This window comes from Sorangium sp. So ce117, assembly GCF_051524395.1.
GTDB lineage: Bacteria > Myxococcota_A > Polyangia > Polyangiales > Polyangiaceae > Sorangium > Sorangium cellulosum_B.
Window position 1 is genome coordinate 11,297,094 of the sequence record NZ_CP150309.1, and the last position, 229,885, is coordinate 11,526,978.

At 72.1% G+C, this 229,885-nt stretch carries 191 protein-coding genes, 1 tRNA gene and 1 pseudogene (1 of these 193 running past the window's edge); 93 read left to right on the forward strand and 100 right to left on the reverse strand.

What is annotated here, in order from left to right; translation table 11 throughout:
- Nucleotides 1-800, forward strand: the 3' portion of a protein-coding gene (locus WMF46_RS42360) for a sigma-70 family RNA polymerase sigma factor (protein ID WP_437982436.1). Its footprint begins 181 nt before the window's first position; the window shows 800 of its 981 coding nt (coding positions 182-981); its start codon lies off the left edge, out of view; it ends in the stop codon at nt 798-800.
- 165 nt (nt 801-965) lie between these two features.
- Here WMF46_RS42360 and WMF46_RS42365 read toward each other — a convergent pair whose 3' ends face one another.
- Nucleotides 966-1,298 carry a polyhydroxyalkanoic acid system family protein gene (locus WMF46_RS42365; RefSeq protein WP_437982437.1) on the reverse strand — a complete coding sequence of 111 codons (333 nt, stop codon included), beginning with the start codon at nt 1,296-1,298 and terminating at the stop codon, nt 966-968.
- Between the two features lie 408 nt (nt 1,299-1,706).
- On the opposite strand from WMF46_RS42365, the gene rseP reads away from it, so the two are divergent.
- The 3 genes from rseP (at nt 1,707) to WMF46_RS42380 (ending at nt 6,701) form a co-directional block, all read left to right on the forward strand.
- Nucleotides 1,707-3,377: an RIP metalloprotease RseP gene (gene rseP, locus WMF46_RS42370; protein ID WP_437982438.1), complete on the forward strand. Its 1,671-nt coding sequence runs from the start codon at nt 1,707-1,709 to the stop codon at nt 3,375-3,377.
- Nucleotides 3,370-4,875 (forward strand): RsmB/NOP family class I SAM-dependent RNA methyltransferase, encoded by a 1,506-nt coding sequence (locus WMF46_RS42375; protein WP_437982439.1) that lies wholly within the window; start codon nt 3,370-3,372, stop codon nt 4,873-4,875. Before rseP ends, WMF46_RS42375 begins: the two co-directional genes overlap by 8 nt.
- Nucleotides 4,876-5,159: 284 nt before the next feature.
- Complete coding sequence (locus WMF46_RS42380; RefSeq protein ID WP_437982440.1) at nt 5,160-6,701, forward strand: serine/threonine-protein kinase; 1,542 nt, start codon at nt 5,160-5,162, stop codon at nt 6,699-6,701.
- Between the two features lie 28 nt (nt 6,702-6,729).
- Here the strand turns inward: WMF46_RS42380 and WMF46_RS42385 are convergent, their stop codons facing one another.
- Nucleotides 6,730-7,689 carry a PEGA domain-containing protein gene (locus WMF46_RS42385; RefSeq protein WP_437982441.1) on the reverse strand — a complete coding sequence of 320 codons (960 nt, stop codon included), beginning with the start codon at nt 7,687-7,689 and terminating at the stop codon, nt 6,730-6,732.
- Between the two features lie 226 nt (nt 7,690-7,915).
- Between WMF46_RS42385 and WMF46_RS42390 the strand changes: the two genes are divergently transcribed.
- From WMF46_RS42390 to WMF46_RS42420, 7 genes are all read left to right on the forward strand, one after another.
- Nucleotides 7,916-10,765, forward strand: coding sequence for a hypothetical protein (locus WMF46_RS42390; RefSeq protein WP_437982442.1), 2,850 nt, complete (start codon nt 7,916-7,918; stop codon nt 10,763-10,765).
- Between the two features lie 485 nt (nt 10,766-11,250).
- Nucleotides 11,251-11,556, forward strand: coding sequence for a hypothetical protein (locus tag WMF46_RS42395; protein WP_437982443.1), 306 nt, complete (start codon nt 11,251-11,253; stop codon nt 11,554-11,556).
- Nucleotides 11,553-12,887: a hypothetical protein gene (locus WMF46_RS42400; RefSeq protein WP_437982444.1), complete on the forward strand. Its 1,335-nt coding sequence runs from the start codon at nt 11,553-11,555 to the stop codon at nt 12,885-12,887. Before WMF46_RS42395 ends, WMF46_RS42400 begins: the two co-directional genes overlap by 4 nt.
- A 256-nt stretch (nt 12,888-13,143) precedes the next feature.
- Complete coding sequence (locus WMF46_RS42405) at nt 13,144-14,454, forward strand: hypothetical protein (protein WP_437982445.1); 1,311 nt, start codon at nt 13,144-13,146, stop codon at nt 14,452-14,454.
- A gap of 39 nt (nt 14,455-14,493) precedes the next feature.
- A tRNA-Gln gene (locus WMF46_RS42410) sits at nt 14,494-14,567 on the forward strand.
- 225 nt (nt 14,568-14,792) lie between these two features.
- On the forward strand, nt 14,793-15,515 hold the full coding sequence (locus WMF46_RS42415) for a sigma-70 family RNA polymerase sigma factor (RefSeq protein ID WP_437982446.1): 723 nt from the start codon (nt 14,793-14,795) through the stop codon (nt 15,513-15,515).
- On the forward strand, nt 15,512-15,934 hold the full coding sequence (locus WMF46_RS42420; protein ID WP_437982447.1) for a hypothetical protein: 423 nt from the start codon (nt 15,512-15,514) through the stop codon (nt 15,932-15,934). The genes WMF46_RS42415 and WMF46_RS42420 overlap by 4 nt, the downstream gene beginning before the upstream one ends.
- A gap of 20 nt (nt 15,935-15,954) precedes the next feature.
- Here the strand turns inward: WMF46_RS42420 and WMF46_RS42425 are convergent, their stop codons facing one another.
- Both WMF46_RS42425 and WMF46_RS42430 read right to left on the reverse strand, forming a co-directional pair.
- A complete protein-coding gene (locus WMF46_RS42425) occupies nt 15,955-16,728 on the reverse strand; it encodes a Stp1/IreP family PP2C-type Ser/Thr phosphatase (RefSeq protein ID WP_012240508.1) in 774 nt (257 codons plus the stop codon).
- A gap of 173 nt (nt 16,729-16,901) precedes the next feature.
- Nucleotides 16,902-18,176 carry a S1C family serine protease gene (locus WMF46_RS42430; protein WP_437982448.1) on the reverse strand — a complete coding sequence of 425 codons (1,275 nt, stop codon included), beginning with the start codon at nt 18,174-18,176 and terminating at the stop codon, nt 16,902-16,904.
- A 179-nt stretch (nt 18,177-18,355) separates the two neighbouring features.
- On the opposite strand from WMF46_RS42430, the gene WMF46_RS42435 reads away from it, so the two are divergent.
- Both WMF46_RS42435 and WMF46_RS42440 read left to right on the forward strand, forming a co-directional pair.
- The gene (locus tag WMF46_RS42435; RefSeq protein ID WP_437527665.1) at nt 18,356-18,934 is read left to right on the forward strand and encodes an RNA polymerase sigma factor; all 579 of its coding nucleotides are present in this window, start codon (nt 18,356-18,358) and stop codon (nt 18,932-18,934) included.
- Between the two features lie 5 nt (nt 18,935-18,939).
- On the forward strand, nt 18,940-23,580 hold the full coding sequence (locus WMF46_RS42440; RefSeq protein ID WP_437982449.1) for a VIT domain-containing protein: 4,641 nt from the start codon (nt 18,940-18,942) through the stop codon (nt 23,578-23,580).
- 103 nt (nt 23,581-23,683) lie between these two features.
- Here WMF46_RS42440 and WMF46_RS42445 read toward each other — a convergent pair whose 3' ends face one another.
- A complete protein-coding gene (locus tag WMF46_RS42445; protein ID WP_437982450.1) occupies nt 23,684-23,821 on the reverse strand; it encodes a hypothetical protein in 138 nt (45 codons plus the stop codon).
- Here WMF46_RS42445 and WMF46_RS42450 point away from each other — a divergent pair.
- From WMF46_RS42450 to WMF46_RS42460, 3 genes are all read left to right on the forward strand, one after another.
- The gene (locus WMF46_RS42450; RefSeq protein ID WP_437982451.1) at nt 23,820-26,291 is read left to right on the forward strand and encodes an AAA family ATPase; all 2,472 of its coding nucleotides are present in this window, start codon (nt 23,820-23,822) and stop codon (nt 26,289-26,291) included. The genes WMF46_RS42445 and WMF46_RS42450 overlap by 2 nt on opposite strands.
- Nucleotides 26,292-26,400: 109 nt before the next feature.
- Nucleotides 26,401-26,928 (forward strand): hypothetical protein, encoded by a 528-nt coding sequence (locus tag WMF46_RS42455; RefSeq protein ID WP_437982452.1) that lies wholly within the window; start codon nt 26,401-26,403, stop codon nt 26,926-26,928.
- Entirely contained in the window at nt 26,925-27,845 is a 921-nt protein-coding gene (locus tag WMF46_RS42460; RefSeq protein WP_437982453.1) for a 3-hydroxyacyl-CoA dehydrogenase family protein, read from the forward strand. The genes WMF46_RS42455 and WMF46_RS42460 overlap by 4 nt, the downstream gene beginning before the upstream one ends.
- Nucleotides 27,846-27,881: 36 nt before the next feature.
- On the opposite strand, the gene WMF46_RS42465 is transcribed toward WMF46_RS42460, so the two are convergent.
- From WMF46_RS42465 to WMF46_RS42485, 5 genes are read right to left on the reverse strand one after another with little or no spacing between them, the layout of a single operon-like run.
- Nucleotides 27,882-28,559: a hypothetical protein gene (locus tag WMF46_RS42465; protein WP_437546473.1), complete on the reverse strand. Its 678-nt coding sequence runs from the start codon at nt 28,557-28,559 to the stop codon at nt 27,882-27,884.
- A 34-nt stretch (nt 28,560-28,593) separates the two neighbouring features.
- Nucleotides 28,594-29,394: a hypothetical protein gene (locus tag WMF46_RS42470; protein WP_437982454.1), complete on the reverse strand. Its 801-nt coding sequence runs from the start codon at nt 29,392-29,394 to the stop codon at nt 28,594-28,596.
- Nucleotides 29,391-30,371 carry a pseudouridine synthase gene (locus WMF46_RS42475; RefSeq protein ID WP_437982455.1) on the reverse strand — a complete coding sequence of 327 codons (981 nt, stop codon included), beginning with the start codon at nt 30,369-30,371 and terminating at the stop codon, nt 29,391-29,393. Before WMF46_RS42475 ends, WMF46_RS42470 begins: the two co-directional genes overlap by 4 nt.
- Complete coding sequence (locus WMF46_RS42480; RefSeq protein ID WP_437982456.1) at nt 30,368-33,448, reverse strand: PEP/pyruvate-binding domain-containing protein; 3,081 nt, start codon at nt 33,446-33,448, stop codon at nt 30,368-30,370. Before WMF46_RS42480 ends, WMF46_RS42475 begins: the two co-directional genes overlap by 4 nt.
- 21 nt (nt 33,449-33,469) lie before the next feature.
- The gene (locus WMF46_RS42485) at nt 33,470-34,393 is read right to left on the reverse strand and encodes an alpha/beta hydrolase (protein WP_437982457.1); all 924 of its coding nucleotides are present in this window, start codon (nt 34,391-34,393) and stop codon (nt 33,470-33,472) included.
- Nucleotides 34,394-34,682: 289 nt separating this feature from the next.
- Here WMF46_RS42485 and WMF46_RS42490 point away from each other — a divergent pair, with 289 nt between their 5' ends.
- Nucleotides 34,683-36,185 (forward strand): amino acid permease, encoded by a 1,503-nt coding sequence (locus WMF46_RS42490; RefSeq protein ID WP_437988000.1) that lies wholly within the window; start codon nt 34,683-34,685, stop codon nt 36,183-36,185.
- A gap of 83 nt (nt 36,186-36,268) precedes the next feature.
- On the opposite strand, the gene WMF46_RS42495 is transcribed toward WMF46_RS42490, so the two are convergent.
- Nucleotides 36,269-37,888 carry an AgmX/PglI C-terminal domain-containing protein gene (locus tag WMF46_RS42495; protein WP_437982458.1) on the reverse strand — a complete coding sequence of 540 codons (1,620 nt, stop codon included), beginning with the start codon at nt 37,886-37,888 and terminating at the stop codon, nt 36,269-36,271.
- Nucleotides 37,889-38,584: 696 nt separating this feature from the next.
- Here WMF46_RS42495 and WMF46_RS42500 point away from each other — a divergent pair.
- From WMF46_RS42500 to WMF46_RS42520, 5 genes are all read left to right on the forward strand, one after another.
- Nucleotides 38,585-39,508, forward strand: coding sequence for a hypothetical protein (locus tag WMF46_RS42500; RefSeq protein ID WP_437982459.1), 924 nt, complete (start codon nt 38,585-38,587; stop codon nt 39,506-39,508).
- A gap of 52 nt (nt 39,509-39,560) precedes the next feature.
- Complete coding sequence (locus WMF46_RS42505) at nt 39,561-40,457, forward strand: hypothetical protein (protein ID WP_437982460.1); 897 nt, start codon at nt 39,561-39,563, stop codon at nt 40,455-40,457.
- A gap of 269 nt (nt 40,458-40,726) precedes the next feature.
- On the forward strand, nt 40,727-42,067 hold the full coding sequence (locus tag WMF46_RS42510; RefSeq protein ID WP_437982461.1) for a protein kinase domain-containing protein: 1,341 nt from the start codon (nt 40,727-40,729) through the stop codon (nt 42,065-42,067).
- A gap of 32 nt (nt 42,068-42,099) precedes the next feature.
- Nucleotides 42,100-42,630 carry a thioredoxin gene (locus WMF46_RS42515; RefSeq protein ID WP_437982462.1) on the forward strand — a complete coding sequence of 177 codons (531 nt, stop codon included), beginning with the start codon at nt 42,100-42,102 and terminating at the stop codon, nt 42,628-42,630.
- Nucleotides 42,631-42,693: 63 nt separating this feature from the next.
- The gene (locus WMF46_RS42520) at nt 42,694-43,329 is read left to right on the forward strand and encodes an AMIN-like domain-containing (lipo)protein (RefSeq protein WP_437982463.1); all 636 of its coding nucleotides are present in this window, start codon (nt 42,694-42,696) and stop codon (nt 43,327-43,329) included.
- Between the two features lie 73 nt (nt 43,330-43,402).
- Here the strand turns inward: WMF46_RS42520 and WMF46_RS42525 are convergent, their stop codons facing one another.
- A complete protein-coding gene (locus WMF46_RS42525) occupies nt 43,403-44,626 on the reverse strand; it encodes a LysM peptidoglycan-binding domain-containing protein (RefSeq protein ID WP_437982464.1) in 1,224 nt (407 codons plus the stop codon).
- A gap of 215 nt (nt 44,627-44,841) precedes the next feature.
- On the opposite strand from WMF46_RS42525, the gene recD2 reads away from it, so the two are divergent.
- Entirely contained in the window at nt 44,842-47,271 is a 2,430-nt protein-coding gene (recD2, locus tag WMF46_RS42530; protein ID WP_437982465.1) for an SF1B family DNA helicase RecD2, read from the forward strand.
- Between the two features lie 418 nt (nt 47,272-47,689).
- Entirely contained in the window at nt 47,690-48,826 is a 1,137-nt protein-coding gene (locus WMF46_RS42535) for a tetratricopeptide repeat protein (RefSeq protein ID WP_437982466.1), read from the forward strand.
- 78 nt (nt 48,827-48,904) lie between these two features.
- Here WMF46_RS42535 and WMF46_RS42540 read toward each other — a convergent pair whose 3' ends face one another.
- The 4 genes from WMF46_RS42540 to WMF46_RS42555 all read right to left on the reverse strand — a co-directional run bounded on the left by WMF46_RS42540 (nt 48,905) and on the right by WMF46_RS42555 (nt 53,317).
- Nucleotides 48,905-49,747 carry an HAD family hydrolase gene (locus WMF46_RS42540; protein ID WP_437905099.1) on the reverse strand — a complete coding sequence of 281 codons (843 nt, stop codon included), beginning with the start codon at nt 49,745-49,747 and terminating at the stop codon, nt 48,905-48,907.
- Between the two features lie 85 nt (nt 49,748-49,832).
- On the reverse strand, nt 49,833-50,090 hold the full coding sequence (gene rpmA, locus WMF46_RS42545; protein ID WP_272102141.1) for a 50S ribosomal protein L27: 258 nt from the start codon (nt 50,088-50,090) through the stop codon (nt 49,833-49,835).
- Nucleotides 50,091-50,104: 14 nt separating this feature from the next.
- Nucleotides 50,105-50,413 (reverse strand): 50S ribosomal protein L21, encoded by a 309-nt coding sequence (gene rplU / locus WMF46_RS42550; protein ID WP_437546502.1) that lies wholly within the window; start codon nt 50,411-50,413, stop codon nt 50,105-50,107.
- A 288-nt stretch (nt 50,414-50,701) separates the two neighbouring features.
- On the reverse strand, nt 50,702-53,317 hold the full coding sequence (locus tag WMF46_RS42555) for an ATP-dependent Clp protease ATP-binding subunit (protein WP_437982467.1): 2,616 nt from the start codon (nt 53,315-53,317) through the stop codon (nt 50,702-50,704).
- A gap of 80 nt (nt 53,318-53,397) precedes the next feature.
- On the opposite strand from WMF46_RS42555, the gene grxC reads away from it, so the two are divergent.
- The 5 genes from grxC to WMF46_RS42580 all read left to right on the forward strand — a co-directional run bounded on the left by grxC (nt 53,398) and on the right by WMF46_RS42580 (nt 60,850).
- Nucleotides 53,398-53,691, forward strand: a complete 294-nt coding sequence (gene grxC, locus WMF46_RS42560) for a glutaredoxin 3 (RefSeq protein ID WP_044966993.1) — start codon at nt 53,398-53,400, stop codon at nt 53,689-53,691.
- 192 nt (nt 53,692-53,883) lie between these two features.
- Entirely contained in the window at nt 53,884-55,539 is a 1,656-nt protein-coding gene (locus tag WMF46_RS42565; protein WP_437982468.1) for a serine/threonine-protein kinase, read from the forward strand.
- Between the two features lie 7 nt (nt 55,540-55,546).
- Entirely contained in the window at nt 55,547-56,779 is a 1,233-nt protein-coding gene (locus WMF46_RS42570; protein ID WP_437982469.1) for a hypothetical protein, read from the forward strand.
- Nucleotides 56,780-57,049: 270 nt separating this feature from the next.
- Entirely contained in the window at nt 57,050-59,017 is a 1,968-nt protein-coding gene (acs, locus tag WMF46_RS42575) for an acetate--CoA ligase (protein WP_437982470.1), read from the forward strand.
- 267 nt (nt 59,018-59,284) lie between these two features.
- Nucleotides 59,285-60,850, forward strand: coding sequence for a serine/threonine protein kinase (locus tag WMF46_RS42580; RefSeq protein WP_437982471.1), 1,566 nt, complete (start codon nt 59,285-59,287; stop codon nt 60,848-60,850).
- A 69-nt stretch (nt 60,851-60,919) separates the two neighbouring features.
- Here WMF46_RS42580 and WMF46_RS42585 read toward each other — a convergent pair whose 3' ends face one another.
- The 4 genes from WMF46_RS42585 to rho all read right to left on the reverse strand — a co-directional run bounded on the left by WMF46_RS42585 (nt 60,920) and on the right by rho (nt 67,185).
- On the reverse strand, nt 60,920-62,596 hold the full coding sequence (locus WMF46_RS42585) for an ATP-binding protein (protein ID WP_437982472.1): 1,677 nt from the start codon (nt 62,594-62,596) through the stop codon (nt 60,920-60,922).
- Entirely contained in the window at nt 62,593-63,687 is a 1,095-nt protein-coding gene (locus tag WMF46_RS42590; RefSeq protein WP_437982473.1) for a (Fe-S)-binding protein, read from the reverse strand. Before WMF46_RS42590 ends, WMF46_RS42585 begins: the two co-directional genes overlap by 4 nt.
- Before the next feature lie 49 nt (nt 63,688-63,736).
- Nucleotides 63,737-65,821, reverse strand: coding sequence for a GAF domain-containing protein (locus WMF46_RS42595; RefSeq protein WP_437982474.1), 2,085 nt, complete (start codon nt 65,819-65,821; stop codon nt 63,737-63,739).
- Between the two features lie 116 nt (nt 65,822-65,937).
- On the reverse strand, nt 65,938-67,185 hold the full coding sequence (gene rho, locus WMF46_RS42600; RefSeq protein ID WP_012240541.1) for a transcription termination factor Rho: 1,248 nt from the start codon (nt 67,183-67,185) through the stop codon (nt 65,938-65,940).
- 419 nt (nt 67,186-67,604) lie between these two features.
- Here rho and yccX point away from each other — a divergent pair, with 419 nt between their 5' ends.
- Nucleotides 67,605-67,883 carry an acylphosphatase gene (yccX, locus tag WMF46_RS42605; RefSeq protein ID WP_012240542.1) on the forward strand — a complete coding sequence of 93 codons (279 nt, stop codon included), beginning with the start codon at nt 67,605-67,607 and terminating at the stop codon, nt 67,881-67,883.
- 5 nt (nt 67,884-67,888) lie between these two features.
- Nucleotides 67,889-69,982, forward strand: coding sequence for a hypothetical protein (locus WMF46_RS42610; protein WP_437982475.1), 2,094 nt, complete (start codon nt 67,889-67,891; stop codon nt 69,980-69,982).
- A 142-nt stretch (nt 69,983-70,124) separates the two neighbouring features.
- Here WMF46_RS42610 and rplQ read toward each other — a convergent pair whose 3' ends face one another.
- The 24 genes and pseudogenes from rplQ to rplV form a co-directional block, all read right to left on the reverse strand.
- The gene (rplQ, locus tag WMF46_RS42615; protein ID WP_012240544.1) at nt 70,125-70,643 is read right to left on the reverse strand and encodes a 50S ribosomal protein L17; all 519 of its coding nucleotides are present in this window, start codon (nt 70,641-70,643) and stop codon (nt 70,125-70,127) included.
- 20 nt (nt 70,644-70,663) lie between these two features.
- Nucleotides 70,664-71,704: a DNA-directed RNA polymerase subunit alpha gene (locus WMF46_RS42620; RefSeq protein ID WP_437982476.1), complete on the reverse strand. Its 1,041-nt coding sequence runs from the start codon at nt 71,702-71,704 to the stop codon at nt 70,664-70,666.
- A 208-nt stretch (nt 71,705-71,912) separates the two neighbouring features.
- Nucleotides 71,913-72,542: a 30S ribosomal protein S4 gene (gene rpsD / locus WMF46_RS42625; RefSeq protein ID WP_437546525.1), complete on the reverse strand. Its 630-nt coding sequence runs from the start codon at nt 72,540-72,542 to the stop codon at nt 71,913-71,915.
- Nucleotides 72,543-72,553: 11 nt separating this feature from the next.
- Nucleotides 72,554-72,964 (reverse strand): 30S ribosomal protein S11, encoded by a 411-nt coding sequence (gene rpsK, locus WMF46_RS42630; protein ID WP_437982477.1) that lies wholly within the window; start codon nt 72,962-72,964, stop codon nt 72,554-72,556.
- A 20-nt stretch (nt 72,965-72,984) separates the two neighbouring features.
- Nucleotides 72,985-73,365 carry a 30S ribosomal protein S13 gene (gene rpsM, locus WMF46_RS42635; RefSeq protein ID WP_437982478.1) on the reverse strand — a complete coding sequence of 127 codons (381 nt, stop codon included), beginning with the start codon at nt 73,363-73,365 and terminating at the stop codon, nt 72,985-72,987.
- Nucleotides 73,366-73,408: 43 nt separating this feature from the next.
- Nucleotides 73,409-73,525: a 50S ribosomal protein L36 gene (gene rpmJ, locus WMF46_RS42640; protein ID WP_012240549.1), complete on the reverse strand. Its 117-nt coding sequence runs from the start codon at nt 73,523-73,525 to the stop codon at nt 73,409-73,411.
- A 31-nt stretch (nt 73,526-73,556) separates the two neighbouring features.
- The gene (gene infA / locus WMF46_RS42645) at nt 73,557-73,808 is read right to left on the reverse strand and encodes a translation initiation factor IF-1 (protein WP_012240550.1); all 252 of its coding nucleotides are present in this window, start codon (nt 73,806-73,808) and stop codon (nt 73,557-73,559) included.
- The gene (locus WMF46_RS42650) at nt 73,805-74,446 is read right to left on the reverse strand and encodes an adenylate kinase (RefSeq protein WP_437982479.1); all 642 of its coding nucleotides are present in this window, start codon (nt 74,444-74,446) and stop codon (nt 73,805-73,807) included. The genes infA and WMF46_RS42650 overlap by 4 nt, the downstream gene beginning before the upstream one ends.
- 10 nt (nt 74,447-74,456) lie before the next feature.
- Nucleotides 74,457-75,785, reverse strand: a complete 1,329-nt coding sequence (gene secY, locus WMF46_RS42655) for a preprotein translocase subunit SecY (RefSeq protein ID WP_012240552.1) — start codon at nt 75,783-75,785, stop codon at nt 74,457-74,459.
- A 44-nt stretch (nt 75,786-75,829) separates the two neighbouring features.
- The gene (gene rplO / locus WMF46_RS42660; RefSeq protein WP_437742266.1) at nt 75,830-76,321 is read right to left on the reverse strand and encodes a 50S ribosomal protein L15; all 492 of its coding nucleotides are present in this window, start codon (nt 76,319-76,321) and stop codon (nt 75,830-75,832) included.
- 50 nt (nt 76,322-76,371) lie between these two features.
- Nucleotides 76,372-76,575, reverse strand: coding sequence for a 50S ribosomal protein L30 (gene rpmD, locus WMF46_RS42665; RefSeq protein ID WP_437295775.1), 204 nt, complete (start codon nt 76,573-76,575; stop codon nt 76,372-76,374).
- Nucleotides 76,576-76,709: 134 nt separating this feature from the next.
- A pseudogene (gene rpsE / locus WMF46_RS42670) lies at nt 76,710-77,189 on the reverse strand (30S ribosomal protein S5); the annotation flags it as partial.
- Between the two features lie 79 nt (nt 77,190-77,268).
- Entirely contained in the window at nt 77,269-77,628 is a 360-nt protein-coding gene (rplR, locus tag WMF46_RS42675; RefSeq protein WP_437763670.1) for a 50S ribosomal protein L18, read from the reverse strand.
- A gap of 47 nt (nt 77,629-77,675) precedes the next feature.
- Nucleotides 77,676-78,293 (reverse strand): 50S ribosomal protein L6, encoded by a 618-nt coding sequence (rplF, locus tag WMF46_RS42680; protein WP_437277607.1) that lies wholly within the window; start codon nt 78,291-78,293, stop codon nt 77,676-77,678.
- Complete coding sequence (gene rpsH / locus WMF46_RS42685) at nt 78,293-78,688, reverse strand: 30S ribosomal protein S8 (protein WP_012240558.1); 396 nt, start codon at nt 78,686-78,688, stop codon at nt 78,293-78,295. Before rpsH ends, rplF begins: the two co-directional genes overlap by 1 nt.
- Nucleotides 78,689-78,692: 4 nt before the next feature.
- Nucleotides 78,693-78,878 carry a type Z 30S ribosomal protein S14 gene (locus WMF46_RS42690; protein ID WP_437742268.1) on the reverse strand — a complete coding sequence of 62 codons (186 nt, stop codon included), beginning with the start codon at nt 78,876-78,878 and terminating at the stop codon, nt 78,693-78,695.
- 10 nt (nt 78,879-78,888) lie between these two features.
- Entirely contained in the window at nt 78,889-79,614 is a 726-nt protein-coding gene (rplE, locus tag WMF46_RS42695) for a 50S ribosomal protein L5 (protein ID WP_437982480.1), read from the reverse strand.
- A 2-nt stretch (nt 79,615-79,616) separates the two neighbouring features.
- Nucleotides 79,617-79,934 carry a 50S ribosomal protein L24 gene (gene rplX / locus WMF46_RS42700; protein ID WP_272102121.1) on the reverse strand — a complete coding sequence of 106 codons (318 nt, stop codon included), beginning with the start codon at nt 79,932-79,934 and terminating at the stop codon, nt 79,617-79,619.
- The gene (gene rplN, locus WMF46_RS42705) at nt 79,934-80,302 is read right to left on the reverse strand and encodes a 50S ribosomal protein L14 (RefSeq protein ID WP_012240562.1); all 369 of its coding nucleotides are present in this window, start codon (nt 80,300-80,302) and stop codon (nt 79,934-79,936) included. Before rplN ends, rplX begins: the two co-directional genes overlap by 1 nt.
- Before the next feature lie 4 nt (nt 80,303-80,306).
- Nucleotides 80,307-80,606: a 30S ribosomal protein S17 gene (gene rpsQ, locus WMF46_RS42710; RefSeq protein WP_044970145.1), complete on the reverse strand. Its 300-nt coding sequence runs from the start codon at nt 80,604-80,606 to the stop codon at nt 80,307-80,309.
- Nucleotides 80,607-80,659: 53 nt separating this feature from the next.
- Nucleotides 80,660-80,863, reverse strand: coding sequence for a 50S ribosomal protein L29 (gene rpmC, locus WMF46_RS42715; protein WP_012240564.1), 204 nt, complete (start codon nt 80,861-80,863; stop codon nt 80,660-80,662).
- A gap of 8 nt (nt 80,864-80,871) precedes the next feature.
- The gene (gene rplP / locus WMF46_RS42720; protein ID WP_012240565.1) at nt 80,872-81,285 is read right to left on the reverse strand and encodes a 50S ribosomal protein L16; all 414 of its coding nucleotides are present in this window, start codon (nt 81,283-81,285) and stop codon (nt 80,872-80,874) included.
- A gap of 12 nt (nt 81,286-81,297) precedes the next feature.
- Nucleotides 81,298-81,990, reverse strand: coding sequence for a 30S ribosomal protein S3 (gene rpsC, locus WMF46_RS42725; protein WP_061609597.1), 693 nt, complete (start codon nt 81,988-81,990; stop codon nt 81,298-81,300).
- A gap of 17 nt (nt 81,991-82,007) precedes the next feature.
- The gene (gene rplV / locus WMF46_RS42730) at nt 82,008-82,346 is read right to left on the reverse strand and encodes a 50S ribosomal protein L22 (protein WP_012240567.1); all 339 of its coding nucleotides are present in this window, start codon (nt 82,344-82,346) and stop codon (nt 82,008-82,010) included.
- 628 nt (nt 82,347-82,974) lie between these two features.
- On the opposite strand from rplV, the gene WMF46_RS42735 reads away from it, so the two are divergent.
- From WMF46_RS42735 to WMF46_RS42745, 3 genes are all read left to right on the forward strand, one after another.
- A complete protein-coding gene (locus WMF46_RS42735) occupies nt 82,975-83,703 on the forward strand; it encodes a hypothetical protein (RefSeq protein ID WP_437988001.1) in 729 nt (242 codons plus the stop codon).
- 321 nt (nt 83,704-84,024) lie between these two features.
- Nucleotides 84,025-84,921 carry an SUMF1/EgtB/PvdO family nonheme iron enzyme gene (locus tag WMF46_RS42740; protein ID WP_437982481.1) on the forward strand — a complete coding sequence of 299 codons (897 nt, stop codon included), beginning with the start codon at nt 84,025-84,027 and terminating at the stop codon, nt 84,919-84,921.
- A 352-nt stretch (nt 84,922-85,273) separates the two neighbouring features.
- A complete protein-coding gene (locus tag WMF46_RS42745; RefSeq protein ID WP_437982482.1) occupies nt 85,274-86,707 on the forward strand; it encodes a hypothetical protein in 1,434 nt (477 codons plus the stop codon).
- Between the two features lie 92 nt (nt 86,708-86,799).
- Here the strand turns inward: WMF46_RS42745 and WMF46_RS42750 are convergent, their stop codons facing one another.
- On the reverse strand, nt 86,800-87,375 hold the full coding sequence (locus tag WMF46_RS42750) for a hypothetical protein (protein ID WP_437546540.1): 576 nt from the start codon (nt 87,373-87,375) through the stop codon (nt 86,800-86,802).
- Nucleotides 87,376-88,435: 1,060 nt separating this feature from the next.
- Here WMF46_RS42750 and WMF46_RS42755 point away from each other — a divergent pair.
- Nucleotides 88,436-89,101 (forward strand): class I SAM-dependent methyltransferase, encoded by a 666-nt coding sequence (locus WMF46_RS42755; protein ID WP_437982483.1) that lies wholly within the window; start codon nt 88,436-88,438, stop codon nt 89,099-89,101.
- 89 nt (nt 89,102-89,190) lie between these two features.
- Nucleotides 89,191-89,814 carry a hypothetical protein gene (locus WMF46_RS42760; protein WP_437982484.1) on the forward strand — a complete coding sequence of 208 codons (624 nt, stop codon included), beginning with the start codon at nt 89,191-89,193 and terminating at the stop codon, nt 89,812-89,814.
- A gap of 55 nt (nt 89,815-89,869) precedes the next feature.
- Here WMF46_RS42760 and WMF46_RS42765 read toward each other — a convergent pair whose 3' ends face one another.
- The gene (locus WMF46_RS42765; protein WP_437982485.1) at nt 89,870-90,982 is read right to left on the reverse strand and encodes a PhoH family protein; all 1,113 of its coding nucleotides are present in this window, start codon (nt 90,980-90,982) and stop codon (nt 89,870-89,872) included.
- A gap of 515 nt (nt 90,983-91,497) precedes the next feature.
- Between WMF46_RS42765 and WMF46_RS42770 the strand changes: the two genes are divergently transcribed.
- The 4 genes from WMF46_RS42770 to WMF46_RS42785 all read left to right on the forward strand — a co-directional run bounded on the left by WMF46_RS42770 (nt 91,498) and on the right by WMF46_RS42785 (nt 95,626).
- On the forward strand, nt 91,498-92,949 hold the full coding sequence (locus WMF46_RS42770; protein ID WP_437982486.1) for a porin: 1,452 nt from the start codon (nt 91,498-91,500) through the stop codon (nt 92,947-92,949).
- A gap of 174 nt (nt 92,950-93,123) precedes the next feature.
- Entirely contained in the window at nt 93,124-94,407 is a 1,284-nt protein-coding gene (locus tag WMF46_RS42775; RefSeq protein WP_437982487.1) for a penicillin-binding transpeptidase domain-containing protein, read from the forward strand.
- Between the two features lie 426 nt (nt 94,408-94,833).
- Nucleotides 94,834-95,130: a hypothetical protein gene (locus WMF46_RS42780; RefSeq protein WP_437546551.1), complete on the forward strand. Its 297-nt coding sequence runs from the start codon at nt 94,834-94,836 to the stop codon at nt 95,128-95,130.
- A gap of 316 nt (nt 95,131-95,446) precedes the next feature.
- A complete protein-coding gene (locus WMF46_RS42785) occupies nt 95,447-95,626 on the forward strand; it encodes a hypothetical protein (protein ID WP_044967002.1) in 180 nt (59 codons plus the stop codon).
- A gap of 160 nt (nt 95,627-95,786) precedes the next feature.
- Here WMF46_RS42785 and WMF46_RS42790 read toward each other — a convergent pair whose 3' ends face one another.
- From WMF46_RS42790 to WMF46_RS42805, 4 genes are all read right to left on the reverse strand, one after another.
- On the reverse strand, nt 95,787-96,308 hold the full coding sequence (locus WMF46_RS42790) for a hypothetical protein (RefSeq protein WP_437982488.1): 522 nt from the start codon (nt 96,306-96,308) through the stop codon (nt 95,787-95,789).
- A 59-nt stretch (nt 96,309-96,367) separates the two neighbouring features.
- Nucleotides 96,368-99,418 carry a BamA/TamA family outer membrane protein gene (locus tag WMF46_RS42795; RefSeq protein WP_437982489.1) on the reverse strand — a complete coding sequence of 1,017 codons (3,051 nt, stop codon included), beginning with the start codon at nt 99,416-99,418 and terminating at the stop codon, nt 96,368-96,370.
- A 21-nt stretch (nt 99,419-99,439) separates the two neighbouring features.
- Nucleotides 99,440-100,588 carry a hypothetical protein gene (locus tag WMF46_RS42800; protein WP_437982490.1) on the reverse strand — a complete coding sequence of 383 codons (1,149 nt, stop codon included), beginning with the start codon at nt 100,586-100,588 and terminating at the stop codon, nt 99,440-99,442.
- Between the two features lie 124 nt (nt 100,589-100,712).
- Nucleotides 100,713-101,561 carry a methionyl-tRNA formyltransferase gene (locus WMF46_RS42805; protein ID WP_437982491.1) on the reverse strand — a complete coding sequence of 283 codons (849 nt, stop codon included), beginning with the start codon at nt 101,559-101,561 and terminating at the stop codon, nt 100,713-100,715.
- A gap of 104 nt (nt 101,562-101,665) precedes the next feature.
- On the opposite strand from WMF46_RS42805, the gene WMF46_RS42810 reads away from it, so the two are divergent.
- From WMF46_RS42810 to WMF46_RS42850, 9 genes are all read left to right on the forward strand, one after another.
- A complete protein-coding gene (locus WMF46_RS42810) occupies nt 101,666-102,484 on the forward strand; it encodes a cell division ATP-binding protein FtsE (protein ID WP_012240581.1) in 819 nt (272 codons plus the stop codon).
- Nucleotides 102,485-102,525: 41 nt separating this feature from the next.
- A complete protein-coding gene (locus WMF46_RS42815; RefSeq protein ID WP_437712586.1) occupies nt 102,526-103,419 on the forward strand; it encodes a cell division protein FtsX in 894 nt (297 codons plus the stop codon).
- Nucleotides 103,416-104,432 (forward strand): murein hydrolase activator EnvC family protein, encoded by a 1,017-nt coding sequence (locus WMF46_RS42820; protein WP_437982492.1) that lies wholly within the window; start codon nt 103,416-103,418, stop codon nt 104,430-104,432. The genes WMF46_RS42815 and WMF46_RS42820 overlap by 4 nt, the downstream gene beginning before the upstream one ends.
- Before the next feature lie 70 nt (nt 104,433-104,502).
- Nucleotides 104,503-105,276: a ribonuclease PH gene (rph, locus tag WMF46_RS42825; protein WP_437295791.1), complete on the forward strand. Its 774-nt coding sequence runs from the start codon at nt 104,503-104,505 to the stop codon at nt 105,274-105,276.
- Entirely contained in the window at nt 105,273-105,896 is a 624-nt protein-coding gene (rdgB, locus tag WMF46_RS42830) for an RdgB/HAM1 family non-canonical purine NTP pyrophosphatase (protein ID WP_437982493.1), read from the forward strand. Before rph ends, rdgB begins: the two co-directional genes overlap by 4 nt.
- 132 nt (nt 105,897-106,028) lie before the next feature.
- Entirely contained in the window at nt 106,029-106,397 is a 369-nt protein-coding gene (locus WMF46_RS42835; protein ID WP_437982494.1) for an AtpZ/AtpI family protein, read from the forward strand.
- Entirely contained in the window at nt 106,387-106,851 is a 465-nt protein-coding gene (locus WMF46_RS42840) for an ATP synthase subunit I (protein ID WP_437982495.1), read from the forward strand. The genes WMF46_RS42835 and WMF46_RS42840 overlap by 11 nt, the downstream gene beginning before the upstream one ends.
- 200 nt (nt 106,852-107,051) lie before the next feature.
- The gene (gene atpB / locus WMF46_RS42845) at nt 107,052-107,819 is read left to right on the forward strand and encodes a F0F1 ATP synthase subunit A (RefSeq protein ID WP_012240588.1); all 768 of its coding nucleotides are present in this window, start codon (nt 107,052-107,054) and stop codon (nt 107,817-107,819) included.
- A 289-nt stretch (nt 107,820-108,108) separates the two neighbouring features.
- Nucleotides 108,109-108,447, forward strand: coding sequence for an ATP synthase F0 subunit C (locus tag WMF46_RS42850; RefSeq protein WP_012240589.1), 339 nt, complete (start codon nt 108,109-108,111; stop codon nt 108,445-108,447).
- Nucleotides 108,448-108,538: 91 nt separating this feature from the next.
- Here the strand turns inward: WMF46_RS42850 and WMF46_RS42855 are convergent, their stop codons facing one another.
- From WMF46_RS42855 to WMF46_RS42865, 3 genes are all read right to left on the reverse strand, one after another.
- Nucleotides 108,539-109,885, reverse strand: coding sequence for a L,D-transpeptidase (locus WMF46_RS42855; RefSeq protein ID WP_437982496.1), 1,347 nt, complete (start codon nt 109,883-109,885; stop codon nt 108,539-108,541).
- A 72-nt stretch (nt 109,886-109,957) separates the two neighbouring features.
- Nucleotides 109,958-111,031: an FHA domain-containing protein gene (locus WMF46_RS42860; RefSeq protein ID WP_437982497.1), complete on the reverse strand. Its 1,074-nt coding sequence runs from the start codon at nt 111,029-111,031 to the stop codon at nt 109,958-109,960.
- Nucleotides 111,032-111,224: 193 nt separating this feature from the next.
- On the reverse strand, nt 111,225-112,838 hold the full coding sequence (locus WMF46_RS42865) for a hypothetical protein (protein ID WP_437982498.1): 1,614 nt from the start codon (nt 112,836-112,838) through the stop codon (nt 111,225-111,227).
- Between the two features lie 360 nt (nt 112,839-113,198).
- Here WMF46_RS42865 and WMF46_RS42870 point away from each other — a divergent pair, with 360 nt between their 5' ends.
- Nucleotides 113,199-116,507 carry a DNA translocase FtsK 4TM domain-containing protein gene (locus tag WMF46_RS42870; protein ID WP_437982499.1) on the forward strand — a complete coding sequence of 1,103 codons (3,309 nt, stop codon included), beginning with the start codon at nt 113,199-113,201 and terminating at the stop codon, nt 116,505-116,507.
- Nucleotides 116,508-117,375: 868 nt separating this feature from the next.
- Here the strand turns inward: WMF46_RS42870 and WMF46_RS42875 are convergent.
- A complete protein-coding gene (locus tag WMF46_RS42875) occupies nt 117,376-117,735 on the reverse strand; it encodes a hypothetical protein (protein ID WP_437295800.1) in 360 nt (119 codons plus the stop codon).
- 249 nt (nt 117,736-117,984) lie between these two features.
- Nucleotides 117,985-118,236, reverse strand: a complete 252-nt coding sequence (locus WMF46_RS42880) for a hypothetical protein (RefSeq protein ID WP_437982500.1) — start codon at nt 118,234-118,236, stop codon at nt 117,985-117,987.
- 1,360 nt (nt 118,237-119,596) lie between these two features.
- On the opposite strand from WMF46_RS42880, the gene WMF46_RS42885 reads away from it, so the two are divergent.
- A complete protein-coding gene (locus tag WMF46_RS42885) occupies nt 119,597-121,549 on the forward strand; it encodes a hypothetical protein (RefSeq protein WP_437982501.1) in 1,953 nt (650 codons plus the stop codon).
- Nucleotides 121,550-121,634: 85 nt separating this feature from the next.
- On the opposite strand, the gene WMF46_RS42890 is transcribed toward WMF46_RS42885, so the two are convergent.
- The 4 genes from WMF46_RS42890 to WMF46_RS42905 form a co-directional block, all read right to left on the reverse strand.
- Nucleotides 121,635-122,354: a hypothetical protein gene (locus tag WMF46_RS42890; RefSeq protein WP_437546588.1), complete on the reverse strand. Its 720-nt coding sequence runs from the start codon at nt 122,352-122,354 to the stop codon at nt 121,635-121,637.
- Between the two features lie 110 nt (nt 122,355-122,464).
- Nucleotides 122,465-123,469 carry a hypothetical protein gene (locus WMF46_RS42895; protein WP_437982502.1) on the reverse strand — a complete coding sequence of 335 codons (1,005 nt, stop codon included), beginning with the start codon at nt 123,467-123,469 and terminating at the stop codon, nt 122,465-122,467.
- Between the two features lie 10 nt (nt 123,470-123,479).
- Nucleotides 123,480-124,583: a M50 family metallopeptidase gene (locus WMF46_RS42900; RefSeq protein WP_437982503.1), complete on the reverse strand. Its 1,104-nt coding sequence runs from the start codon at nt 124,581-124,583 to the stop codon at nt 123,480-123,482.
- A 196-nt stretch (nt 124,584-124,779) separates the two neighbouring features.
- The gene (locus WMF46_RS42905) at nt 124,780-125,346 is read right to left on the reverse strand and encodes a hypothetical protein (RefSeq protein WP_437742297.1); all 567 of its coding nucleotides are present in this window, start codon (nt 125,344-125,346) and stop codon (nt 124,780-124,782) included.
- A gap of 220 nt (nt 125,347-125,566) precedes the next feature.
- Here WMF46_RS42905 and WMF46_RS42910 point away from each other — a divergent pair, with 220 nt between their 5' ends.
- Nucleotides 125,567-127,387, forward strand: a complete 1,821-nt coding sequence (locus WMF46_RS42910) for a right-handed parallel beta-helix repeat-containing protein (protein ID WP_437982504.1) — start codon at nt 125,567-125,569, stop codon at nt 127,385-127,387.
- A gap of 18 nt (nt 127,388-127,405) precedes the next feature.
- Here the strand turns inward: WMF46_RS42910 and WMF46_RS42915 are convergent, their stop codons facing one another.
- Nucleotides 127,406-127,537 carry a hypothetical protein gene (locus WMF46_RS42915; protein ID WP_437982505.1) on the reverse strand — a complete coding sequence of 44 codons (132 nt, stop codon included), beginning with the start codon at nt 127,535-127,537 and terminating at the stop codon, nt 127,406-127,408.
- Between the two features lie 178 nt (nt 127,538-127,715).
- On the opposite strand from WMF46_RS42915, the gene WMF46_RS42920 reads away from it, so the two are divergent.
- Nucleotides 127,716-128,390 (forward strand): hypothetical protein, encoded by a 675-nt coding sequence (locus WMF46_RS42920; protein ID WP_437982506.1) that lies wholly within the window; start codon nt 127,716-127,718, stop codon nt 128,388-128,390.
- A 632-nt stretch (nt 128,391-129,022) separates the two neighbouring features.
- On the opposite strand, the gene WMF46_RS42925 is transcribed toward WMF46_RS42920, so the two are convergent.
- Entirely contained in the window at nt 129,023-130,162 is a 1,140-nt protein-coding gene (locus WMF46_RS42925) for a hypothetical protein (RefSeq protein ID WP_437982507.1), read from the reverse strand.
- Nucleotides 130,163-130,247: 85 nt separating this feature from the next.
- On the opposite strand from WMF46_RS42925, the gene WMF46_RS42930 reads away from it, so the two are divergent.
- The 3 genes from WMF46_RS42930 (at nt 130,248) to WMF46_RS42940 (ending at nt 133,341) form a co-directional block, all read left to right on the forward strand.
- Entirely contained in the window at nt 130,248-130,484 is a 237-nt protein-coding gene (locus WMF46_RS42930) for a hypothetical protein (RefSeq protein ID WP_437982508.1), read from the forward strand.
- Between the two features lie 626 nt (nt 130,485-131,110).
- Entirely contained in the window at nt 131,111-132,094 is a 984-nt protein-coding gene (locus tag WMF46_RS42935; RefSeq protein ID WP_437982509.1) for a formylglycine-generating enzyme family protein, read from the forward strand.
- A gap of 209 nt (nt 132,095-132,303) precedes the next feature.
- Entirely contained in the window at nt 132,304-133,341 is a 1,038-nt protein-coding gene (locus WMF46_RS42940; protein ID WP_437982510.1) for a M28 family peptidase, read from the forward strand.
- Nucleotides 133,342-133,362: 21 nt separating this feature from the next.
- Here WMF46_RS42940 and WMF46_RS42945 read toward each other — a convergent pair whose 3' ends face one another.
- From WMF46_RS42945 to gloB, 3 genes are all read right to left on the reverse strand, one after another.
- Entirely contained in the window at nt 133,363-134,307 is a 945-nt protein-coding gene (locus WMF46_RS42945; RefSeq protein WP_437982511.1) for an NAD(P)-binding domain-containing protein, read from the reverse strand.
- Entirely contained in the window at nt 134,304-136,085 is a 1,782-nt protein-coding gene (locus WMF46_RS42950; RefSeq protein ID WP_437982512.1) for a 1-acyl-sn-glycerol-3-phosphate acyltransferase, read from the reverse strand. Before WMF46_RS42950 ends, WMF46_RS42945 begins: the two co-directional genes overlap by 4 nt.
- A gap of 66 nt (nt 136,086-136,151) precedes the next feature.
- Entirely contained in the window at nt 136,152-136,907 is a 756-nt protein-coding gene (gene gloB / locus WMF46_RS42955; protein WP_437982513.1) for a hydroxyacylglutathione hydrolase, read from the reverse strand.
- Nucleotides 136,908-137,102: 195 nt separating this feature from the next.
- Between gloB and WMF46_RS42960 the strand changes: the two genes are divergently transcribed.
- Both WMF46_RS42960 and WMF46_RS42965 read left to right on the forward strand, forming a co-directional pair.
- The gene (locus WMF46_RS42960) at nt 137,103-138,125 is read left to right on the forward strand and encodes a hypothetical protein (protein ID WP_437982514.1); all 1,023 of its coding nucleotides are present in this window, start codon (nt 137,103-137,105) and stop codon (nt 138,123-138,125) included.
- Between the two features lie 103 nt (nt 138,126-138,228).
- Nucleotides 138,229-139,383 carry a bifunctional methionine sulfoxide reductase B/A protein gene (locus WMF46_RS42965; protein WP_437988002.1) on the forward strand — a complete coding sequence of 385 codons (1,155 nt, stop codon included), beginning with the start codon at nt 138,229-138,231 and terminating at the stop codon, nt 139,381-139,383.
- Nucleotides 139,384-139,459: 76 nt separating this feature from the next.
- On the opposite strand, the gene lpdA is transcribed toward WMF46_RS42965, so the two are convergent.
- The 6 genes from lpdA to WMF46_RS42995 all read right to left on the reverse strand — a co-directional run bounded on the left by lpdA (nt 139,460) and on the right by WMF46_RS42995 (nt 145,059).
- On the reverse strand, nt 139,460-140,866 hold the full coding sequence (gene lpdA / locus WMF46_RS42970) for a dihydrolipoyl dehydrogenase (protein WP_437982515.1): 1,407 nt from the start codon (nt 140,864-140,866) through the stop codon (nt 139,460-139,462).
- A 161-nt stretch (nt 140,867-141,027) separates the two neighbouring features.
- Nucleotides 141,028-142,221, reverse strand: coding sequence for a thiamine pyrophosphate-dependent dehydrogenase E1 component subunit alpha (locus WMF46_RS42975; RefSeq protein ID WP_437982516.1), 1,194 nt, complete (start codon nt 142,219-142,221; stop codon nt 141,028-141,030).
- A gap of 114 nt (nt 142,222-142,335) precedes the next feature.
- Nucleotides 142,336-142,611 (reverse strand): hypothetical protein, encoded by a 276-nt coding sequence (locus tag WMF46_RS42980; protein WP_012240611.1) that lies wholly within the window; start codon nt 142,609-142,611, stop codon nt 142,336-142,338.
- Nucleotides 142,612-142,649: 38 nt separating this feature from the next.
- A complete protein-coding gene (locus tag WMF46_RS42985) occupies nt 142,650-143,261 on the reverse strand; it encodes a DUF4149 domain-containing protein (RefSeq protein ID WP_437982517.1) in 612 nt (203 codons plus the stop codon).
- Nucleotides 143,258-144,286, reverse strand: a complete 1,029-nt coding sequence (locus tag WMF46_RS42990; protein ID WP_437982518.1) for a HEAT repeat domain-containing protein — start codon at nt 144,284-144,286, stop codon at nt 143,258-143,260. Before WMF46_RS42990 ends, WMF46_RS42985 begins: the two co-directional genes overlap by 4 nt.
- A gap of 53 nt (nt 144,287-144,339) precedes the next feature.
- Nucleotides 144,340-145,059: a hypothetical protein gene (locus WMF46_RS42995; RefSeq protein WP_437982519.1), complete on the reverse strand. Its 720-nt coding sequence runs from the start codon at nt 145,057-145,059 to the stop codon at nt 144,340-144,342.
- 168 nt (nt 145,060-145,227) lie between these two features.
- On the opposite strand from WMF46_RS42995, the gene WMF46_RS43000 reads away from it, so the two are divergent.
- The 4 genes from WMF46_RS43000 (at nt 145,228) to WMF46_RS43015 (ending at nt 149,667) form a co-directional block, all read left to right on the forward strand.
- Complete coding sequence (locus tag WMF46_RS43000; RefSeq protein ID WP_012240614.1) at nt 145,228-145,533, forward strand: YfhL family 4Fe-4S dicluster ferredoxin; 306 nt, start codon at nt 145,228-145,230, stop codon at nt 145,531-145,533.
- Between the two features lie 116 nt (nt 145,534-145,649).
- Entirely contained in the window at nt 145,650-146,399 is a 750-nt protein-coding gene (locus WMF46_RS43005; protein ID WP_437982520.1) for a hypothetical protein, read from the forward strand.
- Between the two features lie 198 nt (nt 146,400-146,597).
- Nucleotides 146,598-147,578: a hypothetical protein gene (locus WMF46_RS43010; protein WP_437982521.1), complete on the forward strand. Its 981-nt coding sequence runs from the start codon at nt 146,598-146,600 to the stop codon at nt 147,576-147,578.
- Between the two features lie 22 nt (nt 147,579-147,600).
- The gene (locus tag WMF46_RS43015; RefSeq protein WP_437982522.1) at nt 147,601-149,667 is read left to right on the forward strand and encodes a protein kinase domain-containing protein; all 2,067 of its coding nucleotides are present in this window, start codon (nt 147,601-147,603) and stop codon (nt 149,665-149,667) included.
- A 131-nt stretch (nt 149,668-149,798) separates the two neighbouring features.
- Here the strand turns inward: WMF46_RS43015 and WMF46_RS43020 are convergent, their stop codons facing one another.
- On the reverse strand, nt 149,799-150,161 hold the full coding sequence (locus WMF46_RS43020; protein ID WP_437982523.1) for a hypothetical protein: 363 nt from the start codon (nt 150,159-150,161) through the stop codon (nt 149,799-149,801).
- 188 nt (nt 150,162-150,349) lie between these two features.
- On the opposite strand from WMF46_RS43020, the gene hutU reads away from it, so the two are divergent.
- Nucleotides 150,350-152,023 carry a urocanate hydratase gene (gene hutU / locus WMF46_RS43025; RefSeq protein ID WP_437982524.1) on the forward strand — a complete coding sequence of 558 codons (1,674 nt, stop codon included), beginning with the start codon at nt 150,350-150,352 and terminating at the stop codon, nt 152,021-152,023.
- On the opposite strand, the gene WMF46_RS43030 is transcribed toward hutU, so the two are convergent.
- Nucleotides 151,938-152,894 carry a deoxyribonuclease IV gene (locus WMF46_RS43030; protein ID WP_437982525.1) on the reverse strand — a complete coding sequence of 319 codons (957 nt, stop codon included), beginning with the start codon at nt 152,892-152,894 and terminating at the stop codon, nt 151,938-151,940. The two genes, hutU and WMF46_RS43030, sit on opposite strands and share 86 nt — an antisense overlap.
- Nucleotides 152,895-153,196: 302 nt before the next feature.
- Here WMF46_RS43030 and WMF46_RS43035 point away from each other — a divergent pair, with 302 nt between their 5' ends.
- Nucleotides 153,197-157,780 carry an AMP-binding protein gene (locus tag WMF46_RS43035; RefSeq protein ID WP_437982526.1) on the forward strand — a complete coding sequence of 1,528 codons (4,584 nt, stop codon included), beginning with the start codon at nt 153,197-153,199 and terminating at the stop codon, nt 157,778-157,780.
- Entirely contained in the window at nt 157,777-158,778 is a 1,002-nt protein-coding gene (locus WMF46_RS43040) for an NAD-dependent epimerase/dehydratase family protein (protein ID WP_437546634.1), read from the forward strand. The genes WMF46_RS43035 and WMF46_RS43040 overlap by 4 nt, the downstream gene beginning before the upstream one ends.
- 44 nt (nt 158,779-158,822) lie before the next feature.
- On the opposite strand, the gene WMF46_RS43045 is transcribed toward WMF46_RS43040, so the two are convergent.
- Together WMF46_RS43045 and WMF46_RS43050 are read right to left on the reverse strand one after the other, a co-directional pair.
- Nucleotides 158,823-159,770, reverse strand: coding sequence for a DUF2267 domain-containing protein (locus WMF46_RS43045; protein WP_437982527.1), 948 nt, complete (start codon nt 159,768-159,770; stop codon nt 158,823-158,825).
- Nucleotides 159,771-159,930: 160 nt separating this feature from the next.
- Nucleotides 159,931-164,055 (reverse strand): transglutaminase domain-containing protein, encoded by a 4,125-nt coding sequence (locus WMF46_RS43050; RefSeq protein WP_437982528.1) that lies wholly within the window; start codon nt 164,053-164,055, stop codon nt 159,931-159,933.
- Between the two features lie 150 nt (nt 164,056-164,205).
- On the opposite strand from WMF46_RS43050, the gene WMF46_RS43055 reads away from it, so the two are divergent.
- The 6 genes from WMF46_RS43055 to WMF46_RS43080 all read left to right on the forward strand — a co-directional run bounded on the left by WMF46_RS43055 (nt 164,206) and on the right by WMF46_RS43080 (nt 172,439).
- Complete coding sequence (locus WMF46_RS43055; protein WP_437982529.1) at nt 164,206-164,649, forward strand: hypothetical protein; 444 nt, start codon at nt 164,206-164,208, stop codon at nt 164,647-164,649.
- A 92-nt stretch (nt 164,650-164,741) separates the two neighbouring features.
- Nucleotides 164,742-165,173 carry a hemerythrin domain-containing protein gene (locus WMF46_RS43060; RefSeq protein ID WP_437982530.1) on the forward strand — a complete coding sequence of 144 codons (432 nt, stop codon included), beginning with the start codon at nt 164,742-164,744 and terminating at the stop codon, nt 165,171-165,173.
- A gap of 55 nt (nt 165,174-165,228) precedes the next feature.
- Nucleotides 165,229-168,036: a protein kinase domain-containing protein gene (locus WMF46_RS43065; RefSeq protein WP_437982531.1), complete on the forward strand. Its 2,808-nt coding sequence runs from the start codon at nt 165,229-165,231 to the stop codon at nt 168,034-168,036.
- A gap of 3 nt (nt 168,037-168,039) precedes the next feature.
- Nucleotides 168,040-168,783, forward strand: coding sequence for a class I SAM-dependent methyltransferase (locus WMF46_RS43070; RefSeq protein ID WP_437546645.1), 744 nt, complete (start codon nt 168,040-168,042; stop codon nt 168,781-168,783).
- Entirely contained in the window at nt 168,780-169,829 is a 1,050-nt protein-coding gene (locus WMF46_RS43075) for a lysylphosphatidylglycerol synthase domain-containing protein (RefSeq protein ID WP_437905149.1), read from the forward strand. Before WMF46_RS43070 ends, WMF46_RS43075 begins: the two co-directional genes overlap by 4 nt.
- A gap of 15 nt (nt 169,830-169,844) precedes the next feature.
- The gene (locus WMF46_RS43080; protein WP_437982532.1) at nt 169,845-172,439 is read left to right on the forward strand and encodes a hypothetical protein; all 2,595 of its coding nucleotides are present in this window, start codon (nt 169,845-169,847) and stop codon (nt 172,437-172,439) included.
- Between the two features lie 65 nt (nt 172,440-172,504).
- Here the strand turns inward: WMF46_RS43080 and WMF46_RS43085 are convergent, their stop codons facing one another.
- The 5 genes from WMF46_RS43085 to WMF46_RS43105 form a co-directional block, all read right to left on the reverse strand.
- On the reverse strand, nt 172,505-173,548 hold the full coding sequence (locus WMF46_RS43085) for a glycosyltransferase family 2 protein (RefSeq protein WP_437546651.1): 1,044 nt from the start codon (nt 173,546-173,548) through the stop codon (nt 172,505-172,507).
- 257 nt (nt 173,549-173,805) lie between these two features.
- Complete coding sequence (locus WMF46_RS43090; protein ID WP_044967022.1) at nt 173,806-174,051, reverse strand: hypothetical protein; 246 nt, start codon at nt 174,049-174,051, stop codon at nt 173,806-173,808.
- A gap of 285 nt (nt 174,052-174,336) precedes the next feature.
- Nucleotides 174,337-174,645, reverse strand: a complete 309-nt coding sequence (gene nuoK / locus WMF46_RS43095) for an NADH-quinone oxidoreductase subunit NuoK (RefSeq protein ID WP_437982533.1) — start codon at nt 174,643-174,645, stop codon at nt 174,337-174,339.
- A gap of 3 nt (nt 174,646-174,648) precedes the next feature.
- The gene (locus WMF46_RS43100) at nt 174,649-175,164 is read right to left on the reverse strand and encodes an NADH-quinone oxidoreductase subunit J family protein (protein ID WP_012240634.1); all 516 of its coding nucleotides are present in this window, start codon (nt 175,162-175,164) and stop codon (nt 174,649-174,651) included.
- Nucleotides 175,165-175,223: 59 nt separating this feature from the next.
- Complete coding sequence (locus WMF46_RS43105; RefSeq protein ID WP_437982534.1) at nt 175,224-175,868, reverse strand: NuoI/complex I 23 kDa subunit family protein; 645 nt, start codon at nt 175,866-175,868, stop codon at nt 175,224-175,226.
- Between the two features lie 295 nt (nt 175,869-176,163).
- Here WMF46_RS43105 and dapA point away from each other — a divergent pair, with 295 nt between their 5' ends.
- From dapA to WMF46_RS43135, 6 genes are all read left to right on the forward strand, one after another.
- Nucleotides 176,164-177,069, forward strand: a complete 906-nt coding sequence (dapA, locus tag WMF46_RS43110) for a 4-hydroxy-tetrahydrodipicolinate synthase (RefSeq protein WP_437982535.1) — start codon at nt 176,164-176,166, stop codon at nt 177,067-177,069.
- A gap of 71 nt (nt 177,070-177,140) precedes the next feature.
- Entirely contained in the window at nt 177,141-177,938 is a 798-nt protein-coding gene (dapB, locus tag WMF46_RS43115) for a 4-hydroxy-tetrahydrodipicolinate reductase (RefSeq protein ID WP_437988003.1), read from the forward strand.
- Between the two features lie 105 nt (nt 177,939-178,043).
- Nucleotides 178,044-180,551 (forward strand): hypothetical protein, encoded by a 2,508-nt coding sequence (locus WMF46_RS43120; RefSeq protein WP_437982536.1) that lies wholly within the window; start codon nt 178,044-178,046, stop codon nt 180,549-180,551.
- 183 nt (nt 180,552-180,734) lie between these two features.
- Complete coding sequence (gene glyS / locus WMF46_RS43125) at nt 180,735-182,834, forward strand: glycine--tRNA ligase subunit beta (protein ID WP_437982537.1); 2,100 nt, start codon at nt 180,735-180,737, stop codon at nt 182,832-182,834.
- 158 nt (nt 182,835-182,992) lie between these two features.
- Entirely contained in the window at nt 182,993-183,298 is a 306-nt protein-coding gene (locus WMF46_RS43130; RefSeq protein ID WP_437982538.1) for an ester cyclase, read from the forward strand.
- 253 nt (nt 183,299-183,551) lie between these two features.
- The gene (locus tag WMF46_RS43135; RefSeq protein WP_437982539.1) at nt 183,552-186,671 is read left to right on the forward strand and encodes a hypothetical protein; all 3,120 of its coding nucleotides are present in this window, start codon (nt 183,552-183,554) and stop codon (nt 186,669-186,671) included.
- Nucleotides 186,672-186,690: 19 nt separating this feature from the next.
- On the opposite strand, the gene WMF46_RS43140 is transcribed toward WMF46_RS43135, so the two are convergent.
- Nucleotides 186,691-187,575, reverse strand: a complete 885-nt coding sequence (locus WMF46_RS43140; protein WP_437982540.1) for a zinc metalloprotease HtpX — start codon at nt 187,573-187,575, stop codon at nt 186,691-186,693.
- 354 nt (nt 187,576-187,929) lie between these two features.
- On the opposite strand from WMF46_RS43140, the gene WMF46_RS43145 reads away from it, so the two are divergent.
- Together WMF46_RS43145 and WMF46_RS43150 are read left to right on the forward strand one after the other, a co-directional pair.
- A complete protein-coding gene (locus WMF46_RS43145; RefSeq protein WP_437982541.1) occupies nt 187,930-188,208 on the forward strand; it encodes a hypothetical protein in 279 nt (92 codons plus the stop codon).
- Nucleotides 188,205-188,864 carry a nucleotidyl transferase AbiEii/AbiGii toxin family protein gene (locus WMF46_RS43150; RefSeq protein WP_437982542.1) on the forward strand — a complete coding sequence of 220 codons (660 nt, stop codon included), beginning with the start codon at nt 188,205-188,207 and terminating at the stop codon, nt 188,862-188,864. Before WMF46_RS43145 ends, WMF46_RS43150 begins: the two co-directional genes overlap by 4 nt.
- A gap of 128 nt (nt 188,865-188,992) precedes the next feature.
- Here WMF46_RS43150 and WMF46_RS43155 read toward each other — a convergent pair whose 3' ends face one another.
- From WMF46_RS43155 to WMF46_RS43165, 3 genes are read right to left on the reverse strand one after another with little or no spacing between them, the layout of a single operon-like run.
- Nucleotides 188,993-189,646, reverse strand: a complete 654-nt coding sequence (locus WMF46_RS43155) for a hypothetical protein (protein ID WP_437546680.1) — start codon at nt 189,644-189,646, stop codon at nt 188,993-188,995.
- On the reverse strand, nt 189,643-190,575 hold the full coding sequence (locus tag WMF46_RS43160; RefSeq protein WP_437982543.1) for an ABC transporter permease: 933 nt from the start codon (nt 190,573-190,575) through the stop codon (nt 189,643-189,645). The genes WMF46_RS43155 and WMF46_RS43160 overlap by 4 nt, the downstream gene beginning before the upstream one ends.
- Before the next feature lie 47 nt (nt 190,576-190,622).
- The gene (locus tag WMF46_RS43165; RefSeq protein WP_437982544.1) at nt 190,623-192,815 is read right to left on the reverse strand and encodes a MopE-related protein; all 2,193 of its coding nucleotides are present in this window, start codon (nt 192,813-192,815) and stop codon (nt 190,623-190,625) included.
- A gap of 152 nt (nt 192,816-192,967) precedes the next feature.
- Between WMF46_RS43165 and WMF46_RS43170 the strand changes: the two genes are divergently transcribed.
- Nucleotides 192,968-194,380 (forward strand): sensor histidine kinase, encoded by a 1,413-nt coding sequence (locus tag WMF46_RS43170; RefSeq protein ID WP_437982545.1) that lies wholly within the window; start codon nt 192,968-192,970, stop codon nt 194,378-194,380.
- A gap of 143 nt (nt 194,381-194,523) precedes the next feature.
- Here WMF46_RS43170 and WMF46_RS43175 read toward each other — a convergent pair whose 3' ends face one another.
- The 3 genes from WMF46_RS43175 to WMF46_RS43185 all read right to left on the reverse strand — a co-directional run bounded on the left by WMF46_RS43175 (nt 194,524) and on the right by WMF46_RS43185 (nt 196,613).
- Nucleotides 194,524-194,964 carry a hypothetical protein gene (locus WMF46_RS43175; RefSeq protein WP_437982546.1) on the reverse strand — a complete coding sequence of 147 codons (441 nt, stop codon included), beginning with the start codon at nt 194,962-194,964 and terminating at the stop codon, nt 194,524-194,526.
- A gap of 33 nt (nt 194,965-194,997) precedes the next feature.
- Nucleotides 194,998-195,414: a hypothetical protein gene (locus WMF46_RS43180; RefSeq protein WP_437982547.1), complete on the reverse strand. Its 417-nt coding sequence runs from the start codon at nt 195,412-195,414 to the stop codon at nt 194,998-195,000.
- 77 nt (nt 195,415-195,491) lie between these two features.
- A complete protein-coding gene (locus WMF46_RS43185) occupies nt 195,492-196,613 on the reverse strand; it encodes a M50 family metallopeptidase (RefSeq protein WP_437982548.1) in 1,122 nt (373 codons plus the stop codon).
- A 244-nt stretch (nt 196,614-196,857) separates the two neighbouring features.
- Between WMF46_RS43185 and WMF46_RS43190 the strand changes: the two genes are divergently transcribed.
- Nucleotides 196,858-198,963 carry a carotenoid oxygenase family protein gene (locus tag WMF46_RS43190; RefSeq protein WP_437982549.1) on the forward strand — a complete coding sequence of 702 codons (2,106 nt, stop codon included), beginning with the start codon at nt 196,858-196,860 and terminating at the stop codon, nt 198,961-198,963.
- On the opposite strand, the gene WMF46_RS43195 is transcribed toward WMF46_RS43190, so the two are convergent.
- Nucleotides 198,945-199,568 carry a hypothetical protein gene (locus WMF46_RS43195; RefSeq protein WP_437982550.1) on the reverse strand — a complete coding sequence of 208 codons (624 nt, stop codon included), beginning with the start codon at nt 199,566-199,568 and terminating at the stop codon, nt 198,945-198,947. The two genes, WMF46_RS43190 and WMF46_RS43195, sit on opposite strands and share 19 nt — an antisense overlap.
- 1,047 nt (nt 199,569-200,615) lie before the next feature.
- Here WMF46_RS43195 and WMF46_RS43200 point away from each other — a divergent pair.
- Together WMF46_RS43200 and WMF46_RS43205 are read left to right on the forward strand one after the other, a co-directional pair.
- Nucleotides 200,616-201,353 (forward strand): hypothetical protein, encoded by a 738-nt coding sequence (locus WMF46_RS43200; RefSeq protein ID WP_437982551.1) that lies wholly within the window; start codon nt 200,616-200,618, stop codon nt 201,351-201,353.
- A 663-nt stretch (nt 201,354-202,016) separates the two neighbouring features.
- Entirely contained in the window at nt 202,017-202,709 is a 693-nt protein-coding gene (locus tag WMF46_RS43205) for a hypothetical protein (protein WP_437982552.1), read from the forward strand.
- Between the two features lie 215 nt (nt 202,710-202,924).
- Here the strand turns inward: WMF46_RS43205 and WMF46_RS43210 are convergent, their stop codons facing one another.
- From WMF46_RS43210 to WMF46_RS43220, 3 genes are all read right to left on the reverse strand, one after another.
- The gene (locus WMF46_RS43210) at nt 202,925-204,754 is read right to left on the reverse strand and encodes a glycoside hydrolase family 15 protein (RefSeq protein WP_437982553.1); all 1,830 of its coding nucleotides are present in this window, start codon (nt 204,752-204,754) and stop codon (nt 202,925-202,927) included.
- A 74-nt stretch (nt 204,755-204,828) separates the two neighbouring features.
- Nucleotides 204,829-205,377 carry a response regulator transcription factor gene (locus WMF46_RS43215; RefSeq protein WP_437982554.1) on the reverse strand — a complete coding sequence of 183 codons (549 nt, stop codon included), beginning with the start codon at nt 205,375-205,377 and terminating at the stop codon, nt 204,829-204,831.
- Entirely contained in the window at nt 205,374-206,675 is a 1,302-nt protein-coding gene (locus WMF46_RS43220) for a sensor histidine kinase (RefSeq protein ID WP_437982555.1), read from the reverse strand. Before WMF46_RS43220 ends, WMF46_RS43215 begins: the two co-directional genes overlap by 4 nt.
- Before the next feature lie 170 nt (nt 206,676-206,845).
- Here WMF46_RS43220 and WMF46_RS43225 point away from each other — a divergent pair, with 170 nt between their 5' ends.
- Entirely contained in the window at nt 206,846-207,559 is a 714-nt protein-coding gene (locus WMF46_RS43225; protein WP_437982556.1) for a hypothetical protein, read from the forward strand.
- Here WMF46_RS43225 and WMF46_RS43230 read toward each other — a convergent pair.
- From WMF46_RS43230 to WMF46_RS43245, 4 genes are all read right to left on the reverse strand, one after another.
- Nucleotides 207,544-208,044: a hypothetical protein gene (locus tag WMF46_RS43230; RefSeq protein ID WP_437982557.1), complete on the reverse strand. Its 501-nt coding sequence runs from the start codon at nt 208,042-208,044 to the stop codon at nt 207,544-207,546. The two genes, WMF46_RS43225 and WMF46_RS43230, sit on opposite strands and share 16 nt — an antisense overlap.
- Entirely contained in the window at nt 208,041-208,421 is a 381-nt protein-coding gene (locus WMF46_RS43235; RefSeq protein ID WP_437712740.1) for a phage holin family protein, read from the reverse strand. Before WMF46_RS43235 ends, WMF46_RS43230 begins: the two co-directional genes overlap by 4 nt.
- Before the next feature lie 237 nt (nt 208,422-208,658).
- On the reverse strand, nt 208,659-209,537 hold the full coding sequence (prmC, locus tag WMF46_RS43240) for a peptide chain release factor N(5)-glutamine methyltransferase (protein WP_437982558.1): 879 nt from the start codon (nt 209,535-209,537) through the stop codon (nt 208,659-208,661).
- Nucleotides 209,538-209,539: 2 nt separating this feature from the next.
- Entirely contained in the window at nt 209,540-210,967 is a 1,428-nt protein-coding gene (locus WMF46_RS43245; protein ID WP_437982559.1) for a phosphomannomutase/phosphoglucomutase, read from the reverse strand.
- A gap of 282 nt (nt 210,968-211,249) precedes the next feature.
- Here WMF46_RS43245 and WMF46_RS43250 point away from each other — a divergent pair, with 282 nt between their 5' ends.
- The 6 genes from WMF46_RS43250 (at nt 211,250) to WMF46_RS43275 (ending at nt 216,401) form a co-directional block, all read left to right on the forward strand.
- Nucleotides 211,250-212,392, forward strand: a complete 1,143-nt coding sequence (locus tag WMF46_RS43250; protein WP_437982560.1) for a hypothetical protein — start codon at nt 211,250-211,252, stop codon at nt 212,390-212,392.
- 37 nt (nt 212,393-212,429) lie between these two features.
- Nucleotides 212,430-212,975, forward strand: a complete 546-nt coding sequence (gene rsmD / locus WMF46_RS43255) for a 16S rRNA (guanine(966)-N(2))-methyltransferase RsmD (RefSeq protein ID WP_437546715.1) — start codon at nt 212,430-212,432, stop codon at nt 212,973-212,975.
- Nucleotides 212,976-213,227: 252 nt separating this feature from the next.
- Nucleotides 213,228-213,770 carry an AgmX/PglI C-terminal domain-containing protein gene (locus tag WMF46_RS43260; RefSeq protein ID WP_437854323.1) on the forward strand — a complete coding sequence of 181 codons (543 nt, stop codon included), beginning with the start codon at nt 213,228-213,230 and terminating at the stop codon, nt 213,768-213,770.
- A gap of 10 nt (nt 213,771-213,780) precedes the next feature.
- Nucleotides 213,781-214,209 (forward strand): hypothetical protein, encoded by a 429-nt coding sequence (locus tag WMF46_RS43265; RefSeq protein WP_437982561.1) that lies wholly within the window; start codon nt 213,781-213,783, stop codon nt 214,207-214,209.
- Between the two features lie 21 nt (nt 214,210-214,230).
- Entirely contained in the window at nt 214,231-215,115 is an 885-nt protein-coding gene (truA, locus tag WMF46_RS43270; RefSeq protein WP_437982562.1) for a tRNA pseudouridine(38-40) synthase TruA, read from the forward strand.
- An 83-nt stretch (nt 215,116-215,198) separates the two neighbouring features.
- Entirely contained in the window at nt 215,199-216,401 is a 1,203-nt protein-coding gene (locus WMF46_RS43275) for an exo-beta-N-acetylmuramidase NamZ family protein (protein ID WP_437982563.1), read from the forward strand.
- Between the two features lie 16 nt (nt 216,402-216,417).
- Here WMF46_RS43275 and WMF46_RS43280 read toward each other — a convergent pair whose 3' ends face one another.
- A complete protein-coding gene (locus WMF46_RS43280) occupies nt 216,418-216,804 on the reverse strand; it encodes an SPW repeat domain-containing protein (RefSeq protein ID WP_437546723.1) in 387 nt (128 codons plus the stop codon).
- A 443-nt stretch (nt 216,805-217,247) separates the two neighbouring features.
- The gene (locus WMF46_RS43285; RefSeq protein ID WP_437982564.1) at nt 217,248-217,796 is read right to left on the reverse strand and encodes an HD domain-containing protein; all 549 of its coding nucleotides are present in this window, start codon (nt 217,794-217,796) and stop codon (nt 217,248-217,250) included.
- 635 nt (nt 217,797-218,431) lie between these two features.
- Here WMF46_RS43285 and WMF46_RS43290 point away from each other — a divergent pair.
- Nucleotides 218,432-220,264 (forward strand): OmpA family protein, encoded by a 1,833-nt coding sequence (locus WMF46_RS43290; protein WP_437982565.1) that lies wholly within the window; start codon nt 218,432-218,434, stop codon nt 220,262-220,264.
- A complete protein-coding gene (locus tag WMF46_RS43295) occupies nt 220,261-221,991 on the forward strand; it encodes a DUF3344 domain-containing protein (protein WP_437982566.1) in 1,731 nt (576 codons plus the stop codon). The genes WMF46_RS43290 and WMF46_RS43295 overlap by 4 nt, the downstream gene beginning before the upstream one ends.
- Before the next feature lie 15 nt (nt 221,992-222,006).
- Here WMF46_RS43295 and WMF46_RS43300 read toward each other — a convergent pair whose 3' ends face one another.
- On the reverse strand, nt 222,007-223,041 hold the full coding sequence (locus WMF46_RS43300) for an Rpn family recombination-promoting nuclease/putative transposase (RefSeq protein ID WP_437982567.1): 1,035 nt from the start codon (nt 223,039-223,041) through the stop codon (nt 222,007-222,009).
- Nucleotides 223,038-224,657, reverse strand: coding sequence for a hypothetical protein (locus tag WMF46_RS43305; protein WP_437982568.1), 1,620 nt, complete (start codon nt 224,655-224,657; stop codon nt 223,038-223,040). Before WMF46_RS43305 ends, WMF46_RS43300 begins: the two co-directional genes overlap by 4 nt.
- Before the next feature lie 198 nt (nt 224,658-224,855).
- On the opposite strand from WMF46_RS43305, the gene WMF46_RS43310 reads away from it, so the two are divergent.
- Nucleotides 224,856-225,296: a hypothetical protein gene (locus WMF46_RS43310; protein ID WP_437982569.1), complete on the forward strand. Its 441-nt coding sequence runs from the start codon at nt 224,856-224,858 to the stop codon at nt 225,294-225,296.
- A gap of 251 nt (nt 225,297-225,547) precedes the next feature.
- Here WMF46_RS43310 and WMF46_RS43315 read toward each other — a convergent pair whose 3' ends face one another.
- Nucleotides 225,548-227,530 carry a zinc-ribbon domain-containing protein gene (locus tag WMF46_RS43315; protein WP_437982570.1) on the reverse strand — a complete coding sequence of 661 codons (1,983 nt, stop codon included), beginning with the start codon at nt 227,528-227,530 and terminating at the stop codon, nt 225,548-225,550.
- Between the two features lie 212 nt (nt 227,531-227,742).
- Nucleotides 227,743-229,338 carry a hypothetical protein gene (locus tag WMF46_RS43320; protein WP_437982571.1) on the reverse strand — a complete coding sequence of 532 codons (1,596 nt, stop codon included), beginning with the start codon at nt 229,336-229,338 and terminating at the stop codon, nt 227,743-227,745.
- Between the last annotated feature and the right edge of the window lie 547 nt (nt 229,339-229,885).

Below are 229,885 nucleotides of genomic sequence, written 5' to 3' on the forward strand. Positions count from 1 at the left end.
CCGCGCGCACCGAGGAGCCCGTCCGCCCCTGGCTCGCGCGCGTCGCGCTGAACCTCGGCCGCGACGCCCTCCGGCGCCGCAAGCGCCTCGCCTACGACGGACCGTGGCTCCCCTCCCCGATCGAGGCGGAGCCCGAGCCCCCGTCGTTCGAGATCCCGGGCAGGGAGGGCACCGAGGGCCGCTACGACCTCCTCGAGAGCGCGTCCTTCGCCTTCCTCATCGCGCTCGAGGCGCTGACCCCGCAGCAGCGCGCGGTGCTCCTGCTCCGCGACGTCTTCGACTACTCGGTGCAGGAGACCGCCGCCGCGCTCGACCTGTCGGAGGCCAGCGTGAAGACGACCCACCACCGCGCCCGCCGCGCCTTAGAGCCGTACGATCGCGAGCGCTGCCGCCCCTCACCCGAGCTCGTCGAGCGGTCGGGCGCGGCGCTCGTGCGCTTCCTGCAGACCCTGGCGACGCAGGACGTCGCCGCCATCGAGGCGCTCCTGAGCGAGGGCGTCCGGGTCATCAACGACGCGAACGGTCAGTTCAAGGCGGCGCGCCGGATCGTCGTCGGTCCGAACCGGGTCGCGCGCTTCTACGTCGGCCTGCTGAGGATCGACGACCCCGGAGCGCTCCGCCACGAGCTGCGCCTCATCAACGGCCTCCCGGCGGTCGTCATCGAGCGCACGACCACCGTGGAGAAGCTGGCGCCGCGGTTCGTCATGCGCTGCGAGATCGACGCGGGCGGCCTCATCACCGCGATCCACTCCGTGCTGGCCTCGCACAAGCTGACGGCCGTGAAGGCGCTCGCTCCGTGAGTGCGACGGCGAGACCGGCAGGTGAGCAGCGAGGAGACAGCCCCCTGCCGGCCGAGCACTGGAGTGAGTCGTGTCGCGGGGCGTACTTCGGCCGGCGAAGTAGATACTGTTGGAGCAACATAGCGCCGGCTGGCGCTCATGTCCATAGTGGAACAGCCCGCTCGCTCAGGTGGCTTTGCCGCCTCCCTGGGCCCGTTCGCGGTGCGCCTCTGCGATGAAGTGACGAACCTCCTTGTCGATGGCGGCGATCGCTATCCCCTTGAAGGGGCGCATCAGGAGAGGCACGTCGAGATCCACGTCCACGGCGCCGGGGCGGAGCTCCATGCTGCCTTTCAGCTTGACGCCCTTCACCGAGAAGCCGAGCTCGGCGCGCCGCGGGTCGCGCCACACGAGGAAAGGCTCGTACTCGGCGTACCGCTCTCGGTACTGCGCGATCGCTCGTTCGGTCGCCAGCTTTGCCTCGCTGTCGTTCAGGTCGTGCTCAATCGTGTGCTTCATGATGGGACCTCGCAGTTCGTATCAGGGCACATCGCGAGAATCGGCCAGGGGACCGCGCGCCGTGAGGCGTCGCTCGCGGGCACGTCGCCCGGCCGGGTTCCATCGGTGAGATATCACGGATGCGCGGGGCCTGCGGCCCTCTGGCGCTCTTCCGCATCGCGCATCGCGCAGCGCGCAGGGCGCGCCCGCGCGCTGTGACATTTCGCCACGCGGCGGAACCGCGGGTGTCTGTGGGCGGCCGAACGGGGCCATCGCCGTGAAGGCATCGTCACGCCGGAGGGCGCCTTTCCACGGACCGGACGCCGTCCCTTCGCCGGAGGCCGCCCTTCGCGCGGGGGCGCCCTTGCCCTGCGCCCCTCAGTGGCCAGTGGTCACCGAGCCCGGCCTCGCGTAAAGAGAGCCGCCGCCGTGGACCTCCTGTATTTCGCGCTGCTCTGCTCCGTGCTCATCTTCGTGCACGAGCTCGGCCACTTCGTGTGCGCGAAGATCTTCGGCGTGAAGGTCCTCACCTTCTCGATCGGCTTCGGCCCCCGGGTGCTGCGCCTGCGGGGCCGGGAGACGGAGTACTGCGTCGCGCTCCTGCCCCTCGGCGGCTTCGTGAAGATGCTCGAGGAGAACCGGCAGGAGGCCGTGCTCCCCGAGGATCGCAAGCGCACCTTCGAGTCCCAGGCGCTCTGGAAGCGCGTGATCATCGTCATGGCCGGCCCGGCGATGAACGTGCTCTTCCCGGTGCTGCTCTACTTCGCCGTCTTCATCGGGGAGACCCGCTTCGTCCCGCCGACGGTCGGCGTGGTCCTGCCGGGGCACCCGGCCGAGGGCCGGCTGGTCCCGGGCGATCGCATCCTCGAGGTGGACGGCGAGCGCGTCAGCACCTTCGCCGAGCTGCACCGAATCGTGACGAAGAGCCCCAACCAGGAGCTCCGGCTCAAGGTGTTCCGCAACAAGGAGCACGTCGAGGTCACGGTCGTCCCGGAGGAGAAGGTCGTCCAGAAGCCGCTCGAGATCGTGGACCGGGTGGGCGAGATCGGCATCCGGCCGAGCCGCCCCGCCGCCGTGGTGGGCGTCTCGCGGCCCGACTCGCCCGCGTTCCGGGCCGGGCTGCGCACGTTCGACGTCGTGACGGAGGTGCGCGGCACGCCCGTGAAGACGTTCGCCGACCTGGAGATCGCGCTCGAGGAGAGCCGCGGCGCCACGGTGCCGGTCACGTACCTGCGCCCGGTCACGGTGCCGCGCGCGCTCGGCGGGCTGGCCGAGCTCGCCGTCTACGAGTCGGGCGTCGCCGCGCTGACGCCGGAGAGCGGCAACGGCGACCTGCTCGCGCGCACCGGCATCGAGCCGGCCGACCTCTACGTCGCCGAGGTCCCCGAGGGCTCGGCCGAGTGGGACGCCGAGCTCCGGCCGGGCGATCGCATCACGGAGGTCGACGGCGTCGAGGTCACCGCCTGGTCGACCTTCGTCGAGCGGCTCTTCGCGGCGCCGGACAGACCGCACGTCATCACGTGGCAGCGCTCGGGCCAGCGCAAGAGCGGCACCATCGAGCTCCGCCGCGAGGACTGGATCGACGAGTACGGCCAGCACCGCCCGCGCTTCTATCTGCGCGCGTCGAACTGGTCGCCGATGGTGGCCGAGCCGTTCGTCGACAGCCCATCGGCCTTCCAGTTCGCCCTGGAGAGCGCGGTCGACGAGACGTACGACGTCATCCGGTTCATCGTGGTCGGGATCGTCCGCATCATGGAGGGCAAGGTCAGCATCTCCACGCTGGGCGGCCCCATCACGGTGTACGACGTGATCGGCGAGGAGGGCGCGAAGGGGGTCAGCTACTTCGTCTGGGCGATGGCGGTCATCTCGATCAACCTCGGGCTCATCAACCTGCTGCCCATTCCGGTGCTCGACGGCGGCCACCTCCTGTTCTTCACGTTCGAGGCCGTGCTGCGGCGCCCGCTGCCGCTGCGCGTCCGCGAGATCGCGAGCCTTGTCGGGCTCATGGTGCTCATCGGCCTGATGGGCATCGCCTTCAAGAACGACGTCGAGCGCCGCTGGGACGTGATCCAGGGGCAATTCAAGGAGCTCGTTGGCTGACCGGGGCCAAGGTGACGGGCGTGACGGGCGTGACGCGCGCGACGGCGGCCGCGGCGCGGCGCGCCCGCCGCATCCGCCAGAGAGCGCGCCGCGCGCGGTCGCGGCGCGCGTGCTCGCGCGGGTGTGGGGCTCGGACGCCTTCGCCTCGGCGGCCCTCGACGCCGAGCTGCGCCGCGCGCCGGCGCTCGACCCGCGGGACATAGGCCTCGCGACAGAGCTCGTCTACGGCGTCCTGCGCGTGCAGGCGGCGCTCGAGGCGCGCATCGCCGAGTTCGCCGCGAAGAGCCGCTGGACGGCCGACCCGCTGGTGCGCGCCCACGTGCTGATGGGGGCGTACTCGCTCTGCTTCCTCGACCGCGTCCCCTCGTTCGCCGCGGTCTCGGAGGCGGTGGACGGCGCCCAGGCGGCCGGCGGGCCGCGGGTCGGCGCGTTCGCGAACGCCGTGCTGCGCCGGCTCGCCGCGGCCGTGGAGTCCGGCGGTCGCCCGACGCTCGCGAGCGCGGTGGTCGCCTCCGCGCCGGGGTGGCTGCGGGGCGCCCTGCGCCGCTCGCTCGGCCGGGCCGCGGCCGAGGCGTTCCTGTCGGCCGGCCCGGTGCCGCCGCCGACCGGCCTCTGCCTCGCCCCTGGCGAGGACCGCGGCGCGTGGCTCGAGGCGCTGCGGGCCGCCGCGCCCACCGGGACCTTCGAGGCGGGGCACGTCTCACCGACCGCGATCGTCGCGCGGGGGGCGGGCGATCTCCGCCGGCTCCCAGGCTTCGGCGCCGCGTGGATCGGCCAGGAAGAGGGGGCGCAGGCGCTCGCCTTAGCGCTCGGCGCGCGCCCCGGCGAGGCCGTGCTCGACGCCTGCTCCGGTCGGGGCAACAAGTCGTGGCTCCTGTCGCGCGCGGTGCTGCCTTCCGGCGCGGTGGACGCGGCGGACCTGTACCCCGCGAAGCTCTCGCAGCTCCGCGCGGCGCTCGGCGCGCCTCCCGTGAGCGCGGAGGGCGCAGGCGCAGGCGCGGAGGCCGGCGATGCGCAGGCCGGCGCGCGCGACGGGCTCGGGCGGGCTGCGGCCTCCGTGCGCGAGACCTACGCCGTCGACTGGACGGTGGGCGCGGGCGACGTCCCCGAGGGCTACGACCGGGTGCTCGTCGACGCGCCTTGCTCCGGGGTGGGCACGCTGCGGCGGCGCCCGGAGATCGCGCTCCGGCGCGAGGCGGACGATCTCCCGCGCCTGGCCGACCTCCAGGTCGCGATCGCGCGCCGCGCCGCGACCCGCGCCCGGGACGGCGGCCGGCTCGTGTTCGCTGTGTGCAGCGTGCTGCGCGAGGAGTGCGAGGCCGTGGCGGCGCGGCTCGCGGCCCCGGCGGACGACGGCCTCGCCGTCCGGCTGGAGCCGGCGCCGTTCGACGCGGAGCTCGCGCGCGAGCTCGCGGGCGGCGGCGACGCGTTCCGGCTGCTGCCGCACGTGCACGGCACGGATGGGTATTTCGCCGCGATGTTCGTCGTGCGGCGGTGACGGCGCGTGGAGACGCGTGGCAACGCGCCCTTCCGCCTTCCTTGTACGATGGTAGGCGCATAAGAGCAGCTTGACTTCCGGACAGCGCTTGGACTTCCTAACGACGTTTTCGCGGCAGCTGCCAGCCACGAAGCGCCGCCGCCAGCCGTCGTCCAATGTAAGGAGGTGGGGTTATTGGTGCGATAGCCGCAATTTGTCTCCGCGGTGTTTCTTCTTGCTGGGCACTCGCTTCGTGACGCCGCACACTCGTACGGTCAGGGCACTTAACAAACCTTTCGAGTAGCGTGAATCCTGCGCCGAACCTCCTGCAGAACACCCCGGCCGAGCTCGGGCCCGGGTCCGTGTTGGGTCGTTACGAGCTGCTGCTGCCGATCGCAGCAGGCGGCATGGCCATGGTGTGGGCGGCGCGGCTGAAGGGGACGCGCGGCTTCCAGAAGATCGTCGCAGTAAAGACGATGCTGCCGACGCTGTCGGAGGACGACCAGTTCGAGCGCATGTTCCTCTCGGAGGCGTCGCTCGCGTCCCAGATCCGCCACCCGAACGCCGTCGAGATCCTCGACCTCGGCGAGCAGGACGGCGTGCTGTTCCTGGCGATGGAGTGGATCGACGGCATTCCGCTCAACCAGGTGATGAAGGTCGCGAAGCGGCAGAACGGCATGCCGATCCCGATCGCGGTGCGCATCGTGGCGCAGGCCTGCGCCGGCCTGCACGCCGCGCACGAGCTCAAGGACAAGAGCGGCAAGCTCGTCGGCCTGGTGCACCGCGACATCTCCCCTCAGAACATCCTGGTCACGTACAACGGCCTGGCCAAGGTGGTCGACTTCGGCGTGGCCAAGGCCACAGCGCTCAACGACAGCACGACGCAGGCCGGGCAGCTCAAGGGCAAGGTGAGCTACATGGCGCCGGAGCAGGTGCGCGGCGACGCGATCGACCGGCGCGTCGACGTGTTCGCGATGGGCATCGTGCTCTATACGCTCACCACCGGCAAACACCCGTTCCGCAGGGAATCCGAGGGCGCGACGCTGTTCGCCATCTCGTCCACGGACCCGGTGGAGGCGCCGCACGAGTTCCAGGCCGACTACCCGGCGTCGCTCGAGGCCGTGCTGATGCGCGCGCTCGAAAAGGAGCGCGACCAGCGCTACGCCACGGCCAACGAGCTGATGCGAGCGCTCGACAAGGCGCTTCCGCCGAACCAGCGAGCCACCGACGAGGACGTCGCCAATTTCGTCCGCGAGCTGTTCGAGGACCAGCAGGAGCAAACGCGCGCGGCCCTCACCGAAGCGCTGGAGCGCGCCGACCGCAATCAGCTGCGCAACAGCCTCGGCAGCTCCGACGTGACCGGCGCGAGCCCCTCGTCGGTGAGCGCCTTCAGGACCGTCAACCTCCGCGGCGCGGCCCGGGGCGTGGCCGGAAATAGCGCGCTCGACGACGAGATCCCGCCGTTCGCGCGCTCCAGGAGCCGCGCGCTGCCCGCCGTCGTGATCCTCGGTCTCCTCGCCGCCGGCGTGCTCGCCGTACTGCTCCGGAGCGGCGACGCGCCCGCCCCTCTTCCTTCCGGCGCCGCGCCCGCCGCCCCGGCGTCCGCCGCCCCGGCGCCCGCGCCTCCCAAGGCGGAGGCGCCCCCTGCGACCGAGCTCGACGCGCCCCCGGGCCAGCCCTCTGCCTCCGTCTCGGCCAGCGCAGCGCCGACGCCGGCTCCGCTCCCGGCGTCACCCGCGCGCGCGACGCCCCGCCGTCCGACCAAGCCCGCCGAGCAGAGCAACTCGCCGAGCCCGACGCCAACCCCCACGCCGCCGAAGTCGTGGAAGCATGATCCGGGGTTCTAGCGCCCCGCTCTGGACGAGCTCGACTCCCTCAGAACGTTCCTGAGAGACTCGCGCCGATCTCGGATCCGCCCGCGACGGGCACGAGCTCGAGCGAGGTTTTCTCGGGCTGCTTTGGCTTCCTGTTCTGAAGCAGCAAGATCGCGGTCGCCGTGCCGACCGCGGCGACGCCGACGCCGAGCGCCACCTGCGCGCCATAGTGATAGAATTTCAGGTCGTCGTAGCGCGACTGCATGGACGCCGGGCACGACTTGCCTTCCGAGCCGCAGGCATCTTCCAGATCCTTGAGCGCTCCCTGGCGGAGCCCGAACAACACCCCGGCGCCGATCAGGCTCGCGGCGCCGACGCCCCCGATCACGTACGGCACCACCTTGGACGGCGGCCTCTCCCGCAGGGCGCCCGCCTGGATCAGCAGCTCTTGCGGCAAGGCTTCGAGCGTCACCTCGACGCGCGTCACCCCCTCCTCCTTCAGCTCCACCGTCTGTTGAAACGGCCTGTAATTGGGGGCCTTGGCGGTGAGCGCGTGAGGCCCGGGATCGAGCGGCACCTCGACGCCGATGGACGTCCCGCCGAGGGCGACGCCGTCGAGCGCAATGGCCGCGGAGGCCGCTCCTTTGCCGCGCACGATGACGAGCTTCGGGATCCGCGCGCGCAGCCGGCCGATCGACTGCTCGACCTCGGCCCGAAAATCTGGCCCCACGGTGTCGGCCTCCGCGAGCGCCAGCTCGTAGCCACCGAGCGCGGTCACGAGCCGCCCCAGATTCTCCTCGCACACGGCGATGTGGAAGCGCACCTGAGGCGTCATCCGCACCTGGCCGACCTCGCGGAACCGCTGCAGCGCCGCGGCCCAGTTGCCCGCTTGCTCGAGCTCTGTCGCCTGCTGAAACTGCGCGCGGGCTTGCTTGAGCTCGTCGGTGTCCTGGGCGAGCGCGGGCGCCTCGAGCAGCAGCAGCACCGCTGCGACGCGGAAAATTCGCGGGAAATTCCTCATGCGGCGCCTGCCATGGTGACTTGAGGCCTCCGCTCCTGTCAACGAGGCGGCGCGGCCTTCGCCGCGCGCGTCAACGTGGCGGCGCGGCCTTCGCCGAGCGCGACGCCGCACCGCGTCGTGGTCGGAGGTGCGCGCGCGCCGGCGGAGCTTTCGCGCGCGGATCCTGACGCCGCCTTCTCAATTTGTGGCCGCGAAATCCGCCAGCGAATGATACTTTTGTCGCTGGATGTCGACCCCTAGCTTTGGCTTTCTGCGTCGCTTCGCGCTGCTCCGCGCGTTCTCGGCCGCCGCGCTGACGGCGGGGATCTTCGCCGCCGCCGCTTCGTGCAGCGTGCCGGACTTCGAGTTCGCGTCGGTATCCGGCCCGCCGGCGCACTGTACGGACGACGCGCAGTCCGACGGCGAGACGGACCTGAACTGCGGCGGCGAGTGTGATCCATGCCCGCTCGGCTCCGGCTGCGCCGCGAGCCGCGACTGCGCCGAGGGCGAGTGCATCGACGGCGTCTGCGAGGAAGCGGGTTGCATGAACGGCGCCCGCGACGGCTCGGAGTCGGACATCGATTGCGGCGGCAGCTGCGACAAGAAGTGCGCGACCGACAAGAAGTGCAACCGGGCCAGCGACTGCGAGAGCGGCGTGTGCCAGGACGGCCAATGCGTCGCGCCGACCTGCACCGACGGGGCGCCCAACGGCACCGAGAGCGACGTGGACTGCGGCGCCGACTGTGGGGGCTGCCAGGACGGCAAGAAGTGCCGCTCGAGCGGGGACTGCCTCAGCGACGATTGCATCGACGAGGTGTGCGGCCCCACCTGCCCGGATGGCTACGCCAACTGCGATCGCCTGGCCAAGGGTGAGTGCGAGGTCAACATCCGCACCGACGCGGACAACTGCGGCAGCTGCGGCCAGAAGTGCGCGCTGCCGCACGCGACGGTCGAGTGCCAGGGCGGCGCCTGCAAGGTCAAGGCGTGCGAAGCGCCCTACGCCGACTGCGACGGCGATCCCGAGAACGGCTGTGAGGTGAACACCTCGACGGACTCGAGCCACTGCGGCGGGTGCGACGAGCTCTGCCCGGCCGCGAACGGCGACGCGTATTGCGAGGCGTCGGAGTGCAAGATCGAGTGCGACGCGGGCTTCACCGACTGCAACGGCCAGGTCGTCGACGGTTGTGAGAGGGCGACTACCCGTGACGTGTTGCACTGCGGCGGGTGCGGCATCGAGTGCGTGCCCGAGGCGGGCGGCAGGCCCTGGTGCCGCGACGGCGTGTGCGGCGAGACGACTTGCCCGGCCGGCAGGGGCGACTGCAACGGCGACCCCGAGGACAGCTGCGAGGTGAATCTGGCCGCCGATCCGGAGAACTGCGGCACGTGCGGCGGCCTGTGCACGGTCGCCAACGGCACCGGCAAGTGCACGGCCACCGGCTGCGCCATCGGCAGCTGCGAGCCGGGCTTCGCCGACTGCGACGGCAGCTACGACAACGGCTGCGAGACGAGCACGGACACGAGCCTCAGCCACTGCGGCGCCTGCGGCGAGACCTGCACCATCGCCGGCGGCACCCCCAAGTGCGAGGGCGGCGACTGCAAGGTGCGGACGTGCAACAGCGGGATGGGCGACTGCGACGGCAATCCGGACAACGGCTGCGAGACGAACGTCAACTCGAACCAGACCCACTGCGGCGCCTGCGCGGCCGCCGGCGGCGTCAACTGCAACACGATCTACGCGAACGCCACCGCGACCTGCCAGGGCGGCGCGTGCTCCTTCGCCGGCTGCAAGGCGGACTACGGCAACTGCAACAGCTCGCTGACCGACGGCTGCGAGGCCAACGTCAGGACCGACGAGGGGAACTGCGGCGCCTGCGGCACCCAGTGCAACATAATCCACACCACCAGCAACCTGTGCCTCGACGGCACCTGCAACCCGGTGTGCACGAGCGCGCAGTACGACGACTGCGGGGTACCGAGGAACGGCTGCAACATCGACCTGTGGGACGACGAGAGCAACTGCCTCGGCTGCAACCTCGTGTGCCAGAGCGGGGCCAGCGCCCACGTCTCCAGCAATCAATGCAGCTCGTCGGGCTGCAACCCGGTGTGCAGCGGCCTGTGGCGCAACTGCGACGGCAACGGCATGAACGGCTGCGAGAAGGACGTCTCCAGCGACGTCAACGCCTGCGGCGCCTGCAACACCCAGTGCCTCCAGGCGCACGCGAGCGCCACCGCCTGCACGGCCGGCGCCTGCGTGCCCACCTGCGACCCGGGCTGGAAGGCTTGCGGCGACCCCAGCGGCGGCTGCACGACCCAGCTCGGCACCGCCAGCAACTGCGGCGACTGCGGCCACGTGTGCTCGGGGACGAGGTCCATCTGCTCGAACGGCAACTGCGTCGTCTCGCCGGACATCGTCGTCGTCAACTCGGGCACGACCGGCACCTTGAGCACCATCGGGAATTCGGCGCCCACCATCAACGTGAGCCACGCCCTGCAGACACCGCGGGACAACGATCGCATGGTCCTTGTCGGGATCGTCGCCTCCGAGAACTCGCTCGTGCCGGTGAGCGTCACCTACGACGGCACGCCGATGACGCTCTTCAACACGCGGCAGGCCGACAACAACTCCGCCGCGCACATCTACTACCTCCTGGACAGCCAGCTTCCGGCCGCCACCGGCAACAAGCCCGTGGTGGTGCAGATGGCGAACTCGAACACCTGGGGCGTGTACTTCGCCAACGTGGTGGAGCTGAAGGCCGTGCACCAGTCGAACCCGTTCGCGAGCGCCACCACGACCGGCATCCACACCAACGCGACGGACTGCAGCGGCACGGTGTCCCGAGGGGTCAGCACCAACTTCAGCGCGACCAACTCGTTCGTGTACACGGTGATGGCGGCGCGCAACGCCAACACCGGCGCCACCATCAGCCCCACCGCGGCGACCTCCACCATGAACCGGCGCCTGACCGATCCGACGACCATGGTCGCGCTGGCCGGCTATCTCGTGGCCAACTCCAACACCACCATCTCCTGGACAGTGAGCGGCTGCTACAGCACCGCCGGCGTCGGCGTCGCCGTGCGGCGCGCCAGCGGCGGCTGAGCGCCTCGAGGCGCCACGCTCCTCCCCCACTTCGCAGGCGGCGGCTACCTGACCAGCCGCACCACGACGAGCTCGCGCTCCCCTCGCCCGCGCCGCCGCTCGACGCCAAACCGTTCTCGTCTTCGCCGATCCTCCCCAGGACCCTCCCATCACACGCGACCGTCACGAGCGCCGCCGCGAGGAATCAACTCGCGGACAGCCCCCGTCGGCGCCGAAGCCCGCGCCCGTCGCCACCGCTCCGCCCGATGACCGGTACCACCATGAAGTCAAAACCATCACGGATACCCGAGCGCCCCGACGCTCGACCATCCATATGCCCGGTTAAAAACATTACCGCTCCGGTATCCTTCGGCGCTCACGAGAAATGACCCACCTGCGCTCGTCAGAAATGGTCCGGACGGTCGGGCGAGCCCGATCGCTGCCATGTCGCGCGCCCTCCAGCCGCTGTACCGTGCCGCGCGCGTGTGAGAGGATCGCTCTCGACCATGAAGAGGATCAAGCTCAAGCTCCACAGCGACGAGTACCACCTCAGCGCCGTCGGCTATCTGTTCGAGGACCCGGCGCCCACCGGGGATCCGGCGGGGGTGAGGCCGTTCTCTATCCGCAACACGGTCTTCCCCGAGTTCGATCTGGATCCCGGCAACTACGTGTTCCGCTTCAGGGTCCGGAACGGAAGCGGCAAGTTCCAGATCTTCGCCTTCGATCCCAAGACGAACCAGAGCACCCGCGCCGAATACGACACGTCGAGCGGCGCCGATTGCCTCACCTTCCATTTCACGGTGGCGCCGTGAGGGGCGCCCTGCTGCTCCAGCGCGCCGCAGCGCTGCTCTCGCTCACGCTGGCCGCGCCCGCGCTCGCCCAGGGCGCGGGGCAGCCGTCGGCTCCCGTGCCGCCGGGCGCAGCGCCCCCGGCGCCCGTCCGGCCGGCCGCCTCCGCGCCCGGCGCCCCCACGGCGGCCAGCGCCCCCACGGCGCCGGTCCCGTCTGCCGCGCCGAGCACCCCCGCCGCGCCTGCGCCGGGCGCTGGCGTGGCCGTGGCGCCCGCGCAGCCGGGCCGCGCGATTGCGCCGGTCGCCCCGGCCGCGTCGGGCGCTCCCATCGCCCCGATCGCGCCGCTCGCGCCTGCCGGGGGCGCGGCCATCGCGCCGGCCGCCACGGGCCGCGAGCTCGTCTACATCGTTCCGGTCGGGATCACGGGCAGCTCCGGGGGCGCGGCGCTCGCGCGGGTCGGCTTCGGCGTGCTGGCCGGGTTCGGCGAGGTGACGGATCCGACGGCATGGGATGTGAGCGCCGTGATCGAGGCCGAGGTGGCGGCCGAGGACGGGCTGGCCACGCTGATCGGGTTCTCCGCCACCGACGACGCGGCCCAGACGCCCACCGGCACCCTGCGCCTCTCCGCCTCGTTCGCGCGGCTCGACTTCGAGGGGGAGGGCAGCTCGGCCTATCCCCCGCTGATCCTCTACGTCGGCGGCGCGGTCGGCCGCACCCGGTTCAGCTACCTGGGTCCCGGCCCCGAGCGGCGCGACCAGAGCCTGCCGCCGACCTACGCGCCGCGCGAGCTCACCGCTGTCCCCTGGAGCGTCGGCGCGGCGGCTGTCTACGTCGGCGAGGGCGGGAAGAAGCTCGCGCCCACGCTCGAAGGGCAGATCAAGTTCGACTCGCGCTGGACCGCGTCGACGGACACGCTCGAGTGGTGCGAGCCCGCGGGCGACGTCGTCCACGGCGTGGATCCGATCACCCAGTCCACCTCCTTCGTCCCAGCCACGCGCTGCCGGAAGGAGGTGCTCGGCGCGCCGGTGCAGAGCCAGGAGCTCACGATCGCGGCGCACGCCGGGCTCGTCGACAAGGTGGCGAACGCCACGTTCCGCGCGGCGCTCGGCGCGAAGGTGGCGGTCGCGCTCAACGACGAGGCGCCCGCCGATGTCCGCCTCAGCCTGCGCGCCCCGGTCCACGTGACGCTGGCGCGCGCGCCGGCAGGGACGGAGTACCGCGGGCTCATCCGGCTGATGCCAGCGCTCAACGTGATCCGTAGCTCGACCGGAGGGACGGACGTCAGCGGCACGCTCGAGATCGCCTTCCTCGGCCAGCGCGCGATGTTCGCCGACAACTACACCGACCTCTGACGCCGGGCCACGACACGCCCCTCGCGGCCGCCGCGCCTGCCCGCGCAGCGTTGCCGCGCCCTGCCCGCGCAGCGTTGCCGCGCCCTCTCCCGCGCAGCGTTGCCGCCAGGCGCAGCGCCCCCGGCCTGGGCGCCTGCCCTGCCCGGCACCTTTCTTGGCCCACCGCGCCAGCATCCGCTACCGACGCACGAGAGCAGCGGAGGTGCACCCGGAAGCAGCATCGGGTGGGCCGCCGCGGCTCGCTAGGGAGACAGCGATGGGCCCGAGCGCAGCGTACAAGGTGGAGGGGCTTGGCGACGGCGTGCCGGCGTCGGGCGGCGCGGAGGGGTGCGGGCAGGGGCAGCTGAGCAGCCTCTGCAGCGCCCCCACGATGCCGTTCACGTCGCACGCCGGCGGCGCGGAGGAGGCACCGGCGGAGTCGAAGCCCTGGTGCATCGACCGCGGCGACTTTCTCGAGGCGATGAGCACGGTCACGCTCTGGCGTGCGCTGGAGCTGGGGGAGCTCCCCCACAGCACGCGCGTCTGGCGCGAAGGCCTCGAGTGCTGGACGCCTGCCGGCGAGGTGAAGGCGCTCGGCTGGACCATTTCCCAGCCGCCCCCGCGCGACGAGGCGCCCGCCCTCTCCGCCGCGGGCGAGGCGCCTGAGTCCACCGGCCCGCTCAGCTTCGCGCTGACGCCGGACGACCTCAGCTCCGTGGCGCCCCGCTTCCACCAGGGCGCCCCCGAGAAGGCGCGCGGCGAGCGCGCCGAGGCCTTCACCCTCGGCCGGTTCCCGCTGGCCGAGGCCGTGCTGCGGCGGGACAGCCCCTCGCAGCCGATTTCTCTTGATATTCCGTCCTGTTTCCCCGCAGCCCCCTCGTCCCCGCCCGACACGCTCCCGAGCGCCGGGGCGCCGAGGCCTGGTGCCGCAAAGCCCGGCGCGCGCGACGCGGATCAGACGCCGCGCGGGCGTGTGTCGGGCGCCTGGTCGCGGCTCGCGCGGCGCGCCCGCGTCTCTCGCGGCGCCGCCGGAGCGGCGGCGGGCAGCGCGGCGCTCGTGCTCGTGCTGGGCCTCTCGGTGCTGAGCGTGGTCGCCCCTGCGGCCTCGCCTGCGAGGCCTGCGGCCGCGCAGGCTGCGCACCTCGGCGTGGCCCAGGGCGTCGCGGCCGCCGCCGCGCAGGTCGCCGTGCCTGCCCCGGACCTCGCCGCGAGCGCCGGCGCTGCGGCGCTTGCCGCGGCGGCCCCGGCGCGCGACGGCGCTGCGGCCGAGGCGGCCCCGGCGCGCGACGGCGCTGCGGCCGAAGCGGCCCCGGCGCGCGACGGCGCTGCGGCCGAGGCGGCCCCGGCGCGCGAGGAAGCGGCCGCGACCCCGGGCGAGGACAACGGCGCGCCCGCGCTGCCGCTCCACCGGGCGGAGAAGGCCTCGGCGTCCGGCGCGAAGCCGGCGCCGGCGGGTCGCCGCGAGCGCGGGCAGTTCCGCCTGAGGCGAGGACGATCCGAGGCGGACGCCACGCGCGGCATCAGCTATCCGGCCCGCAGAGCCGACTCATGGATCGGGACGGGTGCCATCCTGCGCGACTCGCGCTAAGGTGCGCGCCGCGCGGCGGTCGGCTCCGTCCCGCAGCACTCCGGCGTCGTTCAAGGGCAGGACGGGGGACTTTGAATCCCCTAATCGTGGTTCGAATCCACGCGCCGGAACCATCGAGCACCCGCGCCCTCTGAAGGGGGTCATGGCGGCCGATGTCCATCGCGTGGGCGGGAGCGCCTCGGGCGAGGTCGCACCGCCTCGCGGGCGCGTCCTGCGCCGTCACTTGCTCGCTATTGTCTGGCGCGGTCGAGCCGGGGTTGTTTACCGTGGTCTCACCGAGGGCTCTGCGCCTGCCGCGCGGCGTGCGCGAGCCCCTGGCTCCTGGAGGACCGGACGGCGTGGCGAGCGATGAAGGGGCCCGCGGACGCGGAGCCCCTACCCATGTAGATACGGACCGCGGAGGCGGCTCTCCGCCCGCTGCGGGCGCGGAGCAGGGGCGCGCGTCGTCGGCGCCGCTCGAGGCGGGCGAGGCGCAGTTCATCGCGCGGCTCGTCGCGCGTGACGAGAGCGCGTTCAACGAGCTCGTGATCATGTACGAGCGCCGCGTGTTCGCGCTCGTCTACCGCATGCTCGGCCGGCGTGACGAGGCCGAGGACGTGTCCCAGGAAGTCTTCGTGCAGGTCTTCAAGGCGATCGATCAGTTCCGCGGCGAATCGAAGCTCTCGACGTGGATCTATCGGATCGCCGTGAATCTGTGCAAAAACCGGACGAAGTACCTCTCGCGGCGGCACGCTGACGCCCAGGACGACGTCGACGCCATGGCCGAGCGGGTGCCGCTGTCCGCGGCCAAGGGCGTGAGCGTCGGCGACGTGAGCCGCCCTGACGAGCTGGTGGAGGGGATGCAGCTCGAGGCGGTCGTGAAGCGCGCCATCGGGCAGCTCGATCCCGAGTTCCGGGAGGCGCTCATCCTTCGCGACGTCGAGGACATGTCGTACGAAGAGATCGCCTCGGTCACGGGTTTGCCGGACGGGACGGTGAAGAGCCGGATCCATCGCGCGCGCGGCCAGCTCCGCGCGCTGGTCGAGAAGATGATGGGCGAGAAGGTGAGAGGCGGGAAATGAGCGGAGCGGACGACCCGAAGCGCACGGGGCGAGCCGATGAGCCGGCCGCTTCGAACGCGGAGAGCGGCAGCCGTCCCTCGGCGCCCCCCGTGGAGCGCTCGCCCGCCGCCGCGCCCCTGCGCGACCTGCCCGAAGACGGCGACTTCCCCGAGGACGGCGACTTGCCGCTCGTCGACGAGCTCGATCTGCGCGAGCTGGTCCGAGGGGCGATGCGTCCGCCGCCTGCGGCGCCGCCGAGCCTTCTCCGCGGCGTGCAGCGCCGGATCCGCGTGCGCTCGCGGGGGAAGTTCTACGGCGACGGCTGGAGCACCGCGCGTTCGCCGCGCTCAACGTACCTGATGACGAGCCTCTTCATGCTCGCCCTCATCGCCTTCGTCTTCCTGGTGCTCATCCCCTGGAGCGGCGGTGCCCTGCCCTGATCACCGCCGCCGAGCGGCGGTCACTGGGTCCAGCGGACGAGGACGCAGGTCACGTTGTCGGGCCCGCCGTTCTCGTTGGCGCGCTCGATCATCTTGGCGGTCGCGACCTGGATGTCCTGATGCTCCGTCAGGATCTGGGTCATCTCCAGGTCGCTCACCGGACCGGAGAGCCCGTCGGAGCAGAGGACGTACGTGTCGTTCAGCTGCGGCACCTCGAAGCGGGTGTCGACCTTGACCGTGTCCTTCATCCCGAGCGCGCGCACGATCACGTTCTTGTGCGGGAAGTTCGCGATCTCCTCGGGCGTGAGCCGCTTCATCTTGATGTAGTCGTTGAGGAGCGAGTGGTCCTCGGTGAGCATCTCGAGCCGGCCCTCGCGGAAGCGGTAGACCCGGCTGTCGCCGACGTGGGCGACGTAGACGCCGTCGTTCGCGGTGAAGATGCCGACGAACGTCGTCCCCATGCCCCGCTTCTTCGCCTCGCGCTGCGCGGTCTCGTAGATCCGCAGGTTGGCGAGCTTGATCCCCGTGATCAGCCGGTTCTCTTCGTAGCCCTTGGACCGGTCCATCTTGTAGGGCCAGGTCCGCTCCGGGTCGTCCTGCGTCTGGGCGAAGAAGTCCTGCATCGCGTCGACCGCCATCTTCGACGCGACCTCGCCCGACGCATGCCCCCCCATTCCATCGGCGACCATGAAGAGGCCGTACTCCACCATGATGCCGAAGTTGTCCTCGTTGTGGTTGCGCTTGCGCCCGACGTTCGTCTCGCCGGCCACTTCGATTCGAAACGTTTGGGACACGGATCACCCGATCGATGGCCCCGCGCGAGGCGCGAGGTTGAATGAGAACCGCGAGCGCGCCCGTCCGAGCCGCTCGAGCCCGATCCTGGAGGTTCGGTTGACGGGGTGTCAACCGGGTCGGGCCCGAGCGCCGAGCTTATAGAATCCGCGCGCGGCCCCGCATCATTTTTTGCTTACTTGCGGTACTCCTCGGTCGCCTTGCCGCTCGAGCTCGGCGGCGGGAGCTCGGCCTCCGGCCGCTTCGCCGCGGGGGCCGACGGATCCGGCGCGGCGCGGAGCACGACCGTGACCTGCCGGTACTTCCCGCGGCTCAGCAAGGTGAGCGGGACCTTCTCCCCGACCGCGTGCGTCCGGATCGCGTCGGAGAGCGCCTCGGGGCTGGTGACGGGCACGCCGTCGACGGCGAGGATCATGTCGCTCTCCGCGCGATCGCCGCCCGTCAAGCGGGCCTCGTCCGCAGGGCTCTCGGGGTGCACCACGGTGACCCGGACCCCCTTCGCGACCGGCGCCGCCTCGCTGACACCCTGGATCCCGAGCCACGCCGCGGGCGGCACGGCCGTCGGGGGCACCGCGCGAAGGAACGCCCTGACCGCGCTGATCGGCACGCCGAACGCGACGGGCGTGCAGGGCTTGCCCTCGTTCGGGGCGCAGCCGCGGCCCAGGATCGCGACCACGCGGCCGTCCTCGTCGATGATGGGCGCGCCCAGATCGAGCGGCGAGACGCGCGAGCCGAGCTCGATCGCGCGATCGAGCGGCCGATCGTCGCCGCCGATCAGCGTCTTGTGCGATCGCAGCACGAGCGCGGTGGCCGCGACCTTGCCGCGCGCCGCCGAGAACGAGCGGATCTGCGCGTCCGGCCGCACCGGATCGCGCGACGAGGCGGTGAGCCCCTCGGCCCACTTGCCGGTCTGCGGCACGAGCAGCGCGAGATCCCACACGCGGTCGTGGTGGCCGAGCTTCACCCGCACGGTGGTCCCGTCGGCGAGGCGCGCCGTGAGGTCGTTGCCCGCGCCGAGCGGCGAGAGCGCGGTCAGGATGCGCCCGTCGCCGGCGAGCGCCGCGCCGAGGCCGAGGACCTGCCCGCTGCGCTCGATGACCACCACGCCGCGCGCGGCGCGCTCCTCCACCGGCAGCTCCGCCTTGTCCTTCTCGGCCGGGCCCCCCTTCGGCTCGGCGGCGGCCGCCTTCTTCTCCTTCCCGCCCGCGCTGGCCCGGGTCGGGAGCACCACCCGCTTGCCGGCCGGCGGGGCTTCACCCTCCCCCTGAGCCTGCGCCTCGCCCTGCGCGAGCGCCGCGGGGGCGGCGAGCGCTGCGGCGGCGGACACGGCAGCGGCGAGCGCCAGCGACCGTCTCCATCCCTTCACACGCGACCTGTCAACGGGATCGCTCGGCGCCGCGCCTCGGGGCGCGGCGACCTTGGTGACACCAGGCGGGCTTGTCTCGTTCATAAGCGCGGCTCCTGAGGCGACGGCAGATTCTGCTGCGGCGGGGATCGCATTGCAAAAGGCAAAGGCCGGACCGCGCTGTACCGTGGGATCGGGCACCGGAGTCCGCCGGGGGCGGGGGGCGAAAAAAATCCGGTCACGAACTCGGGGGACGGGGGCACATGGCCGGCGATGAGGCAGCGATGGCAGCTGGGTTAGCGCTCGTTGGGTCGGAGGGCGACGCGCGGGCCGACGAGGCGCGCGCGATCGAGGGGCTGATCGGGGCAGGCGACTTCCGGGAAGCGCTGTCGCGGTGTGCGAAGGCCTACGCCATGCCGCTGGGCCGGCTGTGCATGGCGTTCACGGGGTCGCAGGCCGAGAGCGAGGAGCTGGTGCAGGAGACGCTGCTCGCGGCGTTCGATGCGTTCCCGCAGTACCGCGCCGAGGGCAGCGTGCGGGCCTGGCTCTTCGGGATCGCGCGGCGCCTCTGCGGGCGGCACACCGAGCTCAGGGCGCGGCGCGAGGCGCGGCTGCGCCTCGTCCACGACACCCGGCCGCGGCCCGACGCGAGCGAGCTCGCGGCGGAGCGCGAGCGGGCCGAGCGCGCCCGCGCCGCGCTCTCGCGGCTCAAGCCGAGCGAGCGCGAGGCGGTGGTGCTGCGCTTCGAGGCGGGCCTCTCCTTCAAGGAGGTGGCCATCGCGTGCGGGATCGATGAGGCGGCGGCGCGGAAGCGGGTGAGCCGCGCGCTTTCGCGGCTCAGGGCCGAGCTGGGCGAGGAGTGAGGGCGATGGGCGCGACAGAGACGGGTTCGGTTGGGCTTTGCGGCGAGGTCGAGGAGCAGCTCGCGGAGGTGCTCGACGGGACGGCGCGGCCAGCGCTGTACGAGCACATCGCCGGCTGCGACGCGTGCCGCGATCTCCGCCACGACGCAGCGCGCGCGGCGGAGGTGACCGCGGCAGCCGGCGCGGACTTCCGGCCGGCGGACGGATTCGCGGACGCGCTGCTCCGGCGGCTCGAGGCGGCGCGCCCTTCGGAGGGCGCGACGAGCGGTGCGGTGCTGAAGGTGGCCGCCGAGGAACAACACGGCGCCGCTGGCGCGGGATCCGGCGTGACGGAGGGGCGATCGGACATCGCCGAAGAGCGATCCGATACCGCCGACGGGCGATCGGACATCGCCGACGTTCGATCGGACATTGCCGAAGAGCGATCGGACATCGCCGACGGGCGATCGGACATCACCGAAGGGCGATCCGACACGGCCGACGTCCGATCCGGCACCACCGAAGAGCGTTCCCCTACGCCCAGGCCGCGTTCCGACACTTCCGGAGCGCGATCCGGCGCGGCCGAGGCGCGCACGGGCGGACCGCGCTCCACGATGCCGGAGCGAACCGCGCCGGCAGCGCGCCGCACGGCCTTCGGGCGGCGCTCGGCCTTCGCCGCCGCCGCCCTGGCCGCGGCGGCGGCGGTAGCGGCGGGGGTCGCCCTGCGGCGCGGCGGCGAAACGACGGCGCCGTCCGTCGCCGCGGCGGCCGGGGCGCCGTGGTCCGGCAAGGTCGCCTCGGTGTCGCGCGCGTCGGCCGACAGGTCGGGCGGCCTCGAGGCGTGCGACGCCTCGGGCGCCTGCGCGCCGCTCGCCGCGGGCGCCACGCTCCCGGAGGGCGCGACCCTGCGCACCGACGCGCGGACGCGCGCCCACCTGTCGCTCGCGGACGGCTCCGCGCTCGCCATCGACCGCGGCTCCCGCGTGTGGATCGCCGGCGACGGCCGCCGCGCGCGCGTCGACGAGGGCGCCGTCGTCCTCGACGTCACCCCGAGCCCCGGCGCGCCGCCCGCGCGCGTCGAGGTGCCGCACGGCCAGATCGAGGTGCTCGGGACCAAGCTCGCGATCACCGCGGGCGCCGCGCGCGCCTCGGTCGAGGTGGCCCGCGGCGCCGTGCGCGTCACCGGCGAGCGCGGCGAGCCCGTCGAGGTGCGCGCCGGCGAGGAGGCGACGCTCGCGAAGGGCGCCGCGCCCGAGGTCGCGAGCGCGACGTCGCTCGCCGACACGCTCGAGTGGAGCGACCGCTCCGCCGAGGAGGCCGACGCCCCGGCGCTCCGCGGCCTCGGCGAGCTCAGGGCGCGCAAGCCGGGCGCGACGCAGGAGAAAGAGCGGGCCGTCCGGCTCGCCAGGCACGCCGTCAAGGTGCGGATCGTCGACGTCGTCGCCAGGACCGAGATCGACGAGACCTTCGCCAACGACACCGACGAGGAGCTCGAGGGCATCTTCCGGTTCCCGCTCCCGCCGGGCGCGCAGATCGAGCGGCTCGCGCTCGAGGTGGACGGCAAGCTCATCGAGGGCGCGTTCGTCGATCGCGATCGCGGGGCCGCGATCTGGCGCGGCGTCCTCCAGAACGCCGCCCCCAAGGCGCCCAAGCCGCGCGAGGAGATCATCTGGGTCCCCGGCCCGTGGCGCGACCCCGCGCTGCTCGAGTGGCAGCGGGGCGGCCGGTTCGAGCTGCGCATCTTCCCCATCCCGAAGCGCGGCTCGCGGCGCGTCGTGCTCACCTACACGCAGCTCGTCGAGCAGGCCGGCGGCGTCCGGCGCTTCACCTACCCGCTCGCGCACGACCAGAGCGGCACGACGAACATCGGCGACTTCTCGCTCGACGTGCAGGTGCTCGGCCACGACCGGGAGTTCGGCGTCGCGACGCGCGGCTACGAGCTCGCCGCCGCGCCCGCGGACGGCGCGGCCGACCGCCGCACGCTGGAGGCCCGCGGGTTCACGCCGGCCGGCGACCTCACGGTCGAGTACGCGCTCCCCGATCGCGACCGGCCCGTCACCGCCTGGGCCTACCGGATGCCCCCCGCCCCGGCCCCGGCCACGCCACCCGCGGCCTCCCAGGCGCGGCGCGGCGCGGCGGGCGCGGCCGGGACGTCAAAGCGCGACGGCGCGGAGCACGAGGCCTCCCTCGCCGCGGCGCAGGCCATCGCGAGCGACACGTCGCCGTACGTCGCGATCGCGATCCGGCCCCGGCTCCCCCGGTGGCAGGAGTCGACCTCGAGGCGCCACGCGATCGTCGTCGACTCGAGCCGCTCCATGGTCGGCGAGCGGTTCGCCCGCGCGACGCGGCTCGCCTCGTCGCTCGTCCGCGAGATGGACCGGCGCGACGAGGTCGTCGTGCTCGCGTGCGACACCCTCTGCCGCTCGCTCGGCGACGCCGGCCAGGGCGGCGCCGCGCGCCCCATGGCCCCCGGCGCCGCCTCGGCGGGCGAGGTCGAGCGCTTCCTCGGCGGCATCGAGCCCGACGGCGGCAGCGATCTCGCCGCGGCGATGATCGCGGCGCGCGCGGCCGCCGGCCCGCTCGACGGCAAGGAGCTCCGGATCATCTACCTCGGCGACGGCACGCCCTCGGTCGGCCCGACGCGCCCCGCCCACATCGAGGCCGCGGTGCGCGGCGCGGTCCCCGCGGACGGCGCCGCCGCGGTGGTCGCGGTCGCGCTCGGGAGCGACGCGGACACCACGTCGCTCAGGGCGCTCGCGCGGGGCGGCGGCGGGGTGATGGTCCCCTACGTGCCCGGCCAGAAGGTCGCGAGCGCCGCGCAGTCGGTCCTCGGCGCGGCGTACGGCCTCGCGCTGCGCGATCCCGAGATCGAGCTCCCGGCCGGCCTGACCCAGGTCACGCCGGCGCGGCTCGACCCGATCCGCGCCGGCGGCGAGGCGCTCGTCGTGGCGCGGATGAGCTCCGGGGCCGACGTCAGCGGCGCGATCCGCCTCCGCGGCCGCGTCTCGGGCGAGCGCTTCGAGCAGACCTACCCCGTCAACATCGTCGCCGCGACCGGCGCGGGCAACGCCTTCGTCCCGCGCCTCTACGCCGCGGCGAAGATCGCGGAGCTCGAGGAGACCGGCGGCGACGCGCAGAAGCCCGCCGTCATCGAGCTGTCGCGGCGCTTCTCGGTGGCGAGCCGGTTCACCTCGCTGCTCGTCCTGGAGAGCGAGGCGATGTTCAAGGCGTTCGGGCTCGAGCGAGACGGCATCACCTCCGCCTTCACGGGCGAGGAGCAGGCCGAGCGCGTGAGCGCGAGCGCCGAGGGGGAGGAGCCCGGCAACGCGGCGGACGAGGGCGCCGAGGAGAAGGGCGACGCGCTCGGGGCGGGCCTCGGCCTGTCGGGCAGCGGCAGGGGCGGCGGCGGCTCCGGCTGGCCGGACGCCGCGCCGGCCGCGAAGGCGGAGTCTCGCACGTCGGCCGGCGCCCGCCCGGCGTCGCCCGCCAAGCGACGATCCCAGGAGCTCGATCCCCTCTCGGGCTCGCTCGACGACATGCCGGCGCCGGCGCCGGCGCCGACGGCCGCCGCCCCCGCGGAGCCGAAGCCGGCGCTCCCGCAGGACGAGCGCGCCCGGAGGTCGCGCGATGACCTCGTCGCCGCCGAGGAGTGGTCGCGCCCGCGCCCGCGGCGGATGATCCCGATGCGCCGGGTGTTCGATCGCAAGGTGAGCTTCGACGCGACGAACACGCTCGCGCCCGAGAGCGCCGCGAAGACCGCGGCCGCCGAGGCGGCGCTCGCGGCGGCCCCGGACAGCCGCGACAGGACGGCGGGGCTCTACGCGCTCTACGCCACGACCGGCCGCCTCGGCGAGGCCCAGGAGCTGACCGCGCGCTGGAGCGGGCGCGACGCGCTCGATCCCGACGCGCTCATCGCCCGCGCCGACCTCGCGGCGCGGCAGGGCCAGCGCGACCGCGCCGCGCGCATCCTGGGCGGCCTCGCCGACGTGCGCCCCGGCGACCGGGCCACCCAGGCGCGGCTCGCCGAGCTCTGGGACGCCGCGGGGCGGCCTGCGTTCGCGTGCCAGCACCGGGTGGCGCTCGCCGACCTCGCGCCCGCCGACGCGAAGCTCGTCGCCGCCGCGATCCGGTGCGCCGGCGAGGGCGGCATGAGCGAGCTCGCGAGCCAGCTCCGCCTCGACGCGACCTCCGCGATCCGCGCGGAGATCGACAGGCGGCTCGCGCAGCCGGACGCGGCGCCGGCCGCCGACCTGCCCGGCGACGTGCGGCTCAGCGCCGAGTGGACCGGCGGCGCCGACCTCGACCTCTCCCTCATCGACGCGCAGGGGCGGCGCGTCTCGTGGATGGGCGCGACCCTCCCGTCGGTGGGTGTGCGCTCGCGCGACGCGACGAGCACGCGTTCGGAGTCCCTGGCGCTGCGGAGCCTCCCCAAGGGGAGCTACGTCGTCGAGATCGCGCGCGCGTCGGCCGAGGAGGGCGCCGGCGCCTCGAGCCCCGGGGCCCGCGCGCCGGGCCCGGTCCGCGGCGAGCTGACCCTCCGCCTCGCCGGAGAGACCCGCAAGGTGCCCTTCACGCTCGACGGCGCGCGCCTCGAGCTCGGCACGGTGCGCGTCTTCTTCACCTCCCGCCTGGTGCCGGTCGACGGCCTGGCGGCCCCGCCGTTCTGACGAAACGGACGAAACTGACGAAACTGACGGAATCGACAAGGACGAACCTGACGGGACCGACCTCCGCCCACGCGCGGAGGCTCTCTCTTGCGCACCCCTCCCTTCACATGTCCTGAACGACCCCCGCAGCGCGCTTCCGTAACAACCGCTTCATCGCCCCCCCGGGCGCGCTCGCCCGGGGCTCGAGCGGCCCTCCCGCCGCGCTCGTGTCGGGCGGAGATACCCGATACAGTTTCGACATGAATCCGCTCGTCCCGGACTTCATCCTCGAACAGGATGCCGAAGGGCAATACGCGGGAGCGATCGACGCGGCTGTCCTGCACGTCTCGCTGCCGGCGATCGTGGAGCTCGCCGAGCAGATGATCGCGCGCCAGGCGCTCGATCCGGACGCGCTGCGATCGTTCTTCGATCCGCTGTTCGAGGCCGTGCACCAGTCGGGCGGGTTCGTCGCGACGCTGTCGCCCGCCGGCGGGTTCACGGCGCTGTTCCCCGATCGGCCAGGGCGCAACGTCACCCGGCACGCCCGCAGCGCGGCGCTCGCGATGCGGCGCAGCCTCCTGGAGCTCGCGGCGCGGCGCGCGCTGGGCGCCGGGGGCGCGCAGACGCCGTTCAGGATCGGGCTCGCCTGGGGCACGGTCCACTGGACGATCGTGCGCATCGCCCCGGATCGCGCGTACTTCCTCATCTACGGCCCCGCGATGGAGGCCTGCCAGGCGACCGACCGCGGGGTGGACGACAGCGAGCTCCACCTCGATCGCAGCTTCCGCGAGCGGCTCCCCGCGGCGAGCGCGCGGGAGAGCGTGGCGGAGCTCGACGAGGCCGATCTCCTGAGCGGGCCCCCCTCGCTGACGATCACGTCGGCCCCGACGGACGCGGACGTCGAGGCGTTCCTGCCGCCGGGCGCGGGCGATCTCGCGCCGGAGGGCGAGATCCGCGAGGTGACGACGGTGTCGGTCTCGCTCGATCGGGTGGAGAGCCCGACGGAGCTCCTCCAGCAGCTGCACGAGATCTCGGCGATGTACGGCGCGACGTTCGCCGGCATGACCGTGACCGAGCGCGGCTTCGGCGCGCAGTTCTACTTCGGCGCGCCCGTCGCGCACGAGAGCGACCACGATCGCGCCCTCGACTTCGCGCTCGAGCTGAAGAGCAACGGCCTCGGCGTGCCCCGGCTCGCGGTGGGCGTCACCCGCGCGCGCTGCCTGGTCGGCTTCTTCGGCGCCGTGGGCCGCCGCGAGTTCGCGTGCGTCGGCCGCGCCATCCACCTCGCCGCGCAGATCGCGCGGAAGGCCGCGCCGTCGTCGATCTGGGCGGACGAGCGGGCGTTCCGCGCGGGCGAGGCGAGCCACCAGTGGTCGACGGAGAACATCTTCCGGTTCGACGGGTTCGATCTGCCGATCCTCGTCTACTCGCTCGAGCGGCGGCGCATCGCGGTGCAGGAGGAGTTCTACGACCTCGGCCCCATCGGCCGCGAGGTCGAGCTCGGGCGGCTCACGCAGGCGCTAGAGCCCCTGTTCACCGGGCGCTCCGCGGGCGTCGTGTACATCCTCGGCGAGGCGGGCATCGGCAAGAGCTACCTCGTGCACAGCTACCGCCACCAGCGCGCGCAGCTCATGGACATGCGCCCGCTCCTGTGGATCGAGGCCCGCTGCGATCAGACGCTGAGGACCCCGCTCTACGCGTTCGAGTTCGCGCTCAAGGAGTACCTCGGGATCTCGTCGGAGCTCGGCCAGCGGGCCAAGGAGGCGGGGCTCGATCTCGCGCTGGAGCTCCTCCTGGAGCGGCTGCCCGAGAGCTGGACCGAGGTGCGGGCCGGGATCGACAGGTCGCGCGGGGCGTTCGCGCGGCTGCTCAGGCTGCGCGCCCACGAGGCGGGGGCCGAGGCCGGGGGGCGCGACGAGGTCCTCGAGGCGCTCGCCGCGCTGCTCGTCGCGGAGAGCTCGCTGCAGCCGGTGGTGGTGCACCTCGACGACGCGCAGTGGGCCGATCGGACCTCGCTCGACGCGGTGCGCGCGATCACGGCCGCCTGCAGGGACCTGCCGCTGGCGGTGATCTGCTCGGCGCGGCCGGCGGCGTCCTCGGGGGAGGGCGTGGACGCCCGCATCCCGCTCGACGCCGGCATCCCGTCGCAGGCGATCGAGCTCGCGCCGCTCCCGGCGGAGCGGCTGCTCGCGCTCGCGGAGCCGTTCTTCGGCGGCCCGCTCCCCACGATGCTCGGGTCGCTGCTCGGCGAGACCGCGGGGGGGAACCCGTTCTTCGCGCAGGAGATCCTCGCGTACTGGCTGGAGGACGGGCGGTACGGGTCGGCCCACGACGCCGCGCGATCGAGCCGGTTCATGCCGCCGCGGACCGTGAACAGCCTGCTCGTCGCGCGGCTCGAGCGGCTCGAGCCGCGCACGCGGCAGACGGTGATCTCCGCCGCGGTGCTGGGGCGCGAGTTCGACACGCGCGTGCTCGCCCGGATGATCCCGGACGCCTCGGCGCTCGTGGATCACCTGCGCTTCGGCGAGGCGCAGCGGATCTGGTCGCGGATGGGGGAGCACCGCTTCGAGTTCTGCACGGTGCTGATCCGCGACGCCGCGTACGGGATGCAGCCGAAGGAGACGGCGGAGCGGCAGCACCGCCTCGCGGCGGAGGCGATCGAGGCCGTCTACGGCGACGATCTCGAGGATCAGCGCGCGGCGCTCGACAGCCACCGGCGGCTCGCGGGCTGAGCGCGCCCGGCCGTTCTGGCCGGCGGGGCGCGAGCGGTACGTGAGGCGAGACGTGGAAGCGCGTGGAACCCCCTCGACGCCGCTTTCGAAGTGCGGCAACTGTCCGCGCATGAGCACGGCCCATCACGAGGCTCACGCGGCCCCGGCGCACGACGTGAGCGATCACCATGGCTTCGACGGGGAGCCCGCCCGCGCGCTGCCGGCGGACGAGCCGCCCACCCCGAACTGGGTCCCTGCGCTGGGGCTCGCGGTCTTCGTGGTGGCTGGCGTCGCGTTTCTCGCGATGAGCAGCGACGACGACGGCGCCGCAGGGCAGGCCGCGCCGGCGGGCGCGCGCCCGGCTGCAGCCGAGGTTCGCCCGGCCGCGGCCGGCGCTCGCCCCGCCCCCGCTGGCGCGCGCCCGGCGACCGCCGAGGCTCGCCCCGCGGCGCAGCCCGGCGCGCGCCCGGCGGCGCCGACCGGGCCCGCGGCAGGGGCGGCCGCGGAGGCTCTGAGCGCCGCCGCGGCCGCGCGCGCGGCGGGCACCGCCGCGCCGGGCCCGGCGAACCTGCGCAAGCTGACGCCGCAGGAGGTGGAGCTGGTGCGCAAGCGCATGGAAGCGCGGCAGAAGGACGGCGCCCCGGCGCCGTCGAAGTGAGCGAGATCGCGGTGGACCCCGCCGCGGCGCGCATGCGCACGGTGCTGGTGCTCGGCGCGGGCACGATGGGCCAGGGGATCGCGCAGGTCACGGCGATCGCCGGCTACGTGACGCGCCTGTACGACGTCGACGCCGCGCGGATCGGCGCGGTGATCGAGGACATCAAGCGCGCGACCGATCGCCTCGTCCAGAAGGGCAAGATGCTCAACGAGGCGCGCAGCGAGATGATCGGGATGCTCGTGGCGTCGCCGGATCTCGAGCGCGCGGCGGCGGACGCCGATCTCGTGATCGAGGCGGTGCCCGAGCGGATGGACCTCAAGGTCGAGGTGCTCGGCCGGGTGAAGGCGGCGGCGCCGGAGCGGGCGCTGCTCGGCACGAACACGTCGAGCCTGAGCGTCACGGAGCTCGGGCGCCGGCTCGGCGCGGGCGGGCGCACGATCGGCCTGCACTTCTTCAACCCGCCGCCGGTGATGGAGCTGCTCGAGGTGGTGCGGGGGCTCGAGACCGACGAGGCGACGGTGACGGCGGCGCTCTCGGTGGCGAGGCGCCTGGGCAAGACGCCGATCGTGGTGAACGACACGCCCGGCTTCGCGACGAGCCGGCTCGGCGTGGCGCTCGGCGCAGAGGCGATGCGGATGCTGGAGGCCGGGGTGGCGTCGGCTGTCGACATCGATCGGGCGATGGAGCTCGGGTACCGGCACCCGATGGGGCCGCTCAAGCTGACGGATCTCGTGGGGCTCGACGTGCGGCTCGCCATCCTGGAGCACCTCCACCGCGAGGTGGGGGAGCAGTTCCGGCCGCCGGTGATCCTGCGGCAGATGGTGCGGGCGGGGAAGCTCGGGAAGAAGACGGGGGAAGGGTTCTATCGGTGGACGGAGGCGGGGGCCCAGCCCAGCGACGGCTGGCGTCGCGGGTAGGGAGCGCGGCGGGCGCCGCGCGCGGCCGGGGGCGCGCTACCGGTTCAGCTTGTCCTTCTTGGCGTTCTCTTCGGCTTCCTTCAGGCGCTCGGCCTCGCGCTGGACGATACGCTCCTTGACCACGGCGTAGTCCTTCTCGTCCTTCATCCGCCGGTCGACCTGCTTCTGGCGCTCCGCCGCGGTCGCCGGATAGCCGGTCGCCTTGGGGTTGCTCGTCAGGTACGCGCTGTAGGCCCCCCACGCCTCCTTCACCGCCTGCCAGTTCTTCTGACGCTCGCGCAGATCGGCGAGGCAGAAGAGCACCTTGGCGTGGAGTTCCTCCGTGCCCTTCTTGCCGGTCGCCGTGGTCCAGGCCGTCTCGGCTTCCGCCATGTTGCCGGACTCCAGCATCGCCTCGCCGAGCAGGTAGAAGCCGAGCATCTTCGAGGAATCCTGCTTGATCGCCTCCTGGAAGGCCGCGATCGCGCCGGGGATGTCGCGCGCAACGAACGACGCCTGGCCCTTCAGGACCTGCTCCGTGTAGGGGCTGATGCCGGTGTGCCCGCTGGGATCTTTGCGCTGCGACGGAGCAGCGTCGGGCGCGGCCGCCGCCGGCTCAGGCGCAGCCGCCTGCGGCTTCTCCTTGCCCGCAGGCGGCTGGGCGGCGACCGGCGCCGCGGAGAAGACGACAGCGAGGGCGAGCGATGCGACGACAGCGAGCGAGCGGTCCTGCATGCCCGCCAAGGTACCGCAGCTCAGGCAGGCCGCGCTACTTCCGCCGCGGCCTGAACGGATCCGGCGGCAACCCGGCATCCGGCGGCTGCCCAGCGTCCGCCGGCGGCCACCCCGCGTCCACCGGCAGCCTCCCCGCGTCCGGCCACCCCGCGTCCACCGGCAGCCTCCCCGCGTCCGGCCACCCGGCGTCCACCGGCGGAAAGCCCCCATCGGGGCCGGCGTCCGGCCAGCCCGCATCCGCCGGTCCCCCGGCGTCCGCAGGCAGCTTGCCCGCATCCCCCGGCGCGCCCCCGTCGAGCGCCACCCCGCCCTGCGCGCCCAGCGCCACCAGGCGGCCGTCCGGCTCCGGCGGCCAGAAGAAGCGCTCCTCCGCGCCCGTCTTCCGGTCCACCAGCTTGACCCAGCTCGCGCGCGGGTTGTCCGCCATCTGCACGCTCAGCCGCGTCTTCACGCCGTTGTCGAACGTCGGACGGCGGGGCAGCACGCCCGGCGACCGCTCCGGCGCGTCCCCCGTCAGCGGCACGTTGAAACGGACCCGATCGAGGAGCTCCTGGCCAACGTACAGCTCGATCGCGAACCGGCCCATCATGCGCGCCGTCGCCAGAGGCCGGTCGAGCGTCACCGGTCGCACCCGCACGATCGCGCCCTTCACCTTCGCGTACTGCACGTCGAAGACCCACTGCTTCGCGCTGGGCCGCGGGGCAGGGTCCGGCGCATACCCCGCGCGGGACGGCGGAGCCTCCGGCTCGGCGACGGCGACCACGCCGGCGGCAGCAAGCGCAAGGCCAGCGAGGAGCCCCAGGGCGGCGCGGGTGAGAGGGCGAGGCGAGGTCATCGGGTACCGGGAGGAGGCCCGAGCGGCAGGGCCACCTCGAGCGTCGCGGAGAGCACCTCTTCCCACGTCGAGCCGTCGCCGTCGAGCGCCCCCCAGAGCTCGCGGAGCTCGTCCGGCACCGGCGCGATCGCCGCGCAGAGCTCGCCGCGCTCGTCCGGCACCGTGACGCGCAAGGCGTGCAGCGCGACGCGCGAGAGCGGGATCACCCGGCCCCTCGCCGTGGTCACCGACCGGGCCCCTCCATGGTCGCGGTCGCCCAGGAGCGGCGCCCCGGCGTGCGCCGCGTGCACCCGGAGCTGGTGCGTGCGGCCCGTCACCGGGTCGAGGCGCAGGAGCGTGGCCGGCGCCGCGCCGCCGCCCGCCGAGGCGACCGCGCGGTACCGCGTCGCCGCGTCTTTCGCGTCCGCGCCGCCTACCGCGGGCAGGCTGCGCCCGCCCCGCGCCCGCGCCGCACCGATGGGCGCATCCCACGTGCCCGCCCCGTCGACGCGACCCCCGGCGATGCCCACGTAGACCCGCGCGATGCGCCCCGCCTCGCGCATCGCGGCCAGGTGCCGCCGGCCCCGCGCGCCCGTCGCACACAGCACCGCGCCGCTCACGCCGACGTCGAGCCGCGAGGCCGCGTGCGGCAGATCGCGCAGCCCGAGCAGCTCCGCGACCTCCGTGACCAGCGACCGCGTGCCCCGGCGCTCCGGCTCCGTCGGCAGCGCCGCGGGCTTCGACGCGACAAGGAGCTCCCCCCAGCGCGCCAGCACCTCCACCGGCGGCGCCCCCGGCGCGTCGCGCCGCGCCGGCCACACCGCGAGCTCGTCGCCGACGGCCACCGCGTCGCCGGGCCGCGCGCGCCGGCCGTTCAGGAACGCGCGCCCCTCCGCCGCCGCGCCCGCGAGGCCCCGCGACGCCCCGCCCGCGCGCTCGAGGAAGTCGGCCACCGTGGGGCCGTCGGAGGGCCCGACGCGGAAGCGCGCGGCCGTCATCCGGGCGGCGCCGCGCGCGGGACAGCGCCGCCGCCGGGAGCTCCCCCGGCGACGACGCCCGGCGACGACGGCGAGGCGCGCTCGTCCAGGCGCTCGACAACGCCGCGATCGCCGTCGATGCGGAGCCGATCGCCCGTCTTGATCGCCAGCGTCACGCCGGGGACGTTCACCACCGCAGGGATGCCGTACTCCCGCGCGACGATCGAGGCGTGCGACATGGGGCCGCCGAGCTCGGTCACGACCGCGGCGGCCACCAGGAACAGGGGCGAGAGGCCGACGTCGGTCGTGCGCGCGACCAGCACCTCCCCCGGCGCCACCGCGTCGAGCGCCGAGGCGCCCGGATCGAGCACGCGGGCCCGCCCCTCGACGACCCCGGGGCTCGCCGGCAGCCCGAGCAGGCGCTCGCCGGACGCGGGCGGCAGCACGACCGGCGGCGGCCGGCCGATGAAGGTGGCCGGCGGATCGGGGCGCGCAGCGTCGCGGAGGTGCTCGGCGCGCCGCAGCCGGACGAGGTGGCCCACGTCGGCGCGACCGCTGGAGAGCGCCGTCGCGAGCTCTTCGTAAGTGCAGAAGAAGACGCTCCCGGGCTCCAGCGAGGGATCGATGCGCCGGAGGCGCCGGTCGATGTCGAGCGCGACCCTGCGCAGCATGCCGAGGACGCGCGTCACCCACGTGCGCATGCGCTCCCGCAGGCGCACGTAGCGCTGCGCGCGGCCGACGAGGGTGCGCAGGAGCGCGAGCTCCAGCCGCGGCACGCGCGTCTCGAGCATCGCCATCTCCCGATCGGCGAGCGCCCGGGCGCGCGCCAGCGCGCGCTCCGGATCGCCCGGCGCCCCGCGCAGCGACGCCGTGAGCATCGCGACGACCGGCGACGGGTCCTCCCGCCAGCGCGGCGTCGCGAGCTCCGCCTCGCGCACCGCGCGATCGCCGTAGGCGTCGAGGAACCGCGCGTACGCGTCGCGCGCCGGCCCCTCGGGCAGGTCGCGCGGCCACAGGACCCCGCCGGCGAGGAGCCGCTCGCGCGCCGTCCGATCCTGCATGACGAGCTCGGCGACCCGCGCGAGCTCGATGCCCGGCCCCGCGCTGTCGAGCTCGCGCACGCCGCCCGCGAGCACCTGCGCCAGGTGCTCGACGTTCGTCTCCGCGCGCCCGGCCGGCGCGTCGAGGTGCGCCTCCCCGGAGGCGGAGCGCGCGGAGGCGCGGCGGCCCGCGATGCGCTCGAGCGCCTTGCACAGCGCGAGGTGGCTCGCGAGCGACGCCGACGCGCAGTGCAGCATCCGCGTGCCGGTCCGCTCGAGCAGCAGGAAGACGCTCCGGAGCGTGGTGCCGATGGCGTCGTCCGGCAGGAGCGTCATGTCGAGCTCGGAGAGGGCGCGCTGCGCCCAGAGCGCCTCGCCCTCGTAGGCCGCCACCTCGCGCTCGAGCCGCGCCTGCCGGAGGAGGAGCCGCGGCCCCGTGAGCGGCAGCCGCGCATAGAAGCCGCGCCGCGAGACGCCCTCGCTCTGCTCGGCGAGCCGCGCGATGAGCGCCTCGCTCGCCCCGCCGCTCATGCCGAGCAGCGCGCGCGGCGAGAGCCCCGGGACCTGCGCCGCGATCCGCATGAAGGCGGTGAGGTTGAGGTAGAAGCGCCCGTGCACGTTGGCCACGAGGCGCGCGCCCCGCGGCACGCGGCAGCCGAGCGCGGAGAACGCCTCGCGGAAGCCCCGGTCGGAGAACGCCCGCGCCACCGACCAGGTGAGCGGCGTCGCCGCGCCGGGGAGCGCCTCGCCCACGTTGGCGCGCGACCAGATCGTGTCGGCGTCGCCGCCCTCGGGGAAGCCGCCGCCGCTCACCGGACGCACCTGGAGCAGCCACACGCGCCGCGCCACCGAGGAGGGCGCGCCTTCGCCGCCCTCCGACGCCGCCGGGGAGGGCGCGCCTTCCCCGGCTTCCCGCGCCACCGGAGCGGACGCGCCCGCCGCGGCGGCGCCCTCCAGCAGGTCGGACGGCGCTTCCCCGTCGACCACGCGCGCCGCGCCGGGCGGGCCCTCACCGCGCTCGTCGACCGCTTCGACCGCCTCGACCGCGAACTCCACGTCGAACGGGCCCTTGCCGCCCTGCTCGAGCCGCTCGGCGAGCTCGGCGAGCTGCCGCAGCGCGGCCTCGCCGAGCGCCGGCTGCTCGGCGCTCGGCTCGGGCACCTGGACCTCCTCGAGCCCGGCCGCGCCCACGACGAGCGCCCGCCGCTTCTGCGCCACCGCCGACGCGACGACCCTGCCGCCGTCGCGCGCGAGCCGGATCGTGTCGGCCGCCGCGGCGCCGTCGACGACCGGCGCGCCGAGCCCGAGCGTGGCGTTCACGAGCCGCTCGCCGGCGTGCCAGTGCTCGCCCTCGAGCCCCGGCGGGGGCGCGGTGAACAGCACGCCCGCGGCCTCGGCGCGCACCATCACCTGCAGCACGACGCCCATCGCGACGTCGCGGACGCCGGCGTGCGCGAGGTACGCGAGCGCGCGCGGCAGGAAGGCGCTCGCCCAGACCTGCCGGATCGCGGCGTCGAGCCCGGCCTCGCCGCGCACGCCGAGCACGGACGTCGCGAGCCCCGCCATCGACGTCTCCTCGCTGTCCTCGCACGTGGCGCTGGACCGCACCGCGAGGCCCCACGGGGCCTCCTGCTCGACGGCCTGCCAGAGCGCCCGCAGCGCGGTCGAGAGCGCCTCGGGCAGCGGCTCGCTCAGGATGCGGTCACGCGCGCGCGCCGCCCGGTCGACGCCCGCCCTCGTGCCCGAGAGCCGGATCAGCGTGGCGAGGTCGTGCCCCGGCGGCAGCTGCCGGTCGACGAGCTCCGTGAAGCACCGCGCGTCGAGCACCCACCCGCGCGGCACCGGGAAGCCGTCGCGGAGCAGGCGGCCGAGCGAGGCCGCCTTGCCGCCGACGCGCTTCGCGCTCGTGTGGCGGCGCAGGCCGGCGCTCTCGAGCGGCTTGAGCCACTCGCGCACGGTGGGCGGGTCGGTCGCGCTGTCGGCGCGGGCGGTGCGTGTGGGGTCGGCCACGTCGATGCCGAGGGAGTAACACGGTTCGGCGGCCTGGGTCAGGGGCATGTGACGGCCGGGCCGCCGCGATCACGGCGGCGGCAAACCGCGCTGGATCCGCTCGTGCCAGAGCACCATTTCAACGCCGCCCGGCCCCCGATTCCAGGCGTAGTCGTGCGGGCCGGGCACGACGAGCAGGGTGTGGGTCACGCCGTCCTGCCGCAGCCGATCGCTGAGCGCCTGGATGGCGGGCAAGAAGGGGTCGGCCTCGCTCGACACGAGCCGGAGCGCGACCGCGCGGCGCTCCATGGCCCGGCGCGCGAGCGCGGAGAACATCTCCGCCTCGCCCGCCCGCACCGCGGGCTGCAGGGCGCCGACCGCGCCGAAGACGTCGGGGAACGACAGGCCGACGAGCAGCGCGAGGCGGCCGCCGAGGCTCACGCCGTCGATGCCGGTGGCCTCGCACGTGGCCTGGCAGCCGCCCTCGGCGCGCGCGCGCGGCAGGAGCCGCTCGACGAGGAAACGGCCGAAGCCCGCGGCCCCCTCGACGGAGCGGTCGCGGAGGTCGGGCGTGAACGGCGTGGCGATGCAGAGCCCGCGGTAGGGGTGCTCCTTCAGCGAGGCGTTGAGCTGCGCGAGCCGCTCGGGCGTCACCATCTGCCCGAGATCGTCCGGCGTGAGCGGTGGCGAGCGGAGCCGCCGGAGGGCCGCGTCGAGGCCGTAGTCGTCGCGCCAGCCGCGCGCGCCGACCTCGAGGCCTCGCACCGCCTCGCCGCGCCCGTGCAGCGCGACGAGGAGCGGCGGCGCCGGCGCGGCCTCGGGCGCGAGCAGCAGCGCGCGCTGCGGGCCTTCGCCCTCGGAAGCGGGCTCGAACCGGAGATCCTTCCAGGCCGAGGGGGCCGCCTCCTCCGGCGCCGGCGGTGAGGAGCCTCGCCGGCACGAGGGCGCGGCGAGCGCGGCGAGGCCGAGCAGCGCGCGCCGGCGCGAGAGCGGGGGGATCGTCGTGGCGGCCATCGGCGGCGAGGGTAGCAGCGGGGCGCGGGCGCAGCCCTGGGCAGGCCCACGTGCCCCCATGTAGGCTGCATGGGTCCGGGCGGAGGCCCTCGAAGGGGGAGCGCTCATCGGCGAGACGCGCCGATCCTGACGAGGCCCGAACGGCTCCGTCGGCCCCGGGCGAGAGACCCGTGACGAAAGGGGACCGCTCATGAGCCGTGAGACGAAGGGGGACGTCGGGCCGCGCGCAGGCGGCGCGCCGGGCAGCGTGGAGGGCGTGATCGCGGACGACGTGAAGACGCTCCACAGCATGGGCTATGCGCAGGAGCTGCTGCGCAGGATGGGGGGCTTCTCCAACTTCGCGATCTCGTTCTCGATCATCTGCATCATCGCGGGCGGCATCACGTCGTTCCAGATGGGCTTTTGCAGCGTCGGCGGCGCCGGCATCGGCATCGGGTGGCCGGTGTGCAGCGCGCTCACGCTCTGTATCGCGCTCACGATGGGCCAGGTCGCGTCGGCGTTCCCGACCGCGGGCGGCCTGTACCACTGGGCCTCGATCCTCGGCGGCCGGGGCTTCGGCTGGGCCACCGCGTGGTTCAACCTGATCGGGCTGATCACCGTCCTCGCGGCCATCAACGTCGGCGCCTACCTGTTCATCATGAGCTCGCTCGGCCCGCTGTTCGGCGTGGATCTCGCCGCGATGCCCCCGGATCGCGCGCTGGTGACGCAGGCCGTCGGGGTCACGCTCATCACGGGGACGCAGGCGCTCTTCAATCACCTCGGCATCCGCGTCACCACGCTGCTCACCGACTTCAGCGGGTACCTCATCCTCGTCGTCTCGGTGATCCTCACCGCCGCGATGCTCTTCTACGCGCCCGCGATCGACGCCAGCCGGCTCGTCACGTTCACGAACTACAGCGGGCCGAAGGGGGGCGACGTGTGGCCGGAGACGGGCAGCATGACAACGCTGTTCCTCCTGAGCTTCCTCCTGCCCGCGTACACGATCACGGGGTACGACGCGTCGGCGCACACGTCGGAGGAGACGATCGGCGCGGCGCAGACGGTCCCGCGGGGCATCGTCCGGGCGGTGCTCGTCTCCGGCGTCTTCGGGGCGCTGATGCTGAGCGCGATCGTGCTCGCGATCCCGGACATGGATGAGGCGGCGTCGAAGGGCGGCGGCGTCTTCTTCTGGGTCATGGAGCGCGTCATTCCGGAGAACCTCCGGATCGCGCTCTACGCCGGCATCTCGGTGGCCCAGTACCTCTGCGGGCTGGCGACGGTGACGTCGGCCTCCCGCATGACCTTCGCGTTCGCCCGCGACGGGGGGCTGCCGCTCTCGGAGCAGCTGCGCAAGGTGAGCCCGAAGTTCCGGACGCCGGCGACGGCGATCTGGGTCGTCAGCGCGCTGACGATAGGCTTCACCGTGTACACGCCCGTCTACTCGACGATCACGGCCGTCTGCGTGATCTTCCTCTACATCTCGTACGTGATGCCCACGATGATGGGCGTGCGCGCCTACGGCCGCACCTGGGTGAAGATGGGCCCGTGGGACCTCGGCCCGCTGTACCGGCCGCTCGCGATCATCAGCGTCCTCGCGTGCCTGATGCTGATCGTGGTGAGCGTCCAGCCGCCGAACGACAAGGCTTTGGGCATCATGCTCATCGTGTTCGCCGTGACGGCCATCGTCTGGTTCGCGCTGGAGCGCCGCCGCTTCCAGGGCCCGCCCCAGGGGGTGATGATCCAGCAGCGAGAGCGGGAGATCGCGGAGGCGGAGCGGGCCGTCGGGCAGATCGCCGCGCGCGGCGAGCCGTAGGCATCCGGCGGAAGAGAGGGACGCAGCGGCCGGCAGAGAGGCTGAGAAGGCGAATCAGCCTCTGGAGGGGTCGAGGCGAGGAATCAGCCGCCAGAGGGGCTGAAAAGGAGGGGATAGGTCACGGTCACGATGCCGGCGTCCGGCGGCGGGAACGACAGCCCGTAGAACGAGCGCACCACGCAAGAGACCACGCCGGCGTCCGGCAGATCGGAGCCGCCGTTGTGGACGCTCGATACCGCCCCGTCGCGGCCGATCACGAAGCCGACCGACACGCGCCCGGTGAGGTTCGGGCTGTTGCGCAGCCCGTTCTCGTAGCAGAGCCGGAAGCGGCCGAAGTTCTGGCGCACGATGCGCTGGATGACCTCCGGCGGGATCCGGCCCGACACCGAGGGCGAGCCGACCCGCATGCGCGGCGCGCTCGCCTTGTGGCCAGGGCCGTTGGCGAAGCGCGACGCGCCGCCGCCAGGGCCGAAGCCCGGCCCATCGCCGACGCCGCTCCCGTGGTTGATGGTGCCGATCGACCCGATCCCGATGCCCGTGAAGCGCCCGTCGCCGCCCTCGCCGACGCCCGTCAACCCGAGCCCGCCCACGCCGCCCGACTCGTCGATCGTCTCACCCCACATGTTGGCGATCACGCTCCTTTCGCCGTTGCCGAGCGTGTCGGCGCCGCCCCAGGGCGCCGAGAGCGCGTTGGGATCGCCGCCGGACCCCGCATGGAGCACGCCGATCATGCCGAAGCGCGCCGCGTCGTCGAGCGCCTGGGCCCGCGAGATCCGCACGTCGCGGTTGTCCTTCGGCCCCTGGATCTCGAAGCGCCCGCCCGTCTTCCGGCTCGTCTCGCTCCCGGCCTTGCCCGACTCGCCCATCGCGGCCGCGCCGGAGCCGCCATCGCGCTCGGTCCGACCGCTCGCGTCGGTGACGTCCTTCACCTCGGGCAGCTCCTTCTCGGCGATCGCGCCGATCGCCTGCGCCATGAGGTAGGCCTGCTCCGCGCTCACGCCGCCGTCGTCGGCCATGGCGAGCGGGGGCATGAACGCGGCCATGGCCCCGAGCAGGCCGACGTGGAGCAGCGTCGAGAGCGCGGTGAACGGCAGGTTGCGGCGGTCCATGCCGGCCTTGCCCGCGACGCGGCGGCCCGCCCTGCCCACCGCCACCTCGAACCCGAAATCGCCGAGCTCGAGCCTCGCGCGAGCGCCGGGCGGCAGCGCGATCCGCCGCGCCCCGTCGAGCTCCGCGCACGGCGCCGCGCGGCCGGCGGCGATCGCCTGCGCGATCGTCATCCTGCAGCTGCCGAAGTCGATGGATCCCGACGCGCCCGGCGGGATGACGGCGCTCACCTCACCACCCTCGCTCACAAGCACGAGCGGCGCCCGCGCCGCGCCGAGCCGCTCCGCAGGTAGGAAGAAATCGCACACGCCCCCGGGGCCCTCCGCCTCGCCGACATGAAAGGCGCGCGGCGGCGTCAGGTGCGCCACGTGAAGCGGGGTGTTCCCCCACCGGATGATCACCTCGAGCGACAGCGCGTCGGTCTCGCACTCGTCGGCGGGGACGTCCGGCGCGCTCTTGACGAGCGCGTACGTATAGGAGCCCTCCGGCGCGTCCGCGGGCACGTCGGCCTCGATGGCCGGATACGGGCTGAAGGGCAGGTTGCTGAGGAACGGATTCGAGGGTGCGATGCCCGGAGCCATCTTGAACGTGTCCATCGGAGAACAGCCCTTTCCCTGCTCGCGCTCGCGCGCATGTCCGCGCGGCGAGCGGTCTGAATGGAGCGAGCCCTCGAGGGCCCGCCTCTCTCGGCGCGCCCCGGCGCACGCGCGGCGAGCTTCACCGCTCTCTGCGTGCGCCGCGGCTCACCGCGTCCACGCCAGGGATCGACAGCGCCGCCCGCCCCAGGTTCCGGAGCCGCGCCGCGATTTTCAGCGGCGCATCCGGGCGCCGGGGGGTTCCAGTTTCTGGACCGCCGCCCGGCGCCTCGAGGTGGTGGTGGCCCGCGCCATCACCCCGCGGGATCGCGCCGCCACCTCGAGCGGAACCGTAGGACGGCCGACGGCAGCCGACGGCGGTCGACGGCGCCCGGGTGGGCGCGATCCCCGCGTATCCCAGGGAGATCGCTGAAGCCTGGGGTGACGCGATGCCCCCGCTGGCGGACGCCAGGCGATGGCACGGAAGCTGCGAACAACGTGGGTGCGTTGGCGACGTCGTCGAGGTCGACGCCGTTGTCGACGTCAACGACGCGCGACCGCGCTGAACGGAGCGCGGCGCGCTGACGCCCGCGCCCGTCGACGCTGCCCGGCGAAGGTCCACGCCCGAGGTCCACGGGCGGCGCGCCCGTGGAGCGCGCGCCGGGCGGCGGGTCGCGGCGAACATCCACCGATCGAGACAACGAAGGAGTCGAGCGTATGAGCAACAGGCGATTGTTCCATGTCCTCGCAGGGGTTCCGGTGCTCGGGTGCCTCCTTGCGATGCCGTCGTCGGCGCGCGCGCAGCACGAGACGCACGTCTACGGGGTCGCGAACTTCGGACACACGGGGGAGTGCGAGGACGACACCAGCCTGTCGCACTCGGTGCACACGAGCACCGCCGCCGCCTTCGCGAGCACGTTCAACCTCCTCAGCATGGTCTCCCTCTGGGACGAGGTCTCGACGCGCAACAACACGAGCGCCCGGGGGAGCTACTGGACCGACTCGAGCCAGGCGGCGTCCTGCGCGTGCTCGGCGAACGACATGGCGTCCGGCTCGGGCGCGGACGAGGCCGATGTCGTCTTCATCCACACGCACGGCTGGCACGACGCCGGGAGCTCGTCGACGCCCGCTTACAGCGGCCTGGTCATGGGCAACGGCAGCTACGACTGCCGCGTCCTGACGAACGAGAACATGCTCTTCGGCAACCCGGGCACGGGCGGGGATCTGGAGATCGCGGTCGTCAAAGCATGCCAGTCGGGCGACTACGACGTGTGGAAGAACGGCGGATACCGGCAGCAGATCACGACCTCGGACAGCACCATGACGATGTGGAATGCGTTCCACGGCGACTCGTCGTGCGGCAATCACGTGAAGGACTACGTGGGCGACTACTCGATCAGCTCCATCTCCAACGGGGTGGGAGAGAACTGGATCGACGAGGCCTACGACGACAGCCAGTTCAGCAACGACGACGACTGCCCCGTCTCGATCGTGTTCGGCTCGTCGTTCGCGTCGCGGGAGCTCATGTACGAGTACGGCGGGTGGCGCGACCGGAAGAACACCGGACTGAAGACCGGCTCGACCATCTACTACGTCGCCGGCTGCGACCCCTCGAACGGGCGCGTGCTGCCCGGCGGATGAACGACGAACGCTGCGTGTTGCCCGAAGGATTCGAACGACAGGAGACATGACGATGACGACGCGAACGATTGGTTTCTGGGCCGCGCTCTCGATGACCCTCATCGCCTGCGGGGCGCCGGAGGTAGCGACCGAAGCGGGCGGCGACGACGGCGAGATCGCCGCGGCCGCGCAGGCGATCGAGGGGTTCACGTTCGACGCGCGGGAGCTCGCCACGGCGCCCGCCGCGAGGCTCCCGGCGGCCCGGCTGACGCTGCGTTCATTCGATGACGCGCTCATCCAGCGCTCGCTCATCGGGGCCGATCAGCAGTTCACGCCGCTCGGCGAGCTGGGGCGCCGGACGGAGCACGAGTCGGCGGACTGGACCTACGAGAAGGACCCGTCGAACGGCCAGGTGCTCGTCCTGCGAAAGACGCCGAGCGGGCCGCGGATCTCGCCGGACGAGGCGCTCCTCCGGCGGAACGCGCTGGCGCGCCTGAACAGCTGGGGCATACCGAACGACGAGATCGGGGCCGTTGTGCAGCGGAGGACGCTGCGCGAGGATCAGGACGGAACGGCGGCTTCCGCCCCGGAGGTCCATCGTTACAAGACGTTCGTGTTCCGGGCCGTGAACGGCGTCCGGGTCCAGGGGCACCGCGCGGTCGTGACCCACACGCTCGATGGGACCTTCAACCGCGCCCTCATCCGCTGGCCCGCCATCGCCTCGACGGGCCACCGGCTCCGCACCGCGCTCACGGCGCCGGAGATCGAGCGGCGCGCCGTGGAGGCGCTCTCGGCAGAGGGGGAGAGAGGCGGCAGCGTGCGGCTGCGCTGGAAGTACGTCGCCACGCCCCTCACGAGCGGAGAGGTGACCCTGACCCTGACCGTGGGCGCGATCCTGGGCGCCGAGGCCACGCCGAGCGGCGTCACCGAGGAGCCGCGCGAGGTCGACATCGACGTCGCCGCGCTGTGACGGGCGCGCCGGAGGAGAGGCGCCCGGCGCTGGACAGCGCGCGGGCGCGGGCCGCGCGAAACCGGATCGCAATGGTTCGGCGCCCGCTGGTTAAACGCGGCGGACCCATGGGACGAGGCCGTCAGGAAAACGTGTCGGCAACTCGCCGCATCGCTCGCGCTCCACCGCCGTACGATCCAAGCCGCATCGTTGATCCAGAGCCGCGCAGTCGGCCAGAACACACGAGTTGCGGTGGCGGTGCGCCCGTCATCGCGCATATAGTAAAGACCATGGGTGCGGCCAGGAGCAACGGTCAAGACCCCCTCATCGGCGCGACGATGGCCGATCGATACCGGATCATCTCGCTCATCGCGCGAGGGGGGATGGGCAAGGTCTACAGGGCAGAGCAGTTCGCGCTGGGCCGGGTCTGCGCCCTCAAGCTGCTCCTCCCCGATGAGCGCCTCGAGCAAGATCCGGAGTTCTTTCGACGCTTTTCGCGCGAGGCCGCGACCGCGGCGAGGCTCACCCACCCGAACTCCGTCACGGTCTTCGATTACGGCCGGGACGATCCGCGCGGGATCTACTTTATCGCCATGGAGTATATCGCCGGACGCACGCTCCACCGCGTGCTCCATGACGAGGGCGCGCTCCCGGAGGCGCGCGCGGGCCGGATCGCGCGGCAGATCTGCCGCGCGCTCGCCGAGGCGCACGGCCTCGGCCTCGTGCACCGGGATCTCAAGCCGGGCAATGTGCTCCTCGTCGACCAGGAGGACGAGAAGGACTTCGTCAAGGTGCTCGACTTCGGCCTGGTCAAGGACGTCTCGGGGCAGCAGCTGGACGAGCTGACGCAGAGGGGCCTGTTCATCGGCTCTCCCAAGTACACCGCTCCGGAGCAGGCGATGGGCCACGAGCTCTCGCCGCGCGCGGACGTCTATGCGCTCGGCGTCCTGCTCTACGAGATGCTCTGCGGCAGGGTGCCGTTCGACAGGAAGGTGGCCTCGGCGACGCTCATGGCGCACGTCCGCGAGCCGCCGCCGCCGCTCGCCGATGGCGCTCAGGGCGCGCTCGTGTCGCCGGCGATGACGGCCATCGTGATGCGGTGTCTCGAGAAGAGCCCTGACAGGCGCTTCCAGTCGATGAGGGAGTGCCTCACCGCGCTGAAGAGCGCGGCGGGCGAGCCGATCGACGTCTCGCACGTCTCGCACGTCTCGCACGCCTCGCGGGCCTCGGTCCCGGACCGCCTGTCCCTGGCGCAGCCCCGGGGCGCGCTGCCCTCCGCATCGTCGATCTCGGAGCTCCGCATCTCGGCCTTCTCGCCCTCTCCCAGCGAGCCGCTCGTGTCGCTTCGCCCGGCGCAGCTCGACTCGCTCTCTCCGCCGCAGGCCCCCGCGACCTTCAGCGGCTCCGTCGCCCCGCCCCGTCACGCGACCGTGTCCCTCTACCTGGTCGCGCTCGTGGCGGCGCTCGTCGGCGGGGGCCTGGTGCTGGCGCTCGGCTGGCGCGGGCCGGACGCCACGAGCACCCCTGCCGCCGTCCAGGCCGCCCCCATGCCCGTCGAGGCGTCAACGTCGACTACGTGTTCTCGCTCGAGCTGGTGCTGCCCTGATCGCTGGCAGCGCGGCCGGCCCTGAGCAAAGACCCTGGCCGAGAGGCAAACGACGACGTGAACGCGCATGGCAGGAAGGGGTCGGTTTGCGCTGGGCTGGTCCTCTGTTTCGCGGCGCTGCTCGGCTGCTCGCGGGAAGAGACCTCCCAGCCGGCCGCTGGGAGCGGGGCCGCGCGGCCGGCGGCGCAGCGGGCCGAGCTCGAGCCGGCGCCGGAGGGCGGCGAGCTTGCCGCGCTGGTGCAGCAGGCGCGGGAGCGCGCGCGGCGGGAGGGCCGCGAGCTCGTCGTCTACGTGGGCGCGCCCTGGTGCGAGCCGTGCACGAGGTTTCACGACGCGGTGAAGGCCGGCCAGCTCGACGCGGTCCTGCCTGCGCTGCGCCTGCTGGAGTTCGACCTCGACCGCGATCGGGAGCGGCTCGCCGAGGCGGGCTACGCGTCGGAGATGATCCCGCTCTTCGTCGTGCCCGGTGAGGACGGCCGAGGAACGCCCCTCCGCGTCGAGGGCTCGGTGAAGGGCGAGCGCGCGGTGGACGAGATCGTGCCCCGGCTCTCGGCCATCCTGAGCCGAGCGCGGGCCTCGGCGCGGTGATCCTCGAGGCGCGCCGGCGTCTCGGTGGACGCGCGGAGGCCGCGGCACCATGGAAGGGACCTCATGAGGACCGCCGCCCTGCTGCTCGCAGCCGCCGCCGTGTCGCTCGCCGGGGGCTGCCGCAACGGCGCCGGCAGCGAGCCTGCCCAGCCCATGCCGAACGTCACGCCGATCGACACGCGCGCCTCCGCCGACCCGGCGGTCGACGACGTGCCGCCCACGCCGCGGCCACCGAAGGAGGCCGATCCCACGAGCACCGACGCGTTCGAGGGCACCGCGGGCGCCACCGATAAGCCGCGCGCCGGCGCGAAGGTCGCGGTCCTGCGCGACGTGCGAACGGCCCGGCACGAGCACTACGACCGCGTCGTGTTCGAGTTCGAGGGGGACGCGGTGCCGGGCTACCACATCGATTACATCGACAAGCCGGTGCGCCAGTGCGGCTCGGGCGAGGCGACGGAGATCGCGGGCGACGGATGGCTCGCGGTGCGGATGACCCCCGCGGCGGCGCACAACGACGCGGGGAACGCCACGGTCCCGTTCCGCGAGCGGAAGCTCGCGCTCGGCGTGGCGCGCGAGATCGAGCGGACGTGCGACTTCGAGGCCGAGGTGACGTGGGTGCTCGGGGTCTCGTCGCCGAACCGGTACCGCGTCCTCGAGCTGACCAAGCCGGCGCGGCTCGTCGTCGACGTGAAGCACTGAGGCCGCGTCCACGGCACCCCTGCGGCTCCCCGCGCCGCGGGCGGGCCGCAGGGCGCGGCGCGCCTCCCGCCGCTCAGCCGTCCAGCGCGGGCCCGGGCTCGCCGTGGCGCGCCGGCGGCGGAGGCGCGTCGGCCGCCTTCGGCGGGGGCAGCCGCCGCGGCGGCACGACGACCTGCTTCGGCGGCGCGGCGGGGCCGCTGGACGGCCGCGGGATGTTGTAGACGCGCTTCGCCTGGATCGCCGTGGATCGAAGGCCGTTGGCCCGCTTGATCGCCTCCACGGTGGTGCCGTACTGCCGGGCCAGCGAGCCCAGGGTCTGCCCCTTCTTCGCGGTGTGGCGCACGTACTGCGACGTGGGCTTGATGGCCCCGCGCTTCACGAGCAGCGGATACGCGCGCGCGGCCGACTCCTGCGCGATCGGGCTGTAGAACCGGACGTGGATGTGGTTCGCGTGCCCGCGGGCGTGGCGGACGAGCGGGCGCATCTTCCTCGACCCGAGCTGGAAGACCTCGTCGAGCCAGTCCTTGTCCTCCCCGATCTTCAGCGCGTGCTCCTTGAGCAGCCGCTGCACGCTGCTGTCGATGAGGATGAGCTCCACGTCGGCCTCGGTGACGAGCGCCCGGACGAAGGCCCAGGTGCGCTCCCGATCGAGGTTCGCCGCCGTGGCCCGCTGGTACCAGCGGTGCCGGGCGTCGAGGAAATAGCTGATGTCGACGTCGCGCCCGGCCTGGTGGCTCTTGTGCGGCGAGAGGCGGCCGCCCTCCCGGGCGCTGATGTGCCCGATGTAGAGCTTCGGGCTCCCCGGGAACTGCCGGTGCACCTCGCCGATCGCCCGGTCGATCGCGTCGATCGTCTCGCGCGTCCCCCAGGCGTGGGCCGGATCGACGAGCTCCCACCGATCGCCCTCGGGCATCCGGACGCCGTTGAACAGCGCGCCCGCGTTGGTGGCGCCCAGCGACATCGGCCCGAGCGCCGCGGGATCCTTCGAGAAAAGCTCCTCGATCTGGGCCTCGGTCATCGCCGAGAGCGGCGAGTGCGCCCGCGCACCGGTGCCCGGATCTGCCGGCAGCTCCAGGCCGTCGTCGACCTCACCGTCGTCGTCGTCGACCTCGGCATCGTGGGCGTCCGCGAGCGCGGCCTCCTCCGCCGCCGTCCCGGGCGCGGGCGAAGGCGAGGCGCCGCGCTGCTCCGAGGACACCCCGGAGGCCACGCGCAGCAGGCCATCCTTGGACCGCGCCGCCTCCGGCGCCCTCCCGGCGCAGCCCGCGAGGAGGAGGGCGCAGAGGACGGAAACCAAGCTGCGGCGCCCCATCGCGGGCCACTATACTGACGCGAGGGAGCGACGCCAACCGCGGCCCCGCGCTCGCGTGCGGCGCGCTCCACGCGACGCGCGTTCAGCGTGAGCCCAGGTTACGGGGCGTTTATGCGGCGTTGCGCGATGTTTTGCAGCGGCGCTCGCGTCCGCGCACGAGGACGTTGCCGCCGCCGCGCCGGCGGCTACATGCTGCCCTCGTGCAACCGTCCCAGCGGAGCGGCCGCCCCGATCGGGCGGCCCGGGGGGCAGCCGCGCCGGCGCCGACGCCGGGGCCGGACAACGCGCCGCGCCACGACGACCGCGGTGAGCGCACGGGCGGGACGGGCGAGCGGCAGCCGGGCGGCGGGGGCCAGCAGAAGCTCTTCTCGGCCCGGGAGGCGGCGGGCAACGGGGCGGCGACGGTCGAGGGAGAGGTCGTCCGCGTCACCTACGAGAGCGAGTCGAGCGGCTTCCGGGTGCTGCGGGTGGAGGTCACCCCCGGCGCCCCGCCGGAGGTCTGGGTCGGCGTGGTCCCGCAGGTCGGGCCGGGCACGCGCGTGCGCGCGACGGGGCGCTACGAGCGCGATCCGAAGCACGGCGAGCAGCTCAAGGTCGAGACCCTCCTGCCGATCGCCCCCGCCACGCTCGATGGGCTCGAGCGCTACCTCGGGTCCGGCATGGTGCAGGGCATCGGCCCGGCGTACGCGAAGCGGATCGTGGAGGCGTTCGGCACGGAGACGCTGGAGATCCTCGACCGGTCGCCGGAGCGGCTCGCCGAGGTCCCCGGGCTCGGCCAGCGGCGCGCGCAGGCCGTCGCGAAGGCGTGGGCGGCGCAGCGGGCGATCGGGGCCATCATGATCTTCCTCCAGGCGCACGGCGCCTCCCCGGCGCTGGCGAGCCGCATCTACAAGCGGTTCGGCCCCCACGCGATCGACATCGTCTCCCGCTCCCCGTACCGGCTCGCGCTCGACGTGTGGGGCATCGGCTTCAAGACCGCCGACCGAATCGCGCGCTCGATCGGCGTCCGGGCCGACTCGCCGGAGCGGGCGCAGGCGGGCGTGCTGCAGACGCTGGTCGATCTGTCGACGCGCGGCCACACGCTCGCGGCGCGGCCGGAGCTCGCGGAGCTCGCCGCGGCGATGCTCGAGCGCGACGCGGCCGAGGTCGACAGCGCGATCGACGCGCTCGTGGCGAGCGGCCATGTGCGGGTCGAGACGCTCGAGACCGGCGAGGTGGCCGTCTACCCGAAGGACCTCCACGAGGCCGAGGTGCGGCTCGCCCGCCGGATGCGCTCCTTGCTGGGCGACGGCGAGGACGGCGCGGCGCCCGAGGCGCGCCTCGTGGAGGGCGTCGACGCGGCGATCGCCGCGTTCGAGGCGAAGACGCAGGTCTCGCTGGCGCCTGCCCAGCGGGACGCCGTGGCGCAGGCGGCGCGGAACAAGGTGCTGGTCATCACGGGCGGCCCGGGCGTTGGCAAGACGACCATCGTCCGGGCCATCCTGGCGCTCTTCGACCGCGCCCGGCTCCCGGTGCGGCTCGCCGCGCCCACGGGCCGCGCCGCGAAGCGGATGAGCGAGGCGACCGGACGCGACGCCGTCACGCTCCACCGCCTGCTGGAGTTCGATCCCAAGCAGCGCAAGTTCGGCCGCCAGCGAAGCCGGCCGATCGAGGCGGGGGCCATCGTGGTCGACGAGGCCTCGATGCTCGATCTGGCGCTCGCCGACGCGCTCCTGCAGGCGACGTCCGACGGCGCGCGCCTCGTGCTGGTGGGCGACGTCGATCAGCTCCCGTCGGTGGGGCCGGGCGCGGTGCTGCGAGACGTGATCGCCTCCGGCGAGGTGCCCACGGCGCGGCTCACGCAGATCTTCCGCCAGGCCGAGGGCAGCCTCATCGTCCGGAACGCGCACCGGATCCACGACGGCGAGCCGCCGGAGGGCGCGCGCGGTCCCGGCGGCGAGTTCTACGTGATCGAGCGCATCGAGGCCGAGGCGGCGGCGGATCTGATCCTCCACCTCGTGACGGAGCGTATCGGCAAGGGGTTCGGGCTGGACCCACGGCGCGACGTCCAGGTCCTGACGCCGATGCACAAGGGCGAGGCGGGGGCGATCACGCTCAACGCGCGGCTGCAGGCGGCGCTGAACCCCGAGGGCCCGAGCGTCACGCGCGGCGCGAGGACGTTACGGCTCGGCGACAAGGTGATGCAGCTCCGCAACGACTACGACCGCGAGGTGTACAACGGCGACGTCGGCTTCATCACGGACGTGAACACCGAGGAGCGGAAGCTCCAGGTGCGCTTCGACGATCGCGAGGTCAGCTACGAGGAAGCGGAGATCGACGAGCTGACGCTCGCCTATGCGACGAGCATCCACAAGAGCCAGGGGAGCGAGTATCCGGCGGTGATCGTGCCGATCCTCACCCAGCATTTCGTGATGCTGTCGCGCAACCTCATCTACACGGCGGTGACGCGCGGCAAGCGGCTCGTGGTGCTCGTGGCGGATCCGCGGGCCGTGTCGCTGGCGCTGGCGGAGACCCGCCGCGAGGAGCGCCGCACGCACCTCGCGGAGCGGCTGCGCGGCGGCGCGCCGGCGCGCGCTGGATCGGCGCGCACGCTCGAGGCACCCCTCGCCGCCGGCCCACGACTCGACTAGGACGGCGCCCGAGAGGGCGAGCGAGATGGGCGTCCGAGACGGCGATAGCGACAGCGAGCACGACAGGGATCACACGAGCGACCGCGAGGCGGCGACGGCGACGCAAACCGCAGCGGCGCAGCCGGCTTCGAGCGCGGGGACCGCGGCGAGGTTCACGGTCGCGACGCGCGGACTCACGGGTGGAGGCGGCGGAAGCGGTGGAAGCGGCGGAAGCGCGTCTGGCCCGAACGCGACGGCCGCGATGAGGCCGCGCGCGCTCCGAGCTCCCCCGTTGCCCGGCTGGGTCCTCCCTGCTAGCGTTCGCGCCCCTTCTACACGAACTACGGCCCCCATCATGACGGCGCGCAGGGTACCGGGGCGAGGCTGGGCGATGCCTGCGCCTCGGCGCGCGTGGGGGAGAGATCTCGGAGCATCGACGATGACGACCAACGGACAGCAGCAGGCGGGTGGGCTCAACATCACCGGAGGGGCGGCGATCGTCGCGCCCGTGAGCGCGTTTCCGAACGGCGTGCCGGGGAACGCGCTCATCGTCATCCCGATGAACAAGCCGACCGACGAGCTGAAGGGCCTGCTCGAGCAGGGTCCCACGGCGGTGACCCTCGAGCAGATGTGGCAGCTCCTCGGCTTCAACGGGCCGGCGGTGCAGGTGCAGGACGATCAGGGGCGCCCGATCGCGATCGGCCTGGAGGACCTGCTCTCGGGGCTCGAGAAGCACTGGACCGAGCAGCCTGACGACCTGAACCGCGGGCGCATCTACGCGCAGGAGCTCCTCAAGCACAACCGGCTGGCGCGCGCCGAGCAGGTGCTCTCGAAGGTGGTCGCGAAGGGCGGTACGGGCGACGACTGGCTCGCGCTCGGCATCGCGCAGCTCTCGCAGGACAAGCATGACAAGGCCGAGGGGACGCTGAAGGGCGCGCAGAACCTGCTCAAGGACAACCCCTACCCCTCGCTGCACCTCGCGAAGCTCTACCAGGCGAAGAAGGACGACGCGAAGGAGCGCGAGTTCATCGAGAAGGCGCTCGCCATCGACGTGGACTGTATCGACGCGTGGGCCTACCTCTTCCAGTACGAGAAGCAGCGCGGCGACGAGGCGAGCGCGGTCGCCGCGATCGAGAAGTTCTCGGCCGACAAGAAGACGGCCGCGCCGTACATCGCGATCCAGGGCTTCTACGCGGCCAACGAGGAGACGCGGGACAAGGCGGTCGAGTACGCCAAGAAGGCGGTCGCGCAGAACCCGGACAACCCGCTGGCGCTGCTCTGCCTGTCGGCGCTCTACGGGCAGAAGAACGACCTCGAGGCGGTGGTCCGCCTGCTCCAGCCGCACGAGGCGAAGATGAGCCGCGACGTGCGCCTGGCGAACAACTACTTCGAGGCGCTGTTCCAGTCGCGCCAGCTCGAGAAGGTGACCAAGCTGCTGAATGCCCTCGCGGGCTCTCCGAACAAGGAGGTCAAGCAGTTCGCCATCGAGCGGTCGCGCGCCGTCGCTCAGTACCTGCAGCAGCAGCAGCAGCAGCTCGCCGCGGCGGCCCAGCCGGCGCAGCAGCGCAAGGCCTGACGCGCACCAAGGCGTGGGGGAGCGCTGAGCGGCGCTCCTCCGCTGCCCCGGCGCTCGCCGCTCCCCGTCTGCCGGCGCTCAGTGACCGAAGGCGCGGCGGATGGCTTCGGCGATGCCGCCGCCCACCAGGCCGTCGGCCTTCAGGCGGTCCGTCGCCGCCTGCTTCACCTGCTCGGGCGCCTGCGCCATCGCGAACGATCGCCCCGCCACCTCGAACATCGGCACGTCGTTGAGCCAGTCGCCGACGACGACCACGTCCGACAGCTCGCAGCCGTGGTGCTCCGCGAGCCACGCGATCGCCGTGCCCTTCGTCGGCCCAGCGGCCCGGACCATCATCGCGAAGAGGCTCGTCTGGTCGTCCCGCATGAGGGGGAACGAGACGACGAAGGCCGCTTCACCGAGCTCGGCTCGGACCTCCTCGACGGCCGCCGCGACCTGGAGCTCGGTCCCGAGCGCGACCAGCGCGAGCAGGCCGTGGTCGTGCTCCCAGTACGGGTGCGACGAGACGCGCTCGACCTCGGCGATGGCGTGCGACCAGCCCCGGACATAGTGGACGTGCGGCGCGCCCGTCGCGTCGTGGACGATGCTGTCCTGCGCGAAGAGGAACGACGCCGTCGCATGCCGCTCGGTGATCGAGCGCAGGAGGGACGCCTCGGCGCCGGAGATCGTGCGCGAGTACAGGTGCGCGTCGCCCTCGGTGTGCACGATGTGGCTGCCGTCGACGCACGCGATGGGGCCGAGCACGCCGATCCGCCGCGCGACCTCGCGCGTCCCCGAGTACAGACGCCCGGTCGCGATCGAGACCGGGACGCCGGCATCCTGGAGCCGCTGGATGGCGCGGAGGTCCTCGTCGTGGATGGACCCATCACGACGGACAAGGGTCCCGTCGACGTCGAGGGCGAGGAGCTTGTAGGTCGTCACCGCGCTTGAGTAGCTCGGAAGCGCGTGGAGCGCAGCAGGCGGGACGGGATGGGACGGATCAGGACGCCCTCCCGGTGAGGAAGGCTCAGGAAGCCGGGTAGACCGACACCTGCTTCTTGGTGTTGGACTTCCACTCGTACGTGACGACGCCGTCGACGAGGGCGAAGAGCGTGAAGTCGCGGCCGGTGCCGACGTTGTGGCCGGCGTGGATCGAGGAGCCGACCTGCCGGACCAGGATGTTGCCAGCGCGCACGGGCGCCCCGGCGTACACCTTGACCCCACGGCGCTGTGCGCTTGAGTCGCGGCCGTTCCTGGAGGAGCCGCCGCCTTTTTTGTGAGCCATCTCTACTTCTCCTGCTAGGCGGTGATGCCGGTGATCTTGAGCTCGGTGTACGGCTGGCGATGGCCGTTCTTGCGGCGGTAGTTCTTCCGCCGCCTGAACTTGAAGACCACGATCTTCTTGCCGCGGTCCTGCCCGGTGATCTCGGCAGCGACGGAGGCGCCGCTCACGAGGGGCTTGCCAATCTTGGGCGAGTCACCGGCGACGAGGAGCACCTCGCTGAAGGTGACCTTGTCACCGGCATTGCCGACAAGCTTCTCAACCCGGAGCTTCTGACCTTCGGCGACTCGATACTGCTTGCCGCCCGTCTTGATGACCGCGTACATGGTGCGTCTTCCTCAACCTGGGGACCGCGATCCCTCGCCATACGTCACGCAAATGGCCCTCGATCGGAGGGCCCGGTGAGCGCGGGAGCGGCAGTATACGGACCTTCTCCGGCTTGGCAAGTGGTTCGCAGCGGCGTCGCCCAGGTTCTTCGCAGGAGCGACGCCCGCGGCCTCCGGGCGTGGGCAAGGCCCTGGAAAGCCCCTGGCAAAGCGCAGCCGGGACCGCGCGCCCGGTCGCGGCGCGGGTCGCGCTCGCCGCTCGTCGCGTACCGCGCGCCTGTTTCGCCCTCACGCCTTGGTGAAGACGAACTTCTCGTCGACCACGTCGACCTGCATCGTCTGGCCGGGCTGGTACCCGCCGGCGAGGATGGTCTCGGCGAGCGGGTTCTGGAGCTCGCGCAGGATCGCCCGCTTCAGCGGGCGAGCGCCGAGGCTCGGCTCGTAGCCGAGCTCGACGAGCCGGGCCTTCGCGGCGTCCGTGAGGGCGAGGCGGATGTCCTTGTCCGTGAGCAGCTGCTCCAGCCGACGGAGCTGGATATCGACGATGCCCCGGAGGTCCTCCTTGCTGAGCGCCTTGAAGACGACGATGTCGTCGACCCGGTTCAGGAACTCGGGGCGGAAGAACCCGCGCAGCTCCTCGAGCAGGACGTCGCGGATCGCCTCGCGCCCGTCCTCCGTGGTCCAGAGCTTGGCGTCGGTCTCGAGCACGCGCTTCGACCCGATGTTCGAGGTCATGATGACGACCGTGTTCGAGAAGTCGGCGAGCCGCCCGCGGCCGTCGGTGAGCCGGCCGTCGTCGAGGATCTGGAGCAGCAGGTTGAACACGTCCGCGTGGGCCTTCTCGACCTCGTCGAACAGGAGCACGCTGTACGGCCGGCGCCGGGCGGCCTCGGTGAGGAAGCCGCCCTGCTCGCTGTCCGCGTAGCCCGGGGGCGCCCCGATCAGGCGCTGGGCCATGTGGCGCTCCATGAACTCGCTCATGTCCATGCGCGTCAGCGCCTGCTCGTCGTCGAACAGGAACTCGGCGAGCGCCTTCGCGAGCTCCGTCTTGCCGACGCCGCTCGGGCCGAGGAACAGGAACGAGCCGATCGGCTTGCCCGGATCGCGCAGGCCGACGCGCCCGCGGCGCACCGCCTTCGCGATCGCGCGCACCGCCTCGTCCTGACCCACCACCCGCTGCGCGAGCCGCGCCTCCATCTTGAGGAGCTTCTCGGCTTCGCCCTCGAGCATCTTGGCCACCGGGATGCCGGTCCAGTCGTTGAGCGTCGCCGCCACGTCCGACTCGCCGACGACGTTCGAGGTCGGCGCGACCCCCTCCCGCTGCGCGGCCTCCTCCGCGGCCTGGAGCCGCCGCCTGATCTCCGGGAGCGTGACGTGCTCGAGCTCGCCGATCCTGGCGAACGCCTTGTCGCGCTGGGCAGCCTTCAAGGCCTCCGTCGCGGCGACGAGCTCCCGGCGGATGGCCTGGCACGCCGCGATGACGCCGCGGCGCGACGCGTTGCGGCTGCGCATCGACGACGCCTTCGGCTCGATCTCCGCGAGCTCCGCCTCCAGGCGCGTTCGGGTCTGGACGCTGAGCTTGTCCTCGTCGTCCGCGAGCGCGGCGATCTGGGCGCGGAGCGCGTCGACACGCCGGGTCAGCGTGTCGAGCTCGGCCGGCACGCCGTCGACCTCCACCCGCTTGCGGGCGGACGTCTCGTCGAGCAGGTCCACCGCCGTGTCGGGGAGCGCGCGATCCGAGATGTACCGCTTGGCCAGCGCGACCGCCGAGGTGATAGCGCTCTCCCCCACCCGGACGCGGTGGTGGGCCTCGTACTTCGTGGCGATCCCGCGCAGGATCTCCGTCGCCTGATCGATGCTCGGCGCCTCCAGCGTGATCGTCGAGAACCGCCGGATGATCCCGGGATCGCGCTCGTTGATCTTGCGCACCCCCTCGGGCGTCGTCGTGGCGATGATCCGGATCTCCCCGCGCGACAGGAGCGGCTTCAGGAGCTCGCCCACGCCGGCGCCCTGCACCCCCTGGCCGAAGAGCGCGTCGAGATCCTCGACGACGAGGATGCTCTCCGCGTCCTGCTCGCCGCGCAGCCGATCGACCAGGACCTTGAGGCGCTGCTCGATCTCCCCGCGGAGCTTCGCGCCGGCGACGAGCGCGCCGGTGTCGAGCTCGTAGAGGTGGGCGCCCGCGAGGTTCGTGGGCACGTCGCCGTGCGCGATCCGGTCGGCCAGGCCCCGGATGAGCGCGGTCTTGCCCACGCCGGGCTCACCGACGATGAGGGGGTGGTTTTTGAACCGCCGCTCGAGGATCTGCAGCAAGCGGCGCGCCTCGACGTCACGGCCGATGACCGGGTCGAACCGCCCTTCGCGCGCGTCGGCGACGAGGTCCCGCGTGTAGGGCGCGGGTTGACCCGGCTCGGCCGCGTTGGCCGGCGCGGGCGAGGGCTCCCGCGAGGCCGCCTCCAGCGCCCCGAGGTGCGGCCGGAACGCGCCCGGACCGATACCGAACGAAGAGAGGATCTCCCCGGCAGGCCCGCGGATCTCCTGGGCGAGCGCGTGCAACAGGTGCTCGATGCCCACGTTCTGCGACTTGTCCCGGGTCGCCTCCCGCTCGGCGCGCCCGAGCAGATCGAGCAGGCGAGGGCTCACGTACGCAACACCGCTGCTGCCCGCCCTGGACAGCTTCTTCAGGGCGTTCTCGGCGAGCTGGAGCACCTCGTTCGGGTCGGCGCCGGCCCGCCGAAAGACCTCGGACACGCCCCGGTCGCGCTCCAGCAACCTCATGAGCAGGTGCAGCGGCGTGACCTCCGCGTGCTGGCGCTCGTCCGCGATCTGCTGTGCGCCGGCGACGACCTGCTTCGCGTCGCCGGTATAGCGATCGAGGTGAATCGTGCCCTCTTTCTCGGCCATGCGCGCAGCCTACCGCAAGGTGGAGCCCTGTGCGCTTGCATCTTTGGCCTGCCCGGGAAAGGAAAGAGGACGAGATGCCCATGCAAGCAGCCGAAGTCACCATCTACGTCACCGACTACTGCCCATACTGCGCCATGGCGAAGCGTCTGCTGACGCAGAAGCAGGCGCGCTTCACGGAGATCAACGTGGAGAACCGCGATGACCTCCGCGCCTGGCTCGTCAAGGCCTCCGGGCAGCGGACGGTTCCTCAGATCTTCATCAATGGAGCCAGCATCGGCGGATTCAGCGACCTCTCGGCCCTGGACAAGGAGGGGGGGCTCGATCCGCGCCTCGGCGAGGCGCCGAGCGCGGACGCACCGCCCATGCCGCGCTGAGGCGGATGAGGGTGGCTGAGGTACGACGGAGAATCCTCGTCGGACGCACCCCTCGAGCCCCGCCGGCGAAGGTGCACCCCGGCGTGAGGAGGTGATAAGCTGCCGCGCGGGGACGGGGCGCAGCTTTCTTTGATGCGGTTCGTCCAAAGGGCTTCACGGGCTTCGTCCGCTTCCCCCCCACGTCGAACCGCCATGCCTAGCAGCACCGACACCACCGCCGCAGCGACCCAGCTGGTCGAGGGGGCGCTCGTCGGAAAGCGGGTTCAGAAGTACGAAATCGTACGGACGATCGGGCGTGGCGGGATGGGCACGGTCTACGAGGCGGTGAATACCGCCATCGGCAAGCGCGTCGCGATGAAGTTCGTCGACGCCGATCTCGCGCAGAACAAGGACGCGGTGGCACGGTTCCACCGCGAGGCGCAGGCGGCGAGCGCCGTCGAGAGCGCGCACATCGTCGAGATCTTCGACGCCGGCTTCGCCGACGACATCCCCTTCCTCGTCATGGAGCTGCTCCGCGGCGAGGATCTGGGCCACCGCATCCGGCGCTGCGGCAGGCTCGATCTCGGCGAGGCGCTCCACGTGACCGCGCAGCTGCTCCGCGGCCTCCACCGCGCCCACGAGGCGGGCATCGTCCACCGCGACCTCAAGCCGGACAACGTCTTCCTTGTCGACCGCGACGACGACCCGAACTTCGCCAAGATCCTGGACTTCGGCATCTCGAAGGTGCGCCGCGCCGACGGCGCTCCGGCCCACACGTTGACCCGGCAGGGCACGGTGCTCGGAACGCCGTTCTACATGTCGCCGGAGCAGGCGCAGGCGATGCCCGACGTGGACGGCAGGACGGATCTCTGGGCCGTCGGCGCGATCCTCTACGAGTGTCTCACGGGACACCCGCCGCACAGCGGCGGCTCGTACGAGCAGGTGATCGTCAACATCTGCATGAAGGACGCCCTCGACGTGCGGATGAGCAACCCGGCCGTCCCCGAGCCGATCGCGCGCGTGATCGCGAAGGCGCTCACGCGGGACAGGGACGCGAGGTTCTCCTCCGCGCGAGATTTCCTGGACGCCCTCGTCGCCGGCGCCGGCGGGCTCCTCGCGTCACGGCGCAGCTCGAGCGACGAGCTCGGAGCGCACACGACGAGCGCTCCTGGCGCCCTCGGGCAGACGCCGGCGAAGCAGACACCGGGTGATCCGAGCATCGGGCTGGATCCGACGCTCGAGGTGCACGGGAGCGGCTCGAAGGTGGGCTGGTCGAGCAGCGGGCCCACGGGCGCGCGCGGCCCGCGGCGACTCGCGTTCGCCGCGGTGGCGCTTGTCGCGCTGGTTGGCGGGCTCGCCGGCGCGGTCCTTCACGCGCGCCGCTCGCCGGAGGCGGGCACGGTGGCCACCGCGCCTGCGCTGCCCACCCAGGTCTCCGTCGAGCTCCGGACGAACGCCGAAGGCGCCCTCTTCACCGTCGACGGCGCGGCGCTGGCCGACCGCACGCTGCGCGGCCGCACGGGCGAGACGAAGCGTGTGCGCATCGAGGCCTCCGGCTACACGCCCGTGGACAAGGAGGTGACGCTCCAGGACGGCAACTCCCCGATCGACGTCCTGCTCCACCCGCTGCCGGCGGCCGTGACACCGGCGCCGCCTCCGGCCGAGGCCACGACCGCGGCGCCCGTCGCGCTCGCTCCGGCGCCCAAGGCCGAGCCCAGCCCGAAGAAGGCGACGGCGCTCCCCTTCGCGGCCCGCCCCAGGGGCGCTGGCGCCGGGGCGAAGGCCGCCGGTCCGGCGCAGGCCGCCCCGGCGGTCGCGACGCAGAAGCCGGCGGGGGTCGCGGCTGGTTTGCAGCTCAAGGTCGACTGAGGCGGGATTGGGCAGATCACACGGACGACTCACGCTGGCGCTCTGCGCCGCGACGCTCGGCCTGGCCGTGCAGCTCTCGCCGGCGCTCGCGCAGGTCGAGCCGTACCGGCAGCACATGGAGAACGGCATCAAGCTGTTCCAGGACAGGAACTACCGGGCCGCGGTCGTCGAGTTCGAGGCGGCCTACAAGGAGAAGCCGAAGGCCAGCCCGCTGTTCAACATCGCGCTCGCCGAGAAGGCCCTCTTCAACTACCCGAGGGCCATCGCGGCGCTCGAGCGCGCGCTCGCGCAGCACCGCGACACGATGGATGAGGGCGACGAGAAGACGGCGCGCAGCGCCATCGAGGAGATGCGCGCGCTCCTCGCCCATCTCACGATCGAGCTCAGCCCACAGACCGCCACGCTGATCATCGACGGCGAGGAACAGCCCCCCTCGTCCTCGGGGACGCGGGTCGTGGAGCTCGGGCCGGGGGTGCACCGCATCGGCGCGCGCGCCGAGGGGCACGCGAGCGCCGACGAGAGCGTCACCGTCGTGAGCGGCGAGCGCGACAAGAAGGTGAAGCTCGCGCTGGTCCCGGACAGAGCCCCCGCGCCGCCGGCGGCGCAGCCGTTCACGCCGCCCCTGCCCCCTCCGCCGAAGCCGGTGCCCCTCTCGCTCCCGCCGCAGGGCTACTATGTGATCGGCGCCGCGTCGTTGCTCTGGCCGCTCGGCCACCCGAGAGCCTTCCCGGCGCCGGAGGCGAACAGCGGCGGGGCTGGCTCGATCCGGGTGGGATACCGCGTGAACACCCCCGCGGCGTTCGACGTGATGCTCCAGTACGCGAACATCGCGACCGGCTCGGACGACCCCGCTTACCCGAACGCCAGTTACACGCTCGGCTCGACGCGCCTCGGGCTGAACGTCCGCCTGATGACCCCTGGGCAGACCTGGCGGTTCGTGGGCTCGATCGGGGGCGGTCTCACCTACGATTCCGTGAAGTTCGACAGCATCAAGACGCAGGACGGAGACATCTGCAAAGGCCTGTGTCAGAAGGCCGCCGGGGTGAACGCGTTCGTGTTCTCCGAGGTGGGCGTCGAGCTGGACCTCGGGGGCGTGCTCCTCGGGTTCTCGCTCGACAGCTACTTCCAGTCGTCGCGCGGCATCAGCTACAAGAACCGCGACGAGGACGACGTCACGCTCTACTCGGCCGTGCTGCTGCAGCTGGGAGGCAGCTTGCACGCCGGCTATGCGTTCTGGTGATCGGCCTCTGCCGATCCCGACCGCTCGTTCCATCCTTGTTCTGCCGCTTGACGGATGTATCCTCGCACGCCCTCGCGGTGAGCCGTAGAGGTTCGCCGCGCTCTCCAGCGGAGAGCATGGGCCGGGGATCGGCTGCTGCCGTCCTCTGCAATCGTGTCAGCCGGGGATCGGCTGCCGCCGTCCCCTTCAACGTCGGCCGGGGATCGGCTGCCGCCGTCCCCTTCAACGTCAGCCGGGGATCGGCTGCCGCCGTCCCCTCAAGGGGTGACCATGTCGCAGGATGCCATCACGTCGTTGCTCAAGGAGACGCGCCGGTTCGAGCCGCCGGCCGAGTTCTCGCGTCGTGCGCGCGTCGGCGCGCAGGCGACCTACGAGGCGCTCTACCGCGAGAGCATCGAGCAGCCGGACGCGTTCTGGCGCCGGGAGACGAGCGACCTCGTGTTCCGCACGCCGTGGACCACGACCAGCGACTGGTCCTTGCCGCACGCCAAATGGTTCCTCGGCGCCACCCTCAACGTCACGGAGAGCTGCCTCGATCGACACCTGACGACGGCCACCAAGAACAAGGCCGCCATCATCTGGGAAGGTGAGCACGGCGCCACGCGCACGTTGACCTACGCCCAGCTCCATCGCGAGACGCTGCTGCTCGCCAACGCGCTCAAGCGGCTCGGCATCGAGAAGGGGGACCGGGTCGCGATCTACATGGGCATGGTCCCCGAGGTCGCCGTGGCGATGCTCGCCTGCGCGCGCCTCGGCGCGGTGCACACCGTCGTGTTCGGCGGCTTCGCCGCGGACGCGCTCCGCGACCGCATCCACGACAGCCAGGCCAAGCTCGTCATCACGCAGGACGGCGCGTACCGGCGCGGGCAGGTCGTGCCGCTGAAGGCGACCGTCGACAAGGCGCTCGCGCAGCCGGAGGCGAAGAGCGCGACGCGCGTCGTCGTGTACCAGCACCTCGGCAAGGAGCGCTGCGAGGTGCAGATGACGGAGGGCCGCGACGTCTTCTGGCACGATCTGCTCGCCGGGGCCGCCCCCGCCTGCGAGCCGGCGATCGTCGACGCCGAGCACCCGCTCTTCATCCTCTACACGAGCGGCTCGACCGGGAAGCCCAAGGGGGTGCTCCACACGACCGCCGGCTACCTGGTCGGCGCGTACGTCACGACGAAGTACGTCTTCGATCTGCGTGAGGACGACGTCTACTGGTGCACCGCCGACGTCGGCTGGGTGACGGGCCACAGCTACATCGTGTACGGCCCGCTCTCGAACGGCGCGACGTGCCTCATGTACGAAGGCGCCCCGAACTTCCCCGACTGGGGCCGCTTCTGGCGGCTGATCGAGAAGCACGGAGTCACCATCCTCTACACCGCCCCCACGGCCATCCGCGCCTTCATGCGGCAGGGCGACGAGTGGCCCGCGAAGAGCGATCTGTCGAGCCTCAGGCTCCTCGGCTCGGTCGGCGAGCCGATCAACCCCGAGGCGTGGGTCTGGTACCACCGGACCATCGGCGGCGGCCGCTGCCCGATCGTGGACACCTGGTGGCAGACGGAGACGGGCTCGATCATGATGACCACGCTGCCCGGCGCGTCGTCCTCGAAGCCGGGGTCGACCGGGCTGCCGATGTTCGGCGTCGTGCCCGAGGTCGTGACGAAGGACGGCAAGCCCGTCGCGGCGGGCGAGGGCGGGCTGCTCGTCCTGAAGCAGGCGTGGCCGTCGATGCTGCGCACGGTGTGGGGCGACGACGAGCGCTTCCGCAAAACATACTTCAGCGACGTCGAGGGCTGCTACTTCACCGGCGACGGCGCGCGCCGCGACGAGGACGGCTACTTCTGGGTCGTCGGTCGCATCGACGACGTGCTGAACGTGGCCGGCCACCGCATCGGGACGGCCGAGATCGAGAGCGCGCTCGTGTCTCACCCCTCCGTCGCAGAGGCGGCCGCGGTCGGTCGCCCGGACGACCTCAAGGGACAGGCGCTCGTGGTGTTCGTCTCGCTCCGGCCGGGGGTGAAGGCCGGGCCGGAGCTCCAGGCAAAGCTCGGCGAGCACGTCGCCAAGGAGATCGGCAAGTTCGCGCGCCCCGACGCCATCCGCTTCGCGGACGCCCTGCCGAAGACCCGCAGCGGCAAGATCATGCGCCGGCTCCTGAAGGACGTCGCCGCTGGTCGAGAGCTGACCGGCGATACCTCGACGCTCGAGGACCTGAGCGTCATGGCGAAGCTCCGCCAGCAAGAAGAGGAGTGAGCCCCGCGGCGGCGCAGGGGCGCGGCCGTGCCCCTGCGACCGACGCGAAGGCGCCGCGCGCGACGGCGCAGCGCCTGCTCCTCGGCGGAGGGGAGGAGAACCTACGGAAGAGCTCGATCCTGCGGCTCTTCTGCCGCGCTCGGCCCTGGGAAGAGCGACGGCGGCCCACGACCGGCATCCCGCGGCTTACGGTCGGATCTCCTCGTTCGCGCCGGAGAATTTGATCCTCTGCATCGTCGCGGAGGATACTCTGGGGCGAGGGCGCGCTTGGAGCTCGAAGCTGGAACCGTCGTTGCGAACCGGTATCGCATCATCCGCCAGCTCGGCCGCGGCGGCATGGGTGAGGTGTTCGCCGCGGAGAACATCCGCACCGGCCGTCAGGTGGCGATCAAGCTCCTGCGCGCCGAGTCGAAGGCCAAGTCGTCCGCGGCCGAGCGGTTCCGGCGCGAGGCGCGCGCCGCGGGATCCATCAACAGCGATCACGTCACCGAGATCCTCGACGTCGAGGAGGACCCCGATCACGGCATCGTCCTCGTGTTCGAGCTGCTCGAGGGCGAGTCGCTGATCGATCGGCTGAAGCGGACGGGACCGATCGATTTCGAGGAGCTTCACCCGATCATCGAGCAGGTCTGGATGGGGCTCGCCGACGCGCACCGCGCCGGGATCATCCACCGCGATCTGAAGCCGTCGAACGTGTACATCGAGGCGCGCCCCGACGGGTCGAAGCGGGTCAAGATCCTCGACTTCGGCATCTCCAAGCTGCCGAAGGAGATGGGAGCGGAGACCCTGACCGAGATGGGCCAGAGCCTGGGCACGTTCTCGTTCATGCCGCCCGAGCAGATCGGCAAGGCGAAGACGGTCGACCACCGCGCGGACATCTACGCCTGCGCCACGATGATCTACCAGTCGATGAGCGGCCAGCTGCCTTACCAGGCGCGCAACCTGCTCATCATGGTCGAGATGAAGCAGAAGACCGACGCGCGGACGCTGGCCGAGGCGATGGACGGGCCCGTCGACCCGCGCCTCGAGGCGTTCCTCGCGAAGGGGCTGGCGCGGGAGCCCGCGGACCGCTTCCAGAGCGCGCTCGAGGGGCTCACCGCCTGGCGGGAGCTGCGGCCGGCGAGGAGCTCCAGCCATCCGGTCAGCGGCTCACCCGTCTCTACGCTGCCGGCAAGCAGCGCCTCCGGCCATGCGCTCAGCTCGCCCATCCCGCCAGCGCACCCGAGCTACAAGCCCCCGTCGTCCGGCGCGGTCAAGCTCCCGGTGCCGCCGATCGACCCCATCTTGATCCGCACGGCGACCGACCCGGGGGCGCAACCGCGGGTCGAGACCGGGGTGCGCCCGCACGGCGAGCCTGAGCGGCCGGCCCACCCCCTCGGGCAGCCGCCGCTCACGCAGAACGAGGGCCAGCTCCCGCCGTACATGCCCGGCGGGCGCGCGCCGGGCGTACAGACGGCGGTGGCGCCCGTCCAATGGACCGGCCCGAACGGCACCATGGTGCTCAACAACGCGGCCCGAGAGCTCGTGCCCCCGCTCGTGTCCCACCCCGTGACGCCGCGGACGCTCCCGGATTTCTCCGAGGACAGCTCGGGCGGGTCGACGACCAGCCAGGGTCCGACGCTCGTCTACAGACCCGTGCGGCCAAGCATGGGCTCGGCGAGCCTGGGGCCTGCCACCGCCGGTGAGCCAGAGCCGATCGAGCAGCGGCCTCCGGCGCCGCCTCCAGCGCGGACGCTTCGAACCATCGTCTATGTGCTCGCGGCGATCCTGTTCGCCGTCGTGGGCTTCCTCCTCATGGGGTATGCCCTCGAGTACCTGGACATGCCGAAATAGGCCGCGCGCAGCGGCTCCGCGTCAGACGTGCCGCTCTCCGCCGCGCGAGCGCGCCGCGGCCGGCGCGGCTCACGGCACCGCGTCCGCGGCGCGGCCCTGGGCCGGTGAGCGCCCGGCGGGCAGCGCGATCCGGAACCGCGTTCCCCCCGCCGCGCGCGGCTCGCACGAGATCGTGCCGCCGTGCGCCTCGATGATGTCCCGCGTGACCGCGAGCCCGAGCCCCGTGCCGCGCTGCTTCGTCGTGAAGAAGGGGTCGAAGATCGACGCGCGCAGCTCCTCCGGTACGCCGGGGCCCGTGTCGTCGACCGCGATGGTCGCGGCGCCGCTCGAGAAGCTGACGCTCACGACGATCTCGCCGCCCTTCGGCATCGCCTCGCGCGCGTTGCGGAGCAAATTCAGGAGCGCCTGACGGATCTGCGACTCGTCGAGGAGGATCTCGGGCCCCGCCTCCTCCACCTCGACACGAACCGCGACGCCGGCGCGGTCGAGCTCGGGCCTCACGAACGCCACCAGCTCCTGCACCAGGTCGTCCACCCGCTCTGGCTCCACGCGCGGGCGGGGGCGGCGGGCGACGCTGAGGTACTGCTCCGCGATGCGAGACAGGCGATCCACCTCGGCCCGGATGGCGGTGACGAGCTGCGCCGACTCCTTCATCACCGGCCTGAGCTCCGCGTCAGGGGTGTCCGCGGCGGAGGCGCGCGCCACCTCCTCCTCGAGCAGCTCCAGGTTCAGCCCGATCGACGACAGCGGGTTCCTGATCTCGTGCGTGACGTGCGCGGCCATCTTCCCGATCGCCGCCAGCCGCTCGGCGTTCACGAGCTCGGCGCGCGCGCGGCGGATCGCGGCGACCATGTCCTCGAACGTCGTCGCGAGCTCGCCGATCTCGTCGTTCGTCGCGAGCGCCTGCTTCGGGGTGAGGTCGCCGCGCGCGACGGCGTTGGCCCGCTCGGTGACCGCGGTCAACGGGGCGAGCACACGCCGCGCGTACAGCGACATCATCACGCCGACGAGGAGCGTCAGTACGCCCAGCCCGAGGAGCAGGTGCATCGAGCGCTCCTCGCGCAGCTCCGCCTCGTCGGTGAGGCTCGCCATTTGCCCCTCGACGCGGCTCCTGATCGCCCGCAACCGCTGCGCGCCCTCGACCTCTCGCTTGACCAGCTCGTCGCGCGTGCGCTCGGCGAGGTCGCGGTCGCCGACGGCGAGCGCCTGGAAGAGCTGGGCGAACCGCTCCGGGCTGGCGCCGACGAGCCGCTCGATCGCCGCCACCTCGGCCGCGACCTCGTCGCTGAACCGGCGGACGCCGGACGACGCGGCCGCCTGCCCGACGCGGGCGTCCCCGCCGGTCGCCTTCTCATCGGCGCCGGCGAGCGCCCGGGCGGCGTCCTTGACGATCGAGAACGCGAGCGGGCGGGTCCGCCTCGCGGTCTCGATCCACTCGCGCACGTCCCCCGGGTTCTTCGCGGCGGTGATGTGGTTGAGCTGGGCGTTGAAGACGTTCTGCTCGGCCAGGACCTCGCCGATGCGGAGCAGCAGCGGGACGTACCCGGCGCGCAGCAGCTGGGCGTCGCGCGAGGCTGCCCGCAGCGCCTGGACGCTCCAGCCGACGGTCAGCGCGAAGGCGGCGAGCACCACGAGGTAGCTCGCGAGGAGCCTCCCCGCGACCGTGCGCCGCTTCTGGGGCGCGCGCTCCTCCGGCCCCGCGGCGCCGCCACGCGCCTCGTCCGCGGCTGGCGGCGGCGCGGTCATCGCGGCGCGACGGCCCGCGCGACGAGGCTCGCGAGGTCCTCCGCCGGCTCGCCCCGCGTCCTGAACCGCTGGAGGCTCTGCGCGCAGTGCGTCACGAGCAGCCCGCCACCGAGCGCGCGGTGCTCCGCGATCCTGGCGTCGGCGATGGCGGCGGACGACGCGGGACGCGTGGCGGGCAGGAGACCGCCGCCGCCGCTGCAGTCGGCGTGCTCGCGGCGGTGGATGAACTCCTCCGGCGGGCGCCCCGTGATGCGGGCGAGGATCTCCCGGGGCGCGTCATAGCGATCGAGGCCGCGCCCGAGCTGGCAGGGATCGTGGTAGCGCACCCGCCGCTCCGACGCCGATCGCTGCAGCCTGTCGAGCGACGAGCGCGCGAGATCGACGAACAGCTCCGGGGCCTTCACGCTCACCCCCGCGCGCGGGTACTCGACGCGCACGGCGCGCGCGCACCCGGGATCGACGGCGACGAAGCGCCCCCCGGGCGCGACCTCCGCGGCGAGCCGCCGCGCGGCGGCCTCGAAGCCCGGGCGATCGCCGGCGTACAGCAGCGGCAACCCGCAGCAGGCGCGCACCGGGCGGGCCGGGGCGCCCGTCAGCGCCTCTGTCGCGTCGAGCGCGTCGCGGGCGACGTCCGGCGCGTGACGCTCGTAGCCGCAGCCGAGCAGCACGTGGACCGCGTCGGGCGCGGCCGCGGCCGATCGAGAGCGCGCGTCGAGCTCACCGGCGCGGCCCTCCTCGCGGGCCGAGAAGCGCTCCGCCACGCGCCTGGCCCCCTCCGGCGCGAGATCGCGCGCGAAGAGCTCCGCGCGCGCGTCCGTCAGCACCGTGGCCACCTCGTTCTTGTGATCGCAGCGCTCGCGGCACCCGAAGCACGCGGAGCACGCCCAGGCCGGATCCGCGTGACCTGCGTCGAGCGGCACGTCGCCGCGCGCGGCGAAGTACGCCATCGACATCTTCCCCCACGGCGTCACCGTCTCGTTCGCCTCGACGTTCGACACGGGGCAGGCGGCGCGGGAGAGCTTGGGGCAGTAGACGCACTTCTCGAGCGACGTCCGGTGCGGCTCGAGGAGCTTCAGGCGGAGCTGGGACACCGTTCGAGTCTCTCCATCGGGTGCGCCTCGCGCAAGCGGCGGGAGCGCGTCAGGCGCCCGAGCCGTTGCTGGACGAGCGTCGGCCCCGCTCGTTCACGGGGGTGACGGGAGCTGAGCCCGCCGGCCTGCGGCGGGGGATGCCCTCGTGAACGACCGGCGCGACGCTCGCGCCCGCCTTGGTCGCCGAGCCGCCGTCCGTCGACACCAGCTGGGGCTGCCCCCCTGCGGTCCCGGGAGACCGCGACGGCGCGCTCTCCTGGGGCAGGCGGATGGTGAACTTCGCGCCCTTGTCGGACGACGCGACCGTGATCGTCCCGGCGTGCTCGTCGACGATCTTCTTCACGATCGCGAGCCCGAGGCCGGTGCCGCCGCGCTTGCCGGAGGTGACGAACGACTGGAAGAGGCGGCCCTGGATCTCCTTGGGGATCCCCTTCCCGGTGTCCGCGACGCAGATCGCGAGGTCGCCCCCGTCGCGGTAGGCGCGGATCGTCACTGTGCCCCCGCCTGGCCGCATCGCCTCGACCGCGTTGCGGACCAGGTTGTGCAGGAGCCGCGTCATCTTCGCCTCGTCGAACCGAGCGGTCCCTCGGTCCTCGAGCTCCAGGGACAGCGAGATGCCGGTCCCGGCGAGCTCGTGCTCCAGCTGCTTCTCGATGTCGCCGAAGAACTTGGTCAAGTACACCTTGCGCACGAGGATGCTCCGCTCGCCGCGCGCGAACTCCAGCACCTCGCGCTGCATCGCGCTGATGACGTCGAACTGCTTGAGGATCAGCCGCGCGTGGTCCTCCCTCGTCGCCGCGTCGGGAGCGCCGGCCATGAGCTGGACGTAACCGCTGATCACCGTGAGCGGCGTGCGCATGTCGTGCATCACGCCCGAGAGCAGGCGCCCGATCGTGGTGAGCCGCTCGCTCTGCTCCCGCTCAAGGCGCGACCGGAACAGGCGCAGCGCGGTCGACGCGTTCGCCGACACGAGCCGCAGCAGCGCGCGATCGTCCTTCGAGAAGCCGTGGGGGTTCCTGGAGTTGTAGAGGGCCATGGAGCCGATCGGCACCGCGTCCTCGCCCTCGAGCGGCACGGCGATCGCCGTCCTGAGCTCCGCGCCGACGAGCTGGGCGAGCCGCGGCGACACGAGCGTGTCGTCCGGCTCCCGGCCCCCGCCCTCGCGCGAGAAGAACACCGCCTCGTTGTTCACCATGGCGCGCCCGACCACCCCTTCGCCGCGGCGCATCGCGATGCGCTTCACCGCCGGCCCCGGGGGGGCCACGCCCACGACGCCCTCCGGCTCCTCTCCGAGGGCGGGCGCGCGGGGCGGCTCGCTGCCCCCGTCGAACGCCGCGAGATCGAAGAAGTAGAGGAACAGCCCGCCCTCGATCTCGTCGACGAGCATCCCCCCCGCCCGCGCCTCGCACGCCCTGCCGGCCTCCGTGATGACCGCGCGCGCGAGGTCCTCCATCGTGGTCGCGCGACCCATCGCGCTCTCGAGGTCGAAGAGCAGCTTGAGGTCGCTCACGCGGTGCTCGAGCTGCTCCTTCGTCTCCACGAGTTGCGTGTTCTTCTGGATCACCGAGAGGAACAGCCGCGAGTTGTCGATCGAGACGGCCGCCTGCGTCGCCAGCGCGCTCAGCAGCTCCTCGTCATGGACCGAGAACTCCCCTTCCCCGTGCTTGTTCAGGACCTGGATGACCCCGATGGTCCGGCCGACGTGGTTCTTCATCGGCGCGGCGAGGATCGAGCGGGTGCGGTACCCCGTGACCTCGTCCCAGTCGCGCTGGAACCGGCGATCCCGGTAGGCGTCCTTCACGCGGACGGTGCGCCCCATCTTGGCGACATGGCCCGCGATCCCCGCGCCGACGGGCAGCTCGATCGCGCGCGCCTCCTCGCCGATGATGATGCGCGACAAGAGCCGCTGCCGCTGCTCGTCGAGCAGGTAGAGGGTGGCTCGGTCCGCGTCGAGCAGCTCGGTGATCTTGTTCAGGATCAGCGCGAGGAGCTGGTCGAGATCCAGGGTGCTGCCAAGGGCTAGCCCGACATCCCGGAGCGCCCGCACCGTCTTGTCGGCGTGGGCGAGGCGCGCCTCGAGCTCCTGTACGCGAGCCTGCAGCGCCTTCGTGCGTTGTTCCGCCTTCGCGGTCACCAGGAGACGCTAACACGACTTCGCCCGGAGGAGCGCGCGCGCGGGCCCCTGCGCGGACCGTTCGCGTGACAGAGAGCGCTCCCGACGACCGCCGGGAGCGCCCCTAGGACGTGCCGTTACTGGTTCATGCTCTCGAGGAATTCCTGATTGGTCTCGGTGCGGCTCACCTTGTCCAGGAGGAATTCCATCGAGTCGATGACGTTGAGGGGGTGCAGCAGCTGGCGGAGCAGCCACACGCGCTGGAGGATCCACTCCGGCAGCAGCAGCTCTTCCTTGCGGGTCGCGCTCTTGTTGATGTCGAGGCAGGGGAAGATCCGCTTCTCCATCAGCTTGCGATCCAGGTGGATCTCGCTGTTACCCGTGCCCTTGAACTCCTCGAAGATGACCTCGTCCATGCGCGAGCCCGTGTCGACGAGCGCGGTGGCGACGATCGTCAGCGAGCCGCCCTCCTCGACGTTGCGCGCGGCGCCGAAGAACCGCTTCGGCTTGTGCAGCGCGTTCGAGTCGACGCCGCCGGAGAGGATCTTGCCGCTCGGCGGGACGACCGTGTTGTACGCGCGCGCCAGGCGGGTGATCGAGTCCAGCAAGATCACGACGTCGTGCTTGTGCTCGACGAGGCGCTTCGCCTTCTCGATCACCATCTCGGCGACCTGCACGTGCCGCGTCGGGGGCTCGTCGAAGGTCGAGCTGATCACCTCGCCCTTCACGGTGCGCTGCATGTCGGTCACCTCCTCCGGGCGCTCGTCGATGAGCAGCACGATCAGCGTCGTGTCCGGGTGGTTCGCGGAGATCGCGTTGGCGATCTGCTGGAGCAGCACCGTCTTGCCCGCGCGGGGCGGCGAGACGATGAGGCAGCGCTGCCCCTTCCCGATGGGGCAGAGCATGTCGATGATGCGGGTCGAGAAGCTCTTCGTCCCGTTCTCGATGTTGAACTTCTGCTGCGGGTAGAGGGGCGTGAGGTTGTCGAACAGGATCTTGTCGCGCGCGACCTCGGGGGGCTCGCCGTTGATCTTGTCGACCTTGAGCAGCGCGAAGTACGCCTCGCGCTCCTTCGGCGGCCGGATGGAGCCGCTCACGCTGTCGCCGGTGCGGAGGTTGAAGCGCCGGATCTGGGACGGCGAGACGTAGATGTCGTCCGGACCCGGCAGGTAGTTGTAGTCCGGCGCCCGGAGGAAGCCGAAGCCGTCGGGCAGGCATTCGAGCACGCCCTCGCCGTAGACCGGCTGGTCCTGCGCCGCGTGGGCCTGCAGGAGAGCGAAGATGACCTCCTGCTTGCGCAGCCCGGCAGCGCCCTCGATGTTGAGCCCCTTCGCCATCTGGACGAGCTCGGCCATCGGTTTCTGCTTCAGTTCCCTGAGGTGCATGAGTCGGAAAGCTCCAGGATGCGACGGCGCGTGCCCTGTCAAGGGCGTGGAGGCCGCCGGTCGTTGGTTTTTGTTGGGGGGGGTCTAGCGGGTCGGACCCGAGGCGGGGCCGAGCATGTCGTCGATGTCGGCGGGTCGCCAGAGGGAAGAGGGCTCGCCTCGCAACCGGCGCCCCTCACGTTCATGTCGCTCGATCGGCGGGCTGTGCTTGCCGATCGGGCGGCGACTCTATCAAGCGCGTCTGCTCTGTCAATGCGCGGCGGGGGGCACGGACGATGCGCGCGCGTCGTGGGGCGCGGCACGGACACAGGTCGCCCGCGCCGTCCGTACGAAGAACGGCGCGGGCGAACTGCCCGTGGCTCCCAGGTGCTGCCTGAAGTTGCCTCCCCCGGAACGCGCGGCTAAGTCAAGCTGGTTCCATGGGGCTCAAACAGGTTCAGCTGTTCGTCCGCGGTCGCGTCCAGGGCGTCTTCTTTCGTGCCTCCACGCAGCGCGAGGCCAAGCGGCTCGGCCTCACCGGCTGGGTGAAAAACCGCTCCGACGGCAGCGTCGAGGTCCTCGCCGAGGGGGAGGAAGACGAGCTGAAGGAGCTCATCGCCTGGGCGAACCGCGGCCCGAGCGCGGCGCGGGTCGAGCGCGTCGACGTCCGGTGGCGGGGCTTCTCCGGCGATTTCTTCGACTTTCGCATCACGGATTGAGGCGCTTGGCACGTCACACGTCGGATCCGAGGGGCGCAGGCGCGCGATCGGCGCGGCGACGCACGCCGGCGTGCGCGTGGCTCGTCCTGATCGGCCTGCTCGCAGGGGCGCCGCTCGCGACGCCTCCGGCGCGCGCCGCCGGCGAGCGCGACGCGGGCACTTCCGCGCCGGCCTCCTCCGCGCTCCCCGAGCTCCCGCGCCTCGCCCCGATCGTCCGCCCGGAGCCTGACATCTCCGCGGTCCGTGAGCTCGACCGGATACTCGACCAGATCACGTCGGAGGACGCGCGCTCGCGGGAGAACGCCCGCGCGGCCCTCGATGAGCCGATCCCCGGCATCGTCGATGCGGTGCGGCTGCGCATTCAGGACATCCGCGGCTCGCTCGATCGGAACGCGGCGCCTCGCGTGCTCGCGGACGCGCGCAGAGAAGCCCGCAAGGCGATGAAGGGGGAGGACGAGCGCGACGGCAACAAGAAGAAGACTGCAGACGCGAAGGCCGACAAGGGCGCGAAGAAGGGCGCCGGCGACGCGAAGAAGGGCGCCGGTGACGCAAAGAAGAGCGCCGGTGACACGAAGAAGGACGCGAAGGCCGAGCAGGGCGCAAAGAAGGACGCCGGCGACGCGAAGGGCGCAAAGAAGGACACCAAGGCCGACCAGAGCGCCAAGAAGGGCGCTGACGACGAGAAGGACGAGGGGGACTGGCTGGATTTCATGCTGGCCGCGGCGCGGCCGCGGGACAGCGCGTGGCGCGATGTCGTCAAGCTGCTCGCGATGGAGCGGATGCTCGCCGCTGCAGGCTCGACGCCTGCGGTCCGCGAGCTCATCGCGCTGCACGCCTATTTCGGCGAGCTGCTCCGCATCGATCTCCAGCGGCAGGTGGCCAAGCTGCGCGACAAGGCGGTCCCCGCGCTGATCGAGGCGCGCCAGCACGACGCCAAGATCGTACAGCGGTGGGCCAACAAGCAGCTCGACCTGCTCGGCCGGGCGATCCCCGGCGAGGCGATCGCGTCGAATGACACGCAGATCCTGGCCGACGTCCTCCGCGCCTACGGCCGCGTCCGGGACGTGGACGCCGTGCGCGTGATCCTGAGCTTCTGCAACAGCGACCGCGCGCGGCTGCGCGACGCCGCGCGGGAGGCGATCTCCGCGATCGGCGAGCCCGGCATCTGGCAGCTCCGCGACGCCTACCTGGACCTCACCGGCGCGAAGCCGCCGCGCGAGTGGTCGTGGGACCGTGTCGCGCGCGAGCTCTTCGGGACGTACGATCGCGCGCGCCTCGCGGAGGTGTACAAGCTGATGGACGAGGGCGTCGCCGCGGCGAGCGCGGGCAAGCCCGCCGAGGCGACCGACGCGTTCGACAAGGTGCTCGCCCGCGCGCCGCTCTTCGAGCGCCGCAAGGAGATGGTGGACGCCTACGTGGAGCGGGCGCGATCGCTGTCTGCCGACCGGCGCGACGACGCGCTCGCCATGCTGCGCAAGGCGCTGCGCCTCGACGCGGCAGGCGAGCGCGCGAAGAAGATCGAAGCGGAGATCGCCTACCTCGAGGGCGCGCTCCTCATCGAGCGCGGCACACCGGACAAGTTCGTGCTGGAGCGTGCGATCGAGCTCGATCCATCCCACGCCGGCGCGAGGGCGGCGCTCGCCTCGCTCGGGGACAAGATCGCGGAGCGGAAGAGCCAGACGAACCGCCACATCGCCGCGGGAGCGGTAGGCCTCGCCGCGGTGCTCTCGATGTTCTTCATCGCCCGGCGACGGAGCGCGCCGTCGCCCGCTCGAGCGCAACCCGGCACCGTTCCTCCGCCCCCGCCGGCGTCTCCTGCCTCGGCGCCATCCCCTCCGCAGCCGACCGCATCACCGGCCTCGGCGCCGCCCCCGCCGGCGTCTCCTGCATCGGCGCCGCCCCCTCCGCAGCCGACCGAATCACCAGCTTCGGCGCCGCCCCGAAGGCAGGACAGCGCCGTTCCTTCGCAGCCCCAGATGTCTCCCGAGCCGGCCCCATCCGCCGCCTCGAAGGCGGACCCCGACCTGCCAGCACAGCCTGTCGAGGAGGCGGAGCCGCGGAGCGACGACGCCCCTGAAGCCGGCGCGCGCGACCGCTGAGCCGTCGCGAGCGCCAGGCCCACGCAGCGGCCGGCCCCTGAGCGCCGGGCTCACAACGCAGAAACGCCGGGCGAGCTGAGCGCTCTCCCGGCGTTCTGTCTGCGGCTGTGCCGGCGCCGCACGGCGCCGGCCTGGTTCCGGCTCAGCCGGCGGTCGTCGCCGGGGTGGCCGGCTCCGCCGCGGCGACCGGCTCGGCGGCCTGCGCAGGCGCGTCCGCGACCGGCGGCGCGTCGATGAACTCGATGAGGCTCATCTGCGCGCAGTCACCGCGGCGCGGACCGAGCTTGATGATCCGCGTGTAGCCGCCCGGCCGCCCCTCGAAGCGCTTCGAGAGATCGATCATCACCTTCGCGATGATGTCGACCTTCTTGCCGTCGGTCGCGACCCCCCAGCGAGGGATGTAGCTGCCCACGAGCCGCTCGGCGTGGAGCCGGCGCGCTCTGTCGCCGGGGCTGAGCTCCCCGTGCGCGGTGTACGCGACCTTGCCGAGCCGCGTCGCCTTGGTGATGAGCCGCTCGGCCACGCGCCGCAGCTCCTTCGCCTTGGCGTCGGTCGTCTCGATCCGCTCGTGGGTGATCAGGTTCGCCGTCAGGTTGCGAAGCATCGCCCTGCGGCTGGAGGTATCCCGACCAAACTGCCTGCCCGCTTTCTTGTGACGCATGACGTTCCCTCAGTACCGACTCACGCCTGCGCCTGCTGCGCTTTCCAGCGCTCGAGGAGCTGCGGCCAGTTGTCGATCTTCATCCCGAGCGAGAGCCCCATGTTCGCGAGGATCTCTTTGATTTCCTTCAGCGACTTGCGACCGAAGTTCTTGGTCTTGAGCATGTCCTGCTCGGTCCGCTGCACGAGCTCGCCGATGAGCGTGATGTTCGCGTTCTGCAAGCAGTTCGCGGAGCGGACGCTCAGCTCGAGCTCCTCGACGGAGCGGAACAGGTTCTCGTTGAGCGGCTCGTCGTCGCTCATCACCGCCTGGTAGCTCGTCTCCTCGCTCTCCTCGAAGTTGACCCAGATGGAGAGCTGCTCCTTGAGGATCTTCGCGGCGAAGGCGACCGCGTCCGCCGGCGAGACGGACCCGTTGGTCCAGACCTCGAGCGTGAGCTTGTCGTAATCGGTCACCTGCCCGACGCGGGCGTTCTGCACGGTGTAGTTCACCTTGCGGATCGGAGAGAACAGCGCGTCGATCGGGATCGTCCCGATGGGCATCGTCGGCGTCTTGTTACGCTCGGCGGGCACATAGCCGCGACCCACGTTGACGGTGAGCTCCATCGAGAGCGGGCCCTTCTTGTCGAGCACGGCGACGAGGTGGTCGGGGTTGAGCACCGACAGGCCCTCGACAAGCTGGATGTCGCGCGCGTACACGGGCCCGGGCCCCTCGCGGTCGATCCGCACCGAGTACGTCTTCGGGGTGGCCGCCTTGAAGACGACCTCCTTCACGTTGAGGATGATGTCGCTCACGTCCTCGACCACGTCCGGCACGGTGGTGAACTCGTGCAGCGCGCCCTCGATGCGGATGGCCGTCGCGGCCGCCCCCTGGAGGGAGGAGAGCAGCACGCGGCGCAGCGAGTTGCCGATCGTGATCCCGAAGCCGCGCTCCAGGGGCTCACACGTGAACTTGGCGTAGAACTGGGTCCCGCTGTCCGCGTCGATCGAGATGCCCTTGGGCCGGATCAGATCGCGCCAGTTACGGGCGATCATCGTGAGGTTCGGGTTGTTCATCGTCATGGCGATCTCCTTCCTTCATGAGGTTTGCGCGGAGGTCTCACGCCGCGGCCGCACTCGACCGGTCGGCGCCGCCTCCTGCCCGCATCCTAGGCTCCATGCCCCCGCGCGCGAGCGCGGGACGGCGGCGCCGAGGGGAGCCCGCAGCGAGCGAGCGCACCCTGCAAGGTGCGCTCGCGACGCCGCCCTCCTCCGCGCCGCCCTCGCGCTATCAGCGCGAGTAGTACTCGACGACGAGCTGCTCGCGGATCTCCGGCTCGTTGAGATCCTCGCGGATCGGCGCGCCCTTGACCGCACCGGTGAACGCCGCGCGATCCACGTCGATCCAGCTCGCGACCGGCCGCTTGTCCGCGCCGCCGATGGAAGCGAGGACGCTCTTGAACTTGCGCGCCCCCTCGGTGAGCTCGACCCGGTCACCCGCCCGCACGACGTAGCTCGGGATGTCCAGCCGCTTGCCGTTCACGTTCACGTGCCCGTGCCGGACGAGCTGGCGCGCCTCGGCGCGGGACGAGCCGAAGCCCATCCGGTGCACCACGTTGTCGAGCCGCCGCTCCAGCAGCCCGAGCATCTCCTCGCCCGTCCGGCCCTTGCGCCGGTTGGCCTCCTGGAAATACCCGCTGAACTGCCGCTCGAGCACGCCGTAGATGCGACGCACCTTTTGCTTCTCGCGCAGGCGCACCGCGTACTCGCTCAGCTTGATGCGCCCCTGCCCGTGCTGGCCGGGGGGATACGGGCGCCGCGTGTACGCGCACTTCTCGGAGTAGCACCGCTCGCCCTTGAGGTAGAGCTTCATCCCCTCGCGGCGGCAGAGCTTGCAGACCGGACCAATGTAGCGAGCCATCGTGAATTACCTCAAACCCTGCGCCGCTTGGGCGGCCTGCAACCGTTGTGGGGGATCGGCGTGACGTCGCGGATCAGCGTCACCTTGAAGCCAGCGGTCTGGAGCGCACGGAGCGCGCTCTCACGCCCGGCCCCCGGCCCCTTCACGAACACGGCGACCGAGCGCATCCCGTGCTCCTGCGCCCGGCGCGCCGCCTCTTCCGCCGCGAGCTGCGCGGCGAACGGCGTCGACTTGCGCGATCCCTTGAAGCCGCGAGCGCCAGCGGACGACCACGCAATCGCGTTGCCGTTGATGTCCGTGATCGTCACGACCGTGTTGTTGAAGGTCGACTGAATGTGCGCGATACCCGCGGAGACATTCTTCCTGACCTTCTTCTTCTGCTTGGCCTTCGTGGTAGTGGCAGCCGTCTTCGCTTGCGCCATGGCGTCCTAATCCCCGCTCGTCACTTGGTCGCGGCAGGACGCCGCTGCAACATGCCCTTGCGCGGTCCCTTCCGGGTGCGCGCGTTCGTATGCGTCCTCTGCCCGTTCGCCGGGAGCCCGCGCCGGTGGCGGAGCCCTCGGTAGCAGCCGAGGTCCATGAGCCGCTTGATGTTGAGCTGCACCTCGCGCCGCAGGTCGCCCTCGACCTTGTACTCGGCGTCCAGGAGGTCGCGGATCGCCTTCACCTCAGCGTCGCTGAGCTCCTCGACCCGCTTGTTCTGCGGAATGTTGGTCTTCTCGCAGATTTTCAAGGCGAGGGTCCGCCCGATGCCGAACAGGTACGGCAGGGCGTAGGCGACATGCTTCCGACGCGGGAGATCGACACCAGCGATACGAGCCATGGTTACTCCAAACCGAAACGAGGGCGGGCTTCCGCCGAAAGAGCTAGTTCCCCTGGCGCTGCTTGTGGCGGGGGTTCTCGCAGATGATCCGAACGACACCACGCCGCCGGACCACCTTGCACTTGTCGCAGATCTTCTTGACGCTCGGGCGCACCTTCACGGGGAGCCTCCAGATTCCTCAAAAAACTACGTTACTTATGCCGGTACGTGATCCGGCCTCGGCTCGGGTCATACGGCGAGACCTCGACGGTCACGCGGTCGCCCGGCAGGATCTTGATGTAGTACTGCCGCATCCGGCCGCTGATGGTCGCGAGGACGCCGAGGCCGTTGTCCGCCTTCACGCGAAACATGGCGTTCGGCAGGGCCTCTTGAACCACGCCGTCGAACTCGAGCTTGTCGCCCTTCGGTTCCTTCGGCGGTCTGGTCTGATTCTTACGCCTCATTCTCCACCCGAGCCCGGCCGGCCAATGGCCGACAGCACCCTGTGTGTCACTTCTTCAGGCTTCCCGACTCCATCGACGCGATGCAGCAGCTTCTTCTGCTCGTAGAACGGAAGAAGGGCGGCCGTCATCGCCTCGTAGGCGTCGAGACGCTTTGCAACAGCCTCGGGCCGATCATCGGCCCGATGCTCTAGCTCCGCACCGAGGGGCGGCGGATTATAGACGAGATGATATATCTGTCCACTGAGTTTGTCAGTTCGGCGATGGATCAGCCGCTCCTCGAGCAGGGGGCGCGCCACGTCCAGCTGGATCACCGCATCAATCCGCGCACCGCCCTGGCTGGCGAGCAGCTCGTCGAGCGCGTCTGCCTGGGGCACCGTCCTGGGGAATCCGTCCAGGAGGAAGCCATTGCTGCAGTCGGGCTCGACCGTCCTGCGAGCGATGAGGCCGATGACGGCCTCATCCGGCAGGAGTCCGCCAGAGTCCATGATGTCCAGATAGCGCTTCTCCAAGGTCCCCGACCGCTTTGCCTCGCGCAGCATGTCGCCGGTCGAGATTTGCGGGATGCCGAAGCGGGCGCACAGCAGCTTCGCCTGCGTACCCTTTCCAGCTCCAGGAGGCCCCACCAGAACCAAGATCATTTGCCCTCCATCACGCTTCCGGGAGCCTGCGGCCCCGGATGCGGGTGGCACCGGGGCCCGTCAGCCCCTCGTAGCTCCGCGTGATCAGGTGCGCCTCCAGCTGGTTCACGGTGTCGAGCGCGACGCCGACGACGATCATGAGCGACGTGCCTCCGAAGCCGAAGGGGACACGCAGCAGGTTGCCGACGATCGAGGGCACCACGCACACCGCGGCGACATAGAGCGCGCCGCCCACGGTGATCCGCTGGATCACGCGGTGAATGTAGTCCGCCGTCTGCTTGCCTGGCCTGATCCCGGGAATGTTTGCCTGTTGCTTCTTCAGGTTCTCCGCGACGTCCACCGGCTGGAACGTGACGTTCGTGTAGAAGAAGCAGAAGAAGATGATGAGCAGCGCGTAGCCGGTGTTGAAGACCCAGTCCCCCCGGTTGATGATCGCCTGAATCTGCTCGGCCCCGGGGACGTTCATGTTCGCGAGCGTCTGCGGGAACATCAGCAGCGACGACGCGAAGATGGGGGGGATGGTCCCGGACGTGTTCACCTTCAGCGGCAGGTGCGCCGTCTGCCCGCCGTAGACGCGGCGACCGACCTGGCGCCGCGAGTACACGATCGGGATCTGACGCCTGCCGTTCTCGAAGAACGCGATCACCGCGATGACGAACACGATGAACGCGACGATCGCGGCCATCGTCAGGGGCTGGAGATCGCCGGCGTTCTGGGCGAAGTAGTTGCCGATCTCCTCCGGGATGCGCGTGACGATGCTCGCGAAGATCAGGAGCGAGACGCCGTTCGAGACGCCGCGCTCCGTGATCTGCTCGCCGATCCACATCAGGAACGCGGTCCCGGTCGTCAGCGTGATGACCGTCATCAGCTGAAAGCCGATGCCGGGATGGTTCACGATCCCGGCCCCGGTCTCGCTGCTCGACAGGCCCTCGAGCATCTTCGCGATCGAGAAGGCCTGGAACAGCGAGAGCGCGACCGTGCCGTACCGCGTGTACTGATCGATCCGCCGGCGACCCTGCTCGCCCTCTTTCCGCAGCTCGTCGATGGGCTTGTAGACCATGCCCATGAGCTGCATGATGATCGAGGCCGAGATGTACGGCATGATCCCGAGCGCGAAGATCGACAGGTTCTCCAGCGCGCCGCCCGAGAACATGTTGAAGAAGCTCAGGAGCCCGCCGGACTGCTTCGCGACGTACTGCCGCATCGCGTTCCGGTCGACGCCGGGCGTCGTCACGAAGACGCCGACCCGGTAGACCGCGAGCATCACCAGGGTGAAGATCACGCGTCGCCGGAGCTCGGGGATCTTGTGGAAGTTGGTGATTCCCGCGAGGCTGGCCATAGGCGATCCTGGACTCCGGCTTGGTGGGTGCGCGTGCGCGCTGACTACGAGGACGAGGAGTCCGTCGAGTTGCCCTGGGGTGCAGGCGCCGCGAGCACGACCGCCTTGCCCCCCGCCTTCTCGATCTTCTCGACCGCTCCCTTGGAGAAGCGGTGCGCCGTCACCGTGAGCTTCTTCGTGAGCTCACCGTCGCCGAGGATCTTCAGCACGTCGAACCGCCCCTGCACGAGGCGGCGCTCGTGGAGCGCGATCAGATCGACTTGGGCGCCATTGTCGAACGCCTCGAGGTCGCCGACGTTGACGTTGACGACGATGTCCGCGAGCGGATTGCGGAAGCCACGCTTCGGGAGGCGACGCTGGATCGGCGTCTGCCCGCCCTGAAAGTGCTTCTTGTTGATGTTGCCGCCGGCCCGCGCCTTCTGCCCTTTTTGTCCGCGGCCAGACGTCTTGCCGACGCCCGACCCCACGCCACGCCCAACGCGGAGCCTCTTGGTTACGGCGCCCTCAGGGGCTTGGAGCTTAGAAAGAATGTCCATGTTTCACACTTCCGTACGCGGCGACTCCGCTCGAATGACGATCTCGCTTCTCAGGCCTTCGACGAGGTCGCTCCGTCGGCGACCTCCTCGACCTCGACGAGGTGGAGGACCTTCTTCACCATGCCACGGAACGAGGGCGTGTTCGCGACGACCACCACGGACCCCGGCCCACGCAGGCCGAGCCCCTTGATGATCTTGCGGGTGTGCTCGACCTGGCCGATGTTGCTGGCCTTCTGACGTACCCGGAGCTTCACTGCGAGCCTCCTTCACCGCCGCCGCTCGGTGCGCCACCGCCGCCGGCCGGCTTCCCGGGGGGCGGCGCCACGCTCGCGCGCCGTCGACCCGCGGTGTTCGTGCTTCCGCGGCGCTGGTAGTCGAGCGAGTCGAGCTGCATCGACCGCTTCCCGGCGACGCTCTCCGGGCTCTTCAGCCCACGGAGTGCCGCGACGGTCGCGTGCACGACGTTGTGCGGGTTGCTCGTGCCGAGCGACTTCGACAGCACGTCGTGAATCCCCGCCGACTCGACGACGGCGCGCACCGCGCCGCCGGCGATGACGCCCGTCCCAGGGCTGGCCGGCTTCAGCAGGACCTTGCCCGCCCCGACGTGGCCGAACGAGTCGTGCGGGATGGTCACGCCGTCCAGGGGAATGCGGAACAGGTTCTTGCGAGCCTGATCGTTCCCCTTGCGGATGGCCTCCGGCACCTCGTTGGCCTTGCCCAGGCCGATGCCCACGTGCCCCGCTTCGTCGCCCACCACGACCAGCGCCGAGAAGCTGAAGCGCCGGCCGCCCTTGACGACCTTGGCGACGCGGTTGATGTGGATGACTCGCTCTTTCAGCTTCTCTTCGTCGACATGATCGAACGCCATAACCGTCCTCTATCACGTTCTCCGCCGCGGCAGTTGACCGCGCCCGCCGCCCTCACCATCAGGGCAGCGGCTGTGGGAGTCAGAAATCGAGACCTGCCTCGCGCGCCGCCTGGGCGAGGGCGCTGACGCGCCCGTGATACAGATAGCCGTTGCGGTCGAAGACGACCTTGCCGATCTGCCTCTCCTTGCAGATCCTCGCGATCAGAGCCCCGACCTTCTTCGCCGCCTCGACCTTGTTGTCCTCGTCGAGGGAGCCCTTGAGGTCCTTCGACAGAGTCGAAGCGTGGGCGAGGGTCTTGCCGCTCACGTCGTCGATGACCTGAGCGTAAATGTGCTTCGAGCTGCGGAAGACGCTGAGGCGCGGGCGCTCCGGCGTCCCCTCGACCTTCTTGCGGATACGGAGCTTCCGGCGCTCCCGACCGACGATTTTCATGCCCATGACCGTCTCGTCCCTCGGTGCAGCGGCGTACACGCCGCCGCTCGCCTTTACTTCTTGCCGCCCTTGCCGGCCTTGCCAGCCTTCTCCCGCACGCGCTCGCCGCGGTAACGGACGCCCTTGCCGCCGTACGGCTCCGGCGGCCTGAAGCCACGGATCGTCGCGGCCGTCTGCCCGATGAGCTCCTTGTCCGCGCCCGTCAGGACCAGGACGGTGCCCTTCGAGTCCGCCGGGATCGTCGCCGTGAGCCCCGTCGGCACCGGGAACGTCACCGGGTGGGAGAAGCCGAGGGCGAAGTTCAGCGTCGTGCCCTTGAGCTCGACGCGATAGCCGGTCCCCTTGAGCTCGAGCGTCCGCTCGTAGCCCTCGGCGACGCCCTTCACCATCGCGGCCACGAGCGCCCGCGTGAGGCCCTGGAGGCGCGATCCGTCGCGCCCCGGCGCCACCGAGCTCACGTGCAGCTTGCTGCCCTCGAGCTTGATGTCCACCTTGTCGGTGATCGCGCGGGAGAGCTGGCCCTTCGGGCCCTTGACGTCGATCTTCCGGCCGTTGACGGTCGCGGTGACCCCCTTCGGCAGGTCGATCGGGCGCTTGCCAACGCGCGACGTCTTCGGAGCGAGCCGGCTGTCACCGTTCGCGGGCTGGGCTGCGTTCGCCTGAGCTTCCATCACCACACCTCGCAGATCAGCTCGCCACCCATCTTGAGACGGCGCGCATCCCTGTCGCTCATGAGCCCGCGGGACGTGCTCAGGATCGAGATCCCGAGCCCGCTGAACACACGCGGGATCCTGTCGTGACGCACGTACACGCGGCGCCCGGGGCGGGAGACGCGGCGCACGCCGTCGATCGCGCTCTGTCGATCGCGCCCGTACTTCAGCACGATCGTGAGCTTCTTGGGACCCTCGCCCTCGGTCTCGCGCACGTCGGCGATGAAGCCCTCGGACTTGAGGATCTCCGCGACCGCGGCCTTGATGCGGCTCGCGGGGACCTCGGTCCGGTCGTGCCGCGCGAGCGCCGCGTTGCGAATGCGGGTCAGCATGTCGGCGATGGGATCGGTCATCATAGAATCACCAGCTGGCCTTGATCACACCAGGGAGCTCACCACGCAGCGCGAACAACCGAAGGCAGACGCGGCAGAGCTCGAAGTCGCGGTAGTAAGCGCGCGCGCGCCCGCACACCTTGCAACGGTTCTTTTGCCGCGTAGAAAACTTCGGCGGACGGTTCAGCTTCGCAAACTCTTTTGCACGGGCCATCGAAAATCCCTCAATGCCGGAACGGGATGCCAAGCTCGGTCAGGAGCGCGCGTCCTTCTTCGTCCGTCTTCGCCGTGGTCACGAACGAGATGTTGAGCCCCTTCACGACATCGATCTTGTCGTAGTCGATCTCGGGGAAGATGATCTGCTCGCGCAGGCCCATCGTGAAGTTACCCTTGCCGTCGAACCCCTTCGGGCTCACGCCCTTGAAGTCGCGAACACGCGGGAGAGAGAACGCGATCAGGCGATCCACGAACTCCCACATCCGCTCGGCACGCAGGGTCACCATCACCCCGATGGGCAGGTTCTCGCGCAGCTTGAAGGTTGCGATCGACTTCCGGGCACGGGTAACCACCGGCTTCTGGCCGGAGATCGCCCGCATGTCCTCGACGGCGGAGTCGATGATCTTCGGGTTCTGCACCGCGGCGCCGAGCCCCATGTTGATGACCACCTTCTGCAGGCGGGGCACCATCATCGGGTTCTTGTAGCCGAACTTCTTCGCAAGCGCGGCCGTCACGCTCTTCCTGTAGTGCGTGCGGAGCCGCGGCGCGTAGTTCGGGTCGCGCGGGCGCTCCTCGGTCGGCCCGGAGGCCTCGGTCTCGGCGCCCTTGGCCTTCGCGCCCTTGGCTTCCTTGCTCTTGGCGGGCGCCTGCGGCTTGGCCTGCTGCGGCTTGGGCTTGTCCTTGCCCTTGCCGGCGTCCTTGGCCGCCTTGTCCTTGTCCTTCTTGTCCGCCATGGCTAGCCCACACCGATCGCGCTGCCGCTCTTGCCGACGCGCGTCTTCTTGCCGTCCTCACCGACGCGGACCTTTACGCGCGTCGGCTTGCCCGTCGCCGGATCGACCGGCATGACATTCGAGGCGTGAATCGGCGCCTCCTTGGTGATCTTCCCACCCTCCTGGTTGCGAGGCGTGGGCCGCTGGTGGCGGGTCACCGTGTTCAGGCCTTCCACGACCACGCGATCCTCGTCAGCGAGGATCTTGGTGATCCGGCCCTGCTTCCCCTCCTCCTTGCCGCTGATGACCTGCACGAGGTCACCGACCCTGAGGCGCTTCATCAGAGGACCTCCGGAGCGAGAGAGATGATCTTCATGAACTTCTTCGCGCGGAGCTCACGAGCGACCGGCCCGAAGATACGGGTACCGATCGGCTCCTTCTCCTTGTTGATAAGGACCGCGCTGTTCCCGTCGAACTTGATGTAGCTGCCATCCGAGCGCTGGTACTCCCGGGCGGTGCGGACGACGACGGCGCGCGCCGTCTCGCCCTTCTTCACCTTGGTGCCCGGCAACGCCTCCTTGATCGAGACGACGATGACGTCGCCGAGGGCGGCGTACTTGCGGCGCGAGCCGCCGAGCACCTTGATGCACTTCACGATTCGGGCGCCGGAGTTGTCCGCGACCTCGAGATGCGTCGACACCTGGATCATGGCGCTACTCCTCCACCGGGCGGGCAACGAGCTTGGTCACGAGCCACCGCTTGTCGCGGGAGATCGGCCTGTGCTCCGTGATCTCGACGCGATCGCCCACCTTGTACTGGTTCGTCTCGTCGTGCGCCTTGTAGCGCTCCCGCTGACGGACGTACTTCTTGTACACAGGGTCGAGCGCGTTCCGGATGACCTCGACGGTGACCGTCTTGTTCATCTTGTTGCTGGTCACCTTGCCGACCAGCTTGCGCCGGAAGCCGTGCGCCTTCGCCTCGGTCTCGGCCTGCGCAGGCGCCGCGGCTGCCAGCTCGGGCGCCGCAGCGGCCGGCTGCTGGGTCTCTGCCTTCTTCTTCGCCATGGCTACGCCTTCTCCTCGGCACGCGCGCGCTGCGTGAGGATCGTCTTCACCCGCGCGAGATCCCGCTTCGCCTTGCGGATCGTCGCCGTGTCGTTCAGCCGATTCGTGAAATTCTTGAACCGCGCCTCGAACAGGCCCGCCGCCAGAGACTTCTCGAGCTCGCGCAGGTGCTCGGTGGTGCGTTCACGCAAATCCTTCGCCTTCATCGCCTACCTCACGTCAGCCCGCGGGCGAGGAACTTGCACTGCATCGGGAGCTTGTGCGACGCGAGGCGGAACGCCTCCTTCGCAGTCTCCTCGCTCACGCCGCTGATCTCGTACATCACGCGGCCCGGCTGCACGAGCGCGCACCACTCCTCGGGCGCGCCCTTGCCCCCACCCATGCGGACCTCGAGCGGCTTCTTCGTCACCGGGCGGTCCGGGAAGATGCGGATCCAGAGCTTGCCCGCGCGCTTCACGTGCCGCTGGATCGCCATACGAGCCGCCTCGATCTGCCGCGAGGTGACGCGGGCAGGCTCGACGCACTGGAGCGCAAAGTCGCCGAAGGAGACGTCGCTGCCCGTCATGGCGAGGCCGCGGTTGTTCCCCTTCTGCATCTTGCGGAACTTGGTTCGCTTCGGAGACAGCATTCTGCAATCCCTCTACTGGATCCGGCGCGCCTTACGCTGCAGGACCTCGCCCTTGAACATCCAGACCTTCACGCCGATGATGCCGACCTTCGTCTTCGCCTCGGCCAGGCCGAACTCGATGTCGGCGCGGAGCGTGTGCAGCGGCACCCGGCCCTCGCGGTAGGTCTCGACGCGGCTCATCTCGCTGCCACCGAGCCTGCCGGCGCAGCGCACGCGGATGCCCTTCGCGCCGAACTTCATCGCGGTGGCGACCGCCTTCTTCATCGCCCGGCGGAACGCGATCCGGCGCTCGAGCTGCGTCGCGATGTTCTCGGCGACGAGCTGCGCGTTGGTCTCGGCCTTCCGGACCTCCTGCACGTCGATGAACACCTCGTTGTCGGTGAACGACGACACGCCGGGGAAGAGCGTCTCACCCTTCGACGCGGTGCCGACGTTCCCGCTCTTCAGCGTCTCGATGCCCTTGCCGCCCTTGCCGATCACCATGCCGGGGCGGGCGGTGAAGACGATCACCTTCGCGCGGTTCGCGGCGCGCTCGATCTCCACGCCGGCGATGTTGGCGTTGTAGAGGTACTGCTTGATCGCGCGCTTGATGCGGATGTCCTGGTGGAGCCACTTCTGATACGCAGCGCCGTCCTCGTACCACTTGCTGCTCCACGTCTTGATGACACCGACGCGGAAGCCATACGGATGGGTCTTTTGTCCCATATCGGCAGGTCCTCTACTTACTTTCTCTCGTCGACTTCGATGACGATGTGCGACACGCCCTTGGTGATCCGGGTCGCACGGCCCATCGCGCGCGGCCGCCAGCGGCGGTTGAACTTGTTCGGCCCCTTGTCGACGGTGGCCTTGCTGATGAAGAGCGCGTCGATGTCGGCGCCCGCCTGCTGGGCGTTCGCGACCGCGCTCTCGATGATCTTCCGCAGGACGGGGGCTCCGCTCTTCTGCGTGAACGAGAGCAGCTGGATCGCCTCGTCCGCGTCGCGACCTCGAACGAGATCGGCGATCATGCGAGCCTTGCGCGGGGCGATCCGCGAAAACATCGCACTGGCTTTGCTTACCATTCGAGACACCTCGCGACACCGGCGGGCGGAGTGACTCCGTACCGGGTTTCGGTTCACTGCGAACCGGTTGCACCGTCGTACGCTTCCGGTCCCAGCCCGACGTCCATCGACGTGGGCCCCCTTCGCGTCACCGGGGGGGTTCCCGCGGCGGCCGAAGGGGCGGAGCTGGGGTCGAAGCGCCGTTACGGCTCTTCTACTGGGAGACCGGGAGGACACCCGATCGCCCGGGAAAACGGAGCGCGGTGATTACCAGCGGGAGGCGCGGTACGCAAGCACGATCCTTCCGCTCCCTTTCAGTTTGTTTCGCGCGTCCCCGCGGGCTGAGCGCCTTTTCAGATGCTCCTGAACGGACGTCGGGGGCACCGGGCACGCCGAGCCCGGTGCCCGGGCAGGCGGGCGGACGAACACGAAGCTGAAGTCCGTTCTTGACATGGACGAAATGCAGCTGAAACAAGCGGTCGACGGCGGCCTGAGCCGTCGACGGCGGAGGTGCCCCCCCGGAGCGTCGGCATCGACGGCTGGACCAGGCCGAAGAGCAGGATTGCGAGGGGAATAGGGGAGCCCCAGGTTCAGTCGAACGCACCAGGCCGTGGAACTCTTCCCTGACATTGTAGGAGGCAACGTGACCATGCTTGCTCGCCATCGCCATTCTTTCCTCGCTCTTACCTTCATCTTGCCCGCCATCTACACCGGCTGCGTCGTGACCACGGAGGACACCGACAACGACGTGGACCAGACGGTCGGCCCCGGCGTCACCCACGGGTCCACGAGCAGCGGCGGCGACGGCGGCCAGGGCGGCGACGGCGGCCAGGGCGGCGACGGCGGCACCGGCGGCGACGGCGGCGACGGCGGCGACGGCGGCGACGGCGGCACCGGTGGCAGCGACGCCTGCGTCGAGGCGTCGGACGGCAACCTCACGGTCGCGGCCTGTGACGAGATCAACATCTCGCCTGCGCAGGGGGCGACGAGCCAGTGCGGCGCGAACCGCGACGAGGACCCGATCGGCTACGGGCTCTGCAAGCACGGCTTCGCCGTCTTCTCCCCGGGTCACGCCGCGGACCTCGTGGACTGCCTGAGCGACATCGGCGTGGAGCGGGCGTGCGATGTGGATCCCGTTCAAGCGTGCATGAACCGCACGTACGCCAACGCGTGCCCGCACCAGGCCGACGAGATCTGCGACACCATCTCCGAGTTCTGCGACGCCGGCACGTTCGACACCGCCAAGTGCGCGGCTCAGATGAACCCCCTCAACCGAGATGCAGCGGACGATCTCGTCGCTTGCATGAACGACAACCCCGATGTCTCCTGCCAGGAGGCTTACGACGCATGCTACGAGGAGATCATGGCCTTCGAGTGACCGGGCGCCGCCACGGGTGCACGGCCTGCGCGCCCACCGTGCGCGCTCTGCTCTCGCCGTTCTTTTCCCCTGGCATTCGACGCACACCAGATGACCTCTGGGCCTCTCACCAGCTCACACCCACCTTAGCGCCCCGGCGCGCGCACCCTCTCATGTAGGCCCGTTCGGGGAGCCCCCGAGCGCGGTATTCGGTTGCAAAAAAGATCGCGGGAAGGGATCCTCGGCTCCTCCGTGGCCAAGGACTCCTCCCGCCCGCGCCTGGCAGCCTCCGTTCCGCGACCGCCGGGGGCGCGTCCATTCCGCGGTGGAGCGCTGCTCGGCGTGCTCGTCGCGTCGGCCGGCTGTGCTCCGGGGTCGACGACAGCGGAGCAGATCACGCCGCGCCTGATGGTGCGCGCCTCGCTCGAGGGGACCGCCGCCGTCCCGACGGAAAGGCGCATCAAGGCCAAGGAGAGCGCGCTCGCTGCCGTCAAGGACAGCGCAACGCTCGCCTCGGGGATGGAGTCCGAGATCGGCGCCATCCCGATGTCCTCCTCGACGGCCAGCGCGCGCTGCCCCGCGGAGATGGCCCTCGTCGACGATCGCGTGTGCGTCGACCGCTGGGAGGGCGCTCTGGTCGAGGTGACGCCCAGCGGTGAGCGCCCCTGGTCGCCCTACGATCCGATTGACGGGAACGAGCGCCGCGTCCGCGCCGTGTCCTGGCAGGGGGTCATCCCCCAGGGCTACATCAGCGGGCGGCAGGCCAAGATGGCGTGCGCGGCCTCGGGCAAGCGCCTGTGCACCTCGGAGGAGTGGGTGACCGCCTGCCGAGGGCCGGACGACATGACGTTTCCTTACGGCGCGCTCCGCCAGCAGGGCGTGTGCAACGATGACGAGCGACGGGTTCACCCCGTCGCCGAGATCGCCGCGCTGCTCGACATCAAGCCCGAGGAGCGCTGGACGACGGCGATGAACAACCCGCTCATCAACCAGCTGTCCCAGGCGCTGCTCCCGACGGGCGACCGCGCGGGATGCACCAACGCCTACGGCGTGTTCGACATGGTAGGCAACCTCCACGAGTGGGTCGATGATCCGAGCGGCACCTTCCGTGGCGGCTATTTCATGGACACGACGCGCAACGGCGAGGGCTGCAAATATGCCACGACCGCCCACTCCTTCGGCTACCACGACTACTCGACGGGCTTCCGGTGCTGCATGGATCCGGAGCAGGCCGACTAGTGCTGGCCGCGCGGCGTGCGGCCGGCGATAGCGGGGTGCAGGTTGGTGTGATACGGGCTCAGCCGCTAGGCAGACGAGTGAGGCGTACGAAGGTACGCCGCAGCGAGCCGAACGACGCAGATGAGCCTGGAGCGCACGAACCCGCACCCCGCTATGGGGCAGACGCGAATCGAACGCGGAGCTCGGGGCGATGCAGCGGGGAGACAGGGCGGTCGCCGCGCGCGCATCTTGCCGTGACGCCACGGGCGCTCCGACAAGACGGCTCGGGCGCGGCGCGAGCGAGCGTGCGAGTCGTGGAGGAGCCGGGGCCGACGCGCAGCAAGCCAGGGCGACACCAGCGAAGAGATTGCCGATGCTCGACTCCATAGTGAGCGCGCCCACGCGGCGCCGCGCCGCCGCGACCGCCCTTGCCGCCCTGACGGCCCTCCTGGCGCTCGGTTGCGGGAAGAAGGAAAAGGCAGCGCCCATCACCGTCCCGCCGCCCCCGGGCGCGGCGTCCTCGGATGAGCTCACCACCGCCATTGGCCAGGCGCGTGGCATCGATTCGGCGCTCGCGCCGTCGTCGACCCGATGGCGACGGGCGTTCGTGCTCGATGAGCGGCGAGCCGTGGTGACAGGAGAGGTCGAGAACGAGGCGATCGCGCTCGTGACCGAGAACGCCGGCCGGACCTGGCGATCTCTGCGGCGCGTCCGCGAGGGGTGGTCGACCTGGTCGGTCGGCGGAGACGGCGCCACGGTGCTCACCACCGGTCCGCGTGGCCCGGCTCTCCCGACGGCGACACGCGGGAATCGAGGGACGCCGTCCGCGCTAGAGCCGCCGAGTCTCTTCTTCGCTCCGTTCGAGGCGACCGACCTCTCGGCGCCTTCACCGGTCACGCTTCCCGCGCTGAGCCGCGGGGCGCGGCCGCTGGTGAACGCTGTGCCCGCGGTGCTCTCCGCCGAGAGCGCCGCGCTGCTCGTGGAGCCCAAGCCTCGGCACGCGACCCTCGTCTATGCGGGGCCGGCCGGCACAGAGCCGGTGCCTCCCGTCCCGCTCCCCACGCAGGAACAAGCGCTGCCCGTGCCCTATGGCCGCCCACCGATGCTCCTGTCGGTGCGCGGGCGCAGCCTCCTCGTGCGGCCCGTCCCCGCGCCGGGGAAGCCGCTCGACGCACCGAAGAGCGTCGAGGGACTCGCGATGAACCCAGCGGCCATCGCCGCGCTCTCGACGACACCAGCATGCGACTTCGCCGGCTGGTCGATCCAGCTCGTTCCTCAGGCGCCCGACAAGACCGCCGTGGTCGCCGTCTCCGCTGCCCAGACAGCCGTGCTGAAGCTCCCGGCGAAAGCCCCGCCCGGAGCGTCGGTCGGCTGCGCAGCCGACCGGATCATGGTCGAAGTCGTGACGCCCACAACCGGAGAGCCCACGCTCGCGACGTGCACCCTCCAAGGCACCTGCGTCATCGCCGAGAAACCGCCCTTTCGACCCTGGCTGGAGCCGCATGAACGGTCTGTCGCCCTGGCGCCCACACGCGAAGGCGTCACCGCAGTGCTGACCTCCCGCGCGGCAGCGCGATGGGGGCTCCATATCGCGATCGCGCAACCGCCGGAGGTGGGCAAGATCTACGACGTCCCCAGGGTAATCGGCGAAGCCACGGGCGAGCGCGGCCGTATCGAGCTAGGAGCCCTCCTCTCGTTCGGAAATCGACTCTTGATGCTCCTCCAAGCGGATGTCACCGGGACATCGCGCCGCGGCTGGTACGTCGCGGCCTCCGATGATGGCGGGCTCACCTGGAGCCCGCCCTGAGCTCCGTCTCGAACGGGATAGTCATTCCAAACGCAGCGCGTCAGCACAGCTTGCATCCCATCTGATGCTGACGTGCGCGGTGGTCCCCAGACCTACTTCGGAGGAGCGGCAGCCGGAGCGACGCGCTTGCGCCCCTTGACGCTCGGCTTCTTCACGACAGGCGCAGGCCCAGCCGCGGTCTTGCGCGCGTTCGCGCTCGCCTGCTCGGCGGTCTTCGCGTCGCCTGCATAGCGGGCGAAGCGACGGTCGCCACCTTGGAAAATCCGCTTCTCCAGCTTCAGCTCCTTCAGCGCGGCGGCGGCGCGGGTCTGCGGGATACCCGCCTGCTTCGCCACCTCGCTCGCGCTGACGCCAGAGCTCGCTTTGACGACGCGCTCGACGGCATCCAGCGTCTCCTGACGCTCCGCCGAGGCGGCCGGCGACTTGCGCGGGCGACCAGGCCGACGCTTCGGCGCGGCGCCGCGCTTGGCCGCGACGGAAGACGTTTTGGACTGGACCGCTCCAGCAGCGCGGGCGCGCGCGCGGCCGCGGCGCGGCGCCGCAGGAGGAACCAACGGCGCTTCCCCTGTCACGGCGCCCAGCTGATTCTTGACGAGCGCGAGGATCGCCTCGTCCGGCATTTTCCGCACGAGGTTTACAATCTGCTGTGAAAAGGCGTCCGTTGCCATGTGCTCTCCCTCGTCGCCGAATCCAGCTCGGCGGTTGGATACGACTATGCCGTTGCCACTTGCCTGGTCAAGCGAATTGAGGATAGCGGGCCGTCTTTTCTTTCAATAGGCGCTGCGGGCGGGCTCAATCGGAGAGCTCATTGGACGGGACGGCCCCGAACGGCTGGGCTGCTTTGCTCGACAGGCGCCGAGCGATGAAACCCACGCCAGCGTCGATTGATGGCCGAGACCCCTCCCCCGCGCGGGACGGCCCCTGGGCCGCGCCAATCCTCACTCGGCCCCCTTGACGATGCACCGCGGCATTGCGTGTCTCGGGTGCTCAGGTCTGGGCAGGTAAGCACCGTCCGAGAACCGAGCAACCCCGCGCCGCGGGGCCGCGCCCGTCACGGGCGGCAATGCGGGCGCGCGCACATCCGCGAGGTGCAGCGACCCGACGCGAGCCTCCCCAGCCCCAATCATTGAAGCGCCTCACGCAGGGTGCGACCGCCTGGCGACCACACACAGGCGGCCGGCGCGTGTCTACATTGCACGCCCCGGGCGCATGACTGACCTATGCGGAGGCCTGATAGGATGCCCCGCTCGACAGGTAGGGCGCAGCACGGACGCTTCGCTATGAGCGCCGGCGGGCCGGGACTCCGGGTCGAGCTCTCTGCCCGACATCCGCTCATCACGCCGGGGATTGCGCGGACCCACGCTGACCGCCCGATCGCGCGCCAACCCGCCGAGCTCTTCGAAATGACGACTCTGCGCCGGTCCCGTCGCCGGAGGCGCCGCTCGGGCCGCGCAGCGCCGCTCTCAACATCACGCGCGCGGCCGGAGCCCGCGGCTCCAGCTGGGTAGGCGCCTGAAGGCCGTCGTGTCCGGCGGACCGGTGTGCGCGCGCGGCCGGAGCCGGCCCGCTCCGCCTCGACCTCTTCAAACGCCTTCCTGTCCATATCTACATCGACGACGCCCAGGACCCACCCCGCCCCCGCTCGACCTCCGTCCGACCGGCTGCCGAGATTGACCAGCCGCCGACAATCGGTTGACACGCGCGTCGGCCGCGGAGAAGGATGCGCGCATGTCGCTGGTGCGCGTGCTCGAGCCAGAGGTCATGGATACCGACGAGGACGCGCGGGCCTACGACAGCATGGATCACGCCGCCGTGAACACGGCGTTCTGCGACGCGCTCCTCTCCCACAACCCCGGTCTCGCATACGCCCTCGACGTCGGCACAGGGACGTGCCTGTTGCCCATCGAGCTTTGCAGGCGCGCCCCCGCCGCGCGGATCAAGGCGATCGACCTCTCCGCGGCGATGCTCGAACTCGGGCGCCGCCATGTCGAGCAGGCCGGGCTCACCGAGGCCATCGCGCTCGCGCTCGTGGATGCCAAGGCGCTGCCTGAACCGGATGAGACGTTTTCAGCCGTGCTCTCGAACAGCATCGTCCACCACGTCCCGGAGCCAGCGCAGGTGCTGCGCGAGATGCTCCGCGTCCTCCAGCCCGGGGGGCTCCTGTTCGTGCGGGACCTGGTCCGTCCGGAAGACGAGGCGTCGATCGCCGCCCTCGTCGACACGTACGCAGCGAACGACACCGCGTACCAGCGAGCCCTCTTCGACGCGTCGCTGCGCGCGGCGCTCTCGCTCGACGAGGTGCGTGATGTGCTGCGCTCGCTCCGGATTCCCCCCGAATGCGCGCAGATGACGAGCGACCGGCACTGGACCCTCGCGTTCCGCAGGGCCTCCTGAGCCGAAGGCGCCGCGCGCTGGTCCGGGCCGCGGCGCGGGCACGTCAAATCGACGCGACGGCCAGCCCGGCTCGTAATAAAAGCGTCCACGTGAACGCCACCCGAACACGAGCTCGCCGGGCGCGCGGCGTTGCCCCCGCGCTCTTCCTGTCCTTTGCCGTCGTCCTCGCGGCATGCGAGGAGGGCCCGCCTCGCCCGAGCGAGCCGGAGCGGCCCGCGCCCCCGCCGCCTCAGCCGAGCGCGCAGCTCGCGCCGCCCGCGGCCAGCTCGGCCGCAGCAGAGCCCCCGAGCGCAGGCGCGCCGGGAGACGCGGGCGAGCCGAAGGGCACACCCGCATGGCAAGGGACATGGGAGGGGCGCTACGACGCCAAGAAAGGCAGCGTCGTGATGCCCCCGAAGGTCAAGGACGCAGCGCGCCAGAAGGACGACGGGAAGCAGGTCACCGGCCCTGGGACGGTGACGCTGACCATCGAGCCGAGCGGTGAGCTGAAGGGCACCGCGAAGGGAGCGCTCGGCGACGCGACGCTCGTGGGAAAGGTCGAGGACGGCATGGTCCGCGCATCGGTCTTCCCCGACGATCCGCGCGCGCCGAACGCGATGACCGGCGTCCTGGTCGGCGAGCTGAAGGAGAACGCCATCCACGGCAGGATCCGGGTGACCGGGCCCGATGCCCTCCTGGTGCGCGAGTCCCCGATCGAGCTGAAGAAGAAATGATCAGCGCAGCCGGGCGAGACGCCGACGCCGGCGTCTCGCCCGGCTGCGTCGCGCGTCAGCTCGCCGCGCCGGCTCCTCCCGGCTCGCCTGCTGGCGCGCGGCCCTGCGGCTCCTGCGGTGCAGCCCCGGCCTCTCCCGCTGCGCCGCCGCGCGCGCCGCCGCGACCCGCCTCCGCCCGCCGCTCCTCGCGCTGGCGCGCCACCTCGGCGTCCCGTTGCTCGTACGCCACGATGATCCGCTGCACGAGCGGGTGGCGCACGACGTCGACCTCGGTGAACGAGCAGATCGCAATCCCCTCGATCCCCGAGAGCAGCTCGCGCGCCTCCGCGAGGCCGCTGCGCGCGCCGTGCGGGAGATCGACCTGCGTGACGTCGCCCGTCACCACGGCGCGGGAGGCGTAGCCGAGGCGGGTGAGGAACATGCGCATCTGGTCGCTCGTCGCGTTCTGCGCCTCGTCGAGGATGACGAAGCAATCGTTGAGCGTGCGGCCGCGCATGAAGGCCAGCGGCGCGACCTCGATCTGACCGCGCGTCACGAGGCCTTGCGCCTTGTCCGCATCCATCATGTCATGGAGCGCGTCGTAGAGCGGGCGCAGGTAAGGATTCACCTTCTCGGCGAGATCGCCGGGGAGGAAGCCGAGCCGCTCTCCCGCCTCGACGGCAGGACGGGTCAGGATGATCCGCTTCACGCGGCGCTCGAGCAGCGCGTGCACCGCCATGGCCATCGCGAGGTAGGTCTTGCCCGTCCCCGCCGGCCCGATGCCGAACGTCATGTCGTGCGATCGGATCGCCTGGATGTAGCGCTTCTGCGCCAGCCCCTTCGCCGAGATGGGCCGGCGGCGCGCCGAGATGAGGACGACGTCCTCGAACAGATCCCGCAAGGTCATCCCCGGGTCGTCCCGGAGCGCCTGCACTCCGCGCACGTAGTCCTGGGGATCGAGGACCACGCCGCTCCTCAACATCTGCGCGGCCTCTGCCAGGCACCGCTCGGCGAGCGCGACCTTGTCCGCGTCCCCGGCGAGCCGGATCGTGTTGCCTCGAACGCCCGACTCGATGCCAAGAGTGCGCGCGATGAGCTTGAGATGCTCGTTCCCCGGCCCGGCGAGGGCCACCAAGGTGCTGTTGTCGAGCACCTCGACATCCGCCGTGATCCGCACGCTGGTCGTCATCCCGTGATCCTTCCCCGCCTCTGCCCCGGCGCTCCGTCGCCGGCACGTGCCACAACTCCATGAGCAGGACCTTGACGCGGCCCACATCTCGCTCGAACGTCGCGCTCGCTCGCCGTATGGCCTACACAGAATCGTAACGTCCTGGTCATAATTTCGCGTCGCAGTGCATGCGAGATCCGGCGAGCGGGCGAGCCGCACACAGGGAGAACTGCATGAGGTTAGCTACATCGGCGCTGCTGGGCATGACTGTTACGCTGTCGGGCCTTTCGGCGCTAGCACAGCCTGGACCCCAGGGCCCAGCGCAACCTGCCCCGCCGCCGCCTCCGGCCGCTGCCCCGGCGGCTCCTGCCGGCGCGGTTCCGCCCGCTGCCGCTCCGACGCCCGCACCGCCGCCCGACGCGGCGCCGCCCGCAGAGCAGCTGCCGCCGCCCCCGCCCCCTGGAGCGGCACCGACCGCCGCGCCGCCGCCTCCTCCGCCTGCGCAGGTGTTCGCGCCGACCGCCGATGCCGCCATCGTGAAAGAAGAGCAGCAGCCGCTCGCCGGCTGGCACGGCGGCTTCTTCCTCCGGGACGCGAACGACAACTTCCGGCTCTACCCGAAGGGCAGGCTGAACTTCGACTTCGCCAGCAGCTTCGGCGCCGGCGTGTCGGACGTGTCGGCGGCGGGCGGTGGGAGCGCGCTCAAGCCGCGCCTCTTCATCCGCCGCGCGCGGCTCGAGGTGGCCGGCGAGTTCCTGAAGAGGTTTTCCTTCGATGTCGACGTCGACTTCGGCGGCCAGGGGCTCGCGAACGCCAACGGCCGGACCGAGAACGCCGCCGCTGCGGCCGGGCAAACGCCGACGGCCGAGAGCGCGCGCTTCGCGCCCGTCGAGAGCACGACCGCGAACGCCGTGCTCGCCGACGCCTGGATCAACTACTCGGTCATGCCCGCGCTCAACTTCCTGTTCGGGCAGCACCAGGCGTTCTTCTCGATGGATAACCAGTCGAGCGACAACGGCACGACGTTCATGGAGCGCAACATCGCGACCCGGAGCTTCGCCTACCCCGAGGGCAAGGACATCGGCCTGACGATCTGGGGCGACGTCGCCGACAGGATGGTCGTCTACGGCGTCAGCATGGTCGGCGGCGACGGGCAGAACCGGCCGGGCGTCGACAGCCAGTTCGATTTCATCGGCCGCGTGGTCGCGCGCCCGTTCGCCAGCGACAAGAAGGGGTTGCTCGCGAAGGCGCAGATCGGCGTCAGCGCGCGCTACGGCGACCGCGACCAAGAGTACGTGGGCTACGACTATGCGGCCATCAGGACGGCGCAGGGCTATACGCTCTGGGGCGCCGGCTACACGGACTCGCTGAAGCGCCCGATCCACGTCATCCCGTCGGCCTCGCAGGCCGCGATCGGCGGCGAGCTCCGGCTGCCCATCAAGATGGTCGAGCTCCGGGCCGAGGCGTATTACGTCGCGAACGAGACGCGCGAGGCCGTGGAGGGCTTTCAGCTCACCAACACCGAACGGCTCGGGCAGGTGAAGGGGCTCGGCTGGTACGTGCAGCTCTCGGCGTGGCCGGTCGGCGACGCCTTCGTCAGCGGCGATCCAGGGTTCAGCCCGCGCCCCACGAAGGTCGATCTGTCGAAGGAGATCGAGAAGCCGAAGTCGGGGCTCGAGGTGGCGGCGCTCCTCGCGGGGATCAACGCGACGTACGACGGCGCGTCGCGCGGGGGTGCGTACGACGAGAAGACGCCGGGCGCCGAGGGGGGGCCGGGCACCGACCTCAACGTCATGCAGATCGGCCTCGCCGCGAACTACTGGTATACGAAAAACATACGGCTCGGCGTGAATTACAGCGCCTACCTGACGCCCGGCAGCGGCTCCAGCGAGAACCTCCTCCGGGTGCCCGGCAATACGGTGACGCCCGCCGATCCGGACGCGCACGCGCTGCACGAGCTCGGCGCCAGGCTCAGCATGTCGTTCTGACGCGCCTCCGCCCCGCCGCGGCCGGCGTCCCGGCCGCGCCCCTCATCCTTTTGCCCTCCAACGATCCGCGCCGCGGGCGCCCCGCGCGGCGCGCCGGCGGCGCGGGAGCCGCGCCGGCGAGGTCGCGCGCCTCAATTTTGGCCCAGGACAGCGCGGCGGGGTACCCGTCGGGCCATGCGCGACATGCGTCAGTGGATCGCCGTCGGTGCAGCCGTGGGGCTCGTGGCCGTGACCCTCCCCATGCTGCGCGAGCACGACGTCCAGCTCGGGGGGCTGCTCGCCAAGAAGACGACCGCCGGGGGCCCGACGATCACGCGGACCGTGACGCCGCCGCCGCTCACGGATCTCGATCTGACGCGCATCGACGACCGGAAGACCCCTCCCACGGCGCCGGCGCACGCCGACCGCGTCGCGGAGCTGACCATCGACCCGATGTACCAGCGGGCGGCGCTCGGCTTCCTGCGGGCAGGCCAGGTCCCGGAGGGCGCGGTCGTCATGACCGATATCCGCACCGGGAAGGTGCTGGTCTGGGCGAGCTATGTGAACGAGGGGGCGATGCACGACGTCGCTGCAGAGGCCACCGCGCCGTCGGCGAGCGTCTTCAAGGTCGTGACCGGCACCGCCCTCGTCGAGGCGGGCCTGAGCCCGAACACCAAGCAGTGTTATTCGGGCGGCGAGCACTCGATCCGGCCGGCGGACATGGTCGACAACAAGCGCCGCGACAAGTACTGCGCGACGCTCGCGCAGGCGATGGGCCGGAGCATCAACACGGTGTTCGCGCGGCTCGCCGCGAAGAACCTCGACCGCGAGAAGCTCGGCGCCGTGGCCGAGAAGCTCGGCTGGGGTCAGGACACGCCGTTCGACGTGAAGGTCGCGGCGAGCACGATCTCGCTCCCGGAAGACGATCTCGGCTTCGCGCGGACCGCCGCGGGCTTCTGGAACACGACGCTGTCGCCGTTCCAGGGGGCGAACCTGGCGACCACGCTCGCCAATGGCGGCGAGATGATCCGGCTCCACGTCGTGTCGAGCGTCAAGGACGAGATCGGCGACATCTATCAGGGCCCGAGCGAGCGCCAGGTGCTCAAGCGGGTGATGGACGAGAGCACGGCCAACGCGGTGACCGCGATGATGGAGGCGACGGTCGATAACGGCACGAGCTACCGCTCGTTCCATGATCGCAACGGCCGCCCCTACCTCCCGGATATCCGCGTCGCGGGCAAGACGGGGACGCTCACGAAGCCGACGCCCGAGGGGCCCTTCTACACCTGGTTCGTCGGGTTCGCGCCGAGCCGCAAGCCCGAGGTCGCCATCTCCGTGATGGTCGCCAACGGCGCGAAATGGCGGGTGAAGGCGACGAACGTCGCATGCGACATGCTCCGCACCTACTTCGCTGACAAGGGCGCGCCCGGCGTGAGCGATCCGAACAACCGGACAGGCGCGACAGCACTTCGCCGCTGACGCGGAGCCGACGAGCCGCAGCGCGCCAGGCCGATCGGCGCCGCGCTGCGCAGATGCACCTGAACGCGGCGCCGTGCCCCCGGTGAGGTCCCCTCGACCGACGCGCCAGCGCATTGTCGGCCCGTCAGGAAGACCACCGAGCAGCCTTCACGAGGCCTCCGCAAGGCCGAAATCGTTCGTCGTGATTTCCGCCCTCACCAGGATCCGGCGATGACGGTGCGTCACGGACCGGTGTGCCTGCCTGGTGGCCGGCAGGTGTGCAGGCTCAACGTACACGCCGCGACGCGCGATCGATTCATGGAAACTTTCCGCCCGGGAAGCGACCCCTCCCGCCGGCTCGCCGTCCGCGGCGCGAAGGTCCGGACCGCTCCGATGCAGCCGGACACCCTGGGCCAGGGTGGGACCTAGTTGCGAGAGGCGCTGCTTGTGCAGCTTGTGCTCGGCCGAGATCCGCGTGCTAGCATCTCTGTTGTGCAGGTTGTGCTCCGCAAGCTCGGCCGGGGATCACGCGCAGTCGTTGGCCGGCTCGTCCGTGCACCACGGAAAGGCTCGGTCATCGTCATCGAGTTCTCCGACGGAATGCATGAATATGTCACGACGCCGGTCAAGCGCGTGTTGCGCCTCGCCGGGCGCGAAGTCTTCTACATAGAGACCGTGAACTCCCGGTACCGCCTCGAGGTGCGCGGCCGCGAGGTCGCGCTGGACGGCGCGGTCGGCGGCTGAGCGCTGCCAGATGCGGCCCAGGCGGCGCAGATCCTTCGGATCCTTCAGAACGAGCGCGCGCCTCTGATGTGACCGGGCGGCCGGAGGCAGCGAGGCGGAGGTCAACGCCTCACGGCGGCGCGATGCACTGCACACTCGTCTAGCACGAGAACTGCATCTCCGCGCGCATTGCCCCTTGCGCTTCCATTCGCTCTTGGGCAGAGTCCCGCTCCCTTTGAGGGGCCCCGCGGTAGGCCATCCACCGGTGCAGGATGGGGCTCGCCTGGCGAGCTGTCGTCATGATGCCGCGCCCCCGACCGTGAGGAGATTGAAGCAGATGGGCAAGCGCGATCGCCGCCAGTCGATGAAGATGAGGCGCCGCAAGGCGCAGGCTGCCAAGAAGGAGCGCGCCAAGCGCAGCAAGCTGGCGAAGGCCCCGGCGGAGGTCGCTGGCAAGGCCAAGAAGCCCCGCGCTCCCAAGAGCGCCGCTCCTGCGAGCCCTTCGCCGGCTGCTTGATGGGGCGCGAGGCGCGGTCGTTCCACCGCGCACCACGCGCCACCCGTCGCATCGCCGCGCTGTTGCGATCCCGTCGCTCACCCAGGCCTCGCACGCCGGCGTTGTGCTCGGCCCGGCGCGCCCCCCGGCGCGCGGCCGCAGACCTCGTCAGCGGCGGCGCTCACTCGTCGCGAATCACTCGCGTGTGGAGGCTCAGGCCGGGCTGCCGACCCATGTCGGTCGCGCTCGCCGAATCGCCAGCCCCATTCTGCGTGGGCTGGGGCTCCTTGGGCGGGGGCTCGCCGAGGAGCCCAGTGTCGCCCTCCCTTCGCTCCTCGCCGATAAGCTCCCAATGGCCCCGTTCGTCGCGCCAGCGCTGCGCCACCCGGGTGCTGCGGACGGTGGCCTCGTCGTTCCGCAGCCAGAGGACGTCGAGGTAGACCTCGGCCTCCTCGCGCTGGGTCATCTCGAAGCCGCCGAACTCCACGTCGACGACCCGGAGGCGGGTGCCCCACCCGGCGTGACGATTCATGAAATCCTGGCGCGCGTTCGAGCCGACGCGCTCGAGCGCGACATCCATGCGGCCGAACCGGGCAGCCGTGTTCATCTCGAGCGCCGCTTCGGTGAGGCGCTGGGACGTGCTCGGGGCGATGCCGCAGCTGGCGAGGGGCAAGAGGCTCAGGGCGAGGAGGACGCGGCGCATGCCGAGCACCCTGGGCGAACGGGTCGGCGCGGGCAAAATTTCCAGCAGGCGCGCGGCGCTCAGAACGAGTTCGTCGCGACGAAGTAGAACTGACCGCCGGGGATCGCGAGATCGCTCAGGCCATAGGCGTACCCGAAGCGCAGCTGCGAGGAGAGGACGTACCCGATGCTCAAGCTCAGCCACAGCTCGCCGCCGACCGATGCGTGCAGCTGGGGCGAGAGCAGGCTCTTCCGCGTGAAGAGGGCGAGGTCGCCCATCTCGAAGCGGTTGAATGCGCCGCCGTGGTCGAGGAAGAGGCTCGCGTCGATGCGGCGCAGGTAGATCGGCAGCGTCACGAGGCCGCGGTCAGGTTGCAGGACGGGCACGCGGTACTCGAACGTCTGCGCGAAATAGGAGCGGCCGAACATCGCGCCCGGCGCGTAGCCACGGAGCGTGAACGAGCTATTCGTGACCCCGGTGAGCAATGTGTCGACGAGGGTGAGGTTCTCGAGATCGTACCCGCCCACGCCATAGCTGGCGCCCCGGGGGAAGTTGCCGCCAGACACCGCCCCGGCGACGCGAAACGCGAGGGTGTGATCGCCTGACCAGGGCATGGCGACGTAGGCGGTGAGGCCCGTCGAGAAAGCGTAGGTCGTGTAGCTGCTGCCCGTCTCCGGGCCGGCGTAATCGAGGCCAGCGCTCAGCGATACCCCGCGCGGCGCGCCGGCGGCGTCGAGCGAGCCCTCGGCGTTCGAGAATGCGTAGCCGAGGTGCGCGAGGTTCAGGGTGCCCCGCGGCGGGAGGATGGTCCGGGGCGCGTACGGGTCGAGCTTGTCGCCGATGGGGAGCTGCCCCTTGAACGCGGCGCTGCCGAACGACGCGCTCAGGGTATGCCGCGAGAACTCGCCGCGGATCGGATAGCTGATGCCCGAGGAGACCCCGATCGTTCGCTCGTCGTAGACGACGTTGCGGCCGTTGAGGCGATAGCCGCCGCGCGGCGAGATGTTGTGGTACGCGCGGACGCCGAGGTCGACAGGCAGCCGGCCGTAGTTGTACCCGAGCAGGACGTTCGGGGCCGGCGCGTCCGGCTGCACGGTGAGCTCGCCGAAGATCGTGTGGCGACCGACGATGTCGGTGCCGGTCACGCTCACCGTGAGCGCGTTCGAGCCATAGCTCCCGGGCGCGTAGTCGAGCGTGATCGCGCGCGGCGCGAGCGTGGGAAGCGGGTTGTAAGGGACGCGCTCGAGCCGCGCCGCCGAAGGCTCGGTGGCGGGATCGGGGCGATCGCCCGGGGGCGGCGGCGCCGGGAGGAAGCGCGCCGGATCGAGCGGCATGGCGAAGAGGTCATGGCCCCGAGAGGTATATCCGACATAGACAAGCGTCTTGCCATCGGGGCTGATCGCCGGGTGCAAGGCCCCGAGTCTCACGTTCGTGACCTGGCGCAAGACGCCGGACGAGACGCCGTAGGCGTAGACGTTGTGGATGCCGGTGCGATCGGAGGTGAAATAGAGCGTCTCGCCGTCGGGCGACCAGACGGGGTTCATGTCGGTCGCGCGATCGCGGGTCACCTGTCGGAAGCTGCCGGTGGCGACGTCCACCACGCGGATGTCGCGATAGCCGCCGGCGGTCCAGACGCTGTACGCGAGGCGCTTTCCGTCGGGCGAGAACGACGGGGAGTAGGCCTGCTCGAAGCGGGCGCTCGGGACGAGATCGCGCCGGTCGGACAGGGCGCCATCCCTGGAGAGCCGCGCGATCTCCAGGTAGCGGGTGCCCTTGCTGTTGAGGGAGAAGGCGACGAGATCTCCGGTCGGGCTCACGTCCGGGGCCGAGGATCGGAGGCCGTGCGTCAACCGGCGCCGCCAGGGCTCGTCGCCGTCGGGCGCCGCCTCGCCGCGCGGGAGCAAGACCAGATCGTTTCGGTAGTAGTGGTTGCGCCACGGCAGGAGCGCCGTGAAGATCAGGTCACCTGCCGGCGTGAACGCCGGTCGCGAGGGCGCGTTGGTGCGCGCGACCAGCGCTTCGTGGCGCTCGCTCCCGGGCGCGGGCGCGGCGAGGGAGACGCGGTAGATACCGGGGCGCTCCCCGCCGTCGTCGCGGAAGTAGACGATCTCGTCTGCAGCGGTCCGGCGCGCGGCGGGCGGAACGAACCGCGGGTAGAGCACGTTGCGCCCGTGGTAGGTGAGCCGCGCGCCCTCGCGGAGCCCGCGCGCCTCGACGGCCGCCATCTGCTCCCGGTAGAGCCGGCGGAGGTGGTCCTTCCAGCCGTCGTACAGCTCGACGTAGGTCCTGCCGGTCACGCGGCGGATGGCGCGGTTGATCCCCCACGGGAGGAGCGACGCCCCGTAGTCGGCGGAGACGGCGCGCATCGTGTTGGGCCCGTAGACGTCGATGATCCAGCCCAGGAACCGCGATCCGTAGAGATACCAGAGGTTGCCCTGCGGCCAGCGGAACGCGGAGCTCGAGATCTGATCGAGCCCCGCGATGTTGTCCTCGAGCACGTCGGCGCGCAGGTACATGTCGAACATGCTCGAGCGCATCCGACCACCACTCGAGTGGTGGCTCTCGCTCACCACGGCGAGCCCCTCGATGATCCACCGCGGCTGCACCTGGTTCGGCGAGAACGTCTTGCCCACGATCGCGTTCAGGATCGCCGGGATCCCCGAGGTGTTATCGATGTGCGCGATGTGCGTGAACTCGTGCGTGAGGAGATCGAGGTACCAGTCGTCATAGTCGCCGAGCGTCGACAGGTCGTCCGGACCGGATGCGAGGAGGTGGATCGAGTTGTAGGGGAGCGTGCCGGCCGACCCGTTCGCTATCTCGGAGTCGTCGGTGATCAGGATCTCCGTGCGGCCCTTCGGGGCGTAGCCGAGCGCATCCTCGACGCGCCCGTAGATCGTCTCGGCGAGCGAGGCGATGCGCGCCGCGATGGGCTCGAGGCCCTGCGGATGGTGCACGCGGAAGTGGGCGGTCTCGAGCGTCCAGAAGGCGAGATCGGGGTCGCCCGTCGCCCAGGCCGGCCGCGGCGCGAGGAGCAGCAGCGCCGCGAGGGCGACGGCAGAGAGGACGGACGCTGCGCGGTGGAGCGGCCGGCTCGCTCGCGAGCCGGCGCGCGCGGGAGAAGAGTTCACCACGATCGAGGCGGCGTTGCGACCTCAGAGGTCGTCGTAGAAGAGCGGCTCCCTGTTGCGCGTGAACCGGGACACGAGCTGCCGGCCCTCCGCCGAGATCTGCGTGATCCGGGCGCCGAAGCCTGGCTCGGCCGAGTCCCTCGAGCCGCCTGCCTCGCGCGTCCACCGGACCGCGGCCTGCGCGGTGAACTCGTAATTGCCCGGCAGGCGGACACGCAGGGTCACGACGGAGCCCGTCGGCGGGATCTTGTAGGTCGCGACGAAGATGCCCCCGTGCTCGATGACGTCGTTGCCAGCCAGCCCCTTGTAAAAATTCGACGGTGTCAGAGCGCCGAGCTCGACATCGACGACCGCCGCGTGGGTGCGGTGGTCGACGGGCTGCGGCATGGCCTGGGGCGGCGGAGCGCCGCGTGGGTCCGCGACCGGGTGCGACGCGGCGGGGTAAGCGGGCGAGGCGGGCGCCGGCGCACGCCGCGGCTGCTGCGGCTGCTGCGGCGAGGGTAGCGTGTGCTGGAGGGGCGCAGACACGGCCACCGCGGGCACAGACGCGGCCTGCGCAGGCGCGGCCACCGCTGCAGGTGCTGGCGCGAACGGCGCGGGTGCGGCCACCGCTGCAGGCGCTGGCGCTACCGGCGCTGGCGCGGCGACAGCTACAGGTGCGAACGGCGCTGGCGCGGCCACCGCTACAGGCGCTGGCGCTACCGGTGCTGGCGCAGCCACCGCCACGACGGGCGCAGGCGCGACCACCGCTACAGGCGCTACCGGCGCTGGCGCGGCCACCGCTACAGGCGCTGGCGCGACCGGCGCTGGCGCGGCCGCCGCCACGGGCGCACGCGCCTGCGCGGAGGCGCCGGCGGCCTGCGCCCTGCTCAGCGCGTTGACCTTGCTCAGCGAGGAGGCGACGTGCTCCATCAGCACGTCCACCACCGGCTCGGCCGCGGTGATCCTCTGCAGACGGTTCAGGACGTCGCGCACATGGCCGAGCGCGATCTCGCTGCCGTCGAGGGCCTGACCCCCGGAGCGCTCGATGCGGTGCATGATGCCCATCGCCTGCGCTATCGGCTCGGCGAGCGCCTCGATCTCAGGCGACACCCCCCCGTTCGACTGGAGCGCATTGAGCGCCGCGGCGAGCAGTTCGCGGGCGCTTTTCGCAAGCTGCGCGGGTTCCGACATGAATCCTCCGAAGGGCGCATCCTACGCGGTCGCGCGCGCATAGGTTCAGGATTCGATGGTCGCGAGCCGACCAGGCGACCCCGCCGGCGACGCGGCCGAGCGCCAAGCGCCCCCCTGCCGGCGGTCACCCGCGCGTCGCGCCCGACGCCACGAGGGCCGCGAGCTCACCCACCGACGCCGGCTCTCCGTCGATCTCCCCCTCCAGCAGCGCGACGGCCGTGTCGCCGGTCCGCACCAGGACCGCCCCGCCCTCGACAACCGCCTCGCCGGGCGCAAGCGCTTCGGGGAAGCTCGCCGCCGGCGCGGCCCGCAGGACGATGACGCAGGCGCCCTCGATCTCGGTCCACGCGCCCGGAGCCGGCGCGAGGGCGCGGACGTGCCGGAGGACGCGCTCCGTCGGCCAGGACCAGCAGATGGCGCACGCCTCGTCGTCCGGCGCAGGTGCTTCCGTCGCGAGCGCCGGATCCTGGGCGACGCCCGCCACCTCCTCGCCGCGCGCGAACCGGGCAACGGTGCGCCGCAGGACCCGGAGGCTCGGCCGGTCGAGCGCCCGGGCGAGCTGCCACGCGGTCCACCCCGGATCGATGGGGAGCCTCTCCTGTTCCAGGATCTCGCCGGTGTCGTACTCCGCCTCGATCCGGTGCGCCGTGACGCCGCTCTCGGCGTCCCCCGAGGCGATCGCCCAGTACGTGGGGTCCGGCCCGCGATGACGGGGGAGCAGCGAGGGGTGCACGCCGATCCCGCCGAGCCGCGCCGCCCTCACGAGCGACATCGGCAGGCGCGTGGTCCAGAACCAGCTCACCAGGAGATCGGGCGCGAGCGCCTCGACGCGCGACGCGAGCTCCGGGCGCTCGACGTCGGGACGCAGCAGGAGGCGCGAGCCGAAGATCCGGCGGGCCCGGCGGAGCCCCACGGCGTCGGCGCGGCTGATCGCGGCGAGGGCGATCTCGTGACCGTCGCCGTGGAGCAGCAACGCCGCCAGCGGGAGACCAAAAAAGGCGACCCGCAGAGGGCGCTCGCCCGGGCGTCGGCCGAAAAGTTTTCCGTGTGCGAGCAGGCTGATAGGTGAAGGCTCCGATGGCGGCGCCCCCTCTGCAAGGCTCATTTCGTCCGGCGCTCCGGCCCGGCCACCGCTACGACGCGTCCGCCGCGCGCCGGCCGATCCTCGTCTTCGAGGACGTCTACAAGTCGTACCGCGCCGATCAGCCGGTGCTGCGCGGGATGTCGCTCTCGATCGAGCGCGGCGAGTTCGTGTTCATCACGGGCCCGAGCGGCTCGGGCAAGAGCACGCTCCTCCGCCTCGTGCACCGCACCGAGCGCGTCGACGATGGCCGGATCCTCTTCCTCGGCCGGGACATCGCGCGCCTGACCGACGCCTCGATCCCCGCGCTCCGGCGCAACATCGGCTTCGTCTTCCAGGATTTCAAGCTGGTCCCGAGCTGGACCGTGTTCGACAACGTGGCCATCACGCTGGAGGTGCTCGGCCTCCCGTCGCGCCTGCTCCGGACCCGGGTCGGCGAGGCGCTCGAGCGCGTCGGCCTGGCGGGGCGCGGCGGCGACCGAGCGCAGGTGCTGAGCGGCGGCGAGCAGCAGCGCGTCTCGATCGCGCGGGCGATCGTCGGAGAGCCGACGCTGATCCTCGCGGACGAGCCAACGGGCAACCTCGACCCTCAGCTCGCGATCGATCTGCTCGGGCTGTTCGAGGACATCCACGAGACTGGCACGACCGTCCTGTTCGCGACGCACGATCGGACGCTGCTCGACGTGCGCCCCCGGCGCGTGGTCGTGCTCGACGACGGGAAGGCGACCGACGTACCGCACGGCCTCGGGTCCGGCGGCGAGCTCGCGGACGGCGACGAGGACGAGATGGATAGCGGCGTGCGCGGCGCGGCGTAGCGCCGAGGGCTCCGCCTCACGAGACGGATAGAGGGAACCGGATGCAGACCAGCGAGCGTGACGATCGGCGGAGATGGCTTCGCACCTGGCGGGCAGGGAGGAGCGATTGGCGGCTGCAGGCGCTGTCGATCTTCTCGCTCGCGGTCGCGTTCGTCTGCCTCGCGTCGGCCCTCCTCGTGGTCACGAACCTCGTGGCGGTGCGCGATCGCTGGTCGCGCGCCGGCCGCGCCACGGTCTACCTGCGCGACAGCGCGACCGATGCGCAGACCGCGGAGCTCACCCGGGCGCTCGAGGGCACCGAGGGCGTCAAGAAGGTGCGGCTCGTGACGAGCGCCGAGGCGCGCCGCGAGGTGGTGCACGACGACGGCGACAAGGCGCTCGCCGCGCTCCCGCCGAGCGCGTTCCCCGCGTCGCTCGAGGTCGGTTTCACCGAGGAGGTCTCCGACGAGGCGCTCGCCTCGATGACGGTGAAGCTGCGCGCCCTGCCGGCCGTGGACACGGTGGAGACGTACCAGCGCTGGACGGAGCGGCTGTCGTCCCTCCTCAGCGGCGGCGTCGCCGCGAGCGCGTGCCTCGCCGCGATCGTCCTCTGCGCCGTCGTGAGCGTCATCGGCTCGACGATGCGCCTGCTCTTGCATCGCCGGAAGATCGAGGTCGAGGTGCTGAAGCTGGTCGGCGCGACCGACGGCTTCGTGCGCCGGCCGTTCATCGTCGAGGGCGCGACGCAGGGCGCCGCCGGCGCGGCAGGCGCGCTGCTCCTGCTGGGCGCCCTGTTCATGATGGTGCGCGGCCGCTTCGATCACGAGCTCGCCAACCTGCTCGGCGTCTCGCCGTCGTTCCTGCCGTGGGAGGTCGCGTTCGGGATGGTCACCCTCGGGGCCGCGCTCGGCGCCACGACCGCGCTGCTCACGCTGCGCAAGATGGTGGCCGTGTGAGGCGCCGCGCCCGGCTCGCGCCGCTCGCGCTGGCGCTCCTCACCGGCGCCGCGACGAGCGGCGCCGAGGTGCCGGCGCCGGGCGCCCCGGCGCCCACGTCCGCCTGGACGGCCAGGGCCCCGGCCCCGGCGGCGCGCCCGGGCTCCGCGCTGGCCGAGAACGATCTCGATCGCTTGCTCGCGAAGCTCGACGCCGAGGAGAAGGCGCTGCGCGCCGAGCTCGACGCGATCGGCCCCGCGCTGGAGCTCACCCGCCGCCGGATGATCGCGCGCGGGCGCGCGTACTACCGCCACGTCCGCGCCGGCTTCCTCCCGGTGGGCGGCGGGTTCGACGCGCTGGTGGACCACGCCGCCCGCGTTGAGCGCACCCGGCTCGCCCTCGAGCGCGACCTCGCCCGCGAGGCGGAGCTGACCCGGCGCAGCGCCGAGCTCGCGGACCGGCTCACGCACCTCGGAGCGGAGCGCGCGCCCCTCGAGGTGCACCGCGAGGCGATGAACCGCGCCCGGGTCGCGCTGGCCCAGGAGGAGGAGCGCCGCGCCGCGTTCTCGCGCGCGTTCGAGACGAGCGTGCGCCCCGACTACCTCGCGATCTACGGCGCGGACACCGGGCCCGCCGAGCTCGATCGCCGCGCCGGCTTTCGCTCGCTCATGGGGCGGCTCCCCTTCCCGATCGCCGGCCGCGCGGAGGTGCGCAAGGTGTCGCGCCGCGGCGCCGGCGGCCCCGGCGTCGAGCTCACCGCGCTGGACGGCGCGCCGGTCCGCAGCGTGGCCGCGGGGCGGGTGGCCTTCGCCGACACGTACGCGGACTACGGGCTCACCGTGATCGTCGATCACGGCGAGCGGCTCTACTCGGTGTACGCGAACCTCGGCGCCGCGGACGTGCGCGCCGGCGATCAGCTCCCGGGCGGGGCGCGGGTGGGCACGGTCGCGAGCGGACCGAACGGCGCGAAGCTCTACTTCGAGCTGAGGCGCGGCGCCGAGGTGATCGACCCGGGTCCCTGGTTCGGGATGTAGCGGCGCGAGCCCGCAGCGCGCCGCCGCGAGGCGAGCCCGCGCGACGCGCGAAGTGTGCTAAGGCGGCCCCGTGAATCGCCCTGACGGCCGCGCCCTCGATGTCCACCGCCCCGTGGAGATGATCCTCGGGTTCCACCGCAACGCAGAGGGATCCGTCCTCTACCGCGCCGGGAGGACGGTCGTGCTCTGCACGGCGTCGGTCGAGCCCACGGTGCCCGCCTGGATGATGGGGAAGGGCGCGGGCTGGCTCACGGCCGAGTACCAGATGCACCCGCGATCGAGCCCGGCCCGCAGGGAGCCGCGCGACGGGCGGGGCAAGGCCCCGAGCGGGCGCACGCAGGAGATCCAGCGGCTCATCGGCCGCGCGCTCCGGGCGGCGATCGATCTCAAGCAGCTCGGCGAGCGGACGATCGCGATCGACTGCGACGTCCTCGAGGCGGACGGGGGCACGCGGACCGCGTCGATCACCGCCGGCTTCGTGGCGCTCGCGCTGGCGCTCGACCGGATGCGCGCGGCCGGATCGCTCGAGGCGCCGGTGCTCCGCGATCAGGTGGCGGCGATCAGCGTGGGCCACCTCCCGGGCGGTCTCGCGCTCGACCTCGTCTACACCGAGGACAGCTCGGCGCGCGTCGACATGAACGTCGTGGCGACGGCGGTCGGCTCGATCGTCGAGGTCCAGGCGACGGCCGAGGACGAGGCCATCCCCCGGGCGGAGCTCGATCGCATGACCGACCTCGCGCTCGCGGGCGTGGCGTCGCTCGCGAGCGCGCAGCACCGGGCGCTGTCGAGCGCCGGCGTCGACCTCTCCGCCCTCTTCCAGACGGATCGCTGGAGGGTCGCGTGAGCCGAGAGCCGCTGCGCCTGCTCGCCGCAACCTCCAACCGAGGAAAGCTCGTGGAGCTGCGCTCGTTGCTCTCCGACCTCCCGATCGAGGTGCTCTCGCTGGCGGATGTGCTGCCGGGCGCGCCGCCGGTGGTCGAGGACGGCGCGACGTTCCTGGACAACGCGCTCCTCAAGGTGCGCGCCGGGGCGCTCCGGTCGGCGATGGTGACGCTCGCCGAGGACTCGGGGCTCGAGGTGGACGCGCTCGACGGACGACCGGGCGTCCGGTCCGCTCGCTTCGCGAGGGAGGGCGCGACCGACACGGAGAACAACGAGGCCCTGCTCGCGGCGCTCGTCGACGTCGCGGACGACCGGCGCCGAGCGCGCTTCCGCTGCGTGATGGTGCTGCTCGATCCGCGGTCCGAGGCGCAGCCCGTCGTGACCGAAGGGCGCTGCGAGGGGTGGATCGGCAGGCAGCCCAGGGGCGCGGGCGGCTTCGGATATGATCCGCTGTTCGTCGTGGAGGGCTACGGACGGACGATGGCCGAGCTCGGCGAGGCCGAGAAGAACCTCGTGAGCCACCGCGGCAAGGCCGCGCGGGAGATGCGTTCCTCGCTCGAGGCGCTGGTCGCGCGACGGTAGGACGACAGGCGGTGCGCGGGGTGGATGCCGTGCCGATCGAGCGGCGACGCCGGACGGCGGTTGACCCCGTCCGGGACCGCTTGTAATCGCGACCGGAGGCACCCACGTACTGCCCGGTGATCGGATCCCCTGATGAAGCAGGACTGGAAGGCCGTCGGAAGCTACGGGACTGTCGGTCTCGAGGTGGTGCTGTGCATCCTGGTCGGCCTGTTCATCGGCCGCTGGCTCGACGGGAAGCTCGGGACCGATCCGTACCTCTCGGTGCTCTGGTTCTTCTTCGGGCTCGGCGCCGCCGGCAAGGCGGTCTACCGGGCGTGGAAGGAAATGCAGGCCGTGGCCGAGCGCGAGGAGCGCGAGCAGGGGAACCCTGCGCCGAGGTTCGACGACCGGAAGGCCCGGCAGGACGAGCGCGCGCTGGACGACGACCGCCGGACAGGCTCGAGCGACGAGGTCCGCGATCCCGGCGGGCTGCAGGACGCGAAGGGGAACGATGAGCGCTGAACGAAGGCCGGGGGCGCCCGGCAGCGATCCGCCGCACGAGGAGCCCGACGCGGAGGAGCGGCCCGGCGTCGGGGACGCCACCATGCGGTCTGTGCTCCGCTGGGTCGCCGGCACGGCCGCGGTCCTGTCCGTGGCCGCGCTGCTCGCGTACGGCGCGCGCGCGGCGCTCGGCGTGTGCATCGGCGGCGCCATCGCGACGGTGAACCTGTACGTCTTCGCGCGCATCGTCGACGCGTTCCTCTCGCGCCGGGGCCACACGGTGTCGTGGACGCTGATCGCGATGATCAAGCTGCTCGGACTGATGGGCGGCGTGTGGCTCCTCCTGAAGAGCGACCTGGTCTCGGGCATCGCCTTGATGGTCGGCTACGCCTCGCTCGTCGTCGGCATCACCCTGGGGACGCTGTTCGGACCGAAGCCCCCGGCGGACGGAAGCCCGCCGGGCGCTCACGGCTGAGCTCCTGCCGGAACCGGCCTCCGGGAGCGACCCGCGCGGCGTGAGGAGACTTGGCGCGCTCCAGGGTGCCCACCGTAAACGAGTTGTGGTAGAGGCGAGGCCCCTCGCTCGAGGGCGAACTCCCACAAGGCGCGCCAGCGCTCGCGGCCGTGCCGGCACAGCCGCGCGGCTACCGGCGCGGCGCATCGACGACGAAAGCCATGCCTGAGCACACAGGGTTCCTCACGTACCTCCTGGCGCAGCTCCCCGGACTCCGGGAGAACGCTCGCAACATCGGCAAGACGTTCATCGGTCACCACACCGTGGACTACCGCGGGACCGAGCCGATCTTCATGAGCCTTCTGATCATGGTGCTGTTCGTGCTCCTCGCCAGCGAGGTCCGCGGCCAGTACCGGCGCCTGAACGAGTCCGTGATCCCGGAGGACAAGCTCACGCTGCGCACGTTCTTCGAGGCGTTCTTCGGCTACTTCTACGGGATGGCCCGGGACGTGATGGGGCCCGCGAACGCGAAGCGGTACTTCCCGCTCATCGGGGGCTCGGCCGCGTTCATCTTCTTCTCGAACGCGTCGGCGCTCATCCCGGGAGTGAACCCGCCGACCTCGAACCTGAACATCACGATCGGGTGCGCGGTCGTGGTGTTCGTCCTGTTCAATTACTACGGGCTGAAGGAGAACGGCTGGAGCTACGTCGCTCACCTCGCCGGGCCGAAATGGTACCTCGCGCCGCTCATCTTCCCCATCGAGGTCATCTCCACCTGCGTCCGCCCGGTCACGCTCTCGATCCGGCTCATGCTCAACATCGGCGTCGATCACCTCGTGGCGAGCATCTTCCTGGGGCTCGTCGCGCTGTTCGTCCCGGTGCCGCTGATGTTCCTGGCGATCATCGTCATCGTCGTGCAGACGCTGGTGTTTTGCCTGCTGAGCTGCATCTACATCGGGCTCGCGACCGAGAAGGCAGACCACCACTGACCGCTTCGCCTGACCGCCTGGTCAGCCGCCCACCGGCGCCGCGGAGAATGGCGCTGGAGGTGAAGAGAAGGCTAGCCAGCCCTCGAAAATCGGATTAGAGGGGCCCCGCTGTCGATGGGTTGCCCCACAACGGTGGTGGATCGCGGAAGCGCGGCCCCTGCCGAGCAGTAGCAGAGGTCCCTGGAGCGATCCCCGGATCTCGATGGGGGACCGCCCCGCGGCCCCCGACCCAAGCAGATGTTTCGCATGCAGCCCCGCGGGCTGTGTGGCTTGAAAGGAGCAGATTCGGATGTCGCTGAAGAGCAAGCTGTCGCTGTCCGCCGTTGTCGGCACTGCGCTGGTACTGGTTCCCGCTATGGCGCTGGCGCAGGATGGCGCGGCGTCGAACAAGTACGACGCGAACTCGTGGCTCGCCGTCGCTGCCGGATTCGCGATCGGCATCGCTGCCCTCGGCGGCACCATGGGCCAGGGGCGCGCGGCAGCCGCCGCCCTGGAGGGCATCTCCCGGAACCCGGGCGCCGCTGCCCGGATCCAGACCCCGATGATCCTCGGCCTGGCGCTCATCGAGTCGCTCGTGCTCCTCTCCTGGGTCATCGCGTTCTTCCTCCAGGGCAAGATCGCCCCCTGAGCCAGCGCTCGCCGCGCCTACCGGGCCCGGCTCCGCTGCTCCTTCCCGCCCCCTCCCCTCACTGCTACCCCGACGGGCCTCGCGCCTGCCGCTACCTCACGCGCACGACGGTGCCCGGCTCGTGCGCCGTGGGGAGGACGGCCGTCCAGCCGGCGGGGAGCCGGGGCGACGTCCACCAGAACAGCCGCTGCGCATCGAGCGGAGCCAGGTTCACGCAGCCGTGGCTCCGCACCTGGCCGAACGAGCGATGCCAGAACGCGCCGTGCAGCCCGATGCCCTTCGAGAAGTACTGGACGTAGGGGACGTCCTCCATCCGGTAGTACCGCTCGGCGGCCTCGTCCTCGAGGTTGTCCATGTCCGAGGTGAGCAGCTTGGCCCAGATCCGGAAGGTGCCGGCGGGCGTGGCGCGCTGCGACCCGGGCGCGCCCTTGCCGGTCGAGACGAGCGTCGCGAACACGGGGCGAGGCCCCTCGTAGGCCACAAGCGTCTGCGTCGAGCGATCGACGTCGATCCAGCGCTCACCCGCCTCGACGTCGACCTCGGGCGGCGGCGCCACCGACGGGCGCCGGAGATCGCGGGTCGAGATCCACGCCGCGACGTCGCCCTCCGCGATGCGCGCGAGCTTCCCCGAGGCGCCTTGCGCCTCCTCCAGGTAAGGGACCACCTCGAACCGCACCTTGCTCTCCTCGGTCCGCGTGAAGCCCGCCCCCGTCCGCGTGTAGAGCGGAGCCCGCTCCGACACGACCCACGCGGCCGCGATCTGCGCGGCGCCCGGCGCGACGTCCACCCCGTGGAACGCGAACGCGCGCACTGGACCGAGATCTCGCATCGGCAACCAGAAGCCGCTGTTCGTGCGGCCGTACCGGGCGCCTCCCTCGATCCGCTCCTCGACGATCGCCACCGCGAAGCCGGGCTCGAGCTGCGCGTCCGGCGCGTCGATGTCGGCCGCCTCGGCGCGCCGATAGCCGAAGGTCCCGTCGGGGCCGACGAAGTAGTAGCGGTACGGGAGCCCATCGGGCATCTCGCGCCACGTCCGCACCAGCGGGCTGATCGGACCCGCGGCGGACAGCTCGACAGCGTCGTCGCAGACCCAGGCCGCGGCGCCCACCTCGAGCCAGCGCCCGAGGCATCCGCCGGCGCGCCTGGCCGCAAAGAGGGGCAGCTGCACGTTGCGATCGACAGAGCCGCGCCGGCGCGCGCCCTCGCCGGGGGCGTCGAACAGCGGCTGGTCGCGCTTGAGCACGCGCGCGCTCCTGACCCACGCCGGCAGCGGGGTGTCGCCCGCGGAGACCCACGGCGGCAGCTGCGAAGCGAGGACCGCTCCGCTCCAGATCGCCGCGCCAAGGGCTATCGCCGCGGCGCCGCCGCGACGCGCTCGTCGCAGCGCCCCGCGGCGCCGTTCCTGCGAGCCGGCCTCGGCGCCTCCACGCTTCGTCATCCTGCAGCGGGATCCTAAGCGTTCGCCTGCGCTCCAGCCAAACTCCCGCCTGCGCGCCCGCGGTCGGCGGGTTCAGCGGTAGGAGAAGCGCACTTCGTGATCGCAGATCCGGAAGAGATCGCCCTCGACGATGGCCTTCCGGGCGATGCGCTGCCCGTTGTACTCGACGCCGTTCGTCGAGCCCATGTCGACCATGTAGTACTGGCCGTTCAGGAACTCGACCATGGCGTGCTGGCGCGACACGTTCGGGTCCTTGATCGTCAGATCGCTCGACTGCTTGCCGCGCCCGATGATGAACCGATCCTTGTTCACCACGAACCGCTGCCCCGCGTAGAACGCGGCGAGCGTCGGGCCGACGGGGACCTGATTCGGCATCCCCATGGCCATCGGCGGCGGACCCGGCACGCTGCTGGAGGCCTGCGGCGCAGCGACGTACGGCGGCGGCGACAGCGGGGGCGCGAGGGGCGGCGCCACCGGCGGCCCCATCGGCGAGGCGTAACCGGCGGCGTTGCTCAGCGGCGGCGGCGGCGGACCCGAGCGGCTCGCCGCGGCGCCCGGGAGGCTCTGGCGCCCGCCGGGGTTCGTGACCTGCGACGGGAGCGGCGGCGGCGCGCCGAGGCGCGTCACGCTGGTCGGCGGAGGCGGCGGGCCGCCGACGCGACCCGGAACGGGCGGCGGCACGGGCAGGCTGGGCCGCTTGCCGCCCGCGTTGCTGCTGCCGGGGGGCGGCGGCGGCGGCGGCGGCGCGCCCGGACGGACCTGCCCTGGAGGCGGAGGAGGCGGCGTGATCGCCGGGATCGGCGTCGGCCCTGGCCCGACGGACGCCACGCCGTACTGCGGCGACGGCGCGCCATACGCAGGCGCCGAGGCGCCGTAGGGCATCCCGGCTGCAGGCTGCTGCTGCAAGCCTCCCAGGGGCGGCGCCGAGCCGGACGTCGCCAGCCCGGGCGGCTGGGGCGTCGCGAGGGGAGGTGGCGCGCTGGCCTGATGAGCGTGCGGGACCGCCATGTGCCCGGAGGGGGGCACCCCGTCACCCCTGGCGGGCGGCGGGAACGGCGTGCGCGGGCTGTAGCTTCGCTGCCGCGCGTACTGCTTCATCGACTCGTTGATGAGGTAGTCGATGGAGCACTCGAGCTCGCGCGCCATCTGCTCGAACGTCTCCCAAAGGACATCGCGACACTGGAACGTCCGTGCGCTTTTCTTGTTCGGATCCGCGCTCATCTCTACCCAACGATAATGGAGGATGAATTGCGCTGGGAAGCCTCCTCCCGGCCTCTTCCCTGCAAGCAGCTGACGGCTCTGGGCCGCGCGTGACGCGCGCGGCGGACGAAGAAGCGCGTCACTTCTTCTCGCCCTTCTCGAGCTCCGGCTTCCTGTCCTGCATGGCCGGCTCGACGCAGTACTGAACGAACTCGCCGACGGTCTTCACGTCCCTGAGCTCGCGCTCGGTCGATCCCTCTTTCTGCACCTCGCACGCCCACTTGCAGTCCGGGTCGGCCTCGCAGACCGGCACGCGCGTTGTGTCGCCCTCGAGCGGCTTGACCGCCGGGAGTTCGGCCACCGTGCCGAACGTGAAGTAGTAGGCGATCGCGCTCGTCCGCACCGCCGCCGAGCCCGCGGTGAAGTGCTTCTTCAGCGCCTCGACGGGCGAGCCCTCCTTCAGGTCGCCGAGCGCCGCGCCGTACGTGAGCGCCTCCGGCATGGCGAACCCCTTGCTCTCCTTGCTGTCGGGGAGCCTGCTCATGAACTCGTCGATGTGCTTCACCGTCGACATCTTCAGGATGGTCGCGGCGGCGGCGCGGCGGATCTTCCACTTGTCGGTCTTGAAGAGGCCGTAGAGCTTCTCGACGACGAGCTCGCGCGGCATCTCGCCGACGCGGCGGAAGGCCTGGTCGAGCACCGCGTCGGGCGCGTCCGCGGTCGCGATCTCGAGGATGCGCTGGATGTCGCTCGGGTTGTTGCGATCGAGCCGGCCTTCGAGCGCGGCGAGGGCGGCCTGGCGTCGCTTCTCGGGCTGCTCCTTGTTGGCCGCGAACCCGAGGAGGAAGTCCACCGACGGCCGGCCGCCGAGCTTCTTCATCGACCCGAAGACCCGGAACAGCTCCTCCTCCTGGTACTGCGCGAGCTGCGCCTCGAACTGCTTCTCGGTCGGCGCGAGCTTCGACGCGGCGTTCGCCGCCTGGAGCTCGGGCTTCTTGACGGCGGTCCACTCGCCGGAGGTGACGAACCTGGCGATGGCGACCAGGTTCGCCGAGGCGGCCTCCTTCGTCGGCGGGTCGCCGTACTCGGCCACGAGCGACGCCAGCTGGTCGAGCCGCTTCGCCTCGCGGGTCATCAGCTTCGGCAGGCCGGCCACCGCGGCGGGGCCGATGAAGCGCAGGAGCTGCTCCATCCCGTAGGCCTGCGAGCGGTCCTCGAGCCGGTGCTCGAAGTCCGCCATCGCCCAGTCGATGAGGGCGGCCTTGAGCCCCTCCTTCAGCCCCTCGTCCGCGATGATCACGGTCCGATCCGACGTGAGCATCGCGTACGCCGCGTCCTTGTAAGGGAACGACGTGTCCTGCGGGAGCGGCTGCCCTGGCTGCGCGACGGGCGGCGGCTTCCTCAGCTCGGCGATGATCGACGGCACGAGCGCCGCCACGATCGATTGCCGGGCCTCCGGCGCCATGGTCGCGAGGGTCTCGACCATGATGCCGATGCCCACGCGCCGGCCCTGCCGCGGCTTCATGCGGATGAGCGAGGTGGCCGCCTCGACGCGGAGCGAGCTGTCGTACTTATCGTGAAACAGCACCGCCCTGAGCTTGTCCGGGCCGTGCGCCGTGGTCTCCCACCGGTGGATGTCGTTCTCGTTGACGCGGCACCCGCTCGTCGCGAGCCCTGCGCCCGCGGTCGCGAGGCACAGCAAAAGAAGGCCCGCAGCGCCGACGCGCCGCCCTGCTCGTTCGACAGTTTCCATGCACGTCCCAGGAGGGTCGGGATGGTACCGCCCGCAGCGCTCTGTTTGAAAGAATTTCAAGGCCGGAATAGAGAGGAGCCTTTTCAAAGTCTGCGCGAAATCTGGCCAGAACTCCAGCGCGCCGGTGGCCGGCGATCCCCCGCCCTCCCGGCTCCCTCCCCCTCGCCCACGCTGCCCGGAAGCGGCTGCTTTCGCCCTCCCCGGCGAGCTCAGGCGCGCGCACATGGCAGCGCTCACGCCGTCTCGCCCCTTCCTTGTCCGTCCCGCCTCTTCCGGTCTCTTCCACTTCTTGCAGCCCTCCCATACTTCTTGCCCCCGGAGCGTAGTGCGCATATGTGAGCAAAGTAGGTACAGGTAGGTATGCACGTCCCCTTGTTCGCTCCTCGCCGCGCCCAGCCCGCCGCCGGCCTTGGCGAGCCCTTGCGGTCCGGGGCGCGCGGCGCCGCGCGGACCAGCCCAGCAGGGATCGCGGGTCCTGCTGCGCCGCCGGGCCATAGCTACACCCGGGATGCGGCGGCGCTGGTTCTGCTGGTCTCCGCCCTGTACAGCGCGCTGGCGCTCGCGTCCTTTCGCGGGGATCCGATGCGGCCGGAGGTCTCCGGCGACGACTGGGTGGGGCCCGTAGGCGCTGCGCTCGCGGGGACGTCGATCGAGGCGATCGGCGTCATCGCGTGGTTCGTCCCGCTCGAGCTCGCGCTGCTGGCGATGCCGCTCCTGGGGGCGAAGCGCTCGATCGCCAGCTTGTTCCGGCTGAGCGGCGACATCGTGGTGGTCATCGTGCTCGCGGCGCTCGCGCATGTCGCGTTCCCGCGCGCTGTCGCTTTCGGCGCGATGCCGCTCGGCGGGGCCGTGGGCGAGCTGTTCGGGGAGGTGCTGCGCGCGCTCTTCTCGAACATCGGGTCCTACATCATCGGGCTCACCGTCGTCGCGCTCATCCTGATGGGCCGCGCGACGTTCTCGTTCATCGAGCTCGCGCACCGGGCCGAGCAGCTCGCGATCGCCATCGCCGTGCGCGTCGCCGGCTGGGCGCGCGCGCTCTTCGGGGCGTGGGCCGCGGCGCGCGACCTGGAGCGGCAGACCGAGGCCAAGACGCAGAACGCGCCGCCGATCATCGCGCGCAACTCGAGCCCGGACGCGATCATCGCCGCGCTGGCCGACGACACCGACGAGCGGCCCTCCGATCCCGCCGCCAGGGCAACGCCCGTCGAGCCGGCGCCCGTCGCGGCGCCGGCGCTCGATCTCTGGAAGAGCGCGCCGTTCGAGGCACCGCCCGAGGAGCCGGCCGCCCCGGCGAAGCCGCGGCGCGGGCGGAAGGCGCAGGCGAAGGAGCCGCGCGAAGCGGCGCAGCAGGGCGCAGCGCCGCGCGGGGCAGAGCCGCACGACGCCGAGCCGCGCGAGGTGGAGATCCACGGCGGGGAGGCGCACGAGGTGGTGACCCACGGCGCCGAGCCGCACGAGCTGGTGATCCACGGCGGTGAGACGCACGAGGTGGTGACCCGCGGCGCCGAGCCCAGCGAGGCAGCGGAGCGGGACGACGAGCCGCGCGTGGCGGTGTCGCACGGCGCCGAGCCGCGCGGCCGGGCGCAGCGCGCTGCCGAGCCGCGCGAGGGAACGCAGCGCCGAGCAGCACAGCGTCGCGCCGCGTCTCCCGCGGCGCCGCGCGGCGCCGCCGCCCAGGAGGACAGCGAAGAGCCGTCGTTCGTAGGCGAGGCGCACATCGACGAGGAGCAGGGCGACCTCGATGAGGTGCAGGGCGACCTCGACGAGGTGCAGGGCGACCTCGACGAGGTGCAGGGCGACCTCGACGAGGACGAGCCGGAGGCGCTCGCGGCGCCCGACCCGGGCGACGACGAGATGGTGACCGCTCTCGGAGAACCGGACGAGGTCGACGTGCCGACACCGTCGCCCATCCTGCCCGTGCGCCAGCGGCGCGAGCTGCCGGTGCGCGAGCTGCCGGTGCGCGAGCCGCACGCCGCGGCGGCTCATCGCGAGCTGCCGGTGCGCGCGCCGGACGCCGCGGCTCACCGCGAGCCCTCGCCCGCCATCGGCCCGGAGCGGGCTCGCGGGGCCGCGCCGCGCGACCCGACGATCGTCGATACGAGCCGCGAGCTCGTCAGCGAGAAGCCGGCCGTCGTGAAGGTCGTCCCGGCGGCCGGAGCGGGCTTCCGCCTGCCGCTGACGGACATGCTCGAGGCGGCCGCGGGCGGGCGCCTGCAGCTCGACGCGGATCAGCTGAAGGCGACCGCGCAGCTCCTCGAGAAGACGCTCGCCGACTACGGCGTCAGCGGGAAGGTCGAGGAGATCCACCCGGGGCCGACCGTCACGACGTTCGAAGTCTCTCCCGCCGCCGGCACCAAGGTGTCGAAGGTCGCAGGCCTCGCGGACGACCTCGCGCTCGGCCTCTCGCGCAAGGTCCGCATCGTCGCCCCCATCCCCGGCAAGAACCGGATCGGCTTCGAGATCCCGAACGAGCACCGCCTGCCCGTCAACCTGCGCGAGCTCGTCGAGGATCGCCGCTTCCTCGAGATGAAGGCGCCGCTGCCGTGCGTGCTCGGCCGCGACATCATCGGGACGCCGTACTTCGCCGACCTCGCGTCGATGCCGCACGTCATCGTGGCGGGCGCGACCGGCGCGGGCAAGAGCGTGGGCCTCAACGTGATGCTGGTGAGCCTGCTCTTCCGCAAGACGCCGGAGGAGCTCAGGCTGCTGATGATCGATCCCAAGGTCGTCGAGCTCGCGCCCTTCGACCGCATCCCGCACCTGCTCCTGCCGGTCGTGACGGACATGAAGCAGGCGGCGAACGCGCTCAAGTGGGCCGTCGACGAGATGGAGCGCCGGTACCAGCTCTTCGCGAACGCGGGGACGAAGAACATCACGACCTACAACGCCTGGGTCGAGCGCGTGCAGCGCGGCGAGGCGCGCCCGCCGAAGCCCCCGGCCAAGGTGAGCGCCGTCGGCGCCGACGGGCTCGAGGTGGAGATCGACGCGGCGAAGGACGGATCGGACGCGGCGCTGCCGGAGAAGATCCCGTTCATCGTGATCGTGGTCGACGAGTTCGCCGACCTCATGATGCAGCAAGGCAAGGACGTGGAGGCGAGCGTGGCCCGCCTCGCGCAGAAGGCGCGCGCCGCCGGCATGCACGTGATCCTCGCGACGCAGCGGCCGAGCGTCGACGTGATCACCGGCATGATCAAGGCGAACTTCCCGACGCGCATCGCCTTCCGTGTCGCGCAGAAGGTGGATAGCCGGACGATCCTCGACGAGCAGGGCGCGGAGCACCTGCTCGGCCGCGGCGACATGCTGATCAAGATGAACGGCTCGAACGATACGCGCCGCGTCCAGTGCCCGTTCTGCTCGGAGGAGGAGGTCCAGAAGATCACCGACTTCCTCCGGCTCCAGGGCGAGCCCGTCTACGACGAGGCGATCCTCCGGCCCCGAGACGACGAGGGCGAGGAGCCCGACACGTCCGACGCGGAGGCCGATCCGATGTACGATGCCGCGGTTCGCATCGTGGCCGACACCCGGCGCTGCTCGACCTCGTGGCTGCAGCGCAAGCTCGGCGTCGGCTACAACCGCGCGGCCAAGCTGGTCGAGGCGATGGAGAAGCGCGGGCTCGTCGGGCCCGCGAACGGCGCCAAGGATCGCGAGGTGCTGATCGCGCCGATTTGACCCTGTGTGATTTATCTTGACGCCACTGCACAGAGGGTATTGGCACGCCGCCGACCCAGGCAAGCGGGACAGACGGGATGTCGAGGAGCACACAGCGTCGAGGTGCCCGCCGACGGGGCTGCGCGCCGGCATGGCGGTTCTTTTGACTTTCCCGTTCGAATGCTTCATGGAGCACCCAGGATGGCGCCCGAGGAAACGCGCACGCGTCTGATCGCCCAGATCGCGAGCCTCCTGAACGACGGGACGATGCCCGCAGACGCCCGCGCAGCGGGGCTGACGCTCATCGGCTGGCTCGCGAGACGCATGCCCGGAGAGGCCGCATCGCGGGATGGTGTCGAGGAGATGTGCCGCCGCGCGGCGGTCCTGAGCTGCCGGCCGCGGCGCATCGGTGGACGGCGCTCCACCTGACCCGGCGTCATTGCACAGGCCGCGGACGCACCCGCGCGTGCCCCGTGCTCAACCAGAATCCGCCGGGCCCCCTGGCCGGGCGCTTTGCGGGCGCACGCGGCGTTCGCTCCTTATACGTCGGATACGTCAGGCCACCTCGAATTCACCTCGGAGCGTCGCCCCGGATCCGCGTTCGCGTCGCGAATGTGTGCCAGCACCGGGTTTTAACGGGCATCTGACGGGGAGCTGGCGGGCAACGATGGCGAGGCGAGCGCTAAAAGCGACATCCGTACCGTAATTTGTACGTGCCGTGGCGAGCGCGGCTAAGCTCCTGGGTGGCGCGGCTTTCCGCGCCGCGGGGCTCGCGCGACGCCCGATCCGGGACGTCGGCTCGCTCGGTACCATGGGGTAAACGGCCGCAGTGGGGCCTGTGATAGGTGGTGTTGCTCATGGCGAACCGCGTGGTCGCCCTCCCCGAACCTCACCCGAATGACGATGAAGATGTCGTGTGGGGGATCTCCACGGCAAGCGCGCTGTGGGCGCGCGGCGAGCGGCGCGACGCTATCGTGTGGCTGCGACGCGCGGCCGACGCCGCCGGGGCGGCCGGGCAGCCGTTCCGCGCCTCGGAGCTCGGGCTGTGCGTGACGGCGCTCGAGGAGGTCATGGCCTCGGAGGTCGGGCAGCCGAGCGATCCCGATCTCCTGGAGACCATCGACAGCGAAGGCGACGCGCCGCCCCCGTCCTCTGACGAGGCGCCGCCGTCGGACGAGCAGACCTGGCGCCGCCGCATGTCGCTCACCCAGGAGCTGCGCGCCTCGATGCCCTCGATCGAGATCGACATGTTCGAACCGCTCTCGCAGCCGGAGCTGGCGGCCGAAGCAGAGCGACTGGCGGGATCGTCCCGGCCGTCGCCGCCGCTCAGCCCGGGCGCAGAGGGCGGGCAGGGCGCCGGAGCACGACCGATCGCGCCGTTCCCCCCCGCGCCGCCCGGCCATGCGCAAGGCAGCACGTCGCCCCCCACGCCGCCGATGGCGCAGCGGCCGACGCAGCAGCCTCCCGACGGTGCCTTCCCGCAGGCTGCGCCGCCCGTTCAGCCGCAGCCGCCGCCCTTCGCGCCGGCGGCTCCGCCTGGCGTGTCGCGCTCGCAGCCGCCGCCCTTCGCGCCGGCGGCTCCGCCTGGCGTGTCGCGCTCGCAGCCGCCGCCCTTCGCGCCGGCGGCTCCGCCTGGCGTGTCGCGCTCGCAGCCGCCCCCCGCCGCGTACCCGCAGCGGCTCGACCCACCGCACGCGCAACCGCTGGCGCCGTCGGCCGCGCCCTCCGCACCGCCGACGGCTGCGCCCAACGTCCAGGCCGGCGCGATGTACCGGAGTCAGCCACCGCCGGCGCCTCCGCTGCCTGCCCCCATGGCGAACGCCATTCCGCCGCTGCCTCCCGCGCCGGGGGTTCCGTCGTTCCGGCAGCAGCTCACCACGGACCCGCTTCTGGTGACAGCGCAGGCGAAGACACCGAGCGCGCGACCGCCCGCCCCGATACCACCGCCGGCCGTACCGCGGGGAGGATCGCGGCGGCCGTCATCGATCCCCCCTCGCCCTGCCTCCATGCCCACGCCGCAGGAGCTGCAGTCGGCCCTACCTCCATCGCCGGAGCGCGGCCGGTCCGACCCCGCGATGAGCCCCCTGCAGCCCCCGCGCCCCGCCGGGACACGCTCCATGAGCGAGCCACCGCCGGCGGCACCGCGGCCTCCGTCGGCGCTTCCGGCGGTACCTGTACCTCCTCCACCGCTGCCGAGCCTCATCGCGGAGCCGCAGCCGCCGGCGACAAGAGGCGCCGCGCCCGCGTCGCGCCCGCCGTCGTTCAGACCTCCGCCAGCGCCGCCTCCCGCGTCTCTCGGACTTCCGCCAGCGCCGCATCCGGCGTCCCTCGGACTTCCGCCAGCGCCGCCCCCGCCGTCATTCGGGCCTCCACCCGCGTCGCACCCGCCGTCGTTCGGACCTCCGCCAGCGCCGCCTCCGCCGTCGTTCGGGCCTCCACCCGCGCCGCCTCCGCCCACGTTCGGCTCTCCATCCGCGTCGCACCCGCCGCCTTTTGCGCCCCCACGCCCGCAGCCGGCGCCAGCACCGCATCCGCCGTCTTTTCAACCTCCGCGCCCGCAACCTCCGCCTCCGCCCGCCGGGCCGACCCCCGCTGCACCGTCAGCTGGCGTGCTTGCCCACCCGCAGGTGTTGCCCCCACCGGTGTCGCCGCCATCTTTCGCGCCGCCGCAGCCGCCGATCAGCACGCCGCCACACCCGCAGGCTCTGCCTCCCCCGACGCCGCCGCCGCCCACGCTGGCCTCCGCGCTTCCGCCGCCCGGCGCGCTTCCGACGCCCGGCGCGCTTCCGCCGCCCGGCGCGCTTCCGACGCCCGGTGCGCTTCCGCCGCCGGCCGCACCTCCGGCACCAGCCACGCGTCCACCGGCACTCTCGACCACCGCCGCGCCGCCGCCGCCCCTCGCGCCGCCGCTGGCCTCGTCGATGCCGGTCGCACCGCCTGCTGCGCCTCCCGATGCGCCCCCGGGGGCCGCCGCGCCACCGCAATCACCTCCGGTGCCACCGCTCGCCGCGCCGCCGCCATCGCCTGCTGCGCCACCGCTGTCCGTCTCGGCGTCCGCCGCGCCATCGCCGGCGTCCGTCCCGCCGCCCGCGCAGCCCGCCGCGCCATCGTTGCCGGTATCCGCCGCACCGCTGACCGCAGCGGCCTCGCTCCAGACATCGGCGTCGCACCAGGCCCCGAGCCCTCCAGCCCCCGCCGAAGAGCACGCGCCGAGCGACGACATCGGCGAGATCGTCGTCGAGGCTGAGGCCCCCACGCCCACCCCGGCCCGCACAGGCACGGCCGCGCCCGCACAGGGAGCGATCAGCTCCAAACGAAGGCCGCGCGAGCCGATCCTCGATCCCTGGTCCGAGGACGCGGAGCCAGCCGCGCCGCCGCGGCCTCCCCAGGAGATCATCACGTCGAACGGCGACACGTACCTCGTGGCCCGCAGGCATCCCTCGACGCCACAGCCGGGCGACGAAGAGGAAGACGAGGTCATCACCTCGGCCGCGCCGCTCGATCTGACGCTCAAGCGGAAGCCGATCTCCGCGCGACCTCCCGCGCCCCCGACGCCTGCGGCAGCGCGCACCCGCCCGGCGACGCCCACCGGAAACGAACCCCCAGGACACCTCGGGGTCTCGGCCGACAACATCCCCGCGAAGGGCACCGCCAATTCCGCGAGCGACAGCGCAAAGATCGAGCCCCCTGCGAGCGCAGACGCGTCGCCCGCGGAGTCGACGATCGAGGGGACGGTCGTCATCGAGCTCTCTGACAGCGACCTCGAAGCGCCGATGTCGAGCCGGCTCGCCACCCCTCCGCCTTCGCCACAGGCAGCGGAGCAGGACGACGACCGGCAGACGAAGGCCACCCCGTCCCGCGGCGAGCCCGCGCCCCTCGGCGCCGAGGTCGAGGCGCCGCGCCCGCGCGCGCTCGATGAAGCCTCGGGCGAGCCCGCGCCGGAGCCCGTGGAAGAGCTGCTCGACGACGCGGACCTCGCGCTCGTCGAAGAGCCCCCGGCCCAGGCGGCCGCCGCCGCGCCGCGGCCTGCGTCCGCCGCCGACGCCCGCGCGCCGGCCTCGGTCGAGGCCCTCCCCGATCTCGCCGCGGCGCCGCGCGTGGATGCGCCCGCGGTCGAGGGGCGGCGGCCGGCCGCAGGCGAGAGCGCCGACCTCGCCGCGATGGCGCTCGACGCGCCGCCCAGCGCGCCGCCGGAGACGGAGGCGCTCGCGGCCCTCGACCTCGCACCGGAGATCGCGCCGGATCTTCCGCGGCCCGGCGCGGCCAGCGCCGCGCCAGCCGCCGACGCGGCGGCCCTCACCGGCCGCGATCTGGAGCAGATCGAGGCGTTCGCGGACCTGCCCGAGGAGATGCACGACGAGCTCGCGCTCGCAGCGCGCGTGGAAGACCTCTCGTCCGACGAGGAGCTCGCCGTCGACGGGGCCGCGCTGGTCCTGCGCGGGGACGCCGCCGTGTGCGCGAACATCGTCGATATCCCCGCCGAGCGCGCCGCGACGAGGACGCTCGTGCCGTCCCGAGGGACGCTCGAGGAAGGCATCCCCCTGCGCGTCGTCGCCGGCGCGGACGGCGCGCGGGTGGCGATCTGGGGCCAGGCGACCATCGATCACGCGCTCCGCAGCTGCCCCTGGGTGCTCGACGAGCTGCGCACCGTCGCAGACCGGATCCAGTCGCTCGCAGGCGCCACGATGGGGCCGCTGGGCGAGCTCGAAGATACGCTGCTGCGCCGCGTCCTCGGCCGGCTCCGGCTGCGCGGCCTGGCGCCCGGCGAGCATTTCATCCACGCAGGCAACCCCATCCCCGGGCTCGTGATCATCGGCGCCGGCGCGCTGGAGCTGGTCGCGGAGCGATCGCAGACGATCGCAGGCACCGCGAGGCCCGGCGAGCTCCTGTTCGCCTCGGAGCTGCTCGGAGGCCAGCCGGCGCCGTCGATCGCTCGCGCCGCCGGGGGTGGCGCGCTCGTGCTCCTCGCCGACCACCCCACGCTGCGCGAGCTGTTCGAGAGCACGCCCGAGCTGCTCTCCATCCTGGCGCAGTCGGTCTCGACGAACGCTCAGCGCGGCTGAGGCGGCGCGCGGGGCCAGAGCCGCGCGGGGCTCGGCTGGCTCCGCGCGTCAGCGAGCCCTGGCGGGATATGCCCGGCGCGCGGAGCTAGAGCTGGCCGCTCTTCGGCCGCAGCGGCCGCGCGGCCCCCTGCTCCAGCTCGGCGGGATCGACGGGCTCCGCTTCCTCGTTGACCTGCCAGACGAGCTCGCTGTTGCCCTGCGCCCCGGCGAAGCGGAGCCCGAACCACCTCGCGCTCGGCGAGATCGTCGGCTTCCCGTCCGCGGTCGCGCGCGGGAAGCGGATGCGGAACGCCTGGCGCCACACCGTGTTGTACGGGAAGTAGGTCCGCTCGAGCGCGTTCGGCTTGGCGATCGCGACGATCTCCTCGGGCGCCGTCTCGTTCCCTGTGTCGTCGATCAGCCGCACGATCCACGCGCTGTTCGGCGTCGAGAGGTCGTTGTACTTGCGCTCGCCCCCGAAGATCGCGACGAAGAACTGATGGCGCTGGCGCGTCTCCTCGAGCGTCTTCTCGAGCAGCTTCTGCCGCTGCTCGATCGTGAGCCGGTAGTCCTGCGCGTAGCGGACCACGTAGGCCCAGCGGAAGTCCCACGACTCGAAGGTCGCGGTGGCGGTGAGGAAGTTGTCGAGCTCGGAGAGCGCGAACAGGTGCTCCGTGCGCGTCCAGCTGCGCAGCACGTTCTCGTAGTCCGTCGCGACGTACTCGCGGGGCCCCTCGTTCAGGCTCACGAGCTGGGTCGAGCAGCCGGCCGGGCCGAGTAGCGCCGCGAGAACCAGACCGCGCCGGAGCCATCCTGCGTTGACCACGCGGCCAGGGTACCGAGCGCCCGCGCTGGATGCACGCACACTCGAAGCCGATCCCGCGCCTTCGGCGCGCCTTCAGCCAGGAGCGCGCCCGGCGAGCGCGCCCGCCGCGCTCACGGGGGCGCCCGTGGAGCGCCTGTCGGGAAGGTGAATCCGACGCTGAACCGCGCGGCATAATACGAGGCGACGTCGCCGCGCAGCGGGGTCGTGACCGGCAAGAGCACGCTCAGCGCCGGCTGCACGTTCGACAGGATGAAGCGGACGCTCGGCGAGACCGCGAACGTCGCGCGCCGGTCGTCCGGCAGGTCCTGGGTCAGCTGGTAGACCTCCCACAGCTCCAGACCCACCCCGACCGGCCTCGCGAGCCGGTAGCCGAAGTAGAACGCCGTGTGCGCCGTGATGTCGGTGCGGCGCTCCCCGGACCGCCGGCCGCGCACGACCAGCGACCAGTCGAGGCCCTGCCTGAGCTGGAAGATGAACGGCCCGGTGATGTGCCGCATGTCGAACCAGGGGCGGAACGTGAGCGTGAGCTCCCGGAAGCGCGTCTCGTCCCACGGCCGCACCACGCGCGCCGTCCGGAGCACCTCGGCCTGGTCGCGCGAGACGTCGCGCGGGACCGGGAGCACGACGCCGAAGCCTCCGCCGGAGGCGAGCCCGCGCACGCTCGACCAGACGCCGCGCCCGTACAGCTCGGGGCTCCCGAGCAGGATCGACCGCTCGACCCCCGGGACGCTCGCCGCGGCGCTGTCATGCACCGCGCCGACGAACCACTTGCGCGGGACGAGCGGCACCTCCATCTCGCCGTGCGAGTACCAGGCGAAGGCGAGCTTGCCGCCCGCCCGGCTCGCCGCGTCGGGCTCGATCACGGCCGCCGTGTACTCGAAGGTGAAGGTCGGATCGCGCAGCGTGAGCCCGGGGAGCGTCGGGGGCGCGGGGACGTCGAAGACGGCCTCGTCTTCCTCGTCGGACCACGCGCCCGGCGCCGCGGCCAGCGCGGACGCCGGCCGCGCGCACGGCCAGAGCAAGAGCAGCGGCAGGCAGCGCAGCAGGAGCCGCATCACCGCGCGGGCGAGGCGCCCGCCGGGCGCCGGAACCCGCGCGGGCGGCCTCGTCGCCACGCAGGGAGGGCTACTTCGACCCGAGGCCGAAGTCGTTCGCGGTGACGTAGAGCATCAGCCCGAGCAGCATGAACACGCCGACCAGGTGGATGTGCGCCTCGACGCGCGCGTTCGGCCGGCGCCGCGTGGCGGCCTCGTAAAACAGGAACATCAGGCGGCCGCCGTCCAGGGCGGGGAACGGGATCAGGTTGAACGCGCCGAGGTAGGCCGAGAGCACCCCGAGGAACTCGAGCCCGTGCGGCAAGCCGCGCTTGGCCGCCTGCGCGGTCTGCCCGATCATCGCCGCCGGGCCCCCGAGCTCGCCCTCGATCTTGCCCGTGAGGACCTGGCCGAGCCCGACGACCAGGTCCTGCACGACCTTCGGCGGCATCTTCAGCGCGAGCAGCGCGGCCTCACTCGCGGTCACCGGCACCCGCTGGACTGGCCCGACGGGGATCACGCCGATCTTGCCCGAGCCGCTCTCGTTCGCAGGCGTGACCTTGGCCGAGACGCGCTCGCCCGCGCGCTCCACCACGAGGTCGAGCGGACGGCCGGGGCTCTTGGAGATGATCTCCGCCATCTTCTCCCAGTCGTGGACCGGGGTCCCGTCGATCTCGACGATGCGATCGCCGTCCTTCAGGCTGGCCGCCGCCGGCATCCCGGCGACCACGCCGATGTCGGTCAGGCGGTGGGGCTTGCCGCCCACCATCAGGCTCGCGAAGAAGAGGACCGACGCGAACAGGTAATTGGCGAGCGGACCGGCGAAGATCGCGGCGATCCGGCCCATCAGGCTCGCGTTCGCGTAGCTGCCCTTGTCCTCGGGATCGACCTCCTCGAGGGGGTTCATCCCCGCGATCTGCACGTACGCCAGGAAGGGGATCATGGCGACCTGGAACACGGTGGGGCCGTGCTTCAACGGGTCGTGGCGAAAGAGCCGCACGCGGACCTTGTCCGCGGCGGTCGTGAACCAGTAGTACCCGTCCTTCGGGACAACCTTGAAGAAGGTGGGGCCGAAGCCGATCGAGAACTTCAAGACGCGCATGCCGTAAGCGCGCGCGGCGAAGAAGTGCCCTCCCTCGTGGACCACCATCAGCAGGGCGAGACCGAGGATGCCTACGAAATACCAGCCGACCATCTCCGGCTAGTCTAACCAGGGCGGGCCCTGTCCGCACGCGCCCGATGTCCGCGCCGTACGCTCGCGCCGGCGAGATGCCGCCCGCGGCGGAGTCCGTGCGCTCCCGCCGGCCCCGGATGCGCCAGGAGAGCGCGACCGCAGGGCGGCGCCCGGGGCGGCTCAGCCCGCCAGAGGGCCAGAGCCGGCGGGGAGCGGCTCAGCCGACGAAGAACGAGACGCCGACGCTGAAGAAGGGATACCCGATCCGCATCGTGAGCGACATGTTGTCGTTGAAGTGGTAGCGGCCGCCGACCATGGTGACGAAGTCGAGCCACACGTCGTTGTAGAACCCGTCGGTACGGACGACAGCGCCGAGATCGGCGAACGCGCTCCACTGATCGGTGAAGAAGAAGTTCCACTGCATGGTGACCGGACTCCAGATGGTGAAGTCGCGGCGGCAGTACCTGCAGTTGGTGAGATCCAACCCGAACGAGATGGCGACAGTGTTGTTGAGCTTCGGGATGAACGCCGGGTCGGCGAGCTCGATGCTCGCCCTGAAGCCGAGGCCGAACTCGGGGTCCCCGAAGCCGTTGTAGCGCCCGGGCCCGTACCGCCGCAGGCCGTAGTCGCGGTGCATGAAGACGAAGTCCCCGTGCGGCTCGAGCTCGGCGAAGTAGCGGGGGTGATCGTTCGGATTCTTGATGTTCGCCTGCGCTTCGGGCGCGAGCGTGAGGAGGGTGGCGCCGGCAAGAGCGACGCTCACGAGCGAGGGCAGCGCTTTCATGAGCTCTTCGTACCAAAGGAAGGGCAGCGACGGAAGCAAACGGGCACGTGTCGGCTGCATGACGGCCGCCGCTGGAAGGCGATGTCGCACCTCGCGCGGCGCGCGGCGCGCGGCGCGGGCCCTGGCTGAAGGGCGCGCTTTGGGGTAAGCCGGGGTAGCCAGAGCCGAGCGCCGCACGCGCGGCGCACCTCGGAGGGGCGGCCTTCCCCGGAGCGTCGAGATGAGAGGATCGACAAGCGTCATCCAGCTGGCCCGTGGCTGCGCGCGCATCGGCGGCGGGCTCGTCGCGGTCGCCGCGCTCGCGTGCAGCGGCACGATCCAGGTCGCGGGGCCGCCGCCCGAGGAAGCGGCGCCCTCGCCGGCGCAGGCGCAGAAACGGCCCCCGCCGGCGAAGGCCCCCGAGGCGCCGGCGCCGCAAGCGCCCGCGGCAGCCGAGCCTTTCGTGACCACGCGGGACTCCGACGAGTGGGTGCGCCAGACGCTGAAGCTGCAGGCGCGCTACGAGCGCGTCCTCGTCGTCGGCGCGCCGGCCCCCGCCACGATCCGCGTGGCCGCGCTCGATCTGAACGCGCGCGGCGCTGCGGCCGAGCCGCGGGAGCTCCCTGTCACACGCGCGTTCGCGACGCTCCAGGAGGCGGCGGACGCGGCGCGCGGCGGCGATCTCATCGCCGTGTTGCCCGGGACGTACGCGGGGTTCTCGGTTGGCGACAAGCCGAGCGCCGGCCAGGAGCGGTACATCCATTTCAAGGCGATGGGGAGCCCGGGCGAGGTCGTGATCAACCGGGCGTGCGCCGCTGACCCGAGCTGGATGATCTACCTGAAGACGGCGCACCACGTCGTGATCGATGGCTTCCGTCTCGCTGGCAGCAGCGCGCCTGGCAGGCAGAGCGCGGCTGAGCCGAGGGCGGGGATCATGGTCGACGGCGCCTTCGGCGAGACCAGCAGGCTCGCGCACCACATCGCCATCGTCGGCAACTTCGCTCATCACCATCGGACGTGGGGGGTTCACTCCACCGACAGCCACACGGTCCTCCTGCAGGACAACCTGTTCGCCTTCTCGGCGGGCGAGCACGGCGCCTACATATCCGACGGATCGGACAACTACGTGGTCCGTCGCAACGTGTTCTTCGGCAACAACGCGAGCGGGTTCCAGGCGAACCTCGATCCGGAGGCCTCGCTCGACGCGGTGCTGGAGCACCCGTCGTTCCGGGATCATCCACGGAGGGAGCCGACCCGCGCCTGGGCCGCGGAGCTGATGAAGCGCGCGACGGAGCGGTTCGGCGAGCACGGGTTTCCGGACGGCCGCGGCGTGAACTTCATCATCGAGCAGAACGTCATCAACGGCAACGGGCGCAGCGGCGGGGGGGCGATCAACCTCGCAGGGGTGTCTGACTCGGTCGTGCAGAACAACCTCATCTATGGCAACCTCGCCAGCGGGATCGCGCAGTGGGACAACGCGAACCCGTTCGACCGGGCCTATGTGGAGCCCGGCCCGCGCGCTCCGGAGCAGGTGACCGGGCCTGACGCGCTGCCGCTCTGGGGCTGCCGCAACAACCTGATCCGCAACAACACCGTGGTGCTGAGCGCGAGGGGCCGGCCCGCGCTCCAGTGCGGCAACGGGAGCTGGGGTTGCCGCCTGCGGAACAACATCCTCGTGAGCGACGCCTCGCCGTCGATCGAGGTGCTGAGCACGAGCATCTACCGGTTCGACGCCGGCCACAACGTGGTGACCCAGGTGAGCTACGGCGGCATGCCGGAGGGGCTGAAGCGCCTCGCGGCAGCGCTGCCGGAGACGCGGGCGATCACGGGCATCACGCGCGCGCGGTTCGCGACGGAGGTGGTGCGCGCGAGCGAGGAGCCGTGGGTGATCCTCGAGGGGGGCTGGTGGAAGCTCAACCCGAACCGGCCGGATTTCAGGCCGAAGCGGTCGTCGAAGATGCTGATCGGGCAGGGCGACGCGCGCGAGGTGCCCGCGCGGGATCTGCTCGGCGTGGAGCGCAGCGGCGCGGATCTCGGGGCCCTGTCGCCGGGGCCGGGCTGACGGGAGGCGGCGGAGGTGTCAGGCGCCGGGCGCGGCAGCCGGGGCGATGACGAGCTGGCGGGGCGCATCGGCGAGGCAGGGAAGGCAGGCGTCGGCGAGCGCCGCGAAGCCGCGGCTCTGCCAGGCGCAGGCGCCCGCGGGCACGACCACGACGGCTATGCCCGGGCGCGCTGAGATGCCAACGGACGCTGGAATGGTGGCGACGCCCCCGCGAGCGTGAGCGCTTGCGAGCGAAAAATGTTGCCGGGGGTGAGAAACAGGCGAACGATCCCGCCGCGTTGGGGCAATGACGTGGAGAATGGCCGCGGCGTGCCCAAGGAGAATAGCGATGCGCAGCAAGACTTCTTCTTTGGTTATCGTGTTCAGTATCGCGGCGTTCGCGGCGTGCTCCGGGGAAACGACGGAGAACCCCGGCGGGGGCGGCGGGAGCGGCGGGGGGACGACCAGCACTACGACGTCGAGCACCACGACGACGACCACTGACTCGGCCACGAGCTCGACCACCGCGTCGACGACGGCGGCATCGAGCGGTTCAGGCGGAGGGGCGGGACTGACCGAGTGCGAGGAGGCGTGCGCGAAGGTCGAGGAATGCAGCGATCTCAGCTGCGAATCCGTTTCCATCAACTGCTCTGAGCCGGGCTACGAGTGCGCTTCACAGTGCATCCTCGACACAGCGTGCGAAGACCTGAACGTCACGAACACCGACCTGCTGATCTGCCTCGGCAACTGCGACGCCGGCGCTGGGGGCGGAAACGCTGACGCTGCGGCGTGCCGGTCCTGCGCCATCGCGAACAGCTGTCTGACCCTCTGCGCACTCAGCGATACATGCCAGAGCTGGTTCGCCTGCGCTCAGGGGTGCTTCCAGGACGACGCGCAGCCCGCGTGCTTCGACGCATGCGACGCACAGTTCCCCGGCGCCGAGAGCCAGTTCACCGCGGTGTATACCTGCGCGTGCACGAGCTGCGAGGAGAGCTGCGGCGCGATCGCCGATCCGTGCAACTGAGCACCCCGCAGGGGGCGCGAGGGCGGCTCTGCGCACGAGAACGCCCTCATCGGCCTCCCCGATCGCAAGGAAGCTCGAAAAGCGGACGGCGATAGCCTCCAGTCAGCCCGCCTGCCGCGTGTGCACTCCCCGCGTGCCGAGCACGCAGCCCCGCGAATCCCCTCCGAACTCTCCTGCCACACAGCCATCCACGCTCGCGACGCCTTGCACTGCCTTGGAAATCGCGAGCCAAGTGCTCGAATTTTCATAGGTGGTGGTGCGCCGCAGGCGCATCGCATCTACTGCGGGAAGTCGGACAATGGCGGGAACCGCCATGACGCTCAGGGCGCCAAGGAATAAGGGGAACAGGAGAATATCGGAACGACACTTCCTCTTCTCCCCTTGGCGACATGGGCGGTTTTTCTGCCGATCCAGGGCAACGTCCTGCAGCAGTGCTACCAGCTCGCGTTACAAACTGCCCGAGACACGCCCAATCCCGAGCTCCCCGATGCTCGTGTGACACCGGGGACACCTACCTTGTTCGTGCATCCCTGCCAGGACTCTGGGAGCTCGTTGGATTCACACTCTGGATAGTCTCCACCAACCTAACTCGCTGTGCGGACCTGCGACCGCCGATCACACGAACAGCGCTTTCACGGAACAAGCTTCGCAAGAAATGCGTCCATTCCTCCGTTCGTCGTCAGAGTGCCGGTACCAAGCTCGATCGTTCCTGAGAACGACCCTACGAGCATCGGCTCCCCTAAAGAAGTAAGAGCCATACCGGCCAATCGGATATCAGAGAACCCATCGATCTTCCTGGACCAGGACAGCTGACCAACCCTCGAAATCTTGGCAAAAAACACGGAGCGGGACTCGCTCTCGGAAGAAAGCTCGGCGCCTCCGAAGCGAACTACCGTTTCAAAACCACCTTGTACGTATATATCGCCATCACGATCGATTGCCACATGGCTCCCCAGCTGCTCCCCCTCGCCGCTCAGCCACAGGCTCCACTGATACCGGTTACCTGAGTCCAGCTTGAGCAAAAATCCATCTCGGCCGACGGCCTCAAAGTCGCCGTCACCCATATCATTAAGAACCCCGTCGAAGCTGCCGGACAACAAGACACCCCCCACGTCATCCAAGGCCATGCCGTTCACATAATCATTACCGGTTCCGCCGACACGTCGCTGCGAGGAGACCGCTCCGTCAGGCTCAAATCGAACGACAAATATATCTTGCCCATCAGCCGCGCGCAACGCACCTAAACCAAAATCCACACTACCATAGTACTCACCGACAAACACAACAGATCCATCATCCTCCACAGCGAGACGACGACCATACTGAGGCTCGGAATCGCCAAACACTTTTACCCAGGCACCGTCCGCGACCGCACCCGATCCATCCGAAGCACGAATCCTCGCAAGAAACACGTCAGTACTCGCTCCATCCGCAAACAGAATAGAGTCTCCAAAACTAACGTACTGACAAAATTCCCCCGCAACGATCAAACCATCGGACCCCACAGCAACGATCGAATGCACAGCCGGGAAGGGCAGAGAACACAAGCCAGAAATATGCTTTGACCAAACAGGCTCACCCAACGGATCAACCTTGGCAAGGAACACGCCACGATCAATCGACACTCCATTCAGCTCAAATGGACCCCAAGTGATACCCGAGAAGAAGACATTCTCTTCCGCATCAACACTGATCGCAGTTGGCCACTGCATATCAGAATTCCCAAATGCTTTAACCCAAACAACAGATCCATCCGCAGCAAACTTAATCAAGAATATATCATCTGCCCCCGACGAAGAAGCCATGACTGTCCCCCCGAGAACAATGTCTCCTTCAAAAGTTCCGATGACGTAGCTGTTGCCGGAGGAATCAACCGCCACCGCAGTCGCGCTCTGCGGCGCCTCGTTCCCGAAGCTCGTCGCCCACTGGGCGCAATCCTTCCCGTCGCAGTCCTCGTCGTCCGTGCTCGCGCACGTCTCTGCCGCCGGCGTCACCTCGCCCTCGCACGCCTCGTACCCGGAGCCGTCCTGCTTGCACGCCTGCGTCCCGGCCTCGCAGATCCCGACGCCCTTCGTCCCGGGGGGGCCGGAGTAGCACTCGATCGCGTGCTCGGGCTCGCACGTGGCGCCTCCGCCTGTACCCGTCGCCGTCGCCGTCGCCGTCGTGCCGTCGGCAGGCGCGATGTCCTCGAAGTCGTCTAGGCCGAGCAGCAGCCCGCAGCCGGATGCCGCCATGATGCCGACACCAGCGAGGCATCGGAGCGATGTGCGCATTCTCATGCGCGCCATCGTAGAGCGAGAAGGGCGGGGCGTCAGCCTGAGCGCTTCGCTCGAACCGTTGCGTCGAGGCGAGACCACCGCTCCGCCGATCGCGTGCGACAGGCTCCTTGACTTCGAGGCTTCGCCTCTACCCTCAGCGTGTCCTCACTTACCACGACGTGAGCCACGGGAGCGGCGCTGGCGCGCGTGGCGGAAGAGCGTGCCGCAATCCCGCGCAGCCGGGCGCGGGGCGCGTGTACACTCCGCCTCGTGCCGTCTGCGCCGTCCCGCGATCGCCTCCAGGCTCGCTTGTCGAAGAGATCCTCGCTGCCCCGACGCCGCCCGTCACGCCCCGCAGGTTCAGCCTTGCTCGCCGCGCTGGGATGGCTCACGGCGTGCTCCGTTCCGAACGACGGCGGCGCCAGCCCGGGGAAGAAAGCGGGCGCTCCCGGAGAACCCCACATGACGCCCGCCGCCGAGAGGATGGCTCCCGCCGCGGCGTCCGCGCTCACGGCGCCAGCGTCTGCCGGCAGCGGGCACGCCGGCGCCGCCATCTCGGGCGCCTCAGCCGCCGATCCCACGCCGATCACCGTCAGCCCGAGCGCCCTCCCCACAGAGGCGCGCTCGCTCGGCTCGACCGGCGCCCCGCCGCTCGCCCCTCCCGCCCCGCCACCCGGCCCCTGCCCCGCCGACATGGCCCTCGTCAGCGGCTTCTGCATCGATCGCTACGAGGCGCACCTGGTCGTCGACGCTGGCGGTGAGCTCGCCGTTTACCCGCACTTCAAGCGCCCCGAGCCGGGCGTCCGCTACCTCGCCCGCAGCGCGGCCGGCGTCTTTCCGCAGGCGTACATCAGCCGCGTCGAGGCCAAGGCCGCCTGCGTCGCCGCCGGCAAGCGCCTCTGCACGCGGCGGGAATGGCAGCGCGCCTGTCGCGGCAACGGCGCCCACCGCTACCCCTACGGCCCGCGCGGCGAGCGCGGGCGGTGCAATACCGGCAAACCCCACCTCCTGCGGGAGGTCTTCGGCGAGCACCCGCCGGGCGGGTGGAGCTACGAGCGACACTTCAACAGCCCCGACCTCGACCAGAAACCAGGCTTCCTCGCGAGGAGCGGCGAACACGCCGGCTGCGCCAGCGAGCTCGGCGTCCATGACATGGTCGGGAACCTGCACGAGTGGGTCGGCGACATGGTCGATGGCGAGCTCGTCATACGGATGAGCACCGAAGGCGTCGAGCGCCGCGATCAGCCGTGGCACGAGGGAAACGGCGTGTTCATGGGCGGCTTCTTCAGCACGACAAGCGAGCTCGGCCCCGGCTGCTACTTCACCACCATCGCCCACGAGCCGACCTATCACGACTACTCCACGGGATTCCGCTGCTGCGACAGCGTCGAGCCGCCCGCCGCTCCGGGGGCGATCAACGTGAGCCAGCGAGACGGCGGCGGCTGACAGCGCGGCCAGCCGCGACGCGCGGCTCGGCGCCGAGATCCCCGGCGCCCACAGGCCCCGGCGAGCTCGCCCGCGGCGGCGCCCCCAGCGACGCTGCGCCCAGGGACGGCTGCGGCGTGCTAATCGCGGACAGCCCTCTCGGAGGATCGCCCGTCGATTCCTGCCCGCGCCAGGAACAGAGCACCTCCGCCAGATGTCCTGCCCTCTCGATGACCACGAGCGCAGCGACGCCCCTGGAAGACGCTCGTGCGATCACAAGGCTTCGCCCCCGCTACGGCCGGTGGGCCGCGGCAGCCGCGGCGCTGCTCCTCTCCGGCCTCGCGGCCATCGGAGCCTGCGTCAGCCAGCCCCTCGTGGCGGCGCTCCCGCCGCCAGCTCCGGCGCTCGTCGCGGACCCCGGTCGCGTGGAGCGCGACGTTCGGATGCTCGTGGAGGAGTTCCGCCCGCGGGGCTACCGGCAGATCGCTCAGCTGGACCGCGCGGCGGCGTACCTCCGCGACGAGCTCAGGGCCGCTGGAGGACGCGTGACCGAGCAGCTGTACGATGTCGAGGGGCGGACGTACCGCAACGTGCTCGCCCGGTTCGGCCCGGACTCGTCGACGCGCGTCGTGGTCGGCGCCCACTACGACGCGGCGGACGACTTGCCCGGCGCCGACGACAACGCGAGCGGCGTGGCAGGGCTGCTCGAGCTGGGGCGGATGCTCGGCCGGACGCCCCTCCGCGGCGACGTCGAGCTCGTGGCGTTCACGCTGGAGGAGCCGCCCTATTTCCGGTCTGCGCACATGGGCAGCGCCCATCACGCAAATGCGATGCAAGCAGCAGGCGTGAAGGTCCGGGCGATGATCAGCCTGGAGATGATCGGATATTTCTCCGACGAAGAGGACAGTCAGGCGTTCCCGCTGGCGCCGCTATCCATGCTCTATCCCACGAAGGGGAACTTCGTGGCCGTGGTCGGTAACCTGGAGGGGCTCTCGCTCGTTCGCACCGTCAAGGGGGCGATGCGCGGCGCGACCGATCTGCCCGCCTATTCCCTGAGCGCTCCGGCGCTCGTTCAGGGCGTGGACTGGTCCGACCACCGGAGCTACTGGGAAGCGGGTTATCCAGCGGTCATGATCACGGACACGGCGTTCCTGCGCAACCGGCGTTACCACACCGACAAGGACACGCCGGATACGCTCGACTACGGACGCGCGGCAAAGGTCGTCACCGGCGTGGCCCAGGCCGTCCTCGCGCTCGCGAACGAGTGAGCGCGCCGCCGTCGCCGTGCCTCACGCCGCGAACATCCGATCGAGCACCGCCCTCGGCGCGCCGCCCTTCAGGGTCGCCTCGAGCGCCTCGAACACCCCCGCATCCACCTTCCGCGACTTCGCGAACGCCACGACGCGTGGGATCAGCGGGATCGCCTCCACCCGCAGCCTGGCCTCCGCGACCGCCTCGTCGAGCGTCCGCCCGCGCGCGAGCGCCTTGCCGAGCACCACCTCGGGGCGGCCCTCGAGCCGGATCGAGGCGAGCAGGTCGCCGTAGCCGCCGAGCCCCAGCATCGTCCGCTCCTCCGCGCCCGCCGCGGCCGCGACGCGGGCCGCGCTGTCGACCGCCCTCGAGATGAGCGCGGCGAGCAACCCCGGCCCGGCGCCCGCCTGCTCGGCGAAGCCGACGCCGACGGCGAGGCAGCCGACCAGCGCCGACGCCCACTCCAGGCCCTGGAGATCGGGCGTCGTGTAGACGTGGAGCGCGTCCGACTGGAACGCCGCGGTCACCGCGGCGTGGACCTCCGGGAAGCGCGAGCCGCACACCATCGCCGAGGGGCGGCCCTCCCGGAGCTCGTCCTCCTGCACCGGGCCGCCCAGCGCGCCCACCCGGCGCGCCGGGGTCTCCTCGCGCACCAGGTCCGAGACGGTCTTCAGCGCCTCACCCTCGAGGCCGCGCACGCCGTGGATCACGAGGTGCGAGCCGTCCATGTGATCGCCGAGCGAGCGCAGCGCCGTCCGGGCCGCGTTCGACGGCACCGCGATCACGAGCAGCCGCGCCCGGGCGACCTCCGCGTGGTCCCGCACGATCCGCGGGCCGCCTTTGATCTGCGGCTGCTCGCGGCGGGAGTACAGGAGGACCTCCGCGCCGGTGCGGCTGGCCGCGAGCGCCAGCGCCACGCCCCAGAAACCGCCGCCGATGACCCCCACCGAAGGCGCCGGAAGCGCGCTCCCCGGGGCGCTCACTGGCCACCCCCGGCGCCGTTCATCGAGCCCACGTGCGCGTCCGCCTCGCCCGCGCGGGACGACGACGACGAAGCGGACGAGGCCGAGCCCCGCGGCTCCTCCAAGGGCGGCGGCGACGAGACGGGATCGAGCGGCGGGAGCGGCGGCTGGACCTGCAGGCCGGAAGGGACGCCGGGCGGGGCGATGACGTCCCACGCCACCCCGTGGGCGGCGAGGCGGTTCTGGTAGTAAAAGAGCAGGTTGGTGTCACATATCGCGATGCCGTCGGGCCGCGAGTCGAGCACCGGCGACGAGTGGTAGCCCGCGAAGGAGCGCAGCGCGCGCTCGACGATGTCCCCGCCCGAGCCGAGCCGGACGTCCTCCCCCAGCACGATGCACCCCCGCTGCTCGAGCGCGCGCAGCCGATCGCAGAGGGCCACCACGTCGGCCGCGAGGTCGTCGCGCGGCACCGTGAGCACGTCGCGCTGCCGGAGCACCGTGAAGAGATCCGCGGCGGGCGCCTGGCTGCGGAGCCGGGCGAAGCTCGCCGCCGCGACGACGTGCGTCGCCATCACGACCGTGTCGCGCGCGTACGCCCGGCAGATCTCTTCGCCGAGCTCGCGGGCATACTGGGCGTCGCGCGCGGCGTCGATGACCGCCCTGCCGCCCTGATCCTTCACGTAGCTCGCCGGATCGACCTCGCGACCGCGGGCGTCGAACGAGCGGCCCAGCTCGTCGACCCGGTTGCCGAATGGATCGAGCGGCTCGGAGAAGCGGATGACCACCGCGGCGTTCATCGCGAGGAGCTTGCGCAGGAACGAGGCGATCCGGCCGATGCGGCTCGACTCGTCGTCCTCGATGATGAAGCGACCCTTGCCGGCCTCGGAGAGGAAATCGGCGATCAGCGTCTCGGCCTCGAGCGTGATGAGGTAGTTGATCGTGGCCGGGACGAAGAAGACGCGGCGCTCGCGGCCGCTCTGCAGCGTCCGCGTGTAGGCCTCGAACGCGCTGCCGACCAGGCCCAGCTTGAGCTTCCGCTCCACGCCGCCCGAGCGGGACCGCGTGCCTCCCGGGAAGAACAGCGAGTGGTAGCCGCGCTCCAGGAGCACGCCCGAGTACGTCTTCAGCACGTCCTTGTAGAGGTTGTGCCGGATGCGCCGGTCGACGCGGTAGGCGCCGAGGTTGTGCATGAAGAACGAGAGGACCGGGTTCGTGAACAGGTTCTTGCCGGCGCCGTACGTGGCGGGCGGCAGGCCGGCGCGCTCGAGGGCATAGCCGAACACGATCGAGTCCATGTTCGACATGTGGGTCGGGACGTAGACGGCCGTGCCGCGCTGCACGAGCGAGCGGAGCTTCGCGAGCGGGCCCTCCACGAGCACCCGGTCGGCCAGGAGCTCGAGGCTGACGAGCTTGAGCGGGTCGCGGACCACGGTCATGAGCTTCCGCGGCGCGAGCAGCGCGCTCACGACCGGCGGCAGGAGCCGCGACGACAGCTGGTAGACGCGCCGGTCGAAGTTCCCCGCGATGTCCCACGCGTATTCCTCCGACAGCTCCCGCAGGCGGCGGCGGCGCTCGGCGTCGTGCATGCGGCCAAGCGAGCGGGCGAGCCGCTGCCACTCGGCGAGCTCGCGGATGTCCTGCGGCTTCCGGGACCCCTCGAGCCGCTTCGACTCCTGATACGCCGCCTCGTTCATGGCGAGCAGCGGATCCCTCGTGGAGCCGACGACCCGGTCGACCACGGTGCGCACGATCTCGTCGCGCGCGTCGTTGAACCCGAAGATGGGAGCGCGGGAGTCCATGGGCCTAGTCGTATAGAAATCGGACCGCGGGCGCGAGCGGAATACGGCCGCGCGCGACGCCGAAAGTCAGCGGTAATCGTCCTTCGCGCGACGCACGGCGGCGAACACGTCGGACGGCGCAGCCCCCGGGAAGCGCGCCCTCAAACTCGGCTCGCCACAGCGCAGGAACGGGTTCGTCGCGAGCTCGTCGGCCATCGTGCTCCCGACCGTGGGCTCGCCGCGCTCCCGGGCCGCGCGGGCGGCCGCGAGCTTCTTGCGGACAGCCTCGTTCTCGGGCTCGACCGCCTCGGCGAAACGGAGGTTGTTCACGGTGTACTCGTGACCGCAGAAGACGCGCGTATGCGCCGGGAACGCGGCGAGCTTGGAGAGCGAGGCGTGCATCACCTCCGGCGTCCCCTCGAACATGCGGCCACATCCGGCGATGAAGAGCGTGTCTCCGGTGAACACAACGTCCTCGACACAATACGAGACGGCGCCGAGCGTGTGGCCGGGGACGTGCAACGGCTGGAGCGTGAGGCCGGCGACCTGGACCGGCGTGCCCTCCTCGACCCGCTCCGTCTGCGCGGGAACGCGCCCGACGTCGCTCGAGTGCGCATAGACCGGGAGGTCGCCGTAACGCTCGCGGAGCGCCTCGTTGCCACCGACGTGATCGTGGTGGTGGTGCGTGTTGACGATGGCGACCAGACTGAGCTTCTCGCGCTCGAGCGCCGCGATGATCGGCTGGGCCTCCGAGGGGTCGATGACGATCGCCTCGCGCCGCCCGTCCGCGGCCACGAGGTACGCGTAGTTGTCGCTGAGGCAGGGCACGGGGAGGATGCGCATGAGGCGTCGACTATAGCGGCGCCCCCGGCCAGAGCCGGGGAAAAGGTGCGTGCGGCGCGCGTGGATCGCGCATGAGCTCGCGAAAGTTTGAGAATTTTGCGACCGAACCGGCAAGTGATCCCGAGCGGGACGGCGGGCGGCCTGGCGGAGATCCTCGCGGTGACGCGGGCGCCATGGTGTGGCAGAGGGGCCGGCATGACGTCCGCCGAGCCCTCCGTCCGCTACCGCATCGGCGTCGATGAGAACGGGCTGGGCCCGCGGCTCGGTCCGATGGTGGTGACGGCGGTCCTCGCGCGCGTCACGGAGGCGGGCTGGCAGGTCGCCGGCCGCGCCCCTCGCGGCGCCCTCGCCCAGCGGCTCGGCGACTCGAAGCAGCTCGTGGCGCACGGGGATGTCTCGCTCGGCGAGGCCTGGGCTCGCGCGCTGGTCGCGCGCGGCTGCGGCAGCGGCCGCGACGGGACGGCCAGCGGCGCGTCGTCGGTGGACGAGCTGCTCCACGCCGTCGCGCTCGAGGATCGCCCCGCGCTCCGCGCGCTCTGCCCGGGCCACGTCGAGGAGCAGTGCTGGTCGGCGGAGGGCGAGGCGTTCACCGCGTCCGACGAGCTGCTCGGCGCGATCGGCAAGGACCTCGACAAGCTCTCGGAGAAGGGGGTCGAGGTCGTCGCCGTGCGCTCGGTGGTGCTCTGCGCGAAGCGGATGAACGACGGGGCGCGCGCCGGGAAGAACAGGTTCGTGCTCGATCTCCACGCGATGGAGCGCCTCGTCCTGGAGCTCCGCGGCCTCGCCGGCGCGGAGGTCTTCGCGGTGTGCGGAAAGGTCGGCGGCTTCGGCAAGTACGGCTCCGTGTTCGGCCCGCTCGCGGGGAGGATGCACGCCGTGATCGAGGAGGGCCGCGCCCGCAGCGCCTACCGCTTCCCCGGCCTCGGCGAGATCGCGTTCGTCCGCGATAGCGACGCCTCGGATCTGTGCGTCGCGATGGCGTCGATGGTGGGCAAGTACGTCCGCGAGGCGCTCATGGAGCGGGTCGCGCGCCATTACCAGCGCGCGGTCCCGGGCCTGCACGGGGCGAGCGGCTACTACGATCCGGTCACGTCGGCGTTCATCGGGGCGACCCGCCTCGTCCGCCGCGCGCGCGAGATCCCCGCCGAATGCTTCGAGCGGGGCGCCGGTGAGAGCGCCGGCGAGAGCGACGCCTCGCTCGAGAGCGGCGGCCCGTAGCGCCGGGGCCGGCGCTGCGCGGGCCGCGCTCGCCGGGCGAAACCAGCGGCGCCGCGGGGCGTAGGAGGGTTAGGTGCGCTACCCTCGACAGGCCAGGTGGATGATGAAACGGCTCCGCGCTGCTGGTCTTCTCTTCGCGCTCGTCCTCATTGCGTGCGCCGCCGTGTTCGCGTGCTTTCGCGCTGGCGATGCAGGGAGGGCGAGCAAGGTGATTCCGGGGTCCAAGGAGGCTGTGACGATGTCGGACAGAAGCTATCGCAAACCGTCGGATGAGGAGCTGCGCAAGCAGCTCACGCCGCTCGCATACGAGGTCACCCAGCGCGACGCGACCGAGCCCCCGTTCCGCAACGCCTTCTGGGACAACCACGAGGCGGGCCTCTACGTGGATGTCGCGAGCGGCGAGCCGCTCTTCACGTCGCTCGACAAGTTCGACTCGGGCACCGGCTGGCCGAGCTTCACGCGCCCCGTCGAGCCGGAGCGGGTCGTGGAGCGCTCGGACAGGGGCCACGGGATGGTCCGAACGGAGGTGCGCTCCAAGGCCGGCAACTCGCACCTCGGGCACGTCTTCGAGGACGGGCCCGGGCCCGACGGGCTGCGCTATTGCATCAACTCGGCGTCCCTCCGGTTCATCCCGCTGGCTCGCCTCGAGGCGGAGGGTTACGGCGCCTATCGGGCGCTGTTCGAGGGCCGCGGCGGCGCGCCTCGGGAGCAAGCGAGCGCGAACGCCTGCGCCGTGCCGGCGCCGGGGGAGGCGCCTGGGTGCCAGACGACGCTGGAGACGGCCGTCCTGGCGGGCGGCTGCTTCTGGGGGATGGAAGAGCTCCTCCGGCAGATCCCCGGTGTCCTCGAGACGGAGGTCGGTTATGCCGGCGGCCGGACGAAGGCGCCGACCTATCAGGACGTGAAGACCGGATCGACGGGCCACGCCGAGTCCGTGCGCATCGTCTTCGATCCCGCGAAGCTGTCCTATGCCGAGCTGCTCGAGAAGTGGTTCTTCCGCATGCACGATCCCACGACGCGGAACCGCCAGGGCAACGACGTCGGGACGCAGTACCGCTCAGCGATCTTCGTCACGACGCCCGAGCAGCGCCGCATCGCCGAGGAGGTGAAGGCGCGCGTCGACAAGAGCGGCAAGTGGCGCGCCCCGCTCGTCACCGAGATCGTGGAGGCCGGGCCGTTCACGCGCGCGGAGGAGTACCACCAGAAGTACCTGGAGAAGTACCCCGCCGGGTACACGTGCCATTTCATGCGCGATTGATGAGGGCGGTGGCCCGCGCCGTCGACTCGATGGTTTCGTCGACGGCGCAGGCTGGTGATGATCGAGAGCGGGCGGGTCAGCGATTGGCGATGTGGATCGCGGCGCCCATGGCGTGGGCGGCGGCTTCCATCAGCGACTCGCCGAGGGTCGGGTGGGGGTGGATCGTGAGCGAGATATCCTCGAGGAAGGCCGCCATCTCGAGCGAGAGGGACGCCTCGCTGATCATGGTGCTGGCCTCCGGCCCGACGATGTGGACGCCGAGCACCTGCTTCGTCTTCTTGTCGGCGACGATCTTCACGAAGCCCTCGGTCTCGTTCATGGCCATGGCCTTGCCGAGCACCGAGAACGGGAACTTGCCGATGCTAACCTCGAGGCCCTTCGCCTTCGCCTCCGCCTCGGTGAGCCCCACCGTGGCGATCTCCGGATCGGTGAAGATCGCGCCCGGGATCGCGACCCAGTCCTTCTCGGCCTTGTGCCCCGCGATGACCTCGGCGGCGATCTCGCCCTCCTTCGTCGCCTTGTGCGCGAGCAGGGGCGGCCCGCTGACGTCGCCGATGGCGTAGATCGACGGCACGTTGGTGCGGCAGAACTTGTCCGTGGGGACGAACCCGCGCTGATCGACCGTCACGCCGACCTTCTCGAGGCCGAGCCCCTTGCTGCTGGGCCGCATGCCGACGGCGACGAGCACGGTGTCGACGACGATCGTCTGCTCCTTGCCGTCGGACTGGATCTTCACCCCGACCGAGCCGTCCTTCTGCTTCTCGTACCCGAGCGCCTTGGCGTTCTTGTGGATCGTGCCGCCGCGCTTCAGGATCTTGCGCTCGACGATCTTGGTGCAGTCGGGGTCGACGCCCGTGAGCAGCTCCGGCAGCGCCTCGACGACGATGAGCTCGGCGCCGAACGCCTGGTAGACCATGCCGAGCTCGAGGCCGATGACGCCGCCGCCGATCACCATCAGCCGCTTCGGGACGCGGCGCAGGCTGACCGCCTCCTTCGCGCCGATGATCGTGTCGCCGTCGAACTTGAACGTCGGGATCTCGATGGTCGTCGAGCCGGTCGCGATCACGATCGCCTTGGTCGCCTCGAACTGCTCCACCGAGCCGTCCGCCCGCGTCACGTCCACGCGCTTCGGCCCCACGACCGTGGCGGTGCCGTTCACCACGTCGGCGCCGTTGCCCTTGAGCAGCGATCCGACGCCGCCGGTGAGCTTCTTGACGATGCCTTCCTTCCAGTCCTGCATCTTGTTGGCGTCGAGCTCGACGCCGCTGACCTTGATGCCCATCGCGGCGCCGGCCTGCGACTTCTCGTAGAGGTGGGCGGCGGAGATCAGCGCCTTGGAGGGGATACACCCCCAGTTGAGGCAGACGCCGCCGACGGTCTCCTTCTCGATGCAGAGCACCTTCAGCTTGAGCTGAGCGAGCCGGATGGCGCAGGGGTAACCGCCGGGGCCGGCTCCGATCACGATTGCGTCGTAGGTCTTCATCCTTGTCCTTTTGTGCGCTTCGAAGACTGGAACTAGGGGCGCCGGGGTTCGTCAGGCAAGCCCCTCGCCGACAGCCCTGAGGCCGCGCCCGCAAACGCGAGCCGTCCCTGGGTGCCCGGGGCTTACACGACCTCGCAGCGAGGGGAAATCCCTCCCCGAGGTCAGCGCCCGCCGCCGTGCGGCGGCGCTTTCGGGGAGCGCAGGAGCTCTACGCGCTGGTCGCGCAGGTGCCAGGGCAGCTCCGCGTAGACGTCGTCGAACAGCGTCTCTCGGGCAGGCGGGCCCATCGCCTCGACCTCGGCGACGGCGGCGGCGATCTCGGCGTTGAGCTCCGCCTCGAGGGAGGACTCCGCCGCGTCGTCGAGGAGCCCGCGGCCGGCGAGGTGGCGCGCGAGGCGCAGCAGCGGGTCGCGCTGCGTCCAGCGATCGACCTCCTCCTGCGACCGGTAGCGGCTCGGGTCGTCGCTCGAGGAGTGCGCGCCGACGCGGTAGGTGAGCGCCTCGATGAAGCTGGGGCCGCCGCCGCCACGAGCCCGCGCGACCGCCTCCGAGACGGCGCGGTAGACGGCGATGACGTCGTTGCCGTCGACCCGCACCGACGGCACGCCGTAGGCGCGCCCCTTGACGGCGATCGTCCTCGAGGCCGTCTGCCGGTCCGTCGGCACGCTGATGGCCCAGTGGTTGTTCTGGCAGATCATGACGCACGGCGCCTTGAAGACCGCCGCGAAGTTCATCGCGCTGTGGAAATCGGGCTCGCTCGTCGCGCCGTCGCCCATGAACCCCACCACGACGGTGCTGTCGCGCCGCAGCTTGGCGGCCCACGCGGCGCCGACCGCCTGCGGGAGCTGCGGGCCGATGCAGCTCGACCAGGACACCTGGTTCACCTGCCGCCCGCTCATGTGCGACGGCATCTGGCGCCCCTGGAGGAGGTCGCCGGAGTTGCCGAACACTTGGGCCACATAGGTGCGGAGCGGGAAGCCGCGCACCAGCATCATCACGCTCTCGCGCAGCGCGGGGAAGATCCAGTCCGTGGGCTCGACCGCGAGCGCCGTGGCGATGGGCGTCGCCTCCTGGCCGGTGCACGCGCCGTAGAAGCCGACCCGCCCCTGCCGCTGGAGCAGGAGCATGCGCGCGTCGAGCAGCCTGAGGCGCTTGATCTCGCGGTACGCGCGCAGCAGCAGCGCGTCGCTGAGGCAGGGGTCGGTCGCGGGATCCAGGGATCCATCGTCCCGGAGGACGCTGAGCAAGCCCTCATCGGCCCCCTCCCCTGGTCGGGACGTGGGCGCGTGAGGTGGAGGGGCGTCGGCGGCGGACCTCGCGGAGGCGCCGGGCGGCGTGGCTTCCAGCTCGCTCATGACCGGACCATACCGCGAAATGACAGCGCTCGCGGCCCCTTCGGCCCGCGGAGACGCCCCTCCCGCCCCCGCGGCGCGCCGGAGCGAAGCGGCTCACATGGCTCGCGCACGAGCTCAGCCGAGCAGGACGCGGAACATCCGCTTGCTGTCCGAGAGGTAGTAGTAAGCGGCGCGGTCCGCGTCGCCCATCAGATCGAGGATGGCGCGCTCCATCTGATCGGGGCTCAGCGTGTTGGACACTTCCCACGTGTCGGGCGTGACCTCGTCGCCCTGCCACGGTCCGGCGCAGAGCGCGACGAGGCGCGACCGGTTCGCCTCGTCGGCGATCGAGAAGGTGAGGATGTAATCGTGGTTGACGAAGCCGCTATAGAGCTTGTTGTCACGCGGCATCGGATCCCTCCGTGTCGTGGGCGCGATGCGCGGCGTCCTTACCGCGGGCCGGGCGGCAGCGGGGCGGCCGCTTCCTCGTCGTCGTCCTGCTCGGGGCGGCGCGCGCCGAGCGTGAAGACGTGCAGGAGGACCAGGCTCGCGCCGAGGAACACCTCCGACTTGCTCACGAGCTCGGCGCGGCGGTGGACGCGCTCGAGCTCCATGCCGAGCTCCCCCTCGCCGCGCCGGACGCCCTCGCGGTGGAGCGCCGCGATGCGGGGGGTGAGCGCCAGGCCGACGTACGCGGCGCACCCGGCCAGCACCATGGCGACGACCCGGCGCACGCGCGCCGCGCGGCCGGCGCCCAGGCGGTACGCGGCCCAGGTGCGCGCCACCTCGGCGCCGAGGAGGATCACCGCGGCGCCGAGCGCGAATTGATCGAAGCGCGCGAACGCCGCGCTCATCGCGTCACCGGAGAAGGGGGCCGGGGCGAGCCGGAAGACGAACGGGGCAGCGCAGGCGCCCAGCGCCACGATGCCGCCGACCCAGGCCCCCGCCGCGAGCGCGGCCACGCTCGCGGCCACGCGATCGATGAGGGAGCGGCGCGACGCGGCGCGCTCTTCGGGGCTCGGGGCGAGGTCCGCCTCGCTGAACTGGGCTTCATCGTTCATGCATCCACCTCGGCAGCGAGGACGGCGAGCGCCTCCTCGACGGCCCCCTGATCGGCCTTCCGCTCGTCTCCCCGCATCGCCGCGATCGCGGGGCGGGCGGCCGAGAGGCGGGCGCGACCGGCGGCCGCGACGGCGAGCGTGCGCTTGTGGCGGTCCCACGCGCCGAGCTCGCTGAGGATGTCGCGGATGGCCCGCTCGTGGCCCATCCGCGCGAGCGCGACGCGCGCGTGCCAGCGCAGCGGATCGCGGCCGAAGCCGAGCCTGAGCCCGAACGCGCGCCGCTCCAGGGCGCTCCGCGAAGCAGCGAGGCCGAGCTCGCCGCAGAGCTCGATGGCCGCGGCCTCGTCCTCGTGATCGACGCCGTGGAGCTTTCCTCCCACGATCTCGGCGAGCACGGGGTGGCCCACCGGATCGCCGAAGCGCGCGGTGACGACCGCCGCCGCTGCCCGGACGAGCGGGGACGCGTGGCCGAGCAGCGCACGGGCCCGATCCATGCCAAGCGGTGGCAGCTCGCCGCTGGACTCCCCCAGCTCCTCGAACATCCGCAGCGCGATGTGGCAGACGAGCGGATCGTCGTCGTGGGTGGCCTGCATGATGGCCTCGATCGCGTCGGCCTGCTGGGCGCAGACGCGCGGGAACGCGATCACCGCCTGGAACCGCACCTCGGGCCGCTCGTCCGAGAGGGCGCGCTGGAGCCGGCCCGTGGCCCGCATGTCGCCGATTTCACCGAGCGCCGTGATCGCCATCTGCCGGACGTAGGGATCCACGTCCTCGACGGCGAGGAGCAGGGCCGGGAGCGCCTCGACGGCCTTCGTGTCGGCGAGGGCGATGGCCGCCGCCGCGCGGACCGCCGCGTGCTCATCGACGCGGAGCGCGCCCTCGATCGCGCGCACGACCTGCTCCCGTGCCGTCGCGGCATATGGGACGAGGTCGCTCACGGCCTCCGCGCGCACGGCGGGCTTCTGCGAAGCGACGTCGCGCAGCGCAGCCTCGAGCGTCCTTTTCGCGGGGGCCGGTCCGAACACGCGGCCAACGCTAGCACGGTCGATGCGCAAAGCCGGGCCGCACCGAGCGGCGCTCAGCCGCCGCCCGAGCCGCCAGCGCCACCCGAACCGCCACCTTCGCCGCCCGAGCCGCCGCCGCCTTCGCCACCCGAACCGCCGCCAGCGCCGCCCGAGCCGCCACCTTCGCCACCCGCGCCGCCACCACCACCCGCGCCGCCGCCGCCTCCCGCGCCCGAGGCCGTGTACGTGGGCCATTCCTCCGGAACTCCCGACTGTTCAGGAGCGGCCCTGCACACGCCAGGCCCGCTCTCGGCGTCGCCCGGCGGCTCGCTCGACGCAGACGGCGGGTTCGGCAGGCAGGCCCTCGAGCCGTCCGGCCTAGCGTCGACGATCGCGGCGTTGCGTTCGCCCGGCGCTATCCCCGCAGCCCCCTGGATGTTGCCCAGAGCGACGCACGAGTAGCCGCGTCGGCAGTCGTCGTCCTCATCGCAGGTGGCCATGCAGAAGGTCCGCTCGAAGCGCGGCCAGCGGACGTTCTCGAGCTCGCTGCACGCCGGATCGATCACCGGGTTGAACGCGACACAGACGCTGCTGCCGGAGCAGCTGTCCGGCTCGCAGTTGAAGACCGTGCAGTAGCCGCCAGGCTGCGTGCCATCGCAGAGGAGCTGCTGCTCTGCCTGCACGCAATCGAGCGACGAGGTGCACGGATCGCCGATCTGGGGGCCACATCCGGCGAGCAGCGAGGATGCGCCAAGGAGGGCGAGCAGGAGGGCGGGCTCGGTGAGGCGGAGCATCGAGGAGGCCGCTTAGTACCGGCAGGGGCGCCCGCGCGCAAGCGCAGGCCCACGACGCCCACGACGCCGTCCCGGAACCGGCGCTGGCTTCCGCCCGAATTGACACCTTGCGGTCAGGCCTCTACAAACGAGCGGACCGGGGTGACCCCGGAGAACGAAGCGAAGGCCATGGCGACTTACATCACCGAAGACTGCATCAACTGCGGCGCCTGCGAGCCCGAATGCCCGAACGAAGCCATCAGCGAGGGCGACGAGATCTATGTGATCGATCCGGAGCTCTGCACCGAGTGCGTCGGCTTCTATGATCACGAAGCGTGCCAGGCCGTGTGCCCGGTCGAGTGCTGCCTGCCCAACCCGCAGATCGTGGAGACCGAGGAAGTCCTCATCGCGCGCGCCGTCAGGCTGCACCCCGACGATGGGGAGCTGAAGAAGCGGGCCGCCGCCAACGATTACCCCTCGCGCTTCCGCAAGTAGCGCGCCTCTTCGCGCACCATCGCGTCGCCTCATCTGGCCGCGCTTCCCATGCCTCCGCCGGCACCGTCGGTTCAATGCGGCGCCCGGGTCACACGGTGATCCGGCGCTGGGCCGCAGTGGTTCTCGCTGGTGCCTGCGCGGGCTGCCATGGCAGCGGTCCGCTGCTCCACCCGGCCCACGTCCTCCGTCCCGGCGCCGTGCGCCTCGGCGGCGGCCTGTCGGGTGACATGGTCGTCGCCGGAGCGACGGACGCAGGGGCGAGCACCACAGGCCCGGCGGCGGCGGCGGAGGGCGCCGCGCGGCGAAAGCTCTCCGAGATCACCGTGTCGCCCGGCGTCGCGCCCTGGGCCAGCGCCCGCGTCGGGATCGAGGGCGAGAACGAAGCGGGGCTGACGTACACGGGGCGAGCCATCCGGCTCGACGGGCGCCACGCATTCCCGCTCGGCGACGCGGCCCTGTCGATCGGCCTCGGCGCCTCGGCGCTGCTCGCGGGCGGGCCGGGCCCCAGCGCAGAGGGGATCGACGTCCACGGCGCAGGGCTCGACGTCCCTCTCCTGCTCGGCTTCCGGTCGGACGCGGATCTCTACGCGCTCTGGTTCGGTCCCCGGCTCGGCTTCGAGCTCCTCGGCGGCGCGGTGCGGCTGCCCGCCGCCGGAGCGGCGCTCCGAGGACCGCCCGTCGACGCGTCGGGCCAGCATCTCCAGCTCGGGTTCGTGCTGGGCGTCCGCGCGGGGTTCCGCCATGTGCACGTCGCGATCGAGGCCACCGCGACCTACCACCACGCCGAGGGCGAGATCGCCGGCGATCCGGTCGCGATCGATCAGGGCACCGTCGCCCCGGGCGGCGGCCTCACGGTCACCTTCTGACACGGTCGAAATAAACGCAACGACGTTGCAACGTCGGCCTACGCCACGTTCGGAGCGTTCCCAGACGTAACAAAGCGTGACAAGCCGCGGTAAAGCGCAACAAAACGTAGCAAAACGTAATCATACGGATTCCCCGCCATTTTCGGTGGCAAGCACAGGCGCTTGCCCGGCCGGAGGACCCGTCTTAGACTCGGATCTATGCGTCCCCACGGCGCCCTCGCCACCTCATGCCTGCTCGCAGGTGCGGCTCTCGTCGGCTGTTCGGCGCCTGTCGCGGGCGACGCGACGGAGGTCAACGGGGTGGTCACCCAGGGGGTCGTGCGCGTCGAGCGCGCGATCAACCTGAGCCGGGACGCCGCCGCGACCACAGCCCCCGGTGAGCTCGACGAGGCCGCGCTTCCGAGCGCGGGCGCCGAGGGTGCGGGGGCGGTCACGAACGTGCTGGCGAAGTTCATGCGGCTCTCGTCCGCGATGGATCCCGAGCTCGCCGAGGGGGCCGTCGGGAAGCCGTTCGTCCTCCCCTCCGCCGGCAGCTGCATGGTCCTCTCGCCCGCCGCCGACGACGAGGCGAGCAGCTTCAGCTCGCTCAGCCCCATCGAGCTCCTCGACGCGGGCGACGTGACGATGAAGACCGAGAGCACCGAGATGCCGCTCGCCGCCCGCGCGTTCCCGGACGTGGGCGCCCTGGTCTTCGGCGTGTTCTACACGTCGCGCGACGCCACCAGCGATCTGCCTGCGCCGGCGCGGTACGTGTTCGAGAGCTCCGGCTCGGGGCAGCTCGACCGGTTCGCGTTCGAGGCCGATGCCCCCGCGGGTCCCGAGGAGGTGCGCATCGGCGACGCCGAGCTGGCCGACGGCGTCGATCTCGACGCAGGGGTCGGCGCGGTCGTGCAGTGGCGCGCGGGCGAGAGCGGCGAGGCCAACCGGGCGCGGGACATCATCTACATCGACGTGACCTCGGCGCACGGCGCGACCGTGCGGTGCGCGTTCAAGGACACCGGGAGGGGCGTGATCCCAGGCTCCTTGCTGGATCCCTCGACGCTCGGGCCTCTGCCGGCGAACGCGACGCTCGCCGTGCACCGGACGCGGCAGGTGCCGTTCAACACCTCGGGGATCGACCTCGGCGAGGTGCGCTTCGACCTCTCCGTGAACGGCCGAGCGCGCATCGCCGCGCGCTGACGGCGCTCCGACCGACATCGGCGTGGCGTACGAGGATCTGCGACGTCGCGCGGCCGAGCTCGCTGCGATCGGGCAACGCGACCGCGGCACCGCGCTCCTCGCGGCGGCCGGCGATCACGCGGGCGCCTCCGAGCTGCTCGAGCGCGTCTGCGACTTCGCCGGCGCGGCCCGGGAGGCGCTGGCAGCCGGGGACCCGGCCCGCGCGGCGCTGATGGCCGCGCTCGGCGGCGACGAGGCGCTCGCGCGCGAGGCGCTCGAGCGGATCGCCGCCACGTCGCCCCGCGACGCCGCGCTGCGCGCCGCCGCCGACCTCGCGGCGCGCGGGTTCTCGCGCCACGCGGGCGCGCTGTTCGCGGCGCTCGGCGCTCACGCGGCGGCCGCGGAGGCGTTCACCGCGGCCCACGACGCGTGCCGCGCCGCCGAGAGCTTCGAGCTCGCCGGCCGCCCAGCCGACGGCGCGCGGGTGCTCGAGGCCGCGCTCCGCCGCCGCCCGGGCGACGCAGCGGCGTGGCTCGCGCTGGGCGAGCTGCTCGCGCGCCACGGCCGCACCGAGGCCGCCGTGCGGGCGCTCCAGCAGCTGCCGCCCGCCGCCGCCGAGCGGGCGCGCGCGCTGCCGCTGCTCGGCCGCTGCCTGAGCGAGCTCGGGCTCGAGGACGCCGCGCGGACCGTCCGCGAGGAGCTCGCGCGGCTCGAGCCGCCCGGCCAGGAGGCGCTCTCGTCGCGAGGCGCCGCTCCCGGCAGCGCCGCCGCGGGACCTCCTCCCGCGGGCCCCGCGCCCGTCGGGCCGCTCCTCTTCGGGCGCTACGAGACCCTGCGCGAGGTCACGGCCACGCCCCACGCGCGCGTGGTGGAGGCGCGCGACCGGATCACGGCGGAGCGCGTCGCCGTGAAGATCTTCGCGGGCGCGGCGTTCGGAGCGGGCCGCGACGCGCTCCTCCGGTTCGAGCGCGAGGCGCGCGCCCTCGCCCAGCTCCGGCACCCGAACGTCGTCGCGCTCCGCGCGTACCACCCCGAAGGGCCAGCGATGGTGCTCGCCTGGATGACGGGCGGGTCCCTGATCGAGCGGCTGCGGGGGGATCCGGTCACGCCCGCGCGCGCCGTCGAGATCGCGGGCGCGCTCCTGTCCGCGCTCGGCGAGGCGCACCGCCTCGGCATCCTCCACCGCGACGTGAAGCCGAGCAACGTGCTCTTCGACGAGATCGGGACGGCTCACCTCGCGGATTTCGGCGCGGCGCACCTCGGGGATCTCTCGTCCACCGCCACGGCGGGCGCGATCGGGACGTTCGCGTACATGTCGCCGGAGCAGCGCATGGGCCGGCCGGCAACGCTGGCGAGCGATCTGTACGGCGTCGGCGCGGTGCTCGCCGAGCTGCTCACCGGAGAGCCGCCCGCCCCCGCCGTGCGCGGGCGGCTCGATCCCGCGCCGAGCGAGGTCCATCCGGACCTCACGGCGGCCCATGACGCGGCCGTGGCGGCGCTGCTCGCGGAGGACCCCGCCGCGCGGCCGGCCGACGCGTTCGAGGCGCGGCGCGCGATCACCGCGATGGCCTGGCCAGAGCGCCCGCGGCCGCGGCGGTCGCGCGGGAGCGGCCGGCCCCGATCGAGCGACGCGCCGCCCGCCATGGCGGCCCGGCTCGCGGCGACCCTGGAGGTCGGCGACGGCCGGGACACGGAGGGGCGCTGGCACGACGCCTGGCTCGATCGCGACGTCCTCGTGCTGCAGCTCGACGACGCGACCCTCGCCCGGGCCCGAGCCTTCGCGCGCGCCGGCCACGCGGCCTTGACGTCCGTCCTCCGGGTCGATCTCGCGAGCGGTGAGGTCTGGGTGGCGCTGCCCCAGGGCCGCGCGCTCGCCGACGAGGCGCGCGCGCTGACCAGGGCCCAGCGCGCGCGCCTCGGCGAGGCCATCGCGGCGCTCCACGCGGCCGGAGGCGCGCACGGGTGCATCGACAGCCAGCACCTTTACGTCCACGACGGCGAGCTCACGCTGGCCTACCCGCGCGAGGCTCCCGGCGACGTGGAGGAGCTCGCGGCGCGGGATCTCGCGGCGCTCCAGGAGCTCGACAGGAACGCGCTGGACGAGCTGTAAACGCGCTGGACGAGCTCTAGAGGAGCTCGACAGGAACGCGCTGGACGAGCTCTGGCTCGATGAACCAGGGCGGAGGCAGCGCCACACGCGAGGCCCGCGATGCGCGGGCGCGGGGTGTCCGGCGCGCCGGCTCAGTTCGGCGGAGACGGGGCGGGCGGCGGCGCCGGCTGCGTCGGCGAGATGCGCCCGCCAGGCGAGGTGCAGGTGCCCCCGTACTCGTCGCGCTTTGTGATGTCGTAGCAGCAGTAATCGCCGTCGTACTCGGCCTCGCTGTCGACCGACTCGACCTCGCCGCCGCACGAGTCGCTTCCGAAATAGGCGAGCGCCTCTTCCTGGGAGGGGCATGCCCCCCCGTTCTCGGTCCACTCGATCTCGGTGTAGTCGAAGCACCCGACCTTGCCGCACCCCGCGGTCGCGAGGGTGAGCGCCAGGGCTGCGAGCTGGAGGGCCCGGACCGGACAACACGCGAGGGCCGAACGGATCGTCGAGATCATGGATTCTCCCGGACACACGGGCGCTGCGCGCGCCCCGAGCAAGCATACTCCGGTTCGGACGAAGCCGGCTGCCCCGGAGAGGATCGAGCAGGCTCGCGTCGCGAGGCGGCGTGCGCCTCGCCTCGCCGCGCGGCGCGGCGGACGCCTCGCCTTCTGGTCGATCCGGACCGGGTGGAGTACACGACAGCATGACGACCGGAGAGCAGGGGGCCCGGGTGGTGCGCGCGCCGCGGGGAAGCGAGCGGAGCTGCAAGGGGTGGATCCAGGAGGCCGCGCTCCGGATGCTCCACAACAACCTCGATCCGGACGTCGCGGAGCGCCCCGACGATCTCGTCGTGTACGGCGGCACCGGGAAGGCGGCGCGATCGTGGGAGGCGTTCGACGTGATCGTCCGCGAGCTCCGGGAGCTCGCGGACGACGAGACGCTCCTCGTGCAGTCGGGCAAGGCGGTGGGCCGCTTCCGCACGCACCCGGACGCCCCCCGCGTGCTCCTCGCGAACTCGAACCTCGTGGGCCGGTGGGCGACGTGGGACGAGTTCCGCCGGCTCGAGGCGCTCGGCCTGACCATGTACGGGCAGATGACCGCGGGCTCCTGGATCTACATCGGCTCGCAAGGGATCGTTCAGGGCACCTACGAGACGTTCGTCGCCGCGCGGAAGGCGCACACGACGCGCGCCCCGGGCGGCGGGCGCTGGGTGCTCACCGCGGGGCTCGGCGGCATGGGCGGCGCGCAGCCGCTCGCCGCGACCATGGCGGGCATGGCCTGCCTCGGCGTCGAGATCGACCCGGCGCGCATCGAGAAGCGGCTCCGCACCCGCTACGTCGACGAGCGCATCGACGATCTCGACCGCGCCCTCGACGCCGTCCTCGAGAGCGTCCAGCGCGGGGCGCCGCGCTCGATCGCGCTCTGCGGCAACGCCGCCGACGTCTACCCGGAGCTCGTGCGCCGCGGCGTCACGCCCGACCTCGTCACCGAGCAGACCGCGGCGCACGATCCGCTCGTCGGCTACGTCCCGCCGGGGCTCACGCTCGAGCAGGCGGCGGAGCTCCGCGCCCGCGATCCCGGGGAGTACGTCGCGCGCGCGAAGGCGGGGATGCGCATGGAGGTCGAGGCGATGCTCGCGATGCAGCGGCGCGGGGCCGAGGTCTTCGACTACGGCAACAACATCCGCACCTGCGCGATGGAGGCGGGCGCCGAGGACGCGTTCGCGATCCCCGGCTTCGTGCCGGCGTACGTGCGCGAGCTGTTCTGCCAGGGCAAGGGCCCGTTCCGGTGGGTCGCGCTCTCGGGCGATCCCGAGGACATCCTCGCCACCGACCGCGCGGTGCTCGAGGCGGTCCCGGGCGACGCCGATCTCCGCCGCTGGATCGAGCTCGCGGAGCAGAAGATCGCGTTCCAGGGGCTCCCGTCGCGGATCTGCTGGCTCGGCTACGGCGATCGCGCGAAGGTCGGGCTCGCCTTCAACGAGCTCGTCCGCGCCGGCCGGGTGAAGGCGCCGATCGTGATCGGGCGCGACCACCTCGACTGCGGGTCGGTCGCGTCGCCGTTCCGGGAGACGGAGGCGATGAAGGACGGCTCGGACGCGATCGCCGACTGGGCGATCCTCAACGCGCTCGCGAACACGGCGGGCGGCGCGTCGTGGGTGAGCTTCCACCACGGCGGCGGCGTCGGGATCGGCAACTCGCTGCACGCCGGGATGGTGATCGTCGCCGACGGCACCGAGGCCGCTCGGCAGAGGCTCGAGCGAGTGCTCACCATCGATCCGGGGATGGGGATCATCCGGCACGCCGACGCGGGCTACGAGACGGCGATCCACGTCGCGGAGGAGAAGGGCGTCCGGGTGCCGCACCGGGCGGGGTGACCGGCTCCGCCGCGCCCTCGAGGGCGCGCAGCCGCGCGATCTCCTCCAGGTAGCCGCGCCGCTCCTTCGCGAGCGGCGGCAGCTCGATCACCGCCGGCACGCGCGCGAGCCGCGCGTCGTTCGCGAGGCGCCAGAACGGCGCGAGCCCCATCTCCCCGTCGCCGACGCGCTCGTGCCGATCGACCCGCTGGCCGAGCGCCGCCTTCGAGTCGTTCACGTGCATGCACCGCAGCCGATCCAGCCCGAGCAGCCGGCCGAAGTCGCTCCAGAACCGCTCGTAGCCGGCCTCGCTCCGGAGGTCGTGCCCCGCCGCGAAGGCGTGCTGCGTGTCGATGCAGACCCCGAGCCGCGACCCCTCCGGCCCGGCGCGCTCGATCATCGCGGCGATCTGATCGACGCGGTCGCCGAGGGTCGACCCCTGCCCGGCCGTGTTCTCGATGCACAGCTGCGCGCGGAGCCCCTTCCCGCGAGAGAGCACGATCGACAGGCTCTCGCCGATGCGGTCGAGGCCGACCTCCTCGCCGAGGCCGCGGTGCGCGCCCGGATGGAACACGACGAAGTCGATCCCGAGCGCGTCGCACCGCGCGAGCTCCTGGAACAGCGCTTCCCGCGAGCGCTCGAGGATCGCGGCGTCGTCAGCGCACAGGTTGATGAGGTAGCTCGCGTGGGCGAGCGTTCGACCCGCGCCCGCGCCGGCCCAGGCCGCGCGCGCGGCGCGAAACGCGGCGATCTGCTCCGCGCTCAGCGCCGGCTCCCGCCACTGGCCCGAGACCTTGGTGAAGATCTGCACCGCCTCGCAGCGGTCCTCCCCCGCCAGCGCGATCGCGCGGTGAAGGCCGCCAGCCACGGACTCGTGCGCGCCGAAGATCATGGGCCGCACTGCTTGGGGCGATTCCCCGCCGCCGGCAAGGCATTGCCCCGAGCCCACCGGATCTGCCACGGCCCCCGCCATCCGCGCGCCCCCACGCGCTCCGACGCGCTCGCACGCGCTTCCACGTAGGAGAGCAACGCCCGAGCCACCTCGTCCGTCCTCGGCGATGACCCCGATTTCGCGAGCAAATCGAGCAAACCGTATGCCGGGAGGGCGCGAACCCCGGTTCGCGGCACCTCACCCTTGACGCGTTCCTGCCCAGGCGCGAATTGAGCGGCCTTCCTGGAGTCTCGATGAGCCATATGGGTGTTACGAACGGGGCCGGCGCCGGAGAGGCAGTGCCGGGGTCGCCGGGTGCGGCCAAGGGCGAGCAAACCGCGGCGGCCCCGCCGCTGGTGCCGTCGCATGTGCTCTCGGGCAAGCGGCTCGTGGTGGTCGGAGGGACCGGCTTCCTCGGCAAGGTCTGGCTGGCCATGCTGCTCGCGAGGTTCCCGGAGATCGCCCACATCTACCTGCTCGTCCGGGCCAAGGAGAACCAGTCGCCGGAGGAGCGCTTCTGGTCGCAGATCGTGACCTCGCCGGTCTTCGACCCGATCCGCGAGCAGTACCCCGGGCCGGCCTTCGAGGAGTACCTGCGGCAGAAGATCACGCCCATGAACGGCAACGTCGGCCAGCCGCTGCTCGGGCTGGGCGACCGCGTCGGGGAGCTCACGGGCAACATCGCCGCGGTCGTGAACGTGGCCGGCGTCGTCGACTTCAACCCCCCGCTCGACGAGGCGCTCGAGGTCAACGCGTTCGGCATCAGCAACCTCGTCGAGCTCGCGCGGACCCTCGGGGCCAAGGTGATGCACACGAGCACCTGCTTCGTCGCGGGCTACCGCTCCGGGCTCATCGAGGAGAACCACCCGGCCGAGATCCCCTTCCCCCGCGCCGCGGGCGAGACGTGGTTCGGCGCCGCCTGCCCGAAGCGGACGCTCGATCGGTCGCACTGGGATCCGCAGCGCGAGATCAGCGAGTGCCTCGACCTCGTGCAGCAGGCGCGCCAGCGATGCGAGGACGCCTTCCGGCAGAGCGCCTTCCTCGACGAGGCCAAGGCCAACCTGGCCGCGCGCAGCGAGCCGTGCCGGGGCAGCGCGCTCGAGAACGAGCTCGCCAGGGTGAAGCGCAAGTTCATCAAGGACCGGCTCATCGAGGCCGGCAAGGAGCGCGCGCTCTTCTGGGGGTGGACCAACATCTACACCTACACGAAGAGCATCGGCGAGCAGGTCCTCGCGAGCTCCGGGCTGCCCTTCACCATCGTCCGCCCCGCCGTCGTGGAGACCGCGGTCGAGTTCCCGTTCACCGGCTGGAACGAGGGGATCAACACCTCGGCGCCGTACCTCTACCTCGCCTCGAAGGGGCAGGTGCAGTTCCCGGGCGACCACGACGTGCGGCTCGACCTCATCCCGGTCGACATGACCGCGAGCGGCATGATCGCCTCGCTCTGCGAGCTCATCGAGGGCCGCGCGCCCGCGGTGTACCAGTACGGATCGACCGACACGAACGGCTGCCGCGTGACGCGCTACCTGGAGCTCGCCGGGCTCTACAAGCGGCGGCAGGTGTTCGAGGGGAAGAAGACCTCGCTCTTCGACGTCGTGTCGTCCCGCTTCGAGCCGCGCGGGCTGACCCGGCAGCAGTACGGCGCGCACGGCGCGCGCGCCATCGAGGGCGCCCTCCGCGGCCTGGGCGGCCTGCTCAAGACGGCGAGCGTCGGCCCCGCCGCGGCCCTCCTCAAGCCGGCGGCGGCCGCGCTGGAGAACGCCGCCAGGACCGAGCAGAAGACGGCCGCGCTCCTCGAGGTCTTCATGCCGTTCGTCGCGGAGGGCGACTGGGTCTACTCCTGCGCCAACACGCGCGCGGCGATGGCCCGCATGCCCCCCGAGGAGCGGGCGCGCTTCGTCTGGGCGCCCGAGAAGATCGACTGGCGTGACTACATCTGGAACGTCCACCTCCCCGGCCTGGAGAAGTGGGCCTTCCCGCTCATGGAAGAGATGCTCCGCCGGGAGATCAAGCCGCTCCGGCCCTACGACAGCCTGGTCGACCTGCTCGATGAGGTCGCGGAGCGCTTCGATCACGCGCTCTCGGTGCAGCGGTTCGAGCAGGACGGGCTCTCGCGCACGAGCTACCGCGAGCTCCGCGACGCGGCCTGCATGACCGCCGCGCGCCTCGCCGCGCTCGGCGTCCGCCGCGGCGATCGCGTGGCGCTCTCCGGCGCGAACCAGCCGGCGTGGCCCGTCGCCTACTTCGGCATCCTCCGCGCAGGCGCCGTCGCCGTCCCGATCGATCCCGGGCTCGACGCGAAGGCGTTCGCGGACGTCCTCCGCTCGTCGACGGCGAAGGTCGTCCTCTGGGACAGCGTCGTGGCGGAGAAGCTCGGCGCCGACGTGCGCGCGGCGCTGCCGAACCTTGTCGCCTTCGACATGGTCGGGTTCGCCGAGGGCCAGGTGCCCGACCTGGGCCCGGCGTCCGGCGACGGGCTCGCGCCCCCGGACGTGCGCGTGGGCAGCCAGGACGTCGCGAGCGTCGTCTACACGAGCGGCACGACCGGGGAGCCGAAGGGCGTGCTGCTCACGCACGGCAACTTCACGGCGCTGCTGGCCTCGCTGGCGCCGCTGTTCCCGCTCAAGGCGAGCGACCGCGTGCTCAGCGTGCTGCCGCTCCACCAGACCTTCGAGGTCACCTGCGGCCTGCTCCTGCCGCTGTCGCAGGGCGCGCGGATCATCTACCTCGACGAGGTCTCGGCCGATCGGGTGAGCGACGGGCTGAAGAAGGCGCGCGTCACGGCGATGGTCGGCGTGCCCGCGCTCTGGCAGATGCTGGAGCGCCAGATCGTCGCGAGGGTGAAGGAGCAAGGGCCCGCCGCGGCCACCGCGTTCAGCTGGGCCATGGAGCTGAACCGCATGCTCGGCAAGAGCCTGGGCCTGAACGCTGGGCGCCTGTTCTTCGGCAGCGTCCACGACGCGCTCGGCGGCAACGTCCGCTTCCTCATCTCGGGCGGCGCGGCGCTCCCCAGGGACACGGCCGCCGTGTTCAAGGGGCTCGGGCTGCCGCTCGCCGAGGGCTACGGCCTGACCGAGGCGGCGCCGCTCCTGACCGTCACCAAGCCCTCGCCGGCGGCGAGCCCGGGGAACGTCGGCAAGCCGATCCCCGGGGTGAAGATCAAGATCGCGAACCCGGACGCGAACGGCGTCGGCGAGGTGCTCGCGCGCGGCCCCAACGTCATGAAGGGCTACGCCGACGATCCGGAGGCGACCCAGGCGGCGCTCGACGCGGACGGGTGGCTCCGGACCGGCGATCTCGGCAAGCTCGACAAGCAAGGGCGGCTCGTCCTCGTCGGCCGGCAAAGCGAGGTCATCAGCGCGGCGAAGGGCGAGAACCTGTACCCGGCCGACATCGAGCGAATGCTCGGCAAGGTCGAGCACGTCAAGGAGCTCGCCATCGTCGGGATCGACAACGGCCGCGGCGGCGAGCAGGTCGCCTGCCTCGCCGTCCCCACGGCGCCGGGCGCGAAGGACGGCGAGGACGACGAGGCGCTCGCGCGGGCCAAGCAGCACGAGCGCGCGCTCGACGCGCTCCGGACGGCGATCCAGGCGCTGCCCAAGCCGTGCCACCCCATGGCCGTCCACCTCGACGACGCCGACCTGCCCCGCACCGCGTCCGGTCAGGTGAAGCGCTCCGAGGTGAAGGCGATCGTCACGCGCCTCGCCGCCGAGGCCGCCGCGACCGGCGCGGGCACGGCGGCCGTCGCGCAGGACGCCGGCGCGGCGACCGCAGAGCCGAACGCGCACGGCGTGGGTGACGAGCCGATCCACATCCCCCGCCCGGTGGCCGACTTCGCCAAGCACTGGATGAACAAGGTCCAGTCCGGCTTCTACGGGAACGTCATGCGCCCGAAGGTCTACGGGCGCGCGTTCATCCCGCACAACCGCAACACGATCGTCGTCTCGAACCACGCGAGCCACCTCGACATGGGCCTCGTGAAGTTCGCGCTGGGCAGCTACGGGGACGGCCTCGTGTCGCTGGCCGCGCAGGACTACTTCTTCGAGGGCAACCGCTGGCGGCGCGCCTACTTCGAGAACCTCACGAACCTCGCGCCCTTCGACCGCAAGGGCGGCCTCCGCACGGCGCTGCGCCAGACCGGCGACATCCTGGATCGCGGGCGGACCGTGCTCCTCTTCCCGGAGGGCACGCGCAGCCCCGACGGCGGCATCCTCGAGTTCAAGCCGGCGATCGGGCACCTCGCGCTCACGCACAACGTCGACATCCTGCCCCTCTACCTGGGCGGCACCTTCGAGGCGCTCCCCAAGGGGCGCACCGTCCCGATCCGCCGCGACCTCGTCGCGCGCATCGGGCCGCCGCTCGCGATCGGCGACCTCCGGCGGCTCACCGCCGGGATGAAGTACGCGGTGGCCTGCCGCAAGGTCGCGGAGCTCACGCAGCTCGCCGTCATCAAGCTCAAGGACGGCGGCGCCCTCGATCTGAGCCGGGTCGAGAGCATCGATCAGGCCGCCACCACCACCAAGGAGCACCCGCTCACGCTCCTGTTCCGCGAGCTCGAGTCGAAATACGTGGCGGGGCGGGTCACCCAGCCGATCACCTACTACGTGACGCTCGGCACGGAGGACGAGGCGAAGTGGACGCTGCGGATCGACCCGGCCAGCTGCGAGGCGCGGATCGGTAAGCCAAGCCAGCAAGCGGACTGTGTCCTCAAGACCACGCCCGAGATATTCACCAAGATCGTCCGCGAGGCCTACACACCGAGCCCGATGGAGTTCATGACGGGCCTCGTGAAATCGAACGACATCTCCCTCCTGCAGACCTTCCAGAAGGTTTTCGACCTCGCATGAGCCGCTATCTCGTCACCGGCGCGACCGGCTTCCTGGGATCGCACCTCGTCACGGCGCTCCGTGGGGGTGGCCATGACGTGGTGGCGCTCTGCCGAGCCGAGGCGCCCGCGCTCGCCGCGCAGGGCGTGGAGCTTCGCCGCGGAGACATCCTCGACGCGGCGTCGGTGCGCGGCGCCGCCGAGGGCTGCGACGGGGTGTTCCACTGCGCCGGGCGCGTCTCGCGGCGGCGCGAGGACGCCGAGGCGCTCTACCGGACGCACGTCGAGGGGACCAAGATCACCCTCGACGCCTGCCGGGACGCGGGGGTGAAGCGCGCGGTGATCGCGAGCACGAGCGGCGTCGTCGCGGTCAGCAAGGATCCGAACGACGTCCGCGACGAGACGGCGGCGACGCCGATCGACCTCATCGCCGGCTGGCCCTACTACCGCTCGAAGCTGTACGCCGAGCGCGCGGCGTTCGATCGCAGCGGGCCCGGCTTCGAGGTCCTCGCCGTCAACCCGAGCATCCTGCTCGGCCCGGGCGACGTCCACGGCGCCTCGACCGGGGACATCGTGAGCTTCCTCGAGCGCCGGCTCCCCTTCACCCCCGCGGGCGGCCTCTCCTTCGTCGACGCCCGCGACGCGGCCCAGGGCATGGCGCTGGCGATGGACAAGGGCCGCCCGGGCGAGCGCTACCTGCTCGGCGCCGCCAACATGAGCCTGGAGGTCTTCTTCCGCCGCCTCGCGCGCATCTCGGGCGTCCCGGCCCCCGCCCTGCGGCTGCCGCGGAGCATCGCGCTCGCGAAGGCGGGCGCGCACCTCATCGAGCAGGCGCGGAAGCGGCTGCCGTTCGATCTGCCGGTCGATCCGGTGTCGGCCGAGATGGGCCAGCACTTCTGGTATCTCGACGCGACCAAGGCCCGGCGCGAGCTCGGCTGGACGCCGCGCGACCCGCTCGAGACCCTCGCGGACACGGTCGCCGATCTGCGCGCCCGCGGCGTGGTCTGGCCGCAAGCGTAGGTGGAGCGCGGCGCGCGGCCTCGTCGCGCCGGGCCGATCCCCGCTCAGATGGCCCGGCGGAGCGGGGTCGGCGGGAACAGGTCCTTCATGTCGAGCGGGAGCTGACCTCGGAACCCCTCGATCTCCCCCGCGGACACGCTGTCCGCGACGGCCTCGCAGATCGCCTGCAGCACGAAGCCGGCGGCCTCGCGGTCCATGCGCAGCTCGCGCGCGACGTCGGCCTCGATGGTCGCCGTCGTGATGCGCTTGTCCGGCCCGTCGAGGAACGGCTCGAGCGACGGGTGGAGCTTCGAGGGCAGCTGCGCGACGAGGTGCCGCGCCTCCTGGGGCGTCACCCTGCGGCAGAGGCAGCCGAGGACGATCTGGAGCGCGAGCTCGGCGCGGTCGCGCTGCTGGAGGCCGCTGTGGCGCTCGACGGCGTGGATCAGCCGGCCATAAGCGCTGTCAGCGCGCGCCTTGCGCCGGGTGAGGGCGCGCACGCGGCCGTGCGAGCGCTCCGGGCGCGCGGTCCCCTCGGGGTGCAGCGCGCCTTCCGGCTTGAAGCGGGCGGCCACCTCGAGCTGCGCCTTCACGACGGAGCCGGCGGCCTCCGCGTCGATGATCCCATCGGCGAGCAGATCGTCGAGGGTCACGAGGCCGACGGGCCGCCCTTGCTCGGTCACCGGCACGCGCCGACACGCATGATCGCGCATGGTGCGCACGGCGTCGTCGATCGACGCGTCGAGCTCGAGCGTCGCGATCTCGTCGGACATGATGTCGCGCAGCATCGTGCTGCGCGCGTCGAGGTCGCCTGCCACGATCTCCAGCGCGATATCGCGGTCGGTCACGATGCCGGCGAGGCGCTGGCCGTCGTGGACCAGGACCGCGCCGACGTGGTTGTCCATCATCGCCCTCACGGCGTCATAAGCGGTCGAGCGCGGGCTAAGAACGATCATTCGCGGGCGTCGGTACTCTTCGAGCGACATGGCGAGTCCCTCCCCTGGGCAACGCATTCGGGGTTGTGCGTGCGTACGCCAGGGCGCGGCTAGCCAGAACGGTACCAACCGCGATGGCGCGCGTGGCCGGCGGGTGGACGCGGCGCTCCGGGATCGCCGCCGCGAGCGGGCGAGCAAGAGCCTTACGCGCCGCCAGCGCGAGGGGCGAAGCCGCTCGTCAGCGGATCGCGCCGCGCGCCTGCGGCGTCGCGTTGGCGCCGCCGCCCGCCTCGGTGCCCAGCGCGCTGCGCGCCTGCTTGGTCGCGGGCGCGACAGGCGTGAGCCGCACCATCCGGTGCAGGAGCCCGTCGACCCGCTGCAGCCAGCCGCGCCAGGCGGCGTACTGCGCCACCGGGATGGTCGACTGATCGAGGATCACGCGCTCCTTCACCACCACGGCGTTCTTGCCGGGCACCTTCGCGAAGGAGATCGTCGCCCGCCCGAACGCGCCGCCGTTCTCGTCGCCGCCCGGCGGGAGCTCGGCGAACGCGTACCCGGGCGGGGCGGTGATCGTGATCGTCCGGCTGTGGTGCCGCGGCGCGAAGCTCGGCGGCAGGACCACCGGCAGCGTGCGCTTCACGAGCGGCGCGAGCTGCGACGTCATCGTGGACGCGCCCGAGAGCGGCACGGAGAGCTCGGCGCCCTCGCGGCGGGCGAGCCCCTCGGAGCGCGCCTCGTACTCGAGCGTCGCCGCCCCGTGCGGGAGATCGGCCTGGAACGCGACCTTGGGCTTCACGTCGACCGTCGGGAACCAGCCGTACGCGAGGTACTGCTCGACCCACTGCGCGCGCGCGTCGGCCTCCGCCAGGTTCGACCGGAGCTCGAACGCCGCGTCGCCGATGTGCCGCTCCTTCGCCGCGAGCTCGCCCGCGCCGGAGGGGAGCAGCGCGATCGTCCACTCGGCGTCGACGCCGTGATCGGCGGGCGAGCTCGCCGGCGTCTCCACGATCTTCGGCGGCCCCTCGTCGACGAACAGCGCCAGCGTGCGCGCGTCCATCGCCGGCAGCGGCCCAAGGCGGCTCTGCGGGCTCGTCGCGTCGAGCCACAGGCCCGGCGCGCCGCCCGCGCCCGGGAGGTAGGCGATGCCGTGATCGAACACCGGGATCGCCGCCACCTCGCTCCGGAGCAGCGAGGGCTGGCCCGTGTAGCGCGTCTGCACCAGCACCTCCGTCGCCTCGATGCCGATCGACTTGAGCAGCGTGATGAGCAGCATCGCCTTGTCGTCGCAGTCGCCCTGGCGCCGCGCCAGGAGCTCCTGGGGGCGGTTCGGCAGCCACCACTCGCCCGACACGAAGTTCACGTACCGGATGTCGTCCGCCACGAAATCGAAGAGCGCCCGCAGCTTTGCCTCGCGCGTGGCCTTGCCCTTGGTGAGCTCCGCGGCGAGCCGGCGGACCTGATCGTCGGGCTCCATGAAGCCGGCGACCGCGCCCCGGTACCACTCCCGGAAGTCGTGCCAACCGTGGAACGTCGAGCCCACGACGACCGGCAGCACCTCCGCGAGGTGCGGGGCGAGCGGCTCCTCGGGCACCTCGGGCGGGTCGTCCCAGATGTACCGCGTCACCTGGCGGCCGTCCTTCTCGGACCTGAGCACCCGCTCGGCCTTGCCGTTCAGCACGTCGATCGCCAGGGGGTCGCTCGCCGGCGAGTCGACGACGACCTCGTTGTAGAGGATCGGCCGCGTGTCGGTCGAGCCGACGTAGTCGATGAAGTAGAACGGCGCGTCGCCACGGCGGCCGACGGGGCCCCGGGTCCACGAGCGCACCGCGACCTCCACCACGTCCCCCGCCTTGAGCTCGGGCCAGCGCACGAACGGCTTCTGCCCGCCCGCGCCCTGCTCGTCCGGCTGCGCCACCGTGCCGTCCTTGCGGTGGACCCGCGCGAGCAGGAGCTCCGTGTCCTCCCCCTCGGCGGGGATGTCGCGCTCGTAGAGATCCTGATCGGTGCGCGGCTCGATGACGATCTCGCGCGCGTAGTGCATGAGCTGCGAGACGCGCTTGTCCGGGTGGTACGTCACGACGCGCACCCAGTGGAGCTGCCGGTCGGCCACCTCCCCCTTCTTCGCCGGGGTCTGCCGCCCGCGCGCGAGGAAGACGCCGGGCGCGACGAGGTGCTGCTCGTCGCGCATGCGCTGCCGGCCCGGCGCGCCGGCCGAGCCCTCGCCGAGGCGGAGCGCGAGCTCGGCCTTGAGGTACGGATCGCCGGGCGTGAGGTCGCGCGCCCGCGCGAGCGCGGACGTGGCAACGCGCGACGCGGCGGCCGTCGGCCGCGCGCCCGCGCCGCCCGCGCCACCCTCTCGCACCGCGGCGAGCGCCTGGAACGCGGCCGGCTGGTTCGGCGCGACCTGCGTCGCGTACGACAGCACCTCGCGCGCCCACGCGACGCGGCCCGCGTCGTGGAGCGCGCGGCCGATCCGGATGACGTCCTCGGCCGACGTCTGCTGCGCGAGCGCCCCGGCGGCCGCCACCTCCAGCGCGGCGCCGCCGTCGGGCTCGAACGCGAGCACGTAGGGCGCGCCCCGCGACTCGGGCGCGATCTCGGCGAGCCTGCGCGCGGCCCGCAGCTCGAGCGCCGGGTCCAGCCGGGCCGCGGCCGCGATCTCCTGCCAGACGACGACCGGCGTCCGGTCCTTCTGCTCGCGCTCGACCGCGAGCAGCTCCTCGAGCCCGGCCCGCGTGAGCCCCGCCGTCGCGAGCTTCTTCTTGACGAGCGCCCTGAGGACGCGCGCCTCGGGATCGCGCGCCGAGCGCAGCGGCTCCTCGCGCAGCGCGGCCGCGGCCCAGTCGACCCGCTCCGAGGCGAGGTGGGCGGCGACCAGCCGGCGCTGCGCGAACGCCGCGGTGGCCCGGTCCTTCTCGGCGAGGCCCCGGGCGCGCGCGGCCTCGAGCCAGCCGCTGCGGTTCGCGCCGAAGGGCGACACCCACCCCGCCAGCGCGAGCGCGTCGGCGGAGATCCCGGGCGACCGCGTCACGCGGTCGAGCAGCCCGGGCGCGCGGGGCGACCGCTGGTCGTCGGCGCCCCCGAGCGTGCGCGCCACGACGGCCGTGAGGGTCTGATCGAGCGACTGCGACGCGCCCGCGTCGAGCGCCCTGTCGAGCGCCGTCGCGACGGCGGTCGCGGCGCGCGCGCCCGGGGGCGGGGCCGGCGGCGGCTTGAGCGGCGTGAGGTTCGACGAGGTCGCGAGCGCCACGGGCCGGCGGTCCTCGTCGGTGAAGCGCACGCGGACGCGCCCCTCGTCGGCGATGGCCCCGGTGCACACCTTGAGGGCGAGCAGGTGATCGCCGGCGGGCGCCTCGATGCGCGCGGCGATGCGGTCGAGCACGAGGCGCTCGTGCGCCGCCTCGCTCGCGGCGACGTCGGCGCCGTCCCACAGGAGCCGCACGGCGCCGGTCGCGGCGACGTGGGCGAGCATCGGCTTGCGATCGAGCGCGGCCGGGACGGTCACGCGCGAGGCGAGGTACGTGCAGGTCTCGGTGCGCGGATGGATGTAAAGATCGAGCGGCACGCCGCGCGCCGTCGACGCGGCGGGCAGCACCCTGCGCCACGCGACGTCGTACACCCCCCAGGCGTAGCGGGCGCTCATGTCCGAGAAGCGCTGGCCTTCGGCCTCGGGCCCCTCGCGGAGCGCGAGCCCGCCGCCCGAGTTGTCCTGGAACGGGCCGAGGACGGCGAACGCCTTGACGAGCCCGGACGGGTCCGGTGGCGCGTCGTACGAGACGGCGCGCGCGCCCGGCCAGGTCGCCGCCGGCGGCTCCGGGGCGAGCGAGGCGGCGAGCCAGCGCGCCTCATCGGCGAGCGGCGAGGAGGACGCCCCGATCTGCGCGAGGCCTTCCCGGGCGCGGCCCTGCGCGGCGCGGTCCGCGAGCGACGCCGCGATCACGAGCCCGGCGAACGCGTCGTCGCCGCCCCGCCGCGCCCGGGCCAGCGCCGCGCCGAGCATCTCGTCGGGCGTCGCGGCGGTCCACCGCCGCGGCAGCACGATGGGCGACCGCTTCTCGGACGCCGGCGCGCTGCCCGCCGCGGGAGCGCCCGCGCCCGCCTTCGCGCCCCCGGCTCGCGGCGCCGGCGCGCTGCCCGCCGCGGGAGCGCCCGCGCCCGCCTTCGCGCCCCCGACTCGCGGCGCCGGCGCGCTGCCCGCCGTCGCGCCTCCCGGACGCGGCGACTGTGCGTTGCCCGCCGCGGGCGCGGCGGCGATCGCGAGCAGCGCAACGAGCCACCCGCCCCCGCGGAGCGCGCGGGCGCGCGCGCGTCGATCTCGTCCTCGTCGATCCCGTCGATCTCCCCCCGGCGAGCTGCGCTCCATCGAACCTCGCTTCCCGGCCACGGCATAGCGCGGGCCCGATCGCGGCGCGAGCGCGGCGATCACGCGCGGGTGCGGCCGCGCCGCGCGCGCCGCACCCGCGCGCCGTGCGCGAACTTGGCCGGCGAGCCCGCGGCCCCCTACCCTGCTCGCATGCGCCGCGCGTCACGATGGCTGCTCTCGGCGGTGATGGCCCTGACCACGCTCACGGCCTCGCCAGCATCGACCTTCGCCCGCGACACCAAGGTCGAATGGAAGAGCGTCGACGTCCCCGCGGGCGAGGGCCAGGCGCAGCGGGCCCGCGCGCTGCGCGGCATGCTCTCCAGCGCCGCGAAGAAGGCGGACTTCGGCAAGGCGAAATCGGTCGTGCTGAGCGCGCGTGTCGTCGAGTTCACCTCGTCCACGCGCGGCGACGTCCACCGCGTGAGCTGCACCGTCGTCGGCCGCGTCGTCGGCGGCCCCACCGCCCGCTCGCACATCTCGTTCGGCGGCAGGCCGAGCGAGCGACAGGCGCTCGAGAAGCAGGTGCTCGCCATGGTCGCGAGCGGCGTCGTCGGCCGGCTCGCCGCGATCGTCCGTGCCCGCGCGCACGACTGACGCGCACGACGCAGTCGACCTGCTCCGCCGCGGGATCGCGCCGCGCCCCGCTCGACCCTCCACGGGATCTGGACTACGACGGCCCGCACCTCATGGAACTGGACCGGATGGTGAGCGAGCTCTTCCAGGAGGAAGAGCTCGCTCGCGACACGGCGAAGAAGCTGATCGAGCTGGCGCAGCGCTCCGCGGACGAGGCGCGCGCAGAGCGCGCGAGCCTGCTCGCGTTCCTGCGTGGGCCGATGGAGCGGCACATGCGCTACGAAGAGACCGCCATATTCCCGCATTTTCAGGCGCGCGGGCTCGCCGAGGAGGTCCAGGTGGCGCTGAAGCAGCACGCCGCCGTGCGTGAAGCGACCGACGCCCTGGCGGGCGTTGCGCAGGGCGGCGACGTCGCGCGGGCCATCGTCGATGTCGCCCGGTTGCTCCTGCACCATACAAATTTCGAGGGCGACTACATTTATCCAGAGCTCACCCACGACGAATGGCGCGAGCTGATGAAGGAAACCGTTCCGCAGGGCATCTGAGGTGGCACGCATGAACTCGACACGGATGTTGTCCTCGACGTAGGCTTTTGCCGCCGTGTCTATTGCAGCTGGTCAGGTGCTGAGCGAGCGCTACCGCCTCATCCGACCCGTGGGGCAGGGCGCGCAAGCGGCGGTGTGGGTCGCCGAGCACCTGGCGCTCGGCACCCATGTCGCGGTCAAGCTCATCGATCCGGAGCTCGCGAAGCAGGAGGACGCGCGCGAGCGGTTCCGCCGCGAGGCGACGGCCGCCGCGCAGCTGCGCAGCGCGCACGTCGTGCAGATCATCGATCACGGCATCGACGGGGAGCAGCCGTTCATCGTGATGGAGCTGCTCGAGGGCGAGGACCTCTTCGATCGGCTCGCGCGCCGGCGCCGCCTCTCGCTCCAGGAGACGTCGAAGATCGTGACGCAGGTCGCGCGCGCGCTCACCCGCGCGCACGGGGCCGGCATCGTGCACCGCGACCTCAAGCCGGAGAATTTTTTCCTCTGCGCGAACGAGGACGACGAGATCGTCAAGATCCTCGACTTCGGCATCGCCAAGGTGAAGGGGCAGGGGAAGCGGGTCGCCCAGCGCACCAGCGTCGGCACGCTCATGGGCACGCCGCACTACATGAGCCCGGAGCAGGTGAAGGGGCTCCGGGAGGTCGACTACCGCGCGGATCTCTGGGCGCTCGGCGTGATCGCTTACCAGTGCGTGACGGGCGAGCTTCCGTTCGACAGCGAGGGGGTCGGCGACCTGCTGATCAAGATCTCGCTCGGCGAGATCCCGGTCCCGTCGAGGGTGAACCCGGAGCTGCCGCCGAGCTTCGACGGGTGGTTCGCGCGCGCCTGCGACCGCGATCCGTCGCGGCGCTTCAGCAGCGCGCGCGATCTCGCGGAGTCGCTCGCCCGCACCGCCGACCTGTCGACCGAGGCCCCGAGCAGCATGAGATCGCCGCAGTCGCCGCAGCCGCCGCCGCTGCCGCCCCGGGCTTCGCCCACGCGCCCGCCGGCGGCCCCGCCGCGGCCGGCGACAGGCTCGGTGATCCCGAAGGCGCCGCCGCTCCCCCGGGTGGCCGACCCCACGGGCGCCGCCTCGACGCGATCGCCCGAGCGAGGATCGGGCGAGCCGCCGGCGGACATGGCGGCCGCTCCGCCGTCGGCCAGGCCGAGCGCGAGGATCCCTGCGGTGCCAAGCGAGCGGCCGCAGACGCCGCCGCGGCTCACCGAGCGGCCTCCGCTCAGCGAGCGCCCGCCGCTGTCTTCTCGGATCGGCGAGCGGCCTCTCGCACCGCCGCGGGCCACCGAGCGACCTCCGGCGCCGCCTCGGCCCACGGCGCGGCCTCAGACACCGTCGCTGGCGCAGATCAGCGAGCAATCACCGGGCTCGTCCGAGCTCGGCGAACGGCCGCCGCTCTCGGCTCGGCCTGGCGATCGACCTCCGGCGCCGCCGCAGCACAGCGACAGCGCATCGCAGAAGCCGCCGGTCGCTGCCGAGACGCTGGTCGCCACCGGGACGCCGGTCGCTGCCGGGACACCGGTCGCCACCGGGACACCGGTCGCCGCCGGGACACCGGTCGCTGCCGGAACACCGGTCGCCACGGGGACACCGGTCGCTGCCGGAACACCGGTCGCCGCCGGGACACCGGTCTCCGCGCAGCCGAGCGGTGCATCGTCCGCGACGACAGACGGCGTGGACGCCCAACCAGACGCGCCTGCACCGGCGCCGGCGCCCAGCGACACGTTCCGGAAGGCTGCCGACAGCGCGTCCTCGCTCGTCGACGTCGACATCGACGAGTTCGAAGAGGACGCGATCGACACCGACGTGGACGAGCCCTGGACGGCGCCGGCCGCATCCGCGGCGCTCGCTCCGCGCGCAAACGCAACGCCGGCCGAGCCCGCGGCCGCAGCCCAGGCGCCGGCCGAGCCCGCAGCCCAGGCGCCGGCCGAGCCCGCAGCCCAGGCACCGGCCGAGCCCGCAGCCCAGGCGCCGGCCGAGCCCGCGGCCCAGGCGCCGGCCGAGCCCGCGGCCCAGGCGCCGGCCGAGCCCGCGATGGCTGCGCCCCAGAGCGGCGTACCCGTCGCGCCAGACGCCACGGCCGAGCCGCCGCTCTCCTCGCAAACGCCACACGTGCTCTCGCCGCAACAGGCCGATCCGCACGCGATCGCCCCCGAGCGCGAGGCCCCGCCGAGCCAGGACCCGTCGTCGGAGAGGCTCCGCGACAACGTCAGGCGAGCGGTCGTCGGGGCGGTCACGGCTGCCGCACCCCCCGCCTCGCTGCGCGAGCCGCCCCCGCTCGATCCGCCGCTCGCCCCTCGGGCTCGCGCGTTGCCCTCCGGCCAGTCGCCGGACCAATGGATGAAGGGGTCCAGCGTGAGCGGGGTGGCGCACGAGGCGCGCGAGAGCGTGCTTCCGGAGTTCGACCCCGGCTCACGTCGGCGCCGACGCGCCGGCTTGGCAGCCCTCGCGCTGGTGGCCCTGGCCGGCGTCGCCGCGTGGCAGATGGTCGTCCGCTCGCAGCGCCTGCCGCAGAGCACGCCGGCGGCCGAGAGCGAGGCCCCGCCGCCGCCCGCCCTCACGGCAGAGCCCGCACCGCCGCAGGAGCCCGCGCCCCAGCCGACCGTCACGGCGAAGGCCGTGGAGGCGGCCACGGCCACGTCCGCGCAGCCGTCGGCGAGGGCCGTCACGACGACGCCGCCGCGGAAGCGGCGCCCGCCGCCGCCACCGCCGAAGAAGTCGCGGAAAGAGCCGGGCAAGGTGGACGACCTGACGATCGAGATCCCGACCCCCCCGGAGCCGGCCGAGGCGGAACCGACCTCACCAGCAGAGTCGCCGCCCCCGACCGGATCGCCCCAGGGCGATCCAGCCCCGCATGCAGAGTGAAGCGTGGAAACGACTGCCTATCAGCAATACTCCGAAGAATCCGGCGACTGGTTGAGGAAGGGGAGGGCCCGGCTGCTGGCGCATCTGGTGCGCGAGTTCGGCCCGGAACGGCGGCCGCTCGAGCTGCTGGAGGTCGGCGCCGGGGTCGGCCAGAACCTGAGTGTCCTCGCGGAGTTCGGGGCCGTCGACGCCAACGAGGTGAGCCCTCTCGGACAGGAGGCCATCGCGAAGGCCGGCGCGGCGAGGACGCTCTACGGCACATCCATCCCGTTCCAGCTCGACCGACGCTATGACGTGATCTGCGCGCTCGATGTCATCGAGCACATCGAGGACGACCGCGCCGCTCTCCGGTGGATCCATGACCACCTGAGCCCCGGCGGAATCTTCGTCGCCACGGTGCCCGCGTATCCGTGGCTGTTCAGCGACCACGACCGCGCATTGCAGCATTTTCGCCGGTACACGGCTGGCAGCTTCCGCGCCGCGCTGCCGGCCGAGCTCCACGTGGAAGCTTGTGCCTACTTCAACCAGCTCCTCTTCCCTGCCGCGGTCGGCTCGCGCGCCGTCTGGAGCGCCGCGCGCAAGCTGCGCCCTCGCAAGACCAGCATGAAGCAGCCCTCGCCGAAGTCGGGCCTCGCTTCCTCCGCGCTCGAAGCCGTCCTCGGTGCCGAGGTCGACCTCATCGCGCGCGGCTACCGGCCGAGCTTCGGCCTGTCGGTCTTCTGCGTGGCGAAGCGCTGGGCCGCATGAAGGACAGATCCGCGTCGCTCGCCGATCTCCCCAGCACCCCGCCCACCGGCGCCCCGCCCGCCCCCCCGAGGATCTCGGCGGATCCGCCCGAGCCCGCGCCCGGCCCGCCGCAGCGGATCGGAGGCCCGCTCGCCAGGGTGCGCACGGCGCTGCGCCCGATCATGGTCGTCGTCGCAGCCCTGTTCATCGGGCTCGCCGCGCGGGACCTCGCTCGCAGGTGGGAGAGCGGCGCGCCGATCGACATCCGTCCCGCGTTCGTGGCGCTCTCGGTGCTGCCCCTCGCGCTCGGCCTCGTCGTGCTGGGGCTCGCCTGGGCCTTCATCCTGGAAGAGCTGACCGGCCGGCCCATCCCTCGCTGGCCGGCGATCGCGCTGCACATCGAGTCGCAGGCGGCGCGGTACATCCCCGGCAAGGTCGGCGTACCGCTGTTCCGCATGCTGGGCGCGTCGCGCATCGGGACGACCAGCGCGGAGGTGGGGTCGTCCTTCGCGATCGAGTTCACCAGCTTCATCGCGGTCGGCGCCATGGTGGGGTTCGGCCTGCTCGCGGCGGGCGGCGAGCAGTTCGCGGGCGCGAACGCGCTCATCGGTCCATGGAGGCTGCCCGTGCTCCTCGCCCTGGGCGCGGTCCTCGTCGCGCTCATGACCGTGGATCGTACCCGCGCGCCCGAGCGCGTGCGCAAGCTCCTCGCGCCCGAGGGGCGCGGGCCGCTCATGCCGGCGCGATTGCCGCTCGTGCACGCTGTGTACTCGCTGACCTGGGCCGCGCACGGCGCGTGCGCCGCGCTCGCCGTCGGCGCGACGCCGGGCGCGGCGCTCGGCGGCTCGGGCCTGTTCGTGCTGGCGCCCATCGCCGGCTTCCTCGCGATGGCCACGCCGGGCGGCATCGGCGTGCGCGAGGCGCTGCTCTCCGTGGGCCTCGCCCCCGCCGTCGGACCGGCCGCGGCGCTGGGCGCCGCGCTCATCTCGCGCGCCACCTCGCTCGCCGTGGACGTCGGCGGCTTGCTCATCGCGCGGCTGCTTTGCCGACGCGCCGCGCCTCGCTAGGATGCGCCCCCTCTCATGCTGGCCCGCCTGCGTGTTGCCCTGAACTCCGACTCCCCCCTGGCCCGCTTCTGTGCCGCCCTGACCTCCGGCTCACCCCGGGAAAGGCTGCTGCGCAACGTCTTCGCGGCCGTCGCGTGCCTCGTGGGCCTCGTCGGCTACGCGCTCGTGGTCCACAGGCACATTCCAGTCCAGCACTGGCTCCTGTGGCGGCTCGCGCCGCTCTGGGGCTATTCGCTGCTGTTCCTGCTCTCCAGCCTCGGCATCGGCCTCGTGCTGTTGCGCCGGGTGCTCCGCCTCGCGCACTTGCCGCCGGTCGAAGAGGGCCTGTTCGGCGTGACGCTCGGCTCCATCGCCTTCGTGTTCGGCATGTACCTCGCGGGCGTGGTCGGCTGGATCCGCCCCTGGTACGGGCTCGTGATGCCGGCGGCCCTCTTCGCGGGCGGCCTCCTCGAGCTGCCACGCTGGCTATCGCGGCTGAAGCACGATCTCGACGCCTCGACGACGCCGAAAGGGACGATGCGCTGGCTGTGGCTCACGGCCACGGGCGTCGGCGCCATGTGCATCGTGCTCCTCTACCTGCTGTCGCTGACCCCGGATTCCATCAGCTTCGACGCGACCTGGTATCACCTGCCGATCGGGCAGGACTATGCGCGCGCCGGCCGCATCGTGCCGTTCTACGGCGACGTGAACCGCTCGTTCCCCCACTTCGGGAGCATGCTCTACGCGTGGGGTTTCAGCGTCCCCGGGATGCTCGTGGAGCAACGGTGGATGATGGCGCTCCACCTCGAGTTCGTGTTCGTCCTCGGGAAGGTGGTCGGCGTCGCGGCGCTGGCGCGGTACCTGCTCCAGGGCGAACGCGTCCCTGGCCTCTGGGCGGCTTTCTTCCTGTTCCCGTCGCTGTTCGTCCAGGACCAGAACCCCGGCGGTTCGGCCGACCATTTCCTGGGCTTCTTCGCGGCGCCGGTCCTGCTCGCGTCCATGCGCTTCGCGGAGCGCTTCGACAGGCGGTATGCCGTGCTGCTCGGCGCGTCGCTCGGGGGCGCGATGCTGGTGAAGTACCAGGCGGTCTATCACCTGGCCATGGCGGCGGCGGTCGTCGTTCCGCGCGCCGCGTACCTGCTCGCGCGCGCGGCCTCCCGCGCCCTGAAGAAGCGCAGGCGGCCGCTGCTCTCGGCGCGCCGCGTCCTCGTGGCGGGGCTCATCGCGTCGGGCGTGGCGCTCGGCACGGCCTCGCCGCACCTGATCAAGAACACCATCTACCATAACAACCCGGTTTATCCGTTGGCCCAGCGCGTGTTCACGCGGTCGTACCCGCAGCACGCGCGCTCCGCGGAGTTCATGGAGAAGGCGTATCCCAACGCGCCTTATCTGCCCAAGGGGAAGGGGCTCGAGCGGCAGCTCATCGCGGCCGGCAACTTCTTCACGTTCTCGTTCTCCCCGCACTACTCGTTCACTCGCTACGTCCCCTCGATGGGCTCGCTCTTCACGCTGCTCCTGCCGATGCTGCTGGTCATCCGCGGCCGTCGCAGGCCGGCGCTCGCGGCCTGGGCGACGTTCGCCGGCGTCTGGATGTGGAGCAACACGTACACCGCGGACCGGTACCTGCAGGGCATGCTCGCGGTGCCGATCGCCGCCGCCGCGGCGCTGCTCGTCCGCACATGGCAGCTCGGGACCGTCGCGCGGCTCGGCCTCGTGCCGCTCGTGGTGTTCCAGATCGTGTGGAGCGGCGATGTGCCCTTCTACTCCGGCCCCCGCCGGCTGGAGAGCGCGCTCTCGCTGATCCGCTCCACCTACGAGAAGCGATGGACCGACGCGCAGCGGTTCAAGTTCCGCCAGGATCACCGAGCGATCAACGGGGCTACCCCGCCCGACGCGCGCATCCTCGCGCGCAACTACCGCACGACGCTCGGTATCGAGCGCGAGATCATCTTCGATATCCAGGCCTGGCAATCGCTCATTTTCTACGAGCCCGTGCGAGGGCCGGCCGAGCTCTACGCGCATTACCGGAGCGTCGGCATCACCCACATCCTGTATCCGCCGAACCAGCGCCCGCCGGACACGCTCCAGGCCGCCGTGCTGTTCAACGAGCTCGTGCACCGCTATGCGACCGAGAAGCGCCGCTTCGGCAGCCTTCAGCTCGTGACCATGCCGAAGGAGCCGCCGCCGGCCGACGAGCTGCCTTATGAGGTGCTCGCGCTCGGAGCGCCGGGCTACAGGGACGGGCTCTACCCGGTCGAGGCGCTCCACATCCTCCCCAAGCTCCAGCCGCCCAAGGGCCAGGAGCCCAAGCCCGCGCGGGCGTGGCCCAAGGATACGAACGCGCAGGCCGCGCTCCTCGACGCCGCAGAGGCGGTGGTGCTCGGCAAGAACGCCGCGCGGGGTAGCCGGAACGTGAAGCTGGACGGCGTGTTCTTCGCGGCGGAGCGCTTCAAGAACTACACGGTCTACCTGCGGCAGCAGCGCGACACTTCCCGCGCGGAGCCGCCGCCCGAGCCCCCGGCCGCGGGCGCGCCGCCCGAGCCCCCGGCCGCGGGCACGCCGCCCGAGCCGGAGCCGAGCGACCCTGTGGCTCCCCCGGAGGACGACGATCTGGAGGACCCGGACGGCTGAGCTCCCGGCCCGGGGCTACGAGCGCTGTTCGACCAGCAGCCCGGTCCAGGGGACCGGGCTCTTCGTCACCTCGCGCTCACTCGCGCCGGTTGCACCTGCTGGTTGTGCCACGGCTTCGCGCCCGTGGACTGGATCCCCTCCAGCCTGAGGGCCGGCTCCCGCTCCGCGAGCTCGGTCTCGATCCGGCGCACGCGCATCAGCACCTCCTCGACGAGGCGGCGGTTCGTCGCGATGAGCTCCGCGAGCAGCGCCACGGCCACCAGGATGCACGCCATCACAACGGCGCCCGTGCCGACGATGAGCGACTGGATATAACCGCTGTAGTCCGGATTCCGCAGGTAGAAGTAGAGGAACCGGACGCCGATCGCGACGCCGAACACGAGCAGGACCGTCGCGACCCAGCCCACGAGCTGCACAGGGCGGTACATCGCATAAGCCCGGAACATGACGGGACCGGCGCGGCGCAGGTAGTCGGGGATCGAACGGAAGAGCCGCGACTCGCGCGTCTTCGGGTTGGTCGTGATCTTCACGTTCGCGACGGCGAGGCCGCGGCGGCCTGCCTGGATCACCGTCTCCAGCGTGTAGGTAAAGCGGTTGTGCACGAAGAGCTGCAGCGCCGCCTTCCGGCTCACCGCGCGGAAGCCGCTCGGTGAGTCGGCCACCTCCGTGGCGGACAGGCGCCGGATGAGCCGCGAGCCCCACCGCTGCAAGACCTTCTTGAGCGGCGAGAAGTGCTCGATCCTATCTGTCTGCCGATCGCCGATCACCAGGTCGGCCCGGCCTTCGAGGATGGGAGCGACGAGCTGCGGGATCTCCGCGCCGCGATACTGGTTGTCCGCGTCGGTGTTCACGATGATGTCGGCGCCGAGCCGCAGGCACGCGTCGATGCCGGCCATGAACCCGGCGGCGAGGCCTCGATTCTTGGCGAAGCGGACGATGTGGTGGATCCCGAGCTGCTCGGCGAGCGAGCTCGTCCCGTCCGTGCTGCCGTCGTCGATGATGAGGACCTCGATCTCGTCCACACCGTCGATCGACCGCGGCAGGTCCGCGAATGTCTGGGCGAGCGTGTCGCGCTCGTTCAAGCAAGGGATTTGGATGATGAGCTTCACGGGCGATTTCGCGGCGCAGCGTAGCACGACGTGCGTCGAGAAATTCACCTCGGAGCGCAGCGGGCTCCCCCGCGACGCGAGGCTCCGGCGCGGGCCGGAAGGCCGCCCCGCTCGCGCTGAGCGCCGGGCGGCCAGCAGAAACCTGTCCACGCCGCTCCGCCGGTGCCCCGGGGCACCGACATCGCGGAACTTCACGGAACATCGCGGAGACGCTGGCCTGCAGCGATGCGCCGGGCCAGCGGGACCATCGCTCCGCTCTAGTTGAGCAGCTTCTTCGAGAGGTGCTTGACCGCCTCCTGCGCCGCGTTTCGCAGCGCGACCTCGACCGCCTTCGAGGACGTGTCGCCTCGCACGAGGATGGCGCAATTGTCCCCTTCAGCCTCGAAGGATGCGAGCGGTAGCTCTGTCGCCGCCGCTGCGGCGCGGATCGGCACCTGCACAGCAAGCGAACCGACCTCGAGCTCCACGAACCCCACCAGCTCCGTCTTGGATAGGTTCTGCATACCTTCGAACGTGGGTCGCCCGCTGGGCCTTAGCAAGGTCAGGTTTTTCCTGCTTGTCGCTGGGATTGAGCTCCACGTGAAGAGGAAGAGCGCGGGAGCGTCGAGCGCATCGCCTGGTCGACGGTCGACGGTCGACGGTCGACGATCGGCATCGGCATCGGCGCGCGGCGTGCGACGCGGCGGCCGCCGGTCCGAACGTCGCGCCCATCCCGCGCGTCACGCGCGTCACGCGCGTCATGCGCGTCACGCCGACCCCGCGCTTCCGCACGGATGACCGCTCTCGCGTCAGTGCTTCAGGGATGTCAGCTGGTCGGCCATGATGCTCCGGTGATTGCGGTAGACCTGAAGCACGATGGCCAGCGCGATCGCCGCCTCGCTCGCCGCGAGGACGATGATGAAGACCGTGAACACCTGGCCAGCCACGCCGCCGGCGACGAAGTGGTCGAACGCGATGAAGTTGAGCGCGGCGGCGTTGAGGATGAGCTCGACGCCGAGGAGGATGCCCACCGCGTTCTTCCGCGTCATGACGGTGAACAGCCCGAGCCCGAAGAGCACCGCGGCGACGGTGAGGTAATGGATGAGACCGACCTCCATCGCCTACTCCCTCTCCCAGGCGCGCCTGACGGCTCGACGCGCGAGCACGACCGCGCCGATCATCGCGGCGAGCAGCACGACCGAGCCGAGCTCGAACGGGAGCAGGTACTCTCCGAGGAACGCGTGCCCGAGCTTGGCGGTGGACGGCATCGCCGGCTTGGCCTCGGCGGGCCAAGGGGTCTGGGTCGCCACCCTGCCGAGCAGGAGCAGCACCGCCGTGACCAGACCGAACGCCACGGCCGGCCCGCCGCGCGGGTTCGAGATCTTCATCTCCGCGATGCGGCTCGTGAGCATCACGGCGAAGAGGATGAGCACGAGCGTGCCGCCGACATAGACGAGCACCTGCGTCGCCGCGATGAAATCGGCCGAGAGCGAGACGTACAGCCCGGCGATGCCGAGGAACGTGCCGAGCAAGGCCAGCGCGGAGTGGATGATGTTCCTGGAGAACGCCACGAGCCCGGCCGAGCCGAGCGTCAGCGCGGCAAGCCCGAGGAAGACGAGTGCGCTCAGGGAGGGCATGGGGTGAGGGCCGCGACGTTAGACCGCTGCCCACCGCCCATCAAGGGCGGCCCCCGCTCCTACCCCACCTCCGGCCCCCCGCCCGCGGGCTCTGCGCCCTCGGCGCCTTGCTGCTTCTCGCGCTCCTTGCGCCAGATGGCGCGCAGCTCCTCCAGCGCGGCCGGGTTGTCGCGCATGGCGCGCTCGCGGGCCTCCCGGGCGTGCGGCCCGTACTCGCCGACGGGCACCTCGCCGAGGTCCTTCGGCGCCTTGTAGAGCGGGACGAGGCCCTCCGGGATGAAGCGGAACGTGAGGTGGTCGAGCGTCGGCGCCGCCCCCTCGAACTCGCGGGTATGGCGGATCGCGCCTGTCGACTCCGTCTTGCACGCCTCGACGCACAGGCCGCAGTACATGCACTTGCCCATGTCGATGTCGAAGCGGCTCATCGCCTGCTTCTTCGTCGCCGGGTCCTTCTCCAGATCGATGGCGATGCACTCGATGGGGCACGCGCGCTCGCAGCGCTTGCAGCCGGTGCAGATGTCCATCTGCACCTCCAGGAAGCCTCGGTACCGCGGGGGGAGCATCTCGCTGACGGGGCGGTCCGTCTTGTCGGGGTACTGGACGGTGATGGGCTCCCGGAACAGATGGGAGAACGTGACCGCCATCCCCTCCAGGATGGTATTGGCCGCGCTGGAGATGCTCTTGATGTACTGGGCGAGATCCATGGCCGGTGCCTCTCAGGGACCTGACGCGCTCGGGCAAATCCCCCGAAGGAGCGACGCGCTACACCGCGGACGATAGCAGACGCGGACCTGCCCTGGAGCGTCCGGCCCGCTCCCCGCAGGCCCCGCGGGTCCCGCCAGGCCGCGCCGTACAAGCCACGCGGGCTCCCGCCAGCCCGCCCCAAGGCCGCGTCCGTTCGGCTTCGCCCCGCGCAGGAACCGGCGGAGAGCGGGGAGTCCGCGGCGAACCCGTCCTCTCCTGTTGACGCGCACCCGGGGTGGCGATCATGGTCGTCTGATGTCGCAGCTCCCCTTGTCGGGAACGTTCACCGCCCTCGTCACGCCATTCACGTCCGATGGCGAAGCCGTCGACTTCGACGCGCTCGACGCGCTCGTCGAGGCGCAGATCGCGGGCGGCGTCAGCGGGCTCGTGCCGTGCGGGACCACGGGCGAGTCGCCGACCCTCAGCGAAGCCGAGACGACCGCGGTCATCCGGCGCGTCGTCGAGGCGGCGCGCGGCCGCGTGCCGGTGATCGCGGGGACGGGCTCGTTCTCCACGAAGAAGACGATCGAGGCCTCGCGCGCCGCGCTCGCCGCTGGCGCGGCGGGCGTGATGATCGTGATGCCGTACTACAGCAAGCCCTCGCAGGACGGGCTCCGCGAGCACACGCTGGCCGTGGCCAGGGCCGTCCCGGCGCCGATCGTGCTCTACAACATCCCGGGGCGGACGGTGGTCGACCTCTCCGCCGAGACGACCGAGCGCATCTGCGCCGCCGCGCCGAACGTCGTCGCCATCAAGGACGCCTCGGGCAACGTGTTCCGCTGCCAGGAGCTCGTGCGGCGCCTCGGCGACCGGCTCACGATCCTGAGCGGCGACGACGCGCTGACGCTCGCGATGATGGCGCTCGGCGCGCAGGGCGTCATCAGCGTCACGTCGAACGTGCTGCCGCGCGAGACCAGCGCGGTGACCCGGCGGTTCCTGGCCGGCGACCTCGCGGGCGCGCGCGCAGCCCACCTCGCGCTCCTCGAGCTGCACGGGCTCCTGTTCGTCGAGCCGAACCCCGCCCCCGCGAAGGCCGCGCTCGCCGCTCTGGGCCGCATGAGCGCCGCCGTCCGGCTGCCCCTCGTGCCGGCCGGAGAGGCGACCCGGCAGCAGATCGCCGAGGCGATGAGGCGGCTCGAGGCGAGGCGCGAGGCATCGTGAAATCGAACGGAGATCATCGAGGCGTGCCGATGAGCGCGCTCCTGGGGGCCGCCCAGGGGGACGACGCCGGGCTGCTGAAGGTCGCGATCCACGGCGCGAGCGGCAAGATGGGGCAAGCCATCGTCCGGCTCGCGGCGAACGAGCGAGCCCAGGTCGTGGGCGCGATCGTGTCGCGCGGCTCCTCCCGCATCGGCCGTGACGTCGGCGAGCTCGCGGGGACAGGCACCATCGGCGTCGCGATGAGCGACGACACCAGCGCCGGGCTGCTCGGCGCGGACGTGGTCATCGACTTCTCGCGGCCCGAGGCGCTCCCCCGCCTCCTGCACCTCGCGATGCGCGCCAAGGTCGCCGTGGTCAGCGGCACGACGCGCCTCGACGGCACGTGCGAGCGGCTGCTCGACGAGACGGCGCAGCACGTCCCGGTCCTCTGGTCGCCGAACACGAGCATCGGCATCCACGTGCTCGCGGAGATCGCGGCGAGCGCGGCGCGGCGGCTCGGGCCCGGCTACGACGTCGAGATCGTGGAGGTGCACCACCGCGCCAAGGTGGACGCGCCGAGCGGCACGGCCGTGCGGCTCGCCGACGCCGTGCGCGCGGCCCGCGAGCCGACCGCGACGCTCGACGACGTGCACGGCCGCGAAGGCAACGTCGGCCCGCGCAAGGCGAACGAGCTCGGGATCTTCGCCGTGCGCGGCGGCGACGTCATCGGCGACCACACCGTCCACCTGCTCGGCCCCGGCGAGCGCCTCGAGCTCACGCACCGCGCGACCAGCCGAGATCTCTTCGCGCGCGGGGCGCTGCGCGCGGCGTGGCACCTGCATGGGAAGCCGCCCGGCCGATACACGATGGCCGACGTGATCGGCGGCTGACCCGGGGCGCTCCAGAGCCAGACGCGGGCGATCCGCGCCTGGCGTGCCGCGAGAGAGCCACAATGTGGTCAGCGGCGGTTCGCCGCACTACGCTGCGGCGCTCGTATGGAGACGCTCGCTGCGAGGATCGCACGCGCCGGTCCGTTGCCGGACAGGGACGCGGTCGGCTGGGTCGTCCGCCTGGCGAAGCGCGTCGAGAGCCTGCACGCGCGCGGGACGGTGCACGGCCGCCTGTCGGCCGCGTGCGTGGTCATGGAGGGCGAGCCGTGCACGTCGACGGGGTGGCTCTCGGACCCGCTCGCCACGCCCGCCTTCGTGGGTTACCGCTCGCCGGAGCGGGCCGCGGGTGAGGGGCCGTCGCGCCGGGACGACACCTGGGCGCTCGCGGTCACCCTGTACACGGCGCTCTCGGGAGCGGTCCCGTTCCCTGCCGAGAGCGACCAGGAGCTCCGCCGCAAGCAAGGCGCCGGCGCCGCGCCGCGGGTAACGCCGCCCGGCGCGGCGGGCGACGCGCTGTGGCGCGTGCTGGACCAGGCGCTCGCGCGCGGCGCCGAGCAGCGGATCACCGAGGTCGCGGCGCTCCGTCGCGCGCTGGAGGCCGCGCGGCCGGGCGAAGGCTTGGAGGATCTGCCGCCGCTCGATGAGCACGCGCTCGCGGCGCCGGCGAGGACGATTCCAGCGCCGCGCCCGTCGAGCAGCGGGGTGCGGGGTGCGTCGAGCTCGCAGCCGCCCCGCAAGAGCGCGCCGCCGCGCGAGAGCACCGGCTCGCAGCCGCCCCGCAAGAGCGCGCCGCCGCGCGAGGGCACCGGCTCGCAGCCGCCCCGCAAGAGCGCGCCGCCGCATGGCCACTCGAGCTCGCAGCCGCCGCCCCTCGCGGGCGCCTCGGCCCGCCGGACGCCGTTGCCCCTCCACGGGCTCGCGAGCCTGGGGCTCCGGTCGACGATCGGCGTGCCGACCACCCCGCCTCCGGAGGCGCCGGACCGTGCCTCTAAGGCGCAGACCGCGTTGCCTGCCGCATCGCCGCGGCTCGCCGGCGCAGCGACGGAGGACCGCTCGCGCGCGGGCGCAGTGGCTGCCCCGACCGCGCACGTGCAGCCACCGCCGCGGCCGCCCGTAGCGCCCGCAGCGACGGCGCTGCCGCCCGTCGTGCCCGCAGCGACGGCGCTGCCGCCCGTCGTGCCCGCAGCGACGGCGCTGCCGCCCGTCGCGCCCGCAGCGACCGCACGACCGCCCATCGCGCCCGCAGCGATAGCGCAGCTGCCCGTCGCGCCCGCAGCGATAGCGCATCCGCCCGTCGCGCCCGCAGCGACAGCGCAGCTGCCCGTCGCGCCCGCAGCAACGGCGCAACCGCCCTTCTCGCCCACCGCGGTGCCCCTCTTCGACGCGGATGCCCCAGCGAGCCCGCGAACGATCGACGATCTCCCCTGGCTGGGCGAAGACGACACGCGCGAGCCGTCGCACCCCTTCCCGATGGCGCCCGGCAGCGTCGCCGCGCGCCTCGGAACACCCGGGCTCGGCGCGCCGACTCCCCACGTCCCGACCGTCGATCTCCCCTGGCTGGGCGAAGACGACACGCACGAGCCGTCGCACCCCTTCCCGATGGCGCCCGGCAGCGTCGCCGCGCGCCTCGGAACACCCGGGCTCGGCGCGCCGACTCCCCACGTCCCGGCCGTCGATCTCCCCTGGCTGGGCGAAGACGACCCGCATCGGCCGTCGCACCCGTTCCCGATGGCGCCCGGCGGCGTCGCCGTGCGCGGCGGCGCGTCCGGGCTCGGCGCGCCGCCGCTTCGCGCACCGGCGCCGGCGCCCGGAGCGAGCCGCGAGACGCCGTCCGCGGCGCGCCGGTGGGTCACGCTCGCGCTGGGGGTCGTGGCCATCGCGGGCGCCGCGGGGGCAGCCTGGTTCTGGCTTCGCCACCGTGACGCCGCGCCGCCGTTCCTCCCGGCGCCGCCGTCCGCGGACGCTGCGCCCGCCGCATGCGCCGCGCCCGTAGAGCCGAGCGCGCCGGCGCTCGGTGACGCGGGCGCGGAACAGGCAGGCACCGCGGCGCCGGCAGACGCAGGCACCGCAAGCACAGCGCCGGACCCTGCGGCCACGGCGGACTTCGCCGCGTGCGCGATGCCTCTCTTTCCCGGCAAGAGCGTCGACGCCGCCATCGCGGGCCAGCTGTCGTTCGCCTGCGCTGAGACCGACCCGATGAAGGGCGTCTCGGCGCTCAAGAGCCAGCTCGCCCAGGCAGCTGGGCCCAAGGGCGTCTCGGACGCCACGAAAGAATGGGCTGTGCTCGGCTGGCACGACATGGCGACCCTCGCGACCCTGCGCGCCCGCTGCTGCCACGCCCCGCCCGCCCTCCAGCTGCCCCCCACGCCCGAGGGCTGCACGCCGCTCGACGAGGCCCTGAACGAACTCGGCGCGGCCGTCGCGTCAGCGTCTGCTCCGGGCGATCGGGCTGTCGCGAAGGCGGCGCGGCGGTACATGCGCGCAGCCCAGTGCGTCGCCCGGGTCGGCGCGGCGACCCGTTACGGGCGCAAGAACAAGCCGAACGGAGGCGAGGCCAGCGCCTTCAAGAAGGTGCTCTCGCGCGCGCTCCGGAGCGCGGCACAGGCGCGCTGAGCCGCCCGAACGTCACGTCGCGCGTGGCGCGCGCCCGTGGTGCGCGCCGTGCCACGGCGTGACGTGGCGAGCGACGCGGACGGCGCGGCCGGCGTGGACGGGGGTGAACGGGCGTGATCAGCGCGGATCGATCGCTCGACCACCTCGCCGAACGAGCGGTTCTGGGGTAGCGTCCGCGGTCCCATGTCCAACGAAGCGAGCGATCTCCTGCTCGAAATCGGCGTCGAGGAGCTCCCCTCGTCGTTTGTCGAGGCCGCGCTCCGCGCGCTCCCGGATCTCGCAACGAAGCGCCTCGCGGAGCTCAGGCTCCGCCACGGCGCAGTGCGCGCGCTCGGCACCCCGCGTCGGCTCGCGCTGCTCGTCTCCGGGGTCGCAGCGCGCCAGCCGGACCTCGAGGAGGAGGTCACCGGCCCGCCGGTCAAGGCGGCCTTCAAGGACGGCGCGCCGACGAAGGCGGCCGAGGCGTTCGCGCAGAAGCTCGGCTGTACCGTCGCGGACCTGCGCCGCGTCGAGGGGCCGAAGGGCGAGTACCTCGCGGGCACCCGCCGCGAGGCCGGCAAGCCCGCGGCCGAGCTCCTCCCGGAGGTCCTGGCGTCGCTCGTCGCGGCCATCCCCTTCCGCAAGTCGATGCGCTGGGGGCAGGGAGATTTCGCGTTCGGCCGCCCCATCCAGTGGCTGGTCGCGCTCTCCGGCGGCGAGGTCATCCCCGTCGAGATCGCCGGCATCCGCAGCGGGCGCACGAGCCGCGGCCACCGCTTCCTCGGGTCGGGCGAGATCGCGATCGGCGCCGCGAAGGACTACGTCGAGGCGATGCGCGCGGCGCACGTGCTCGTCGACCCCGAGGCGCGCGCGAAGCTCATGCGCGAGCGCCTGCTCGCCGCGGCGCGGGACGCGGGCGGCGTGCTGATCGAGGACGACTTCCTGATCGGCGAGAACCTCTCCCTGGTGGAGGAGCCGCACGTCATCGTCGGCAGCTTCGAGGAGCGGTTCCTCGAGCTGCCGGAGCGGGTGATCCTCGAGGTCGCGCGCGGCCACCAGCGCTACTTCGGCGTCCGCGACGCGAGGACGGGGGCGCTGCTCCCGAGGTACCTGGCGGTCGTGAACACCGCGGAGGCGCCCGAGAAGATCAAGCGCGGCAACGACAACACGATGCGCTCGCGCCTGTCGGACGCGCAGTTCTTCTACCGGGAGGACGTCAAGATCCCGCTCGCGAACCGCCGCGAGAAGCTCGGCGGGATCGTGTTCCAGAAGCGGCTCGGCAGCGTGCTGGCGAAGGCCGAGCGCGTCGAGCGGCTCGCCCGCGAGCTCGGCCTGCTCCTGATGCTGCCCGAGCAGACGCTGGTGGCGGCGGCCTCGGGGGCGCACCTCGCGAAGTGCGATCTCGTCGCGCTGATGGTGGGCGAGTTCCCCGAGCTCCAGGGCGAGATGGGGCGGGCGTACGCGCTCGCCCAGGGGGTCAGCCCGGAGGTGGCCGACGTCATCCGCGATCACTACCTGCCCAAGGGCGCCGCGGACGCCACGGCGCCGACGAACGCCGGCGCGCTGGTCGCGATGGCCGATCGGCTCGACACGCTGGTCGGCTGCTTCGCTATCGGGCTCGTCCCCACGAGCACCGCCGACCCGTACGGGCTGCGCCGCGCGTGCCTCGGCGTGCTGCGCACGCTCCTGGATCGCGATCTCGATCTGCGCCTCGGCGCCGCGTTCGGCGCCGCCTACGACGGCTACGCCGGGGTGGAGCTCAACGTCGCGCGCGAGGAGCTCGCGACCCGCCTCGGCGAGTTCTTCTCCGAGCGGCTGCGGGGCCTGCTCTCCGACCGGCTCCCGCAGGACGCGGTCCTCGCGTGCCTGCGCGTCGCCGCGGATCGCCCGCTCGATCTCAGGGCCCGCGTGCGCGCGATCGACGCGCTGAGCCCGGAGGTCCGCGCGCGGGTAGGCGAGGTCTTCAAGCGGGCCACGAACATCGCCGACAAGGCGCCTGCCGGCGAGCCGGTGGCGCCGTTCGGACAGGACGTGCACCCGAGCGAGACGGCGCTCTTCGCGGGGTACCTCAAGCTGCGCGACCAGATCGCGTCGGACGTCCGGAGCGGCTCGTACGACACCGCGTTCAGGGCGGTGGCGGACTTCGCCCCGCTCTTGCACCAGTACTTCATCGACGTGTTCGTGATGACCGACGACGCGGCCGTGCGGGACAACCGCCTGCGGCTGATGCGCGCCCTGTCGGAGACCTGCGGGAGCCTGGCCAGGCTGGAGCTCCTCGGCGAGGCGCCGCGCGCGGCGTCGTAGCGGGGCGGGCGCGGCGGCTCGGCGGCGCGCCCGACGCCACCTTTTCAGCTCAGAGTGGCGTTCCCGCGGGCGCCTCGGCCGGCGGCTCTCGTCGAGCTGGCTTTGCGGGCGAGCCGAGCGACGATGCGCTCTCCGCATGACGAGGAGGGTGTGTAGCGATGTCTTCAATCGAGGAGAACAAATCGATCGCGCGACGGTTTCTCGATCTCGTGAGGGAACAATGGTCGATCGAGGAGGTGATCGCCGAAGGGGACAAGGTGGTCGTGCGCGCGAAGAACACGTGCGCACAAGCGAGCTTCCTCGGCATCCCGAGCCACGGACGGCAGCAGACGTTCACGGCGATGTTCATTCACCACATCGTCGACGGGAAGATCGTCGAGACCTGGCGGAATGCCGATGATCTCGGCCGGCTCCTGCAGCTCGGCGCGCGGTTCGAACCGGGGGCAACCCAGGCTCCGACGTAAGCAGGCTGGCCGCGTCTGACGTCCGTCTTCGCCTGGCCAGCGCTGCTGTCGAGTTGAACAGGATTCCAGCCGGGCCACCTCGATGGATCAAGAAACGGCGACTCCGAAAGCGCCGTGAAGCGACGTCCATGTACGTCGCTTCGCGGAACCGATAAGCCCACTGTGGACGATGAGCAGCGCATCTGGCGCCTCGCCAGGCCGTCGGGCGTCTGGACCTGCACGCTCGCCAGGAGCTGCGGTACCGTTCGCCCCCATGCCGGGATCTCAGCCCTATCCGTTTGCGTTCTTCGGGGCAGCGCCGAGCGACTGGTTCGACCTCGAAGGGGACCTGTTCTCCTATGAGCTCTGCTTCGTGGCGCCCCCGGACGCGGCCGCGCGGCGCGCCGCCGGCGAGGCGTGGGAGCGGGCGCTCGACGCGCGCGCGGTGGAGCACTGCGAGCCCTTCCAGTGGGCCGATCGCTGGGCGCTCGTGCGGGTGCGGCCGGCGGGGTGGAGCAAGGCGTGCGTCGCCGACATGGCGCGCGCGGTCCAGCAGGCCCTCACCGCGGTGCACGGCGCGCACCCGATCGAGGTGGCCTCCCTGGCCGAGGCGATCGAGAGCGACAGCGACTGGGACGCCTGGTCCGCCGAGCAACGACCCGAGCCCCCGACGGGCCCGAGGTGGCCCGTCGAGCTGCCCCGCTTCGGCGGTGGCAGGCGCTTCGAGGCTGCATGCGCGGTGGATCCGGCGGTCGAAGCCGCACGCGCCGCGGCGCGCGCCGCGCCCCCCGAGGAGGAGCGCTCATCGGCGAGCACGGCGGGCGACGACCGCGACGCGGACGAGACGGACGAGGCGGAAGCCAGCGACGACGACGACAAGCCCAGGGTCATCTCCGGTGGGCTCCGGCTGGAGCGCGTGCCGGGGTACAAGGCGCCCGAGCCTCCCGACGAGCAACGGAAGCTCTTCGGGCGGAGCGGCGAGGTGCAGATTGCGCCGAACGGCCTCGTCTTCGGCGTCGCCAAGCCGAAGCGAAAGCCGCCTGTCGCCGCGTGGATCGAGCACGGCGAGCTCCGCACCGCTCAGGGCGATCCGCTTGCCACCACGACCGGCGCTCACGTCGCCGCGCGCGACGACGGCGGCGCGGCGCTGATCGGGGAGGATTCGGAGGCCGTATGGGAGGTCGTGTTCGCGGAGGGCTCCGTGCGGCGCCTCTTCAAGCACGACGAGCCCTTCTCCGACGTCGCCTACGGCCCGGAGGGCCGGGTGCTCGTGCTCGCGGGCTCGATCGACGCCTACCGGCGGGAGGGTTCGGACGTCGCGCTTGAGGGGCGCTGGGACCTCGACGGCTACGGGATGCAGTCGGTGTTCGGCGGACGCCTGCTCCTCGTGAAGTGCTTCGACGACGAGGACGAGAGCGCGGACGGCGTCACCCTCCTCGGCTACGACGGCTCCACGATGCGCCGGCTGGCCCGCGTGCGCATCTCGATCGGCGACATCGTGATCGACGGCGCCCGCGTCATCGTGGAGGACGGCAGCGAGTACTACGCGCTGCTCGGCCTGGAGGAGCTCGCAGCGCGCTTCGCCGCGCAGCCGGACGCCTTCCCCGAGCTGAGGAAGAGCGAACCCGGCGACGAGGACGAGGACGGAGACGAGGACGAGAGCGCGTCCAGCGAGGGCGACGAGGACGAGGACTCCCGGCCAGAGGTGCTGGAGGGCGCGCTCCGCCTGGAGCGGCGGAGGTCGCGCGAGGTGCCACCCGAGCGCGAGATCGAGCGCGCGGAGCGCGATCTGTTCGGGTCGAGCTCCTGTGTCTCGGTCGCGCCCGGCGAACGCGTTTACGGCATCGCGAAGCTCCGGCGCAAGCCGGCGACGGCCGCCTGGATCGAGGGCGGAGAGCTCAAGCGCGCCGAGGGCGAGGCGCTGCCCAGCCCCCACGGCTACATCGCGGCGCGGGAGGACGGCGGCGCGGTGCTGTACGGCTTCGACTACAAGCTCGTCGCCGAGCTCTCCTTCGCGGACGGCAAGCTGCGCCGCCTCTTCGAGCACGAGGCGTCGATCTCCGAGATCGCCTACGGCCCGGAGGGCCGCGTCATCCTCGCCGCGGACGAGTCCCTCGACGTCTACCGCCGCGAGGGAGAGGGCGCCGTGCTCGAGCAGCGCTGGGGCGTGAGCGGTTACGGCCTGACCCCCGCCCTCGGCGGCCGGCTGCTCCTCGTCAAGAGCTACGAGGGCGAGGACTCCGAGGACGGGCTGACCCTCGTCGGCTTCGACGGGAGCAAGCTGCGCCGCGTGGGCCGCGTGAAGGCCTCGGTGGGCGACGTCCGGATCGCCGAGGGCCAGGCCTTCATGGATCACATCGGCGACACCTACGAGCTGCTCGGCCTCGACGCGCTGGTCGAGCGGCTGGCCACGAACCCCGACGCGTTCCCCGAGCTCGCCGTGTACACGCCGTCCGAGGAGGACGATGACGACGACGAGGCGCCGGAGTCAGGCCCGAGGAAGGCGCCCGAGGAGTACGCCATCGAGCCCGCCCCGGGCCGCGTCGGCGTGCGCTACCTGGGCAAGCAGCGCCCGCTGCCGGAGGACGAGGAGGACGTCCCGAAGGACGTGCGCGCGCGTTTCGGAGCGGGCGCGCGGGAGCTCGAGCGCTACCGCCCCGCCGACGTGTACATCGGGTGGAAGAAGGAAGCCCGGCGCTCCTTCGTCTTCGCCGTGCTGAAGGATGGGGAGCTCATCGAGACCGCGGTGAAGGCGAGCTCCCCCTCGTCGACGGGCCTCGTGAACGCGGATCGGAGCGCCGCGCTCGTGGCGACCGACGGCGACGCCAAGCTCTGGTGGGTGGACCTCCCGCACGGCAAGCCGATCCTCGTGCACGACTTCAGCAAGGAGGAGAGCGAGGACGAGATCTACACGCTCGAGGCGCTCGCCTCCGGGCGGGTGATCGTGGGCACCTCGTCGGAGACCTGGATCTTCTCGGTCAGCGGCGGCGCCTCCAGGCTGGAGGCGCGCGGCGACCTGGATCTGCGCGTCGTGGAGAGCGCCGCGGGGGGCCGCGTGGCCGTGCTGGAGGCCTCCGAAGGCATGCCTATCCGGGTCTGGGGCGTCTACGACGATGGCGTCCGCACGCTCGCCGAGCTCGAGCCGGAGCCGCTCAGCTTCGAGCCGAGCGCAGACGGCAAGTTCTTCTTCGAGGCCGTGAATCGCCTTGGCTGGTATGAGCTCGTCAACCTCGAGGACGCCTGGGAGGCCGGGCGCCGTGACACCTCTGGCGAGCGCTACCCGCGCGTGGCGCTCGCGCCGAAGCCCCCCGAGCAGGACGAGGACGGCGACAGCGACAGCGACGACGAGGACGGCGACAGCGACGACGACGAGGATCCGCAATCTGTGGAGTGAAGGCGGCCGCTGCCCGCCGTCAGGCCATCACGCTCGAAAAGCCCCGCGCCGTCCGGCCGCTCGACGCCATCGAGAGCAGCCGGCTCACGCGCTCCTCGGTCGTCGGGTGCGTCGAGAACCACTTCAGCACCGAGCCAGCCCCGGCGAGCGGGTTGACGATGAAGAGGCTGGCCGTCGCCGGGCGCGCCGCCTCGGGGGGCACGAGCGCCACGCCGTGCTCCAGCTTGGACAGGGCGCTGGCGAGCGCCTCCGGGTCCCCGGACAGCCTGGCGCCGAGCTCGTCCGCCATGTACTCGCGCGACCGCGAGATGCCGAGCTGCACGAGGGTCGCCGCGATCGGCGCCACGATCGCGAGGGCCAGCCCGCCGAGCGGGCTCGCGCCGTCCTCGTCGTCCGACGATCCGCCGAATATCCCGGCGAAGCTCACGGCATGAGCCACCCACGTGATGCCCGAGGCGAACGCCGCCGCGATCGTCGATACCAGGATATCGCGGTTCTTGATGTGCGCGATCTCGTGCGCCAGCACGCCGCGCAGCTCACGCTCGCTCAGGAGCTGCATGATGCCCTCGGTCACCGCCACGACGCCGTGCTCCGGGTTCCGCCCCGTGGCGAAGGCGTTCGGCTGCGCGTCCGGGATGACATAGACGCGGGGCTTCGGGATCCCCGCCCGACTCGAGAGCTCCTCCACCATCCGGTGCAGCCCCGGGGCCTCGAAGGGCGAGACCTCGGCGGCCCGGTGCACCGCGAGCACGATGCGGTCGGACATGAAATACGCACCCAGGTTCATCGCGAGCGCGAGCACGCCGAACAAGACGAGGTACCCGGGCCCCAGCGCCCCGCCGATGGACACCAGGATTGCCGACATGACACCGAGCAACAGGATCGTCTTGATCTGATTCTTCATGAACTTCGTTCGCTCCTCGGAACGGAGCGCTGCAAGAGCCGCTCCCCCGAGATCGATGTGTCGCGCGCGTCTCATTGCAATACCGTGCGCCCCTCGATCAGCAGGTGGCGGGTTCGCTGGATTCCCTCTTGTGGATTCGCTGTCCCAGCTGACCCGACCCATTTCGCCCCAGCGACCCATTTCACCCCTGCGGGGGGATGCTCTCGCAGCGCGCCTTGGCCTGCCCGATTGCCAGCAGCTGCACCGTGACTCCCGCCGCGGCGCGTCGTCACGCGCGAGCGCCGCAAGGTGCTCCTGGGGGCCGGAGCGGCGCGATCGGTGGCCCATGCGCCTGGAAGTGTGTAGAATTTCCTCGTGAGCACCGAGGCCGCGCTCCGCGAGATTGCAGCCAGGTACGTGTGGTGGCAGCCCCCTGAGGTCACCCTCGCTCGCCGGCATCACTTCCTCTGCCAGGTGATGGCCCTCGGAACGGAGGAAGACGTGACGACCGTGCGGCGCGCGATGGGCGATCCGGCGTTGCTGGACGCGCTGGAGCACGCGCCTCCGGGCGTGATGGATCCGAAATCCTGGAACTTCTGGCATCTCTTCTTTGGCCGACGTCCGCCGCCCCTGCCCGAGCGACCGCTGCCGTGACGCACCTTCTGCCGCGACTCGACATCCTTCCTCCCGCCCAGCGAGCCCTCTGGCCAGAGCTCGCTCACATCCCCAAGCGCTTCGTTCTCTATGGCGGTACGGCCTTGGCGTTGCGCCTCGGGCATCGTGAATCGATCGACTTTGATTTCTTCGCGCACGATCCGCTAGACCATCGCGTGCTCGAGCGCGAGATCCCATGGCTACGTGACAGCGACGCATTACAGGAGGAAGCCAACGCGAGGACGGTGCTCGTGCGGTGTCCAGGCGGGAGCGTGAAGGTGTCGCTCTTCGGCGAGATAAGGTTCGGACGCGTGGGGGAGCCGACGCTGACGGAAGATGGCATCATCCGAGTGGCGTCCATGCTGGACCTGGCGGGAACCAAGGTGAAGGCGCTGCTCCAGCGCGTCGAGTCCAAGGACTATCTCGACATCGCAGCGCTCATCAGCGCCGGTGTCGCGATCGAGCGAGTCCTGGGGTCAGCGCGCTCGCTCTTCGGCCCCGCGTTCAACCCGCTGATCGCGCGGAAGACGCTCGCCTATTTCGAAGGCGGGGATCTCGCGAGCTTGCCGGAAGCCGTGAAGGGGCTGCTCGTAGAGCACGCGACAAGCGATGTCGAAGTGTTGCCGCTGCCCAAGCTGTCTGAACGGATTGATTGAGGGTGCTTGTTCCGCAGCCGAGCCATTACGCCGCAGCGACTTCAAACAACGCACGGAGGAGGGACGTGAGCTGGGCGAGGAGCGGTGCATGAGCGTCCGCGCGCCTTCCACCTGCCCGCCGGCGCGCCTCACGCCTGCCAGATCGCCAGGAGCCACACCGCGACGCCCGCCGCGCACACCGCGAGCCCCGGCGCCGCCTTCGGCCACACCCACTGCCCCGTCACGGTGACCCCGCGCCGCACCACCCAGACGGCGCCCGCGACCCACGCCGCGAACGCCCCGACGAGGGCGACCACCCAGCCGACCCGCGGCGCGTCGTCGCGCGCGAGCGCCGCGAGGTGCTGCCGCTCGACCGTCGCGGCAGGCTCGGTCCGCGTGCCCGGCGGGCGCGGCGCGGCCGCCGAGAGGCGGGCGATGGCCGCGTTGGCCAGCTCGAGATCCTCCGCGTGCGGCGTCGTGAGCCACCGCGTCTCCAGGGCGGCCGTGCGCACCGCGCGCCACGCGAAGAGCGCCGTGTCGGCCCGACCGAGGCCCTCCGCGGCCGTCGCGAGCGCGATCAGCCGCTCGTACGCCACGCGGACGTGCGGCGCCCCGGGGGCGTACCAGCCCGCCGCCCGCCGCGCGTGGAGCGCCGCCGCGTGCGCGTCGCCGGCGCGCAGGGCGTCCGTGCTCTCCGCGATCTCCCGCTCGCCCGCGGCCACCACCCGCAGCGACGCCGCGCCGACGAGGAAGCCGGCGACCGCGAGGCCGCGCAGCACGCCGAGCACGACCGAGAGCCTCACAGAAAGTCGCGTCTCTTGAAGACGAACGCCGCCACCGACAGGAGAACCAGCGCCCACCCGGCGCACGTGATCGCCGCCCAGCCCAGGTACACGAGCAGGTTCGCGTCAGCGACCTCGCCCGCGAGCAACGGGCGCGGCGGCACGTAGATCTGAAGGTTCGGGACCACCTTGGAGAAGGCGCGCGCCGCGGCGCTGATCTGGGGGCCGAAGTACTTCACCGGCAGCCGGGCGAGCGAGTCGGCGTTGCGCCCGATGAGGAAGACGCCGAGCGTGAGCAGCGACGACAGGAACGGCGTCGAGAACGACGAGAACAGCGTCGCCACCGCGGCCACGATGCCGACCTCGAGGAACGCGAGCGCGCTGCCCGCGAGCACGACGCGCCGCTCCGTCGGCGCGCCGTCCGCGAAGAGCGCGCCGAGCACGAGGAAGACCGCCGCCCAGGGGATGAACCCGTACGTGCGCGCCATCGGCGAGCGCCACGCCACGAGCCCGAGCGCCGCGAGCGAGGCGGCCCCGGCGCCCGCCACGAGGGCCAGCGAGCGGCCGGCCAGCACGGCGCTGATCTGCAGCACGAGCCCGGCGTCGGCCAGGATGAACACCCCGAGCGTGAGCAACGTGCCGAGGTACTTGCCGACGAGGTACTCGCCGCGGCGCACCGGGCGGGCCAGGATCGGGAAGATCGTCTTCTGCTCGAGCTCGCGGTACAGCGACGTCGCGCCGATGATGACCGCGACCGCGATGCTGAAGAGCGAGATCGACGCGACGCCGAGATCGCTGACGACCCGCGCCCCGTTGCGGAGCGTGTAGGCGCCGACGATGATCGAGTAGAACGCGACCGCGAAGGCGACGCCCGCGAGGCCGATGAGGATGCGCGCCCGAAGCGACTCCCGGTAGGTGTTGAGGGCGATCGCAGAGATGCGGCCGAACATCGGGGCGACGTTAGCAAGGGACGGGGGGAGCTTGAAAGGGCCGCGGGTCAGGGGCCGGCGCCGTCCCCGGGGTCGACGACCCGCACGTCCAGGAACCAGAGGCCGTGCGCGAGCGCGTGGCCGTCGATCTGGAGGTGATAGACGCCAGGATCGAGCACGAGATCGAGGAAGCTCCGCTGGGGATCCGTACCGATCGTGCAGGAAAGCGGCATTTCGACGCCGGGGCAGCCCGGGCCGCGGCGGACCGAGAGCAGCGTGTCGTAGCTCGAGCCGGCCATGTCGAGCACGACCCGCCTGCGCGCGGTGAGCGTGAGCCGGAGGAGCTGGTCCCGGGCGCCGCCCTCCTCCGTGCCGGCGCGGTCGCAGCCGGCGTCGAAGTCCGCGGCGGCGTTGGCCGTGTTGCCCTGGAAGAAGCCGCCGCTCTCCGGGATCTCCAGCGCCCCCTCGCACGCGTCGGAGAAGGGCACCAGCGTGGGCGGCACCGCCGGCCGGACGAACGCCGTCACGCTCACGGGCTGGCCGCGCTGCGCCTCGGCCAAGACCCGGTACGACCCCGGCGCGACGTTGCGCCGCGCGCTCCGGAGCGGCGTGACCTCGCCCTCGGCGCACGCGAGCCGATCGCCCTCGCCGCCGCACGCCGGCGCGGACAGGGCGATCGCGCCGGTGTCGCCGGCCGACAGCTTCTCGACGAGCAGCACGTCGGACGCGACCGGCAGCTCGAGCGCGTACACGGCGTCGACGGCCGGCGGGCCGCAGCCGAGATCCACGTCGTCCTGGTGGCCGAGCAGCGACACGGAGACCGTCCGGTTCGGCGCGAGCTCGGCCGCCCCTTCGCACGCCTCGTCCGGCGGCGGCTCGGTCGGCGGCGAGAGCTCCAGCGTGACGAGCACCGAGGTCGGCGCCGTCGCGGAGACCGCCACGACGTACACCCCCGCGGGCAGCGCGCGCCGGAAGAGGTGCGGCGCCGCCGCCGTCTGGCAGGCGAGCTCGTCCTCCGGCAGCGCGCACGCGGCGCTCCGCAGCGAGAGCGAGGGATCGCCGTCGCCGTCGGTCGAGATCGCGTAGAGGTCGACGTCCTGGGGCTCGGCGAGCTCGAACGTGTACACGAGCTCCCCGAGCCCGGTCTCGCACGCGGTCCCGAGATCCAGCGCGGCGTCGAGGATCGTCGCCAGCGCCGGCGCCCCCGGCGAGAGGGGCGCCGCCGTGCCGCACGTCTCGTTCTCCGGCGCCGGCGCCGGCGGCAGGAACGCCACGTCGACGATGACCGGCGCGCCCACCTTCGTCGTCACGTAGAGCGGCAGCGCCGTCGCCCGCTCCGGATCGCCGAGGCCGCGGGCCCGGAGCTTCGCGAGCTTGCCGCCGTCCGCCGTCTCGTGGGGCCCCCCGCACGCGATCTCGGTCGCGGCGTCGCCGCACTGGCCGGCGAGCGTCACGGCGACGTCGGTGGCCTCCGTCTCCTCGTCGGGGGCCTCCGTCCGCACGGTCACCTCCACGTCGACAGGCGGCCCCGGCGGGAAGATCACCGCGGCCACGACGTCGTGCGTGCTCGCAGGGCGAGGCAGGCCGCACGAGCTCGCGTAGTGGAAGCCCGCGCCCGCCGTCGTCATCGCGTACGAGCCCGGCGCGGAGATCTCCAGCGCGTCCAGGCACGTGTCGTGCTCCGGAGACACACAGCCGCCCTCGTCGGCGCGCCCGTTGCAGTCGTCGTCCCGATCGTTGCCGCAGACCTCGGGCTGCGCCGATGACACCGTGGGATCGGCGTCGTCGCAGTCGCCCCCGCCGCAGTGCTCGTCGGGATCGCCGTCGAGATCGGCGTCGCGCGGCGCGCTCGAGCACGTCTTTGTCGCCTCGTCGCACGCGTCGATCGTGCAGGTGCTCTGATCGTCGCACGCGACCGGCGCGCCGGGCACGCAGCCGAGCCGCGGGTTGCAGCGCTCGACGCCGTCGCAGTAGACGTCGTTCTGGCAGGCGCTGTCGTCCGGCGTGAAACGGCACCGCCCGAGGGCGGTGTCGCACGCATCGAAGGTGCAGGGAAATCCGTCCTCGCACTGATCGTCGTCGACGCACGGGCCGCCCAGCGTCGGGTCCGCTGGAGCCTGCTCGCCGCCGGCGCCGCCCTCACCGCCCTCGCCGCCCGCTCCGCCGGCCGACGGGAAGGGGCTCGGGGCGCTCGAGGCGCAGGCGGCGCCGGAGAGCGCCGCCGCGGCGACCGCTCCGCAGAGGAGAGCGAGACGCGTCAAGGAGGAAGGCGGCAAGAAGGAGGAAGTGTGAGTCCGCATCGAACGAGGTGAGCGGCAATGAGCGTAGCAGGGCACCGCCACGTCTGGCATCATGGCGCGCGATTCCGCAGAGCGTCGCGGATAGAGGGAAAAACAGGGTGACCAGCGACAGATTGACCCGACCCGAGCTGACGTGGCTGCTGGCGCAGGAGGCGCGGAGCGCCGCTCAGAAGCTCCGCCAGGGCGTGGGGATGATCGCGACCGAGAGCGCGCCGCCGCCGACGCCATCGCCGGACGACGCCTCGGGCGGCGTCGAGAGCACGCTCAACCGGCTCGACGAGGCGGTGAGCATGCTCGCCTCGCTCCACGGCCGCCCCCTGCCGCGCGGGCGGCGCGGCCGCGTCGACCTGACGGCGCTCCTCTGGGAGGTCGCGCCCGAGGCGCGGGTGCAGATCGAGATGGGCGAAGGCACCACCGTGTTCGGCGACGAGACCGAGCTCCGGCGGATGCTCCAGGTGCTCATCGCGCAAGGCGGCGATCCCACGAGCCTGACCGGGGCGCCCGAGGTGAGCATCCATCGCGTCGGCGCCGAGGTCAGCGTCCGGGTCAACCTCGGCCCGGAGACGCCCGTGAACTTCGAGACCGAGCGGGTGTGGCTGTCGCGCATGGCGCTGCGCTACGGCGGCCGGCTCGAGCTCGACGGCCAGATGCAGACGCTGACGCTGCCCGCCGAGGTCGATCTCCAGCGCCTCGAGGTCGAGAGCCTCAGGAAGGAGCTCGCCGCGGCGCAGGCCCAGGGCGAGGCGTACGCGCGCGAGCTCGCCGCGGTCTTCTCGCGGGCCGAGGGCGAGCGCGAGCGCGGATCGCTGTCCGGCGTCATCTCGCGGCTCGGCGGCAGCGAGCCGGTGTCGCACCTGCCGCCGAGCGGCGACAGCCTCGCGGTGCTCGTCGCCGCGGTGCGCGTGCTCGGCACGCAGCTGCGCGGCATCCTGTCGGCGATCGGCCGCGACATCGCGCCGCTCCGGACCCACGGCGGCGACGCGGGCGAGACGGCCTCGTCGGTGGGGCGCCACGTGACGGCGGCGTCAGAAATCGTCAGTGATCTCGCCAGGTTGGGTGCGTGTCCGCTCCACGAGTTCCCGCGCCACTGCGACGTCGCCGACGTGCTGCGCGACGTCGTGAAGGACGATCTCGCGCGCGCGGCCCGCCACGACGTGCGCGTGGTGGTGGAGGCGCCGGAGACCACGCAGGAGGTGGTGCCGCAGGGCGCGCTGACGGTGCTGCTGCACGCGCTGCTCGATCACGCCATCAGCGCGTCGCCGCCGGGCAGCGAGGTGCTCGTCTCCCTCTCCGAGGGCCCGAGCGGGGTCGAGGTCACCTTCGACGACGCCGGTCCGCCCCTCCCGGCCGCCGCGCGGAGCGTCGTGCTGAGCCGCGACTTCGAGGCCGTCGCGCAGGGCCGCCCGCCGGCGCTGCCGCTCATCGCGGCGCACGCGATCGCCGCGCACACGAACTACGGTATTGCCATCGAGGACGGTCCGCGGGGCGAGACGCGGGTGCGGCTCACGATCCCGCGATCGGGGTAGCGCCGCGTGGCAGAAATCCCGCCAGCGCTCTGCCTCGCGAGCGGAGAGATCCAACGCAAAGGCGCAAAGACGCCAAGGCGCAAAAAGGCATGAACATTTGTTCTTTTTTGCGCCTTTGCGCCTTTGCGTTGAACTCTCGCCTGCTATCGCAGGAACGAGCTCGGCGGGAAATCGACGTCGAGGTTGAGCGTCGCGCCGCGCACGATATTGATGTCCTCCACCTGCAGCGTCGTAGTGACGGGGCGGTCGTTGCCACGCTCCACGAGCGTCGCCGTGGCCGTGTACTCATCGGGCGGGAGATCCACGGTGATGCTGAAGTCGTCGCAGCGCGCGTAGTCTCTCGCCACCTCGCGGCTGCCCCGGTAAACGATCAGCTCGAAATCCGCTCCTCCGCGGCTGTGCTGGGAGCACGCCCGCGAATCGATCCGGTTGGCCACGGTCCACTCCATCGTCAGGCTCCCGACGGCCTGCATGGGCCGCGGCCGGCGCTGGGGGCTGGGCTCCACGTCGACGATGCACCCCAGGGCCAGGAAGCTCGATAACGCGAGGCCGCAGAGGGGAAAGACGCTCTTCTCCTGATTCATCCTCGTACCCGTCCTTTCGCTGCTGCCCCGCTGTCAACGCGGTGTGTAGTAACGGCGCCCCCGCTCGCGCGGATAGCTCAGCTCGCGCTCCGGCACGTACCTCGGCGACGTCCGGTACGTCTGCCTGTAGCGCTCGAGCTCCATGGGCTCCTCCGCGAAGACGACCCAGCCCCGGTTCGTCGGGTAATACCAGCGGCCGTCGACCAGGTACGCATACGTCCCGCGGAAGTAGACGCGCGGATACGCGGCGATCTCCACCGGGACGATCTCGGCGCGCACCGCCGGAACGCCGGACACGACGAACCCCCCCTCGGTCCCGACCGTGCCCATACACCCCATGAGCAGCGAGGCGCCGACCACGAGCGCAGCCGCGGCGAGCGAGGCCCTCGTCACACCGAGAGATCTGGACCGCCCTCGCACGGGCGGAGTCACGTTGTTGCTCTGCTTCACGTCATTGCTCCTCCGAGCGCAACTCAGCAACGCGAGTGCCAGCGCGGCGCGACTCGAGATCTCCGCCGGCGCGGCGCTCAGCGGGCCGCGCGGAGCGCGCCGGCGAGCGCGAGCGCGCGCTGGATCTCCGCCGACGTCACCAGGCCGATCACGCGCTCGCCCTCGTCGAGCACCGCGATCACGCTCGCCTCGCCGCTCGCCAGCGCGTCGAACGAGCGGGACGCGTCGTCGTCCGCGTGCGCCCTCGGCACATCCACGGGCATCACCGCGCCGACCGTCGCCGGCGCAGCGCCGCCCTGCAGCTGGCGCGCGAGATCCCAGACCGTGACGACGCCGATCTCGCGGCGCCCCTCGCCATCCCGGGGATCGTCGATGACCCGCGCGCCGACCAGGTTGTGGCGCAGGAGCCGCTCGGCCACCGCCCGAGGGCTCTCGTCCGCATACGCCTCGCCGAGCCGATCGGTCATGAACCGCGCGACCGGGATGCCGCGGAGCAGCTCGTTCGTGCTGGAGCGCGCCTGCTCGGCCGACGCCCCCATGTAGACGAACACCGCGATGAGCACCAGGATGAGGTTCCACGAGAGCAAGCCGAAGAGCCCGAAGGCCACCGCCATCACCTTGCCTGTCGCCGTGGCGATGCGCGTCGCGCGGGTCCGCCCGAGACGGCGCAGGAGCAGCCCGCGCAGCACCCGGCCGCCGTCCATCGGGAAGGCCGGCAGCAGGTTGAACGCGCCGAGGAGAGCGTTCGTGATCGCGAAGGCCACGAGCGCGGCGCCGATCTCCGCCGGCGCCGGGAGCAGCCGATACGCGACGTAGCTGACGAGCGCGATAACGAAGCTCATGAGCGGGCCGGCGAACGCCATCCACGCCTCGTGCTCGGGATCGTCGCGCTCCATCTGCGAGACGCCGCCCAGCATCATCAGCGTGATCGCGCGCACCCGGATCCCGTTCTTGAGCGCGACGAACGAGTGGGCCAGCTCGTGCACGAGCACCGCCACGAACAGCCCGACAGCCAGGATCGCCCCCCAGGCGAGCGGCGGCAGGCGCATCTCCTCGCGCGGAATCCCGAGCGACGACGCGATCACCGAGAACTGCGACGACGCCACATAGGCCACGTACGGCAGGAAAATCAGCAATGTGATGTGCAGCCGTATCGGGATTCCACGGATCCGCAGGACTGTCAGCCCCTGGTCGAACATGTGCCTCCTGATCCACAGGTACAGATGGGGCCGACAAGCACCTTCGCAAGCCGCCGAGACAGCGCCAGTGCGCGGAAGACCAGGGCAGCCGCGCGGCGCCGCCACGCAATGCAGCGAGGCGCGCGGCGCTGCGAGGGCGCCAGCGCGCGTCCGTCCCAGGCGGGAATCACGGGGAGGGGAGCGTGTTCGGAGGCGCGCGGCGCAGCGCGGCGCCCACGCGACGCGCGGATTGGCGTAGCTTGGTGTGACCGAGGTCGTCATGCGCCAGCGCGTCCCCGATGCATTGATGGCAGCGAGCACGGAAGAGCTGACGAAGGTCGAGCTCGCGGTCCTTGAGTCATCCCACCCGAGCGGCGTGCCGAGGGACCTCACGGGCCACGTGTTCGCGATCGGGCCCGTCGGCTCGGTGGACGGCGACCTACCCAGAGCGGACGGCGCGCCGATCCTCAATGGCAATGGGATGATCTACCGGCTCGACTTCGGCCGCGGCGGGGCGGTCCGGCTGACCTCGAAGATCGCGCGCACGCCCTGCTATCACGCGGACGCCGCCTCGCGCCCCGGCACGCGCTTCGAGGCGCTGGGCTTCCGTGACGCAGGGCTGCTCCGCTTCTCGCCGCACCTCGGCCTGCGGAACCACCTCAACACCGCGTTCGTGCCCATGCACGCGCCGCGCGCGCCCGCGCGCCTGCTCGTCACGAGCGACACGGGCAGGCCCTACGAGATCGACCCGGCCACGCTGGAGCTCGTCACGCCGGTCGGGCGCAACAGCACGTGGTACCCGGCCGCGCCCGTCGATCACCCCTTTCCGATGACGCTCTCGAGCGCGCACCCGTGCTTCGACGCGGAGCGGGGCGAGCTCCTCACCGTCAACTACGGCCGCTCGCTCCTCCACCTGTTCGTCGCGTCGCTGCCGCGGCTCGACGAGCTCGGCGCGCTCCCGCGCTCGTGGGATCGGCTCGCCGCGGCGGCCGCGTCGATGATCGAGCAACAGCTCGTCCGCCCGAGGGCGGACCGGATCGAGGCGTTCGCCAAGCGGGCGCTCGATCTCCTGCCCGCGCGCCTCCGCCCGAGCGCGCCGCCTGGGCCGGGCGACCTCCTCGCGCGGCAGGCGGCGCGGTTCGGCGGCGTGGCGCTCGACGAGCCGGCGGGCGACTTCGTGTTTCTCCTGCGATGGGACGGCCACAACGAGCCCGAGCGGCACCCGCTGGTCCTGCCGAGCGGCGCGCCGGTGCGCATCGAGCAGAGCGTGCACCAGATCGGCCTGACGCGGCGCTGGGTCGTGCTCGCGGACACGGCGTTCAGGATCGGCCTGGAGAGCGTGGCGTTCCGGGGCTCCAAGGAGAGCCCCGGGATCGAGCGCCTCGTCCGGTCGCTCCTTACGATGCCCCACGAGCCGAGCACGACGTTTTACCTGGTCCGGCGGGACGCGCTGCGGCCGGGCGGCGGGCCGGTCGTGGTGAAGCGGGTCGTCGTCCCGCTGGAGACTCTCCACTTCCTCGTCGACTACGAGGACGCGGGGGACCGCATCACCGTGCACGCGGCGCACAACTGCGCGACGGATCATGGGGAGTGGCTCCGGCCCTGCGATCGGCACGCCGCCGACAAGACGCCGGCGCCGCCGCGCCTGCGCGGCCTGTTCCCGCTCGGGCAGGCGGACGTGAACCGGATCGGCCGGTATACCCTCGACGCGGCGGCCGAGCGCGTCGTGGACCAGGCGGTGTTCGCCGACGCCGCGCGGGCGCTCGGCGTCGGCCTCTATGCGTACCGGGAGACGGGCGCGTCGTGGATGCCGCCCGATCGCCTCGAGAACGTCTACTGGCGCGGCGGCGGGATATGGGATGAGCTGTCGACCGAGTTCATCGACCGGCTCTATGCGGCGCACCCGCACAGGTCGCTCCCCCTCCCGGCGCTCCGCCGGATGCGCGCGGAGGGCGGCCACCCCGACAGCCTGTTCCGGTTCAACCACCGCGCGATGCGGATCGAGGATCGCTACGAGTTCCCGCGGCGCGCCGTGGGGTCCTGGCTCAGCTCGCTGCAGTTCGTCCCGCGGCGCGGCGGCAGCGGGGCCGACACGGACGGTTACGTCGTGGCGATCGTCGCGACGCCGTGCCGCGCGGAGGTCTGGATCTTCGACGCGACGAACCTGGCGCGAGGGCCGCTCTGCAAGCTGGGACACCCGTCGTTCCGGCCGGGGCTGACCCTCCACACGGCGTGGCTCAACTCGGTCGCGCCGTGGAGGGGTGGATACAGGGTGCCGGTGCGGGAGGATTACGAGGAGTTCGTGGCAGAGGCCCCCGGGGAGCAGGTGAAGGCGCTCTTCGAGGAGGAGGTCTATCCGCGGTTCGCGTGAGCCGCGGAGAGGAAAGGCTGGGAGCCGCGAGACGAGGGCGGCTCGGCGCAGCGCGGGGGGACCTCGGCCCCGGGGCCGTCGACCCGCTCGAGCAGCACGCCCGTGGCGCCGTCTCCCAGGATCTCCGTGATCTGGTGGTTGCCCCACGGCTGCCCCTCGCGCAGGCGCCGCGACCGCACGTCGCTCGCCACGATGAGCACGCGCCGACACCCCCTGTCGAGGTGCCGATTCGCCAGCTCGACGGCCGCGGAAAAACCGCCCTGAGCGGGCGTGAGATCGATCGTCAGCGCGGGCACGAGGCCGGCCATGCACGCGGCGAAGGCCGCCGCGCCCGCGTCCCCTCCCCCGCCGTCGTCGCCCGTCATGATGAGGACATCGACGAAGGGATCGCGGAGCCGCCCCACCTCGATGAGCTCCCGCAGCACCGAGGCGGCCATGGAAAGCGTGGTCTCCGTCGCGCCGGCGAAGCGCCGCTCCGCGACCCCCGTCGCCTCGTGCAGCCAGTCCGCAGCGTGAGGGAGACCGTAGCTGGTGATGAGCTCCTGGTTCGTGACGACGCGCTCCGGCAGATAGGCGGCGACGGCCGCGATGCGACGCTGGACCATGTTTCTGCTCTGTTACGGCGCCGCGACCGACGCGCGCCGATCCTGCAAACCTTGGCCAGGGCAGCTCGATCCGGCGCTCCACCACCGCCGTTCGGCCAACGCCGAGCACGCTGGAGAGCCAGCGTCCCGGACGACATGAGACAACCCACCACCGAGTCGTCGAGAGCCGTGGGGCAAACTACACAATCAGATGCTCCCTCCCCGTCACCGACATCCTCCACTGGACCATTTACAGAACGTCCTGCGCAAGTGGGAATAACAGTCGATTCGACTCCGTCCGCCGCCGGAGCAGGAAAGCGCCGCACGAGGAAGCGCGCCCTGTTGCGACGCGGGCGGTATCGTCGCCCCGCTCGCCGCGTCGCGTCGCGCGCCGGCGGCCGATTCCGACCGGAGCTGACAATTCCGCTATCACGAGCAGTGGAGCACAAACGTGTCGGAACGCGAGGCGCTGAGCAGGCAGGGCGCAGCGCGTGTGTCTCGCTCGGACGGCGCCATCGGATGCGCCCGATCACGTCCGTTTGCGTTCGATCCCATCCGCCTGCGTCCGATCACGTCCAGTTGCGTCCGATCACGTCCAGTTGCGTCCGATCACGTCCAGTTGCGTCCGTTGGTGTCGACGCTGCGTGAGCCCGCTCTGTTCTGGGTCCGCAGGGAGGTTCTACCTGTTTGAGAACACCTCCGCGCGCCACGACCACCGCGCGTACGCGCGCGAGCCGCTCCGCAGGGCGCGCGGGGCGTCGCGCTCGCGTCTTCCTTCTTCCCGCGCCGGCCCGCGGCGCGCGGCGGGGCTCCTTCTATCCTATCCATCGTGAGCGCGACGCCGCTCCGACGCGCGCCGCGCTCGCCCGGATCCACCGCGATTGAATCGCGGAGAAATCCCAAGGGAGCGCAGATGCGAGGAGTGCCTGATTCGCGGACGCCATCCCGCGAATCCATGCTGCCAGGAGCGGCAGCCTCTGCACAGAAGAGCGAGGCACACAGCCTGCTCTGGGGTGCACCAAGGTGTTCGGGGGCCGCAAGGCTCATCAGGAACACCGGGGAGGACCAATGATCTCGATTCACAAGACGATCGGTCTCGCGATGGTGCTGGCGCTCGGTGCCGGGTGCGCAGCCGGCGCGGACGACGACTTCGATATGGATGACGAGAGCGTCGACTCCGCGACCAGCGCGCTGGAGGCGGACGAGCGCGGCGGGTACGCGACCCAGTCGCAGGCTCAGGCTCAGGTCGGCCAGATGGGGCCCAGCAAGCTCGGTCTGCCCCCCAGCAAGGGCCTGCCTTCGAAGGGCGCTCCGATGCTCCCCAGCAAGGGCGAGCTGCCCAGCAAGGGCGAGTTTCCGAGCAAGGGTGGCCTCCCGACCAAGGGCGGATACCCGACCAAGGGCGGATATGCGCAGCAAGGCCCGGCGCAGCTCGGCCAGGCGTCCGACCTCTCGCAGGCGCAGATCGGCCAGGCTGGCACGGCGCAGCTCGGCGCGCCGGCGCAGATCGGCCAGGCGGGCCCGGCGCAGATCGGCCAGGCCGGCGTCGGGCAGGTGGGCGCTGTCGGGCAGGAGACCGGGCAGCGTGAGGGCGAGCGCTTCTTCGGCGGCGGCCTCGGCCTCGGCCTCGGCGGCCTCGGCCTCGGCGGCCTCGGCTTCGGCGGCCTCGGCTTCGGCGGCCTCGGCTGCGGCTTCGGCGGCGGCGCCATTGTCTCGTCGTTCACGAACTGCACGACAGCCATCGTCCCGATCGGTGGCTTCGGCGGCTGCGGCGGCTTCGGCGGCTGCGGCGGCTGGGGGTGGTGATCTGACCCCACCATGCTGGCCGGCGCCAGGGACTCCGCGTCGCAGGATCCCTCGGCGCCGCGCCAGCCTCCCTCCTTCTACCTACGGGGCTCGCGAGCGCCGGCCGCCTGGGGTTGGATATCCCGGGCTGCCGGTAGCCACTCTCCAATGCACCCGATCACGTCCGTTTGCGTTCGATCACGTCCGATCACGCCCAGTTGCGTCCGATCACACCCAGTTGCGTCCGTTGGTCGACGCTGCGTGAGCCCGCTCTGTTCTGGGTCCGCGGGGAGGTTCTACCTGTTTGAGAACACCTCCGCGCGCCACGACCACCGCGCGTACGCGCGCGAGCCGCTCTGCAGGGCGCGCGGGGCGCCGCGCTCGCGTCTTCCTTCTTCCCGCGCCGGCCCGCGGCGCGCGGCGGGGCTCCTTCTATCCTATCCATCGTGAGCGCGACGCCGCTCCGGCGCGCGCCGCGCTCGCCCGAATCCACCGCGATTGAATCGCGGAGACATCCCAAGGGAGCACAGATGCGAGGAGCGCCTGATTCGCGGACGCCATCCCGCGAATCCATGCTGCCAGGAGCGGCAACCTCTGCACAGAAGAGCGAGGCACACAGCCTGCTCTGGGTGCACCAAGGTGTTCGGGGGCCGCAAGGCTCATCTGGGACACCGGGGAGGATCAATGATCTCTATTCACAAGACGATGGGTCTCGCGATGGTGCTGGCGCTCGGTGCCGGGTGCGCAGCCGGCGCGGATGACGACTTCGATATGGATGACCAGAGCGTCGACTCCGCGACCAGCGCGCTGGAGGCGGACGAGCGCGGCGGGTACGCGACCCAGTCGCAGGCTCAGGCTCAGATCGGCCAGATGGGGCCCTCCAAGCTCGGTTTGCCTCCGAGCAAGGGTCTGCCCTCGAAGGGTGTTCCGATGCTCCCCAGCAAGGGCGAGCTGCCCAGCAAGGGCGAGTTTCCGAGCAAGGGTGGCCTCCCGACCAAGGGCGGATACCCGACCAAGGGCGGATACGCGCAGCAAGGCCCGGCGCAGCTCGGCCAGGCGTCCGACCTCTCGCAGGCGCAGATCGGCCAGGCTGGCACGGCGCAGCTCGGCGCGCCGGCGCAGATCGGCTCGCAGGCGCAGATCGGCCAAGCCGGCGTCGGGCAGGAGACCGGCCAGCGGGAAGGCGCGCGGTGCGGCGGCTTCGGCGGCTTCGGCGGCTGCGGCGGCTTCGGCGGCTGCGGCTTCGGCGGCGGCGCCCTCGTCTCGACGTTCACGAACTGCACGACAGCCATCGTCCCGATCGGCGGCTTCGGCGGCTGCGGCGGCTTCGGCGGCTGCGGCGGCTTCGGCGGCTGCGGCGGCGGCTGGGGGTGGTGATCTGACCCCGCCATGCTGGCCGGCGCCAGGGGCTCCACGTCGCAGGATCCCTCGGCGCCGCGCCAGCCCCCTCCTCTGACGAGGCTCGCGAGCGCCGGCCGCCCAGGGTTGGAGTTCCTGGGCTGTCGGTAGCTGCTCTCTCCCTTCCACCGCTCGCGCATGAGCCACGCCCCGCCGCTCGCCGGCGGGGGCGCGCGAGGACCCAGATCCGATCTTCAGCCGCCCTGACCGAGCGCGCGATCCAGGTAGAACGCCGCGCTGACCAGCCCGAGGTGGGTGAACGCCTGGGGGAAGTTGCCGAGCAGCTCTCCGCTCGGCCCGATCTGCTCGGAGTAGAGCCCGAGGTGGTTGGCGTACGTCAGCATCTTCTCGAAGATGAAGCGCGCGTCGTCGAGGCGGCCAGCGCGCGCGAGGGCCTCGACGAGCCAGAAGGTGCAGATGCTGAACGTGCCCTCCTTGCCGGTCAGGCCGTCGCCCGCGCCCTTGCCGAGCTCGTAGCGGTGGACGAGCGTGTCGCTCGCGAGCTCCTCGAGCGTGCGGTCGAGCGTGCCGAGGATGCGCGGATCGGTCGGGGAGATGAAGCGCATGAGCGGCATGAGCAGGTTGCTCGCGTCGAGCGCGCTCGAGCCGAAGGCCTGCACGAACGTCCTCCGCTGCGCGTCCCAGCCGCGCGCCATGATCGCCTCGTAGATGTCGTCGCGCGCGCGCGCGACCCGCTGCCGGTCGAGCGGCAGAGAGCGCTTGTGGCTGAGCCGCAGCGTCCGGTCGAGCGCGACCCAGCACTGGAGCTTCGAGTAGACGAACTGCTGCTTGCCGCCGCGCACCTCCCAGATGCTCTCGTCCGCCTGCTCCCAGCTCTGACACACCCAGGTCGCCATGCGCCGGAGCTCGCGCCAGAAATCATAAGAGATGGGAGATCCGTATTTGTCGAAGAGATATACCGAGTCGATGAGCTCGCCGTAGATGTCGAGCTGGAGCTGCGTCGTCGCCCCGTTGCCGACGCGGACCGGCCGCGACCCGCGGTAGCCGTCGAGGTGGGTGAGCGCGACCTCGGGCAGCTCGTGGCGTCCGTCGATGCCGTACATGAGCTGCAGCGGCCCGGTGGGGCCATCCTCCTCGGAGACGCGGGCGCTCAACCATTCCATGAAGCGCGCGGCCTCCTCCGTGTAACCGAGCCGGAGGAAGCCGTAGAGCGTGAACGCGGCGTCGCGCACCCAGACGTAGCGATAATCCCAGTTGCGGACCCCGCCGATCTCCTCGGGCAGGCTGGTCGTCGCCGCGGCGACGATCGCGCCGGTCGGCTCGAACGTGAGCAGCTTGAGGACGAGCGCCGAGCGGTCGACCATCTCGCGCCAGCGCCCCTTGTAGCGCGAGCGGGCGAGCCACGACCGCCAGAAGGCGACCGTGCGCCGGAGCGCGTCCTCGCCGTCGATCGGCGTGGCGAGCAGATCGGCGCTGGCCGTCCAGTCCTCGACCTGGCGCAGCGAGAACGTGGCCGACTCGCCGGGCTGGAGCACGAAGTCCGCGGTGACGCCGCCGGCGCCGTCGCTCGACAGGGGGACCGGGCTGATGAGCGCCAGGTCGACTCCATCGGAGTCGAAGACGGCGCCGCGCGGGTCGTCGAGGATCAGGCGGTGGGGGCGGCGGGCGAAGTCGATCGCGGGGCGGCAGGCGAGCCGGAAGCGCATCGCGCCGCGGACGGCGCGCGCGACGCGGACGATCTGGTGCATCCCGCGGCGGTAGGCGCCGTACGTGTCCCGGTGGATCGGCATGAAATCGCAGACCTCGCCGACGCCGTCCACGTCGAGGAAGCGCGTGAGCAGGACGTTGGTGTCGGGCATGTACATCTGCTTGTTGCGCGACGCTCCGTTCGCCGCGGAGAGCGCGAAGCGGCCGCCGCGCTCGTCGTCCAGGATGGCCGCGAACACGCTCGGGGAGTCGAAATGGGGGAGGCAGCACCAGTCGATGGATCCATCGATCCCGACCAGCGCGACGGAGTGCATGTCGCCGATGACGCCGTAGGACTCGATCGGTTTGTAGGGCATGGCCTCTCCATAGGGCCCGCTCGACCGAGCGGAACCGCCTCTCGTGGATCCTCCCCGCTACCCCCTCACGCCCCTCACGATCTCGGCGGCAAGCGCGAGAGCTTCCGCTGGAGCGAGCGGCGGTGCATCCTGAGCTTGCGCGCCGCCTCCGAGATGTTCCCCTCGCAGTCCGCGAGCACGCGCTGGAGGTACTCCCACTCCACCCGATCGAGCGACGGAAGGTCCTCGTCGTCCTCGCCGCGCGCGGCCGGGGCGACGCCGAGCAGCGACCGCGCGCACTGGGCGGCGTCCACCGGCTTGGTCAGGTAATCGACCGCCCCGGCCCGGATCGCCGCCACCGCGTTCGCGATGGTGCCGTATCCGGTGAACACCACGATACGGATGCCGTCATCCATGCTCCGCAGCGTCCCCACGAGGTCGATCCCGCTCTGCCCCGGCATCCGGACGTCCACGAGCGCGTACTCGAACACGTGCCCTCGCGCCATCGCCGCGGCCTCCTCGGCGCTGGCGGCGAGGGACACCGCGAACCCGCTCTTGCCGAGCGCCTGCCCGAGCGCGGTCCGGAAGGTCGCGTCGTCGTCGACGATGAGCAGCGTCGGCTCGCCGGCGGCCTCGGAGCTCATGAGTCCACCGGCGCGAGGCGCAGGGCGACGCGCGTGCCGCGCGCGCCGCGCTCGTCAGGCCCCTGCCTCGGCGACACGGTGAGGCAGCCGCCGACCTGCTCGATGAGCGTCCGCACAAGGTAGAGCCCGAGGCCCATGCCCTCGCCGGGCGCCTTGGTGGTCACGAACGGCTCGCCGAGCCGCCCTTCCAGGCCGGGCGCGACGCCCGCGCCGCTGTCCTCGACGCTGATCACCGGCGCGCCGCCCTCGTCCCCGATGGTGACCACGATCGGCTCCGCGACCGCGGGGCTCGGCCCGAGCGCCTCGAGCGCGTTGTCGAGCAGCGCGAACAGGGCCGCCTCGACGTCGGCCGCGTCGAGCGGCACCGTGCGGCGCGGCGCGAGATCGCCGCGCACCTCGACCGCGACGCCGGGGTGCGCCGCCTGCCAGGCCTGCACGCCGCGCCGGGCCGCCTCGCCGACCTCGACCCCGGCGCGCAGGTCGTTCGCCCGGACGTCCGCCCGCATGCGCGCGATCACCACGCGGCAGCGCTCGACCTGCTCCGCGATCGTCCGGGCGCGGCGCCGCGCGGCGTCGCTCGATCCGGCGTCGCCGAGGCTCTCCCCGGCGAGCACCGCGATCGTGCCGAGCGGGGTGCCGAGCTCGTGGGCGGTGCCGGCCGCGAGCGCGCCGAGCGCCTGGAAGCGGGACGCCTCCTCCGCGCGCCGGCGCAGCGCCGCGTTCTCGGCCGCGCTCTCGTCGAGCGCGCGGCGGACCTTCAGGAGGACGTGGGCGACCAGCGCCGCGCTCAGCACGAAGGCGAGGAGCATCCCGTAGAGGTGGGTGGAGAACGCGCCGTGCTCCGGGTGGCTCGGGCAACACGCGCCGGCGGGGAGCGCAAAGAGCGCGGCGAAGAGGCAGGCCGCGAGCGCCGCGAGCGCGAAGGTCGTCCGCGGCGGCAGGAGCGCCGCGGCGAGGGCGACGTGCACGAAGAAGAGGGCGCTGAACGGGTTGCCCGCGCCGCCCGACGCGGCGAGGACCCCGGCGATCGCGACGAGATCGAGCGCCACGACGCCGGCGACGAGCGCCGTCTGCGCGCCCCGCTCCGAGCGCACCCGCCGGTCGAGGGCGAGGTTGAGCCCGGCGGCCAGCGCCAGGATGGGCACGGCGATGGCGTACCGGACGTGATAGCCGAACAGCGCCTCGTCGACGGCCAGGGTCGCCGCGAGCAGCGCGAACACCGCCCAGCGCAGCCCGACGAGCCACCGGAGGACGATCCCGCCCGCCGGCGCCCGCTCCAGGGAAGCTTCGTGCGTCACGGCGGGATCATAGCGCGAACGCCGAGGGGGCCGCGCTCACCGCGGCGAGGACACGGCACGAACACGGGCGATCCTCCCGTGCGACGGCGCGCCGTCCGGCCCGCGCCGGTCCGCGCCGAGCGGCGGATTGCGATGCCGAGCCCCGCGTCATCGTATAGGAAAGGGAGCCCATGGCGACGTGTCCCCACCTCCGCCACCTCCGCTACCTCCGCCACGTCCGACGCGCGCGCGCGTTCGCGCTGCCGGCGCTCCTTGGCCTCAGCCTGCTCCCCGCGGCCGCCGCGGCGCAGCCGGCGGCGTCCGGAGAGACGCCCGCCGCCGACCCGCTGTTCGCGCCCAGACCAGCCGTGCGGCGCGGCGGGCTCGCCGCGGGCATCGCCGGAGGCCTGGCGCTCGGGAGCGCCGCCGGCTTCCAGAACGACGTCCAGAAGATCGGATTCCAGCGCCATTACACCGAGACCGGCGTCGGGATCGGCGGGGGAGGCTACGTCTGGATCGGCGGCGCGCTCGCGGACTGGCTCACGTTCGGCGCGGCCTTCGGCGGACACGGCCTGAGCGCGGCGGACCACGCCTCCCTCGCCGGCGGGTTCATGCTCCACACCGAGGTCTTCCCGCTCTTCTCGCTCGAGGATCGGTGGAGGGACGTCGGCGTCACCTTCGACGCCGGCACGGGCGTCGCGTACACGACCGCCGACACAGGCGGCGCCGAGGTCATCGACGGCGCCCTGCCGGCCCGCATCGGAGGCGGCGTGTTCTACGAGGGGATCCGGCTCTGGAAGGTGGCGATGGGCCCGTGGCTCTACGCCGACTACACATGGAGCACGTCCGTCCGCCAGCCAGGGTTCTACCTGGGGTGGCGCACCGCCCTCTACACCGGGCCCTGACCGGACGGCGGCCTGGTCCTCGACGCCGCTGCGCTGAGCTCGAGCGGGCTCCGCCGCGCCTGCGCGTCCCCCTCCGGGAGCGCCAGCGTGAGCCGGACGCCGCGCCGGATGAGCTGCATCGCCACGTACGACGCCATGCCCACCAGGATCCTCCGGCCGATCTCGCGGGACACGCTCGGCTTGCCGCGCGGCGCCACCCGCTCCGGGTGCCGCCAGAAGCGCACGAGCGCGCGGAGGCGCTCGCCGCCCGGCCGCTCGCTGCGCGCGCGCGCCCCCTTGATCAGCGCGATCGCCGCCGCGCCGCTCGCGATCGCGAGCAGGAGCCCGCCGGCGAGCACCTCGGGGCCGTGCCGGCGCACCCGCGATCGCACGTCGACGAGCGCGTGGCGCCGCCGATCGAGCGCCTCGATCGTGTGCATCAGCCGGTCGCGCAGCTCGTCCGCCCTGCGCTCGAAGTCCGCGCGTTGACCGTTCAGCCCCTTCATACGAGCTCCCGGACCAGCCGGACGTCCGCCCCGAGGCGGCCGCGGGTCCTCTCGAGCGGCCTCCTCGGCGCGCGCTGGTAGCCGACCACGCCCACCACGATCGCCAGCGCGATGAACGCGAGCCCGATCAGCAGCGCCGGCAGCGGCTCCGGCGCGATCGCCAGCGCGATCGCGACGAGCACCAGCGCGACCCCGAGGAGCGCCGCGGCCGCCGCGGCGCCGAGAGCGACGCACGACGCCTTCGCCCGCGAGATCTCCTCGTTCATCTCGTCGCGCGCCAGCGCGACCTCCACCTGCATCAGCTCCCTGGCCTCGGCGATCGCCTCCTTCACGAGATCTGCCGTCGAGCTCTCCGGCCTGGGATCCACCTGCCTCATGGGACACCTCTTCGCCTCGCGGCGTGAACGCGCTCGGGGGCGGCGCAGGCAGCCGGCGGCGCGCGGGTCACCGCCGAGCCCCCCGCCACCGACTGCGCCACGCCACCCTCGCCGTGCGTCGCGGTGCATACAGCGCGCCAGCCCCATCCTCGCGGAGGCGTGCGCGCCGCGCGGCCCTCGCGGAGGCGCGCTATGCGGCCGCCGCGCCCGCTCTCGCCCTCTCTGGGCGGCGGGCGATCAGGGCAGGACGCCGGAGACCACGCGCTCGTGCCCGCCGTAGTCGAGGTGCCTCGAGACGCCGCCGAACCCCGCCGCGGCGAAGAGCTCTGCCACCGCGCCCGCCTTGCCGGCCTCGACCTCCATGGCCAGCACCCCGCCGGCGGCGAGCAAGGCCGGGGCGGCCGCGACGATCCGGCGCGTGAAGACGAGGCCGTCCGGGCCCCCCGCGAGCGCGAGGTGGGGCTCGTAGCCGCGGATGTCGATCTGCAGCGCGGCGACGTCCTCGTCCGGAATGTACGGTGGGTTCGCGGTGATCAGGTCGAAGCGAAGGCCGGACGGCACGCCGGCGAAGAGATCCGAGCGCAGGAACCCCGCGTTGACCGCGCCGAGGCGGAGCGCGTTCTCGCGGGCGACGGCGAGCGCGCCGTCCGAGATGTCGACGCCGAGGACGCGGCTGGTCGGCCGCTCGCACGCGAGGCTGATGGCGACGCAGCCCGACCCGGTGCACAGGTCGAGCACGCGCGCGGAGAGGGCGAGGTGCCTCGTCCGGGCGAGGCCGACCTCGACGAGGATCTCGGTGTCGGGGCGGGGGATGAGCACGCGCGGATCGACGCGGAACGGGCGGCCGTAGAACTCCCGCACACCGAGGAGATAGGCGACCGGCTCGCCGGCGCGGCGGCGCTGGTGCAGATCGCGGTAGGCGGCGAGCTCGGCCCGGTCGAGCGGCCGCTCGGCGTCGATGAGCAGCCCGACGCGATCGATGCCCAGCACCTTGCCGAGCAGGAGCTCGGCGTCGAGGCGCGCCGAGGACGCGCCGCGCTTCTTCAGGTCGCCCGTGGCCCAGGTGATCACGCGCCGGATCGTCCAGGCCTCGCTCTGCTGCTCGCCTTCGGACATGGTCACGGGAGCGGGGCGGCGGCGACGGCGTCGCGGACGGCGGCGGTGACGACGGCCTCGACCTCGGCGCGGGCCGCGTCGCGGTCCGCGGCGGACCGCCCCTCGAACCGCAGCACCAGGATCGGGCCGGTGTTGGAGGCGCGGCAGAGGCCCCAGGCCCCGCCGCCGAAGTCGATGCGCGCGCCGTCGATGTCCACGACCGGACGGGCGCGGCGGAAGTGCTCGGTCACGCGGCGGACGACCTCGAACTTCACCGCGTCGGGGCAGTCGACGCGGATCTCGGGGGTGGCGAACGTCTCCGGCACGTCGGCGAGCAGCTCGCCGAGGGGCCGCCGCGCCCGGGCGACGATCTCGAGCAGGCGGACCGTCGCGTAGATCGCGTCGTCGAACCCGAACCACCGATCGGCGAAGAACATGTGCCCGCTCATCTCGCCGGCGAGCAGGGCGCCCTCCTCTTTCATCTTGGTCTTGATGAGCGAGTGGCCCGTCTTCCAGAGGATGGGGCGCCCGCCGCGCGCGGCGATGTCGGCGTAGAGCGTCTCGGAGCACTTCACCTCCCCGAGCACGGCCGAGCCGGGGCGCTCCGCGAGGAGCGAGCGCGCGAACAGGAGCAGCAGCTTGTCCCCCCAGAGCACCTCGCCGCGCTCGTCGACAACGCCGATCCGATCGCCGTCGCCGTCCCACGCGACGCCGAGCGCGGCGCCGGTCGCGAGCACGCGGGCGCGGAGCGCCTCGAGGTTCTCGGGCACGGTCGGGTCCGGGTGGTGGTTCGGGAAGAGGCCGTCGATGTCGCAGAAGAGCGCGTCCGGCGCGAAGCCGAGCGCCTCGAGCGTCCGGACGCCGAGCGGGCCGGCCGCGCCGTTGCCGGCGTCGATCACGAAGCGGACGTCGGTGCCGGGCAGGCGGGACGCTGCGCGCACCGCCGCGATGTAGTCCTCCGCGAGATCGACCTCGGTGAGCGCGCACCGCGCCGCCGCGCCGCCGCGGCCATCGGCGCCCCCCTGCTCGATGAGGTCGGCGAGCGCCTGGATGTCCTCGCCGAAGAACGAGGCCTTGCCGCGCATGAGCTTGAACCCGTTGTCCGGCGCCGGGTTGTGGCTCGCCGTGATCATGATCGCGCCGTCGGCGTGGAGGTGGTGCGCCGCGAAGTAGAGCAGCTGCGTCGGCCCGACCCCCGCCGAGATCACGTCGGCGCCGCCCGCGAGCAGGCCGTCCGTGAGGGCGGAGAACAGCCGGTCGCTCGAGAGGCGGCCGTCCCGGCATACCGCCACCTCCGGCCGAGCCCGGCGAGGAGGCGCCCCCGCGGCGAGCTCGCGGCCGAGGAGCCTGGCGAACGCGGCGCCGAGCTCGCGCGCGAGCTCGCTCGTGAGGTCGCGCTCGGCGGCGCCGCGGATGTCGTACTCGCGGAAGATGTGTCGGGGGACCTTCATGGACCAGGCAGAGGAGCGCCCGGCGCCCGCGCTGCACGGCGGGCCGGCGCCCAGGACGCTCTGACACGGCGCAATCGTGGGCGAAACGAAAAACGCCGCCCGCGCAGCGTGGGCTCGCCGGCTCGTCGTCGCGCTCGCCGCCGCCTCGCCGCGCCGTCATCAGCGATCGCGCCGCCTCGCCTCGCCGACATCGCGATCGCGCTGCCGCGCCGCCTCGCTGGCTCACGGATTGCGTTCCTGGCCGCCGGGCGGGTAACTTGGGCGCGTGGAGCCCAGGACCACATGATGACGCGCGCACAGAGGACCGGTCTCGCTGCCGTGGTGGCCCTCCTCGCCTGCAGCAACGCCGCCCATGCGGCGGAGCCGTCGCCCACCGCCCTGCCGATCACCGTCGTCGTCCTCCGGACAGACGACGCCTACGACCAGGCCGGCGCGCTGACCCAGGCGCTCCGCTCCGCGATCAAGGAGGCCCCGGGGTGGTCGGTCCGCGAGGAGGATTTCTCGCTCGAGGTCCTGACGCTCTCCCTCCAGTGCGACGATCGGCCCGACGCGGGCTGCCAGGCCCGCATCGCCGACCAGATCAAGAGCGACCGCTACATCTGGGGCATGCTCCGCAAGAGCGACACCGAGGTCGAGGGCGAGCTGCACCTCTGGACCCGCGGCAAGCCCGAATCGAGCGTGCCGGTGAAGTACAGCGCGAACCTCACCGAGGCCAACGACGAGCCGCTGCGCAAGATCGCCGCGGACGCGATCGCGAAGCTGACCGGCGGGCCGCCGAGCGGGGCTCTCCGCGTGAGGACGGGCGCCGCGCAGGCGAGCGTCTTCATCGACGGAAAGCCCGCCGGCAACGTGCATAACGGCGAGGCGACCTTCACGGTCACGGCCGGGCCGCACGACGTGCGCGTGAAGTCGGCCGGCTTCCTCGACTCCCAGGCGTCGGTCGTGGTCCTGCCCGTCGCCACGACGGACGTCGCGCTCAGCCAGATGCCAGCCGAATCGACGCAGACCAACTGGAAGCGCATGGGCGGGTTCATCGGCCTCGGCGCGGGCGCGGTGTTCGGCTCCGTCGCCGTCATCAGCTCCGTCCAGGTCGCGAGCATCCAGAGCGACGCGCGGTACGTGGCCTATCGAGGGCTGTTCACGGAGAACGTCGAGGACGTCTGCGCGCTCGACAACCGCAGGGCCATCCAGGACGACTTCACCGCCGACGCGAAGACCGCCCGCAAGGGCATCGAGCTCTGCGAGAAGGCCGACACGTTCATGGCGCTCCAGTACGTCTTCTACCCGCTGGCGGTGGCGTCCGCGGGTGTCGGCGCGTACCTGCTCGTGACGAGCGACGGCCAGACCGCGGAGCGCGCCGGCTGGAGCGTGCAGCCCAGCGTCGGCCTCGGCGGCGGCGGCGTCGACGTGACGTACCGCTGGTGAGCTCTGCCTCGCTGCCCGCGGTGACGGGGGGACGACCGTGCGGGTGATCGCCGGCCGGCTCGGCGGGCGGAGGCTCGCGGCGCCGCGCGGCGAGGGCACGCGGCCGACGGCGGACCGCGTGCGCGAGGCGCTCTTCTCCTCGCTCGGCGACGTCACCGGCGCGCTCGTCTGCGACCTGTACGCCGGCACCGGCGCGCTCGGCATCGAGGCGCTCTCGCGCGGCGCGCGGCGCGCGGTCTTCGTCGAGAGCGGCCGCCCCGCGCTCGCCGTGCTCCGCGAGAACCTCGCCGCGCTCGGCCTCGACGAGGCGGCGCGGGTCGTCCCGCTCCCCGTCGAGCGCGCGCTCGATCTGCTCCGCGACGAGGGCCCCTTCGACCTCGCCCTGCTCGATCCGCCCTACGCCGTCCTGGCCAAGGCCGCCGCCGCGGCCGCGCGCCTCGCCGGCCCGCTCGGCTTGCTCGCCCCGGAAGGGCGCCTCGTCCTCGAGCACGCGCGCCGCGATCCCTCCCCGGAGATCGCCGGGCTCACCTGCGCCGCGAGCCGCGCCTACGGTGACACCGCGGTGTCGTTCTACACGCGCTGAGCCGCCTGCTCGCGGCGCTGTCGCGTTCATCCGGGGCGCATCCAGTTTCCTGGCGCGCTTCCCTGCCCGCCCTTGTAGACTCGCCCCCGCCGGACGCGCCCGCGTCTCGGCTCCGGCGCACGACGGTCCCACCGAAGCGGCCGGACCTCGCGCGTCTCTCCGGGAGGACTTCTCAACGTGTCCGCATCGATGCCTCCGTCGTCCCAGCAGATCCCGGGAAAATCCGGCGGCCCTGGGCCTTACATCGCAGGAATGGTCGTCCTTGCTGCGCTCATGGCGGGCCTGCTCTACTGGAAGCTTCGCCCGGAGCCGGCCGCGCCGCCTGCCGCGCCGACCGCCGCTGTCCCCGCCGAGACGAAGCCCGCGGAGCCTCCGCCGCTGTTCGCGCCCCCGCCGCCGCCGCCCGTCGAGGAGGTCGAGGACGCCGGCGTGGACGCCGGCAAGGTCGCGTCGGGGCAGGGCCCGGCCACCACCGGCAAGTCGCCTTGCTCCGGCAAGTGCGGCGACGGCGCGACCTCGCCCGCGCTCGACTCCGCCGTCCTGGGGCTCGCTCGCTCGGCGCAGGGTTGTTATAACCGCGCGCTGCGCACCTCGGAGGTCTCCGGCAAGCTGACGGTGAGCGTGCAGGTGGCCTCCAACGGCGCGGTGTGCAGCGCCTCGATCCTCAACGACACGGTGGGCTCGGGCGAGATTGCGTCTTGCGTCCTGGGACGTTTCCGCGGCAAATCACTGCCTCCGCCGCAGAGCGGATGCGTCGTGGTGAACGTTCCGATCAACTTCACCATCAAGCAATAGGAAGCAGCCGATGCGAACGCTCCCCCCCCGGATGGCCAGCTTGCTCCTCCTCGCGCTCGCGCTCGCGCCGCTCGTCCTGCAGAGCGCCGCGTGCCACGTCGATGAAGGGACCACGGCGCTCTGCGACAACAACCTCAACGCCGACCAGGGAATCGAGAACGATCCGGCCGGTTGTTATCAGCTCCCGTCCTGCGTGGTGAACGGCCAGCTGGCGACCCCTGAGGAGTGCTGCAAGAACGCGGAGGGCCTCGTCAACCTGGAGTGCGTCAAGGGGTATGCGTCGCGGACCTCCTCGGCCAGCACGGGCGGCGACGGCGGCTCGGACGGCGACGGCGGCTCGGACGGCGACGGCGGCTCGGACGGCGACGGGGGAAGCGGCGGCTCGGGTGGTGCAGGCGGCTCGGGTGGCGCGGGCGGCGCCGGGGGGAGCGGCGGCTAGGCCGCGCGCGTCGATCGCGCCGTGGCGAGGAGCGCCGCTTCGAGCCGGGGGATCCTGCTCTCGGTCGCCTACGATGGGCGCCCGTTCGCGGGCTTCGCTCGCCAGCGCGACCAGCGCACGGTCTCGGGAGAGCTGCTCGGCGCGCTGCGCGTCATCGACCCCAGCATCCGCGAGATCCGCGGCGCGAGCCGCACCGACGCGGGCGTCCACGCGCGCGACCAGCGGGTCGCCTTCGACACGACGGCGCCGCTGCCACCGCGCGGCTGGGTCCTCGCGACCGCGCGCCACCTCCCGGACGAGATCGTGATCCGGCGCGCGGCCGTGGTGCGCCTCGGGTTCTCGCCGCGCTTCGAGAGCCTCCGCAAGCGCTACCGCTACCTGGTCCTCCGGGATCTGGTCCGAGACCCTTTCCTCAGCCGTCGCGCCTGGCGGGTTGAGGGCATCACGGACGAGGCGATCGAGCGGGCGCGCGCCGAGGCGCTCGCCGCGAAGGGCACCCACGACTTCGCCGCGTTCCGGACGAGCGCGGACGAGCGGACGACCACGGTGCGGACGCTGTACGGCGTCGAGCTGTCGCTCGATCCCGCGGACCCGCGCGTCGTGCGGATCGACGTCGAGGGGAACGCGTTCCTGCACAACATGGTGCGCATCCTGGTCGGCACCTTGATGGACGTGGCGCGCGGCCACCTCGCGCCCGGCGCGATCGCGCGCGCGCTCTCGTCGCTGGACCGGCGCGACGCGGGGATCACGGCGCCGCCGGACGGGCTCTACCTCGAGCGCATCCACCTGCGCGACGACGGGCAGGAGGCCTGGCCGGCGGGGCCTTCCGACGGAAGCTCGGGGGACGGGGACGACGCCGAACCGACGGACCCCGGCGCGCCGGCGGACAGCGCCCCCGAGGAGTGACGCCGCCCGTCGCCGCGCGCGCGTCACACAGAATCCACCGCGGACGCATGGACGGCCCGCGCTGGCCTTGGTAGCACAGCGACGTGCACGTCGGACTGGACCGCCTCCCGGATCTTCCGCAGCTCCAGCGCCTCCGTTCGACTCGCCTGGGGGTGCTTGCGCACCCGGCGAGCGTCGATCGCGAGCTGACCCACATCGCCTTCGTCCTCGAGCGCCTCCGCCTGCGCCCGCGCCTCTTCTTCGGCCCGGAGCACGGCTATGGCGGCGAGGCGCAGGACATGGCGACGGTGATGAGCAGCGTCGACGCGCGCTCCGGCGCGGGCATCGTCAGCCTGTACGGCGAGAGCTTCGACGATCTCTCGCCTTCCGCGGCGGATCTCGCGCAGATCGACGTGCTCCTCATCGATCTCGCCGACGTCGGCGCGCGGTACTACACGTTCGTCTGGACGGCGCTCCTCGCGCTGCGGGCGGCCCACGCGGCGGGCGTGCACGTCGTGCTGCTCGACCGGCCGAACCCCCTCGGGGGCGCGGCGGAGAGCGTCGAGGGCGCGACGCAGGCGCCGGGGTTCCTGTCGTTCGTGGGCCTGGAGCCGGTGCCCATCCGCCACTCGCTCACGGTGGGCGAGCTGGTCGCGCTCTTCGCGCGGCGCGAGGGCATCCCGCTCGGCGACGTCGCCTGCGGGCTGCAGGTCGTGGCGGTCGAGGGTCATCGCCGGGAGGCGCTCGCGTTCGGGTGGGATCGCCCGTTCGTCTTGCCGTCGCCCAACATGCCGACGGCGGACACCGCGCTCGTCTACCCGGGCGGCTGCCTGCTGGAGGGGACGAACCTGTCGGAGGGCCGCGGCACGACGCGCCCGTTCGAGATCGTGGGCGCCCCCTGGCTCGACGGCCGCGATCTCGCCGCGCGCCTCGCGTCCACGGCGCTGCCGGGCTTCGTCGCGCGGCCGCTCACCTTCCGGCCCACCTTCCAGAAGCACGCCGGCAAGATCTGCGGCGGCGTCCAGATCCACGTCACCGATCCGCGCGCCTTCCTCCCGGTCGCGACGTACGTCGCGCTCATCGCGTTCGCCTGCAGGCAGCAGCCCGAGCAGTTCCGCTTCCGCACCGAGCGGTACGAGTACGTCGACACGATCCCGGCCTTCGATCTGCTCACCGGCTCCGCTGCCGCGCGCCTCGCCATCGAGGCCGGCGAGGATCCGCTGGCGATCGCCATGGAGGTGTCGCGCGCGGATCCGGCCTGGCCCGAGGTGATGCGGGAGGCGCAGGCGGCCGTCTCCGCCTGCTGAGCGCCGCCCGCGCGGCTCAGCGATCGTAGCGGTCGTACGGCTCCTGCCGGGAGGCGGCGCCGGTCGAGTACCTCGTGGTGAGGGCGACAAGCACGAGCGCGAGCCCGGTGACCACGAAGAAGGTCCGCGCCGGGAGATCGGCGGAGAACCCGAACAGCCAGGGCGACGCGAGGAGCGCGGCGGCGAGGGAGGTCTCCAGCGCGCCGTGCACCGAAAACGGGATCATCCTGGCCGCGCCGAGCGGCTGATCGGACAGCAGCGTCACCACGAGGTGCGCCACGGCGGCGACGTAGCAGACCGCCGTGGGCACCGGATCGAGGCGGAGCGCGAGCGGCGCGAGCGCGAGCAGGACGACGACCGCGTAATCGACGTATCCATGGTGGCGGGGAGATAGAAGCTTCATCGGTGCCTCCTTGGAGGAGCTCCCCTCACCCGGTGCATCGCATGTGCCGGCGAGCGGCTGTCGACGCGCGCGCCCCGGCCGCTCCGGAACGCAGCGCCGGCCAGGATCAGCGTGGTTGTCGCTCGCCCGGGACGGGCAGGAGGGGTGCTCGTCGTGCTCACATGAAGGGAGCGGAGGGCGCGAGTGAACCCGATCCGGCACGGAGCGGGGCAGGGTGGCTCACGGGAGCTCTGGGCCCTTCACGCTTGCTCTCGCCGAGCGCGCAGCCCCGAGAGGGCCTCTCCGGAGTCCGGCGCGCGTCGCCGTCACCTCGTGCACGTTCGAGACACACCGTGCCTCCGAGGCCTCGGTCTCCAGGATCTCCTGGCCGCGGGCGGAGCTCCGCTCGCCGCCGAGCCCGAGGCCCCGGAGCGCGTCGCCGAGCCCCCCCGCGGATCCGGCGCTCAGCTCGTCGACAGGAGCTCGTCGAGCACGGCCCCGTACTCGTCGAGCAGCGGGTGCGGCGGCAGGCCGCGGCACATCGCGCGCAGCGCTTCGAACCTCGCGATCTGCATGTCCCTGCCGCGCTTGAACATCGACCACGGATCGCCGTGCTCGCGCGCGCAGACGATGATCGACTGGAAGTTGTCTATCTTGTCAGCCAGCGTGATCGCCTGCGCTTCCCAGGGCTTCTTCGGGAACGCCTCGAGATAGAGCCGCTTGCGGTCTTCCCAGGGCAGCGCCCTGTCCTGCTCGGTCACGTGGCGGACGAGCGTGGCGACGCGATCGCCGAAGCGCTGGCTCAGCTCGTCGAACGTGACGCCCTGGTCCTCCATGGCGTCGTGCAGCGCGCCGGCCGCGACGACCTCGTCGTCGAAGCCGTGGCGCGCGAGCAGGACCGCCACGCCGGCGAGGTGGCTGATGTAGGGGACGTCGGCGTTCGGATACTTGCGCTTCTGGGCTCGATGCCAGACCGCCGCCTGGTCGAGCGCGCGCTTGAGGAGGGTGCCCATCGCGATGTCCCGCCACCATAGCCGCTCGGCGTCCAGAGCGCAGGCGCCCGAGCGCCCCCTGTGCCGTCCAGCAGGTCCTCCGTCCGGATCGGACCCCGCGCCGTTCGAGGCGCGCCCTCGAAGGCCGCGCCGGTTCGAGCGCCCGGCGTGCCACGAGCTCGGTGAGCGGCGTGCGCCGAGCGCGCTCGCTGCGCGGCGGGCAGGCGCCACGAGGGGCGCGCCGGGCGAGGTGTGCGGCGCGCCGCCGCGACGACAGGGGCTCTCCCGGCCCTCTCTGCGGCTCGACGGTCCTTCTCTTTGAGTCGTCCGGCGGGCAGCGCGGGATATCCGCTCTTCGACGAGGTCGACTTCGCCCGCGCGGCACGGCCCGCTCGCGGCGGCGTCGCTGCGATGAAGCGCGCGCCGCCTGCGCGCGATCGCCTCTCGTTCGTTCAGCGGATCGGGGAATGCGCTGGGGGTGGCGCGGAATGGTCGGGGAATGGCCGGGGAATGGTCCGGGGAGGTGCGCGCAAGTCCTACGAACATGCGGACGACGTCGCTCGTTGCTCAAGACTCCGCACTTGCCGACCTGTATACTCGTCCGCGACAGCGTCTTATATCGTCATGCGAAACCCGCCGATGCAGGGTGCCACCTCATGAGACTTTGGCCTCTCCGTTCGCTTGCCGCCGCGCTGGCCGCCCTCGTCGTTGCCTCTCTCCTCCCCGCGCCCGCGTACGGGCAGGACGCGCCGGTCAACCCCGGGGGCATGGCCCTGAGCCGCTTCGTGCCGGCGCCGGCCGGGGACCGCATGTTCAGCGTGCCGTCGCCGTTCGTGGCAGGGCACCTCACACCGCATGTGATGCTGCTCGCCGATTACGCGAGCAACCCGCTGGTGCTGCGGCGCGAGCGCGACGGCGCCGAGATCGGCGCGGTCGTCAGCGATCAGCTCACGTTCCACCTGGGCGCGTCGCTCCCGCTCTGGAACAAGCTGAGCGTCGACCTCGATGCGCCGCTCACCGCGCTGCAGTCCGGGGACAGCCCGAGCGGCGGCGGCCAGCAGTTCCCGTCGCCGAGCGGCGCGGCGCTCGGCGACGTGCGGCTCGGCGCGCGCTTTCAGATCCATGGCGCGTACCATGACCCGTTCCAGCTCGCCGTCGGCGCCTACCTCTGGTTGCCGACCGGCGCGGACGACTCGTTCGTGAGCGACGGGAGCGTCCGGGCGATGCCGTACGTCGCGGCCGGCGGCCGCATGGATCGGCTCGTCTGGTCGACCGCGCTGGGCACCGAGGTCCGGCGCTCCCAGTCGTTCGGCGGCGTGGCGCAGGGGACGATGCTCACGCTGGGCGGCGGCGTCGGGTTCCTCGCGCTGGACGGCCGGCTCCAGGTCGGGCCGGAGCTCAGCGCCGCGATGGTGCTCGAGGACGTCAGCAGTCGCTCGACCAACGCGGAGCTCCTCCTCGACGCGAGGTATCGATTCCTGCCCTTCATGGAGGCGGGCATCGGCGTCGGGCCGGGGATCACCTCGGGGATCGGGACGCCGGACGTGCGCGCCGTCGCGATGGCCGCCTTCACGCCGGAGCAACCGACCGACCTGGACAGGGACGGCATCGGCGACCCTGAAGACGCGTGCCCGAGCGTGCCGGGCGTGCGCAGCGGCGACCCGAAGAAGAACGGCTGCCCGCCGCCGCCGGACCGCGACGCCGACGGCATCGTCGACGCCGAGGACGCCTGCCCCGTCGTCGCCGGCGTGCGCAGCGACGACCCGAAGAAGAACGGCTGCCCGCCGCCGCCGGACCGCGACGCCGACGGCATCGTCGACGGCGAGGACGCGTGCCCCGCCGTCGCCGGCGTGCGCAGCGACGACCCGAAGAAGAACGGCTGCCCGCCGGACCGGGACGACGACGGCGTGGCCGACGCCGAGGACGCGTGCCCCGACGTCAAGGGGCTCCGCTCGAAGGACCCGGCGAAGAACGGCTGCCCGCGCGACACCGACGGCGACACGTTCCGCGACGACACGGACGCCTGCCCGAGGGAGAAGGGCTTCGCGGATCCGGACCCGGAGAAGCACGGCTGCCCGAAGGCGGTGCGCGTGACCGAGAAGCACGTGGTGATCCTCCAGCAGGTGCAGTTCGACACGAACAAGGCCACCATCAAGCCGGTGAGCGATCCGCTGCTCGACGAGGTCGCCGAGGTGCTGAAGGAGCACCCGGAGATCGAGCTCATCGAGATCCAGGGTCACACCGACAACCGGGGCACGGTGGAGCACAACAGGATCCTGTCGCAGAACCGCGCCAACTCCGTCATGGCAGCGCTGGTCCGCCGCGGCATCGACTCGACGCGGCTGACGGCCCAGGGCTACGGCCGGGAGCAGCCCATCGACGACAACGCGACGGAGGCCGGGAGGCAGCGGAACCGACGAGTCCAGTTCAACATCATCAAGAAGGCCGCGTACAAGCCGCAGGCTGATGAGACCGGAGAGGATCGATGAGAAAGCAGTTGAGCATCACGGGGCTCGCGTCCCTCACGCTGATCGGGCTCACGACCGCCAGCGCGACGGCCGAGCCCAAGCTGCGTATACAGGTCGATCAGCAGGGCGACTTCGCCCTCATCGGGAGCTCGATCGGGCAGGAGTGCCGCTCCGCGACGCCGAGGCCCACGGAGGGCACGATGGGCGCATGCGGCCAGTCGACCGTCGAGTCGGGGCCCGATCTCTTCTGGAGGTCCGACTCGCCAGCTGACGGCAGGGCGGAGGCGAGCCTCGATATCACCCCGGAGATGGCGCGCACGACCGCCGTGCTGACGCTGCCCGAGGGGGCGACGGTGACCCACGCGTTCCTGTACTGGGCCGCGCGCAACACCGCCGGCGCCGATCCGGACGTGGATCTCCACCACGAGGGCGGCTACGACGGCACGGTGACCGCCATCGACTCGGTCGAGACGGTGATCAACCAGGGGAAGCCCAACGAGTCGCACAACTACCAGTCCGTCGCCGACATCACCTCGATCGTGAAGGAGAGCGGCGCCGGGGCCTACCGGGTGGGGGGCGTGGACGTCGTCGACGTGAGGGACAGCGACGACGACGTTGTCTTCGTGGCGTGGTGGATGGTGGTGTTCTACGAGGCGCCGAGATCGCCCATGCGCAACCTCGCGCTGTTCGACGGGCTCGACCGGGTCTCCGACGTGGGATGGCAGCAGGTCGAGCTCTCGGGCTTCAAGGTGCCCGACGCCGGCTTCGTGGCGAAGCTGGGCATCGTCGCGTTCGAGGGCGACAACTCGAACACCGGTGACAGCGTGTTCTTCAACCCCAAGAACCCGGGGAAGCCCGATCTGGCCGAGGCGCTGAGCGACGAGCTGAACCCCGCCGACAACTTCTTCAACAGCACCCGTTCGGCGCTCGGAAAGGCGGTGTCGGTGGAGGGCGATCTCCCGAGGATCCCGGGCACGCCTCAGAGCATGTCGGGGGTCGACATCGACATCGTGGATGTCAGCGCGAAGCTCAAGCCGGGGGACGATCGGGCCACGCTCGTCGCCACGAGCAGGGACGAGCTCTATTTCCTCGCGGGGTGGGTGACGTCGATCTCCAACTATGGCCCTGATTTCAGCAAATCGAGCAAGGTGGCCACGGATCTCGGCGGGCTGCCGACCTACCGCGGGGACGCCGTCGAATACCGCATCACGGCGACGAACACGGGCAATGACGAGGCCGTGGGCGCGGTGCTGACGGACGCGCTGCCTGCCGGGGTGACGTTCGTCCCCGGCTCGCTGTCGATCGTCGATGGGCCGAACGCCGGTCCCCAGACGGACGCGCCTGGCGACGACCTCGGGGAGTACGATCCCGCGACGCGGACCATCAGGTTCTGGCTCGGGGATGGGGCGGACGGCGCGCAGGGCGGGAGCATCCCTGTCGACGGCAGCGTCACGGTGCGCTTCGAGGTGACGGTCGACGCGGACGCGCCGGACCTCATCAAGAACCAGGCGAAGATCGCCGCGGCCGGCGCGTTTGGCGCGCCGGTCAGCGACGATCCGACGGACGGCAACGGCGACGCCCCGGGCGCGCCGCCGACCGAGGTCGCCGTGGTGCCGGAGTCGTTCTACGCGGCCGGCAGCGGCATGCTCGGCCCCTGCGCGGCCAGCCCGCGAGGCCGGGATGGGAGCGCCGGCTGGCTCGCGGGGCTCGCGCTGGCCGGTCTGCTCTGCCGGCGGCGCAGGGGGTAGACGATCACCGCCGCGTCAGCGCTCGGCCAGCGCGTCGTCGAGCGTGGGCGCGGTGAGCACACGCTCGGTCCAGCCTTCGATCTGCGCGGCGTCGGCGGCGCGGATGCGCGCCTCGATCGGCTCCGGCAGCTCGCCGAAGCGCAGCCGGAGCAGCTTCAGCAACGTGCTCCGCTGCCCCTCGAGCCGGCCCTCTCGCTCGCCCGCCAGCCGGCCCTCTCGCTCGCCTGCCAGCCGGCCCTCTCGCTCGCCTGCCAGCCGGCCCTCCTCGCGAAGGTAATCTGCGATGGTCACGATCTCCTCCTCGGCATCCGGTCCCGCCGCCACGAGCAGCCTCGGCAGCAGCTTGTCGGGCTGCCGCGGGTCGGCGATGCTCAAGATATACCGCCACACGCGCACGAGCGCAGCCCCTCCGTCAGGCGCCCGACGCACCTCCTGGACCACGTCGCGCCACGCCGACAGGCGCTCCACCAGATCCTCGGGATTGCGCGCATGCCGGAAGCACCACAGCACCAGCCGCCCCAGCGCCGTCATTGCCCGCGCGCGCAGCGCCGCGTCCGTCTCCTGGCTGATGTCGTCCAGCACGAACCGGAACTGCGGCACATACTCGGCCATCAGCGCCAGCGTTTCCGGCGGCACCTCCAGCAGATCCTGGAACGAAACCGCCGCGCTCCAGCCACCCTCGCTGTGATGCAGCACCACGGGCAGGATCGCCGGGAGGAGCGTCGCCCTCGGGTGGCGCTCCAGGTAACCCTGCCAGATCCGCACCATGTACGTGAGCAGCCGAAACGCCATCAGCGGGTGCGTCGTGCTCTGGTGCTCGAAGAGCACGTGGATGAACAGCGACGCTCGCTTCAGCCTGGCGGTGAAGAGCAGATCGCTATGGCTCGCGGCGAGCGCCTCATCGATGAAGCTGCCAGGTTGCAACGCCAGCGACGCGAAGTCGATGCGGGCCGCCAGGGCGGCAGGCAGCGCCTGGCGCAGCGCCTCGGCCGCGTGCTCCGGCTGTCCAAACGTGGACTTGAACAGAGCGTCATGAGGGGTGGGCGTCACCGATCACCACCGCCGCCGGCGCGCACCTTGGCAGCGAGCTCGCCGAACTCACGCATCTCCCGCTCGTCACGGCCGATGGCGATCGCGTAGGCCCGGAGCTCCGCGTTCTCGAGAAAGGCACGGCAGACCTGCGACGCGTGCAGCTCGCTGGCGCGCATGCTGACGAGCGCGACCCACCACGCGATGACGTCCGCCTTGCTCTCTGCGAGGACACCATCCCACGCGTCCTCGGTGAGCACCGGCGATCCCTCGGCCAGCATCCGTACGAGCAGACGCTTCCCCTGCGCCGCGTCGTCGAGGGCCTCCGCGATCTTCGGCTCCCCGCCACGAAGGCCCGCGAGCACCGTCATCACGCTCCACGCCATCGCCCGCACCCACGTTCGCTGGTTCGGGCCCATCGCGTCTGCGGAGCGGAGCACTGCGAGCGCTTCTGTATCGTCGCCGGCGAGGTCGCCCGCCTCCGCGACGAAGGCGTTCATGTCGTCCGCGAGTCCGCGGAGCTGCGCCTCGATCGCCGCGCTCTTATCGCGCAGCTGCGCGGCAAGCGCAGGACCTCGATCACCGAAGACCTCCGAAAGATCGGCGGCGATCGCCCTTGGCTCGATGCCGATCCGAAGGTGCCGTCCTGCAGCCGCCTTGTCGAGGAAGAAAGCGCCGAGCAGCGACGCGACCGTGTGCGGCGCCCCCGGCGGCTTGCACAACGCGCTCAGCGGCTCGCACGCAGGAGGCGGCACCGCGACCCACGTCGATGCGAGGGTCGCGATGAAATCCTCCGGTGGGAAGCGCGGACCTTCCGGCGCGAGGCAAGCGATACGGCACGCATCACGCAGACCGCGCCCTGCGTTGAGCCAGGCGATCACCAGGCGGACTGCACCGAGCGAAGCGGGCGACTTGCACTCGGCGAGCGCACGCTGCCATTCACGTGCGCCGTCTTCGCCCGGGAACGCGCGCAGCATGGCCTCACGCTGCTCGCTCTCCTCCCCGAGGAACACACGCTTGAGCGCGCCCGGCAACGCGCCGGCAGCGTAGCGAGCACGCAAGCGCTCGATAAGCCGCGAGGCATCGACGCGCACAGGCAGCGGCAGCTCGCGACCGAGGAGGGGCGCAGCCAGCCGCCTGGCTTCCTCGGCCTGCCCACGATCGATGTCGCCCCACACCATCGCGTGCCGCGGGAAACGCTCTTCGACGAGCATCGCCGCCGCGAGCACGGCAAAATGGTACGGACAGCCCTGCGTCTTGTCGCCGAAGACGCGCGCGGGGCCGCCGGTGTCGCCTTTGTCCGGCATGGCGGCGGTGACCACGATATCGCCGTCGGGGCCTTGATCCCGGCGCGCCGTGTAACGGCCAAGGTCGCGGTAGAGCGACTGGCACTCGGCCGTTTGCAGGGTGTCGCGGTCGCCGACCACGGACCAACACGCCCTCCTGGGGTCATCGACATCACGACGGAGCGAGCGCATGTACATCGCCACGCGCACCCCCTCGATCGAGCGCCAGCCCCAACCCAGGAGGCGCGGCTGCCACGCCGAAAGGAGCGCGAGCGTCGCGTCGTACGTGGCCGCCCACTCGGCCTCGTCGATGCCTCGCGGATCGATGTCGAGAATCACATGCACGCCCATGGGTCGATCCTCCTAACCGGCGTGTGCAGCCGGCCGTCGTAATGGGGAGAGCGCCTCCGCGGCGCGTAGGAACAAACGTCGGTCCGGCAGCGCCGGACACGGGCTCGGCGGCGCGCCGTCTCCGAGGCCGATTCGCTAGCAAGTCGCAGACAGATTGGCCATGAAAAAAGAAATCTATTTCTGGATACGATTCATGAGATGACATCGAGCGGTGTCGCCCAATTACGACAATACAAGCCATCTCGTCTCACAATCGTCTTTCGCACGCGCGAACGCTGCGAACCCAGCCTGGTACTGGCCGCCTCGGACCGGTTCGCCTCAGACGGCGAGCGGCTCGATCCGCGCGAGCGCGACATCGCGCGCCGCTTTCGCCTGGCGGCGCGCGACTATCCCTTTCCAGCGAGGCTCGGCCGGCGCCTTCCGGAAGGCGCCGGCCTCGTCGAGCCCTATCGCCATCGGGCGGTTGCTGCCCTCCGACGCCTCGATCGCGGCGCCGCCCCGGCGCCCGCGGCCCACGCCGCGCCGTCGGCGCCCGCAACGGTCATCTCGAGCGGTGGCGCGTCGATCAGGCCCGCCGCGAACACCCGCGCTTTGCCGTCAACGCCGAGCCACATCGCCCGGCCGCGCTCGCCTCGGTAGCCACCCGCCACGAAGAAGCTCGTCGCGGGCTGGCCCGCTGAGGAGGGCGAGCTCCTCGGCGAAATTCGCGTCCAGCTCCACGGCGAAAGCTCCGGGCGCGCGACGGAGCCTTCCCGCCGCCGACAGGGACCCTCGCGCGCGCAACGGGAGCTGCCCGCCAGCAACGGGAGCTCCGCACGCGCCCGAAGGAGGCCCTGCGGCCCGCGAGGGCCTCTCACGGGCGCGCCCGCGCCCGTGCCGCGATCAGTTGATCAGTTGATGGTGAAGGACTTGCTGACGGAGACCGAGCCCCCGCCGAAGGCAGGCACCCGCGCGCTGCGGAACAGCCTGGCGACGCAGCCGCCAACGCTGGTCCCGGCGAAGGGCGCCCCCTGGACTTCGGCCGACGTGACGCTGCCGCTCGGCGCGAAGGTGACCTTGACCCTGCCGGTCCCGGTCGGTCCGCCGGCCTTCTTGCAGCTCTTGGCAGAGCCAGCGGCCGCGCCGAGCGCCGAGCTCGCGGCGCCACGGTTGAACTCGGCGCCTCCGGACGCCGCCGGCTCCGGCTTCGATGCCGCCGGCTTCTCCGCCGCGGCAGCGGGCGCGGACGCCGGCTTCTCCGCGGCAGCGGGCGTCGCCGCGGCGGGCGTCGCGGCGGCAGGCGTCGCGGCGCTCGGGGCCTCGGCGCTGGCGGTGGGCTCCGCGGACGGCGCCGCCGTCTCCGCCGTGGACGGCGTTGCGGCCGCAGCGGTCTCGGCAGGCGTCGGCGCCGGCGCCGCCGTCTGCGCAGGGCTCGGCACCTCGGCGGGGGCGGTGTTCGCCTGCTCCGGCGTGGCCGTCGACGCCTCCGGCGTCGGCGACTGCATGAAGAAGAAGGCGACGCCGCCAATCAGCACGACCGCGGCGATCGCGGCCGCGATCAGACCGGTGCGGCCCTTCTTGGTCGAGGCCTCCGGCGCCGTGAGCGGAGAGAGCGACGAGAGCGACGAAAGCGACGCGGGCGGCACCGACGCCTTGGACGGAAGCGACATCGAGGGAGGCGGCCGCGAGTCCGTCACCGGCGCCAGCAACGGCGGCGGCGCGAGCATCGGCGCGGAGGCGATGGCGCCGCCGCCGAGGTTCAGCAGGTCGTCATAGCCGGCTCGACCGTTGTTCTTCGAGGGGCGGTTCGAGGGACGCCGGCCCGACGGGAGCTCGTCTTCTTCCTTCTGCTTGGCCGCCGCCGCGTTCTCGGTCGCGGTGAGCGCCGAGAGCGAGAAGAGGACCGAGTTCTCGTTGCGCTCGCCCACCTGGCGATCGAGGCCTGGCGGCGGGGCGGACGGGGCGGATGCGGCGGGGTCCTCGGCGCGCTCCGCGGCGCTGAAGACGTCGACCGCGGCCCCCCGGGCCGCGCGACGCGCGGCCGCTGGCGCCGGTGCGCCGCCTGGGGCCGGAGCCGCGGCCGCTGCGCTCGCCGGCGCCGCAGCCGCTGGACTCGCCGCGGCCGCTGGACTCGCCGGCGCCGCAGCTTCCGGGGCCTTCGCCGATGCGACGGCTGCAGGCGCCGGGGTCGCGGCCCCCGCTTGGTTCAGGGCGCGCCGCGAGTCCTTCATGACCACGGTCCCCTCGGGCCCGAACCTGAGCCCAGCAGGCGCCGGAGCCGTGGGGACCGGCGCAGCTGCAGCCGCAGGCGCCGGAGCGGCGGCCGGCGCGGAGACCGCTGCGGGCGGAGGCGCCGCTGCAGCCACCGGCGCAGCTGCAGCAGGGACGGCAGCAGCAGCGGGCATGGGCGTCGCGATCGCGGGCGCCGCGGCAGCGGGCACCGCCGCGGCGACGGCTGCTGCGGGCGCGGGCGCCGCGTCTTCCTGCGAGGAGAATCGCTCCTTGAGCTCCGGGACGCTGGCGATCGGCAGCCAGTCGCCCATCCCGTCCTTCCACACGTACGTGTCGTTGCTCAGGCCTCCGCGCGCGTACTCGGCCACGAGCTCGGCGGTCGTCATGGTCCGCTCGTCGCCCTCGGCGACGTTGACGGTCCACGTGTCGGGCGCCGCCGCCGCGGGCGCGCCGCCCACGTCGAGCTTCGCTTCGGCGTCATCCGACAGGTCGCCCTGCTGCTCCGCGGTCGCGTCCTGCGGTGCGGCCGGGGCAGCCTCATTCGCGCCGTGGACCACCATCGAGTGGTTGCACTTCTTGCATTTGATCTTGACCGTCTTGCCGGCGACTTTCTCGTCGGCAATCGTGTACTTGGCCTGGCAGGACTCACACGTAATCTTCATGCGACTGTCGCCCTTCCCGTTCCGGCATGCGGGCATGGGTTCAACGACCACACACGCGCACGATCACGCGGCCCGGTCGGTCGACGCAGAATAGCGGGACGGCGCGAGGCCGATCAAGGCGGCGACTTCTTTTATGATCGCCGCCGGCGCAGCGCCGCGTGATGACGCAGCGCGCGTCCACGTCCTCGCGCGGCGCGCGCAGTGTGGCGCGATCAATTGAGCAGCAGCAGCTGGGTGCCGTCCTTCCCGCAGAACATCGCCTCGCTGGGATAGCGGTCGCCGCAGGTTGGGCAGATCTTTCCACGAGCCCGCAGCGTCGGCCGGGCCGGCGCCGCGGCTGGCCCTGCGGCGCCCGCGAGCGAGGCCCCCGAGGGCGCCGGCGCGCCCTCGGCGCCTTCGCTGTCGCGCTCGCCGGCGGCGCCGGCCGTGGAGGCGGGGCCTTCCACTTCGCCTCCTGTCCGCCGGCGGCCTCGGCGGAGCAGGATCAACCCGGCAAATCCGAGGCAGGCCGCGACCCCGCCCACGATGGCCACGAACAGGTTCTTGCGCTGGCGTCCCAGGTCCTCGCCCGAGGTCGTGCGCCCGCCGATGGTGCCGGCCGCGATCACCACGACGGCGGCCTGCTCGCTCTCGCCGGCCGCGTTGAGCCCGCTCGCCGCGAGGAGCGCGTCGTAACGATCGGGGCTCGTCACCTCGATCGCGACGGTCACCCCCTTGCCGGCGACGGACGCGACGAGGCCGAGCGCCCCCTCGCCCGCGCCGGCGCCGAGCGAGAGGGCGCCTGTCGCGTCGACCGTCGCGGCGGACGCGAGCGGCCCCGGCGCGATCGACCACGTGGGCCTCGTCGGGAGCGCGCACCCCTCCGCATCCATGACAAGCGCGCGGAACTGAAAGCGTTCGCCCGGCCGCATGAGCTTGCGCGACGGCGTGACCTCGAGGCGCGCCGGCTCGCCGGGGGCGTCGCAGGAGCGCGAGGCCGCGGGCTTCTTCTCGGCTGCGGCGGGCGCCGCGGGCGGAGCGCTCACGACCGGCGGCGGAGCGCTCGCCACCGGCGGCGGGGCGCTCGCCGCGGGGGGCGCTTCGCCCTCGCGCCGGACGAGCGTGTAGGACCGCGTCCTCGTGACGGACGCGCTGCAGGTCGTGTCCTGGATGATGAACTGGTACTGCCCTGTCTCCACCATGTTGATGCTGGCGTCGGTCGCCTGGGTCGTGGTGGTGACCACGGCGCGGCGGGGATCGCTGGCCGGCGTCGTGCAGCGGGTCTGCCAGGAGCGCGCGTTGCCGGACGCCGAGTGCTTGCTCCGCGCGAGCCCGGGCATCTGCTCCCAGCATTCGGCGGTGCTCCACGACCGTCCGCCGCCCGAGATCGAGAGCTCCGAGCCGTGCTGCTGGATCTGCACGGCGCCGCCCGGGGCGCCCTGCGGGCGAGGCCTGGGCCCGCACGCCTGCCCCCAGGCGGAGACCGACCACTGTTCCGTGAGGGCGCTCGCGGTCCAGGACCCGCTCAGCGTCGGCAGGTCCTGCGCGGCGCCCGCGCGGGGGATGGCGACGGCGAGGGCAATGGACGCGAGCGACGCGAGCGACGCAAGGCGAAGCGCGTGGAGCGGGGCCGACGAGGCGAGCAGCTGGCGTCGCACAGGCGAACCGTAGCAGCGCCCGCGCGCGGGCGGCAGCCGGCAGGCTCGGAGCGCCGCCCGCGCGGTGCCGTGCGGCGCGAGGTGCGCGAGGTGCGCGAGGTGCGCGAGGTGCCAGACCGCAGCGAGCGGCGGCGCGGCCCGCTCGTTCCGCCACCGCGTCGCGCGCCTCACCACTGACCAACCACCGCGTCCAGGGCGGCGGGGCCCCCGCGGGCCCGAGGCGCAGGTCCCGGGCGGGCGTGAGCGACGTGCAGGCGAGCAACGCGTGACACGCAAGCCGCCCGGGCCGCCCTCACCAGCGCCCGAGAGCAAGAGCCGTACAAAATGCTCACGCAGCGAAAAAGGATCTAGACAGGCAAAATAAAGATTCGTTACATTGAAAAATGGTCCCGTGCGCATTCTGCATCAAATCTCGTCAGGCACTCCCGCGTACCTGATCCGATCCTGCTCGTCCCTCGACCCCTGCGAAGGGTCGGAGAGGGCTGCTGCGCGTCGCCGCACGCCGCCGAACGCCCAGCGCGCCCCCAGCGAACCGCGAGCTGCGCACGCGCACCGACCATCGAGCTGGCGAGTGATCTGGCCATCGAACTCGATGCGCCAGACTGCGCTCGTCTCCGCGAACCGTAAGCAGACCGTAAGCCGACGCGAGCAGACGCGAGCAGACGCAAGCCGACGCGAGCAGCCCAAAAGCGTCACCGCACGACCCAAAATTGTCACC

What these genes read in the sequence shown, in the direction of transcription:
- rplE (WP_437982480.1), bottom strand. Translation starts at nt 79,614, where the DNA reads ATGGCGGACAAGAAGGACAAGGACAAGGCGGCCAAGGACGCCGGCAAG.
- WMF46_RS42555 (WP_437982467.1), bottom strand. Translation starts at nt 53,317, where the DNA reads ATGGCCGAGAAAGAGGGCACGATTCACCTCGATCGCTATACCGGCGAC.
- WMF46_RS43020 (WP_437982523.1), bottom strand. Translation starts at nt 150,161, where the DNA reads ATGATCTCGACGATCCGTTCGGCCCTCGCGTGTTGTCCGGTCCGGGCC.
- WMF46_RS43285 (WP_437982564.1), bottom strand. Translation starts at nt 217,796, where the DNA reads ATGGGCACCCTCCTCAAGCGCGCGCTCGACCAGGCGGCGGTCTGGCAT.
- WMF46_RS43230 (WP_437982557.1), bottom strand. Translation starts at nt 208,044, where the DNA reads ATGAAGGGGCTGAACGGTCAACGCGCGGACTTCGAGCGCAGGGCGGAC.
- rpsC (WP_061609597.1), bottom strand. Translation starts at nt 81,990, where the DNA reads ATGGGACAAAAGACCCATCCGTATGGCTTCCGCGTCGGTGTCATCAAG.
- gloB (WP_437982513.1), bottom strand. Translation starts at nt 136,907, where the DNA reads ATGCGCATCCTCCCCGTGCCCTGCCTCAGCGACAACTACGCGTACCTC.
- WMF46_RS43060 (WP_437982530.1), top strand. Translation starts at nt 164,742, where the DNA reads ATGGAACTGGACCGGATGGTGAGCGAGCTCTTCCAGGAGGAAGAGCTC.
- WMF46_RS43010 (WP_437982521.1), top strand. Translation starts at nt 146,598, where the DNA reads ATGCGTCCCCACGGCGCCCTCGCCACCTCATGCCTGCTCGCAGGTGCG.
- rplX (WP_272102121.1), bottom strand. Translation starts at nt 79,934, where the DNA reads ATGAAGCGCCTCAGGGTCGGTGACCTCGTGCAGGTCATCAGCGGCAAG.
- WMF46_RS43185 (WP_437982548.1), bottom strand. Translation starts at nt 196,613, where the DNA reads ATGTTCGACCAGGGGCTGACAGTCCTGCGGATCCGTGGAATCCCGATA.
- WMF46_RS43225 (WP_437982556.1), top strand. Translation starts at nt 206,846, where the DNA reads ATGGCGACGTGTCCCCACCTCCGCCACCTCCGCTACCTCCGCCACGTC.
- WMF46_RS42450 (WP_437982451.1), top strand. Translation starts at nt 23,820, where the DNA reads ATGAATCCGCTCGTCCCGGACTTCATCCTCGAACAGGATGCCGAAGGG.
- WMF46_RS43140 (WP_437982540.1), bottom strand. Translation starts at nt 187,575, where the DNA reads ATGAAGAATCAGATCAAGACGATCCTGTTGCTCGGTGTCATGTCGGCA.
- WMF46_RS42755 (WP_437982483.1), top strand. Translation starts at nt 88,436, where the DNA reads ATGTCGCTGGTGCGCGTGCTCGAGCCAGAGGTCATGGATACCGACGAG.
- rpmC (WP_012240564.1), bottom strand. Translation starts at nt 80,863, where the DNA reads ATGAAGGCGAAGGATTTGCGTGAACGCACCACCGAGCACCTGCGCGAG.
- WMF46_RS42510 (WP_437982461.1), top strand. Translation starts at nt 40,727, where the DNA reads ATGGGTGCGGCCAGGAGCAACGGTCAAGACCCCCTCATCGGCGCGACG.
- WMF46_RS43105 (WP_437982534.1), bottom strand. Translation starts at nt 175,868, where the DNA reads ATGGATCTCGCCCAGTACATCAAGAGCATCTCCAGCGCGGCCAATACC.
- WMF46_RS43245 (WP_437982559.1), bottom strand. Translation starts at nt 210,967, where the DNA reads ATGAAGGTCCCCCGACACATCTTCCGCGAGTACGACATCCGCGGCGCC.
- WMF46_RS42390 (WP_437982442.1), top strand. Translation starts at nt 7,916, where the DNA reads ATGTCGACCCCTAGCTTTGGCTTTCTGCGTCGCTTCGCGCTGCTCCGC.
- WMF46_RS42745 (WP_437982482.1), top strand. Translation starts at nt 85,274, where the DNA reads ATGCTCGACTCCATAGTGAGCGCGCCCACGCGGCGCCGCGCCGCCGCG.
- WMF46_RS42495 (WP_437982458.1), bottom strand. Translation starts at nt 37,888, where the DNA reads ATGGACACGTTCAAGATGGCTCCGGGCATCGCACCCTCGAATCCGTTC.
- WMF46_RS43235 (WP_437712740.1), bottom strand. Translation starts at nt 208,421, where the DNA reads ATGAGGCAGGTGGATCCCAGGCCGGAGAGCTCGACGGCAGATCTCGTG.
- WMF46_RS42950 (WP_437982512.1), bottom strand. Translation starts at nt 136,085, where the DNA reads ATGGACTCCCGCGCTCCCATCTTCGGGTTCAACGACGCGCGCGACGAG.
- WMF46_RS42775 (WP_437982487.1), top strand. Translation starts at nt 93,124, where the DNA reads ATGCGCGACATGCGTCAGTGGATCGCCGTCGGTGCAGCCGTGGGGCTC.
- WMF46_RS42475 (WP_437982455.1), bottom strand. Translation starts at nt 30,371, where the DNA reads ATGACGGCCGCGCGCTTCCGCGTCGGGCCCTCCGACGGCCCCACGGTG.
- WMF46_RS43295 (WP_437982566.1), top strand. Translation starts at nt 220,261, where the DNA reads ATGAGAAAGCAGTTGAGCATCACGGGGCTCGCGTCCCTCACGCTGATC.
- atpB (WP_012240588.1), top strand. Translation starts at nt 107,052, where the DNA reads ATGCCTGAGCACACAGGGTTCCTCACGTACCTCCTGGCGCAGCTCCCC.
- WMF46_RS42870 (WP_437982499.1), top strand. Translation starts at nt 113,199, where the DNA reads ATGCACGTCCCCTTGTTCGCTCCTCGCCGCGCCCAGCCCGCCGCCGGC.
- WMF46_RS43135 (WP_437982539.1), top strand. Translation starts at nt 183,552, where the DNA reads ATGCCGGGATCTCAGCCCTATCCGTTTGCGTTCTTCGGGGCAGCGCCG.
- rplN (WP_012240562.1), bottom strand. Translation starts at nt 80,302, where the DNA reads ATGATCCAGGTGTCGACGCATCTCGAGGTCGCGGACAACTCCGGCGCC.
- WMF46_RS43030 (WP_437982525.1), bottom strand. Translation starts at nt 152,894, where the DNA reads ATGATCTTCGGCGCGCACGAGTCCGTGGCTGGCGGCCTTCACCGCGCG.
- WMF46_RS42840 (WP_437982495.1), top strand. Translation starts at nt 106,387, where the DNA reads ATGAGCGCTGAACGAAGGCCGGGGGCGCCCGGCAGCGATCCGCCGCAC.
- WMF46_RS43200 (WP_437982551.1), top strand. Translation starts at nt 200,616, where the DNA reads ATGATCTCGATTCACAAGACGATCGGTCTCGCGATGGTGCTGGCGCTC.
- WMF46_RS42750 (WP_437546540.1), bottom strand. Translation starts at nt 87,375, where the DNA reads ATGGCAACGGACGCCTTTTCACAGCAGATTGTAAACCTCGTGCGGAAA.
- WMF46_RS42940 (WP_437982510.1), top strand. Translation starts at nt 132,304, where the DNA reads ATGACCACGAGCGCAGCGACGCCCCTGGAAGACGCTCGTGCGATCACA.
- rpsD (WP_437546525.1), bottom strand. Translation starts at nt 72,542, where the DNA reads ATGGCTCGCTACATTGGTCCGGTCTGCAAGCTCTGCCGCCGCGAGGGG.
- rplU (WP_437546502.1), bottom strand. Translation starts at nt 50,413, where the DNA reads ATGTACGCGGTCATCAAGACGGGCGGCAAGCAGTATCGAGTCGCCGAA.
- WMF46_RS42690 (WP_437742268.1), bottom strand. Translation starts at nt 78,878, where the DNA reads ATGGCCCGTGCAAAAGAGTTTGCGAAGCTGAACCGTCCGCCGAAGTTT.
- WMF46_RS42920 (WP_437982506.1), top strand. Translation starts at nt 127,716, where the DNA reads ATGCGCAGCAAGACTTCTTCTTTGGTTATCGTGTTCAGTATCGCGGCG.
- WMF46_RS42430 (WP_437982448.1), bottom strand. Translation starts at nt 18,176, where the DNA reads ATGAACGAGACAAGCCCGCCTGGTGTCACCAAGGTCGCCGCGCCCCGA.
- WMF46_RS42975 (WP_437982516.1), bottom strand. Translation starts at nt 142,221, where the DNA reads ATGAGCGAGCTGGAAGCCACGCCGCCCGGCGCCTCCGCGAGGTCCGCC.
- WMF46_RS42500 (WP_437982459.1), top strand. Translation starts at nt 38,585, where the DNA reads ATGAGCAACAGGCGATTGTTCCATGTCCTCGCAGGGGTTCCGGTGCTC.
- rplR (WP_437763670.1), bottom strand. Translation starts at nt 77,628, where the DNA reads ATGGGCATGAAAATCGTCGGTCGGGAGCGCCGGAAGCTCCGTATCCGC.
- WMF46_RS43080 (WP_437982532.1), top strand. Translation starts at nt 169,845, where the DNA reads ATGCTGGCCCGCCTGCGTGTTGCCCTGAACTCCGACTCCCCCCTGGCC.
- WMF46_RS42490 (WP_437988000.1), top strand. Translation starts at nt 34,683, where the DNA reads ATGGGCTATGCGCAGGAGCTGCTGCGCAGGATGGGGGGCTTCTCCAAC.
- WMF46_RS42900 (WP_437982503.1), bottom strand. Translation starts at nt 124,583, where the DNA reads ATGGTCGGCTGGTATTTCGTAGGCATCCTCGGTCTCGCCCTGCTGATG.
- WMF46_RS42565 (WP_437982468.1), top strand. Translation starts at nt 53,884, where the DNA reads ATGCCTAGCAGCACCGACACCACCGCCGCAGCGACCCAGCTGGTCGAG.
- WMF46_RS43000 (WP_012240614.1), top strand. Translation starts at nt 145,228, where the DNA reads ATGGCGACTTACATCACCGAAGACTGCATCAACTGCGGCGCCTGCGAG.
- hutU (WP_437982524.1), top strand. Translation starts at nt 150,350, where the DNA reads ATGACGACCGGAGAGCAGGGGGCCCGGGTGGTGCGCGCGCCGCGGGGA.
- WMF46_RS42735 (WP_437988001.1), top strand. Translation starts at nt 82,975, where the DNA reads ATGCTTGCTCGCCATCGCCATTCTTTCCTCGCTCTTACCTTCATCTTG.
- WMF46_RS43160 (WP_437982543.1), bottom strand. Translation starts at nt 190,575, where the DNA reads ATGTTCGGCCGCATCTCTGCGATCGCCCTCAACACCTACCGGGAGTCG.
- WMF46_RS42465 (WP_437546473.1), bottom strand. Translation starts at nt 28,559, where the DNA reads ATGCAGGACCGCTCGCTCGCTGTCGTCGCATCGCTCGCCCTCGCTGTC.
- WMF46_RS42835 (WP_437982494.1), top strand. Translation starts at nt 106,029, where the DNA reads ATGAAGCAGGACTGGAAGGCCGTCGGAAGCTACGGGACTGTCGGTCTC.
- WMF46_RS42865 (WP_437982498.1), bottom strand. Translation starts at nt 112,838, where the DNA reads ATGGAAACTGTCGAACGAGCAGGGCGGCGCGTCGGCGCTGCGGGCCTT.
- WMF46_RS42860 (WP_437982497.1), bottom strand. Translation starts at nt 111,031, where the DNA reads ATGGCGCGCGAGCTCGAGTGCTCCATCGACTACCTCATCAACGAGTCG.
- WMF46_RS42395 (WP_437982443.1), top strand. Translation starts at nt 11,251, where the DNA reads ATGAAGAGGATCAAGCTCAAGCTCCACAGCGACGAGTACCACCTCAGC.
- WMF46_RS42815 (WP_437712586.1), top strand. Translation starts at nt 102,526, where the DNA reads ATGCAGACCAGCGAGCGTGACGATCGGCGGAGATGGCTTCGCACCTGG.
- WMF46_RS42455 (WP_437982452.1), top strand. Translation starts at nt 26,401, where the DNA reads ATGAGCACGGCCCATCACGAGGCTCACGCGGCCCCGGCGCACGACGTG.
- WMF46_RS42365 (WP_437982437.1), bottom strand. Translation starts at nt 1,298, where the DNA reads ATGAAGCACACGATTGAGCACGACCTGAACGACAGCGAGGCAAAGCTG.
- WMF46_RS42405 (WP_437982445.1), top strand. Translation starts at nt 13,144, where the DNA reads ATGGGCCCGAGCGCAGCGTACAAGGTGGAGGGGCTTGGCGACGGCGTG.
- WMF46_RS42960 (WP_437982514.1), top strand. Translation starts at nt 137,103, where the DNA reads ATGACGTCCGCCGAGCCCTCCGTCCGCTACCGCATCGGCGTCGATGAG.
- infA (WP_012240550.1), bottom strand. Translation starts at nt 73,808, where the DNA reads ATGAGGCGTAAGAATCAGACCAGACCGCCGAAGGAACCGAAGGGCGAC.
- WMF46_RS43040 (WP_437546634.1), top strand. Translation starts at nt 157,777, where the DNA reads ATGAGCCGCTATCTCGTCACCGGCGCGACCGGCTTCCTGGGATCGCAC.
- glyS (WP_437982537.1), top strand. Translation starts at nt 180,735, where the DNA reads ATGTCCAACGAAGCGAGCGATCTCCTGCTCGAAATCGGCGTCGAGGAG.
- dapA (WP_437982535.1), top strand. Translation starts at nt 176,164, where the DNA reads ATGTCGCAGCTCCCCTTGTCGGGAACGTTCACCGCCCTCGTCACGCCA.
- WMF46_RS43250 (WP_437982560.1), top strand. Translation starts at nt 211,250, where the DNA reads ATGATGACGCGCGCACAGAGGACCGGTCTCGCTGCCGTGGTGGCCCTC.
- WMF46_RS43290 (WP_437982565.1), top strand. Translation starts at nt 218,432, where the DNA reads ATGAGACTTTGGCCTCTCCGTTCGCTTGCCGCCGCGCTGGCCGCCCTC.
- WMF46_RS43195 (WP_437982550.1), bottom strand. Translation starts at nt 199,568, where the DNA reads ATGGTCCAGCGTCGCATCGCGGCCGTCGCCGCCTATCTGCCGGAGCGC.
- WMF46_RS42480 (WP_437982456.1), bottom strand. Translation starts at nt 33,448, where the DNA reads ATGCCCCTGACCCAGGCCGCCGAACCGTGTTACTCCCTCGGCATCGAC.
- WMF46_RS42785 (WP_044967002.1), top strand. Translation starts at nt 95,447, where the DNA reads ATGGGCAAGCGCGATCGCCGCCAGTCGATGAAGATGAGGCGCCGCAAG.
- acs (WP_437982470.1), top strand. Translation starts at nt 57,050, where the DNA reads ATGTCGCAGGATGCCATCACGTCGTTGCTCAAGGAGACGCGCCGGTTC.
- rplV (WP_012240567.1), bottom strand. Translation starts at nt 82,346, where the DNA reads ATGGTAAGCAAAGCCAGTGCGATGTTTTCGCGGATCGCCCCGCGCAAG.
- WMF46_RS42650 (WP_437982479.1), bottom strand. Translation starts at nt 74,446, where the DNA reads ATGATCTTGGTTCTGGTGGGGCCTCCTGGAGCTGGAAAGGGTACGCAG.
- WMF46_RS42995 (WP_437982519.1), bottom strand. Translation starts at nt 145,059, where the DNA reads ATGCTCCGCCTCACCGAGCCCGCCCTCCTGCTCGCCCTCCTTGGCGCA.
- rplO (WP_437742266.1), bottom strand. Translation starts at nt 76,321, where the DNA reads ATGGACATTCTTTCTAAGCTCCAAGCCCCTGAGGGCGCCGTAACCAAG.
- WMF46_RS43210 (WP_437982553.1), bottom strand. Translation starts at nt 204,754, where the DNA reads ATGCCCTACAAACCGATCGAGTCCTACGGCGTCATCGGCGACATGCAC.
- WMF46_RS43045 (WP_437982527.1), bottom strand. Translation starts at nt 159,770, where the DNA reads ATGCGTTGCCCAGGGGAGGGACTCGCCATGTCGCTCGAAGAGTACCGA.
- WMF46_RS43120 (WP_437982536.1), top strand. Translation starts at nt 178,044, where the DNA reads ATGGAGACGCTCGCTGCGAGGATCGCACGCGCCGGTCCGTTGCCGGAC.
- WMF46_RS42385 (WP_437982441.1), bottom strand. Translation starts at nt 7,689, where the DNA reads ATGAGGAATTTCCCGCGAATTTTCCGCGTCGCAGCGGTGCTGCTGCTG.
- nuoK (WP_437982533.1), bottom strand. Translation starts at nt 174,645, where the DNA reads ATGGAGGTCGGTCTCATCCATTACCTCACCGTCGCCGCGGTGCTCTTC.
- WMF46_RS42485 (WP_437982457.1), bottom strand. Translation starts at nt 34,393, where the DNA reads ATGGCCGCCACGACGATCCCCCCGCTCTCGCGCCGGCGCGCGCTGCTC.
- WMF46_RS43310 (WP_437982569.1), top strand. Translation starts at nt 224,856, where the DNA reads ATGACATCGAGCGGTGTCGCCCAATTACGACAATACAAGCCATCTCGT.
- secY (WP_012240552.1), bottom strand. Translation starts at nt 75,785, where the DNA reads ATGGCCAGCCTCGCGGGAATCACCAACTTCCACAAGATCCCCGAGCTC.
- WMF46_RS42965 (WP_437988002.1), top strand. Translation starts at nt 138,229, where the DNA reads ATGAAACGGCTCCGCGCTGCTGGTCTTCTCTTCGCGCTCGTCCTCATT.
- WMF46_RS42620 (WP_437982476.1), bottom strand. Translation starts at nt 71,704, where the DNA reads ATGACGATGAACAACCCGAACCTCACGATGATCGCCCGTAACTGGCGC.
- yccX (WP_012240542.1), top strand. Translation starts at nt 67,605, where the DNA reads ATGGGGCTCAAACAGGTTCAGCTGTTCGTCCGCGGTCGCGTCCAGGGC.
- WMF46_RS42520 (WP_437982463.1), top strand. Translation starts at nt 42,694, where the DNA reads ATGAGGACCGCCGCCCTGCTGCTCGCAGCCGCCGCCGTGTCGCTCGCC.
- WMF46_RS42980 (WP_012240611.1), bottom strand. Translation starts at nt 142,611, where the DNA reads ATGCCGCGTGACAACAAGCTCTATAGCGGCTTCGTCAACCACGATTAC.
- WMF46_RS43215 (WP_437982554.1), bottom strand. Translation starts at nt 205,377, where the DNA reads ATGAGCTCCGAGGCCGCCGGCGAGCCGACGCTGCTCATCGTCGACGAC.
- rho (WP_012240541.1), bottom strand. Translation starts at nt 67,185, where the DNA reads ATGCACCTCAGGGAACTGAAGCAGAAACCGATGGCCGAGCTCGTCCAG.
- WMF46_RS43265 (WP_437982561.1), top strand. Translation starts at nt 213,781, where the DNA reads ATGCGAACGCTCCCCCCCCGGATGGCCAGCTTGCTCCTCCTCGCGCTC.
- WMF46_RS43260 (WP_437854323.1), top strand. Translation starts at nt 213,228, where the DNA reads ATGGTCGTCCTTGCTGCGCTCATGGCGGGCCTGCTCTACTGGAAGCTT.
- WMF46_RS42855 (WP_437982496.1), bottom strand. Translation starts at nt 109,885, where the DNA reads ATGACGAAGCGTGGAGGCGCCGAGGCCGGCTCGCAGGAACGGCGCCGC.
- WMF46_RS42435 (WP_437527665.1), top strand. Translation starts at nt 18,356, where the DNA reads ATGGCAGCTGGGTTAGCGCTCGTTGGGTCGGAGGGCGACGCGCGGGCC.
- WMF46_RS43075 (WP_437905149.1), top strand. Translation starts at nt 168,780, where the DNA reads ATGAAGGACAGATCCGCGTCGCTCGCCGATCTCCCCAGCACCCCGCCC.
- WMF46_RS43100 (WP_012240634.1), bottom strand. Translation starts at nt 175,164, where the DNA reads ATGCCCTCCCTGAGCGCACTCGTCTTCCTCGGGCTTGCCGCGCTGACG.
- WMF46_RS42875 (WP_437295800.1), bottom strand. Translation starts at nt 117,735, where the DNA reads ATGTCGATCTCGATCGAGGGCATCGAGGCGCGCAGCTCCTGGGTGAGC.
- WMF46_RS42765 (WP_437982485.1), bottom strand. Translation starts at nt 90,982, where the DNA reads ATGACGACCAGCGTGCGGATCACGGCGGATGTCGAGGTGCTCGACAAC.
- WMF46_RS43315 (WP_437982570.1), bottom strand. Translation starts at nt 227,530, where the DNA reads ATGAAGATTACGTGTGAGTCCTGCCAGGCCAAGTACACGATTGCCGAC.
- WMF46_RS42585 (WP_437982472.1), bottom strand. Translation starts at nt 62,596, where the DNA reads ATGACCGCGCCGCCGCCAGCCGCGGACGAGGCGCGTGGCGGCGCCGCG.
- rpsK (WP_437982477.1), bottom strand. Translation starts at nt 72,964, where the DNA reads ATGGCGCAAGCGAAGACGGCTGCCACTACCACGAAGGCCAAGCAGAAG.
- rplQ (WP_012240544.1), bottom strand. Translation starts at nt 70,643, where the DNA reads ATGCGTCACAAGAAAGCGGGCAGGCAGTTTGGTCGGGATACCTCCAGC.
- WMF46_RS43175 (WP_437982546.1), bottom strand. Translation starts at nt 194,964, where the DNA reads ATGAATCAGGAGAAGAGCGTCTTTCCCCTCTGCGGCCTCGCGTTATCG.
- WMF46_RS43050 (WP_437982528.1), bottom strand. Translation starts at nt 164,055, where the DNA reads ATGGAGCGCAGCTCGCCGGGGGGAGATCGACGGGATCGACGAGGACGA.
- WMF46_RS42935 (WP_437982509.1), top strand. Translation starts at nt 131,111, where the DNA reads ATGACGCCCGCCGCCGAGAGGATGGCTCCCGCCGCGGCGTCCGCGCTC.
- WMF46_RS43055 (WP_437982529.1), top strand. Translation starts at nt 164,206, where the DNA reads ATGCGCCGCGCGTCACGATGGCTGCTCTCGGCGGTGATGGCCCTGACC.
- WMF46_RS43280 (WP_437546723.1), bottom strand. Translation starts at nt 216,804, where the DNA reads ATGAAGCTTCTATCTCCCCGCCACCATGGATACGTCGATTACGCGGTC.
- WMF46_RS42850 (WP_012240589.1), top strand. Translation starts at nt 108,109, where the DNA reads ATGTCGCTGAAGAGCAAGCTGTCGCTGTCCGCCGTTGTCGGCACTGCG.
- rpsH (WP_012240558.1), bottom strand. Translation starts at nt 78,688, where the DNA reads ATGATGACCGATCCCATCGCCGACATGCTGACCCGCATTCGCAACGCG.
- WMF46_RS43130 (WP_437982538.1), top strand. Translation starts at nt 182,993, where the DNA reads ATGTCTTCAATCGAGGAGAACAAATCGATCGCGCGACGGTTTCTCGAT.
- WMF46_RS42905 (WP_437742297.1), bottom strand. Translation starts at nt 125,346, where the DNA reads ATGAAAGCGCTGCCCTCGCTCGTGAGCGTCGCTCTTGCCGGCGCCACC.
- WMF46_RS42535 (WP_437982466.1), top strand. Translation starts at nt 47,690, where the DNA reads ATGACGACCAACGGACAGCAGCAGGCGGGTGGGCTCAACATCACCGGA.
- WMF46_RS42800 (WP_437982490.1), bottom strand. Translation starts at nt 100,588, where the DNA reads ATGTCGGAACCCGCGCAGCTTGCGAAAAGCGCCCGCGAACTGCTCGCC.
- WMF46_RS42810 (WP_012240581.1), top strand. Translation starts at nt 101,666, where the DNA reads ATGGCGGCGCCCCCTCTGCAAGGCTCATTTCGTCCGGCGCTCCGGCCC.
- WMF46_RS43035 (WP_437982526.1), top strand. Translation starts at nt 153,197, where the DNA reads ATGGGTGTTACGAACGGGGCCGGCGCCGGAGAGGCAGTGCCGGGGTCG.
- lpdA (WP_437982515.1), bottom strand. Translation starts at nt 140,866, where the DNA reads ATGAAGACCTACGACGCAATCGTGATCGGAGCCGGCCCCGGCGGTTAC.
- WMF46_RS43205 (WP_437982552.1), top strand. Translation starts at nt 202,017, where the DNA reads ATGATCTCTATTCACAAGACGATGGGTCTCGCGATGGTGCTGGCGCTC.
- rpsM (WP_437982478.1), bottom strand. Translation starts at nt 73,365, where the DNA reads ATGGCTCGTATCGCTGGTGTCGATCTCCCGCGTCGGAAGCATGTCGCC.
- rplF (WP_437277607.1), bottom strand. Translation starts at nt 78,293, where the DNA reads ATGGAAGCTCAGGCGAACGCAGCCCAGCCCGCGAACGGTGACAGCCGG.
- WMF46_RS43090 (WP_044967022.1), bottom strand. Translation starts at nt 174,051, where the DNA reads ATGCAGAACCTATCCAAGACGGAGCTGGTGGGGTTCGTGGAGCTCGAG.
- WMF46_RS42470 (WP_437982454.1), bottom strand. Translation starts at nt 29,394, where the DNA reads ATGACCTCGCCTCGCCCTCTCACCCGCGCCGCCCTGGGGCTCCTCGCT.
- grxC (WP_044966993.1), top strand. Translation starts at nt 53,398, where the DNA reads ATGCAAGCAGCCGAAGTCACCATCTACGTCACCGACTACTGCCCATAC.
- WMF46_RS42910 (WP_437982504.1), top strand. Translation starts at nt 125,567, where the DNA reads ATGAGAGGATCGACAAGCGTCATCCAGCTGGCCCGTGGCTGCGCGCGC.
- WMF46_RS43305 (WP_437982568.1), bottom strand. Translation starts at nt 224,657, where the DNA reads ATGGGCGTGCATGTGATTCTCGACATCGATCCGCGAGGCATCGACGAG.
- WMF46_RS42790 (WP_437982488.1), bottom strand. Translation starts at nt 96,308, where the DNA reads ATGCGCCGCGTCCTCCTCGCCCTGAGCCTCTTGCCCCTCGCCAGCTGC.
- WMF46_RS42420 (WP_437982447.1), top strand. Translation starts at nt 15,512, where the DNA reads ATGAGCGGAGCGGACGACCCGAAGCGCACGGGGCGAGCCGATGAGCCG.
- prmC (WP_437982558.1), bottom strand. Translation starts at nt 209,537, where the DNA reads ATGTCCGAAGGCGAGCAGCAGAGCGAGGCCTGGACGATCCGGCGCGTG.
- WMF46_RS42505 (WP_437982460.1), top strand. Translation starts at nt 39,561, where the DNA reads ATGACGACGCGAACGATTGGTTTCTGGGCCGCGCTCTCGATGACCCTC.
- rpmA (WP_272102141.1), bottom strand. Translation starts at nt 50,090, where the DNA reads ATGGCTCACAAAAAAGGCGGCGGCTCCTCCAGGAACGGCCGCGACTCA.
- WMF46_RS42985 (WP_437982517.1), bottom strand. Translation starts at nt 143,261, where the DNA reads ATGAACGATGAAGCCCAGTTCAGCGAGGCGGACCTCGCCCCGAGCCCC.
- rplP (WP_012240565.1), bottom strand. Translation starts at nt 81,285, where the DNA reads ATGCTGTCTCCGAAGCGAACCAAGTTCCGCAAGATGCAGAAGGGGAAC.
- WMF46_RS42440 (WP_437982449.1), top strand. Translation starts at nt 18,940, where the DNA reads ATGGGCGCGACAGAGACGGGTTCGGTTGGGCTTTGCGGCGAGGTCGAG.
- WMF46_RS42445 (WP_437982450.1), bottom strand. Translation starts at nt 23,821, where the DNA reads ATGTCGAAACTGTATCGGGTATCTCCGCCCGACACGAGCGCGGCGGGA.